Source organism: Halobacillus sp. ABA4_118 (genome assembly GCF_056160205.1).
The window spans coordinates 346,030-571,841 of the sequence record NZ_JBSWWS010000001.1; the positions used below are offsets into that span (position 1 = coordinate 346,030).

Here is a 225,812-nt window from a genome sequence, read left to right on the forward strand (position 1 = left end):
ACAGCCTCATGTCCTGTGCCGGCATCTGGAAGTTCTTCGGTTCCCTCTGCCCTATCTCCGGCTTCGTTCTCAGCTGAGTGAGTTTCCATATCCTGGGATTCTGGTTGATTTACCTCAGTCCGCTCGGTTTCCGTCTCAACCTCGAGCTCTGCTGTTTCTTCCTCTGCCCTATATTCTTCCGGGTCAGGAAGCTCTCCAACACTGTCTGGAGCGGCTTCTTCTTCCTCTTCATTGATCAACGGTCGTTCTGCCGCCTCAGAAACGTCCTCAGCCGTGTGAGCTTCCGACTCCTCGAATTCAGCTTGATTTACCTCAGTCCGCTCGGTTTCCATCTCAACCTCGAGCTCTGCTGTTTCTTCCTCTGCTCTATATTCTTCCGGGTCAGGAAGCTCTCCAACACTGTCTGGAGCGGCTTCTTCTTCCTCTTCATTGATGAACGGCCGCTCTGCCGCCTCAGAAGTATCATCTTCAAACGGGGCATCTTGAGTTTCTTCATTCTCCGGCTTCTCTTCTTCTGTATAAACCTCTCCATTACCATATGCATTGGTTTTGTCTATGGTTGGAGAATCCTGGTCGAAGATATCCTGCAGACGGTACCTGTATGTTTCTTCTTCAGGCGCTTCTGAATGGACTTCCTGATCTGAACCGGTTTCCACAGAGCTGTCTCCCTTCCCCGGATTCAATGCATGCATTTCCAAATCTACTGTGGATGTGTCTTCGTGTTCGTGGGACTCTTTGTCTGCCGGCGTCTCTTCGGTATGTTCGTCGCGCATGGAATCATTTTTGAGCTTCGACAGCTCTTCATTTCTATTTGGAAGCTCCTCCTGGACAGGCACTTCCATTTCCAGCGACGCCGCACCTTCCTGACGGCTTTCCCGTTCCGGCTCACCCTCGGATGGAGTCACAGCATCCGGCTGTTTCCTGCCAACCTGGACGCGCTCTCTCAATTTTTCCCGTAAATCCTGCCACTTTTTCTCTTCATAGGAACCTGTATAAAATTCCGGCTTGGAATTTTCCTCGACTGTATACTCCAGGTTCTGCAGCCCTTTCGTCATCTGCCTGGTTTGATAGCCAAAGATAGGGGAGGGAACATCACTTGGAGTAAAAGGAATGGACGTCGTTTCAAGTGTCTCTTTCAATTCCTCTTCCGGTTCCGGCTGTTTTCTCTGCCTGCGCTGTGGTCGTTTTTCTACTTCCGGCTCTTCTTCCTGAACATGACGTCTGCGCTCAGATCTTGCGCGTGACACATGTTCTCTGCGTTCCTGATCCTGATCTGGAATGACAGGGAAACGGAATTCTCCCTGCTTCGGATATCGATAGGTCATTTTTGTTTTTGCGTTGACATCTTTCTTTTCTTCTTTATGTACGGCAGCTTCTTCAGCATGGTTTTCTTCCTGTTCAAACAAGCGTTTCATTTTATCTTTTAAGTCTTTCCACATTAAGTTCACACTCTTTTCCAATTTAAATCATAATGCTGATTCCCTTATATTTTAACAGGTTTACAGCAGGGTTTGGTTTACAATCGCTTTAAAAATGACTTTTGAATCAAAAAAAAGCAAAGCAGACCAGCTGCTTTGCTTTTAGACAGAGTTATTCCATTTCAAACGTCTGCCCTGTTTCATATTGGTCATCCAATACAAGAATACCCTTCTCCTCAGGTGCATCCGGCAGATTGAGTTCCTTGGCAGAGCAGATCATTCCTGAAGATGGAACACCTCTAAGCTTCGCGTCCTTAATCTTCATTCCACCTGGCATGACAGCTCCTACTTTCGCTACAACCACCTTCTGTCCTGCATCCACATTCGGTGCACCACAGACGATTTGAAGAGTTTCATCTCCAACGTCCACCTGACACACGCTTAATTTATCCGCATTTTCATGAGGGGCTTTTTCTTTTACGTACCCTACGACAAACTTAGGGCTGAGGTCGAAATCAAGGACATCATTCAATTCATTCTGCGTAAAAAGATCCTTGATAGGAGCCAGCACGTCTTCCGTTAAACGGATTTTGCCCTGTCCTTCAATATTGAAATACTTGGAGGCATGGAAGATGTTGTACCCAAGCAGGGATCCATCTCTTTTATCAGTGATTTTTACGACATCACCATAGGATTCCTGTTTGATTTCGTCCCGGCTGCCTTCCTTCACGGGAATAAGTAAAACGTCTCCAATTCCTTGCTTGTTGTAAAATACGTGCATGATCTACTCTTCCTTTCGGTCCTTTTTCGGTTTTTTCTGAGCCAGAATGAATATCGGCTCCAATTGTTTATCTTCATAAAGAAAGCTCAAAGAAGTTACGGGGACCGTTCCTTCAGCAAAGAACTTCATAGCCATCTGAGCTAATATATCATAGCCTTCTGGATTTTGAACATCCGCAAAAATGATAACATCCTGGTGCGGAATGCTGATGGCAAGCTCTCCTTTGGCTTCTGCCTTGAGCTGTTCAAGCAGGGCTTCATTCAGAATCCTGCTTGCATCATACCCGTCACCGGCGGAATGAAAATAAAAATCATTGCCATAGACCGTATCTTTTTTCAGATTGGTTTTCAGAGACCGGACGTTGAAACCTGAAATTTCCCGGATCCTGTCAAGATCCCACTTTTCTTTTTTCAGCATATCCTCATCAATCAGCTGATAGGACTTCCCAAGATCAATGGCATAATAAATACGGGTTTCAGCCGTATGATCTGTATAAACGAGCTTTTTCCCCTGCTCTGTCTCTGTTGGGAAAGAAGCCGCACGAATAACAGGAAAGATATACTGTTCCTTTCCTGTCAGTTGGTGATCTTCCTCCATCACACGCAGGGCTTCTGTTACATGGTCTTCCAGCTCATCAAGAGCCTCTTCCCCGCGCGCTTGGTATTTAGATATGACATTGGGGAGGGTGATTGTGATCCCTTTTCCAGACTCTGCCCATTCAATTCTGAATGTGTCCTTATCTCGGTTAAAGGTAGCTTTCCACTCGTCCCGGGCCAGCCGCTCCTCTAATTTCTTCTTCATTTTAATACTCGTCATTTTCATTGGTTTTTCCTCCTTTTACCTGGGAAGAAAGAAGATCATGTCGTTGATTTCTCTTCGATTTGCATACTCTTCCATTATACACACATCTTTGTAGTAAAAAAAGCAGACAGGCTGCGCCATCTGCACAGCCTGTCTGTAGGTTAACCGGAAACGTTCGTTAGGAAAGCTTCGATTTCTTCTTTTGTCTTACGATCTTTACTGACAAACCGTCCGGCTTCTCCGCCTTCGCGGAAAGCAAGAAAGCTCGGAATTCCAAAAATGTCATTTTCGGCGCAGACGTGGATAAATTGATCACGGTCTACATAAACAAATGTCCATTGGGAATATTTTTCTTCCAGCTCAGGAAGGAAGGGCTCGATCACCCGGCAGTCCGGGCACCAGTCCGCCGAAAAGAGCAGGATGACCGATTCATTTTCTATCAATTCTTTTAATTGCTGATCCGATTCTAATGTAATCATAAGGACACCTCCACCGCTATTCTAGCACAGGATCACTCATATTCAATTCTCATGTCTCCAGGCTCAATCCACCCTTTTCTGGAAAACCAATAATAGAAGCCATAGCTGATGACCGCAGGCCCTATAAAATGGAGGAAAAGGATGATCAGACCCACTTCAAGCGAAAGTCCCATCGTCTCAAATGTCATAATCTGACCAACAAATCCACTTGTACCCATGCCGGCTCCGGCTGCATTGTTTTCCATCGACAGCCACATCGTCGCCAATGGAGCCAGCAGCGCCCCGGCCAGCGTCGGCGGAAGGATGATCAACGGTTTTTTCACGACATTGGCTACCTGGAGCATGGATGTGCCGATCCCCTGGGCGACGGCGCCTCCAAATCCATTATCTTTATAACTTGTCACCGCAAACCCAATCATCTGGGCTGCACAGCCGACAGTAGCCGCTCCGGCAGCTGCCCCTTCCAAAGACAGCATAAGAGCGATTGCCAGACTCGAGATCGGAGCGGTTAAGGCCAGCCCCATGAGAACGGCAACAAGGACACCCATCAACAGTGGCTGCTGTTGAGTGGACCAATTGATGATTTCACCCATTCCGGTCATAAATGCTCCAATCGGCGCTCCAATGATCACACCAACGAAGTACCCTGCCAAAATCGTAGAAAAAGGAGTAAGGATAATATCAAGTTTCGTTTCCTTACTGACAACCTTTCCAAATTCCGTTGCAAACAAGGCAGCAATATAACTGCCGGCCGGGCCGCCGAGATCCGCTCCGTAAGCCCCGCTGAATAAGGCAGCAAAGATGACCAGCGGCGGTGCTTTCAACCCGTAGGCTACAGCCGCCCCGATGGCTCCTCCCCATATCTTTGCATCCATAGCGAAGGTTCCCATATCAATAAGAGAAGCTGAAAACATCCCCAAATCCAGCTGTTCACCAATCGTTTTCATAATCAGCCCGATAATTAATGAAGAAAAAAGTCCAAGAGCCATATAACTCAGAGCCGTTATGAAATAGGCATGAACCGAAATGTACACACCTTTTTTATTTAAGAACTTTTTCATTCCATGACCTCCTGTCTTACCGAAAGAAATTATACACCTATACACAACACGTGTAAAGACATTTCACTTGCATTCCGACAAGGTCTTTTGACCCATTCCTAAAAGCCTGGATTTTATTGTGTTCCTAATCGATTAGTCTTATAATAAATCCATAACTACATAAATTTCAGAAAATTCACAGGGAGGGTCCTTATGAAAACGATTCGCGCACGTGTAAGATTCATCCTTATCTCCTCACTCTGCTCCCTGCTGCTTCTTGTAGTCGTATCGACGTATTTATTTATGGAACAGTCGAAGCAGGCCGAAGAGAGACAAATGGTTCAGCAGGCCGTAACAGACAGTGAATCCATCCAAGCTCTCATGAACGAGGTGAAACTGGAACAGCAGCAGTTTTTCAATGAGCCATCCAAAGATCAGGGCGCAGCTGTGGAGACAGCCGTCACTGAAGTGAAGGAAGCAGCTCTTAGCTACAGAGAAACCTACAGCAGCTACCCATCCATTGAGGAAGGATTTCAGTCGATTTACGAAAGCTCCGAACAGTACATAGAAGAGCTCGGACCGTTGGTAAATATGTTTAAGCTGATAGGCTTTTCCGATTCAGAAGGACTGCGTAAGCAGATCCAGGAAGCCTCTGCACAGTTCAGTGAGCTGATCAGCCAATCCGGAAGTCCAGCGCTGGAAAATGATCTGTTGGTAATGAAAATGGAGGAGCAGGCTTATTTAAACAATCCGGAGGAAGAACAGCTTGATGATTTTAAGGAGAGCTCCTCGTCCTTAAAAGAGTCCGCTGAAAGTTTAAACCTTCCGGAAGAAGAAAACGCTGCACTAAGCAGAAGCCTGCTGAAGTATGAGCAGGGCTTAAACACCATCGATAATACTTACGGACAGGCAGGAAACATACGCACCTCGTTCGAGGAAATTGCTTCACAGGTTTCCACCCAGGTGGATCAGGTGATGCATGCAGCCGGTGAAATGAACGAACGCATGGCTGCTGATCAGGAACAACAGCAGGTCTGGTTTACAGCAGGCCTTACAGCCTTAGGGGCGTTGATGCTTATCATTCTCTTCTTCACAGGTTTTCTGCTGATCCGCTCCATCAGTAAATCCATCCAGCAGCTGAAAACAGGAGCCTCCATTATCGGAGATGGACATTTAAGTCACCGAATCCAGCTTGAAACGAAAGATGAAATGGGCGAACTGGCGGATCAATTCAATGAGATGGCCGGGAAGATGGAAAAGTCCGTCAGAAAAGTGCTTCAAGCCTCCGGGGTGATGAACGACACATCGGAGCAGATGGCTCTAGTATCTTCGCAAACTTCCATACAGGCCTCAGAAGTTCATGCAGCCATCGGAGAGGTGGCCGTTGGTTCCCAGGAGCAGGCTCAGCAGATTGATGAAACCAATCACTTCATTCACGATGTATCAGCGGCCATTCAACAGACAAAGACAGCAGCAGCAGACATCGCAGGGAAGCTTGATCAAGCGAAAGAAGCTGGAGATGAAGGCCTTCGGAGGATGACAGGCTTAAAAGAAACGTCCGACGATTTTATCCGTTTGTCTAATTTAATGACGCAGGAAGTGAAAGCTGCGGCCGAACAGTCCAAAGAAGTCCATCATGTCGTAACAACGATCGAAGATCTTGCCGACAGCACGAACCTTTTAGCCTTGAATGCGGCTATTGAATCTGCCCGTGCCGGAGAATCCGGACGTGGCTTTGCTGTTGTGGCTGATGAAGTGAAGAAACTTGCTGAACGGTCCAAAACAGAAGCGCGGAGCATCCAAAGCATGATTGAGCATATGACCGTCCAGATGGATAAGCTGACCAATGAAGCCGACCAATTCCAACAGTACCGGGCTGCACAGGAATCCTCCGTCAAACAGACAGAAGAAGCCTTTAAAACGATCGCTTCCCACGTCACGTATATAAATGAGCAGACGGGTAAAGTAACGGATGCGGTCAACGAAGTCGAAACAGCCAATGAAGAGGTCAAGACCCGCCTGCACAATATCAGTGTCATTTCAGAGGAAGCAGCGGCAGCATCCGAAGAAGTAGCGGCATCCAGTGAAAATCAATTGTCTGCCATCGAGCAGGTGACACGTTCGGCTTCAGATGTTAAAAAACTGTCCAGCGAACTTGAAGAAGAAGGAGGCCAATTCATTCTTCAACAGCCCATGGATGATGACGAAGGTCCGGTTGAAAAAGAAACTCCATTGAATGAGGGTGTTCTTACAATAGAAGATCAAAAATGGAATATACCGAAAAAACGAAGCTCCTGAAAGAGCTTCAACTGGACTTGAATCACCATCTCTCTCATACTGAAAAAGAATAGAATATTGGGAGGGAGAATTATGCAGCTTACTGTATACTTAGCAGGACAGATTCACGACGATTGGCGCAGGGAAATCATATCCAAAGCAGATGAAAAACAGCTGCCGGTAACTTTTGTCAGCCCTCAGGAAAATCATGCACTCTCCGATGATATTGGAGAAAAAATACTCGGGGAGCAGCCCGGGCAGGTGGAAAGAGATGATGCCGCCTCTTCCATTAACAATTTCCGTACGAAGATATTATTGAACAAGTCGGATGCGGCCATCGCCTATTTCGGGGAATCCTATAAACAGTGGAACACAGCGATGGATGCCGGAGCTGCGATTCAGGCAGGCAAACCACTTATCCTGATCCGCCCGGAGTCCCTCGTTCATCCATTGAAGGAACTCTCCGATCAGGCTGATGTAACAGTAGAAACCATCGAACAAGCCGTTGAAGTCCTTGCTTATCTTTATGAGTAAAGGCAGCTGCAGCCGTTTCCGATAAAAACCGAATCCAAATGCAGAAAATGGACGGGGGCATCCCCCGTCCATTTATTGTTGATCAAATTCCCACTGCCCCTTTAGTAGCTGGACAACGTGGGTGAACATATCTTCTCGATGAATCAGACCATTCGTAAATATGCCGATAGCCCCTTCGTTACTCCGGACATCGTGCTTATCTGCGTATTCGTCCATGACATCGCCTAATTCTTTTCCTTTTTCAAGGCCTGCCTTCACCTCATCCGGCAGTCGAATCCTGGCTCCACTTGCACTATAGACGTTTTCCTTCTCATCTACAAGGGCGCCCCAGTTGCAAAGGTAAAGATCATCTTCAATTTCCATGACCCCGCCTTCCAGACCAATGCCCATTTTCGATTTATGGTGCGACGCACATTCGCGTGCTCTGTTAATGGCACCTTCCAACGTCTCTTCATCAGAAAAGGGCTGTGCTGCCACTTTTGATTCAACTTCCATCCCCACGACTTCGGCTTCCGGAAATACCCGCTTCACCGAATCAACTTTCGTAGGGTTCTTTGATCCTACATAAATCTTCAACATAACAGGCACCTTTCTCCTTCTCCCTTATATTCTTTCAAGGTCCTTGAATTCTTTAGTTCCTATCATTCTAGCATAAAGTCACACCCGCTGACATCAGCACGTGTGACTTTTTGGTGATCTATACGTTCCGGCGGATTTCATCGACAGTGGATTGATCCGTCGCTTTGACAAGCTTCACGAGAAGCTCTTTAGCTGCCGCGTAATCATCTACATGAATAATGGAAGAGGATGTGTGAATGTATCGGGAGCTGATTCCAACAACGGCAGATGGAACGCCATCGTTCGCCATATGCACCCGTCCTGCATCTGTTCCACCTTGCGATACAAAATACTGGTAAGGAATATCATGGGTTTCAGCTGTATCCAGAATAAATTCACGCATGCCTCGGTGTGTGACCATGGAACGATCGAGTATACGGAGGAGTGCCCCCTTACCCAGCTGACCGAATTCTTTTTTATCCCCGCTCATATCGTTGGCTGGTGAGGCATCCATCGCATAAAAAATATCCGGCTGGATCATGTTGGCAGCTACCTGAGCCCCGCGCAGTCCGACTTCTTCCTGGACAGTCGCTCCGGAATAGAGCACATTCGGAAGTTTTTCTCCCTGCAGTTCTTTCAGTAGTTCAATGGAAAGACCGCAGCCATAACGGTTGTCCCAGGCTTTCGCTAGAATTTTCTTTTCATTGGCCATCGGTGTGAACGGGCAGATCGGCACAATCGGCTGCCCGGGCTTGATCCCGATTTCCCTGGCATCTTCTTTATGATCCGCTCCAATATCAATCAGCATATTTTTGATTTCCATCGGTTTTTTCCGTTGTTCCGGTGTCAGATTGTGAGGGGGAATGGATCCAATGACACCTACGACAGGGCCGCGATCGGTCACTACCTGCACCCGCTGTGCTAAAAGAACCTGATTCCACCAGCCTCCCAGCGGCTGAAAGCGGATCATACCGTTTTCAGTGACTTGAGTAACCATGAAGCCTACTTCATCCATATGACCCGCGGCCATAACCGTCGGCCCCTTCCCTTTCTTCACTCCAAACACACCGCCAAGGCGATCCTGAACGATTTCATCCGAATATCTCCCTAACTCTTCTTTCATGAATTGGCGTACCAGATGTTCGTTTCCAGGTGCACCCGGCAGTTCCGTCAACGTCTTGAAAAGTTCCTGGGTTTCTTGATTCATATGTACATCTCCTTTATTTCCATCTGTTTCTATTTTAACGGAATTGTGAAAACGTTTCTACAAATCCGCCGTTCAAATGAGTTTTGATTTTCTTTTAACGGGAATATTTAGTATACTGGACACTAGAAACTAGTTGTGAGGTGATTGGTTAATGAACTGGAAAAAAGTCGCGATAGCCGCAGGTGTAGGAGCACTCGCCGGTTATATTGTAAAAGAACAAATCAACAGCAGTCAGAATGTCACTCCTGAAAAGGCACTGAAAATTGCAAAGGAAGCCTTCAAGAAACAGGGGCCGATCAGCGGCTCATGGATTTACATGAAGCCGGAAGAACTGAATAAAAACGGCATCAATTATGATGTTTATCGAGGCGGCATCTCCAAGAACCAGGACGGGGAAACCTCTCAATTCGAATTTTATATCGATACAGACACAGGCACCATCGTGGATGTAGCGGAAACAACGGCCTGATTTATAAAAATACCCTCTTCCAGAGAGGGTATTTTTTTATGTGTAATGATGCTTTTTCTGATCCACCTGATCGATGATTTTTCCGTCCTGGTCAAATTTCAACGCACGATATACAGCATCATGGTAAAACGTATACCAGGCTTCTTTATCATACCCAAATTCCATCCATTTTTTCTTTTCGTGTACAGAAGTCACCGGATAATCATCATAAGCGAGAGCCCACAGCACATTTTGGTGAGCATGGGTCGGCATCAAATCAGCCATGTGGATCCATACATGCTCCCCTTCCTCATAAACAAGAACAGAATGGCCGTCACTATGGCCGCTTGTGTGAATCATCCGCAGGCCGGGCACAACCTCCAGGCTGTCTTCAAAGGTCCGCACCTGATGTGCCACGGGTTTCCAGTTATCCTCCCAGTATGTATTAATTGAGCGCATATTCGGCTCCCGCATTTCGTCCCATTCCGTCCGGCTCGTATAAATGACAGCTTCAGGAAAGGCGGATACCAGCTCTTCTCCCTCCCAGCGGGTTAAACCGCTGGCGTGATCGAAATGAAGATGGGTCATCAGGACATAATCAATATCCTCACGGGTCAGATTTAATGTCTGAAGTCCTTGATCTATTTTGGATTCTTCAAGCACTCCGAAATTACGCATCTGTTTTTCATTCATTTTTCCATTCCCAATCCCGGAATCAATGAGAATATGTTTCCCTCCCACATGCACATAGATAGGATCCGTCCGAAGTTCAATTTGATTCTTGTCGTTCACAGGATATTTCTTGCTCCATAGCGCTCTGGGAACAACTCCGAACATAGCCCCGCCATCCAAATGGGTTACCCCGCCATCCAGCCAGGTCAACTCTGCTTGACCGATCGTCAGCTTTTCCATCACTATCACCCCTTCTATAAAGATAGCTCTAGTTTATCATAATAACTAGAGCCTTTGAAAACGCTATCAGGTTGTGAATCTTGCTGTACAACGGTAGATGGGTTGTCCTTTTGCGGAGAATTTCTCTTCATATTCCGTCGGGACATTCAGTGGATCCTCATCTGCATGGAGATCGACGGATACATCCTCAAGAATCATGCCGTATTCAGAAAAACTGACCAGCGAATATTCGAATAATCCTTTATTATCCGTTTTTAACGTGACTCTCCCCTCTTCTTTAAGAACCGCCTCATATTGGGAGAGGAACGTATGGAATGTCAGCCTCCTTTTTTCATGCTTCGTTTTCGGCCACGGATCGGAAAAGTTCAAATAAATATGGTCCACTTCATTATTTTCAAAAAGATCGGTCAAATCTTTTGCATTTTCATTGACCATCCTTACATTCTCAGTCTCCGCGTCTTTCACTTTTTTCACCGCACCGACAATCACACTCTTTACGAATTCAATGCCGATGAAATTGACTTCCGGGTGCTGGACACCCATGCCGGCGATAAACTGGCCTTTTCCTGACCCAATCTCTAAATGAAGGGGTTGATCAGGGTGGGAAAACAACTGCTTCCAGCTTCCCTTTTGTGCAAATGGAGCCTGGACGACAATCTGATCTTCTTCCCTTAGAAAATCGTCCGCCCAAGGTTTATTTCTTAAACGCATGTATGGAATTCCTCCTTCTTATCGATAAAATGGTACCATGAAGACCGCTAAATTGAAAATTTTTTTCTATATTCGCTGTATCTGTACGGATTATGGACCATCCGCGATGATTAAAGCTATTCCAGCCTCTATATCTTCATAAGGACGTCTGCTCCGTTTATACCGGAAAATTCCCCCGTTTAAGGGGGTTGGGTTGTAAGCGCTTCCTGATTTATGATGAATATCGTGTTGATCAATACTGAACGGGAGTGATGAGAAAGCTATGAAATTGATGACAAAACTTTTTGAAGTATCTGTTCTGGCCGTCTTCTCTGTTCTATTCGCAGGATATGCCCTGTTTGTTTATCCGTTTGAAAAAATATCTGAACATATGAGTGCCGAAGTTAAAGCCAAGAAGCTTAAATATACACCAGCCACACAAAAAACCGCTGCCTGAGGGCAGTGGTTTTTTTCGATCAGACTGATTCATCCGCTAAAATTCAAGCTCTTCCTTATCTCTGAAGAATTTCCCGGTCGGTCCTTCTTCCTCCAACTGGGAAAGCCATAAGATTCCTTCCATGGCCTCCTCAGGCTTACGCTTTGCCTTTTCCCCTCCCAGGTCTGTTTTCACCCATCCGGGGCTTACGGAGTTCACCTTCACGTTCTTCCGGCGTGCCGCTCCTGCGAACAACCTCGTTAAGGCATTCAAGCTGTACTTGGACGCTTTATAGGCACCGGCCATCGGAGCGTCCATCGCCTGACTGACCCCCATCTCTGCGGCCACATTAACGATCCGTCCATAATTATTCTCCAGCATGACAGGCATAAGGCTGCTCATGAGAAAATACGGACCAAAGTAATTCACGAGTTGAATCTCCTCAAAAGTGACAGGATCGATATCCAGAATCGAACTTTTTTTATCCGGAAAAATACCGGCATTATTGATCAATGCGTCGATCCGGCCGTCCTCTTGAAGAATCTTATCCCTGACTGAATCCATCTTATCGGGCTGAGCAACATCGAGGAAAATAGAATGAACATCCAGTCCCTCCTTCCGAAGCCGGGAAGCCGCTTCTTCTCCCTTTTCCTCATTTCTGGAACCGAGCCATACCTTAAACCCTGCTTCGGCCAGTCGGCGGCATGCCTCAAAACCAATGCCGCGGTTTCCACCTGAGACGAGTACGTTTTTCTCCATATCCAACTCCTCCACTTCTAGTGAGTGATATCCAACGATACCCGCCTGTTTGGAAGATTGATCCTTTTAATGTTCTGGAAACTATCAAAAAAAGCTTATGCCGCGGTGGCATAAGCTCTTCCTCTACTAGAGGTTTATATAATTCCGTGCTGCTTCATGATGGTCTTCAATTTTTCCGTCCGTACGGCGGATTCATGGTATTCTCCCCGCATTTGATGCCACTGAATAAATGCAAGCGCCTGGGAAATCGAGTACCATTTCATCCGCTGGAACATGTGGGAGTCAGGGCGGATACCGTATTCCTTCAACCATGTTTTCCAGTAATCCTCAGGGATATAGTTGTATAAAAGCATTCCGAGATCCAAAGCGGGATCAGCTACCATCGCGTTATCCCAATCGATTAAATAAAGATGATCTTTTGCGGATAACATCCAGTTATTATGATTGGTATCACAATGACAGACGACGTGAACATCGTGTTGGACATTCCGTACTTCCTGATCCAGGTATCTGACGGCCTGATGAATTTCAATCCTGGGATCCACCTTATCCAGAACCTTTTGGTTTTCCTTAATGTCCATAAGTATTTCATCAGGGGTTAAAGGATGCTTACCCAGTCTCATTAACATATCCAGCAGCTCAGTGGAATGGTGGATTTTACTTAACAGGGCGGCTACCCGCGGGTGCTTCATCTCTTCCGGATTCAATTCCCGCCCGTCCAGCCATTCCTGGGCAGTAATGACATCCCCATTCTCCAGCCTTTTGGTCCAGATCAGCTTCGGGACGATCCCTTCTGCGGACAGGACGGCTAAAAAAGGTGAAGAGTTGCGTTTTAAAAACAGCCGCTTCTCATCTGTCTGGGCATAGTAAGCTTCCCCTGTCGAACCGCCTGCTGGTGTTATTGTCCAATTACTACCGAGTATATGTTCCAACCAATTCACCTTCAATTCCTCAAATCCTCTTGTGATCGAATCACGTCTTTATTCATTCAGTATACCGTACTTTTGTCATTATTCGAAATATACCCTGCCGATTCAATAGTCACCTTAGAATAGATTAACTCATTGATCTGTCAACTTTCAAGAGATATCTATGAATTGCTCAGGAATGTCGTTTTTGATGACGCTTTCTTGATCAGCCATTCATTCGAGCAGGAAGGCTGGCCGTCCACCTGGAAACGTGTCCTCTGATTTGTACGGACATGGACCCTGTCCGCTTCCCACTCGACCACTTCTCTCAAAGCTGTATGTTTTCCAATGAAGACGCTTAAAAAAAGGGCCAGCAGTTTCCGTTTGGATAGAGCTCGAACGAGAATGATCGAGAGGCGTGGATGGTGGATACCTGCTCGGGGGGCGATTTTCATCCCGCCCCCGAAATAAGGATGGTTTGTAATTGTCATCATCATGACTTTTTCAATAACAGGAGGATGATTATCAAGCGTCACTTCCACTTCCACAGCCTTGAACCACTGCAAAGCACGGACAAGAGCCGCGGGGTAGATCCATTTCGTTAAATGAAGACGACGCATCCACAACCGAAAGTCAGGGCGCTCCGCATAGGAAGCCACTGCCCCATCAAATCCGATACCAACACTGTTCAAGAAGGTTCTTTCCTGTCCGTTGTTCACCTGGTAGTTTCCCAGATAAACATGGTGCTTCTGTGGCTTACGGAGGACGGACTGGAATAAATTAGGAATGCGTGACTTTACTCCCAGTCCCCTTGCAAAATCATTGCCTGAGCCGGCTGGTAAAAAACAGACGGGAACAGGCCGTGCCGGATTCCAGCCATTGATCACTTCATGAAGGGTGCCGTCTCCACCAAGAACTAAACACGCTTCCAGGGAAGGACCCTGTGATTTTGACAAGTCGGCCGCAAGTGCTTCCGCACCAGCAGGCGCTTCTGTGAAAAACGTCCGGATATCCAGGCTGTGATAGTCGGACGTTTTCTTCAGCTGTTGATACAGCTTTAACCCCCGGCCGTTTCCTGCCGCAGGATTCACAATCAGAATATACATGAGCCCCACTCCCCGCGAGTTGAATAACTATACTTCATGTTTGCTGCTCCAGTATACTACTAGTATAAAAGGAGGAGAAGCACATGAGAAAAAACTGCCTGTCATGCGGGACTATTTTCACAGTCCCTGATCAAGGAAAGCTGGTCATTAAAGAATCCTATTTCTATCACTTCCCTAAACCACTGCCTTTAACGGTGGAAGATAAAGACGCGGCCCACACCGTTTTTTCCTACCGAAGTCACAAGGAGCTGAAGGATGCACTGGAACAATGGAATGACGGGAATATTCCCCGGTTCCGTATTCATGTCCTTGATCCTTTCACGGATCGTTCCTATCCAATCCCTTTGATACACCTCTACGAACGGATTTCCCGTCCGGATCTCGTTTCTATTATTCATAAGGGTGACTTTCAAGCCCATTTACAGCCGATCGTGGATATAAACATGAAAAAGGTGATTGGATATGAAGCTTTACTGCGGACGATTCACGCTTCTATCCACCCTGGTGAGCTGTTCGCCTTTGCCAGTGATGCGGGACTTCAGTCGATGCTTGACCAAAAAGCAAGAAGAGCGGCCGTAAAAGCAAAAGCCGAGCATTTACAAAACGGAGAAAAGATTTTCATCAACTTCCTTCCCTCCACCATTTATGACCCGGACTTCTGTCTGGCTCATACCTTCCAAATGGTCAAAGAATACGATGTCCCTTCGGAGGATCTTGTGTTTGAAGTCGTGGAAACAGAGAGAATTACAAACGTCAATCATTTAAAAACGATCCTGGAGAAATACAAAGCTTCCGGAATGAAAACAGCGCTTGATGATGTGGGGGCCGGATACAGTTCCCTGGAGATGCTTCGCTTACTGCAGCCCGATTATGTCAAAATTGACCGTTCCTACATCCGGGACTGTCATATCCATACGGAAAAACAGTCCTTTCTTCACCAAGTAATGGCTGACGCAGGCAGACTTGCTATTGATGTCCTGGCTGAAGGAATTGAAACCCAGGAGGAATGGAACTGGCTTGCCGCTCTAGGTGTCCACTTTGGCCAGGGCTACTTGATCGGTAGACCAGCTCCGGCTCCACATGCTGCTATTCTTCCCTAGGTTCCTCTGTATCCCATTCGGCTCGTTTTACCGCACTTGTCCGGCAGTGCTTCAGGAGAGCTTCTGCCGTTTTCAGCTGCTTATGCTTCAAAGGTGTGCTCATCTGTCTCTTCTCATAGAGCCAGCGTTCATACTCCTTGTTTCCTACATAGATCGTCTGGTAGGGTTCCTGTGTTTTTTCAAATGACAAGGCAGGGGATAATACCACTTTAGTGTAAGGAAAATCAATATCGTATTTTCTAAGAACACTCCTTACAAAGGTTTCCGTGCGCTTCAACGAAATCAGCGGACTTTGGACTTTCCGCTGAACGTTACCTTCTTCCAGCATCCACGTGTGTTCAGACTGCACATACGCCGTCTCCCCCTTCCGGGCAGGCAGAGATGCAACCAACTCCAGCCCATGCGGACCAATCAGGATGTGATCGATTTCCAATTCTGCGTTTCTCAGCTGAGCGACCGGTTCATACATGAGCAGGTAGGTATCCGGGAAGCGCTGCAGATAAAAAGAGAGGGACGGATCGTCCCGGTAGGCTGGATGCAGAAAGGATTTTTTCTGGAGGGTGGTCGTCGCCCATTTCAATTGAAAGGGAAGCAGCCCATCCAGGTAGTACTGCTTCAACTCCCTTAATGAGCGGGGCTGTTTCTCCACCATCATGGATGCTGCTTCTTCACCAGCGTCTCCAAGCCCTTTGTCCCGGAATAATGCTTTCCACCATGGAGTTTTTTCCGGTTCAACTTCCATAGAATCCGGGAGTTCTTTTTGAAAGTCCAGCCGTCCCTGCTCATAGAGGGACCGCATTTTCGTCCAGTTTTCCTGTTTCAATCGGATAAACTGAGCGGGATATTGATACATATTCACTTCATATCTGGAGATATAATCATTCAGTTTAATTAGTTGAGCCATTGCCATCCCTACTTTTTAATTCAATGGTGAACACTTCTTGATATTTCGGATGTTCCCCGGGGTGGATCCTGAATAACGTTATTTGGTCCACAACCATCGGGAACTTCTGTTGAAATACAGCAGGAACGTTACTTAACGAGAGCGGTGACTGTCCTTCCGCCTGTTTTTTTGCCAGTGTAATATGAGGGTGAAACTTCCTTCTTTCCCGACTCCATCCGGATGCAGCTGCTGCTTCCTCTGTCTGTTGGTACAGCTTCTCCAGCCCCGGGGCTTTTTCCACTTCAGCGAGGAAGACCCGCGGGGACTGCGGGTTGCCGAAACCACCGGCGGGTCCGATAGTGATGGAAAAAGCATCCGGCATCTCCTGTTGGTGGAGCATTGTAATCAACTTGTTTATTTTTTCATCGGATGCAGGCCCCAGAAACTTTAGGGTTATGTGAAAGTCTGAGGGATGGGTCCAAACTTTGTACCGCATATGTTCCCTCAGTTCCTGCTGCCATAGAAGAAGATGATCTGCTGCTTGTTCTGTCTTCAAGCCGATAAAATAATGAGGGTCGCTCATGATCCCGCCTCCGTTTCCATCGTCCTTTTATTTTGTCAGCCGGTACAGGCTTTCCGCATAAATTTCCATGGCTTTTACCATATCCTTCAACCTGACATGTTCATCAGACTGATGTGCAGTATCCGGACTGTCGGCAAACATGGCCCCGAAAGCGACTCCGGTGGTCAAAGAACGGGCATAAGTGGCTCCTCCAATGGACAAAGCTTCTGACTGGCCGCCGGTGGCTTCGTTATAGACGGACAACAGCGTCTGTACTAAAGGATCCTCTTTCTCAACGTAGAGAGACGCCAGATGATCGTAAATCTCCACCGTTCCTCCATTTGTTTCCAAGGCGGTGTGCAATTGTTCCATCACTTGCTCTGCGTCCGCCGTTACAGGATAGCGGAGGTTCAGCCCGACTCTCCATTCTTCCTTTGTCTTTTCCAAAGAGCCCAGATTTGATGTTAATGGTCCGGATACGTCATCAGAACTGTTCAAACCGAGACCTCTGCCGTCCGTATCTGTAAAGCAGGCAAGCAGCTGTGAAACAAGCTGACGGTCGATTTTAGGAAGCGGAAGAGAGAAGAGAAAGTCCAAAAGGTCTATCAGCGCGTTTTTCCCTGTTTCCGGACGGCTTGCATGAGCCGCTTTCCCTTTGAACACAATTTGGACAGCCTTCTCTTTCTCCTCCAGGTATGCATCTGCTTGATGTTCGTTCATGTAGGCATCAAAAGCCGAGCGAACGGACCCTGTCAATTCGACTACGGCCTCATCCGGAACCATATTCAACGGTCCTCCCCCTTTCACCCGTAAGAGGCGGACGTCACCTTCCCCGTCCGCTGCAGCAGGATACGAAGCATAAGCATCAAGCAGCCCTTTTTCAGCATGAATCACCGGAAAAGAAGCGTCTGGCGTGAAGCCCGCCACAGGCATGGGCTCCTTTTTAAAATAATGGCTGATCCCCTGCCAGTCCCGCTCTTCATCTGTACCGAGGATAAGCCGTATTCTCTTCTTAGGCTGGAATCCTTGGTCCTTCAGCATTTTCATGGCCATATAGGCAGCCATCACAGGTCCTTTATCATCCTGGGCTCCGCGTCCGTACAGGTTATTATCCCTTACAGCAGCTTCAAAGGGCGGGGATGTCCATCCTTCTCCCGCAGGAACCACATCAAGATGGCCGAGCACCCCGATGATTTCGTCTCCTTCTCCAAATTCGATGTGTCCAGCAAAGTCGTCGATGTTCTTTGTTACAAACCCGTCTTTCTCTCCAAGCGCAAGCATATGGGATAAGGCCTCCTGTATGGCAGGTCCAAATGGTGTATCCTCGTCTTTCTCATAAACACTTGGAATGCTGATCAGTTCACCAGCATGAGTAAGGAAGGAATCCAAATACGCTTCACTTAATGTTTTAAAATTCATGATTGTCCTCCTTTAGAAAGAATGGCGTCATACGTGGCTTTATCACAAACAGCATAAAGTTCTGCATTCTCAGGAATCGGCTCATCCAGCTTTCGATTAATCGCCAGATCATTCCGGTCTGCGATAAGAGTGGCTCCTTCAGATAGAAGATTTTGAAAGGCATCCTTGTAAGTACGCCACTCCGGACGGGTCGGAATGTAAAAGAGGTCCTCTCCTACAGAACGCTTCAGAAGCTGTCCATAAATTCCAGAAACCCCTTTTCTGAATGCTGCCCGGACTGCCAAAGAGGAAATCGTTTCACTGGAGACGATAAATTCATCCACCTGGGCATGCTTAAAGTTCTTGATGTGTTTTTCCTCCATCACTTCAACGATCGTATGGACACCCGGAGCCAGATTTTCAACGGATGAAGCAATCAGAAGTGTTTTTCCATCAATCATCTGATTGCTGGTCATCTGATCATCAGCAAAAATCAGTACAGCTTTCGCTTTGGTTATATTGGCTTTTTCCAATGTGTTTTGATCTCCCGCATCTCCTTTTATGTAATGAATGTTTTCTGAAAGCATAGGAGCTTCCGGGAGCTGATCGATCAATACGATTTCACAGTCTTCATGCGTATCCAGCATTTCCTTCACAGCAAATTCTGTTTTCTGTGACCAGCCGATAATCACAAAATGGTCTTGATCTTTATACACGATATCACCTTCCAGACGTTTTTTTCTATAAATGGCCAGACTATCAACGACCTTACCAATCACGATTCCAATCAGACCGATTCCGAAGATATATAAAAACATGGCTATCAGGCGCCCACCAGCACTGACAGGAGAGTAATCCCCGTAACCTACTGTGGTTACCGTTGTCATGACCCACCAGAACCCATCGAATAGTGTCGGGAAGGTATCATTCTCCACGATAACGATCAAAATACTGGATAGAAGCAGCAGGGCTATGCTTGTTAAGAAAAGGACAAGATTGTTGACCTTTACCATTTTTAAAAGAATTTTTCTGAAAAAGTACAATTTCATACCTCCGATCTTTAATAATCTGTAAATAAGGTGAATAATCTGTAAATTGAGAGGATTATAGTAGCACGATACCTTTCATTATTGTAGAATGAAACCAACTTCAGAGATTCACTGGCACCACAAGTTCCATATAATGACGATTAAGGAGTGGTTTTTTGAATCATCCATCATCACGTATGCTCACCCGGATCAAAGCTGTCTACCTTTACATTAGAGAAAAAGGGACAGTCTCGACAAATGAGTTAGCAGATGAGTTTGGTATCACTGATCGCACAATGCAGAGGGACTTAAGCATATTGGAATACAATGGACTCGTCGCCAGTCCACACCGTGGAAGGTGGTCAATCACTGAAAAGAGGGTTAAAATCTCATAATTGAATCATTATCTCTTCTTATATAGATGACACCCGGTCGTGGACCGGGTGTTTTTTTGCTTATTCTCGAACTTAGAGGTTTGTTATATTCATCAAATACTCCAGTTCCTCATCCGTCAGCTCACGGTATTCTCCAAGCTCCAGCTCTTCATCAAGAACCAGTTCCCCCATTTTAATCCGCTGCAGGTATACAACCTTCTTTCCTACAGCTTCGAACATCCGCTTTACCTGATGGAATTTGCCTTCGGTAATCGTCAGTTCGATTTCCGAAAATTCATCAGAAGAAAGAATGACCAGCTCCCCCGGTTTCGTATGATAGCCGTCATCCAGCGTGACCCCTGAAGCGAATTTTTCCACATCGCTCTCAGTGACTTTCCCTTCTATACGGGCAAAGTAGGTTTTTCCCACGTCTTTTTTCGGAGAAGTCAGCCGGTGGTTCAGCTGACCGTCGTTCGTGATCAGGAGCAGGCCTTCTGTATCCTTATCGAGTCTCCCGACAGGAAACGGTTCAAAGACGATATCCTCCGGCTGGAGAATATCGATCACTGTTGTCTCATGCGGATCTTCGGTAGCGGATATTAAATCCCCCGGCTTGTTCATCATTAGATAGATAAATTCCCGGTACTCCACTTCGTCGCCCATAACCGTCACTAAGTCTTCCTTGGGATCCACATGGGTTTTCGGGCTTTTTTCCGGTTCGCCGTTGATGCGGACATGGCCGCTCTTCAAAAGGCCTTTCACCTCTTTACGAGTTCCATAGCCCATATTGGCAAGCAGTTTATCAATTCTCAATCCTATTCCTCCTTAGCTGCGCTTCAAAAACTTATCCAGCACACGGACTCTTCCGCCCAGTACATGTTCAAGCAGTGTCGTCTTGTAGGCCGTCCACAAGTAGACGATTCCGCCGGCCCCTATACTGATGATCAATACGATCAAAGCATCCAGACGGTTTTCAGTGGGTTCAAATACAAAACCGAGCAGCCATTTGACTAGAAGTACCGTTACGGCCATGACTGCTGTCAGAATGACGACAAGCAGCGTACGCTTCAGCAGCTGCTTATAAGAAAAGTCGATGGTCGTAAAAATACGCCAGAAGTTCAGGCTGACAGCTGCAGCCACACCGATACCTGTCGCTAAAATCGCGCCTTTGGCGCCAAGCATCTGGATAAGCCACCAATTTAAGCTGAGCTTCAGCAGGATTCCTGTTCCGAGACTGACAACAGCGAAATTTTGTTTATTCACCCCTTGAAGAATTGAAGAAGTGACCGTATATAAGGCCAGGAACAGCCCTACTGGTGCATACCACCTGAGAAGATCTCCGCGGTATTCTATCTCATCCACGCCGTAAAACGTTCCATACGCTTCCCACGCGACGACAGATAAGCCGGCGACAGCAGGAATGATCAGCAGCGCGACAATCTGGAGGGCCTGGTTGATCTGTTTGTTCAAACGGTCCATCTCATTTTTCGTAAACGCCTGTGTAATCGCAGGCAGCAGCGCCAGAGATAAACCAAGGCCGAGCGTAACCGGAATCATAATCAATTTATGACTTAGAAAATTTATGATGGAAAAAGCATTGTTATATTCAGCGCCTGAGGCCTTAATCGCTTTTTCCAAAGTAAACTGGTCGACCAGCTGGTATAAAGGCGTAGCAATCCCGACCAGAATGAAAGGACCGGCATAGGTGAACAATTCCTTGAACATTTCCTTATTGGACAATCCGTACGTATATTCCTGAGCCTGAATTTGATTTTCCAGGAAAGGTTTACGCTTTCTCCAATACACGTACAGAACGATACAGGAAGCAATTCCTCCGATAAAAGCGGCAAACGTTGCAAAACCGACCGCCTGATGGACAGGGCCGCCCAGCACCTGGACAATAACAAAAGCAGAAGCCAGAAGAAAAACAATCCGGACAATTTGTTCAACGACCTGTGATACGGCCGTAGGGGCCATAGACTCATGTCCCTGGAAGAAGCCTCGTGTAATACTCATCGGCGGTATTACGAGCAAGGCGAAACTGACCATCTGAATGACCATCGTCGCATGACCAAGGCGGTCAGAATCCGAGCCGATTGTCCATATGGCTACCTGTTCAGCTGAGAAGTACAGCATTAAAAACGCGATGACTCCTGTGATGGACATCAGGGTCATCCCCGCTTTCAGCATCCGCTGACCGGTCTCGTAATCACCAAGCGAGTTGTATTTGGACACAAACTTGGAAACAGCGACAGGAACACCCATGCTCGATAAGCTGAGCAGAATGCTGTAGGGAACATAAGCAATGGAAAATAGGTCGGTCCCGTCTGTTCCCACCATATTTTCAAACGGAACCGTATAAATCATTCCCAGGAACTTGGATAGGAAAGTTCCTGCAGTCAATAACAAGGTACCTTTAAGTATTTTTGACATAATTCGCTTTTCACCTTCAATTTTATTGTAGAATCGACCTCATCTATTTTATCATAGATAGAGGATAAACAAGGAACGATGAGATAAGAAAGGGACGACATTTATGAATTACCATGTAACCGTCATCGGCGGAGGGCCTTCAGGGCTTATGGCAGCCATCGCTGCTGCTGAACAGGGTGTAAGTACGCTCTTGATTGAAAAAGGAAAAAAGCTGGGCACCAAGCTTGCCATCTCCGGAGGCGGGCGCTGCAATGTTACGAACCGCCTTCCAGAAGAGGAAGTCATCAAGCATGTACCAGGAAACGGAAAGTTCCTATACAGTCCATTTTCTGTTTTTAACAATTACGATATCATTGACTTCTTTGAGGGGCTTGGAGTCGCGCTCAAAGAAGAAGACCACGGCCGGATGTTTCCGGTCAGTAATAAGGCGAAGGATGTTGTCCAGGCCCTTCTGAACCGGATGGATGAATTGAATATCGAAGTAAGAAAAGAAACGCCTGTGGATGCCATTCATTACGGAGAAAACGAACACGAGATCATTTTGAAGTCCAAAGAGAAGATACAAACGAATGCTGTAGTCATTGCGGCCGGCGGGAAAGCTGTCCCGCATACCGGATCTACCGGAGATGGCTATGCATGGGCGAAGAAAGCAGGACATACGATTACAAAGCTGTTTCCGACAGAAGTGCCTCTGCTGTCAAACGACACTGTAATTAAACAAAAGACTCTTCAGGGACTTTCTCTGCGGGGTGTGAACGTATCGGTATTAAATCCGAAAGGCAGAAAGATCATCACCCACCGGATGGATATGCTGTTCACTCACTTCGGTCTTTCCGGGCCTGCTGTTTTACGCTGCTCTCAATATGTCGTGAAAGAGCTGATGAAAGGCCACTCACCTGTGCAGGTAGAGATTGATGCTCTTCCTGACCAGCATGAACAATCCCTGCACGATGAGCTTCAGAAAACGATGAAAGACCAGCCCAAAAAAGCTTTTCGGAATGTAGTCAAGGGGATGGTTCCTGAACGTCTGCTCGACTATGTTCTGGATCAGTCCGAAATCGATCGTGAGGATAAAGCGGCGAACTTGTCCAATCAGCAGCTCCACCAATTCGTTCAACTGCTGAAACACTTTACCGTTCACGTACACGATTCCCAGCCGATCGAAAAAGCTTTCGTAACAGGTGGCGGTGTTTCTATCAAGGAAATCGTCCCGAATACCATGCAGTCGAAATTCATGCCGGGACTTTATTTCTGTGGAGAAGTTCTGGACATTCACGGATATACCGGCGGATACAATATTACCTCAGCAATGGTCACCGGCCGTGTAGCGGGCATGCACGCAGCATGGGAAGCGATGGCATGACAAAAAAGTCGAGAAAGGGTCAGCCCTTTCTCGACTTTCTTTGTTTATATTCTGTTTCCCGGCCAAGCTCACGGTTGATCAACAGCTGCATTTCCTCACGGTTCTCCGGCATGATAACCGGATCCTCCTCATGCCAATCCACCATATAAATAATATAGAAACGCCGTATCCTTCTGAAATATACGGTTGAATGTGGAAACGTATCGAAATATCCGCGGACCATTTTCCTACGTGAATAACTCCATCTCGTCAGTTGTATGATGATCACCCCGAACATATATTCTCATCATCAGTATAACGAGGAATCTATGAAAATTCAACCGGAATTACCAAATAAAAACCAGTCCTAAAAACGAGAATAAGAGACTGCTGAAGAGGTAAAGATATCCATAGGCCTGCAGCCGGTCCCACCTGTTCGTCAAACCGAAAACACCTGCAATAGCCAGCCATACGATCATAGCCACAAAAATCATATGCTGGATTTCTCCAATATCTTCTTTCAGAGAAACAAGATAAAACCCAAGGGGGAGAAGCAGCAGAAGAACGGCATACTTCCAATTCCAAAATGTATTGCGTTTTCTTTCAAATTGAACCATTTCAAACGCTCCTTCATTCCTTATGTATACATCTTCCCGCCTATATTTTACCACACTTTAATAGATTCATGGATGGATCATATCCCTATCCAATAGTCTCTGTTATTGCTTGGTGTTGTTATTTAACATGTGAGCTCCTATCCCCCCTTTCTGTCATGGGATTTGTAGGAGGCGACCGGGAATGACTCCCTTTCCGTGGGGTACCGTGAGCCGCGGAAAGCGGACGGTTTTCCCTGCCATCCCATGCTCTGAGTAAACAACGGACCCCTAATTCCAGACGGAAACGATTTAGTAATCGTTTAAAATATCAACAACCGACTTTAACAGAGCTATTCAATAAAAAACACCCGGTCAGGAACCGGGTGTTTTTCATGAATTAAAAGTCTACATCTTTACCATAGTAAGCAGCGATGAACAATTGTTTCATCTGCTCTACAGAAGTTTCACGAGGGTTCGTTCCAGTACATGGATCTTCTACAGCATTGGCAGCCATTTGATCGACATGTTCTTTAAACAACTCTTCTTCTACACCAAAGTCTTTCAGTGTATTTGGTACATCCATCTCTTTATTCAGATTGCGTACCCATTCAATCAGACGATCTACGAGTTCTTCATCTGTCTGTCCGGAAAGGCCGATCCGGCGGGCAAGAGCTGCATAGCGGTCTTCCACTACACTGCGGTTGAATTGAATGACATATGGAAGATAAATCGCGTTCGCACAGCCGTGTGGAACACCAAAGGTCGGTCCACTCTTATGCGCCAGGCTGTGAACGTTCCCGAGAACAGCATTTGCAAAAGCCATGCCTGCCATCGCTTGAGCGTAATGAACTTTTTCACGGGAATCCTGGTTGTCTTTGTAAGAAGCCAGGAGATGCTGATCCAATGTCTCCAACGCCTCAATGGACAAAGCGTCAGTGAAGGTCGTCCTCGGTTTCGCCACATAAGCTTCAATGCTGTGTGTTACAGCATCCATACCACTATAGGCGGTCACGTGCTTCGGCATCGATTCAACCATAACCGGGTCAATGACAGCAAGGTCTGGTGTCAGGTCAAAATCAGCCAGCGGATATTTCACCCCTGTTTCTGATTCTGTAATGACAGAGAGGTTGGAAATCTCTGACGCTGTACCACTTGTTGTCGGGATTCCGATAAATTTCGCTTTCCCTCTTAGAGCCGGCAGATTAAATGGCTCCATTGCGTCCTGGAAGCTGAGTTCCGGGTGTTCATAGAAAATCCAGAAGGCTTTGGCAGCATCCATTGGGGACCCGCCTCCGATACCAATGATCCAGTCCGGCTCATAGTTTTTCACTTCTTCCAGATGATTGTTAACTAAGTCCGTAGACGGCTCTTCTGTAATACCTTCAATGACTTGCGTTTCTATATCCGCTTTAGACAAATGTTGTTTAATCGTATCCAGATTTCCATTTTCTTTTACTGAGCCTCCGCCAATAACAAGGAGTGCCCGCTTACCTTTGATCTCCTGAAGGATTTCAAGAGCATTTTCACCAAAGTATATATCGCGTGGGATTGTAAATCGATTCATGTTCAATACCTCCAAACTAGATTTGAACTCACAGAGGGAACATAACCGTTTACCTGCTATGTTAAACACAGCAGCAGGCTTATGGAACAAATTCGTGACCAAAGACTCGTTTTCCCCACTGTAAAACCAGTCCTTTAGACACGCTTCTTTATTTCTTCATAAGAGAAGAGCAAACTATAAATCATCATTAGAAAACAAAAAAAACCCTTCAGGATAATCCTGAAGGGTTCGTGTGACGTGGCAGCGTCCTACTCTCACGGGGGTAAACCCGACTACCATCGGCGCTGAAGAGCTTAACTACTGTGTTCGGCATGGGAACAGGTGTGACCTCTCCGCCTTCACCACCACATCAATATAAAGTTTGAGGTAAACCCTCAAAACCAGATAAGGAAACAACTATTGATTAAAACACGATTCACGAAGTTTAGTCCGGCTGCAGCTCCTAAATCCTCGCTGTTCTAAGCACACCTTCTTCAAGACTGAAAAACACAGTCTTTACGAATGTTTGCTTAGCCAGTCGGATTTGACCAGTCGCTTTCGCCTTCTTCATATAGATAAGTCATCGATCCATTAGTATCCGTCAGCTCCACGTGTCACCACGCTTCCACCTCGGACCTATCAACCTCATCGTCTCTGAGGGATCTTATCTGCTCGAAGCAGAGGGAAATCTCATCTCAAGGGGGGCTTCATGCTTAGATGCTTTCAGCACTTATCCCGACCACACGTAGCTACCCAGCGATGCTCCTGGCGGAACAACTGGTACACCAGCGGTGTGTCCATCCCGGTCCTCTCGTACTAAGGACAGCTCCTTTCAAATTTCCAACGCCCACGACGGATAGGGACCGAACTGTCTCACGACGTTCTGAACCCAGCTCGCGTACCGCTTTAATGGGCGAACAGCCCAACCCTTGGGACCGACTACAGCCCCAGGATGCGATGAGCCGACATCGAGGTGCCAAACCTCCCCGTCGATGTGGACTCTTGGGGGAGATAAGCCTGTTATCCCCGGGGTAGCTTTTATCCGTTGAGCGACGGCCCTTCCATACGGTACCGCCGGATCACTAAGCCCGACTTTCGTCCCTGCTCGACTTGTAGGTCTCGCAGTCAAGCTCCCTTGTGCCTTTACACTCTGCGAATGATTTCCAACCATTCTGAGGGAACCTTTGGGCGCCTCCGTTACTCTTTAGGAGGCGACCGCCCCAGTCAAACTGCCCACCTGACACTGTCTCCGGACCGGATTACGGTCCTGGGTTAGAATGTCCGTACAGCAAGGGTAGTATCCCACCAGCGCCTCCACCGAAGCTGGCGCTCCGGTTTCCAAGGCTCCTACCTATCCTGTACAAGCTGTACCAACATTCAATATCAGGCTGCAGTAAAGCTCCACGGGGTCTTTCCGTCCTGTCGCGGGTAATGTGCATCTTCACACATAGTATAATTTCACCGGGTCTCTCGTTGAGACAGTGCCCAAGTCGTTGCACCTTTCGTGCGGGTCGGAACTTACCCGACAAGGAATTTCGCTACCTTAGGACCGTTATAGTTACGGCCGCCGTTTACTGGGGCTTCGGTTCAACGCTTCGCATAAGCTAACGCATCCCCTTAACCTTCCAGCACCGGGCAGGTGTCAGCCCCTATACTTCGCCTTACGGCTTCGCAGAGACCTGTGTTTTTGGTAAACAGTCGCTTGGGCCTTTTCACTGCGGCTCCTCGGCAGAGGAGCACCCCTTCTCCCGAAGTTACGGGGTCATTTTGCCGAGTTCCTTAACGAGAGTTCTCCCGCTCACCTTAGGATACTCTCCTCGCCTACCTGTGTCGGTTTGCGGTACGGGCACCTCTTTCCTCATTAGAGGCTTTTCTTGGCAGTGTGAAATCAGGAGCTTCGGTACTATAGTTCCCTCCCCATCACAGCTTGACGTTGCCGGACGGATTTGCCTATTCCGACCGTCTCACTGCTTGGACGTGCACATCCAATGGCACGCTCTCCTTATCCTCCTGCGTCCCCCCGTCATTCAAACGGAAAGGAGGTGGTACAGGAATATCAACCTGTTGTCCATCGCCTACGCCTTTCGGCCTCGGCTTAGGTCCCGACTAACCCTGAGAGGACGAGCCTTCCTCAGGAAACCTTAGGCATTCGGTGAAAGAGATTCTCACTCTTTTTTCGCTACTCATACCGGCATTCTCACTTCTAAGCGCTCCACCAGTCCTTACGGTCTGACTTCGCAGCACTTAGAACGCTCTCCTACCACTGATCATAAGATCAATCCGCAGCTTCGGTGGTGTGTTTAGCCCCGGTACATTTTCGGCGCAGAGTCACTCGACCAGTGAGCTATTACGCACTCTTTGAATGATGGCTGCTTCTAAGCCAACATCCTGGTTGTCTAAGCAACTCCACATCCTTTTCCACTTAACACACACTTTGGGACCTTAGCTGGCGGTCTGGGCTGTTTCCCTCTCGACCATGAACCTTATCACCCACGGTCTGACTCCCAGAACAAAGTCTATGGCATTCGGAGTTTGACTGAATTCGGTAACCCGATAGGGGCCCCTCGTCCAATCAGTGCTCTACCTCCATGACTTTCTATTCTGAGGCTAGCCCTAAAGCTATTTCGGAGAGAACCAGCTATCTCCGTGTTCGATTGGCATTTCACCCCTACCCACACCTCATCCCCGTAATTTTCAACTTACGTGGGTTCGGGCCTCCAGTCAGTGTTACCTGACCTTCACCCTGGACATGGGTAGATCACACGGTTTCGGGTCTACGACCGCATACTCACTCGCCCTGTTCAGACTCGCTTTCGCTGCGGCTCCGCTTCTGCTGCTTAACCTCGCATACGGTCGTAACTCGCCGGTTCATTCTACAAAAGGCACGCCGTCACCCATTAACGGGCTCCGACTACTTGTAGGCACACGGTTTCAGGTTCTATTTCACTCCCCTTCCGGGGTGCTTTTCACCTTTCCCTCACGGTACTGGTTCACTATCGGTTACTAGGGAGTATTTAGCCTTGGGAGATGGTCCTCCCGGATTCCGACGGAATTCCTCGTGTTCCGCCGTACTCAGGATCCACTCCGGAGAGAGGAAGATTTCGACTACAGGGCTGTTACCCTCTTCGGCTGATCTTTCCAGATCGATTCGTCTATCTTCCTCCTTGATAACTCCAAAGGAGTGTCCTACAACCCCAGAAAGCAAGCTTTCTGGTTTGGGCTGATTCCGTTTCGCTCGCCGCTACTTGGGAAATCGCGTTTGCTTTCTCTTCCTCCGGGTACTTAGATGTTTCAGTTCCCCGGGTCTGCCTTCCTATACCTATGTATTCAGTATAGGATACTGTCCCATTACGAACAGTGGGTTTCCCCATTCGGAAATCTCCGGGTCAAAGCCTGCTTACGGCTCGCCGGAGCATATCGGTGTTAGTCCCGTCCTTCATCGGCTCCTAGTACCAAGGCATCCACCGTGCGCCCTTATTCACTTAACTATCTTCGTGAAAAGACGTTTATATAAATCAATTAGATGTCTTGTCATCATGATCTCATCGCTAGATGAGTCATAATTCCTTATCCAGTTTTCAAGGTTCACAAATTTGAAAGATGCTTTGATCTCTCAAAACTGAACAACCAACACAGTACGTTTCCGTAATATCCTTAGAAAGGAGGTGATCCAGCCGCACCTTCCGATACGGCTACCTTGTTACGACTTCACCCCAATCATTGGCCCCACCTTCGGCGGCTGGCTCCAAAAAGGTTACCTCACCGACTTCGGGTGTTGCCAACTCTCGTGGTGTGACGGGCGGTGTGTACAAGGCCCGGGAACGTATTCACCGCGGCATGCTGATCCGCGATTACTAGCGATTCCGGCTTCATGCAGGCGAGTTGCAGCCTGCAATCCGAACTGAGAATGGTTTTATGGGATTTGCTACACCTCGCGGCTTCGCTGCCCTTTGTACCATCCATTGTAGCACGTGTGTAGCCCAGGTCATAAGGGGCATGATGATTTGACGTCATCCCCGCCTTCCTCCGGTTTGTCACCGGCAGTCACCTTAGAGTGCCCAACTGAATGCTGGCAACTAAGATTAGGGGTTGCGCTCGTTGCGGGACTTAACCCAACATCTCACGACACGAGCTGACGACAACCATGCACCACCTGTCACTTGGTCCCCGAAGGGAAATCCCTATCTCTAGGGAGGTCCAAGGATGTCAAGACCTGGTAAGGTTCTTCGCGTTGCTTCGAATTAAACCACATGCTCCACCGCTTGTGCGGGCCCCCGTCAATTCCTTTGAGTTTCAGCCTTGCGGCCGTACTCCCCAGGCGGAGTGCTTAATGCGTTAACTTCAGCACTAAGGGGTGGAAGCCCCCTAACACCTAGCACTCATCGTTTACGGCGTGGACTACCAGGGTATCTAATCCTGTTTGCTACCCACGCTTTCGCACCTCAGCGTCAGAAACAGACCAGAGAGTCGCCTTCGCCACTGGTGTTCCTCCACATATCTACGCATTTCACCGCTACACGTGGAATTCCACTCTCCTCTTCTGTCCTCAAGTTCCCCAGTTTCCAATGACCCTCCACGGTTGAGCCGTGGGCTTTCACATCAGACTTAAGGAACCGCCTGCGCGCGCTTTACGCCCAATAATTCCGGACAACGCTTGCCCCCTACGTATTACCGCGGCTGCTGGCACGTAGTTAGCCGGGGCTTCCTCGTCAGGTACCGTCAAGGTACCGCTCTATTCGCACGGTACTTGTTCTTCCCTGACAACAGAACTTTACGATCCGAAGACCTTCATCGTTCACGCGGCGTTGCTCCGTCAGACTTTCGTCCATTGCGGAAGATTCCCTACTGCTGCCTCCCGTAGGAGTCTGGGCCGTGTCTCAGTCCCAGTGTGGCCGATCACCCTCTCAGGTCGGCTACGCATCGTTGCCTTGGTGAGCCGTTACCTCACCAACTAGCTAATGCGCCGCGGGCCCATCTGTAAGTGATAGCGAGAAGCCATCTTTCAACTTATCTTCATGCGAAGAAAAGTATTACCCGGCATTAGCCCCGGTTTCCCGGGGTTATTCCGATCTTACAGGCAGGTTGCCCACGTGTTACTCACCCGTCCGCCGCTCGTTCCACGAGCTTCACCCCGAAGGGATCCGCTCGCTTCCCGCGCTCGACTTGCATGTATTAGGCACGCCGCCAGCGTTCGTCCTGAGCCAGGATCAAACTCTCCATAAAAGTAGTTTGACTTGCTCATCTGCACACCGAATGTGCTTGTTTCAAATTTCTTCATTAAAGAAGAAACGTTTTGACGTACTGGTTGGTTCGTTCAGTTTTCAAAGATCAAATACCGCCTATTCGACAGTAATCAAATTCTAGCATAACTACTCTTATTTCGTCAATAGCATTTACTAGATTTTGTTGATTTTTTTACGTTGCTGCTGGTTTCTCTGAAGCAACGTTTACTATATTACATGTTATACACCGTTACGTCAATAGAATGATAGATATCTTTATCAACTTTTTATATTCAACTATTATCATGGTTTTCCTGTATGGATATAATCCCGACAGATAAAAAAATGAGTCTCTTCTAGTGTCGAAGAGACTCATTCAGGCTGCAAGTAATAGACGGCCTTTCCTTTTTTCTTTCTGATCATACGTGCGGCCATCCGTGCGGCCCGTTTATTGTCGGAAATGACCAGGATATCTTTTGTGCAGTCAAATCGTTCCTTTAAAGCCCGGGACAAATAATTTAACGGAATGTTCTCAGCTCCAGGATAGGGGGAACGGTGGGCGATAATGTAATCCCTGATATCAATCACACAGACGTTATCCTCTGAATAAGACTGTTCGAAATAAGACTTCAGAGATGATCTCCGTTTATAGTAGAACAGGGTGGTCAGGAATATTATTATGGCCGATCCATATACGAATTCCATTGTTCTCACAACCCTTTCAGGATTAAAAGACGAGTTCTCCGTCCCATTTCAACATGCCGCCTTCCATATTCGATACATTGGAGAAGCCTTTTTCCTTCATAAATTCTGATGCGTTCATGCTTCTGCGGCCGGAGCGGCAGACCATCACATAGGATTCATCTTTTGGAAGCTGATCTACGGACTGCGGGATGTCGCTTAGTTTAATGTGTCTGGCCCCAGGAATCATACCTTGAGCCACTTCATCATCTTCCCTGACATCTATGACTTTAATATCTTCATTATTGTTCAGTTTGTTTTCGACTTCTTGTGGTGTTATTTCTTTAATTTGGTTCACGATAACCCCTCCAATTGTATTGATCCATGTTCATTTTAATCCATCATATTTCAAAGTCAAGACATCTGTTCAAGAGGTGGTTTCCTACATAAAAAGAGCGCCACAGGCATTTTACCCAGCGGCACTCTTTCTAAAACAATCAGTTGGCTACAATATTCACAAGTTTCCCAGGCACTGCAATGACTTTACGCACTGTTTTTCCGTTCAGCCACTCCTGAACGTCCTCATTTTCCAGCGCCTGCTTTTCAAGATCCTCTTTGGAGGCCTCCGCAGGTACCATCATTTTCGCTCTTACTTTACCCATGACCTGAACGACAATCTCTACTTCATCTTCGACAAGTTTGGATTCATCGAAAGAAGGCCAAGGCTGATAAGTAATGGTTTCCTCATGTCCAAGCTTTTCCCATAGTTCTTCTGCAATGTGAGGAGCAACAGGGGAAAGCAGCTGGACGAACCCTTCAGCATAGGCTTTAGGAATCGTATCGGCCTTATAGGCTTCATTAATGAACACCATCATCTGTGAAATGCCTGTATTGAAACGCAGTTCCTCAAAGTTTTCCGTCACTTTTTTCACTGTCTCATGGTAGACCTTCTCTAAAGAATGGCCGGATTGTTCCGGTTGAATAGAACTTGTCAGCTCACCGTCCGGCATGAACAATCTCCATACACGATCAAGGAAACGACGGGCACCGTCAAGACCGTTTGTCGACCAGGCAATAGATGCTTCCAATGGTCCCATGAACATTTCATAAAGGCGCAGTGTATCCGCCCCGTGTGAATAGACGATATCATCAGGGTTCACAACGTTCCCTTTGGATTTACTCATTTTCTCGTTATTCTCTCCAAGAATCATCCCCTGGTTGAACAGTTTTTGGAACGGTTCTTTTGTTGGGACGACACCTGCATCATATAGAACCTTGTGCCAGAAACGAGCATAAAGAAGGTGAAGAACGGCATGTTCAGCCCCACCGATGTATACGTCGACAGGAAGCCACTTCTTCAAGGCTTCATAATCTGCAAATGTTTCTGAATTGGTGGGATCAATATAACGAAGGTAATACCAGCAGCTTCCTGCCCACTGCGGCATAGTATTTGTTTCTCTGCGGCCCTTCATCCCTGTTTCAGGATCCACAACGTTTACCCAGTCATCAATATTAGCCAGCGGGGATTCCCCGGTCCCCGACGGTTTGATTTCTGTTGTTTTCGGCAGTTCAATAGGAAGATCCGCTTCTTTTACCGGTGTGATGGATCCGTCTTCCCAGTGGATGACAGGGATCGGCTCACCCCAGTAACGCTGGCGGCTGAACAACCAGTCACGCAGGCGGTATGTCGTCTGCTTCTTACCACGGCCGTTTTCCTCAAGCCATTGAATGGCTTTTTGAATGGCTTCTTCTTTTTGAAGGCCATCAAGGAAGTCGGAATTGATGTGAGGTCCATCTTCTGTATAAGCCGCTTCCTCTACATTCCCGCCTTCAACAACGGGGATGATAGGCAGACCGAAAGCCTGGGCGAATTCATAATCCCGCTCATCATGAGCCGGTACCGCCATGATTGCTCCGCTTCCATAGCTCATAAGTACGTAGTCAGCCACCCATACCGGAAGTTTTTCACCATTGATCGGGTTGACGGCATAGGCTCCGGTAAATACTCCGGTTTTATCCTTCGCTAGATCTGTCCGCTCAAGGTCGCTCTTGTTTTTCGCTTTTTCAATATAAGCGGCTGCCGCTTCTTTTTGTTCCCCTGTCACGATTTCATCGACTAATGGGTGCTCAGGGGCAAGAACAGCGTAAGTAGCCCCGAACAATGTGTCCGGACGCGTTGTAAATACATCAAAGGTAAGCTCTGTACCGTCCAGGGCAAAGGTGACTTCCGCCCCTTCGGATTTACCGATCCAGTTGCGCTGCATATCTTTAATACTTTCCGGCCAGTCCAGCTCTTCCAGATCATCCAGAAGACGATCCGCATATGCCGTGATTTTGAGCATCCATTGTTTCATCGGCCGGCGCTCAACAGGGTGACCTCCGCGCTCACTCTTTCCATCAATGACTTCTTCATTGGCCAGAACCGTACCCAGCGCAGGGCACCAGTTTACAGCGACTTCATCGATATACGCGAGCCCTTTTTCATAAAGCTTCAGGAAGATCCACTGTGTCCACTTGTAGTAATCCGGGTCCGTCGTATTGACTTCACGGTCCCAGTCATAGGAAAAACCCAGCTCCTGGATTTGACGACGGAAGTTATCAATATTCTGCTTTGTGAATTCTTCCGGATCATTTCCTGTATCCAGTGCATACTGTTCTGCCGGAAGACCAAAGGCATCCCAGCCGATCGGATGAAGAACTTCATATCCCTGCATCCGCTTCATACGGGAAAGGATATCTGTTGCTGTGTAACCTTCCGGGTGTCCCACGTGCAGACCTGCTCCGGACGGATACGGGAACATATCCAATGCGTAAAATTTCTGTTTGTCTGATTGACTGTCTGTTTTGAACGTTTTTTCGTTCAACCAGTGATTCTGCCACTTTTTCTCTATCGTTTTATGATCAAAAGCCACATCATTTCCTCCTTTATCTCTCTCGAAAAAAATATAAAAAAGCCCCTCATCCCAAATGGGACGAGAGGCTTGATTCCCGCGGTACCACCCAAATTAACACAACTTATGTGTTCAACTCGACATCTGTAACGGCGATGAAACCGGCAGAAACTACTTTACGTTCACTTCTGCGACATCCAAGGCGAGTTCAGGACAATTAAGGACAGCTTTCACCAGCCGCTGCCTCTCTGGTACTTAATCAGAACCTTACTACTCCTTTTCAACGTCATCATATATACTCGTATCTTAATGAAAGGGCAGACCTTTGTCAAGCGCTTCTCTGTTCACCCCTGCCATTCATGCTACAATAGAATGGAATCTATTGTTTGGAGGCACAGCATGATTTTAAATAAAATACTGGACCAGGCTCACGCTCTTATGAAAAAGGCCGTCCATGAAGGCGGCGCTGTCATTGACGGGACGTGCGGCAACGGTCACGACACCTTATTCTTATCCAACCTCGTCGGCAACGATGGTCACGTCTACGCTTTTGACATCCAGGAACAGGCCGTCGAAAACACCAGGGCACGTTTGAAAGAGCACGAAGTACTGGAAAGGGCCACGGTCATTCATGACTCTCATACCCACATTGAGGAGCACCTGCAGGAGGAGCATAAAGGCATGATCCAGGCGGCTATCTATAATCTAGGATACCTGCCTGGCAGTGATAAACGCATCATCACAAAACCGAATGACACCATTACATCCATCGAAAACGTTTTGAAATCGTTAAAGAAAGGCGGCCTTGTCGTCCTTGTTGTCTATCACGGACACCCGGGAGGAAAAGAGGAAAAGGAAGCCGTCCTCCGTTATGTCTCCTCACTGGATCATAAGGACTATGAAGTTCTTAACTACAGCTTCATTAACAAGGATCGGACCCCTCCCTTTATTATCGCCATCGAGAAAAACGTATAAAACAAGCCTGGCAGTTTTAACTTCTGCCAGGCTTTAATTTATGGTACATTTTCGTATTGAAATAAAAGAACGCCGTTTTCCGGCCGCTGATTTTCAGCATATCCTTCACAAAGCTTCTTGCATTGGACAACCGCCTGACTTTCCTGTCGGCCAGATACATCCCAACGAGGCCTTTGTGGATCATTTGATGAAAGGACCGGTCCGGAAGCTTCTGAACCTCTTCATCTGTCCTGCGCACAAAGTATTCAAATCTCCCTTTCATCTGTTCCTGATGGTCATAATAGGAACAGAAGTTGAGATCTCCTTCCCGTTCATCCTCTTCCTGATCAATATAATAGTCAAGCAGAATATGAAGCCCCTGCATAAACGGAAAATAACTGTCCTCCACATTACGGGCCAGGTCCTCATCCATTTTGTTCCCCAGCGCATAGGAAACTAGGCAGAATATGCCCAAGGTGGATCCGGTGCAGGCGGAAAATTCATACCATTTCAATTCCGGCCAGTCGGTCTGGTGATGTTCGAACCACTGCTGCAGTCTCGGAATCCTTTCCTCTTCGATCACGTGCTTATGTACTTGAAGGTCGCAGTACAAACGCCCAAGCTTCAGTGCCCGCTCATGGACAATCTGATAATTGTCAGCCTGACTCAGCACATCCTGGCAGGTTTTCACAAGCTCATGAAGGTACCCGCCGTCATCCTTCTCTTCCCTGTATTTATAATAGTCGCGGCACGGATTTCCAGGGGTTAATGCATCGGCCATCGACAAGTGGAGCCTTTCAAAATCATCAGGATCCATGGAGGTGCTCCGATCACATAAATTATCGAGATAATCACTGATCGTCTGATAAGCGACAATAAAGCGGACAGCAAGATCCGGGCGGTCACCGGAAAGCACGGAATAAACCGCCCCACCTTCGCAATGGAACGTTTTATCCTTGATACTGGCCTGGGCCTGCGTTCTTAATTCTTCATCAGGGATTCGGGAGGCAGCATCTTTCCAATAGGCTAGTTCTTTATGTACTCGCGGAAACACATTCCGATACACTTCGTAAAGCAGATGGACAGCATTGCTTGGAACGGACTCCTTCAAGGGTGGACACTCCTAACGTTCATTTATTATGTTGCTCAAAAAAGATCGTGTATGGTGATAGACCTGGTCATTTTCCGGTTCATTGAAAATCTCATGGTAAAGACCCGGCCACAGCTTATAACTTTTTTCACTGGTATCGACATGATTGAACCATTCTTTTGTGCGTGCCGGATCCACTAAAAGGTCTTCCTCTGCCTGCATCACTAAAAGAGGCACATCAGGAAAACGGCTGACTTGTTGAAACGCCCGGATTCCCGCCTTTTGAAACTCACGGTACCACCGCACCGATACTTTATCAATGACAAGCGGATCCTGACGGAATTCTTCAACCTTGATTTGGTTTCTAGTTACATTTTCGGGGTTCTGTCCCGCTTTCATACGCAGCGAAGGGGTAAAAACATTCAATAGATAGGAAAAAGCCTCCAGCGGGCGGGCCGTTTTATTCCGGATCTGTACAGCAGGAGAAGATAAAATCACACCATCCAGCTGCGGCTGCTTTTCCTCCATAAAACGAATCACAGCCAATCCCCCCATGCTGTGGCCGAGAAGGAAAATTTTTTTATCCGGATCCGCCTGCTCATACCAGCTTTGAATGGTTTCAACGTAATCACCAAACGAACGGATATGACCTTTCTTCCCATCAGACAACCCCTGCCCCGGCAGGTCTCCATAAATCACCGAAAAACCGTCCTGACGGAAACGATCAGCAAGTTCCTTATACCTTCCCTTATGCTCAAAAGCGCCATGGACGAGAATGATGGTTGCACGATCACGGGCCGATTCCAGTTTTTCCACAGCCGATCCCTCTTTTCATTTGATATACTGATGTTACTCATATTATAAGGGGGCTTCGTATGATTTGCGAATATAAAGGAAAACGACCTCTCATCCACCCATCAGCTTTTACAGCAGAAGATGCCGTCATTACCGGGGATGTTGTCATAGAAGAGAACGCAAGCATCTGGTTTAAGACGGTCATCCGCGGCGATGTCTCATCGGTACATATCGGTAAGAACACAAATGTCCAGGATCTGAGCATGCTGCACCAAAGCCCTGACCAGCCTCTCATACTGGAAGACGGCGTTACGGTCGGGCACCAGGTTACCCTGCATTCTGCACACATTAAACAGGACGCTTTGATCGGCATGGGATCCATGATTCTGGATGGCGCTGTCATAGGGGAGCGGGCCTTTATCGGAGCAGGAAGCCTTGTTCCGCCCGGAAAAGAAATCCCTCCGGATACACTGGCCTTCGGACGGCCGGCCAAGGTGATCCGTTCCTTAACAGAAGAGGATTACAAGGAAATGGACCGGATCCGGAAATCGTATGTCGCAAAAGGGCAGTACTATAAGAACCTTCGGGGCTGAAATGCTTTTCAGCTCGATGCCTGCATGATCAGAAGACATACAGAGGGAAGTGGATAGCCGTATCAAATCAATGCGTACTCTGCCGTTTGTGCAACTCGTGAAAATAAAAAAGCTGTTTCCTCCAACAAGGAAACAGCTTTTTTTTATTGAAAACGACCGCTGAGCTCTTCCGCTTTATCCGTACGTTCCCATGGAAACTCAACATCTGTCCGTCCAAAATGGCCGTAGGCAGACGTATCACGGTAAATAGGTTTACGAAGATCGAGCATTTTAATGATTCCAGCAGGACGGAGGTCAAACAAGTCACGCACAGCGTCCACCAGCTTTTCTTCCGACACTTTGCCGGACCCGCTGGTATTGATGGAAATGGAAACCGGCTGGGCCACCCCGATTGCATAGGCGAGCTGGACTTCCACTGTATCCGCAAGACCTGCAGCTACGATGTTTTTCGCAACATAACGAGCCGCGTATGCAGCAGAACGGTCCACTTTGGTCGCATCCTTCCCACTGAAGGCACCACCACCGTGACGCGCATATCCACCGTACGTATCTACGATGATCTTACGTCCTGTTAAACCGGCGTCCCCTTGAGGACCTCCGATTACAAAACGCCCGGTCGGATTGATAAAGTATTTGGTTTCATCATCAATATAGCCTTCCGGTACAACGGGCCCGATCACCTGCTCTTTCAAATCCTTCTGGATCTGTTCGAGCGTGACTTCTTCAGCGTGCTGCGTCGAAATAACAATCGTATCCACGCGGACCGGCTGATCATTTTCATCATATTCAATCGTTACCTGCGTCTTGCCGTCAGGACGAAGGTAATCGAGTGTTCCGTCTTTGCGGACATCAGAAAGACGCTTGGAAAGTTTGTGGGCAAGAGAAATAGGCAGCGGCATCAATTCGGGCGTTTCATTGTTGGCAAAGCCGAACATCAGTCCCTGGTCACCGGCACCGATGGCTTCTATTTCATCATCGCTCATTTTCCCTTCACGGGATTCAAGCGCAACATCCACTCCCCCTGCGATATCCGGGGACTGCTCATCAATAGCCGTCAAAACGGCACATGTATCTGCATCAAAGCCGTATTTTGCTCGTGTATATCCAATATCTTTAATCGTCTGGCGCACGATCGATGGAATATCAACATAGGTATTCGTACTGATTTCACCGGAAACCAGGACAAGTCCCGTAGTTACTGTTGTCTCACATGCCACCCTTGCATTCGGGTCGTTTTTTAAAATTTCATCTAAAATAGCATCAGAAATAGCGTCACAGATTTTGTCCGGATGACCTTCTGTCACGGATTCTGATGTGAATAACCGGCGGTTCGCTGGCATTCTAAAAACTCCTCCTTCTGTAAGTACAAAGTATTAGACGGAACTCTTTACCAGTATGTGTAGAAAAACATAAGTTCATTTCATAGTGTCATCCTGGATCCGAAAACGTTTTCGTGCACGTTCTCAGTCAGAAATAATAAACAGGCGGCAAGGCCTGGTCATGGACATTTCCTTCTTATAAAAAGAAAAAACCCTTCCTATACCGAGGAAAGGGGCTGCTTCCTTTCGCTCTTATCGTCCAAGGAGCTGACTCCTTGCTTCAGGTTAGCACCATGTCCCTGCGGACGGTTGCTGGGTTTCAAAGGGCCTGTCCCTCCACCAACTCTGGATAAGAGAGTTTCCGTTCTCAGCTATCGTATCGAAAAGCGTGTTTAATGTCAATTGGATTCATCGGGTTTCGACGCACCCCTTCCATCCAGATTCAACCTGGATAAACGTTCTGTTCAAACCATCATAGGATAATAACAGCCATGAAATATGGCAGTGTTGAAAACTTTCCCACAATCCACTGAATAGTATGGACGATTAAAATAAATGTGTTATACTAATCTCACATTATTAAACTGCAAAGGCGGGACGATGCATATGAGTACAATAAACCAACTGTCAGAACTTAATCTTCTACTTTCCCAGGACCATGTCCACCACCAATTATCTGTTCCACATTTAGTGGAAAAGATTTTATACCGCAATGAAGGTACACTAACGGAAAAAGGGGCCGTTCAGGCTACGACAGGTACCTATACGGGACGCTCACCAAAGGACAAATTCATTGTCCGTGACGACGTAACCGAAGATAAAGTCGAATGGGGTGCTGTGAACCAGCCTATTGACGATGATACGTTTGTGAAATTATACCATAAAGTGCTCGATTATTTGAAAGACCGCAGGGAGTTATTCGTCTTCAAAGGTTTTGCAGGAGCGGATGAGCGCTACCGCCTTCCTATGCAGGTTCTTACAGAATTCGCCTGGCACAACTTATTCGCCCGCCAAATGTTCATCCGGCCGGAGGCATCCGAATTGGAGGAGCATGACACAGAGTTCACTGTCATATCTGCTCCAACCTTCAAAGCAGATCCTGACGTGGATGGTACGAATTCCGAAGCGTTCATCATGGTTTCGTTTAAACACCGCGTTGTCCTCATCGGAGGAACAGAATACGCAGGGGAAATCAAGAAGTCCATCTTCTCCGTCATGAACTACCTGCTTCCGGAAAAGAACGTCCTTCCGATGCACTGCTCGGCCAACATCGGCAAAGAAGGCGACGTTGCTCTGTTCTTCGGTCTGTCGGGCACAGGAAAAACGACTCTGTCCGCTGATCCTCAGCGCCGCCTGATCGGGGACGATGAGCACGCCTGGTCCCCCTACGGTGTCTTTAACATTGAAGGGGGATGCTATGCGAAGTGCATCAACCTGTCCAAAGAAAAAGAACCGCAGATCTATGATGCCATTCATTTCGGCTCGGTTTTGGAAAACGTCGTCCTTCAGCCGGATTCGCACGCGCCGGATTATGACGATACGAGCCTGACGGAAAATACACGGGCCGCCTACCCACTGGATCACATTGATAATACAGTCCAGCCAAGTATTGCCGGCCACCCAAATGCCATCATTTTCTTGACAGCTGATGCCACGGGAGTCCTCCCACCAATCAGCCGTTTAACAAAAGAACAGGCGATGTACCATTTTCTAAGCGGCTATACGAGTAAACTGGCTGGAACAGAGAGAGGGATTACCAAGCCGGAAGCGACTTTCTCCGCCTGCTTCGGCTCCCCTTTCCTTCCGCTTGCTCCATCAGCATATGCTGAAATGCTCGGAGAGAAAATAGACCAGTTCAATACGGACGTCTTCCTTGTCAATACAGGCTGGTCAGGGGGAGCCTACGGAGAAGGCGAGCGTATCAAACTGAGTTACACGCGTTCCATGATCCATGCCGCTCTGGAAGGTGAACTGAGTTCTGCCGAAACTTATAAAGACCCTGTGTTCGGCCTTCACATCCCGACCCACTGCCCGGGAGTACCGGACGAAGTCTTATTCCCGAGAAAAACGTGGAACAATCCTGCCGCTTATGATGAAAGTGCCAAAGAACTTGCTGAAAAGTTTCATGCCAACTTCAAAAAGTTCACGTATGCCAGTGATAAAATCAAACAGGCCGGCCCGACCCACCACACAAACTAAACAGAAAAAAATCCGCCGTTATCCAAACGGCGGATTTTTTCTGTTCAGCGGTGTTCCAGACGCTTTAAACATTCCGGCAGAACCTCATCCTTCATCATGAAGCTGAACCGGTCGTTATTTTTCAAGTTTCCCGGCAGATGCCGGAAAAGGACAGGACCATGCGTTTCAAAATAATGATCCTGATCAGCCAGCTCAGATATTGTAGCAAAATAGACATTCTTGATGACAGTTCCGCCTTTTCCATCGACATGATACTGCCCAAGATAAGTCAGATCATCAATATCGGCTCCTGTTTCTTCTTTCACTTCTCTTACTGCTGCCTGTTCCGCCGTCTCCCCTTCTTCTACTTTCCCACCAGGGAATTCGAGCCCTCTGTCTTTGTGCCGGGTTAACAGCCACTGATCACGAAAGCGGCAGATGATCCACACATGTTTCGGCTCTTCAGAAAAAGGGTGATCCTCGAAGGATAACCGGACAGGATTTTGATAAAAATCATAAAAAGTTTTCATGTCTCTTCAACTGCCTTTAATCCTTGTTATACGTTCGCTTTCCTGTTTAAATCGTACCATAAGCAGCCGCAAATACAAACCAGTCCCTCTCTACTTGTAGGATTTCCGGTCCGTACCGACACAAAATCCCCCGATTATGTACGAAAGAACCGCTTCAAAAGGGGAAGCGGCCCTTCTCTCAATTTTTCAATACGCCCATTTCCTCAATATGCTTCTTCGTCATTTCATCACCCAGATCATAGATCTGCTGGAAAGCCTTATGCATATCCTCATCGGTATCATCGTTATCCTGATCCTGATGGTAAGGCATAAATGGAATATGAGCCCTGTAAAAGGACCGGCCGTCTGCCTGGGCAATCTCATCAAACACTTCACGCAGAGCCGTCACTTCTTCAGGGGTGGCGTAGATAATAAAATCATCATTATTAGCATCATGATTTACTGAAATCTCCCGCGTACCGATGTTAATGTAATACTGATCTCGTTCCATCTTCACCCTCCTTTCCCTTAGTGTGAACCATGAAGGGAAAGGTTATGAGTCCATTTAGGAAAGGAGATGGGTGGAAGACAGCTGTGTTGCCTCTGCCAGCTTTTCCTCATCGACTTCTATGCCGATCCCATGACCTTGAGGCACAGGTAAGGCGCCTTTCTGCACTTTCAAGGGAGGCTTTACAATATCAGCTTCAAAATAACGCGTCGACCCGGACAAGTCTCCCGGTATGGTGAAATTAGGCAGAGAGGCAAGGGCAAGGTTATGGGCTTTGGATATCCCTGATTCCACCATACCCCCGCACCACACCGGTACTCCGGATGCGGCACAGAAATCATGGATTTCTTTGGCGGCCGCCAATCCTCCTACACGGCTGATTTTCACATTGATAATCCGGCAGCTTCCCAATTCAACCGCCTGTACAGCATCTTGAAATGAGGTCACCGATTCATCCAGGCAGATCGGTGTCTGCATCTGTTTCTGTAGCTGCTGGTGCAGATAAAAATCGCCGGAACGGAAAGGCTGCTCTATCATCAGCAGGCCATAACGATCCAAAGCGGTCAAATTCTCCATATCCGCTTCATCATACTGCCCGTTCCCGTCGATCATAATGGGCAGATCCGGAGAAGCAGCCCGAACCGATTCAATCATTTCCCGTTCCTTCCCTTTGATGATTTTAAGCTTATACCTTTCATAGCCCTCCATCTGCAGTTCAGCAATATCCTGCTCAAGGTGGTCACTCAGACTAAGGACAGCTCCCGCCTGTACCATCTTCCTCGTTCCACCGATCAAAGAGGCAAGGCTTGTTTCCTTCTGTTTGGCATAAAGATCCCAGACAGCGCCTTCCAATCCTGCTTTGGCCATCGGGTGGCCCTGCACGGAAGCTGCGATTTCCTGAAACTGCGCTGGGTGGGAAAGGGCGTTTCCCGCCAACAAAGGGATAAGAAAACCCTCGAGGACATGCCATGCCGTGGCTGTCGTTTCATACGTATAAAAAGGCTCTGGAAATGCCGTCACCTCTCCATATCCGGTCAAGCCTGAGCGATCGTGAGCTTCAAGGATAATAAGCGGACGTGACGTTAGACTTCCCCTTTTCGTACGGAAGGGATGTTTCATCTTCAGCTCAATTTTTTTGAGGATGATTTTCTCGATTTTCATCGGTCCCCGCCCTCTGTCAGGGAAAACAATTCCCTTCTCAGTAACTTGTTGGAGGCGTTTCGCGGCAGCTCCTGAACCCAGTATATATCAGCCGGCTGCTTATATTTCGCCAGCCTTTCATGGACATAACGGTAGATGTCCTCATCCCTGATCGTCTCATCCTCCGCCACAAGGAAAGCTGCCGGCACTTCCCCCCAGCGATCGTCCGGACGCCCCGTAACGCCGGCCTCTTTAATACCAGGGATTTCTGTAAGCACGCTTTCTATTTCAGCAGGGTACACGTTTTCACCGCCGGAAATAATCATATCCTTCACACGGTCGACGACATATAAAAAGCCGTCCTCATCCTGATACCCAAGATCCCCGGTATGAATATAAGGTTCCTGCCGTGCAGGGCGGTTATAATAGCCTTTCGAAACCATCGGACCTTGGACAATGATTTCTCCAATCTCCCCGGGAACCGGACTGTCGATCCACAGCTCGGCAAGGCTCAATGCTTTTCCTGCAGATCCCGCTTTATCAAAAGCGGAAGCAGGGCTCAATGTCGCAATTTGTGAGGAGGTTTCCGTCATCCCATAGGTCTGGAAAACAGGGATTCCCTTTTGAGAGCAGTTCTTTAACAGCACGTTCGGAACGGGGCCGCCTCCGAGCAGCATGCAGCGGAACGTATCCGGATAGCCGGATGAACCCGCCCGTTTCACAAGATGCTGGAGCATCACCGTAACGACAGACGCATGGGTCACGCCCTTATTCATCACAGCTTCATGGACCTGCTCTTGATCGAATTTAGCCATAAGGTACACGGACATTCCGTAAACCACACTCTTGATCAATACAGAAAAACCGCCGACGTGAAAAAGCGGCAGGCAGGTGAGCCACTTGTCATCAGGCGTCAAACCAAGGTTGAAAGCGGAAGCAGCCGCACTATACCAATGGTTGCCATAGGTGTGAATCACGGCTTTTGGATTTCCTGTCGTTCCGGATGTGTACATCATCGTATAGGGAGCATCAAAATCAATCTCTTTTTTCAATTCCCCTTCCTCCCTGCTCCCGGAAGGTTCATTCCTGCACTCCACAGCCTTCACCCCTGTTTGTTCAACAACTTGGTGTGCTTTCTCTCTTAAAGAGGCTGCGAAAAACATTCGGGAGACATCGGCATCCTGAAGCTGATAAGAGATTTCAGGGACTGTCAGCCTTGTATTCAACAAGACGACGACAGCTCCTATATAACTGACCGCATGGATGAACACAGGAAAATGAATATCGTTTCCTGAAAGAAAAGCAATATGATCACCTTCCTCCACTCCCATACGTTTCAAGTAATGGGCCGTCTGCCGGCTTCTTTCCTGAAGTTCAGAAAATGTCCAAACGTCTCCTTCTGGTGTTTCCAGTGCTGTTTTTTCCGGATTTAAAAAGGCTTGTTTATCCAGCCAGTGAGGAATCTTTTCCCCCATATCGTTCTCTCCTTTCGTTCATTGGAAAAGGGGCATTCCCTTCTTTGGAATGCCCCTTCGTTTATGATGTCCACGTATTAAGGGAAACGAGGGAACTGATCGAAATCAGGTTTTCTCTTTTCCTTAAAGGCGTCGCGGCCTTCTTTTGCTTCATCGGTTGTGTAGTAAAGAAGTGTTGCGTCTCCACCCATTTGCTGCAGACCGGCAAGACCATCTGTATCTGCGTTGAAGGAAGCCTTCAAGAAACGCAGAGCTGTCGGGGATTTATCCAGCATTTCTCGGCACCATTGAACCGTTTCTGCTTCAAGCTCCTCCAAAGGAACGACCGTGTTGACAAGTCCCATGTCTTCCGCTTCTTTTGCACTGTATTGACGGCACAGGTACCAGATTTCACGGGCTTTCTTATGGCCGACGATACGCGCAAGAAGACCAGCGCCGTAACCGGCGTCAAAGCTGCCGACTTTCGGTCCAGTCTGGCCGAAGATCGCATTATCAGCAGCAATCGTCAGGTCACAGACAATATGTAGGACGTGACCTCCACCAATAGCATAACCGGAAACCATAGCTACGACCGGTTTAGGAATAACACGGATCAAACGTTGAAGATCCAGGACGTTCAAGCGTGGGATCTGGTCGTTGCCGACATATCCACCGTGCCCACGTACTTTCTGGTCACCTCCGGCACAAAATGCATCATCACCGGCTCCGGCAAGAACAATCACACCAATTCTGGAATCGTCACGGGCATAGGCAAATGCGTCGATCAGTTCGGAAACCGTCTGTGGACGGAACGCGTTGCGGACCTCCGGACGATTTATCGTAATTTTAGCAATCCCTTCGAAACGCTCATACATAATATCTTCGTACTCGCGATCTTGAATCCAATCAAAAGACATATCATTTCCTCCTTCATTATATTTCATCTATATACCCTCATGAAAAACGCTTTCATTGACTATTTTAACATGAAGCTATCTACAATTTTAGCAAAAATTCGCGGTTTCTCAAGGTGTACGGCATGTCCGGCCCCTTCCACCTCTTTCCAATGGACTTCAGGCAGCAGTTCAGACATCTGTTTATTGATGTTTTGGAACTTCTCATCCTCTGCCCCTGTAATAAGACAGACAGGAACGGTTAAAGTAGTTAACTGTTCCCACCACGACGGTTGATGGCCCGTCCCCATTCCCGAAAGTGATTCCGCAAGACCCCGGCCCTGCTGGCTGAGGCGTTCACTCCGGATCTGCTGCTTCCTCTCTTCCGGAAGGCGGTCCTGCGTACGGAAGAGAGGCATCTGCTCCCAGTAATCAACGAAAGCATTCAGACCTTCCCGCAGAAGCATATCAGCCAGCGCTTTATCCTTTGCCTGTCTCGCCAGCTGTTCTTCCGTTGAAGCAAGACCCGGAGAAGCACTTTCCAGCAGGATACTTTTCACTTTATGTGGGTAAAGCATAGCGAAGGAAAGCGCAGCCCTGCCGCCCAGTGAATATCCAAGCAGATGAACCTGTTCGATCTCCAAACGATCAAGTAGTTCATGAAGATCCCTGCAGAAGCGCTCCATGGAAATCGCCCCCATCGGACCTGTGCTCCCATGGCCGGGCAGGTCGACTTTAACAATATCATAAGATCCTGTTACATACGACAATACCTCGTCAAAGGTCCCGGACGTACCGGTAAATCCGTGAAGAAGGAGGAGAGGCTCTCCTCTTCCTGTCCGCTCCACTCCGTATTCGCGGCCGTTTATATTACTGTTCATCGTTTCCCCTCCACCGTATCACTGCATCATGCACATCATTCCAACGTGTATTATGAAAGTCGACATGGTCCTTACGGCTGACCATTGCTTCAATCACCGTCAACTGTTGGGACGAGGCGCTTTCGGACACCGCCTGCCGGTACTCCTCCCACGTCTGCACGCGTAAGTGGCGGCCTCCATACATTTCAACCGCCGGCTTCAAGTCGAGTCCAAGCGGCGTCCCAAACAGTTCCTCAAAATGCTTCGGATCCTTAGACTGAGGCAGGTAAGAAAAAATGCCTCCCCCATCATTATTGATGACGACAATGGTCAAAGGAAGCCCCTGACTTTTCGCCATCCAAAGACCGTTCATATCATGGAAGAAGGAAATATCCCCAAGAAGCAGTGTTGTTTTCTGTCCGGCCGCCGCCGTACCGAGCGCTGTACTAATGACACCGTCAATCCCGTTGGCTCCCCGGTTGGCCATCATGGTCACCCGCTTCGGCGTCGACATAAAGAAGCTGTCAACATCCCGGATCGGCATACTGTTTCCAATAAAAAAGGTGGACTGATCCGGAAGAGCCTCAGCGAGGTAAGCCACCGCATGCCCTTCGTTCAACGCTTTACCCGGGTCTTTCATCATTTCAGTTTTGGCAATCGTGTTCATCTGCTGCCACTCTGCAAGCCACGTTGTCTGAACATTCCCCTCCGGAAGTTCAGCAGCTAACTGGCGGCAGAGTTCCACGGATTCTGCCCAGATATACTGGACAGCAAGCCCTGCCGGCTCCCGGTATCCGGGTTCATCATCGACAACAAAATGTTCGACGGCCTCCTTATGGTGCTGAACCCACTTCAAGTACGTTTTGGATACAGGCATGGCTCCAAAACGGAGAATGTAGTCCGGCTTCATGTTCTCTTTTACCCAGGAGGATTTCAGCAGGGCCCCGTAACTTTCAATAACATGCCGTTTATCGTGATCCCCGGCCCTGAGCTGGGATAAAGGATCAGCAAAAACCGGAATGCCGAGGCGGGCAGCCAGGTCCGTGACAGCTTCCGCGAGCTCCTCATCAATTTGAGGGCCTACGACGATCAGTCCTTTATCCAAACGTCCAAGCTGCTCCAACAGATGACTGAGCGCCTGTGAATCGAGCTGTTTTTTCCCTGCTGAAGGAACCGGAACGGGAGGCGTGTCCCCGCGCCAGGCCCCTTCCAGGGAAAAGTCAGGGATGAGCGGCTCCCTGAAAGGAAGGTTTAAGTGAACCGGACCCTGCTGTCCAGTGACGGCCTCCCCTACAGCTCTTGCCGCCTGTCTTCGTGCATACATGAAGTTATTTTCCTCGGGAAGCGCTAAATCCACATGGAATTTTGCGTAACTGCCATACATCTGGAGCTGATTGATGGCCTGAGGAGCACCGGTTTCACGCAGCTCGTGCGGCCTGTCCGCTGTCAGAACTACGAGTGGAACACGGCTGTAGTACGCTTCCACGACAGCGGGATAATAGTTGGCGGCGGCTGTCCCGGAAGTACAGACAAGAGCCACCGGCTCATTGGTCTGCCTGGCTATCCCCAAGGCAAAAAAAGCAGCTGAGCGTTCATCAAGGTGAACCCAGTGTTTCACCTCTGAATGCTCAGCAAATGTCAGGGCCAGCGGCGTAGACCGGGACCCCGGAGAAATAACAACCTGTCTCACTCCTGAAAATGCAAGCTGGTCGACAAAATGTGTCACATACTTCGTTAAAGCTTCCACATGTCCCATTACAAGCCTCCTAAAACTGTCAGCATCGGCTTAAGTTTAACAGCCGTTTCCTCATATTCCGCCTGTGGGTCGGAATCTTCCACCACACCACATCCCGCAAATAAGGACGCCTTATCCTGTTGAATAAGCGCGGAGCGGATGGCCACCGCGAACTCGCCGTTATTCTTTGCATCAAACCAGCCTACAGGTCCGGCATACCACCCTCTGTTCAAACGCTCATACTGACGGATATAGGAAACGGCTTCCTTCTGCGGCATCCCGCCTAAGGCTGGTGTCGGGTGAAGTTTTTCAACAACATCCAGAAGCGTATACCCTTCATCCAGTACGGCCGTTACAGGCGTATACAAGTGCTGAAGATTTTTCAACGGGTACAGCACAGGAGCTTCCGGAATCGAGACTGCGCTGGAACAGGCTTCCACCGCCTCTTTAATCATATCTACGACAAATTGATGTTCCTGGCGGTTTTTTGAATCGTTCAACAGCTCCAGCCCGAGTGCCTCGTCCTCTTCAGACGTAGCTCCCCGCGGTATTGTTCCTGCCAGACAGGTAGATACAAGCGTGCGGCTTTCAAGCTTGGCAAGCCGCTCAGGAGTAGCGCCGACAAAGTAATCCCCCTGGCTCTCAAAGGCGAAAATATAGCTGTTCGGCTGTGAATCAGCGAGCTCCTTAATCACAGAAGCGGCCTGAACAGCATCCTGAAACTTCAGACGCAGTTCCCTGGCCAGGACAACTTTGCTGATTTTTCCCTGTCTGATATCTTCTGTTGCTTTCTTCACCGTTTCTTTCCATTGGGCAGGCTCTATTTCCTCCCTGCCAGTCACTACGGGAAATAATGGTTCAAAAGTTTCGGATTGAAGCAGCATTCCGCGCTGCTCCAAAAGCTGATGGACCATCTGCTTCAAATGGTCTTCGGGGAAAATGAGAACATTCATCGTTAAGTAAGAAGCCCCGTCCACTTTCGTGAGCAGAAAAGCCGGAATTGTCATCTGACTGTCGGGGAAGCTTTCCCACAGACGTTCCTCCGCTTCTCCGGGATCAAAGCTGAACCCCCCCAAGGCGGTTAATCCCGTACCCTTTTTCTGATAATCGTCATAGACAACAGCATTGTCCATAAGCTTCTGCCACAATCTCTGCACTTCCTGAAAACGATCAGCACGTTCGGCGTAAAGCTGGCTGGCCCGTCCGATGCCGACCATCGTCAAGTCATTATCCGCACTCTGCCAGAACGTCCGGTGAAGATCAACCGCCTCACCGGTATGAAAAAACTGAAAAGCATCCATATCATCTATATGTTCAACGATACTTATACATTGAGGTTCCCCAAGAAGATGCGCTCTCTGAAGGGCTTCCCCTGCTATTTCTTCTATATGAGGGGCCTTCGTATGAAGCATATTCATTCCTCCCATTCCTTAAGGGACGTTGAGTAATCCATATTTACTACACAGTTAAATGGAACTGCATGCACCACTCTCTATTTTATTCTCTTTTTTCTATTGACTCAAGAAATCTTACCTTCCAGGAGCATTTTCACCGAATGATTGACACCCCGGGACTCTTTCCCTAAACTTAAATTGTTATCATAAAAATTGTAGAATGACAAGGGAGAGAACATCCATGAGTTCCATACAAAACCAAAATATAAAAGCTTCCTTGAATGAACGTGAAGGTTTTCAGGTGTGGTGGAGACTGCTGCGCCCCCACACCTTGACGGCTGCTTTTGTCCCCGTTTTCGTCGGGACGATGCTGGCCGCCATCGAACAGTCCTTTGATTTCTGGTTGTTCGCAGCCATGCTGCTGGCTTCCATTCTCATTCAAGCGGCTACGAACATGTTTAACGAATACTACGATTATGTCAGGGGGCTGGATAATGAGAACTCCGTCGGCATTGGAGGGACCATTGTCCGTGACGGGATCCGTCCGCAGATGGTATTGCTGCTGGCTCTCAGCTTTTTCGCTGCTGCCGGACTGCTCGGTGTCTATATATGTGCCTCCTCCAGCTGGTGGGTGGCTGCTGTCGGACTGGTATCCATGTTGTTCGGTTATCTTTACACCGGCGGACCGTTTCCCATCGCCTATACACCGCTCGGTGAGCTGACAGCAGGCTTCTTTATGGGCACCATCATAATAGCGATCAGCTACTATATCCAAACGATGACGCTAACCGCAGATGTGCTGATCGTTTCTGTTCCCGTCGCCATCTTCGTCGGCTGCATCCTGTTAGCGAACAATATCCGCGACAGGGAAAACGACGCTGAAAACGGCAGGAAAACGTTAGCGATCCTTTTCGGCCATAAAGGATCCATCCGCTTTTTGACAGCTCTCTTTGCCATCGCTTATCTTTGGACGGCTGTCCTTATGATGATCGGCCTCCTGCCATGGTGGTCGCTGGTGACTCTCATTAGTTTAGGAAAAGCCAGAAAGGCCATTCAGGGATTTATAGGAAAAAAAGAACCCCTGGAAATGATGCCGGCTATGAAAGCAACAGCGCAGACGAATACCCTGTATGGATTCCTACTCGGATTGTCGCTGCTTATACAACTGTACTTCCCTCTTTGATATAAAAGGGAAACGGCGTAAACACATTACACCATTGTCTGAAAGAAGGATGGAGAACCATCCTTCTTTTCTATAGGTTTGACCATTGGATCAATGGGAATATTACATAAAGGATGGGATGACTATGAATGAGATGATGATGAAGAATACATTGATGGAAGCCCTGGGGATGGAAGTCATGAAAGCAGAACCGGATGCAGTGGAAATGCGCATGCCAGTGGATGCCCGTACTCATCAGCCGATGGGGTTCCTCCACGGCGGTGCGAACGTTGCCCTGGCTGAAAGCGCCGCAAGTATCGGCGGATTTTTAAACATCGATACCAACGAGCAGCAGGTCTTCGGTATTGAAATCAACGCCAACCATATAAAGAGCGCAAGAGAAGGCTGGGTGACAGCAACAGCCGTCCCTTCCCATATTGGTAAAACGACAATGGTGTGGGAAATCCGTATCGTCCATGAATCCGGCACGCTGCTCTGTATTTCCAGATGCACCCTCGGGGTTGTCCCTTTAAAAAAGTAAGCCATCCTTATAAAAAGGAAGGAGACATGAAGCATGTTATCAGACAAGCAGATTCAACAATTCAAACAACAGATCATAGAAATGAAAGAAGAAGCTGAACAGGAAATGGAAAAGTACAAAGAGGATGATGCCAAGGAGCTTTATCCGAATGACCGGACAGGGGAAATTTCCAGCGTCGCGGACCACCCGGGAAACCTTGGTACAGATCAGCACGAACGGGAAAAACGCCAGACGTTTTATGAACAGGCAAGGGAGAAGCACATGGCAGCGGAAGATGCCCTGAAACGAATCGAGGAAGGCCGTTACGGCGTCAGTGAGAAATCAGGGGACCCAATCCCTGTCGAAAGACTTGAAGCTCTTCCAACCGCCCGCTACACCGTTGAAGAAGAACGGGAAATAGAAAAGGATGCCTGATAAAAAGGATGCCGTCATCAAAACGGCATCCTTTTTTTGTCAATCCATCTCCCGAAGCTGTTCGGAAGGTTCTTCATCTAAATCCGGCTCTTCTTCGTCCATATTGAACGGCGTGTCCCGTTCCCCGTTCTGACGCACATCCCTTTCATAATCCCGTCTCATTTCATCGATGTCCTGGTGCTCCCGGTTGTTGCGGAAACGCTGTTCCTCCGGCATTTCATTCCTATCTGTACGTTCATAACGGGCAGGCTCATAATTGATATCCTCCGGCCCATCCTCGTTCCCGTTCATTCCGCAGCCACTTAATGTAACCATCACCAGCAAAGCAGCTCCCATGATTTTTTTCATCCATAAACACCTCTTTCAAAATAGTAAGAGCATGTTTACTTTCTCCTTTTACGATGCTTTTACACATGGGAGAACGCACTGGTTTTCCAGCTCATAGATAAAGACCCTGACACCCCAGCCAGCATCTTGAAAAAAACCTTATGTTTTTCAAGTGAAGGATATTCTTTCCTCTATATCATTTTCCTTTTCGATATAAAAAGAGCCGGCGAGTTCATAACTCGCCGGCTCTCCCTTTACGCTGCGGATGAGGACCGCGGACTTTTCTGTTCGATCCAAGGTTTCATCCGTACAAAGAGCAGGGTGAACAGTGCACTCACAATGATTCCTTTAAGAGCATTGAATGGCAGAATCCCTGCTACTACTGTTATCCATTTCACTTGTGCACTCATCGTTTCCCATCCCATGAACCAGCTGTAAGCCGGAAGGATGACAAAGTAGTTCAGTACACCCATGCCGAACGCCATAATCAGAGAACTCGTCACAAGTCCTGATACAAGCGATTTAACACTCTTGAATTTATGATAGATCATCGTAACCGGAAGGATAAACAAGAGGCCTGCGGCAAAGTTTGCGACCACTCCCACCGGATCTCCTGCACCGGTATATATAAAATAAAGACCATTTTTTAACGCTTCAACAAGGATGCCTGCTGCGGGTGTAAACATGATGCCTGCAAGCAGGGCAGGAACATCACTGAAATCCACTTTCAAGTACTGCGGAAGCAGCGGCAGCGGAAAGTTCAGCAGCATCAGAACCATGGAAATGGTCCCAAACAAAGCAATCGTAATCAATGTAAATAATTTTCTTGATGACTGAGCCGGATAACGGTTCATCATCGATCTCCCCCTTCATCTTTACACATTGATTCACATCCCAGATGAAGGTGAGCGGCTGAGCCTGACCAATAAAAAACCCCTGAAGCATTGGGCTTAGGGATGGTCTTGGTCCACGGCTAAATAGAGGCAGCATATCTAGCATGCGCTGCCTGTTCCGCTCGACATCTTCTCCCATCCAGACTGTAACTGTCGGTCCCGGACTCTCACCAGGTCAGCCATGCAGAAGAACTGCACGGGTCACGGACTTAAAGGTCACTAGGCCTTCTTACCGTCGGTCGGGAATTTCACCCTGCCCCGAAGATGGAATCAATATAAATTTGTATCTTTATTTTATACAAAACCTGTACTCTGTGCAAGCAGGAAGTTCTGACGGCCGTTTCCCTCCTCTGTTTTGATCAAAAAGCAGATCTGTTAAATCTATCATTGGCCTACACCGGCTATCCGGGGATGAATACGATACCAATGTACCACACAATATTATGGATAAAGGTGGAAAAACATGGCGAATTGCAGGAAAGTTTCCGTTCCAGGGAAACTGCCGATAAAATTTCCTAAGAAAAAAGAGAAAGGCGAGACAAAACATGACTGTCCATCCGGATGTAAGTGTCATTTTAAAAAGCCTGAACGTAAGCCCGCCAAACTAAACAGTGACTGCTTTGTAGAAAATGCTCTGGTTGGGACAAAACAGGTACAAAAAGTAGCTGAATCCACCCTGCCACTCGGTTTATTCGCAGCTACTGGAATTACAATTGGCAGCCTGGTGTCTGTAGAAGTCGTCCCTAATCTGGAGAATATCACTATGAACGCCCGGATCATTAAAAACAAAGTCGTCAACATTGGCTTAATTCCGGCTGTAGTGACTGTCAGTTTCCTTGATAACGATGGTGCCTTGGGAACTGGTGTATTGAATACTTCCATCCCATTCCAAGCCCACACGGATTTCCCCGGGGCATGTCCGGAAGATACCCTGACAGAAACACCACTCGAAGTCGAAGGGATTTTTACGCAGGAGGGAGTTCCCGTTGTCGATCTGGCTGGATTAGGGCTGGTAGACGGGATCATTGTGAAAATCATTCTTCAAACCACCATTACGGTTACAAGACCTGTTATTCGTGACGCGCACGGCAACGTTTGTGATTTGAACCCCAACCGCTGCAGGCAGGACACAGAAACTTCATCCTTCACTTTCTCCGGATCCGAAGACGACTAAATTTTTCATTTGGAAGGAAAGAGAGCTTATCGATAAGCTCTCTTTTATCATTCCATTACCTATCATTCCTTAAAACAAATGCCCTTCTGTGCGGAGTCCATGACCGATAAACCGGTTTGCTGCAGACAGACACGTCCGTGATCAGGAAGTTCTTTCAGCGGCATCTAAACGAATCTTACAGCCTATTCCAGTAAATCTATCACACCGGCCTACACCGTCCATCTCTTCAGGAATAGTATACCTATGTACAACACAAATTTATTGATAAAGGTGGAAGAAATATGGCGCACTGCAGGAAAATTTCCGTGCCCGGGAAACTGCCGATGAAGTTTCCTAAGAAAAAAGAGAAAGCCGAGACAAAACAGTATTGTCCGTCCGGATGTAAGTGCAGCTTCAAAAAACCTGAAATGAAGCCGGCTAAACTAAACAGCGACTGCTTTGTAGAAAATGCTTTGGTTGGTACAAAAGAAGTGCAGAAGGTTGCTGAAACAACGCTTCCTCTATCCCTTTTTGGTGCAATTACTATTGCCGGAATCTTATCAATTGAAGTCGTTCCTGACTTGAATAACATCACAATGAATGCAAGAATCATCAAAAATAAAGTCGTTAACATCGGACTGATCCCCGCTACGATCAACATCCGTACAAACATTCTAGGGTTGGAATTAGTTACCCTTTCGACAACCATTCCGTTCCAGGAACACACAGATTTCCCTGGTGCATGCCCGCAGGACACCCTGCAGGAATCACCGCTTGAAGTTGAAGGAATCTTCACTCAGGAAGGAGTTCCTGTAGTAGATTTAGCTGGATTGAGTCTTGTCGATGGAATCCTTGTGAAAATCATCCTTAAAACAACCATTACCGTCACCCGCCCGGTTATCCGGGATGCCCACGGCAATGTTTGCGACTTAAACAAGGACCGGTGCCAAAACAGCATGACACCTCCATCCTTCACCTTCCCAGCTCCAGATGATACAGGGATCCTATAATTAATAAGGGGGCCTATCAGGTGATAGGCCCCCTTATTTTTCTGACATGCTATATCATTTCCTTCAAGGACTGCGCTTCTTTGTTAACGGCTTCTCCTGCTTCGACAACCTGCTGGTAGCCACGGGATGCACCATCAAGGTTATTCAGTGCTTTCATCAGTTCCTTCTGAATCACCTCGGTTCCTTGATTGATACGAGAAATCTCCTGCGTAATCTGGTCCACATTTTCCCGGACTTCTCCAATGGAATGCTCCACTTTGTTGGAGAGCTTCCGGACTTCCTTCGCAACCACATCAAATCCTCGACCGTGCTCCCCGGCCCTTGCGGCTTCTATAGCAGCATTCAATGACAAAAGATTCGTCTGGGAGGCAATATCCTTAATGGTCTTCACGACCCCCTGGATGTTCTGCGCCTGTATTTTCAAACCTTCCAGTGTTTTCGTGTTCTCTTTGGAAGTCTCATTGATGAGAGCAATCTGACTGTTCAAAGCCTCATGCTCCTCCATCCCTTCCTCAGCCCTGGTGTTCAAGTCCAAGGATACACTCTGAAGCTTTTCCACCGTTCCATTTAATTCATTCTGCCTCGCTGTGATGTCAGAAGCCACCTTCATTATCCCTGTTATGCTCCCATTCTTATATACAGGCATATAAGTAGCTTCCAGCCACACTTCATGACCTGATGCATCCTTGCGCTTGATCTTATCCTGAAAGCTTTCCCCATTCCACAACGCACGCCAGAATTGTTCATAGGCGTTGCTTTCCGTGAAATCACTGAAGCAGAACTCCTTATGGTGCCTGCCTATCAAATCACGGCTCTTCCGATAGTTCATCGTCTGTGCAAAAATATCGTTCGCATAGGATACCCTGCGGTCCTTCCCAAAAAATATGAGGGCCAGATGATCTTCCACCGCTTTAAACAATTCGACATGGGTCGTTTCTTTTTCTACGACATCCCAATCCAAATTCCTCCGCCTCCAGAAATTGCAAAGTTTTTAAATCCAATCGTCTTGATTTCAGTATAACAGAGGCGGTTCCTGAACAGTCTTGAAAATGAACCGGGATCATGTAAAAAAATACATAAAAAAATCCCGCTCCTAATGAGCAGGACCATCCACTTTATCCGTCGCGTCCAACAGCAGCCTCAGTGTTGCAGATACCGTTGAGACGTCTACGAGGCCGTCTTCACTGTCTTTTACTTTTCCTAACTGAAGCATAATGTAGTCATCATACCCCTGAACGTGAATTTGGCCGGCATTGATTCTTCCTTTCAACATTACAATCTGCTGATGCAGTGCTTCACGGTCCATGCCGATCACTCCTTAACACTATAGAAGATTATATCGGCTAGTGTCTCCAAATATGCATAAAAATAAACAACATACTATAGGACATTAAGGGAGTGGCTCGTATAAAACACTTTACAGACAGATGGTTGGTGATATCGGACTTTGTGAGAGCCATTGTTTTTCATGTAAGATCCATTCAGCTGTTAAACATGGAGCTCAACAGCTGGATGGATCTATGAGCACTGGACACGATGGTTTGGACAAAAAGAAGATTGTCAAACGGGTACCAATTTCTCCCTTCCCTATTACTTCAGGTGAATGCACGATGAGTGCCCGGTGATAACGCCTGCAGGAACCGCTGAGTCCGTGCCCGCAGTAAGCATCCACCGATAAGTTCACAAAACCCCTGACTTATTGAAGGAAAAACAGGTTTCAATCTCTTTATTCATCCAGTGGATTTAAGCTTTCTTTTCCCGTCATGCCGGCAATCATTTCGACAAGAAGGGTGATTTCCTCTTCCATATCTTGAATGCTCGCTGTTTCTACAGGGGAATGCATATACCGAAGCGGGAGCGAGACAAGACTGACCGGCACCCCTTTCCCTGTCAACCGCATCTTGTCAGCATCCGTACCTGTCGCTCTGGGAGTCAGTTCATATTGAACATCCATATCGAGAGAGGCAGCTGTCTTTTCCAGCAGTTGATTAATCTTGCGGTTAATCGAAGCTCCTTTAGCAAGTACCGGACCCTTTTCAAGACGGACGTCCCCGTGTTTCCGCTTGTCTACACCCGGATAATCAGTAGCGAACGTCACATCACAGGCAATGGCCATCGTAGGTTCTACGCCGGCTGCGGCAAAATAGGCACCGCCCATATTCGTTTCTTCATTCACCGTGCTCGCTGCATATACACCGACATTCAATGTTTTCTCAGATAAGCGGCGCAGCACTTCTCCGACAACGAACTGGCCGGTCCGGTTATCAAGACCACGGCCGGCTATGTAACGGTCCATCAGGACTTCCGGTTCCCTTTTATAAACGGCCAGATCGCCAATCTGTACGAACTTTTCGACTTCCTCCTTGGACTTGGCCCCGCAGTCGATAAACAGTTCTTCAAGTCCGAAGTCTCCCTTCAGTCCACCATGGTGCTGGGCATTGACTCCAATGACGCCTGTTAACGTCCCGCCATGACCTTGAATACTCACTTTCATCCCAACGGCTGCTTTAGGGTTAATGCCGCCCATCTTATCGACATACACATACCCGTCCTCATCGATCCGATTGACGACAAGAGCAATTTCATCACAGTGACCAGCCAGCATGATTTTGAAATCCGCTTCCGGGTTGAGCACAGCAATCGCATTGCCGGCATGATCGGTTTGAATCTCATCTGCATACGGACGCATTTCTGCGATCCAGCGTTTTTGTATTTCCATCTCCATACTTGACGGAGACGGGGTATTTAACAATTCCAATAGAAAGTCCAGACGTTCTTTTTCCACAGGTAAACACCCTCCTTCGTAATTATCTTAACAAAAAACCAGACGGACTTCATACGGATGCATACTTCTGTTCTTTTTAGGGAAAAGGAATGGGTAGGCAATAGAAAGGAGAATTTCTTATGGACTTGAACCAGCAGTTTTATGAAGGCATGCATCCTCAGGAATATGTGGATCAGATGCAGTCCCACCAAAATGATTTTTTGTACATATATGAACACTTCTCTACACAAGTGGAGGATGTACCCCTTTTTGAAAACGTACAGAACAAACAGTGGAGAGCTTTGATACTGACCGAAGACTGGTGCGGCGATGCAATGCTGAACCTGCCTATTTTCCTCAGAATTGCAGAAGCCGGTCAGATCGATACGCGCTTTTTCCTTCGGGATGATAACCCGGAGCTGATGGACCGCTATTTAACAAATGGCACATCCCGATCGATTCCAAAAATTATTTTGATCGATCCAGAAGGGAAAGAATCAGCCGTCTGGGGTCCTCGGGCACCGGAGCTGGAACAGTACGTAGCCGATTCTCTGACAAGCCTCCCCGATAAAGAAGCACCGGATTATGAAGAAAAGCGCAGGGAAGTCCTGCTTTTCGTTACAAAAGCCTTCCGCGATAACCAGGAGCTATGGCAGTCCGTCTATGAAGATATGAAACAGACCATCAAATCCCGATAAAGCAAAACCTGCTTTCTCCTTGAAGCAGGTTCTTTTTACGTTTGTTTTGCCCGGATTAAAGCCATACTGTAGGTAAAAAAGGGGGCCGGGTTATGCAGCACCTCATCCGCCTTTACTTTCAACTGCCTTTATTTGTCCGCCTGTTAAGTACGGTTTTCTTCACGATGACGTTATTCGGCATCATTATCCATATCATAGAACCTGAGAACTTCCCCACATTTTTTGACGGATTATGGTGGGCATTCGTAACAGGTGCCACTGTTGGGTACGGGGACTATGTGCCTTTAAGTCCTGCCGGGAAAGCTGTGGCTATTCTATTAATCCTCTCAGGAGGAGGGCTCGTCACCTTTTATATGGCCACATTGTCTGCTTCTACGGTGAAGCATGAAACGAGTTTGTCCGAAGGTCGTGTTGCGTATAAGGGAGCCGATCACATTGTCCTGATCGGCTGGAACGAGCGGACCCGCCATTTGATTGATATGCTGCAGGACCAGAACCTTCACGAACGGATCGTTATGATTGACCAGACTATGAACCAGTTTTATCAGCGCCTGCCGAGCGTCCACTTTATCAGCGGCAGTGCGACAAATGAAGACACGCTGGAGCATGCCAATATTAAAGAAGCCCGGATGGCCATCATTACGGCCGACCCATCCATGGAAGAACAGCAGTCGGATCAGGCCGTGATCCATCAGATCGTCGCCTTGAAAGGGCATCACCCGGAATTGTTCATTATTGCGGAAGTACTGACGGACCGCCAGAAAATTAACGCGCAGCGGGCCGGCGCCAGTACGATCATCCGCTCCAATGACTTTATGAGCAGCCTGTTTTACCAGGAGCTTTACCGCAATGATCCAGTCAAACCATTTGAGCTCCTCCTTTCCCTGTTGACCGAGCGTCAATTTCACGAAGAGAAAGTTCCCGAAACACTCGCAGGCCACCCGATATTAACGGCATATGAGTTTTTCTTAAAAAAAGGATGCCAGATTATCGGCATCCGAAAAAATGGAGAGCTGTCGTTTCACCTTGACGAAAGTATCGAATTGGAAAAGGGAGATGAGCTCATATTGTTCTCACCTCTGAGAAAGTAGCACCTCTTCCGCGGCCTGAAGAAGTTCTTGACCTGATTGGATGTGTTCTTCCGGAAAAGAGGCATCTTTATCCACGGGCTCCTGGAACTGGTCAAAAATGGCCCGTATGTTTCCTTCTTTTACATTGTCGTCAAGGCCGGGATTGTATTTATGAGAAAGCAGAAACGGTTCCGTCATTTCGATCATGGCGTAATCGGAAGGGGCATCAAGGGATCCGGACGTCACTACAAAAGGCAGGCGGATAAATTGATAGCCGACGCGGTCGTCAATTTTATAATCAAAATAGCCGTGTTCATAATCCCAGTTGTCCGCCAGTTTAAATCCGATTGTTTTCAAAGCTGCTTCTGCATCCTGAAAAGAAAAGACCTGTCCCGTCAATGAAGAGGTTAAAGGTATCATTGTCATTCCTCCTTTACGTTTTACTATGCCCAATAAAAAAAGCGCGGCTCATCCAATTCATGGATGAGCCGCGCTTTTTTTGCTTTACAGGCGTTTTTCGAGTTTTTCTTTTTCTTCTTCAAATCCCGGCTTGCCAAGAAGGGCGAACATATTCTTCTTATATGCTTCCACTCCAGGCTGGTCAAACGGATTGACACCGAGAAGATAGCCGCTGATGGCACAGGCTTTCTCGAAGAAGTAAACGAGATAACCAAACGTGTAGGCATCACGCTTCGGAAGGTGGACAATCAAGTTCGGAACGTCCCCATCTGTATGCGCCAGCATTGTACCAAGGTAGGCTTTTTCATTGACCTTGTCCACGGTGCTTCCAGCCAGGTAGTTCAACCCGTCAAGGTTCTGATCATCTTCTTCAATGGTCATGTCAGAGCTTGGCGTCTCCACGTGAAGAACCGTCTCAAACAAGTCTCTGCGCCCTTCCTGAACATATTGTCCAAGAGAGTGAAGATCTGTAGAGAAGTTGGCAGAAGCCGGGAAGATCCCCTTCTGGTCTTTTCCTTCACTTTCACCAAACAGCTGCTTCCACCATTCAGAGAAGTACTGAAGGGATGGCTCATAGTTGATCAGCATTTCAATCGTTTTGCCTTTGTTGTAAAGGACGTTACGCACCGCCGCATATTGATAGGCCGGGTTCTCGGAAAGCTTTTCGGCACTCAGCTCCTGGCGGGCCTTCTGCGCCCCTTCCATCATGGCATCAATATCAATGCCGCTCGCTGCGATTGGAAGCAGTCCAACAGCAGTAAGGACAGAATAACGACCGCCCACATCATCAGGGACGACAAAGGATTCGTATCCCTGCTCATCAGCAAGCGTCTTCAATGCCCCTTTGTTGGCATCTGTCGTAGCATAAATGCGTTTCTGAGCTTCTTCCTGCCCATATTTGTCCTCCAGGAACTTACGGAAGATACGGAACGCAATCGCCGGCTCTGTCGTCGTTCCGCTTTTAGAAATGACGTTAATGGAAACATCTTTATTTTTAAGAACGTCAAACAGCTCATTCATGTATGGAGCACTGATGCTGTTTCCTACGAAGAAGACTTGAGGGGTGTCACGGTCTTCCTTCGCCAACGTGTTGTAGAAGCTGTGGTTGAGCATTTCAAGAGCTGCTCTCGCCCCTAAGTATGAACCGCCGATACCGATGACAAGAAGCACGTCTGAGTCGGATTTAATCTTTTCTGCGGATTTTTTAATGCGGGCGAACTCTTCCTTGTCATAGTCCTCGGGAAGATCGACCCACCCTAGAAAATCATTACCTGCGCCAGTTTTTTCATGGAGTGCCTGGTGTGCTGTCGATACAGCTCCCTGCATATATTCCAATTCATGTTCGCCAAAGAATGGCAGCGCTTTTTCATAATCAAAACGAATATGTGTCATATGATAGCCTCCAGATTGTCAATTTTATACCTGACCAATTTCACTTTATCGAAACCTCCATAGCAAATCAAGCAAAGCTCCATTTGTAAACGGATACATAAGGAAAATGTTTTGGAAAAGAAAAAGGCACGGATCTCCGCGCCTTTTTTCTTTACCCCTTATTTAGACATTTCAAGGATCTCTTGAACATCTTTTTCGTGAAGCTTGTTAAAGTTACCGAATGGTCCGCGTTTCATCGCACGGTCAACGATTACGTCAAACTTATCATCGCCGATGTCATAGTCAGCAAGCGTTTGGGGGGCACCAAGAGATGTCCAGAACTTACGAAGTTCCTGAATACCTTCTTCAGCCACTTCACGCTCTGATTTCCCTTCTGTTTCTACACCAAACACTTTTTCACCAAGACGGGCAAAACGGGAAACATTAACCTCAAGGTTATGCTTCATCCAGTTCGGGAACAGAATCGCCAGTCCACCGGCATGCGGAATGTCATAAACCGCTGATACCGCGTGCTCGATGTTATGGCTTGCCCAGTCTCCGCGGTAACCCATCTGCATCATCCCGTTCAGTGCAAGCGTACCTGCATAAAGGATCGTTTCACGATGCTCCAGGGATTCAAGGTTTTGAAGCAGCTTCGGACCTGTTTCAATGACAGAGCGAAGGACACCTTCAATCATCTCATCCTGTACAGGAGACGGTGTCGGATTGTGGAAATACTGTTCGAACAAGTGTGTCATCATATCGACAATGCCATATACCGTCTGATCTTCAGGAACCGTTGCTGTGTAGGCCGGATCAAGAATAGAGAAGGCCGGGTTGGTCAATGGAGCCGCACCCCATCCGTATTTCTCATTCGTTTCCCAGTTGGTAATAACAGCGCCCGCATTCATTTCAGAGCCTGTCGCTGCAAGCGTCAGCACTGTACCGAATGGAAGAGCATCTTCAGGTGTCGCCTGGCGGGTGACGAGATCCCAAGGGGCACCTTCATATTTAGCACCTGCAGCGATGGTTTTCGTAGCATCAATCACACTACCGCCACCGACAGCAAGAAGAAAATCAACATTTTCCTGTTTGGAAATCTCCACCCCTTTTTCGACCGTTGTCAGTTTAGGGTTGGGTTCAACTCCGGAAAGCTCAAGAACTTCAACCTCAGCTTTTTTCAGCTGGTCCATGACCTGGTCATAAACGCCGTTTTTCTTGATACTGCCCCCACCATAAACAACAAGGACTTTTTTCGTCCCTTCCGGCAGCTGGCCGGGCAGTTGTTCAATTTGATCTTTACCAAAGATCAGTTTGGTTGGGTTATGAAATGTAAATGTATCCATGGATTGGAAGCTCCTTTCTGTTCTTAACGTGCTTTCCTATTATCCCCGATAATTTGAAGAATCTCAAAAGAAATGCTGTCTGGAATGAACATCGGCTTTGAGATCCATACTAATTCCAATAGAAGAAAAGGAGGTCTGTATATGAGCTGGATACAACGGACGGCTCTCCTGCTGATCATCATCGGCGCCATCAACTGGGGACTCATCGGACTTTTCCAGTATGATCTCGTTGCCGGGCTGTTTGGCGGTGGTGAGCAGCGTGCATTCCTTGCGCGTCTCATTTATACGGCTGTAGGGATCAGCGGACTTATTGCCATTTCCCTTTATTTCATCCCCGCAGCACAAAATAGTGATGTACCGGCTGACACAGCTGTTGAACAGGAATAAAAAAAGAGACCAGGGAAGGCCCTGGTCTCTTCTTCATTCCTTATTTGCGGAATTTTTCGCGGTCATCAGACTGTTTGATCCAGTCTTCAAGCTTGTCTTTCAGCGTGTTGAAGCCTGCAGCTTCTTCCTGCTGTTTTGGAGCCGCTTGTTTACGTGGACGACGCTCCTGCTGTTTAGGTGCTTCCTGAGTCGCACGGATGGATAGAGAATATTTGTTGCTCTTCTCATCGATGTTCAGAATTTTAACCTGAACTTCATCTCCTTCAGAAAGGTGCTCATTAATATCTTTTACATAACCGTGAGTAACCTCGGAAATGTGTACAAGACCTTGAACCTGCTCATCCAATGCTACAAACGCGCCGTAGGGCTGAATGCCTGTGACTTTACCTTCTAATACTTGACCTTCTTGGAACTTCTCTGACATGCTATACAACTCCTGATTCATTAAATATTCGCTTCTTTTCACGCAATAAATGATTTTACCACAAAGACGCGAAATAAGCAATATCCCGTCTATGTTCACGAATCGTTCAGACATCATTTGTCCGCAGCGTGATATACTAGAAAAAAGAATAAAGGAGGGTTCAGCGTATGTCCGTAGGAAACAATATCCGAAAGTACAGGGAAATGAAGAAATTCACGAAAGAGGAACTGGCTCTCAAAGCCCGGATGGGCGTTCACACACTGGAAAGTTATGAATCTAATGAGCGCACACCAGAACTTGATACCGTCTTGAAAATTTCGACGGTTCTGGATATTCCCGCTTCCGAACTTATGGAATTCCACGATGAAGATGAATCTCCTTTTGACGAAGAACTTACACAGCTGGTTCAGGACATCGGCGTCAAAAGCTCTAAACTGATCTTAAGGAAAGCCCGTGACTTTTCAGAACAGGACGTACTTCGGGCTATGAATCTGCTTTATGACCTGAATCAGCAGAAAAATTAAAAAAGAGGTTTATAAACTATGAAACAGGGTTATATTAAATAACGTAAGACTTTCTCGTATTCCCCCTGTGTAAGCAAAGCGAACGTTCGCTTTGCTTTTTTTTCGGCCAAAATTCCTTCCCGAACAAGTTAGTTTCATGAAGGACCTGGTTTCGGTTATGATAAGGAAAAATGGCTGATGGAGGCGAGTACTTTGGAAGAATTTCAAAAATACACCCCAAGAACCGGGACACGCTCGGTCAAATGGGATCTCATTGAAGACTTTTATCAAGATAAAGATGTCCTGCCGATGTGGGTGGCCGATATGGATTTCAAGACACCACAGGCTGTCACAGACGCACTGACCTCAAGGGTCGAACACGGCATCTTCGGATACACCATCCCGGATCAGGATGTGAAGGAGTCCATTACAGGATGGCTTCGTAATCGTCACGGATGGGAAACAGAAACGGACTGGATCACGTTCAGCCCGGGTGTCATTCCATCTCTGCACATGATTATTCAATCGTTGACGGAAATCGGCGACAACGTTCTTATCCAGACACCGGTTTATCCTCCGTTCTACAGTGTTGTCAAAGACCATGGCAGACATATCGTAAAAAACCCACTCCTTCATAAAGAGGACAGGTACGAAATAGACTTTGAAGATTTCGAGAACAAAATCAAAGACAATCAGGTAACCATGTTTATCCTATGCAACCCACACAATCCTGTCGGGAGGGTATGGACGAAGCAGGAACTGGAAGAAATGAGCCGGATCTGCCGGAAGCACGGTGTGAAAATCGCAGCGGATGAAATTCATGCCGATTTGATTCTGCCACCGAACAAGCATATACCCATGGCTTCTCTTTCTGAAGAAACGAACCAGCAGACGGTCACATGCCTTTCCCCTACGAAAACATTCAACCTTGCCGGTCTGCAGGCTTCCTATGTTATTACTGCAAACAAGGAAGACAAGAAAAAGCTGGATAAACATTTTAAAAATCAAGGCATGATGATGTTGAACACCCTTGGTATTACAGCGATGGAAGCTGCGTATAACCATGGATCCGACTGGGTTGACACATTGACAGAAGTGCTGAAGGACCATCGCGACTATGTGATTCAGCGGCTGGAGAACGAAACAAAATCGGTGCGTGCGCTTCCGATCGAAGGAACGTATTTGTTATGGCTGGACTGTACACGAATGGGACTTTCCCAGACGGAATTGAAGAAGTTCATGCAGAAAGAGGCCCGTGTCGGCTTAAACGACGGTGCGTCCTTCGGAGAAGAAGGCCGCGGCTTTATGCGCCTCAACCTGGCTGCTCCGATGTCTACACTTGAAGAAGGTGTCACACGCATCATCAAAGCTGTCCAGACCTTTGAACAATCTTAAATCGAATGAAAACTAAGGCTGCCTTAAAAAACGGCAGCCTTTTTTTATTCCATCATTCCTTCTGTCTGCATAGAGGTATCTGAAAACACCAGGATGGCCGTCCGTCCAGTTATCGAAGGTTCGGTTATTCCTGCTGTTTATCCGGTTCGGCAGGATCACTCGTTTCATCTTTGTCTGCGTCTATGGTAATCACACCACAGGCCACACGTTCCCCGGCATCTCCTGCCGGCTGGGTCATCCCATCATCTGGTCCGCTCTGGATGATCAAGGAGGTCCCTTCATCCCTCAGAAGCGACTTCTGGTCTTCTTTCAGCTTCGCCTCCGGCAGCATGACCTCAACATCAATCATACCGCTCTGGTCAGCCTCCACATTCGGCATATCCCCCACATGCGCCCCTTTTGGATTCATGAGACCATGCTCCTTGGACAAGGGATTGAAATGATTCCCGGCACTCTTGAACTCAGGCGCATCACATTTTGGAAATTCATGAACAGCTATCCCGTGCATCCCTGGTTCAATCCCTTCTACTTTCAATTTCACTTGTACGCCTTCAGGCTGTTCGGTCAATACAGCTGTCCCGATTTTGTCATTATCTTTGTTATAGATTGATGTTTCCAGCGGCGATCGTTCCTCTCCGGAACACGCCGTCAAAACAACAGCGATCGTCCCGGCACACATAAAGGCACGCTTCATGGGTCCAAAACCTCCATTTGATGAAATCTGCTTTTTCTAGTGTCCCCCATGCTGCTGAAAATATAATAAAGCCGCATCAGGCAGGCACCTAATGCGGCTCTTTCGATTCGCGATCTTCCTTTTCATTTATAGAGTAATTCTGATCAAATGTATGCTCTTCTTTTTGAGAGGCTTTAATAATCCAGATCATAGTAACCGCTGCAGCCACAATGAACAGCAGAAGCATCAGGACAGCAGGAATATATTCAGACTTATCTTCTGGGAAGTACAGAAATTCCATCATGGTGAACCCCACCCTTCTCCCCTAAGTATATCAAACATTTGGAAATCCGCATCCGTTTTCATTAGATCTACATATTTTTTGTTACAATGAAACGAGAGATGAATTTAGGAGGGAATAGAATGTCTGAGATCCAGATTGGCTCTATAGTGAAAGCGCATTATAAAACAGGCATATACATCGGAGAAGTGAAAGAGGACCGGGGGAATTTTTATCTGGTTCAAATGCTCGCCGTTGACAAACACCCGATGCAGGGGGATCTTCACAATCCTGGTCAAACAGAAAATGTTTTTTTCCATCAGCGGAAAGCGTTGAGTTATCTTGAAAAAGCCAACGTTCAGAAAGAAGCGGTCCACCCTTATGAAGAGACAGAAATACCGGATTATAATGATTCTCTCAAACAATCCGTTGAAAAGCTGAAACAAAAGTTAAATCGGCGGGATACCGATTTTAACAGCCATGCCGCAGATCAACTGAGTGATCTCGAAAAACAGTATTTCGGGTAAAATCAGCCACATTTGTATTCGCTTTCGGGGTGTGGTAATTTTAAAATGTTGAAAGAAATGAAGGAGGAAAAACCCATGACAACACATATTGGAGCACAACAGGGAGATATCGCGGATAAGATCCTGCTGCCAGGAGACCCGCTCCGCGCCAAATATATTGCTGAAAACTTTCTGGAGGATGCCGTCTGCTATAACGAAGTACGTGGCATGTACGGATACACAGGTACATATAAAGGAGAGCGCATTTCTGTTCAGGGAACAGGGATGGGGGTACCTTCCATCTCCATCTACGTCAATGAACTGATGGATAGCTACGGCGTGCAGAAATTGATCCGCGTCGGCTCATGCGGAGCACTGCAGAACGATGTAAACGTGCGTGACGTGATTCTTGCTTCCACATCGACAACGGACTCCCAGATGAACCGTATGGTATTCGGCGGCATTGATTATGCACCGACAGCGGACTTCAATTTGTTGAAGAATGCCTATGATGCAGGAACAGCAAAAGGGTTGGACTTGAAAGTCGGAAACGTCTTTACAAGTGACAGTTTCTACCGTGACAATGCGATGGATCTATTCAATCTGCTCGCTGAGTACAACGTGCTTGCTGTAGAAATGGAAACAACCGCTCTTTATACGCTTGCCGCGAAATACAACCGTCAGGCGCTGTCCGTTCTTACTGTCAGTGATCATATCCTTACCGGAGAAGAAACGACGGCCGAGGAACGTCAGACCACCTTTAACGAAATGATTGAAGTGGCTCTTGAAGCAGCCGTCCAGGATTAATAAAAAAAGCACATGCGCTTCCAAGCGTATGTGCTTTTTTTATATCCACAGTTGAGATGTGGACGAGAAATTCTTCACGTGGAACAAACATGAACAAGGGTTCGGCCGTCGATGATCAGGACACGGTCACCGATGGTCATATAGATTTCCCGCCCCTGCACCCTGTCCACCTTCCCGTAGTATACATGGGAGGCTGTATAAAGCAGCAGCATCGTACCTATATGCTTATCCACTTTGGACAGCAGCAGAGGCGTTCGGACGATCTGCATCAGCTGCCGGGTCTTGTTTCTTATTGATACAGCAATAGAGATAGGAAGCCCTCCTTGAAAAACCGCTTCCTATACAATATCCATCCGCACAAAAAAAGTCTGGGCTTCAGCCCAGACTTCAACCTTTGATCTAGAGTTGCTGCCCGTATTTCGTTCACACGATCCCGCTGCGCTTATCGATAGTGCCTGCCGCGGGAACGGCCTCAGCTAACATGAACAGGCCCCTTTTTTAATGATTCACATAATAAGCCAGTGTCCTTGCCATGACTCCTGTAGGTCCTTCAGGCCCAAGGGCGTGCCCGGATTCTGCTACAGACGTTCCGGCAATATCGAGATGCACCCACGGAATCCCCTCTGCAAATGCTCCGACGAACGCACCTCCCATGATCGCGTGAGCTTTGCGTGTTGGAGAATTATTCAAGTCAGCAATCCTGCTTTTCCTTACCTGAGCTTTATAATCTTCGTTATACGGCAGAAGCCAGATCCATTCTCCCGTCTCCTGACCCGCCTTTTCGATTTGTTTATAAAAGGACTCGTCATTCGTCATTGCCCCTGTCATCCATGATCCGAGGGCCGTGACTACTCCTCCGGTAAGCGTAGCCACATCAATAACCCTGTCTGCCCCTTCTGAGCGGGCATACGTTACAGCATCGCCCAGGGCCAGACGCCCTTCGGCATCTGTATTCAGTACTTCAATGGTTTGACCACTCATGGAAGTAATCACATCATCAGGTTTAAATGCTCCACCGGATATCATGTTATCGGTAGATGGAATCACGGCCATGACGTTCTTCTCAGGCTTGATGCGCCCTATGGTTTCCAAAGCTCCGAGAACAGCAGCAGCGCCTCCCATATCCCCTTTCATACCAGGCATGCCTGTTTTCGATTTAATGGAATAGCCTCCTGTATCATACGTTATGCCTTTTCCTACAAGAGCGGTCACATCCTTCCACTCCTCCAATCCTTGATACTTTAGAACAATCAGCTTTGGCGGCTCTACGGAACCCTGGTTTACAGCGAGGAGCGCTCCCATCCCCAGATTTTCCATATCCTCTTTCTCTAGGATTTGGGCATCGAAACCAAACCGCTCTGCCATTTTCAAGGCTTGTGCGGCGAGTTCGGATGCTGTAAGAATGTTGGAGGGAAGATGAACCAGCTTTCTTGCTGTATTGGCCCCTTCTGCATAAGCCATCCCTTCCACAATCGCTGCTTCCATCGTATTTTGATCAAACAGAGCAGAAAAAACAGACAGGCTCTTCAGCCGTTTGACTTCATCCGATCCGGTTTTATAATTTTCCTGCTTATAAGTTGATAAGCCGATCGCTTCTGCTAACAACGCCGTCCACTCTTTATATTTCTGACGATCAGGAATTAGGGTCTCCAGCAAAAGGGAGCACTGCTCCACCCCTTGCGCCTCAATCTGCTGAAAAGCCTGCCCCCACAAGTTTCTCCTGTCGGCTTTTGTCATCATCTTTCTGGACCCAAGACCGATACATAAGACCCGGACCATTTGATTCTCATAGGGAACAATCAAATGGTCCACTCGGCCCGGCGGGGGTTGAACGAGACCACTTTTTAAATAATCCGCTGTATGTAATCCTGCTGCATCTTTTATCTTCTCTGCCAGAATGCTTTGATCCTCATCCGCGAACACCCCGACGACAAGGGGGTCTATGGGTTTCCACTTCTGTGTTATTGTCAACATAACGCCACCTCCTTCTCCAGTATACAAGATCTGCATCCGTCCTTCCTTATGAAGGGACGTTCTATCAGAATGTATGATATAATGTTTTTGTTTATAAGCAACAAATGACTTACATAAAGATCAATCATCTCGATACCCTGCCGGATGAGAAAGGATGTTACAATGCTGTTAGATTTACTGCAGAACTTCCCCCTCTGGGCCTCCATCGCTGCAATCGTTTTTGCCCAGGCGGTAAAAGTCCCCATACAATTTATTGCTTCCAGACAGTTCAATGCCACCCTTGCCTTCAGTACAGGAGGTATGCCGAGCAGCCACTCTGCCGCTGTAACAGCTCTGGCTACGGGCGTAGGGATTGAGCAGGGCTTCGGTTCATCCATTTTCGCTGTCGCCTGCGTTTTCTCCATCATCGTCATGTTCGACAGTACAGGTGTCCGACGGCAGACAGGGGAGCAGGCCATCATGTTAAACATCTTATTGAATGATTTTAACCGCTTCGTCAGTGAAGCGAAAAGCTGGCAGCAGAAAGAAGGGTATCAGAAAAAAGAGGAATTGAAAGAGCTGCTCGGACACCAGCCCATTGAAGTGTTCTTCGGGGGCCTGACCGGTATCCTGCTTACATTCCTGCTTCATTCTCTGATCTATTAAATAACAAAAACACTTCCGCCATCAAAACGGAAGTGTTTTTTTATGGTTTGATTGCAGACCGGAATACCTGCTGAGCTTCATTTTCATTCAAAGTGGCCAGTTCTTCTTCCGTCAGCTGGCCTTCTCCTTCTTTGATCACGTACACGTCCAAGGTTTTCTTTCCCCATTGGTCATACACATCCTCCACGCTTGAGAAATAAAGATCCAGTTCCTCCCCTTTAATAGCCCCTCCAATATCAGCCACCACTCCATACCCGTACCCGGGAATAAAAAGGATGGTCCCTAAAGGAAACACGTTCAAATCAGCAGCAATCGTGGAATACAGGTCCCTCGTTACATTCACCCCGGAGAACGTAATGCCATAGGCCGGATGTTCAGGCGTTTTCCCCGTCGATTCAAACCCGGCTGTATAGCCCGTAGCGGTAACCTGACGGCTTTGATACTGGGACAAATCAATCGACTGCTCCAGCGTCTGGACCGCCTCAACAGCCGCGCTTTTCACCTGTGGATCTGGATCTGCAGTTGTGTTCCTGTCTTTTATTTCAGCTGTCATCCATTTCCCCAAATCAACTAAAGATAGATTTGTTACATAAGAAGCCGTACTCACCACAGCCCCTGCGAATAAGAAAGGAAGAAACAGTCTTTTCGTACGTCCTGAAAACATGTCATCACCTCTAGATGTAAGCATGTCCAAGACCGGTCATTTTATTCAAATAATTGAATCAAAAGAAGGGGCATCGATCCAAAGATCGATGCCCCTTCTTCTCTTCTCAGAACATTTGATAACCGCTTTTCCTCAATTTCTTTATGACAATGCCGGCTGCAATGGTCCCGGCAAAACCGCTGGTCAGGATCACAACGTCCACGACACCTAGACGGCCGAGCTGTTTAAACACAGTTGGAAAGGCTGTGCCAGGCTGTGAGAAATACTCCGTCCACGGAAAGTTATCCACGATAAACAACACGATGACAGGATACACGATGGACATGATCCAGGATGAGCGCAGAATCATATTTAATAGAAAGGATATCCCGAAAAACAGTACAAAAAACAAAAGAATGGATACAGCAAATTGGACAATATTCAACGTCGCTTCCCCCTACTCCCCTTAAAAGGGACGTGCAAATCCATTATTCATTCTAAACCGCTTCCTATGAAAGCGCAAGCATATCCGGATGTACGAAAAACGCGAAAGCATGAACTGCTTTCGCGTTTCCTATATCTTTTAGAAGTTAAAGAAGTTCAACTTCCCTTTCTTCAGAACGAGCGGAAGGCCGCCTAATTTTAGCAGATAGCGGTTGTCGATGACTTTCTTCATGGCAGTCGCTGACCAGCCGAAGAGTTTCTTATCATCAAAGACAACACCGATGGCATCATTGTGCCCAAGGGAAGCAACCGTACCTTGAATGTTAGGCTTGAATGGCTCAAGGTGATCGTCACCTTTCACGAGACGGGTAAGGTTTTTCGCTGTATGCTCCGCTTCCTGGATGGCAATCTGCGCTGTCGGAGGATAAGGGCGCTCCGTTTCCTCATTCATAATGAGAGCACAGTCCCCTACAATGAATACATCATCATATCCTTCTGGACGAAGATCATCACGAACCGGGATACGTCCGCGGTTCGCTTCGAAACCGGCTTCTTCAACCAGTGAGTTTCCGCGTACACCGGCCGCCCATACGACGGTGTTCGTATCGATTTCTTCACGCTGTTCGTCTTTTTCGAAAACCAATTTATTTTCGGTTACTTCTTTGATCATCGCACCGATTTTGAACTCGACACCGCGCGCTTCCAAAGAGTTCATCGCATATTCAACAAGTTCAGGATCGAAACCTGGAAGAGCTGTCGGGGCAGCTTCTACGTTGACAATACGCACTTTGTCACGTGGAACATCGTATTCCTTGCATAGTTCAGGGATACGGTTCGCCAGTTCACCAACAAATTCAATTCCTGTAAACCCGGCACCGCCGACAACAATGTTCAAGCGCTTCTGCTGTTTTTCAGGTTCGTTGTTGTACTTCGCAAAGTTGTATTCGATATGCTGGCGGATCAGACGAGAGCTGTTGATGCTGTTGATTGTGTACGCATGCTCTTTAAGTCCAGGGATACCGAACGTAGCCGCTTCGAATCCAAGCCCAATGACAAGGTAGTCATAAGAAAGTTCGCCGTCTTCAAGGATCACCTTTTTATCGGCCGCTTTAATATCTGTCACTGTATCCTGAATGAAGTTGACTTTGCTTGTATCCACAACATCTTTGATTGCGATACGTGTGCGGTCATGGTGAAGCGTACCTGCTGCGTTTTCATGCAGCCAAGTTGTTTGATAGTGGTAGCTGTGCTTGTTCACAAGTGTGATGTTGGCATCGTTCGCCCCAAGGCTCTTCTGAAGTTTGACAGCTGTCATGATGCCCCCGTAACCGGCACCGATAATGACAATGTTCGGATTCTTCATGAATAATCACTTCCATCTCGTATTTTTTTCCATCCGTCACCTATATCATTGTGACCTGTTTCACACAAAAAGACATTAAAAAAACCTGTTGAAATCAGGCGAAAAGTGTCACAAATCATAACTATATGGTCTATCATCATCTTAGACCTTTTTCCCCTTATTTTCAACCCAAAATCAAGTTATCAAAATTATTGAACAATTGCCGCCTTTGGAAAGGTTTACATATGTTCAGTGTTCCCATTGCAAATTTTTTTATGATAGAATAAATTTTAGTGAAATTTTTTTCAGGAGGTTTATTATGAGCGATAAAATATACGATATTACAGTCATTGGCGGCGGCCCCGTCGGTCTGTTCACAGCTTTTTACGGTGGAATGCGTGAAGCGAGTGTCAAAATCATCGAAAGCCTCCCGCACCTCGGAGGGCAGCTGACCGCCCTTTATCCGGAAAAATACATTTTTGACGTGGCCGGCTTTCCTAAAGTCCGTGCACAGGAGCTGATTGACAACCTGGAAGAGCAGGCCATGGCATTCAATCCGACCATTGCGCTTGAGGAGGAAGTCATCCATATAGAACGGATGGAAGACGAGTCTTTAAAACTGACCACGAACAAAGATGTCCACTACACGAAAACCGTGATTGTCACAGCTGGTAACGGAGCATTCCAGCCACGGAAACTTAAAGTGGACGATTCCGAACGGTTTGAAGATACCAACCTGCATTATCACGTCAGTAACATGGACAACTTCCGTGACAAGAACGTAATGATTGCCGGCGGCGGTGATTCTGCTGTCGACTGGGCACTCATGCTGGAGCCGATTGCCAAACAGGTCACTCTTGTCCATAGAAGAGATAAATTCAGAGCTCACGAACACAGTGTGTCCCAGTTGAACGAATCCAACGTCAACGTCATGACCCCCTTCACTCCTGAGCAGTTTATCGGGGAGGAGCGCATTGAAAAGGTCGAGCTTCAAGAAGTTAAAGGCGAACGTACAGAGACCATTGACGTTGATAATGTCATCGTCAACTACGGGTTCATTTCCTCCCTTGGCCCCATCAAGGACTGGGAGCTTGAAATCGACAAAAACAGCATCGTTGTAAACTCCAAAATGGAAACGAACATCAAAGGCATCTATGCAGCCGGCGATATCTGCACCTATCCGGGTAAAGTAAAACTGATTGCATCCGGTTTTGGTGAAGGACCGACAGCTGTCAACAATGCGAAAGCCTATATCGATCCAGGAGCGCGTGTGCAGCCGAAACATTCGACGAGCATGTTTTCCTAAAGAACAAAAGCTGCAGAGAAACCCTGTGTTTTTCTGCAGCCTTTTTTTCATCCAGTCAAAACTGAAAAAAGTTCTGATGCCCTCCCACTTCCGGTTGTGATTGAGAGTGGTTGTTCCCATAAAAAAACCTTCCGTGAGCCGGAAGGTTGGAATCTATCAGCAGTTCGGGTCTGGTGTTCCAGCGTTCGCCGCCGTTTTAAAGGAAGACCCGCAGCCACAGGAAACGATGGCATTCGGATTATCGATCGTGAAGCCTCCGCCCATCATATTTTGTTTATAATCAATGGTCGTACCTTCTACAATCGCCGCATCCTGACGGTTGATGACAACAGGAATACCGCTGGAATCTTCAAGAAGATCAAGTTCTTCATTAATCTCATCCTCGAAGCCCATCGCATATGACAATCCACTGCAGCCGCCGCCTTTTACACCGAAGCGGAGACGGACATCTCCACCCTCTTCCTTCATCATCTCTTTGATCTGATGACCCGCAGCTTCTGTAATGTTCAGAATCATACCAAGCCTCTCCTTTCTCTTCTTCTTTTCAGTATACTAAACCGGCCTGCTTTTTATCAAACAGCAGCACCTGCTCATCCAAGTAAAAAGACACCCTTTACCGGGTGCCTCTCATTGTATTGAAATAGTCATGCCTTTTCACTTGTTACAGGGTTTCGTCCAAGTGTTGATAAATTTTATCGACTAATTCTTCAGGCGAATCGGCAATGACACGTTCTCCTTCAACAAGGGCATAATTGCTCTGCGAACAAAGACCGCAGTTTCTCAAACAGCCGTAATCCATCACATCAAGATCCGGATCTTTTTCCAGTTCATCCTTAGCTTTCTGGGAGCCTTCGGCTAAATTATTGATACAAAATTCGATCAATGGATTCATCCACGTCACCTCTTTTTCGGAAGAACCCTGTGCCTTACGATTTTATCATACGCTGGTGGTTCTGCGTTAGGAATTACTGACCTGTTGAAGACCATGTTCTTCCAGAGATTTGCAAATCGTCTTCAACTTTGGATTTCCTTCCGCCACGATTCGGTCTTCCACCAGCACCAGCGGGTAAAACAAGTCATCATTCAACAGCTGTTGGACGATTTCCATATCCACACCTTCCTGGTTTTCTGTATGGATATCAAAATAGTGAAACTGCAGGCTCTTCTCCCCATATTTTCTTGTTAAAGCGGCCTCCAGCCACTCATAGGTCTCTTTTGAGCCGGGAGCGTTCACACAGCTTGCACATTTCACTTCCGCCCCGTATACATAAACGCGAACAACCGGTTGATTCATGAGGCCCTCTCCCCTTTTTTATACGTACTTTCATTTTACAAAAGAAGTGGAAAAAGATAAAATGATAATAGTTCTCAATCCAAAGGAACATAAGCAGAGACCATAGATTTTTTCGTCACTTCGTTTTATAATGATACTATAAGAAAGGGGAAGATTGAACATGCATGAACAGGTTCAAGAAGTACTGAACAAACTTCGCCCATTTTTACTTCGTGACGGTGGAGACGTTGAGCTGGTGGATGTAGAGGATGGTATTGTACGTCTGCGTCTTATGGGTGCCTGCGGGAACTGCCCAAGTTCAACCATCACTTTGAAAGCAGGTATTGAGCGTGCGCTTTCTCAGGAAGTCCCTGGCATTTATGAAGTGGAGCAGGTTTTCTAAAACAGATAATCAGAAGCCCGTACACGTTGTCGTGTACGGGCTTCTTTTATCTGGAAACCGGACTGAGCAGCGGCTTCTCCTCGAAGTAACGGACAACATTCTCCAGACAGAGACGCATCATCTTATAACGGGTCTCTTTCGTTGCCGAGCCGATATGAGGAAGACAGACAACGCCGGGCATGGAAACGAGCGGGTGGTCGGCTCTGATCGGCTCTTGTTCAAACACATCAAGACCGGCACCGGCGATCTGCTCTTCTCTGAGCGCTTTTTCGAGTGCTTTTTCATCCATCAGTGCCCCCCGGGATGCATTGATAAAGATTGCGGTATCCTTCATCTTTTGAAAAGCCTCCGCATTGAACATATGCCGGGTTTCATCCGTCAGCGGAGCCAGGCTGACCACATAATCCGCATTCTCCAAGAGCTCATCAAACGATGTATACCTTGCGCCGATTTCACTTTCCACATCCTTTTTTCTGGAGCGGTTGTGATAAAGAATGTCCATTTGAAAACCTCTGGCTCTCCGTGCCACGGCTTCTCCTATACGCCCCATCCCTACGATTCCGATTGTCTTATGATGCACATCCGTTCCGGCAAGCAGTAAAGGAGACCAGTGGTTCCAAGCGTCCTCCTTAATATAATTCCCTGCCTCCACAATCCGGCGGGCAGAGGCCATGAGCAGACTGAACGTAAGATCGGCCGTCGTTTCTGTCAAAACATCCGGGGTGTTCGTGATGGCCGTCCCCATGTTCTCTGCAGCTTTCACATCCACATTATCGTAGCCAACCGCCATATTGGCAACAATCCCAAGAGAATTTCCAGCGCCCAGAAGCTCCTCGTCCACCTGGTCGGTCAGCATCGTTACGAGCCCGTCCACGCGACCCGCCTTAGCTAAAAGCGTCTCCCTGTCGACAGCTTCATCCTCCTCCGGCCACATCTCAATATCCAACTGCTCCTGATAAGGTTCAACAACTTCTGCCGGCAGACGGCGGGTAATAAAAATTGACGGTTTCCCCATAACAGCACCTCCACTCCTTTTTCTTCCAGTGTAACACATAAGAAAAAGGGCACGTTTTTTCACGGAGAACCCGGACTTTTGATATAATGAACATAACACCAGTCGTTTGTGAAACAATAAACGCGGGTATAGTAACATCGCGACCAAAGAGAGAGCAGGGAGGTAGTTCGCTATGGCAAATGAGAAGAAAGTATCCAGTCTTGAAAAAACAGCACGGGAATGGCTGACAGAAAGAGGCGTCACCATCGACGATATCGCCGATCTTGTCTATTATCTGCAGTCGAAATACCATGATGACCTATCGATGGATGAATGCCGGTTCAATGTAAACAAAGTCCTCACCAAACGGGAAGTCCAGAACGCTGTGATCACAGGGATCGAGATGGACCGCCTGGCTGAAAAGAAAATGCTTACAGAGCCGCTTCAATCCACCATCGAAGTGGACGAAAGCCTGTATGGAATCGATGAAATCATTGCTTTTTCCATCGTCAATGTATACGGATCGATCGGATTTACCAACTACGGCTATATTGATAAGCAGAAACCTGGAATTCTCCAGAAACTGAATGATAAATCTTCCGGCGAATGCCATACATTCCTCGATGATATTGTAGGAGCCATTGCAGCAGCTGCTTCCAGCCGGCTGGCCCACAGCATCGTAGGCGACAACGAAGATGACGAATAGAACGTACCCACACCAGGCAGCTGCCTGGTGTTTTTTTAATCCAATGAAACTTCTCTGCCCTCCATCACGTATACATAGGAAAAGGAGGCGGATAACGTGAAGACGCTGCGTTTAAAACTTGTATGGATCCTGCCGTTGATCATCATTGCAGCAGGAGTTGTGCTTTTATTCTTTGAAAACTATCAGGAAGTTACGGAACCTGCCGATCAGGACTGGAGCAGAGATTGGGAGATTGGAGAAACAACCGCTGTTAAGCAGCCCCATATCCAGAAGACAGACGATGGCATACAAATCTCTTATCTCACGGAAAGCGGTATTACCCGGCATACCTATGATGACAACTACACTGAAATGGATGAACAGCAGTACACGATTCCCGTGGATAAGTTCACAAGCTTTTACATAGAAAATGACAAACTCCTCTATTCTGATTACTACAGCTTATACCGCGGGGATACAGAAGAAAAACTAACGGATATTGACGGCTTTATCCCCACATCCTCGGCTGCGCTTTACCAAAAGGAGAACGCCCTTTACACCATAGATCCAGCCAATTATGAAAGCAGGCAACTGATGACACTCACCTCCAGTGATTCCAAGGTGAAAACGTCAGAGACGGATGAAGGCACTTACCTTATGGAAGAGTACACAGACGAGGAAGGCCGTCACCTGCACTTCTTTGAACACGTGGACAATGAGGTGAAAAAGATCGGAGAAGCCGCTTTTCTACCGTCTGGTTCTGAAAGTATTAAGGACATCCAGTTTACAATACAGAACAAGGAAGCCACTGTTCTTATATCGACCGTTCAGAAACAGTCCGCTTCCGGTCAAATGGAAAACCATTATTATTACGGAACCACTTCCTTTCAAGAACCTTTAAAGACCACCAGCCTTTCTTTTATTGATCCCGTCTCTTCGAAGCCTCTCAAAGAAATATCGGATATGAGTCTGCATCCTCAGAAAGAGGGAACCTCCCTGCTGTTTAAAGCGGTCGGGGCCACCAATACAAGATTCGGTGAAAACAGCCAGTTTAACATTTATAAAGCCCCGCTCGGTACTTCCGGGGTTGAAGAAATCACACGGATCAGCAACACACCGGATCTGTCCACCCACCCGGTCCAAATTCAAGAGGACAGTGTAGTCTGGGTCGATAAAGGCGGGGACAGTCACAAGCTTCTCTTATCTTCCCAGAACCCTGAAATCATCGAGAAAGCTGACACATGGAACTCCCGTGTCCTTTTAGGAGCACTGGGAAAAACAATGGGGATGCTTTCCTACAGCTTTTTCGGACTCCTCATTATGACCTTCTGGTATATATGGCCGCTTTTGTTCCTTGTCATTCTTATGTTTGTTAAAAGAGACGCGCTGGACCAGGACCGTACATGGATTCTGCTCACGGGTATCGCCATTTACCTGGCAGCCGCCATTCTTGTGCGCAGTCCCTTATTCTCAGAAAAGCTCCTTGCCAGAGCCCCTGATTATTTAAGCTTCCCCGGCAGTCCTATCCTTTTCATCCTTGGTTTTGCCCTGATCGCCTTTGGAATTCTGAAAACCGGTGCGAAACAGAGAGATTGGTCAATCCCTGTTCAGATCACCTACTTCATCAGTGTTCACGTCGCATTGATCACTATTTTCTTCGGCCCTTACGTTTTATAAAAAGGCTCTGTTATTGCTTGGTGTTGTTATTTAACATATGAGCTCCTATCACCCCTTTCTGTCATGGGATTTGCATGAGGCGGCCTTGGGAATGACTCCCTTTCCGTGGGGTACCGTGAGCCTCCTCAGGCTGCGCCTTCCGGGGTCTCACGATGTACCTTCATCCCACAGGAGTCTCGCCATTCCCAAGGCCGCCTCTTCAAAGAAGGGTAGTTAGAAAGGACATAACCGAAGTCCGTTACACCACTACGAAAGGGATGGCAGGAAAAACAGGTAGACTCCTGCGGGAAAAAGGAACAAGGTGAGACCCCGGAGAACGAAGTTCGAGGAGGCTCATCGTTCCCCGCGGAAAGCGGACGGTTTTCCCTGCCATCCCATGCTCTGAGTAAACAACGGACCGGACCCTAATTCCAGACGGAGACGATTTAGTAATCATTTAAAATATCAACAACAGACTTTAACAGAGCCTTATAAAAAATCACCACCTGCCCCATGAGGCAGGTGGTGATTTTTATTTATTCTTTAAGTTCAACTAACCACTCGTGTAAGTTCAGCTTTTTATAGGTAGGCTGATGGGTATGAGCTTCTATCTCATGGAATGAGCTCAGTCCGGTTTCCACCATCAACGTGTCCACCCCTGCTTTCATCCCGGCGAGGATATCGGTGTGATAGTTGTCGCCCACCATCAATACGTGATCCGCCTGAAGCTGCAGCTCCTTTAAAGCCCGCTCCATAATGATCGGCTCCGGCTTACCGACAAAGATGGGATCCACACCTGTACTAACAGCAACAACACTTGTCATGGCTCCGTTTCCAGGCAGCATCCCCTTATCCGTCGGAATGGCTGTGTCGCTGTTCGTACTCACAAAACCGGCTCCCTTTCTCACTTCGAGGCAGGCCCTGGCAAGCTTGGAATAGGAAATTTCCCGGTCGATGCCGATGACTACAAAATCTGCCTCCTCCTCCACAAGGGTATGGCCCCGGTCTGTAAGAGCCTTATGAAGACCTTCCTCCCCGATTACATACACTCGTGCCTGCTCCTTCTTCTCCTTGATGAAGTCAGCCGTTGCTAAACTGCTTGTATACACTTGATCAGGCAGGGCTTTCACACCAAGCTTGTTTAATTTCGCTGCAATCTGATCCTGCGTACGGGAGGAATTATTAGTCAAAAATAAAAAAGGGACCTGAAGACCGATCAGATGGTCAATAAAGTGCGAAGCGCCGTCCACGGCCGCTTCCCCTTTATACATCGTCCCATCCAAATCCACCAGGTATCCCTGATAATGTTTCATCAGGCTTCCCCTTTCGTAGTGTTTTTTGAAAAAGCGGATACAGGACCCAGTTCGTGATCGAGGTACATGCGGATCCGCTCCGGGAAAGCTTCCAGTGCATGTTGATGCGACACCCACGCACGTTCGACAGCCTCATGATCCACCTCTGTATACTCGTGGACGATCATCTTCCTTAACTGAATGAACTGTTTAAATGCTTCCTCATGTTCAGCAGGAAGAACCTTTTCATCCAGCAAAATGTCGATAATATCATCATAACTGCCCGGATCACGCATAATAAAACCATCAATCATCATATTGCCGACATCTAGTACAGCCTCGACAGTAAGGTGTGTCAAACGCTCCAGTACAAGCTTCTCCCGGAATGAGGAAAACCCCTGCTTTCTCACTTCTGCTTGTATCGTTTCCATATAAGATAAGATCTTTTCAATTTTCTCCCGATCCACAAAATACATGTAAAATCCTCCTGACTGTTAAAGTCCATGCTACCGTTATCATACCACAACTATTTTCGGTCGATAAATTCCAGCGTAATGGATATACTACCTGATAACTATGCAGAAGAGCACGAACAAAAGGAGTGTAAAAGATGTACCAACGTCCACTATTAGAAGATGTTACCCAGGATACAAGCACACGATTCGTTTCATTTACCGCAGGCAGTCATCGATTCGAGCTTGCTATTATGAAGGCAGAGTATTTCCAAGACCAATCTCTCGTCATCAACCTGCCTAAAAACAGGCAGGGGCTTCTGGATGAAGAGAACATCAACAGGGACGGATACCTGGAGCATTTATTCCAGCTGAGTGCAATGGAAGCCGAAGAGCTCAGAAACTATCTTCCATATCTCCTGTAGCATAAATCCGTTCCTTACGCTCACTCTAAGCCTAAGGAGGTCGAATAAGATGAATGACAAGAAAAAGAAAGATTATTCCGATTTTGCCAACGTGGAAGCCCAGCGGAACTATCTGGTCCCGGAACAGCTTCCGGAAGGAGCCTATGGATCCCCCCGGAATAAGCATGAGCCTGTTTCCAATGAGAAAAGTTCCCCATGGACAAATAAGCAGAGGTATTACAGTGCGTTTAATTACGAGTACAAGTCCCTTCATGAAGATCTGCCCCGTCAGGAGGATGGAGCCCATCCCCTGCACGATGAATCAAACGCTGATATTAAACCCTCCCAGGAAGATCATTAAAAAAACCGGCGTGTGTTATGTAAACACGCCGGTTTTACTGTCGGATCCGCTTAAGAACAAAATAAGCACAGCCAAAATTGCAGTATTCATATAAGTAATCTTCCAAAGTGCTGATTTTCGTATCGAAGGTCGCCTTGGAATTCTGATCGTCGTAAAATCCCTTCAGACGGAGCTGACCATATCCCCAGTCCCCTACGATAAAATCATATTTATTCAATATGTCGCTGAAGCGGCCTTCCACTTCTTCCTGCTGAAAGCCCTCCTGGTGATTCTCCAGGATATCAAACGTTTTACCTGAAATTTCAATCACATCCATCACCTCTATCTACCCATTAGTGTATCACATTTTTCCAACAGGAAGGAAACGTCCTGAAAAAATGAACAGGTATGTTTCCAACAAAAGTGCCCACTATAAAAATACACCCATATGGCAAGGAGGATCTATGATGAAGCTTAAACAAATGGCTGCCACTCTTCTCCTCTGCGGTCTTCTAGCCGGATGCCAGGAGACGAAGGAAGAAGAAGCTCAACAGTTGATGGACGGTGATACGCTCAGCGGAAATGCTATGGACGGATACAATACCGAACCGAAAGACGGCCAGGTCGGCTATGTGCGCTTCGAGAAAAACCAGCTGGACCAGGACGAGGAAAGAAACCGTCAGATTAAAGTGAACAGAGAACAGATGGCGGATATGATTTCCCGCATGATTTTACGATACGAGCAGTTTGATGACGTAGCCACAGCTGTAACGGACAACGAAGTGCTTGTTGCCTATAAGCGTGCGGATGACACCGATAGACAAACAGCCGCCGACATGGTTCAGAAAACCGCCTATTCCCTTGTCCCGAGTTTTTACCACGTTTATGTGTCCGATAATCCAGCTTCCTTTGGAGATGTCCAAAGTCTGAGCAACTCCACCGTCTATGATGAAGGATATAACAGTACCATCAGCAGTATCATTAAAAAAATGAAGCAGTCCCCTCAAGGAAAAGTGGATGAAACCAATCCAAATCAGCCGAATATAGGGCCAAATACGAATACAGAAGCAGAGACCGGGATGGAAAATTAGCCTCCCGAATTTACCATTCATACCTGAAGATTCTTTGTTCATCCTAAGAGTATCAATTTGTTGTAGGTGAGAATATGAAAGGTACAGCACTCGTGACAGGAATCTTGATGGCCGTTCTCTCTTTTTCAACTGGAGCTGTCCATGCAGAACCAGATGAAAAAGAAAGCCAGGAGCGGATGGCCCTTTATAAAAAAACTTCAGCCGTTACCGATATCCCATGGGAATATCTGGCAGCTGTCGACCAGTATGAACGCCAGGTACACGATGATCCTGATGAAGGCCGGGTTACAGCTATCGAATTTGATCCCATGTTCTGGTCAGGCTCCGCTGACGCTTTCCCTTCTGCCGTCTCCCCTGATGGATGGGGGTCAGACGGCAATGGAGATGAAAAAGCAGACATCCATAACGATGAGGACGTACTATGGTCGCTCGGCCGGTATATAAAATCGTTCGGAACCACAGAAGATGATATCAAGATTGCATTATTTCAATACTACAAGCGGGATTTAACCGTTCAGACGATTATGCATTCCGCCGAAGTATTCCGCACGTTCAAAACGGTGCATTTAACGAACCGTGATTTCCCTCTTCCTAAACAGTACAACTACAGTTACCGGAGCACATGGGGAGATGCGCGGGGATTTGGTGGACGGAGGATTCATGAAGGAACCGATATCTTTGCCGGCTACGGAGTTCCTGTCAAATCCACGACGTACGGCGTCGTCGAAATGAAGGGATGGAATACGTATGGAGGCTGGCGCATTGGAATTCGTGATATTTACAACATTTATCACTATTACGCCCACCTGCAGAACTTTTCCAAAGAGATTAAAGTCGGCGACGTCGTTCAGCCTGGCGATGTTATCGGAGCCGTTGGTGCTTCGGGTTACGGGCCGCCGGGCACGTCCGGTAAGTTTCCACCGCATCTGCACTACGGGATGTACCAGGATAATGGGAAGAATGAATGGTCCTTCGACCCCTATCCGTTCTTAAGACGATGGGAACGGATGGCAGAATAAAAAAAGCCCATCTTGTGGATGACCATGTTCCGTTTATCGGTGGATGCTTGCCGCGGGCACAGCCTCAGCTAACTTGGACAGGAAAACCATCTGTCCAAGTGGATCTTCGTCTCGTGCTTTTCCCGCAGGCGTCACCACCGAACACTCCACTTCATCTGATCAAATGATGAGCTGAAAAGAAGAACGCCCTTCATTCAATGGAAGGGCGTTCTTTTCAAATTAAAGAAATAACGAGTGCTGCCAAGAAAAACAAACTCAAACCAAGAGAGGCAATAGCATCAATCTTATGGCCTTCACTTTGTCGGAAACTTGCCCTACCCAACGGAATGACAATGAAAAAGGCAAAAAGAATTGGTGGAGATAAAACTATATCAGTGATAAATACTAAAAGTAAATAAATTAAACATAGTGTTGTGAACCCTATATGAATGGGCTTCATTATTCGCTCAATCTTATTCAATATGACCCCCCTACAAAAGTTATAATCAAATGCGATATTATTTTAAAAGAAAAATCAGAAAAGCGCAAACATTAGTTAATAGGGAGCCAGGCAGCATAACGAAAAAAAACTTGGATACCTTTATCTGCGGAAAGGGAATGATCACACTTCTTGAAAGGGCAAGTGAAACGCTCGATCATGGCACAAACTAAAAGGCGCCGCAGATGCGGCGCCTTTGATTATTTAGCTTTTTTCACAGCGTTCGTAATGCTCGCTGCCAGACCTCCCCAGATGACAACCATTCCGATAACCATGGTAATTACTGCACCTGCTGTCATGTCAGCTTACCTCCTTTTTTTCCTCTTCGAAAGCTTTGGCGTTCCAGCGTTTAAACATCATCAACACTCCGACAATGAGGGCGAACGCTGCCACAAACCAGCCACCGAAAAGAATGAACCCATCTGCGTATCCTTCGTAGTTTCCTGTTTCTGTGTCGAACTCTTTCGCCAGGTTCGTTTTAAACAGGTCGAACATCATATATCCAAGTACGAGTGGTGTAATAAGTCCAAGGGACACTTTCCACCATGTTCCGAGACGGATATCGGATATTTCATTAGCGTGCGACTGAAAATCATTGAGCTTACGAAGGAACCAGGCAATGACTACGACTTCGACAAGCCCGACGAAAGCGACACCAAACTGGTTGATGAAATAGTCAGCAGCATCCAGGAAGAACAATCCGCCCTGCGTAGCAAACAACAGAGAGATAACGGCTGCTGTTCCGCCGCCGAAAGCGACTGCCTTCGTTCTGGAAATTCCAAATTTCTCGCTGATCCCGGCTACGTATGTCTCCGAAATGGAAATCAAGGAAGACAATCCGGCCAGCACGAGTGAAAGGAAGAACAAAAATCCGAACAATCCATTCAATGCTGGAAATTCATTAATGATCTGTGGGAAGACAACAAAGGCAAGTCCCACCCCGCCGCTAACGACTTCGTTTACAGGCACTCCACTCTGGGAAGCCATGAAGCCAAGGGCAGCGAATACTCCGATACCAGCAAGCAGTTCAAAACCTGAATTACTGAAACCGGCAATAAACGCGTTATTTGTAATATCCGATTTTTTCGGAAGGTAACTGGAATAAGTAATCATAATAGCAAAAGCAATAGAAAGACTGAAGAAAATCTGTCCATAGGCGGCGACCCATACCGAACTGTCCATAATCGCTGAGAAATTCGGTTCGAAGAAAGCCTGCAGCCCCTGTGCTGCTCCCGGAAGTGTAAGGGCTCGTATAACAATGATCATGAAAAGGACGACAAGTGTAGGAATGAAGATTTTGTTCGCAGTCTCAATTCCCTTTTTAACTCCCTTGAATAGAACTCCAAGTGTAATCGCCCACACAATAAGCAGAGGAATCAGTACACCGGGGACGAGGCTTCCGGTCTCGCCGGGATTCACAGATAACTGAAGGTAGTCACTGAACAAAAAGCCTTCGGTATCATCACCCCATGATAAATTGAACGAAAACACACTGTATGAAATGGCCCAGCCGATAATGACCGCATAATAAGTGGAAATAACAAACGCGACCAGCACACCCCACCAGCCGATCCACTCTGCTTTTCTGCTCATCCGGAAAAAGGACAACGGTGCAGATCCACGGTACTTATGACCGATGGTAAACTCCATGATCAATAGAGGAATACCTGCGGTTAGAAGAGCGAACAAGTAAGGAATAAAAAATGCTCCTCCTCCATTTTCATAAGCAACAGCTGGAAAACGCCAAATGTTCCCCAAACCAATGGCAGAACCTACGGCTGCCAGGATAAATCCGGCACGTGTACCCCATTGTGCGCGATTTTCCATGTGAAAGACCTCCCTGAGAGGAACGGTGATAAATGTCCCTCATTTTTTATTTTTCTGATTATTCTGTTTTAAATTATAACGGCAGCGCATAGGCTTGTCAAAATATTTTTAAAATTTTCAGAAAATACCAGATCAGGAAGTCTTAGGACTTAGGAATGAAATAGACAGAGGCATGCTTTCTCTGCCTTTCAGCTTGTAAAGAGATAATAAATAAAGAGGAGGAACTCCTGTTTAACAGAAGTTCCCCCTCTTTTCAACTCATCATTTTTTCTATCTTTTTTCGGGATTCAGTTTGTGAATGACCAGAGCTGTGATGAGAACAATGATAAGGGACAGCAGCAGCGGCACCCAAACCTGTCCTGTAAGGCCCAGCACAACATAACCGACCGAGGCAGCCACAGCTGCAATGATGGCATATGGCAGCTGGGTCAATACGTGATCAATGTGGTTGGCTCCCGCTCCTGTGGACGAAAGGATCGTCGTATCGGAAATCGGTGAACAGTGATCACCGAACACAGAACCAGCGAGAACGGCTGAAAGGGCTGGAAGAAGGAATGCTGGATCGGTGACAGCAGCAATTTCTCCAGCAATCGGAAGCATAATTCCGAAAGTTCCCCAGGACGTTCCTGTAGATAAGGCCATAAAACCGGATAACAGGAAGATGATCAGCGGAAGATAGGCGATGTTCACATCCGCCTGACTGAACTGCTGGGCGAGATATTCCCCTGTCTGCAGGCGGCTGATAATGTCGCCGATCATCCAGGCAGCAATCAGAATGTAGATCGCCGGCAGCATCGCTTTAAACCCTTGTAGAAATACGTGCAGCAAACCGGATTTCGGTGACGGCTGCCCGACATATAAAAGCAGGGCTGTGACTACGGAAATGATCCCTCCGGCAAACAAGGAAATGTTTACGTTTGTGTTAGCAAAGATGGAAAGGATATCCGCGGTTCCTTCTGAACTTTGAATTCCTGTATAAACCATCATGCCCACTGTACCGATGATCAACGTTACAATCGGCCAGATTAAGTGGGAAATCTTCCCGTTGTCATGCTCCTTGAATTCATTATTCAAGTCGCCGGGCACATCCCCTCTATCCGGGTTGTGAAGCTCGCCTGTATCCTTGGCTCTGTTTTCGTGCGTTTTCATCGGACCAATATCCAGACGCAGATAAATCGTCAAAAATACAAGAAGCAGTGCTGCAAATACATAGAAGTTTGCCGGGATCATAAGAACAAAAGCTTCAAAAGCCTGATAGTTCGAAATCTCATTGGCTGCAAGAATGCTTCCAATCGTTCCGATAATATAAGCTCCCCAGCTGGATATCGGTGATATGACCGTAATCGGCGCTGAAGTGGAGTCTATATAGTAGGCCAGTTTGGCTCTGGATACTTTATAGCGGTCTGTTACAGGACGTGCGACCTGTCCGACTGCAAGAGCATTAAAGTAGTCATCAATAAAAATGATGATACCTAGAATGGACGGAACGAGCTTGGCCCCTTTTCTCGTCCGGATCCTTTCAACAGCCCATTTACCGAAAGCGCGGCTGCCTCCGGAGGCCGTCATAAAGGCTGTGGCGACTCCGAGCAGAAATAAAAAGGACAAGAGATACAGATTCCCTGTGTTTAACGCCCCTTCGCTGACGAAAATACCGGCAAATATAGACCAGATCAAGCCCAGACCTGCTCCAATATCCATTTGTGTGAGCATGAATGCTCCGACGATAATCCCTATCCCAAGGGACAAGATGACGCGCCTTGTGACTAAGACAAGGATAAGCATAAGTATTGCTGGAACTAAAGAAAAGATGGTTCCTTCCATGTGTTTCCCCTCCGTATATCTTGATGTTACGGGAATGGAAGGCTACTGGTGGGTATAAAATGAGGAATAAAATAAAAAAACAATGACAGAAAATAATCCATCACTGTCTGCAGACAACTTGATTATCCTCCATTTCGATCAGTAGCGCCCCATGCACCCAAAAGCATGCATGACAGTGTATGCCTTCTTCAGGTATACACCAGCGTGTCAAAACTTGACGTGTTCAGCCACACTTCGGCAGGCCTTCCCTTTCACTAATGATCCCGGCTTGTCAAACTCCCATCAGCTACTCATGATGCCTGCGCCTCTACCTCACCGATCTGATAAGGTCACGCATATTCAGTTCTTTGGTATTGTATCAGTGACCGGCCATTATTGCAAGGGCTCCATAGGAAGGGAGAACGAAGGGTTCCCGCCGTCACCTCCGGACATGCCTCCGAAATATTCCGGTACTTCCCCGAGAATCGTAGCCTGGTCGATTGGAATATTGTTGGTGACGACCGTCGTTTCTGTGGAAAAAGGGATGACGATTCGAACATTTACCTCAAAGTGGATGGTCAATTCAAACAAGGCGGCATTGATTCCGTATTCCGTCATTTCAATATCCACTTCAGACTGAACATCTCCAATGACACGCAGCTGTACAGGCACCTTGGGTCCAAGGTTGGCAAGCAGACTGTTGTTGGTAGCCATCCCAATCGGAAGTTCAATGAGTGTTGCGGGCTGTTCCCCCTGCTCTTCCGGAGTCCGATCCGGGTCGAGGTCCGGTTCCAGTGTCGTATCTTCCATCGGCAGTTCACCAAGCTCCATCCGCTTCAAGAAATTTTGGACCCTGATGGTTGTATCCCGGAGAGCTCGGTTGACAAGCACAGAGTTCCATCCCATATAAACGACATTTCCCTGATCATCTTTTTCCATCTTAACCAAGTCATTAAATTGCAGGTCTTCTGCAATCTGTTTGCTTACAGCTTCATTAATGGCATCTCTTGCCAGCTGCTGGGCTTTTGTTTCAGCAATCTCGACCAGCGCCGGCGTCACCCCTCTGTTGATATACCAGAGACTCAGCACCGTGAAAAGGGCGAAAAACAACAGGCTGATGACAATCCGCCTGCCTATGGTGGATCGTTTAGTCACTCGGTTTTTAGGCATACAGGCACCCTCCCCCTCTATATATATGAAGAGCGCCCTTTCTCTAATCACCAAAGATAGTCCCTTTCGCAGAAATACAGGATATCTTTATACATCTCATACAGCACAGGAAGACAATAAAATAATCCCCCTGCCGCTTTCTTTCCCGGCAGGGGGATCATTTTATTTTTTCAGTTCTTTTTTCAGTAAATCCCTTAAGAGTTCCGGCATAAAATACTGCTTCGTTTCTGCATAAGCAATTTCCGGGAAGAAACGACCGAACGTAAATGTGTCTGCTGTAGCAAAGCTGTACGTCTGATCGTATTCCACAGGCTTGCCTTTGTACAGCACTTGAACGACACGCTCTTCTCCGTCCTCATCCAGCCTTCGTTCAATATCAACGCCGGCAAAAACCATTCTGCCTATAACTTCTCCTCTGAAACCGAACCCTTTCAGACGGATTTCCGTCAGCTTCTTCGTATGAGCCGCCCGGATGACTTCAAGAAGTTCATCTCCTCTTAACTCCACCCTGCATGGATTCATCGGATGCGGACAGATCCGGTGAACGTCCTCATACGTAATATCCCCGGCCGGCAGATGGTCAAGAAGAACGCCAGCATTCAACATGGCTATATCAGATGAAGTCCATGTGCGGAGCTGCTCCGTAAGTCTGGACATAAGCGGACTGTCCTGGAACCAGGCAATATGCATCGGCTCTTTCAAATAGGCTACAGGGGTTTCCAGACGGCGTACAGCCTCCCCGCGGATCCACCTTAAGTATTCGGTCACCTGATCGTCTTTTCTCATCTGCTCTGTAGGGACCGCATAAGCTTCTTTCCTGGTGATTTCACCGGCCTCGCAGTCCCATTCCAACAGCACCTCCCCGAGATGGGTGCCGTGCTTCCCAGCGGCTGTCAACAGCGTACCGTCTACATGCTCGCCGTTTTGAAAAAGGTGATGCGTGTGGCCTCCGATAATGAGATCAATTCCATTGTACCTTCGTGCGATCTCTTCATCTTCATTGATCCCGAGGTGGGATAATAGAACGACGATGTCTGCTTTTTCCTTCACTTCCGGCAGCAGCTTATCCAGCCAGTCATATGGTGAATGGACGTCCCAGCCAAGTTTCTGATAAAAGGCTTGGAAAGGGGCCGTCAAACCAATGACGGCTACCTTCGTGCCTCGGCTGGAGTGGAGGATATGATACGGTTTGAGCCATTCCGGTGCAGGAGATTCCAAACACTCCAGGTTGGCACAGACCACGTGAAAGTCCGCTTCGTCATAGAGTTTATGAAGGTCCTCTTTGGCAAGTGTAATCCCTTCGTTATTTCCAAGGGTCGCTACGGAATAACCAGCCTGATTCAATAGGTCAACGTTTCCCTTGCCCATCAATCCTTCGGTTATAGGATGAAAACGGTCGACGTGATCGCCGTTATCCAACAGCCAGTAGTCTTCCCCTTTTTGATCATGGATTTTTTTCTTCTCTCGAAAATAGCCGACAATCTGGGGCCAATTCTCAAAGTGACTATGAAGATCACTTGTATAGTATACGTGCAGTTTTTCCTTCATCATCAGTCTCCTCACCCTAACCCTTGCCAGATTAAGCGTATCCCTATCATAATCAGCAGAATCCTTAAGAACCATTCCACTGCTTTCCCGTTCAGGTGACGGTTGATTTCAGCTCCAAGCATCCCTCCTGCATAGGCCCCTGGAATAAACCAGAGCGTGACGCCCCAGTCCACATGCCCCATTGCAACGTGGGTGGCTGAACTCGTGATGCTGGCAAAGAAAATCATAAACATCGATGTAGCCGTCGCGATATGCGGGGGAATATTCAACAGCAGAATCATCGCAGGCACCATCAAAGAACCGCCGCCGATGCCGAGCAGACCCGAGAGCATGCCAACAGCAAAAGACAAGGACAGCCCGAGCCATACAGGCATTTGATAAGTGTACGTTTGTCCATTTATTGTTCTCTCTCTTTTAATCCCGCTTGTGAACAACGGTGTGCCCGGTGGTCTCCTCGGAATAAAAAACAAGAGAGAAACGAGTATCATTACAATCCCAAAAAACAAAGAGAACCCGTCTGTTTTAAAAAATTGATTCAGCCAGGAACCGAAGATGCCTCCAGGAATACTTCCATATAAAAAGATAAAGCCGATTTTTTTATCCACCCGGTTATGCCGGATATACGAAATCGTCGACGACATACCGGTGAAAATCATAACGACCAGTGAAACTCCAACGATGGACTGGGGGCTCACCCAGTCAAAGGCTGGAAGATGATCGGCCAAAAAGAGGAGCACAGGCACTAAAATAACACCGCCGCCGAGGCCGGCGATGCTCCCCACTAAAGCCGTCACAACACCAATCAAAAACATTAAAAGAAACATAAGGGACCTTCCTCAACTCATTATAGATAATATTATAGTATCATGTTTTCTATTCATAAAACATCCTGCCCGCTTCTGCTTCTCCATTCTGTGTCTGCCCACAAAAAAAAGCCGCACAGATCGGGATCTGTGCGGCTTCTGTATTCGATTAACCGATGGAACCTTCCATTTCAAATTTGATCAGGCGGTTCATCTCAACGGCATATTCCATTGGAAGTTCTTTCGTGAATGGCTCGATGAAGCCCATCACGATCATTTCTGTTGCTTCCTCTTCAGAAACACCACGGCTCATCAAGTAGAACAGCTGCTCTTCAGAAACTTTGGAAACTTTCGCTTCGTGCTCAAGAGAGATGTTCTCGTTCATGATTTCGTTGTATGGAATCGTATCTGACGTAGATTCGTTATCCATAATGAGCGTATCACACTCAACGTTGGAACGAGCGCCTTCGGCTTTACGGCCGAACTGCACGATTCCGCGGTAGGTTACTTTACCACCATGCTTGGAGATGGATTTGGAAACGATGGTCGATGACGTATTCGGCGCCAGGTGGTGCATTTTCGCACCGGCATCCTGGTGCTGGCCTTTACCAGCAAGAGCGATGGACAACGTCATACCGCGGGCTCCTTCTCCTTTAAGAAGGACAGCTGGATATTTCATCGTCAACTTGGAACCGAGGTTCCCGTCGACCCATTCCATCGTTGCATTGGACTCAGCAACCGCACGCTTCGTAACAAGGTTGTAGACGTTGTTGGCCCAGTTCTGGATCGTTGTATAACGGCAGTACGCATTATCCTTAACGAAAATTTCAACGACCGCACTGTGCAGGGAACTGGACGAATACGTTGGAGCTGTACAGCCTTCTACATAGTGGACAGAAGAACCTTCGTCAGCAATGATCAGCGTACGCTCGAACTGTCCCATGTTTTCAGAGTTGATACGGAAATAGGCTTGAAGCGGCGTTTCCACCTTCGTATTTTTCGGAACATAGATGAAAGAACCACCGGACCAGACCGCAGAGTTCAACGCTGAGAATTTGTTGTCGGATGGAGGAATGACTTTACCGAAATATTCTTTGAAAAGGTCCTCGTTTTCTTTAAGAGCTGAATCGGTATCCTTAAAGATTACACCCATATCTTCCAGGTCTTTCTCCATGTTGTGATAAACCACTTCGGATTCATACTGGGCAGATACACCGGCAAGGTATTTCTGCTCCGCTTCCGGAATTCCAAGACGGTCGAACGTATTCTTGATTTCTTCCGGAACTTCATCCCACGAACGCTCGGAACGTTCGGATGGTTTTACGTAATACGTAATATCATCAAAGTTCAGTTCCTGGAGGTCGCCACCCCACTGTGGCATCGGCATTTTATAAAACTGCTCAAGAGACTTCAGGCGGAAATCAAGCATCCACTTCGGCTCTTCTTTATAATTAGAAATTTGTTCAACGACTTCCTTCGTCAAACCTTTCTGTGTACGGAAAATGGATACGTCTTTTTCGTGGAAACCATATTGGTACTCTCCCACTTCTGGCGCTTTTTTGGCCATGGTACATACCTCCTTTTGGTATTGGCAAAAGCTTTAGTCCTGCTTCTCTTCTCCGACACCTTTTTCCATGGCTTTCCATGCCAGTGTCGCACATTTGATGCGTGCCGGGAACTTGGCTACTCCCTGAAGGGCTTCAATATCGCCAAGGTCAAGGCCGTCTTCATCAATGTCTTTCCCCTGCATAAGGTCGGAAAACAGCTCGGACATCTTTAGTGCTTCATCAACGGGTCTGCCTTTAATCGCCTGCGTCATCATGGATGCGGAGGAAAGGCTGATGGAACAGCCTTCTCCGTCAAACTTCGCTTCCTGGACCAATCCGTCCTCCACTTGCAGGTAAACCTGTATCCGGTCCCCGCAGGTCGGATTGTTCATATCTACGACCATTGGATTTCCTTCAATGGAGCCACGATTGCGCGGGTTTTTATAATGATCCATAATGACTTGACGGTAAAGGGTATCTAGGTTATTAAAAGACATCGCCAAAATACTCCTTTGTTGTTTGTAATCCAGCGACAAGTCGGTCTATATCTTCTTCTGTGTTGTAGAGATAAAAACTTGCTCTGGCCGTAGCCGAGACGTTCAGCCAGCGCATCAGCGGCTGGGCACAGTGATGTCCCGCACGTACAGCCACCCCTTCAGCGTCAAGCACGGTTGCGAGATCGTGAGGGTGGACATCGCCGAGATTGAACGTTACAAGACCGGCACGATGTTCAGGACCGAAAATCTTCATATCGTCCATCTTGTTCATTTCCTGAACCGCATAGGCAGCCAGTTTTTCTTCATGCCTGCGAATGTTATCCAGTCCGATGTCTGAAAGGAAGTCGATCGCTGCGCCAAGACCAACAGCGCCTGCAATGATCGGCGTACCCCCTTCAAATTTCCACGGAAGCTCTTTCCACGTGGAATCATACAGGTTAACAAAATCGATCATCTCACCACCGAATTCAACCGGCTCCATATCATTCAACAAGGCTTTCTTACCGTAGAGAACACCAATGCCGGTCGGACCGCACATTTTGTGGCCGCTGAAGGCGTAAAAGTCAGCATCCAGGTCCTGGACGTCGATGCTCATATGAGGGACACTCTGAGCTCCGTCCACGAGCATGACTGCACCTTTACGGTGGGCGATTTCAGCCACTTCCTTCACCGGGTTGATCGTACCAAGTACGTTGGATACATGCATCATTGCTACAATTTTCGTTTTGTCGGTAATCGCTGCTTCTGCATCTTCCAAACGAACGGTTCCATCGGGCTGCATCGGAATATACTTGAGGACAGCGCCTGTTTCTTTGACGACCTGCTGCCACGGGATGATGTTGCTGTGGTGCTCCATCTGAGTAATGACGACTTCGTCACCTTCAGAAAGGTTCGCACGGCCGTAGCTTGATGCTACCGTATTGATCGCTGTCGTTGTACCACGTGTGAAAATGACTTCCTGTGTACTGGAAGCATTTATGAAGCGGCGGACTTTTTCGCGGGCACCTTCATATTCGTCTGTTGCTTTCGTTCCCAGTGTATGAACACCTCTGTGAACGTTGGAATTGTATCCGCGGTAGTATTCATCAAGCTTCTCAATCACCTGAAGGGGTTTTTGGGAAGTCGCGGAGGAATCCAGGTACACGAGCGGATGCCCATTCACTTCCTGTTGAAGGATTGGGAACTGTTCGCGTACAGCTTTTACATCCATTAATAGACTTTCCTTTCAATTACCTGTCTAAGCTGGCGTTTTACCGCCTCTACAGGCAATTGATTTACCACAGGTGCCAGGAATCCGTGAATAATCAAACGCTCCGCTTCAAAGCGAGAGATTCCACGGCTCATTAGATAATAAAGCTGGATTGGATCCACACGGCCGACAGAAGCAGCGTGACCAGCGGTAACGTCATCTTCATCAATAAGAAGGATCGGGTTCGCATCACCACGTGCATCTTTGCTGAGCATCAGTACACGGGACTCCTGCTCGGCATTGGATTTACTGGCGCCGTGTTCGATTTTTCCGATTCCGTTAAAGATTGCAGAGGCTTTGTCCTTCATAACTCCGTGCTGAAGGATATATCCATCCGACCCTTTTCCGAAATGGGTGATATTCGCTGTAAAGTTCTGCTTCTGCGCTCCACGGCCGATGGCTACTGTTTTCGCATTGGAATGGGAGTTGTCACCGATCAAATGCGTGATGTTTTCAGAAACGGTATCTCCTTCATTCATCTGGCCGAGAGCCCATTCGATCACTGCATCACGATAGGCTACACCGCGGCGGTTCGCATAAACTGTCGTTCCGGCTTCGAAGTTATCCACCGCACCGAAGGAAACCTTCGCTCCGTCTTTAGCGATCACTTCTGCCACAATGTTGGAAGAAGTTTTTTCTTCTTTATTGTGGGAAATATAGTTCTCCACATACGTAACAGAACTGTTTTCCTCTGCCACAACAAGAATGTGGTTAACGAGAGAGGCTTTAGGATCCTCCTGCCAGAAAATCGCCTGAATCGGTTCTTCGATCTGAACGTTCTTTGGAACATAAAGGAAAATCCCGCCGTTCACTAGAGCCGCATGCAGCGCAGTCAAACGGTGTTCGTCCACGTGCACCGCATCATTCATGAAATACTTTTCAACGAGATCGCTGTGCTCACGGACAGCTGTCAGCATGTCTGTAAAGATGACACCCTTGTCCTTCAGCTGCTGTTCAATCGCTGCATAGGCAACGGTATGGTTACGCTGAATTACAAGGTTCTGCTGTTCTTTTTCCTGATCTAAAAAGTCCTTGATTTCAACTGGAAGATCGTCAAGGTTTTCAATCTTATCACTCGTTACGTGATGATCGAATTCCGTGAAGTTCCATTTGGATATATTGGTTTTATCTGGTTTTGGTAATGGAAGAGATTCTGATTTCTCCAGAGCACTTAGACGAAGGTTCTTCATCCATTCAGGTTCCTGAAGACCCTGGGAAAAGTTTGTAACATACTCTTTGTCGTATGGTAGTGTGACTTCTACTGTCATGGTTACCCTCCTATCTTATTACGCGTTGACCGTTTCGTCTTCGATGCCAAGCTCCTGCTTGATCCAGTCGTATCCTTCTTCTTCAAGGCGCTGGGAAAGCTCCGGACCACCGGACTTCACAATACGACCCTGCATCATCACGTGTACTTTATCAGGAGTGATGTAGTTCAATAGACGCTGGTAGTGAGTGATGATCAGGCAGCCGAAGGAGTCGTTGCGCATTTCGTTGATCCCTTTGGAAACGACTTTAAGAGCATCAATATCCAGGCCGGAATCAATCTCATCCAGGATGGCAATCGCCGGTTGAATCATCATCAGCTGCAGAATTTCGTTACGTTTTTTCTCACCACCGGAGAAACCTTCGTTCAAGTAACGCTGAGCCATGTTCTTATCCATTTCAAGTGTATCCATCGTGTTGTCCATCTCTTTAATGAATTTCATAAGAGAGATTTCATCACCTTCTTCACGGTGAGCGTTAATGGAAGAACGCAGGAAGTCGGAGTTGGTTACACCGCTGATTTCACTCGGGTACTGCATGGCCAGGAACAAGCCGGCTTTCGCACGCTCGTCTACTTCCATCTCCAGTACGTTTTCACCATCAAGGATGATTTCACCTTTGGTTACTTCATACTTCGGATGACCCATGATTGCAGAGGACAACGTGGACTTACCTGTTCCGTTTGGTCCCATAACTGCGTGGAATTCACCGCCGTTGATTGTTAAGTTTACACCTTTAAGGATTTCCTGACCTTCAATCTCTACGTGAAGATCTTTAATTTCTAATGTTGATCCTGCCATAATGTATACCTCCAGTATCTATTATTATCGAATGTCCAGTCAGACTGAAAACAAACATTCATTCTCAATTTATTCTCATTATAATCTTAAATCATTTTTTATTTGTAATCAACTTTTTCCCACTGGTAAAAGGAGAGGGAAACCTGGACATTGATACATGTTCATTCTCACTTTCCTACATTAGTATAACATGAAAAAATCAGGTGACTAAAGCCACCTGATTGATTCGTTCCTAAACATTATCTATGCAATTGACGGTCCACCTGGGCATGCATTTTCTGAGTTTGTTCGAATTCACGCTGACGCTTTTGTTCTACTTCCAGCCGAGTGTCCAGTCTACGGCTGTACTCCGCATAACTCGTATTGTGAGCCTGATGCATAGCCTTTTCCATTTCAGCGGTGAAATTCAACTGCAGATGGTCATTAATAACGAATCAACCCTTTCAGATTATTTACACAATTTAGGTTACCACAAATCTTTACCCTGTATAAAATCTTCTGAAACCGCATTTTCATTCATATGCGGACCCGCGGACCGATGTAAGCGTTTAATAATTGCATTTCCATTTAATACATTACTTTTTCTTTAATTTTCTAATAATTCAATTAGTTAACGTTGTTCGTTAAATCACTGTAGGCGTCCTGGACAAGGGTAACAGCTTGACTGAGAGCTGCTCCGCCTCCAAAAGCTGCGGCGACTCCACAAGCTTCCATGATCTCTCTTTCCGAAGCTCCCTGATCGACACAGCCTTTGGTGTGGTAGATCATACAATATTCATCCTGGGCCACGATGCTGATTCCGAGAGCCATCAGCTGCTTGTCTTTTTGTGAAAGCTCTCCGGCTTTAAAACACTCCTGGGAAAATTGACTGAACTGGTGGGCGACTTCAGGCATGTGTTCCGCAAAGACACCCATTCCTTCTTTATAATCGTGTAAATATGTCTGCGTCCACGTCATATTCTGATCCTGCATGTTAAAACCTCCCATAAATAATAAGTGACTGCGGTTAGTATCAACCGCAGTCACTTATTTTATCCGTTATTCAGAATCGTCGGAGACAGGGATAACTGCTCCTTCGTATTCCTCTTCAATAAAGGTTTGAATGTCTTCAGAACGCAGGACTTCCACTAGCGTGTTCAGTGCCTCGTTGTCCTCGTCTTTGCTTTGAGCAGCGATGACGTTCACATAAGGGGAGTTTGTCCCTTCAAGGATGATCGCATCATCTTTTGGTACAAGGTCCGCTTCAATCGCGTAGTTCGTGTTAATCGCTACAAGGACTTCTTCCTCTTTGTTGTACACTTCAGGAAGGCCGGCTGCGTCCACGCCGGTATCAAACTGAAGGTTTTTAGGGTTCTCGACAATATCATTGACCGTGGCATCCACTTTTTCTACACTCTCATCCAGTTTGATCAACCCTTCTTTTTCAAGAAGTGTCAATACACGACCGTGGGTGGATACAGAACGGCTCATGACGAACTCGGTACCTTCTTCTACGTCTTCAAGGTTGTCATACTTTTGGGAGTACACACCGATCGGCTCAATGTGAATCCCGCCGAGATTGGCAAAATCATAATCATCATTATCCTGCTCTTGAAGTTCCATATAAGGAATCGTCTGGAAATAGTTTGCATCAATACGTCCTTCGGCCAAATCCTGGTTTGGAAGGATGTAATCCTGGTATTCCTCGATATTTAACGTGATCCCTTCTTCTTCAAGAAGCGGCTTTGCTTCTTCAAGAACTTCAGCGTGAGGAACACTTGTTGCTCCTACTGTAATTTCCGTATTTCCTTCACCGCTGGAGGAATCTTCCTCAGAAGAACCGCAGGCGGCAAGAACAAGAACGAATAACAGCGCAACCGCTGTTGTCCAGATTTTTTTCATGAATAATCTCTCCCTTTTGTTTTTTATCTTTTGTCCAATTTACGGGAAGCATAATCTCCGATGAATTGGAAAATAAACACAATAATAATGATAAGCACCGTGCAAATGAAGACCACATCAAAATTACTACGCTGGAAACCGTAGAAATAAGCAAAATCTCCAAGACCACCGGCACCAATCGCACCCGCCACGGCGGTATAACCAATCAGTGCAATGGCGGTCACCGTAATTCCTGAAATAAGGGCAGGCATGGATTCAGGCAGCAGGACTTTGAAGATGATCGTTGATGATTTAGCCCCCATCGCCTTCGCTGCCTCTACGACACCTTTTTCCACTTCCTTCAATGCAATCTCAACAAGTCTCGCGTAAAACGGAGCTCCTCCGATAATTAACGCCGGAAGGGCTGCGTTCGGACCGCGGATCGTTCCAATCAAGAAGTCTGTAAACGGGAACAGAAGCAGGATCAATATAATAAAAGGAATGGCACGGAAAATGTTTACGACAGAAGCTGTCACTGCATTGACCACTTTGTTCTGCCAGAGCCCTCCCGGACCAGATAAATAAAGCAGCAGGCCGAGCAGAATCCCGAGGATAAATGTGCCGGCTACGGAAATCAGAGTCATATACAACGTTTCATTTGTGGCTGTAATCATGTCTTCCATGCGTACGTTTGGCAGTAATCCATTAAGCATCCGGGTTCACCTCCACTTCCACAGAAGTCGAGCGTATATATTCGATTGCCCGGGCTGCTTCCTCATCGTCTCCTTCAAACTGAACAAACATCGTTCCGTAAGCTCCTTTTTGCGTCTGCGTGATCTTCCCGTGAAGAATATTCACATCCAGGACGAACTTCCTGGAGACCTCACTGATCAGCGCTTGGTTGGTACTCTCTCCTACAAAATGCAGCCGGACGATTTTTCCGGACTGGTACTTATCTTTGATCAATTTCAGAGAGTGCTCTTTTTCCTGATCACCCATCACCTGATCGACGAATTTCTTCGTCACTGGCTGATCTGGATGAAGAAATACGTCCAGAACATCTCCCTTTTCAACGATTTTCCCCTGCTCCATGACTGCCACCTGATGACAGATCTTACGAATGACATGCATTTCGTGAGTAATCAAAACTATGGTCAGTCCGAGTTTTTCATTGATGTCTACAAGAAGATCCAATATGGAGTCTGTCGTTTCCGGATCCAGAGCGGATGTCGCTTCATCACAAAGGAGGACTTTCGGGTTGTTGGCCAGCGCCCTGGCAATTCCTACACGCTGTTTCTGTCCACCACTCAACTGGGATGGGTAGGAGTTTCCTCTGCCGGATAAACCGACCAGATCGATCAGTTCGTTCACTCTTTTGCTCCGTTCTTCCTTTGGTACACCGGCAATTTCCAACGGAAAAGCGATGTTATCATAAACCGTTCTGGACCAAAGCAGGTTGAAGTGCTGAAAAATCATTCCGATATCCTGGCGGGCAATACGCAGTTTATTCTTACTGAGTCCCGTTAAATCCTGATCACCGACGTGGATGCTGCCCTCTGTTGGATCCTCCAGTCGGTTCAACAGCCGGATAAAAGTACTTTTACCCGCTCCACTATAACCAATGACACCGTAGATTTCCCCTTTATTTATTGTAAGGCTTAAGCCATCAACAGCTTTCACTTCCCGATCCTTCGTTTGAAAAACTTTAGAAAGATCCTTGATTGTAATCATGATGTGTTCCCTCCCATTCAAAAAACGCCATTCTGTTCGAGAACAGAATGGCGTTTCAATAACAATGTATCTTCTGTTCTCTCATCTGTCAGAGCTGTTATGCTCTGCAGGATTTGGCACCTTGACAGGTCGGTTACACCTGCTGGTTGCCGGGCATCGTAGGGCCAGTCCCTCCGCCACTCTGGATAAGAGATTTTAGCTTATTAAATTATTACTGCTTTAATTCATTTCATAACTACAAAGTGGATTTTAGCACTCTGCCACCAGCGTGTCAACATAAATGAGCCACTTTTCAGAAAAGAAGAACATCTGGATATGCAAAAAAGTCTCTCCTAAAATAGAAGAGACTTTAGTGGATCTCATCTATCAAAGCTTTACGCTCCGCAGGATTTAGCACCGTGCTTTTGCCGGTTGCCGGGTTTCAAAGGGCCAGTCCCTCCACCACTCTGGATAAGTTATGATGTCGCTGTGAAATTATATGTTATGTTAGCATGGAGTCTATACGGACGTCAAAGATAATAATCAGGTATATTTTTACAGTAAGGAGATGAAATCATGAAGGAACGTGCTCCTCAATTTGAGCTTTCTTATATAAATCAGCCCTCCACCTATCGTCTGAGCGACCATTTCGGAAAGGTGATCGTCCTGACTTTCTGGGCATCCTGGTGTCCTGACTGCGGGAGAGACTTACCTAAAAAAGAGCAGCTCTTTGAAACGATGGACAAAGAAAAAGTGGAGCTGGTTACGATTAACGTTCCCGGTCGTGAACGCAGCCCTGATGCCGGAAAGGAATATGCTGAAAAATTTCTTAACCAGCCTACCTTGATTGATGATGGGCGAAGCTTATACGATACGTTCGGCTGCAAGGGCGTCCCTTCCACTATTATCATAGATCAGGAAGGCAGGGTCCACGAATCGTTCGGTGATAAAGCTTCCTTTCTCGATATCGTCCAGTCCCTGGGGGAAATTGTTTAATCATCAAAACAGCGGAAGGCCTCCCACCCGCTTATCACTGGTCATACGGCCGATGAATAAAACCCGCCCTGTTTATGCAGGACGGGTTTTTTACCGTTTTTATCTTGTCATTTCCCGGGGAATAAAGGCGGGTTATAGATAGGGAATGATCTTTTCATACATGTGTGGGACGGATTGAAAAGCATAGACCTTTTCAAGAACTTCTCCTTTATGGGTAATCAAGAGGCATGGAACACTTTCCACTCGATATTGTTCCATCAATGCAGGATGCAGAGAGGCGTTCATTTCCGAGAATAGTGTTTTTTTATACATCTCTTCCAACGTTATCAGCATCTTGCGGGCAAGGTGGCACGTCCCGCAAAAAGGGCTGTGAATAAATGTCATCGTTTTTTCATCCGAGGACAGCACCCAGGCTGCCTCATTTTGTATTAAATTCTGCAAAGCTTCCTCCTAAATTAAATACATCGACTTCACGCTGAAATGACGGCTTAACAGGGCACGGGCGAGTTCCGGCTCGGGAGTAGCCGCCACTTCTCTAAAGGCTTTATCAATATAAATATGCTCTGCGTGCGGAAGTTCCTCTGTCAGCATCTTCCGTAGTTTAAAACCGGAATCATCTTCATCCACAAGGATATAGACCGATCGTTCATCCAGGTTATGTTCAAAGATCATTTCTTCCATTCGCTCAATACCGAGCGTCCCATGGGTACAGATGATTTCGATTTTCTCATCCAGTACTTTGTTCAATTTCTTCTTATCTGTAATCCCTTCAACAATCAAAATCCGTTCTCCATCCATCTTCATCACCTACTATATAGAAACAGACCATGCCATATGGCATGGTCTGAACATGATTAAGATCAAGCACGATCATGTCAGACAAGGAATCATCAGTCCTGCCTGTACAACGGGCTTACTTGTTTTGATTAATCTTCATCAATCATCGCTTCATATTCTTCAGAAGACATCAGCTGCTCAACTTCTGAAGAATCGCTTGGTTCAACAACAACCATCCAGGCTTTATCATAAGGAGACTCATTCACAAACTCAGGGCTGTCTTCCAAATCTTCATTCACTTCTACAACTTTACCGCTGATCGGTGCATATAATTCGGAAACGGTTTTTACAGATTCCACACTTCCGAAAGGCTCGTCTGTTTTTAGTTCTTCTCCCACTTCAGGAAGCTCAACAAAAACGATGTCGCCAAGTTCAGATTGAGCAAAATCCGTGATTCCGACTCTGACTTTTTCTCCTTCTTCTTTCACCCATTCGTGTTCCTGAGAATAACGTAGATCTTTTGGTAAGCTCATATTCGATTACCTCCACAGTTCTTGTTTTTGTTTAATGACAGTTATAAACATAAAAGCCTTCTGCTTTTATTTCCAATGTTCTGCTCATCGGCCCCAGACGTTTTCAAATTCATCGGCTTTGAAACCAACAGTGACATTTGTTCCATCAGTGACGATGGGCCGTTTGATGAGCATCCCGTCTGAAGCGAGCATGCGCAGCATTTCTTCTTCATCTGCATCTTTCAGCTTTTCCTTCAGGTTTAACTCCCGATACTTCTTCCCACTGGTGTTGAAAAATTTCTTAACCGGTCGTTCACTCCTGGCCGTGAGGTCCTTCAACTCTTCCTGTGAAGGGGGATGTTCAACAATATGTACAGATTCGTAAGGAACCCCTTCATCATCCAGCCATTTTTTCGCTTTTTTACAAGTACCGCAGTTTGGGTACCAGTAGAAGGTAACAGGCATATGCTCCTCCTCCTTCCAACTTGTTACGTCTTATTTTATCACAATGGAGACAATCTTTTCATTGAAAATTACTTTTCCCTCCAATTCCTTTTTCATTCTTTTACATCCTTCCTTCTCTTTATTCAAATGCCTCCAAAAACACCTTTTCCCGGGAAAATTGAATGTCCCTGTGAGGAGAGGATTCCTTCCTCTCTACATGCCAAAAGCCCGCACTTTCAAGTGCGGGCTGGTCACTGATTTATACGTAATATCTTTCGGACTCAATTAATCCCTGGGCAATTTCCCGCTTCTTCGGAATGACGTTCGTCGGTGTATGACGTGTCAGTTTACGAAGAGCACCAAGCATCATACGCAGGGAGTCGCCGGTTTCAGACGCAATCAACGTTTCTTTCGCATGGGCCTCGATTCTGTTAAAGGCTTCCTGTACATACACCTGCGTGTAGAGGAGCTTCTGCTTATTCTTTTCTTCACCAGAACGATGGATGGCTTTCTCCGTACGAAGCAGGGCTGATTCCATGTTATAGATTTCACCGACCATATCAGCGATATTGACGAGCACCTCCTGTTCTTTATCGAGCTTTTCTCCGTACTTCTGAGCGGCAAGGCCGGCGGCAAGAAGTCCAATTTTCTTGGCATTTTTAACTAAATACTTCTCCTGCTCCAATGGCTCCAAACCAGGTTCTTCCGGCATCATCATCATGATTTCCTCCTGTAGTGTCTGGGCTTTTTGGAGGAGAGGAAGTTCCCCTTTCATCGCTTTCTTAAGCAGTGTACCCGGGACGATCATCCGGTTGATTTCATTCGTTCCTTCAAAAATACGGTTGATCCGGGAATCGCGGTACATCCTTTCAACTTCGTACTCCGCCATGAAACCGTAACCCCCGTGGATTTGTACGGCTTCATCGGAAGCAAAGTCGAGCAGTTCGGTACCGAACACTTTATTCAAGGAGCATTCAATCGCATATTCAGCAATAACCTTCGCAACAGCTGCCCCGTCTTTCAGCTCTTCATCAGTAAGTTTGCCCATGCTCTGTTCAAACAGCCCGACGGTCCGGTAAACGGAACTTTCATTGGCATACGTGTTTGCGGCAACCGAACCAATTTTCTCCTGGATCAATGGGAACTGTGCAATCGGAGTTTTAAACTGTTTTCTTTCTTTGGCGTATTTTACAGACAGTTCAATCGCCCGTTTCGCTCCGCCAACACCACCGATGGCCAGCTTGTAGCGACCAACATTCAGTATGTTAAAGGCAATAACGTGGCCTTTTCCGATGTCCCCAAGGACGTTTTCCACCGGAACTTCCGCATCTTCAAGAATCAATGTACGGGTGGAAGAACTCTTAATTCCCATTTTCTTCTCTTCCGGACCTGTAGACACACCTGGATACTCTCTTTCTACAATAAATGCTGTGAATTTGTCTCCATCAATCTTGGCATACACAACAAATACATCAGCAAAGGCGGAGTTGGTAATCCACTGTTTTTCCCCGTTCAAAATGTAGTGGGTGCCCGCTTCATTAAGCTTCGCTGTCGTTTTAGCTCCAAGTGCATCAGACCCTGATCCCGGCTCTGTCAGGGCATAAGCGGCAATCTTTTCACCTGTAGCGAGTACAGGGAGGTATTTATTTTTCTGATCATGATTCCCGAAGAACACAATAGGAAGAGACCCGATCCCCACGTGCGCACCATGAGTGACGGAAAACCCGCCGGCACGGGAGAACTTCTCCGTAATTAAGGATGAACTGATTTTATCCAGCTGGAGACCGCCATATTCTTCAGGTACATCGGCACCGAGCAGTCCAAGATCGCCCGCTTTCTTCAAAAGAGCGACAGAATGTTCAAACTCATGGTTTTCCAGATTCTCAATCTTTGGAACAACTTCACCAAGAACAAAGTCTTCAGCCGTCTTGGCAATCATCAAATGTTCATCTGTAAAGTCCTCCGGGGTAATGACCTGATCGGCCGTTACATCCTCGACAATAAATCCGCCACCTTTAATCATCTCTTTTAATTCACTCATTGGTTGAGCCTCCCCATTAGATTAATTCAAATACCCCGGCAGCACCCATACCGCCGCCGATACACATCGTTACGACACCAAATTGCTCGTTTCTTCTCTTCATTTCATGGATAAGACTCAGCGTCAATTTCGTCCCTGTACAGCCCAGCGGATGGCCAAGGGCAATCGCTCCTCCATTGACATTGACTTTCTCAGGATCAAGACCCAACTCACGTATGACGCGCAGCGACTGAGAAGCAAACGCTTCATTCAGTTCAAATAGACCAATATCCTGAATGGACAACCCTCCCATTTTCAATGCTTTAGGCACCGCTTCAATGGGGCCGACCCCCATAATTTCTGGTTCTACACCTGCGACAGCAAAAGATCGGAATTTCACGAGTGGCTCGAGCCCCTCTGACTTCGCTTTCTCATGATCCATCACCAGAACGGATGCAGCGCCGTCGCTCATCTGTGAAGAGTTTCCTGCTGTCACGGAACCTCTGGTAGAAAATGCCGGCTTCAGCTTTGCGAGTATTTCCTGTCTTGTGCCGGGACGGACTCCTTCATCGACTGTAAACATCGTTTTCGTTTCCCTCACTTTGTGATCAGCACCAAGTTCTCGGTTTGTCACTTCCACCGGTACGATTTCGTCCTCGAATTTCCCTTCCTGAATCGCACGTGCCGCACGTTCATGACTCTGAACAGCAAAAGCATCCTGGTCTTCTCGCGAGATCCCGAAGCGCCCGGCAACCTCTTCAGCTGTATGACCCATGGACATGTAATACTCAGGGGCCTGCTCCACCAATTCAATATTCGGCTTGATCACGTGTCCACCCATAGGGATCAGGCTCATCGATTCGGCTCCTCCCGCAAGTGCGGTGTCACTGTGTCCAAGCATGATTTTTTCAGCGGCGTAGGCGATACTCTGAAGACCTGAAGAACAGTATCGGTTTATCGTAATCGCAGGAACTTTATGATGCAGCCCTGCCAGCCCGGAAATATTGCGGGCCATGTTCATTCCCTGCTCAGCTTCAGGCATGGCGCATCCGATAATGACATCATCAATATTCCCTTCATAACCTCCGGCTCTTTTTAAAGTTTCTTTTATCGTTAAAGCGGCCAGATCATCCGGTCTTGTATGAGCGAGTGCGCCTTTTTTAGCGCGTCCCACCGGTGTTCTTGCTCCCGCTACAATCACTGCTTCTTTCAATGTATGTCCCCTCCTCTATGTCCTCTCCTTTTAGTTACGGAGCGGCTTTCCTTTCATAAGCATGTGCTGCATACGAGCCTGCGATTTCGGCTCACCAATCAGGCTGAGGAATGCCTCTCTCTCCAAGTCCAGCAAATACTGCTCATCGACGAGTGTCCCTTGTTTCAGTCGTCCGCCAGCCAGAACAAAGGCCAGCTTTTCAGCAATTTTCATGTCATGCTCACTTGCGTATCCGCTTAAAACGAGAGACTTCGCTCCAAGAATCATTGTAGCCAGCCCTTGTTCTCCTGTGACGGGGACCTTCGTCCGCTTTGGTGCTTTGTATCCGGAACCGGCCAGACCAAGAACCTTCTGCTTGGCATCATGCAGCAGATGATCTCCGTTTGTACTTACTGCATCTCTTTGATCCAAAAATCCGTTTTCAAGAGCTTCTTCTCCAGAAGTAGATACTTTCGCCATCGCAATCTTTTCAAAGACACTGACGGCCGCCTTTTGAAGGTCAACCTCCACACCCTCAGGGATATTCCGCAGGTGTTTGATATACAGCTCCTTGTTTCCACCACCGCCGGGGATCAGTCCGACTCCTGTTTCGACAAGACCCATGTACGTCTCTGGAGAAGCTTGAATCGCAGCAGACGGAAGGCAGACCTCCGCTCCTCCGCCAAGCGTCATTCCGAATGGTGCTGCAACAACCGGCTTATCGGAATACTTCAATTTCATCATGCTGTCCTGGAAGTTCTTTACGACCATTTCAATTTCAAAGAAGTTGTAATCCTGAGCTTCCATCAGCATCATGCCGAGGTTGGCACCCACACAGAAGTTCTTGGCCTGATTGCCGACGACGAGACCGTGCCAGTCATTCTCATCTACATAATCCACAGCGAAGTTCATCATCTGTACAATATCCAGCCCTATCGCATTACTTCGGGAATGAAATTCGAGCGCAGCGACTCCATCACCTAAGTCAATGAGGCTCGCACCTGCATTTTTCTTAATCACATCTCTTTTCTCTTTCAGACGCTTCAGATTGATTTGTTTTTTATTAAAGACCTTCTCTTTGTACTCCCCATTGTGGTAGTAGTAAACGTTTCCATTTTCGTGTTTATAAAAGGATGGATTCTTATGATCGACCAGCTGCTCCACCCATGAAGGAACCGTTTCCCCTTCGGCCTTCATCCGTTCAACGGAGGATTCAACACCAACAGCGTCCCATATCTCGAATGGACCTGCTTCCCAGCCGAACCCCCACTTCATGGCATCGTCAATAGCAGAAATATCATCAGCGATTTCTCCTGCCAATTCTCCTGAATACAGCAGCACCGGTTTGATGATGGACCAGATCAAGTCACCGGCACGATCTCCTTCTGCCTGAACGAGGGTTTTGAGCTTGCGGTGCAGGCCTTTCTCTTGTTTGGCCGCCTCTGTTGCTTTTGTTTTTAATTTTCCACGCGGCTCATAATCAAGCGTTTCAGGATTCAACTGAAGAATCTCACTGCCTTCTGCTGTTTTATTTTTCAGGAAGAACCCTTGACCGCTTTTTGATCCGAGCCATCCTTTTTCAAGCATCGCTATCATAAAACCTGGAACTTCAAAAGCTTTCTTCTCGTCTCCTTCCACCTGTTCATAGACATTGTTGGCGACATGGATAAAGGTATCCAGGCCTACAACATCAAGCGTACGGAAGGTTGCGCTTTTCGGACGGCCGATCAACGGGCCGGTTACAGAATCCACCTCACCGACGGAGTATCCTTTTTCAAGCATCTTCTGCACGGTGATGAGGAGGCCGTACGTACCGATACGGTTGGCAATAAAGTTCGGTGTATCCTTGGCTTCCACCACACCTTTACCAAGCACATCCTCTCCAAATGTTTTCATAAACGAGAGGACTTCCGGATCTGTCGCAGCCGTCGGGATCACTTCCAGAAGCTTCAAGTATCGCGGCGGGTTGAAGAAATGCGTTCCGAGAAAATGCTTCTTAAAATCATCGCTGCAGTCGGCGGACATGGCCTCAATGGAAATGCCGGACGTATTGGAGCTAACGATCGAACCGGGCTTACGGTATTGATCCACCTGGGCAAGCACTTTCTTTTTGATATCCAGGTTTTCGACGACGACCTCTATAATCCAGTCGACCTCTCCCAGTCGGCTCATATCGTCGGTAAAGTTGCCCGTTTCAATCAAATCAAGATTTTTTTTACTTGTCAGTGGAGACGGCTTCTGCTTTAGGAGAGCTTTCTTATTCTCAACGGCTATACGATTCCGCACCGCTGGGTGTTCAACCGTCAACCCTTTACTCTTTTCCTGCTCGGATAATTCCCGGGGTGCAATGTCCATCATCAGCACAGGGATTCCTGTGTTGGCCAGGTGGGCAGCAATGCCGGCCCCCATCACCCCTGAGCCTAAAACTGCAGCCCGTTTAATTTTTTGTTTCATCATTTCTCCCCCTATCTCTTTGAATGAATACTCATTCATTTTACGGTCAAAAAAATATAGTGCTGAACCGGTATCTACGTCTAATATAAAATATATTCAGACATTTCGCAATCCTTTTCTCCATAAATCTTAAAAATTCTTCCAAGTCCATTTCGTTATGTTAGTGTATGAGCGTCCGGCCGGTTTTGATTAAAAAAAGGAAAGACCGTGCGGGACAGCCCTTCCTCATCTTCCAAATACTCCTTTTAGCACGAAAGCGACGTTTGCCGGCCGTTCTGCGAGACGACGCATGAAGTATCCATACCAATCATTCCCATAAGGTACGTACACACGCATTTTATACCCTTCCTCCACCAATTCTTTCTGACGTTCCACTCGAATCCCGTACAGCATTTGAAATTCAAACTGATCTTTTGATAGGCCTTCACTCTCCACCAATTTCTTTGTATACTCGATCATTTCATCATCATGTGTAGCTACTGCTGTATAATGGCCGTTCATCAAGTGGATCCGGATAATTTTCTTTAAGTTGTCATCCACGTCTTTCTTATCCGGGAAGGCCACTTTGGCAGATTCCTTATAGGCTCCTTTCACAAGTCTCAGGTTCGGGGAATACTCATCAAGCGATTCTATATCTTCAACCGTCCGGTACAAATACGACTGGAGGACGGTTCCGATATGATCATATTCCTCCCTCAACTGCTTGAAAATCTCCAGGGTTCTGCCGCAGCGTTCGTAATCTTCCATATCAATGGTCACAAACACATCATTTTTTTCTGCCGCATCAAGGATCTTCCTCATGTTCTCCATCACAAGCGATTCGGAAATATCCAGCCCCATGGACGTCAGTTTAAGGGAAAGTTGTGAATCGAGATGATGTTCTGCTATGGCTTCAATCGCGGCGATACATCCTTCCGCTGCTTCTCTGGCTTCTACCTCACTGTCAATGAACTCTCCAAGGTGGTCAATCGTGACTGCCATACCCTGGTCATTCAAAAGCCGGATGGTTCTCACAGCATCAGGTACAGAAACACCAGCGACAAACTTACCGGCACCAAAACGGAGTCCATATTTTTTCGCAAGCTTTGTAAAGAAACGGTTTTTCGATAAAAAAAGAAAGAAATTGCGCATCACCTTTTCCATCATGAAGCCCCCTGACTGGTGGTGGGTGTGTTTTTTATAATTTTCAGAAATGTAAACGTTTGTGATTCTATCTTATCATTTTTCTTAATAAAGGGTGAATATTTTCATCTGATATTCGACAAATAAAACCCATCTTTCATTTATACTTCATCCTTAAACAGCCATACTAACAGGGAAAACATAAAGGAGGGAGTTCCATGCAGCAGAACCCGGCAACTGGGTCCATGCAGGGCGCACAGCCGATGGCTCAGGCCCCTGATGTTGTGACCATAAAAGATCAACTATATCTTGCGGACATGCTTTCCTGGAATTTAAACGCTTGTAAAAAAGCTCATTTTTTCGCTCAAAATTGTCAAACCCCTGAAATCCAGGCGGCGTTGGACGAAGCCGGCCAAATGCACCAGCGTCACTACAATAGAATACTGGAGCACCTGAATACACAGGCCAGTAAACCGAATTGAGGAGGGCCGTTATGAATCCGAACCAACCACAAAAAATTCAAAATCCTGAAACGACTGTACCACAGACACCGCAGATGAATGAGCGGGATTTCGTCAACGATCTACTGGCTACGGAGAAGTACATGACATCGTCGTACAGTACAGCATTGAATGAGGCGAGTAACCAAGCGATTTATCAGGATCTGGCAACCATCTTCAAGGAAACACAAGACTGTCAGAGAAACCTGTATAACCTCATGTTCAAACACGGATGGTATGCTCTGGAGCAGGAAGAGAACCAAAAGCTTGACCAGGCCTATCAGAAATTTTCCGGTTATCAATCACAGCTTCCTTATACAGTGCAGTAAAAAAAGCCCGGGGCCCCGGGCTTTTCTTATTGTTAAGTATGTGATTAAGGTGGCTTGCGTCCATCATCCCGGTTCCCTATCCTGCTCTGCATCCCATTAAAAAAGCTGTCGGGATCCTTCCCGACAGCCTGAACAGGCCTGGAAAGCCAGGCCCTTTATCCTTATCCAACGACCTCATACCCTTGGGCATGGATGGATTCTTTAATTAGATTTTTACCGACATAGGCTTCGTCGTACACCACATTGACCTTACCACTGTCGAGATGAACCTCTGCTCCGTGCACACCTTCAAGTTTTTCTACTGTATCTTTAACCGTTTTCTGGCAGTGCTCACATGTCATACCGTTCACTTCAAGCGTCATTTCCATTACAAAACACCCTTTCTATTTTCTCGTTTACTTTACCTATTCCACATTGGAAGAGGGGAATAAACCGAAAATCAGCAGAAAGCAGCGCTTTACTGCACACAGTATTTGTAAATGGCTTGCTGAAGAGAATGAAGATAAGAAACTTCAATAGGAAAACGGATATGCTGGAGTTTTGGAACCTGTTCAGGCCGTACTCCTGTAATGACCACAGCGGCTCCCATATAAAATAAAGAAGCGGTCAGACTTTTCAAAGCCTGAGCCCCATCTTTCGGAATATCTCCAACGGCAGTGAAATCCAGCAGCACCCGTTCAATACCACCTTGATTGACACGTTGGAGCAGCGGTTCTTCGACGACATCCATTTTATCCAGGGATAAATCACCAAACAAAGGGATCAACGCCGTTTCCTCTGTAAGAGTAATAAAAGGAGCCGAAAGACGGTTGTTCAACTCCAACGCTTCCTCCAGTTTTTCTTTTTCCTCAAGAAGTTGAAAATTCGTATCATTCAGGCGGGCGCGCAGTTGATTCATCATCGTGGTGACACGCTCCATCTGGTCATCCTTCAATATGAGCAGAACTTCTGCATGAAGGTCATTACTCCATTTGACGTGCAGATCACACGTTACAGGGTTCCTTGCGTTTCCAAAAGGCTTCAGCTGGACTTCCAATGTTACCTTTTTCACTTCCGGATTGATCCACTTTTTCAGCTTGGAAAGACTGCCTTCATCAAATAAGTCCAGGAAATTCTGCGTGATGACAAAGCTGTCTTCTGCTTCCTTGGAATAAGATTGCAGGATGAAGTTTTTGTTGATTGTAAAAACGGGCAGAGGAAAAGAATGGTCAACTCGTTTCATTGATGGATTCTTCCCTTCCTTCTTTGAACCAATGCGTCAGATGTCCGATATTTTTAATTACCATAACCTTCTCGGATTCAAACTCCGACAAGTCAAACTTATAAGCAAGACGGCCGCCGATCATGATGGTCGGCTTCCAATCCAGCTGGGTGAAGGCCTCTATGGATTTCTTTATGGCAGGAATACGATAGGACAAAGCCGCTGATATTCCTATTACATCAGGCTGGAATTTTTTAATTTGTAACATGGAATGTTCCATTGGAAGATCCGGCCCTAAATAACGGACGCGCCAGCCATGCTCTTTGAAAGTGTCGGCGACCATTTTCAGCCCGATATAATGCTGCTCCTCTTCCACTCCGAAGAGAAGGACTTTATAACTTTGCTGCTGACGGCGTTTAGGAGCCCGGTGGTCAGACTCGATTTTTGAAAGAACAAAATCACATATGGCTGTAGCCAGATGCTCATCCGCAACCGATATTTCATTGTTCTCCCACAGCTTTCCCACATGGTACATTGCCGGGGTGATCAGATTTTCAAACACGTAGGCCCTTGGATGGTTCTCCAGGAGACGATACGTGTAGTTCAATGCTTTCTCTTCATCTCCACTCAAAAAAACTTGAGCAAGTTGTTCATGATCCAGATCCAAAATAGTCACCTCTCGTTCAGAGTATGAAGTCGTTTGAGAGCCTGGTCTAAATAGACGATGAACATCTGCTTCTCGTCCTCATCCACAAGAGACTGTCCATCCAGCAGGCGGACGAGCCGCTGAAAATTATCAATAATCAGTCCGGTCGGCACGTTTCTGGACGTCAATACGTTGTTGAGCCAGTCCGTATAGTCCATAAAAAAGTCTACACTTCTCATCTCGTAAGCCGCAGCCAGATGGTCCAAATGATGATGATTGTCTTCTTCGGTCCGGTCTCTCCCATTCTGGCCGAATTTCTCCCAAAGATAGGGATAGGCTTCATAGATTTCTTCTGTTACGATCCGGACAAGGTGGGCCTGTTCCGTGTTATTCATGTTGCCACCACCTCATACTTCTTCACTATTGGAACAATTCCCTTCAACTCTTCGTCAGGGTAATGTTTTTCAAGCTCATGAATTTTCTTGAACTGCTCACTTCTTGCCCAATTCAAATAAGCTTGTTTAGATTCCCACTCCAAGTGAACCGTCAACTCTCCCCGCTTCCGATCGTTCTGGAGAAGCTGAAAAGATAAGAATCCCTCTGCTTCATCTACGAGGCGGGAGCGATTCCGATAAATCTGTATGAGATCATCAGCTTTGTGTTCCGGGACCACTACAGTGGAGTCTACAACAAACATGTCCATTTCCCCAATCTCATTTATTTTCGCTGTATACTATTTTACCATAGCCTCTGAAAATCTGTATAATGGAAAGATTAAACGGGCCTATGCCGGTCCATATCCAGTTTGGATGGTATGTATAAAATGACACATGAAAAAGCACCGGTTCCCCGGTGCTTTTCTAATAAATTATTGGACAACCTCATCGAGCACATGCATCTCTTCATGGTCCAGAAGGTTTTTGTTAATCATGTCTTCCGCTTCCTTATTCATATGGTCCTGAAGGTCTTTCAATTCTTCCTTGTCACCAACGAGGTAGAAGCGCTCCCAGCCATATTGTTTAGCGGCGCGGTCAATCTTTGGAGCTACGCTCTTATACCAGCGGTAACGGTTGGCTTCGAAGCGCTCTTCAAATTGATCCTGCTTCGAATTCTTCGCTCCGCCTGAACCCATGGACGCCTGGGCTCTGTCTGGACCCTGGTGCATGCGCCAATCCTCTGTATTCAAGTCAAGCTCAAACAATTGTGTATCCTTCAACGTTCCCAGTTCAGCATCCAGCAGCTTAATTTGGTTTTTCTGAGTCAGGACGACACCGGTTTTCGGGAATTTCTGCTGCATTTCCTTCAGCTGATCCAACACTGGAGCTTCCTCCCAGTAGAATTCAGTCTTAACCGGCATCTGGAATCTTTCAGCAAACCAGACCGTATCATCACCTGTAGCAAACAATACGACACTTTTTGCAAAATGCTGCTCGTTTTCTTCTATGAAAGTTTCAACTTTTTCTTTCACTGCCCAGTAGTTTCTTTTCTCATCTGAGTCCCCATCTTCCTGAAGGTAGGACTCAAAGTTGTTCAACCCATTCTTCAAATGGATTTTCCATTCGCCGCCTTGTTGATCAGGGTCGGATGGATCTGTATTCAAATACATCGTAAATACTTTTTGTGGCTTTTCTAAGTGAATATGCTCTAGTTTCTCTAATTCTTTGTTTAAATCCATAATTCAGCGACTCCTTTCAATAGTTCAACTAGCTATATTGTCTATGTTTCCTGAAAGATGATCGCTTAAACTTCTTTTCTACAGGCAAGCTGCTTCTTCAATCCATCCAGCTGGTCTGCGAACTGTTTTGACTCCTGCTCGGTGAGGTTTATTCCTCCGTAACGGGCTTTTTCATAGATCTCAACGACAGGATAGGAGAGCTCCAGCCTCCGGAACCACGCTCCTGCGGATTCACAGGTATGCCTGGGGAACCCAAGCTTTTCTGCTTCCTTCTCGAATCGGCGGAACTGCACTGAATTTTTTAACGGAAAACCGGACCTGCCAAAGAGAAGATTTCTGTTTCTCCCCTCGGTCTGACTGTCCTTTTCTTATATCCGGCATAATCCGATCTTCATGCCGGATATAAGAAAAGCTGCCGATAGGATCATCGGCAGCTCGGAGATCCACCAGGGGCAGATCGTTTCAAAGTTATTCTTTTGTCCATTCATCTACAAGATCCTGATGCTCATCCAGCCATTGGCGGGCACCTTCTTCCTCAGAATCCGCTTCATTTATGGAAGCCATGAGACTCCCAAGCTGATTGTCATCAAGCTTGAAGCTGTCCCACCACTTCACCACTTCAGGGTGATCCTCTTTCAATCCAAGTCTTGCTGCATAGGAAATATTTTCAGAATCCCCATAAACATTTTTCGTATCTTCCAGAATCTTCACATCCATTTCTGCAAAGACCCAGTGCGGCTTCCAAAGTGTCGCTACAATCGGCTCTTCATCAGCCATGGCATTTTTAAGTTCTGTAATCATTGTCGGCTCTCCAGAAGAAAGCAGGGAATAGTCCAAGTCGTATTCTTTAATGGCTTCCTCTGTCAAATTCATAATGCTTGCTCCGGCAGAAATCCCTACAATTTGATTGTCGGAAAACTGATCTGTATTTTTCAGGTCCTCGACCGTATTGATATCTTCCATATAAGACGGAACGGCCAAACCAAGTTCTGTTCCCTCATACCATGTCTCGCGCCAATCGATCTCATCTTTATATTTTTCATAAAAAGGCTGGTCTGTATTCGGAAGCCAGATTTCTGTTCCGATATCGAGGTCACCACTCGCTAGTGCTTCATATAGAAACCCTTTTTCAACCTGTTCCAGCTCCACCGAATATCCTTGATCTTCAAGAATAAGCTTCCACATGTTCGATACAGCCACATTCTCAGCCCAGTTGTTCATTCCAATATGTATCGTGCCTTTATCACCATCACTGCCTGCGTCTGTGCTGCTTTCCTCTGTGGATTCTCCACAGGCCGTCAATACGATCAAACCGGCCATCAGAAAAACGGGCAGCCATCTTTTCCACTGTTTCATACGAACGCCTCCTTTAAAACATTCATCCATTTCTTATGCGTTTCACTCACAATTTCGAATTATACCATAAACATAATTAAGTTCAAACAATTTATTCTGTATAAAAAATATATACAAAAACAGTCTCCAGGATGAAACCTGAAGACTGTTGTTTTTCTTACATACGTTTATGAGCTCTGCGGTCGGCCGCTTTCGCTCGTTCTTGAGCGATCTTATCTTCCCTGTCAGCCAGTTCTTCAGAAAACTCAACATCGATGTTCGCATGTTTTTGACTTTTAGGAGTCTGCGGAAGCTTTCGTTTCTGCTTCCCTTTTCCTTTGTGATGTTCATCTCTGCCCATCTCAATCGCCTCCTCACATGTGGAACAATCTTATTATGCGCCGCTCCAAGGTACCTATTCTTAAGGATGCCAGCCAAAATTTTTCCCTTTTTCCAAAATCATTTCTTTTTGTGTTGACACCCCGGAAGACTCGATATATAATTAATCTCGAATTCAAGATAAATAACCACACATTTTTTTACCCATATATCTCGAATTCGAGAGTATGGATAAAAAGATGCGCAAGTCATTCAGCAGGAAGGTGAACAAAATGGGATTTATGAAAAAGTTATTCAATAATCAACCAAAGGAGAGGGAGCATATGTCAAACGTAAAAGCAGCTGTGATTTTTTATACAATGGGTGGAACCAACTATACAATGGCTCAATGGGCGGCCAAAGGAGCAGAAGAAGCCGGAGCTGAAGTTAAATTGCTGAAGGTGGATGAACTCGCACCTCAATCCGTGATTGAAGCGAACGAAGGATGGAAAGCGACCGTAGAAAAAATCAAGGATATCCCGACCGCCACATCTGAAGATATTGAATGGGCTGATGTCATCATCTTCAGTATGCCGACGCGCTTCGGAAACCTTCCTTCTCAAATGAAGCAGTTCATCGATATGCAGGGAGGGCTCTGGGCAAACGGCAGAACGATTAATAAAGTGGTCAGCGGCATGACTTCTGCCCAGAACCCTCATGGCGGTCAGGAAGCGACTCTTCTTTCCCTCTACACCTCCATGATGCATTGGGGAGCAATCATTGCGGCTCCCGGATACACGGACCCGGTAATTTTCGGTGCCGGTGGGAACCCATATGGAACGAGTGTTTCTGTCGATCAGGAAGGGAACATGGTCGAGGATGTAGAAGCTGCTGCCAAGCATCAGGCCGCCCGGACGGTTCAAATCGCTCAAACGATGAAAAAAGGACAGCAGTAACAAGCAACGAATCGAAAAAACAGGACATCTGCATTCAGATGTCCTGTTTTTTTGTCAGGCTGCTTTTTCTTCCTTCGATTCGGTTTTACGAGTGATAGAGAAGCCAGCCGTCAGCAGTGCTGCAAGAATAAAGAATCCACCTACTGTCGGGTTAAGAGAAACCGTCCCCTGTTCAATGACGAAACCGCCAATCAATGATCCAAAAGCGATTCCGAAATGAAGAGCTGAATTATTTAAACTCTGCTGTATGTCTGCCGATTCTGGTGCTGAAGAAATCAAATAATTCTGCTGCGCAGGTGTTACAGCCCAGCTGAGCGCACTCCAAACGACGAGGACAACAAGGAAGACCGGCAGTACAGATGTCGTGAAGGGAATCGTAAAAATAGCTGCTGCAAACACAAGGATAATTCCGATGATACTCTTTCCCGAGCCGAATTTATCAGAGAGCACACCTCCGATTCCCCCGCCGATCACCGCTGCCGTTCCAAATACGAAATAAATCACACTGACCCATGTACCGTTCATTCCCATGACCGTTTTCAAATAAGGCGTTAAATAAGCATAGAGGGTCAAATGCCCGGTTAAAAATAAAAAGGAGGTCATTTGAGCACTCCATATTTTCTTATTTTTCAACGTCTGAAGCTGTCTCCTCACGGATAAGACAGGTTTAGGGGCTACGCTCTCAAGTAGAAGCATGACCGCTGCCATGGATAAGAGTGTCAGGATGCTGATGAGTAGAAATGGAGCGCGCCATCCAAACGCATTTCCTATCGTCAGACCGATGGGGACACCGAGCACGAGCGACCCGGAGATGCCCATGAAAATGGTGCCGATCGCTCGACCTCTGTACTTCTTGTCAACGACTGAAGATGCCATTGTTACAGCCAGCACTACAAGAAGTGACCCTGTTGCTGCAGTCAGGACTCTTGCTGCCATGATGATGGAATAAGTAGGACTCCAAAAGGCAAGCAGATTGCCGATAAAGAATATTACTAAGGTGGTCATCATCAATTTTTTACGTTCTACGCGGGCCGTCACTGTTAAAAGGACCGGGGAGGATACAGCGAAGACTAAGGAAAAAACAGAAATGAGAAGTCCCGCTTTTCCAAGGGAGACATTCAGATCTTCCGCGACCAGGTCCAGAATCCCACCAATAATCAACTCAACAGTTCCGACGACAAAAGCGACGAGCGCCAGCAGGTATACTTTTTTATTCATCTCATGAACCCTCTCTTCTTTTGGTTACCACTACAATGGTAACTACATAGGCTTAGAAAGACAAGAGGGAATATTTACGCGCGAAGGGGTCATCGTGTATCCTGAGGACAATAAGAAGAAAAGAGGAAGCCCATGTTACAGAATTTCGGTTTTACCCAGTATGAAAGTCAAGTCTATGAAGTCCTGTCCTCCAGTGATCAAGCGCTGGATGCCGCAACGGTCGTTAAATTTTCCCATGTTCCTAAATCCAAAGTGTATGAAGTCCTGCAGCGGCTCGAAGAAAAAGGATTGATCCTAACGTCTTTTCATGAAAAAAAGAAGATGTACACAGCCCTTCCTATTGAAATGACGATAAAAAAACTGACGGCTGAATTTGATGATCACATTGAACAACTGCGAAATCACAAATCAGAGATTCCAGACGCTGATGAACGCGTCTGGACCTTGAAGAATAACCACAGCATTCACGTCCTTATGGAAAATTTGATGGAGAAGGCTGCCAATGAAATACTGCTGACAGGCTGGAACGATGAACTGACTCCGTTCTTGGACCTCCTTGAAAGAAAGCAGGCAGAAGGTATTCATGTGGAATTGTTATCTGTCGGGGAAATTCCTGTCGGAGAACTGGATCCCCACACCCTTGTCCCGGATGAAAAACATCAAGGACTAGAACGGCATAAACTCCTGATCGTCGATGGAAGGGAAGTGCTGTTCGCTGGAATGGAAAGGGATCAATTCCAGGGGGTGCATACGTTTTCCAAACCTCTCGTAAAGTTTTTCACTGAATTCTTCTATCACGATGTCGCCCTTTTGGAAATTACTAAAAAACACCAGGAAACATTAAAAAAAGATGATGCCATTACTTCCATATTAATGAAACTCCGCTATTAAAGAAGTTCTGCCGCATGCAGCGTGTCACGTTCACATATGATGGCCGCTGCCACTTGACCGCAAAAAAAAGACTGTCGATCAATCGACAGTCTTTTCGTTTATACTTTTTCTACAATGTATGTTTTCTTATTACGGAAATACTTCTCCCCATCATTGGATGAATGTTCAAAGAAGCCTTCAAAAGCATCCACAACCTTATATTCCCGCTCAGGTTCTGTGAAAAGCTGGGATTCGTTATTGGATAGAACAACGACGTCTGTTGTTGAAACAAAACTGTCCAGTTCTTTCGCCTTGTAGTTTTTTCCTACTTCCACATCACTTAATCGATATTCTGTCACGATTCATTCCACCTTTCCTGGTATTTATAGAGCGTTTCCCAGAACCTGGGTGGACAAAACCCTTTCCTCCACTTAAATCGGCAGCAGTTTTCTCCGGTACAGACGGATAATGAATTCAATGAAGAAAACCGGATACTTTTTCGGCACAAACTTCCGCCGGTACAGCGTACGGTAGGCTTTTTTCAAATCCTGCCACTGCGGGCATTCAAAATCCTGTGTGAACCTTACGACATCTATAACTTTGACCTGCCCATCTGGTGTCAGCATAATATTTTTCAAATGTGTATCTGAAGGATTCAATCCGATTTGAAAGGCGAAAGCAAGAGCCGCATCCACCCGGTTGATCATGTCTTCCGTAATCGGAATTCCTTTCACAAGGCAATCATAAAATGTGATCCCTTCCACATATTCCATAACGATGAAATCGTCGCCTTTTCCATAAAAGGCCGGGAAAAATTCATGATTGTCCAGCTTCTCATACACTCCGGCCTCCACTTCGGCGAGCTTCTCATAACCGGGATAAAACACTTTCACAGCGATTCCTGTTTCTCTTATGCGGAAAACAGAAGCACTCCTTCCCTTTCCAATCAGCTCGAAGGATGGGGGGATGTTGATAATCTGGGAGTCATGGAACACAACTTCCTTCACAAGGGTTTGGACATTCATAGAAAGATTCTCCTTTGCGAAAACCTTTGTTTTTATAATTATATCAAATTTTTTAAAAATTAAAGTAAAAATAACTCTTGTTATTTGACTGTGATAATCATTATCAACTATACTGAGTTTACTCAGTTGAAAGGAGCATGATCATGGAACAATTTTTTTATGTTGTCGAACCTTTTGAATATCGTCCTGAAACCTCTGAAGATGCCCAAGCGGACGTGAAGAGCTTTGCCCATGGAGACATCCTGCATGTCACAGGTCTCCCCCTTTACGTCGATCAGATGGGATGGTTCGTTGAAGTTCAAAAAAATGAAGACGCTCCTTTTTCCCTATCTATCCCTTATATGGATGACTGTTACGACCAAGGTCTGCTCTTCACCGAAATGGACCTGGACCTGGCCATCAATTATTACGAGTTTAAAATAGATCAAAGCCTGGTCAGCAAAGACGAAGGTTCCTTCCATGAGAGCAAAAGCGCTCTGGACCGATTCAAACAGCTGCATCCAGGATTTATGAAAGCATAATAAAGGGAAGCGTATGAAACGCTTCCCTTTTCTGCTGTTTATCAAGTCTCTACTTCTTCTTTTTTCCCGGCTTCCTGATTTCAATGCCATCGTCTGTGATCCTATGGCCTTCATCGTTCTGCTGATCGATTTTTGCATCGTACGTACCTTCTGTAAGGGTATCCGACACCTGCTCTCTCGTTACCGCTAACCCCTCAGCAGAAAACTCCTCAGCATAAGATGGTGTTTTACGTTTTCCTTTCATTCATCATCCCTCCTTCTCTTTTAGAATGCTCGTATCCAGAACGGAGCATTCCATCCAGAACCTTTCAGGATGAAATACCTCCACCTGTCACAACCTACAGAAGAGGAGGTGGAGAGTATGAGTAAAAAAAGCAATGCATTTAAAGGAAGAGGAAAAACTTCCGTCAACCCGCAGGGGTTAACGGAGGATGCCGCTGATCAGCAGCCGGATTCCCAGCTCGAGCAGAAAGCCAAAAAAAGCAATGCTAAAAGGTAAAATCCGGCTGTTCGTCAGCTCAGCTTGTAGAGAAACCCCGGTCTCTTTACAAGCTTTCTTCTTTCTTACGCCAGGAGCCAAATCCCCTTCCCTTTCCGCGGACGAGCGCACGAGCTTTTAGCAGGAGTGGAAGGGGCACCGCTCCTTGGGAGCTCTTTAATATCGAAAAAGACTCTCCTTCACCCTGCTCACCCTTGATGGATGGAGGACCATCTTTTTCACATCCCGGCAGCAAGCCGTCATCAGCCCTTTTTCTTTTCCACGCATGTGGCAATAGCGCAAATTTGTGAACCTGCTTCGTGCACAGTCTCTCTCCTCTATACTCTAACTTCGGCACGAGGGGCGTTCGGTGGTGATGCCTGCGGGAACAGCACGGGCCGAAGATCCACTTGGGCAGACGACCTTCCTGACCAAGTCAGCGGAGGGAGTGCCCATTCATCCACCGATAAGCGGAACGTGACCCTTCCCACGACAAATGGACACCACTAACTGGTTAGCACAGGCTTTTTCTACAGCCAAAAAAGCTGACTGTTAGTCAGCTTTTTTTATACACTGCTCGATCCAGCTTACCATGTCCGTATCATCGTACAGCCGGTAAATGGTCTGGGAAAGGCGGACAGGATCACCGAAAAAGAACCGTTCATACAATGTCTGCCGAGCCCCAAAGCTGCTCATTGTCATATCCCACGCCAGTCGGAATAAGGCGACACGTTCCTTCCCTGCTTTTTCGGCTCCCCTGAGATAATGATCAAGATCCCCTCCCCGTTCTCCTTGAAAATCTGCTTCTGCAGGTATGGTCATCATCCCACTTGCGCCCAGAATCTGAATGATTTCTGTGAAACGCGGATAGAGCTCTTGAAATTGATTGACCGCTATATAAAGAGGGACTTTATTTGGAACAAAAACCCCCGTTTCATCTACTTCACCTTCCAACTCGGCCTTCAGCACCAGTGCCTTCATCGTCTCCAGACCTTTCATGATTTCCACCACTTTACTCTGTACATGCTGATAATCACTGATATTGATCATCTCTACGATGGATTGAGCAAGACCGAGGATGAACTCTGTCTTCACAATCTGCCTGGAAGTAATTTGATGAAGGGTAAAAGGAACAAACTTACCATGGACATAAAGGTTGGTCGCAGCGCGGAGATTTTCATGGAGGAAGACACGCTCCCATGGTACAACTACATGGTCAAACAAGACAATGGTGTCCATTTCTTCAAATTGAGAGGCCAGCGGATAATCAAAACGCGAACCATTTTGGGCAAAGGATTCCCGACAGACAAAAGACACACCAGCCGTATTACTAGGAATGGAAAAACCATAGGCCTGTGAGCTGTCCTGTGCACCGGGGGCTGAAAACACGAGAAGTTCATCTGTCATGCCTCCTTGTGTAGCCAGAAGCTTTGCCCCGTCAATGATGATTCCCTCATCTGTATGATCGACAACGGCTGCGTTTGTCACATCTTTTTCCAGAAAGGCGAGACTGGAGCGGTTGGTCTGGGGGTTGACGAAGGTGTGGGTAAAGGAAAGATCATTCTCACGCGCATATTCATAAAAAGACAACAGCCGGTCAGGAAAACATCCGGGCTCATTATCCAGCACGTCTACGGACGCGGCGAAGGAGGCGAGCACCGTATTCATGTAATCAGGACTTCTCCCCATCACACCTCCGGAGAAACGGGCCCAATGCTGGATCATCGTTCTTCGTTTCTCTAAATCCGCCCGTGTTTTTGGTATGAGATAGGAAAGACCGATTTTGTGTCCCGTCGTTTCTGACGCATACACCATCTGTTCTTCCAAGGATGGGGAATTCTGTAAATCATAAAGGGCGGCCTGGCTTTTAATGACTCCTTCAAAGGCTTCATGCTCGGAGATGTTTCCTTCCACCCGTTTTCCGCGCAGCCATACTTCGGACTGCAGGGCATTTACTCGTTTAATGTATTCTTTTCCTGTAATTACCGGCATGTCATCACTCCCGTTTCTTAGAGCACTGAAAAGGCTTGATAACATACCCTATTATATTGGGCGGATTTTGTACGTCGTCCCACATAAAAACCCGCCAATTAAATTGGCGGGCGCTTAACTAAGAACGGATCGTCTGGGAAAACTGTTCCGTCTCGGTCGATCCTTTCAAAGCGGTTGTGGAGGAGGTACCTCCAGTAATGACTTGAGCCACTTCATCAAAATACCCTGTCCCGACTTCCCTCTGGTGGCGCGTAGCTGAGTATCCATGTGTTTCACTTGCAAACTCTGCCTGCTGCAATTGTGAATAGGCGGCCATTCCATGAGTTTTGTATTGGCGGGCCAGCTCAAACATACTGTGGTTCAAGGCATGGAAGCCGGCAAGAGTGACAAATTGGAATTTATACCCCATAGCCGCGAGCTCCCTCTGGAACGAGGCAATCGTTTCATCGTTCAGCTTCTTCTTCCAGTTAAACGAAGGAGAGCAATTGTAGGCGAGCAGTTTGCCAGGGAACTTTTCATGAATGGCTTCAGCAAAACGCCGCGCTTCTTCCAGATCCGGCTCGGAAGTTTCACACCAGACCAGATCAGCATAAGGAGCATACGCAAGCCCTCTGGCAATGGCCTGATCCAGCCCGGCGGTTGTTTTATAAAAGCCTTCTGCAGTCCTCTCCCCTGTTAAGAAAGGCGCATCCTGATCATCAATATCACTGGTAATGAGATCAGCAGCGTTGGCATCCGTTCTGGCTATGATCAAGGCAGGCACTCCCATCACATCAGCGGCAAACCTCGCGGAAATCAAATTACGGACAGCCGTCTGCGTCGGGAGCAGCACCTTTCCACCAAGGTGCCCGCATTTTTTCTCTGAGGACAGCTGATCCTCAAAATGGACACCGGCCGCTCCAGCCTCAATCATCCCTTTCATTAACTCAAATACATTCAGCTGTCCCCCAAAACCTGCTTCCGCATCCGCAACGATCGGCGCAAACCAATCAATCTCCTCCCGGCCTTCCATATAATGAATCTGATCCGCTCTCTGGAGGGCCTGGTTGATCCGCTTAACGACCTGGGGCACGCTGTTGGCAGGATACAGGCTCTGATCCGGATACATCTGCCCCGAAAGGTTCGCATCGGCAGCGACCTGCCATCCACTTAAGTATATAGCCTTCAACCCGGCTTTCACCTGCTGCATCGCTTGATTTCCCGTTAAAGCTCCCAGCGCATGCACATACTCTTCCTCATGAAGAAGGTTCCAAAGTTTACGGGCACCGCTCTCTGCCAACGTATGTGTGATGTCAATCGAACCTCTTAATCGAATGACTTCTTCCGCTTCGTAAGGTCTTTCAATGCCATTCCACCGCTTATCCTCTTTCCAGCTTTTTTTCAGTTTTTCAACACGTTCGTTCATTTCTCCATCCCCTTTCAATCATCTTTCTGTTGCATAATAAAAACTAAATAACAATCTGATATATAACAGATGCTGCAAAAATTATTCTTCTCTTTTAGATAGACAGTGATCACATTCCAACATATACGTGTAATGATGATTTTCAACTTCAGAACCACATTGCGGACATGGGATGGAAACAGTTTTCGGATGATTCATTATTTCTCCTCCTTTGTTATAACAGAAATTATTTTGTTTATCTGTTATGGTACAGTTTACTTTGGGAGGCAGGAAATTGCAACCGTTTTTTGAAAATTTTTTATATTTGTGTGTCAGCCTATGTAAACCGCCATTATACGAGAGTTTAAAGGGTTGTAAAATATATATTTACTTCCTGCGTCGGAATACGGAGCATGCTATACTTCCTTTGTAAGCGGTATCCGTTTCTTATTGAATGACCTGTACTATTACAGTTTAAAACAAGAACAAATGTTCTTGTTTTGTCAGAAGGGAACCGTTATACTGTTCCTAGACTCAAATAGAAAAGGAGTGTTCACAATGAAACATCAGGCTACCCCGTATTTTACTTTTAATGGTCAGGCGGAAGAAGCATTGAATGATTACAAAGAAATATTCGAAGGTGAGATTACAGACAAGCAGACGTTTGGAGAGGCCGATTTTGAAACGCCACCTGAAATGGATGACCGTCTCATGCATGCCCGTTTTAAAAAAGGGCCTCTTCTTTTCATGGTCTCTGACTCTTTTCTCGATCAACAGGTTGAAGTGGGAAATAACATATCGATGGCTTTGGAAATGGACAGTCCGGAAGAGATTGACATGATTTACAACCGATTGAAAGACAAAGGGACGGTCATCATGGAACTGCAGGATACGTTCTGGGGGGCCACGTTCGCTAAAGTGAGAGACTACTACGGAATTACTTGGGATTTGAACTATACGAAAAAATAAAAAACCGGCTGACGAGTACGATCTCGTCAGCCGGTTCAATCCCTTCTCACCATGAGTGTCCACACATACTCTTTTCGTTACATATCCAAGTGCCTTGTACAGTTGAAACGTTCACACGACCATTGGTTGTCACGAAGCACCACTTCTGATATGGACGTGTTTTTCATTGTTTCTTCGTTTACATGGGACGGATCCAGCATGTGCAGCATTTGGCTGATGATGCCGCCGTGACTTACTACTAATATCTGTTTCCCTTGATGCTCTGCCCTCAGATCAGCGATGAAAGATCGACAGCGCTTGAGCACGTCTTCTTCCGATTCTCTTCCCAGATCAAGGTCACGCCACCCCTCCCCCCATTTTTCAATTCTTTCTGCTTCTGTCGTCCCTTCGATTTGTCCGCCTCCGACTTCCTGCAGACGTTCATCCAGATGAACAGCAACATCCAGCTCGTGTGCAGCGACCCGGGCTGTCTGGACGGCTCTCTTCAACGGGCTGCTGTACAACACATCCCAGTTCTCTTTCCCAAGCCGTGCGGAAAGAAGGGCTGCCTGCTCATTCCCTTCGTCATCCAACGGGATATCCGAGCCGCCCTGAGCCCGTTTTTCTTTATTCCATGCTGTACTTCCATGTCTGATCCATACTATTTTCATCCTTCACTCCCCTTACCTTTATGTATTTTGATGCTCTGCTCATTATACATGTCGAGTTCCTTATCCTGATGGATCAAAGAATCCCACTCTCTGAGAGAGTGGGATGGGATGTTAATTGTCTAAATCCAGGTCAGTAACAGCCCCTTTGGCAGAGGAAGATACAAGCCGGGCATATTTAGCCAGGACACCTGTTTTATGCTTCGGTTCAGGTTTTACCCATGCCTGCTTACGTCGTTCGTATTCTTCATCACTGACATCAAAATTGATCTGCTGGGTATCACTATCTATAGTGATGGTATCTCCGGTTTCCAGAAGGCCGATCGGTCCACCGACAAAGGCTTCTGGAGCGACGTGGCCGATGACGAACCCGTGGGAGCCCCCTGAGAAACGACCGTCGGTAATCAAGGCCACTTTTCCTCCCAGGCCTTTCCCTACAATCATAGCCGTTATGGAAAGCATCTCCGGCATACCAGGTCCCCCTTTCGGACCTACATTACGGATGACAACGACATCGCCTTCCTGTACGTCATCACCAACGATGGCATTCGTTGCTTCTTCTTCACTGTTATACACTTTAGCAGGACCTTCAAAACGGCTGATCTTCTGACCAGACATTTTGGCTACAGCGCCCTCCGGAGCCAAATTCCCTTTCAAAACGACAAGAGGACCTTTCGGCTTGATCGGCTTATCAAACGGAACAATAACTTTCTGGCCTTCTTTCAATGATGGAACTTCTGCCAGGTTTTCCGCTACTGTTTTCCCGGTAACCGTCAAGCAGTCTCCGTGAAGCAGGCCTTCTTCCAATAGCAGCTTCATAACTGCGGGCACACCGCCGCTTTCATACAGGTCCTGCATCACATATTTCCCGCTCGGCTTCATGTCGGCAATGTGAGGAACTTCCTGACGGATGCGCTCAAAGTCATCCAGATCAAGATCGACACCTGCTGAATGTGCCATAGCCAGAAGGTGGAGGAACGCATTGGTCGAACCTCCAAGGGCCATGACAACCGTAATCGCATTTTCGAACGCTTCTTTTGTCATGATATCACGAGGATAGATTTCTTTCTCAAGCAGTTCAACAACAAGCTCTCCTGCCTGGCGGCATTCGTTTTCCTTATAGTCATGAACGGCAGGCGTAGAGGAAGATCCAGGGATACTCATTCCAAGAGCCTCTACCGCAGATGCCATCGTATTGGCTGTGTACATTCCTCCACACGCACCGGCGCCTGGACAGGCGTGGCATTCCACTCTGTGCAGCTGTTCCTCATCAATACTGCCTTCATGATACTGACCAACCGCTTCAAAAGAGGAAACAATGTCAATATCTTCTCCATCCAGTTTACCCGGCTGGATGGTACCTCCATAAACATAGACCGATGGAACGTTCAGGCGGCCGAGTGAGATCAGGCATCCAGGTGTTGTTTTATCACAGCCTCCGATCGCTACAATGCCATCAAGACGCTCCGCATTTGTAACGGTTTCGATGGAATCCGCAATGACTTCACGGCTTGGAAGGGAATAAAACATTCCTTCATGCCCCATTGCAATGCCGTCAGCTACTGTAATGGTATTAAAAATCATAGGGGCTCCGCCATTGTCTGAAGCTCCACCCTTGGCCTGCTCAGCCAGTTTATCAATATGTACATTACATGGGGTTACTTCACTCCATGTGCTGGCGATGCCGATCATCGGCTTTTTAAAATCCTCATCCTTAAACCCAACAGCTCTCAACATCGAACGGTTCGGGACCCGGTTGACACCCTCACTGATGACTTTACTTCTGATTCTCAAATCTTTTTTAGTCTTGTCCATCCCTTACACCTCTCATTGCTTTTTATCTATTCTGTCGTTGGGAAACAACTTATCATGATGATACTAACAAGAGGGGCTCTTGGCAATGACTTTTCTGAATATAATGAACCTTCCGTTTAATTTAAGCGTTTTCTTAACGGGAAAAATAAGAAAAAAAGGCCTGCAGGATCACAGGCCTGGTTCTATAGGAAGTTACACATTTGCCGGTTTAAACGTTTTGCAGTCGGTTTCTTCACTGTTCGAAGCTTTTGTTCCCTTATGGCTCACGACGAAAATTTCATCAGCACCACAAGCCGAGCCATTCTTATTATATACACAGTTTTTAACCTCACAACGGACGTCAAGTGCCATTTCCTACACCTCCTATAGACTTAGGTTTTACAAATGCCGGTCCTTTATCCTGTATCCATGGTCTCCATGAAGAAATTCCTACTCAATGTTCCTTTTGTTTTGTGATAAAATAATAAACGTGATTGTGAAAAATGGAAAACGCACTCTACCGGCGCACGTATCATAAACTGTTACAAACAAGCCGGGCTGAATCTACATGATGTACGTAACTGCTTAGAGGAAACCAAAAAATAGGACGGATGTTTATGGAAAAAAAACACATGATTTATAATAAACTGTTAAACCTTGTCAAAGAGGAAAACGTCAAAGTCGATGAACCATTAAAAGACCACCTCTACACGAAACTGGGCGGCCGAGCGGACTTTTTTATCACACCGACGTCTTATAAGGAAATTCAAAATGTCGTCAAGCTGTCCAACGAGGATGAAATCCCCTTTACACTCCTTGGCAATGGATCCAACCTTATCATTAAGGACGGGGGAATCCGCGGGATCGTCATCAACTTAAAACACTTGAACTCCATCAATGCAGACGAGGAAATGGTGACGGCTCAAAGTGGAGCACGAATCATCGATGCTTCCCGTTTTGCTCTTGAAAAACAGTTAGCCGGACTGGAATTCGCCTGTGGCATTCCCGGGACTGTAGGGGGCGCGTTGTATATGAACGCTGGTGCCTATGGCGGAGAAATCAAAGATGTTCTTGACCACGCTTATGTGGTCGACAAAGAAGGCAGACTCGTCAAGCGTATGGCTTCCGATCTCGATCTTGATTACCGTACCAGTAATATCCCTGATCGCGGCGATATTGTTGTGGAGGCTTGTTTCCGCCTGACCCCGGGAACCCGTCAGGAAATTAAAGAAATTATGGATGACCTGACCTTCAAAAGAGAATCCAAACAGCCGCTGGAGTACCCTTCCTGCGGCAGTGTATTCAAGCGACCGCCTGGATATTTCGCAGGAAAATTGATTCAGGACAGCAACCTGCAGGGAACGAGTATCGGCGGAGCGGAAGTTTCCACCAAACACGCCGGCTTTATTGTGAACAAGGATAATGCCTCGACTACTGACTACATTTCACTGATCGAGCATGTACAGAAAACTGTCAAAGAGAAGTTTGGTGTAGACCTCGAGCGTGAGGTCCGCATTATTGGTGAAGATAAAGAATAACGAAAAGCCTGCGCGGTATCCGCGCAGGCTTTCTTTTATTTCAATACAGCTACTATCTTGCCTTTCACATGCCGTTCTGAAAGCCGGACGAGGGCCTCCGGTACTTCTTCAAGCGAAATGGTTTCCTCCACAAGTGGAGAAACTTTCCCCTCTTTCACCAGTTTCAGCAGGTCATCACCGATTACGGCAAGATCTTTCTGGGATTGGAAATCTGCCTTATGGGCGGCCGCCAGAGCAATTTCATGATAAGAGACGACCGTTGTGAATGGTTGGACCTTTTTAAAGTCAGGAGCTCCTGCAATGTAAACAAGATGTCCCATAAACGCAATATAATCGAGAGAGGCTGTTGCATTTTCGCTGCTCACTGCATCGACAACAGCATCAACCCCCCGGCCATCGGTAATTTCCATGACTTTCTCATACACATCTTCATTTCTGTAGTCGATGGCATAATCCGCCCCCAGGGATAATACATAGTCATGGTTGGAAGAGGAAGCTGTCGTTAAGACCGTTTTTCCGGCCGCTTTAGCCAGCTGGATACCAAATCCGCCTACCCCGCCGGCACCAGCGTGGATGAGGATCGTTTGAACCTGATCCAGTGGAAGCTTACGGTGAATGGCTTGATAAGCTGTATATCCTGCCGTAGGAAGAGCAGCCGCTTCGGTAAAGCTTACTTCGTCAGGGATTTTTGATGCTGTATGAGCCGGAATGACTGCATATTCTGCAAATCCACCTTTCTTAGTTAAGTCCCCGTGGTAAACGACACGATCTCCTAACTTAAACGAAGAGACATCCGAAGCGGTTTCTGTAACGACCCCGGCTACATCAAGACCAAGGATATGAGGGTACTCCCAGCTGGGATTCCCATTACCTGCAGTTTTGTAATCCACAGGATTCAATCCTGCCGCATGCACCTCCACGACAATTCCGCCTTTTCCTGCTGTTGGTTTTTCGATTTCCTCTACCTGCATTTCCTGCCAATCACGCTTTTCATGTAAAAGCAATGCTTTCATGATTTCCCTCTCCTTTTTTATCCAAGTCTTTGTCATTTATGATAATTAGTAAATTCTCCTGTGACAAGAAGGTACTTTTCAGTAACCTACTTACCTCTTAGTAACTACGTAAAACCGGACAACAAAAAAGACAGTCTTAGATGACTGTCTTCTGTTCAGGACATCCACTTTGGAGGAGTGTTCTTCTCCCAGTAGATCTCGCCGATTTCATGGTGTTTCGTATACGCGTCTTCTTTTAAATGGTAATGGAAATTGAACCAGTACCCTTCCCCGGGACGTTTATCTCTCCGCACATGGAAGCGGGCAATTTCTTCATCCGTGTGTCCATTATATAAATTGAACATTCTCTCCCCATATCCAGGGGCAGGGTCTTCTGTGATTTTCATATAGGGAACGTGCGCTTCGTCCGTGTTGGATAAGAGGTCGACCATGACGTTTTCCATTTCAGGAAAAATCACTTCCGACAACTCATCGTCCACTTTTCCCATAATCCTCGGTCCCATTTTGGCCTCTGTCCGGGCAAAGGCCTCTTCCGTTATTGAACGGAAAGGATCTTCTTCGTCTTCTGTAAGAACATCCGGCAGAATCTGCTGGTCATCCTCCGCCACGGAATGTTCATTCAGGTGACCGGCGTCCGTGATCTCCTTCTTTTCAGCGGCTTCTGTATCCACATGGGCCGGCGGCACGTACAGACCGAGTGTTAATACAGAAATAAGTACGACAAATATCCTTCTCATAAGTGGCTTCATTCTGTCGGTCTCCCTTGTTTATATTCTGTCTTTATTGTATCACGATTTCCTTCAAAATCCACGACCTCACACTCCCCGTAATGAAATAGTAATGAAGGCAGTCAGGGGGGGAAATCCCTTGTTACATTCCATCTTTTGAAATACATGAGGAGAGAAGATCCGGGCAACCTTAAGATGTACGAAGCTACGAGGAGGAATAAGGATGAAACAACAAAATATGAATCAGCAGCAGGGGGCGCAGATGCCGCCGACTCACATGAACCCGAATCACGGCGGTCATGAACTTTTTGATGCCCATGAGGTCATTGCAGGCTTAATCAACCTGCTCGACCAGTATCAAATGTACAGTCAGCATATTCAGGACCCGGAACTCCAATCCATTCAACAGCGTCAGCACGCTTTTGTCACCCAGATGTATAATACAATTGTCCAGAGTTTCAGTAGTGGCCAGGACCCTGCACAGGCGACGCAGCAGTATAAAATGCAGCAGAGCAATGAAGTGGTTTACGGCGTGAAGCCTGGTCAGCCGAAAAAACCGAACCAGTCCGTCAGCGAGCTGGCGGACAAAGGTCTGTCTGCCTATATGCTTGGACAGACAAAGGGACTTGCCACACTTCTGGCTATGACCGCCCTGGAAATGACCAACCCGGTTCTCCGGCGCGTCATCGCAGACAGTGTACCGAATTTTATTGAGATGAGCTATGAGATTTTCCTTTATCAAAACAAACACGGCTATTACCAGGTACCTCAGCTTCAACAGCAGGATATGAACCTGATGCTGCAAAGCTACACAACGGTGCCTGACGGAAACATGCCCCATTAACAGAAAAACAGGCGGCCGATCCGGCGGCCTGTTTTTTTCTATCCATCATCGATTTTCAGTCAAGGTCCTTCCACAATGTTCATATTTATGTAGTATAGAGACAAGTTCTACATACAAGGAGGCATTTATGTTTTTTAGTTATATTCTGCTGGGCCTGTCGTTATCCGCCCCCGTCGGTCCTATCAATGCGGCTCAATTGGATAAAGGTATCCGCTATGGATTCTTTCATGCCTGGCTCGTCGGCGTCGGAGCCATGGCTGCAGACGGATTGTTTATGCTGCTCATTTATTTTGGTCTCGCTGATTACGTACAGATTCCGCTCATCAAAACCTTTTTGTGGTCGTTCGGCGCTTTTGTCCTTATTTATACAGGTGTAGAAAGTATCGCAGGAGCGAAGAATACGGCTGCCCAACGGTCTGCCCCTTCAAAAGGCTCCCGGGGGAGATCATTCCGGACAGGCTTTTTCATGGCTTTATCCAATCCCTTGAACATTTTATTCTGGGTTGGCATTTACGGCTCCATCCTCGCAGAAATATCCTCCACGTACGAGGAGACCCAGCTCCTTATTTATAGTGGAGGGATCTTTATCGGTATCATGATCTGGGATATCACGATGGCCTCGGCCGCTTCGGGAGCACGAAAATGGCTGACCACCCGCCTTCTTTCTTCCATCTCAATCCTTTCAGGGATCATTTTAATAGGATTCGGTCTTTACTTCGGTGTTCAGGCTGTACAGATGTTGATGGGATAGACAGTCACCCATTCTCTCCCTCCTCCATAGGATATGGATGTAACTACAGGAGGGAGATTTTGATGCTTTACACAAAAGAAGAGATAGAAAACCCGAAGACTGCACTGGAAACCTGGCAGGAGCGTTCCTTTACCGCGTTTGGTGACATGTTGACAAGCAGGGACCATGCCTACCCCTGCGTCCCGGGCATCCAGGGGTACACCAACGGGATGCTGCGTTTTGGTTTTCTAGAAGACCCACGTAGTTCTTCCGCTTCTGAGCAACTGGGGAAACTCCTGAAAATCTACGGTGAAGTTTCCCGGCAGACAGGCAGCTATACATCCCTTGTCGTTTTCTGTGACACAAGGGCGCTATTGAAAGATCAGCTTGAAATCAAGGATTACGAGAAGGTGTTCTGGACCCTGCTCAATCAAACCCATGCTCTTGACGAGAAAGAATGGCCCGAGGATATTTCGCAGGATCCCGAAGATCCTTCCTGGGAATTCTGTTTTCACGGAGAGCCTTATTTCGCCTTTTGTGCCACTCCCGCCCATAAAAAAAGAAACAGCCGGTGTTTTCCTTCCTTGCTGCTTGCTTTTCAGCCAAGATGGGTGTTTGAAGATATCAATGATTCGACCACTTACGGACGACGCCTTAAAAATGTCATCCGGAAGCGACTCGTTGACTACGACGACCTTCCCGCCCATCCAGCCTTAAAATGGTATGGTCAGGAAGATAACCATGAATGGGAACAGTATTTTCTACGTGATGATGATACTTCTTTACCCCAATGTCCTTTCCTGGCTAAAACCAGGAGCCTACGCCCCTGATTCAGGGGCTTTCTTCAATTTGATCCACGTCGCAAGGGCAATGACGGCTAAAAAAGCAAGGCTTACAAAAAAACCGATCCTTGTCATAGAATCCATCAGTGTTCCACTCACGGCCAGACCTAAAAACAGCAGTCCCGTCCACACGAACAAACCATCCCTGAACCCTTTTCCCATGAGTTTACGGTAGGAAAGCAGGATAAACGCCCAGTTATATAAAAGCATCAAACCCGCTGCTGTCGTCACGTATTCGAACAGCCTGTCCGGTAATAGAACAGCCAGAATAATGGACAGGACGACAACAAAAATTGTAAGAACGAAAGCTGGTTTAGATACCTTTCCTTCTTCCTTCTGGATGAAGATACCAGGTGCATCCCCTTCTTCACTTAAAGCCATGATCATTGTAGTGACCGCATACAGAGAAGCTGCCATCGTGGAAAAGCCGGCAATAATAAGGACAGCGTTGAAAACATGCGGTACCAAGGGGAGTGAATAGCCGGTAAGAGCGGTTAGAAACGGACTTTCATCGGTCGTTATTTTTTCAATCGACGTCAACGTAACCACGAAGTAAAAAGCCGCCATATACACCACGGTTAATACGATGAGCATCAACGTGCCTGATTTAGGGGCATCCTTTGGATCTTTCAACTCCCCCGCCATCAATCCCATCACTTCAATCCCCCCAAAAGCGTAAAACGCATAAAGCAGGGCCACCCACAAACCGGTCCAGCCTTTTTCAAAAAAATTATGGAATACACCGGCCGCATCGGCGGTACCAGCCGAACGGTCAATCACTCCGGTCAAGGCTAAAGCGGCAATGATAATAAACATGAGAACAGCGGATATTTTAATGATTCCGAACATGTTTTCCATCTGCTCCACTTTGCGCACACCAAGCCAGATGACAAGGAGACCTAAAAGGGCGAACACAAGAGCAAACACCCACAATGGAAGCTTCGGAAACCAAAATTGGGCAAAGATGGCCAGAGCTGTGAGCTGACTGCCCATAATCAACATTTCACACGACCAGTACACCCACCCGTTGCTGAACCCCGCCCATGATCCGAAGGCCTGTTTGGCGTACGTACGAAACGATCCTTTTTCAGGGTGTGCCGCCGTCAGGGCAGCAAGGCAGCGGAAAACGATATACGTTCCGGTACCAGCCGCAAGGTAGACGAAAATAACGGGGGGGCCTGCTTTCGAGATGGCTATGCTGGAACCTAGAAAAAAACCTGTTCCAATAATGCATCCAATTCCTATAAACGACATCTGCCACCATGTTAGTGTTCCCTGGGTACTTTCCTTCTTCACAGCCGCTTCCCTCCTTTATATCTAGTTTGATGTGAAGCGGAGGTTTTATGTAAATCGTTCCGGGAATGTCTTTCACCATTTCGGAAAAAGTAATAAGGAATGAATGAGGAAGGAACGTGATCATGATGCTCATACACCCCTTTTGTTGTAATGAATATGACGAATTAAAAAAAGTGATTATGTGTTCACCTTCTACGACCAGGATTCCCACCCAGGCAGCAGCCGATGATGTGCAGTGGGAAAAGCCGGTGAACCCTGAGAAAACGGCTGCGGCTTTTCAAGAGATGACAGAAGCCATGACTCGGGAAGGTGTGGAGGTCATTGATTATTCCGGCCATCTCCCTGAGCCTGATCAAGCCTTTCATGCCCGATTGATCAATCGGGTGTTTGCAAGGGATCTCGCCTGTGTTTTTGGTACGCTCGTCGTTCCCGGTGAAGCCGGCATATCCATGAGAAGACCGGAATACCTGTATGCCCACAAACTTTTTGAAAACTGGTTCCCTGAAGACCGTTTCTCACTTCAAGCCAATAATGAGACCAACGCTCTTGAGTTTGGTGATGTCCTCGTTCTAAGTAAAGAGGCGGTTTTTATTAACACAGGACTTCGGACGAGCTTTGAAAGTGTCCTGAAGCTGCTTCCGCGCCTATGGGAGGAAGGGTTTTCTGAAGTGGGTGTCATCGATCTTCCAAGACGGGGGGATACGATGCACATGGATATGAACTGTAATGTAGCGGCCCACGATCTTCTTATCGCCAAAAGTTATATGAAGTACTTCCCCGTCCACGTTTTCACAGCCAAAGAGAGATCCTATATGATGATGGACGACTTCATTCCTCGTCACGGATATGACATTTTTTGGACAGATGAGATAACGCACACCGTAGCCGATATTAATTTTCTGAATCTGAACCCGGACACTCTGTTGGTAAGTACGAAAGCCCATAAGAAAGTGCTTCATCATGAAAAGTTGAAAAAGAAAAACATCATCCGTATCGATGTGGACGAATTGGAAAATGGCGGCGGAGGCATCCGCTGCATGACGCTGCCGGTGGAAAGAAGATGATTTTTTCCGATTTAAATCATAAAAGAAGACTCCACGATTCCCCGTGGAGTCTTCCTCATTACAATCCTTTATGCTTTTTTCTTTTTACCAATTTTACTGAGCATCTCATACACAACCGGTACAATCAGCAGTGTTAACAATGTGGAACTTGCAAGACCACCGATGACAGTAATTCCCAGTCCTTTACTGATGATCGAGCCGCCTTCAAAGCCGAGGGCTAATGGAAGCAGTGCTCCGATTGTTGCCAGAGCTGTCATCAATATTGGGCGGATACGTGTCATTCCTGCATCAAGCAGCGCTTCACGCGTAGAGAAGCCATCTTTTTCTCTTTGAATGACTCGGTCAATCAATACAATACCGTTCGTTACGACGATACCAATGAGCATAAGAGCCCCGATCATAGCCGAGATACTTAACGTTTCTCCGCCAATCAGTAAGCCGACTACTGCTCCGATAATCGTAAACGGAAGAGAAAACAGGATCGCAAATGGCGCGAGTGCACCTTCAAAGAAGATGACCAGCACAACATACACAATGGCGATGGCTGCCAGCATGGCTAATCCAAGCTGACTGAAGGACTCGTTAATATCCTCCGTCACACCACCGATGGATAGGTCAATGGAAGCCGGGTGATCAATCTGATCCAGCTCTTCCTGAACACTTGCAGATACAGATCCGATATCATCCGTTGTCGTCTTGGCACTGACACTTGCATACACCTGGCCGTTCCGGCGGCTGATCGTATCTTCAGTCGTGCCTTCTTCAACTTCTACGACTTCACTGATCGGTACAGATGTACCTAGTGGTGACTGGATTTCGTTATCGGTTAAATCATCAATATTACTGTAATTGTCCTGCTCTACTTCCAGGTACACCTGAAGTTCTTCTCCATCTTCCTGAATGGTGGTGATTTCTGTACGTTCACCATTGGAACTGAGCTCCATTCCCAATTGACCCGCTGTCAAACCGAGCTGGCTCATTTTTTCCTGGTCGGCAACCAGTGTATATTCCTCATACGATTCGGAAAGAGAGGAGGAAGCGTCTTTCAATTCATCCTGATCTTCGAGCAGTGTTTGTACTTCTTCTACATATGGCTTGATTTCATCCGTATTGTCACCAAAGACTTGAACTTCAATTTCATTGCTGGACCCTGTGGAGGAGAAGTCCTGACTTGCCCATTCCCCTTCATCCGTCATCGCTTTCAAGTCTTCGAGCACCTGCTCTTTTTCTGATTCAAAGTTTTCTGTTTCGCTGTCATATTCAACGAAAAAGGCTGCCTGATTGGATGCTCCCGGGCTCATCGGATTTTCTCCACCGACAGAATATTGAATCGTCTGCACATTGTCCCGCCCGTCAAAGTATTCATGGGCTTCGGAAGCAATCTCTTCAACATCTTCAATCGTCTGACCCGGTGCCGGGCTGTACGTCGGCATGACCATCTTCTGCTCTTCTGAAGGAAGGAAGCTGACCCCTACAAGAGGGATAAGAGCGATACTTCCAACGAGAATAGCTACAGCTACTAGAGAAGTAATAATCTTATGGTTTAACACACGGTTTAATACTGAGCGGTACCATTTCGCAATTTTACCCGGGCCTTCCTGGTGTCCCTTTTGAGCTCTTTCTTTCGTAAGAAGGGAATGAGACATCATCGGTACGATCGTAACAGCAACCACTAAGGAAGCAAGGAGTGCAAAGACGACCGTTAACGCGAACGGCAGGAATACCTGACCGACGACACCTTCAACTAATCCAAGCGGAAGGAATACCGCTATCGTTACAATGGTTGAAGAAAGAATCGGCATAAACATTTCTTTCGTAGCCGCTCGAACTAAAGCCTTCCCTTCAAGTTCTTCGTCTTTAAGCGCCATCCGCCTGTAGATGTTCTCCACGACAACAATGGAATCATCCACAACCCGGCCGATAGCCACAGTCATGGCTCCGAGCGTCATAATGTTCAAGGTAATGTCCATCTGATTCAATATAAGAATCGCGATCAGCAGTGATAATGGAATGGACACAACAGAAATCAGCGTTGTTCTAAAGTTACGGAGGAACAACAGAATGACAAGAATAGCGAACAATCCGCCGAACAACGCTTTGTTCAGCATCGTACTTACAGATTCTTCAATCGGTTCTCCCTGGTCAAAGGAATAGATAAACTCAAGACCATCTAAATCACTTTCAAGATCTTCGGTCGTTTCCTTCACAAGATTCACCACGTCCACGGTGTTTGCTTCCTGTGATTTTACAATTTGAATGGAGATGGATTCCTCCCCATTGGTTCTTGAAATCGATTCCGTCTGTCCAACAATCTCAAGATCCGCAATGTCCTGAAGCTGAACAGTTGGAACCCCCTCGGCCTGCTGTGCCTGAGCATCGGCTGCCCCTTGCTGAGCTGCAGCGGCATCGCCCTGCTGCCCCTGCGCTGCTCCTGCCGCCTGCTGACTTTGAGCAGAGGACGAATCACTCTGGGATGGGATCGCAGGAATTTCAAGCTGTTTCAAATCTTCAAGGGAAGACACATTGCCATCAATCATGACAGACTTCTGTGTATCATCAAAGTTATAAAGCCCCAGCGGGAACGTCACGTTCGACCCTTGGATGATATTCTGCACAGTTTCCTGATCCATGCCTCTTTCAGCAAGAGCTTCCTCATCAAAGGACATCTGCACTTCCTGGACCTGCTGTCCGGATATCTGTACATCTGCAACACCTTCCAGACCTTCCAGCTGTGGTTTAATCGAATCTTCAACCTCAGCGGTCAGTTCTTCAAGGCTCTGTCCTTCGCTGATCACACTCATACTTAAGACTGGAAAAGCATTGAAGTTGATGCGGGACACGTCCGGTTCCTGCACATCATCCGGAAGCGCAGCCGAATCCACAGCTTCCTGCAGTTCATCCTCAGCTTCATCTAAATCCTTGCTGTATCCATACTCCAACTGGATATTTGAAGCGTTTTGGAAAGAACTCGAACTTACCGTTTTTACTCCACTTAAATTTTGAACCTGCTGTTCCAACGGTTCCGAAACTTCTCCGGCTACTTCGGCTGGAGTAGCACCCGGGTAGACCGTTGTTACGGTTATAATCGGCGGTTCAATATCAGGTATGGTTTCCAATTTCATATTCAAGCCCGAATAGAGCCCTGCTGCTGTTATAATAATAGTCATTAACCAGACAGCAAACTTATTGTTCATTGAAAAATCAATGATCTTCTTCACTTTATATTCTCCCCCTCTAATTGACTAATCGGTCATCACGTTCTACAATATACATGACCGGTCAGTCACCAGTCAAGTGTTACACTATTTGAAAGGTGCTATCTATATGGATCAGAAAAAACTCAATATCATCGAGACTTCTATAAAATTATTCGCTAGAAAAGGATTCAGCTCTACATCCGTTCAGGAAATCGCCAAAGCAGCCAATATTTCCAAGGGAGCTTTTTATCTTCACTTTGATACAAAGGATGACCTTCTTTACGAATTGTTCGAACATTACTGGAGGCGGATGCAGAAGAGAATCAACGAAGTATCTTCCACCCCTATGCCGCCAAAGGAGAAATTCATCCATCAATTGAAGGTGTCCATGGAGGAAGTGGCGGACCACCGCGAATTCATCATCATGCAGGTACGCGAGCAGGTGATCCCGTTCAATGATATGATCGAGAATTTAATCAGACGGATGCGGTATCATTCCGTGTTGTTCTACCGTAACCACATCCTTGCCATTTACGGGACCAAGGCAGAACCCTACGCCTGGGAAGCGAGCCTGACCGTCCAGAGCTTATTCAAAACGTACATGGACCTTATGATTATGGATAAAATGGAGTTCAGTCTTTTGAAGGTCGCGGAGTCAATAGCCAACAAAATGGATGCTATTATGGAAGGGTTTGAAAACGGCCATGACTCCCCCGTCATAACAGACGAAGTCATTAAACGGGTTATCCCTGAAAATTACCAGTTCAACCAGCTGGAAGACATTGTCTTCCAGCTTCAAGAAATTTATGCCCAGAGGGATGATGTGGATTTGAAAGATACAGCAGACATTCTTCTTCAGGAGTTGAAATCCGAAGCACCGAGACCAGCCGTTATAAAAGGAATGGTCTTTAACCTGGAAAGATATGATGAATATATAGACCTGTCCACACAAATCCGCGCCCATTATATGTAGAAAAGGAAGCCGCCGTTGAAGGCGGCTTTTTCTTATCAATGAAAGGCATTTTTCCATTTCGGTACATCCAGGTCCAGCAGCGGCTTTACCTCTTTTTTCTTTTTTGACGTCACTTGTATGTTCACACCCTGACTTCTAAGACGGCTGATAAACGTGTCCCGCTTCTTATCGACCGTGTGCTTTTCCATCTTTGCCCACCTCACCTTTTTCATTGGTTAAACGTGTGACGCTTCCAACATATCGACTTCTTTCTTCAAACCGCTCATCTTGTCATCCAGCGCATGGACAGTTTCCGCAGCCTTCAACAGCTCTCCAGCGAGATGATCGGGGACGCTTTTTTCATATTTGTAGTACAGCTTATGCTCAATACCTGCCCAGAAATCCATCGCTACCGTTCTGATCTGAACTTCAACTTTGACCATCTCCGTTCGATTGGATAAAAACACAGGGACTTCCAAAATAAGATGGAGGCTTTTATAGCCGTTCGGTTTTGGGTTTTCGATGTAGTCTTTCACCTCGATCACATGGATATCATCCTGCTGATCAAGCATGTCATAAATCTTATAGATATCAGAAACAAAAGAGCAGATGATCCTTATCCCTGCGATATCCTGAACATATTCCCGGGCATTTTCCTTAGTAGGATCACAGCCTTTTCTTTTCAACTTTTCTGCAATGCCGGCAGGGTCCTTCACTCTCGATTTTAAATGCTCAATAGGGTTATGGTTATACAAGTATTTAAATTCTTCGTTAAGAATTTTCAACTTTGTGTTGATTTCATCCAGACCAAATTTATACAAGATTAAAAGGTCCTTCCACTCTCCTATGTGCAGCTTTGTCATTTCTACGACCTCTTCTTTATTCATTCCCTGACCACTCTCTTTCTGCTTCGAGAAATTCTGCGAATACTTTAACGGATTGGTTCGGATTTTCTTCCAGTTGTGTTTTGAATCGGTTGAGCCGGATCGGATTCATTCCTGCTGCCTTATCCATCCGCTCTTTCATATAACTGACCATCATTTCCTGCACTTCTTTCAAGAGAACCTTCACCTCTTTTTGAAGGGCTAAAGCCACAGCCCCCGCGGCACTAAACAGAAGAACCGGGACGACCGCCATCGTCTCAGTGAAGAAGACGAGGCTGATGATATTAAACACAGCCATCGGCAGCATAAATAGAGAAACAAGCGAATACCTCCGCATTTTTTTCGTTTTTGGTTCTGTTATTTTCTCCATTTTCTCGAATTCCTTAGACATATACGTTGGCATGGAAACTTTCATGGATTGTAAGTTCACTCTGTTCCTCTCCTTTTAAAGAAATAAAAAACGACCTGTACAAGGTACAGATCGTTTCAGACAATAAGGGACCTGTACCATAGTGGTAAGGTCTTGCTAACAGCGTCTGCTGCCGATAAAGCCGAGAGACAAGTCTCTGTAATGACGACGTTACCGTAAAAGCTACTCCCCTTAGAAGGACGTTATATGATTATGACTCTATCATACACACAAGTGACCAGGTAGTCAACAGATAGTGCCCCACCAGTAAAAGAATACCGTTTTGACTGATCGGTCACCCTGTCATTTATAAAATGCGTATAATTATACATCCGCAACTTCAGCACAGGCATAAGCACCACCCCGAATTCTAAATGGAGCCTCCGCGCTCTCAAGGTTCCCCGGTACTGAAAGGATTCCCGTTAAGAGACACAGGGATCAAAACGTTATTAAACCGTTATAGCAGAGGACACATAAAAACTTTTAGAAAAATCAGGAATCACACTGGATGCGCTTTCTTTTTTACCCATAAAAAAAACCACCAATATATGTATTGGTGGAGACGGTGGGAGTCGAACCCACGTCCGGAGATATCGGCACCCGGGCTTCTACGAGCGTAGTTGATATATTTATAGTTCACTGTCTCTTCGGCCTATCAACAGGCTTCCAAGCAGCTAGCCTGTTTAGTCTCTTCGTTTTTCCTCAGGCGGTGGAAAAACGCGTAGCCCACTTCAGTTTGAGACCCTTCATCCAGCACATGGGCGATGCCGGGAAGGATCAGCTATAGACTACTTACGCAGCTACAGCTAGGTTTTCGTTAGATTCGCCAGTTATATTTAGGCAAATGACGGTTTACGAGACGTCACTCGACTCGCGACCCGGGCTCGACCTATCCCCGTCGAATCCGTAACGTCCCCGTTAGGATTAAAGAGAACAGCCAAGCTGTCGTCTTGCTTATCGAATTAACGACAATAACTATTATAGCATATTAAAATATTTTTTCAAGGGGCGTGCTTACTTCAAGCTTTCCTTGATTGCGCGGTCAATCTCCCGCTTCTGCTGTTTCTGCTTCAAATCTTCACGCTTATCATATTTCTTCTTCCCTTTACCAAGGCCGATTAAAACTTTAGCGACGCCGTTTTTAATATAGACCTTCAAAGGGACAAGGGAATACCCTTTCTGCTGGGTCTGTCCAATCAACTGGTTGATTTCCTTACGGTGCAGCAGAAGCTTACGCGCCCGTGTAGGATCATGGTTGAAAATATTGCCCTGTTCATATGGTGAAATGTGCATGTTATGCAGATATACTTCTCCTTTATGAATACGGGCGAAGCTGTCCTTTAAGTTCAACCGTCCGTTACGGATCGATTTGATTTCTGTGCCCTGCAGAACCACACCTGCTTCAAATGTTTCTTCGATCGTGTAGTCATGGCGGGCTTTTTTATTCTGAGCCAATGTCTTTCCATTTCCTCTAGGCATAGTGACTTCCTCCTCTGTTACGTCCCTTTATTGTACCACGCCGACTTCGTGGATTCCAACGGATAACCTATTGATGAAAGCGGATGCCTCTCCATAGACTTCCTTATTCGAATTATGAGAATATAAAGGTGGAAAAAGAAGAAGAAAGGGGCAGAATCGATGAATCAGGTGCTCCAGGTCAAAACGCTGACCGTGGATGATATATACAGCCTTCAGGCGATGGAAACAGGCATTGAGGACGATTACGTCGTCCGGATTTTTGAGCGCCTTGTTACCTCTGAAGAGCATAGACTGTTCGGCTTATTCCAAGATAGACGGATGCTCTCTGTAGCCGGCTACAGCTTATTTGGAAAGAAGCAGTTTGCTATGCTGGGGAGGCTCCGCAGTGACCAGCGGTACTTGGCTAAAGGACACGCCACCCACCTTCTCTCCGCCATCATTAACGAATTAACCACCTCCCCCGGCATCCGGTGGCTTGGTGCGAACACACACATCGGAAACCTTCCAGCAAGGAGGGTCCTTGGAAAGCTCGGGCTTGACCAAGGTCCTGTAAGTCATTACCTTACTTTAAAGCGGCCGGATTTTCTCACTGGACACACCAAAGGGAGAGCGTGGAGGACGGTCCATAATCTGGAAGATAAGCGGAAGCTCCTTCAGACGTTAAAAAGCAACGCTCTCGGCACTTTCCCATATGAATGTTATTATCCCTTCCCTTATGATGAAGCCTTTTTCACTGATCAATACCTCGGTGACTCTTCTTTCTATATCAGTCCCGACCACCAGCGGTTCATCATCATCAAAAATGACACAAAGAAATACGATTACTCCCACGTTAAATATTTCTGGGATGATCATTATGAACAGCCCGGCTTTTTCGAAACGGTCCTTAAACACTGGGAACAGAACCCCGGTAATACGGGATGCTGGATCGACTTTTCACCCTTGGGATTTAAAAGTATCCCTGACCTGACTCCCTATGATGTACAGGATCCTTGGATCTTATATGGACAATGGGTGAAAACTTCATTCTAACGGTTGACAGGAAGCGTTTGCAGTCTATAAAATCCATAAGGTGAAAATTTCCACGAGAAAGGACTTATTGCAATGGACTTTATGAAAGCCGCACAAATGTTAGATGAAGGTCATGCTTTGAAACGTCATTCCTGGAAGAACCCTGGATATATTACAAAAGATAAAGAAGGCGTCATTGTCTTTTTTGATCATAACGAACCATCTGTGTATCAGCTTACGGCTGAAGATGCGCTGGCATCTGATTGGGAATCATCTGTAAAAGATAACTGGATGATTGTTTCTGTTTCCCACGATCGAGAATTGATGGAAGGGAAATTGTTCATTTCCTACCACATCCGTTCTGAAAAGGAAGGCCACATTTTGAACAACCATATTGTTCCGCGGGAGGAACTCTCTCAATGGTCCACCTATGTGGATCTGGACCTTGAAGAGTCTGCCCGCCACTTAAACGAAAAAGATGTTGCCAATGTTCAGCACACGTTAAGTGCCTAAACTAAAGACTCGTCTTTTCAGCTTGTAGAGAAGCCTCTGTTTCTTTACAAGCTTTTTTTCTTTCTTACCGCCAGGATCGAAAGCCCCTTTGGGAATTCTTTAACATCAAAAAAGACTCTCCTTCACCTTTTCCCACGCAAGCGGCAACAGCGCAGCCCATCCCGGTCTTGTGAATCAAAAAATGTTCGGTTGTGACACCTGTGGGAACTTCAGCTGTGCGCGGGACAAGCATCCACCGATAAGCGGAACGAGCCCCCCTCCCCACAACATCCGGCCGATTCCAACTGGATGACACAGACTATTTTACATACTGAAAAGACGCGCCTTCCGGCGCGTCTTTTGTACTCTATTTCTTTTTCTTACTTCCTTTTTTAGGAACGCCTTTGTTTCTATAGAAAGGTTTGTTCCCTTTCTGTTTGTTTTTCTTTTTCTCTTTTTCTTTCTTCCGGTCGGGGCCTTTGGATTCAATTTTCTTCGGGCGTTCCGGACGCTTCCGCTCTTTACGCGGCTTCATCCCGTCAATTTCAAAGTCAACGACTCTTTCCTCAATATTGACGTTGGTTACACGTATGGTGACCTCATCACCGATCCGGAACACATTTCCAGTCCGTTCCCCGATCATCGCATACTGCTTCTCATGGAAGTGGTAATAGTCATCAGTCAGAGTACTGACATGAACAAGACCCTCCACCGTGTTCGGCAGCTCGACGAACATGCCGAAGCTGGTGACAGAACTGATGACACCTTCATACTCCTCACCGACTTTATCCTGCATGTATTCGGCTTTCTTCAGGTCATCGGTTTCACGCTCGGCATCAACTGCTGCACGCTCCATTTCCGAGGAGTGGCGGGCGATTTCCGGCATCTGGTCTTTCCAATGCTTCCGCGTTTTGTAATCCACCTTATTCTCTACCAGATACGTCCGGATTAACCGGTGAACGATCAAGTCAGGATAACGGCGGATCGGGGACGTGAAGTGCGTATAATAATCCGTAGCAAGTCCAAAGTGTCCAAGTCCCTGCGGATCATATTTCGCCTGCTGCATGGAGCGGAGCATTAGTTTGGATATGATCATATCCTCCTGCGTCCCCTTCACTTCTTCCAGCACCTTCTGCAGCGCTTGAGGGTGGACACTGTCCGCCGTTCCTTTTACGACGTAGCCCATATTGGCTACAAAGTCGAAGAACGTCTGCAGCTTATCCTCAGCCGGCTCCTGGTGGATACGGTGGATGAATGGGACTTCCATCCAGTGGAAGTGTTCAGCAACCGTTTCGTTCGCTGCAAGCATGAATTCCTCAATGAGACGTTCTGCTACTGAACGCTCACGCAGGCGCACATCAACGGCTTTTCCTTCCTCATCTACGACAACACCCGCTTCTTTGAAGTCAAAATCAATCGCGCCGCGGTCCATCCGTTTACCACGGAGAATCGAAGCAAGGTTTTCCATGTTCTGGAACATCGGAACAAGATCTTTATACTTTTCCATCAAGGCAGGATCTTCGTTCGTTAAGATTTCGTTGACATCTTTATAAGTCATACGCTCGTTTGTTTTGATTACGCTTTGGAAAATCTCATGGGAAACAACTTCCCCTTTTGGACTGATTTCCATTTCACAGGAAAGAGTGAGACGGTCCACCTGAGGGTTGAGTGAGCAGATGCCGTTGGAAAGCCTGTGAGGGATCATCGGAATAACCCGGTCAACAAGGTACACACTTGTAGCCCGCTGTCTGGCTTCCTGATCGATCGCAGAGCCTTCACCGACGTAATAGGTGACATCAGCAATGTGGACGCCAAGGTGATAATTCCCGTTGTCCAGCTGTTTCACCGCAACAGCATCATCCAGATCTTTCGCATCGGCCCCGTCAATCGTTACAATCGTCTCGTCCCGCAGATCTCTGCGGTTCTTGATTTCATCCTCGCTGATCTGGTCAGGCGTTTCTGCTGCCTGTTCCAGGACTTCGTTTGGAAAATCAATTTTTATCCCGTGTTTATGAATGATTGAAAGAATGTCGATTCCCGGATCATTTTTGTGACCGAGGATTTCTACAACCTCTCCTTCGGCGCTCATCCGGTCTTCAGGAAACTTGGTAATATTCACAATAACCTTGTGACCGTCTACAGCTCCGTTGTTCTGGGATTTAGGAATGAAGATATCATTGGGAATCCGCTTATCATCCGCGATGACAAAGCCAAAGTTGCGGCTGGACTCATACGTACCCACGACTCTTGTCGTCGCCCTTTCCAATATACGGATGACGGCACCTTCAGGGCGCGATCCGTCTTCCTTCCGTTTTTCAATACGGACGAAGACTTTATCATTGTTCATCGCTGAATGAAGGTCGGAATGGTGAATATAAACGTCGTCGCTGTCTTCATCATCAGGAATCAGAAAAGCGAACCCCTTCGCATGCATTTGAATGCGGCCGCGGATCAGGTTCATTTTTTCCGGAAGTCCAAAACGGTTCTTCCTCGTTTGGACAAGCTCTCCTTCTTCTTCCAATTCATTTAAGGATTTCATCAATACTTTAAATTCCTCAGAGCTTCCAAGTTCCATCGTATCCTGCAATTCCTGCACAGATAGAGGCTTCGAAGCGGTTTCTTTAAATAAGTTTAAAATCTGCTGTTTTAATTCAGTCGTCAATTGCCTTACCTCCTTTTGAGTGAAGGACCAGACGCGTCAGGACCAGTCAAGGGAATTCAGGAACTGCAGGATATCTTCATGCAGTTCTTCTTTTTCCTTGTCCATCGTAATGACATGTCCGGAATTTTCGTACCATTTGATTTGTTTATCGTCTGTTTCTACCTCTTCGTATATATAATCGGCACTGCTTGTATTGATCATATCATCCTGTGTTCCCTGTACTACGAAGGTCGGCGTATAAATTTGATCAATGTTATCATGTACTTCATTGATTAGTCCGCCAAGTTCTGTGAACATTTCCTTCGATTCATCAAGCAGGTCCTGGATTTCCTTTTCAATGGTCTCTTCATCTTTTCCTTCCAGCTGCTTATACTGACGTGCTTTGAATTCGAACGTTTTCGTCAGCTGTTTCTCGTTATCGAAGAAAACAGGGGAACACATCGTGATCAGACCTTTGACTGGAGCGGAATAAGCGGTTTTCAGTCCCAGAACACCACCAAGGGACAATCCTGCCACAGCGATTTCCTTATATCCGAGTTCCCTCAAGTGATTCAATGCTTCCTGTACATCGCTCCACCAGTCTTCAGGTCTTGCATCAAGCAGAGCTTCAAACTCTCTGCCATGACCGGCATAAATAGGGGCATGGGTGGTGTACCCGTACTTCTGTAAAAACCGGCCCAGCATGCGCACATCGGCAGAGTGGCCGGTGAATCCATGTAATAATAATACCGCACGGTCTCCTCCCTCAAACGTAAATGGCTGAGGTTGTTTGATCTTCATGTTCATTCTCTCCTTACTTCATCTATGTCCTATATTGATAAATTTCATTCTTTTCAGCAATGTATTCTATTTTACCAAAATTACACCGCCCTGGCACATTCTGCGTATCCGTCTGCCGGAAGGGTTAAACCTATATTCAGACTTCCCATCTGGTTCCCTCAACAAACCTCTGCATTTCATAACAGGATTCAAGCAACGATGAGCAGAAAAACCCACGTAAACCTTCCAGGGCATCATTGCAGAAAAAAAACAGCTGCATCCGTATATTTTCCCTTAAAAAAAGAAAAACCACGCATTGTATAAACGCGTGGTTTTTAACGTTCAGCTGTCATCCATTAAACGATATAGCCTGTAAGGAAAGCCAAAACGAAGAACAGGACTCCGGTTACAACGGTCGATCTATGCAGAACAGCGTCGATTCCGCGGGCTTTCTGCTTTCCGAACAACTGCTCAGCTCCACCGGAAATAGCTCCGGACAACCCTGCACTCTTTCCGGATTGTAAAAGTACTAAAACGATAAGTGCGATTGTATCTATGGTCAGCAAAGTGATAACAAGTGTTTCCATGATGTTCGAACACCTCCTAAAGACGTACAAATAACTATTTTAAATGTAGCATAAAAGCCGGAAGCCGGCAAGAACATCCCGTTTCCTTTACTAGAAGGCTCATGATTGGTGTTGATATTTTTTGATTGTTTTTGAAAGAATATGCTTGTTTTTTGAAAGGGCTTTCTTTATAATACAAGTATAAAGATCAAGGAGATGACTCCAATGCTTACACCTGAAAGACACGAGCGGATATTAGAAACAGTCAAAAACAATCAGACCGCATCCATTAAACAGCTCGTCGAAGTTACTCAGGCGTCAGAGTCAACCATCCGCCGCGACCTTGATGAATTGGAAAGACAAGGTCACCTGCGGCGCGTCCACGGCGGGGCATCGATCAAGCAGTCTGCTGCCGATGAACCGGCCATGAAGGACAAGCAGACGAAATTCCAAGAGGAAAAGCGGGCCATCGCTTCCTATGCCGCTTCTTTTGTCAAAGATGGTGATTCGGTTTTTGTTGATGCTGGTTCGACAACTTACGAAATGATTCCTTTTCTAAAACAGAAGGATATTATCGTGGTAACCAATGGTCTGGATCACCTGCTGGCTCTTACAGACCATGGCATTCGAACGTATGTACTCGGTGGACTGGTGAAATCCCGTACGGGGGCTGTTGTAGGAGCAGGAGCTTTACAGAACCTCAAACAGTACCGCTTTGACAACTGCTTCATGGGCGTGAACGGCATTACGCTGGAGGATGGTTTCACAACCCCGGACCCAGAGGAAGCAGCGATTAAGCAGCGGACACTGCAGCTCTCGAGCGAACGATTTATATTAGCCGATCATACCAAGTTCGGGGAAACGTCCTTCACCCAGTTCGCAGCCATACATGAGGCAGATATTATTACAAATGATAATGGCATGACATACACGGACTATGCCGAAAAAACGAATATAAAGGTTGTGACAACATGATTTATACCTGCACGCTGAATCCATCCATTGATTACATCATGCATGTGGATTCATTTGAAGCTGGTGGATTAAACCGAGCCGGGCAGACATTTTTCTACCCTGGAGGAAAAGGCATTAATGTCTCCAGGGTCGTCAACCGGATGGGTGTCCAATCCAGGGCTCTCGGTTTCATCGGTGGTTTCAGCGGTGACTTCATCCGTGATTTCCTTGACGAAGAAGGGGTCCAGCACCAGTTTATGAACACCGGTCAAAAAACAAGGGTAAACGTAAAACTGAAATCTGGAGACGAAACAGAAATCAACGGCCCGGGGCCTGCCTTGTCCGAAGACATGCAGCAGGCACTGCTGGATCAGGTTCAGCAATTGACCAATGAAGACATCTTAGTCCTCGCTGGCAGTGTTCCTTCTTCTCTTCCGGGTGATTATTATGAGCAGATCACGAATATCTGCAGAAGAAATCATACAAAAGTGGTTCTTGATACATCAGGAAAAGCGCTGACACAGATTCTCGGCCAGCCCTTGTTCCTCATGAAGCCGAACCATCATGAACTGGGAGATCTATATAATGTAGAAATCCACACGCCTGAAGATGCTGCATTTTATGGGAAGAAACTCGTAGATCAAGGAGTCGAAAACGTGATCGTTTCCATGGGCGGCCAGGGAGCCGTATATGTGAGCCGCGAAGAACAATGGTATGCCAATGTGCCTGAAGGGACGGTCAAAAACTCGGTAGGAGCCGGTGATTCCGTCGTTGCGGGATTCCTCGCTGCCTATTCAGAAGGAAAGTCCTTGGCAGAGGCCTTCCGATTCGGAGTCGCATCTGGGAGTGCTACAGCGTTTCAGGATGACCTTTGTGAGCAGGAGGATGTTCTTCACCTGCTTGAGCAAATCAACGTATCACCAATTCAATAAAGGAGTGATTCGAAATGAGAATTACTGACTTGTTAACAGAAGAGACGATTGTACTGAACATGTCCGCTTCTTCAAAGCCGGAAGCGATCGATGAATTAGTCGATAAGCTGGATGAAGCCGGCCGTCTAAACGACCGGAATGGCTTTAAGAAAGCGATCGAAGATAGAGAAGGCCAAAGCACAACGGGAATCGGAGATGGAATCGCCATCCCCCATGCGAAAACAAGTGCTGTCCAGAATCCCGCCATTGCATTCGGACGCTCACAGGAAGGCCTTGATTATGAGTCCCTTGATGGCCAGCCGACACATTTATTCTTTATGATTGCTGCATCCGAGGGGGCAAACAACACGCACTTGGAAACACTCTCCCGTCTATCCTCTTTCCTGATGGATAATACATTCCGTGAGCAGTTGGAAGCCGCTCAGACGAAAGAGGAAATCATTGCAGCGATTAATGCGAAAGAAGCCGAGGACGAGGAGCCTGAAGAGGAGACCAACGATCAGCCTTCCGGAAAAATCCTGGCCGTCACCGCGTGTCCGACTGGAATTGCCCACACGTACATGGCTGCTGATAAGCTGAAAGCTACAGCGAAGGAAATGGGCGTACCGATTAAAGTACAGACGAACGGATCCAGCGGTGTAAAAAACCGTTTGACGAAAGAAGACATCGCTGACGCTGCAGCTATTATTGTAGCTGCTGATACAAAGGTGGATATGGAAGATTTCCATGGGAAGCATGTCATTGAAGTGCCTGTAGCCAAAGCGATTCACGAGCCGAAGGAACTGATCAATAAAGCCTTGAATCAGGATGCTCCTGTGTTTCAGGGAAGTGGAGGCAGCTCCAAGGAAGCCTCCAGTGAAAAAGGCCAGCGGACTGGCTTTTACAAGCATCTAATGAATGGTGTTTCCAACATGCTCCCATTCGTTGTCGGAGGGGGAATCCTGATTGCGATCTCCTTCTTCTGGGGAATCAACTCAGCCGACCCGAACAGTGCTGAATACAACCGATTCGCTGAAATGCTCAGCATTATCGGCGGCGGCAATGCCTTCTTCCTGCTCGTCCCTGTACTGGCCGGCTTTATCGCATCCAGTATTGCGGACAGACCTGGTTTTGCTCCTGGTATGGTCGGTGGTTTGATTGCCATTACACAGACCGTCGAAGGTGCAGGAAATGGCTCCGGTTTCTTAGGTGGACTTATTGCTGGTTTCCTTGCTGGTTATTTAACACTTGGCGTGAAGAAAATGCTTGAAGGCCTGCCTGCTGTTATGGACGGCTTGAAAACAGTCCTGCTTTATCCTGTGTTCGCCATCTTCGGTACAGGTATGATTATGCTTTTGATCAACCCGGCTTTAACAAGCGTTTACACGTGGTTGTTTGATCTTCTGGATTCCATGAGCGGTTCCAACCTCGCTCTGCTCGGATTGATTGTCGGCGGCATGATGGCGGTCGATATGGGCGGCCCTGTCAACAAAGCGGCCTACACATTCGGCATTGCAGCGCTTGATGCCGGGAACTATACGTTTATTGCTGCTGCAATGGCTGGTGGCATGGTTCCACCACTTGCTATGGGACTTGCCACAACATTCTTCAAAAATAAATTCACGAAAGAAGAACGCGAAACAGGTAAGGCCGCTTATCCACTCGGTGCTTTCTTCATTACAGAAGGAGCGATTCCGTTCGCAGCTGCCGATCCGGCTCGTGTCATTCCATCCATGGTAGCCGGAAGTGCGCTCACCGGTATGCTGACAATGTTGTTCGGTATCGGTCTCCGCGCCCCGCACGGCGGTATTATCGTAGCTCCACTTGTTGAAGGTGGAATCGGACAAATCCTTCTTTATCTGCTGGCTATTATTGCCGGGTCAATTCTTTCTGCAATTGTCGTAGGATTCTTGAAAAAAGACCTCCAAAAGGCTTAAAATAAGAAAGTTAGGGTAATTCAATAACAACCAATTTTTATAAGGAGGATATCTATTATGGTAGAAAAAACTTTTACAATTACATCTGCTGATGGTGTACACGCTCGTCCTGCGACCGTTCTAGTCCAGAACGCCGGGAAGTACGAGTCTGATATTAATCTTCACTACAAAGAAAAATCCGTTAATCTGAAGTCCATCATGGGCATCATGAGTCTTGGGATTCCAGCTAATGCCGAAGTGAAAATCACGGCAGAAGGCAGTGACGAACAGGAAGCGATCGATCACTTGGAAACAACAATGAAGAATGAAAGCTTGGGGGAATAACAGCATGACACAGCTTCAAGGTATTGCAGCTTCCAGCGGTATTGCCATCGCAAAAGTCTACCGTCTGGAAGCTCCGGACCTTTCTTTCGATAAAAAGAAAGTAGAAGATCCGGAACAAGAGATCTCCCGTCTTCAAGATGCGCTTGAGATCTCAAAAACAGAACTTGAAAAAATCAAGGCCCATACAAAAAAATCACTTGGTGATGAGCATGCAGAAATTTTCTCAGCCCACCTGCTCGTTCTTAGTGATCCAGAATTGATCCAGCCGATTGAAGACAAAATTAAAAATGATAACGTTAACGCAGAAGCCGCTCTTTCCGAAACAGCGAATATGTTCATCGACATGTTCAAGAACATGGACAATGAGTATATGCGCGAACGCGCTGCTGACATCAATGATGTAACGAAACGTGTAATGGCTCACCTGCTTGGCGTTACGTTCCCGGATCCTGCACTTATCAATGAAGAAGTTGTCATTGTAGCGGATGATCTGACACCTTCCGATACCGCTCAGTTGAACAAACAGTTCGTTAAAGGGTTCACAACAGATATTGGTGGACGTACATCCCACTCAGCCATTATGGCCCGCTCTCTTGAAATCCCGGCCGTTGTCGGTACAAAAGAGATCACGGCCAAAGCTGGGAAGGATATCATGATTATTGTAGACGGCATCAACGGCGACGTCATCGTTGATCCATCTGAAGAACAGATTTCTACTTACCAACAGAAGCAGGAAGACTTCGAGAAGCAGAAACAGGAGTGGGCGAAGCTGAAAGACGAGCCTACCCTCACCTCTGAAGGAGAGCACGTGGAGCTTGTAGCCAACATTGGTACGCCGGAAGACGTTGAAGGTGTCCTGAACAACGGCGGGGAAGGTGTCGGCCTTTACCGTACAGAATTCCTATACATGGGCAAGAGCCAGCTCCCTACGGAAGAAGAGCAGTTTGAAGCCTACTCCTCAGTACTGAAACAAATGGGTGACCAGCCTGTTGTCGTCCGTACGCTTGATATCGGTGGAGATAAGGAGCTTTCCTACCTTGATCTTCCTGAAGAAATGAACCCGTTCCTTGGGTACCGCGCAATCCGTCTGTGCCTGGAGCGTGATGATATCTTCCGTGTTCAACTGCGTGCATTGCTGCGTGCGAGTGTCCACGGAAACTTGAAGATCATGTTCCCAATGATCGCTACTCTTGATGAGTTCCGTCAAGCTAAATCGATCCTTGAAGAAGAGCGTGCCAATCTGACAAGCGAAGGGTATGACATTGCTGATGGCATTGAAATCGGTATGATGGTGGAAATTCCAGCGACAGCTGTCATTGCCCGTCAGTTCGCTAAAGAAGTGGATTTCTTCAGTATTGGAACCAATGACCTGATTCAATATACAATGGCTGCCGACCGTATGAACGAACGCGTGTCCTACTTGTATCAGCCATACAACCCGGCGATTCTGAATCTGATCAACAACGTCATCGAAGCTGCGCACGCAGAAGGCAAATGGGCCGGTATGTGCGGAGAGATGGCCGGCGATGAGATTGCCATCCCGATCCTGCTTGGGCTAGGCCTGGATGAGTTCAGCATGAGTGCCACGTCCATCCTTCCTGCCCGTACACAGATCAAGGATCTGTCCAAGAAAGAACTCGCTGCTAATAAAGACGAAATTCTTTCTATGGGTACCGCCGAAGAAGTCGTTGCCTTCATTAAAGAAAAAACACAGATGAAGTAATTTTCCTCAAAGGATGGGGGACAATAAAACCGACCAGTTGTGAATGACCCTGCCATGACAAAGAAGAAAGTGGTGAAGCTTTTGACTTTCGCAGTCATTATGATTGTCTGTATTGGTATTGTCTTAGGCATTGCCGCATTGTTCGGAATGGCTGTTCATAAAGGTTATGAATATAACCATACCATCGACCCTCTGCCTGAGGATAAAGAAGCTGTACAACCAGCAAAAAAAGCTGACACCCGCTAGGGTGTCAGCTTTTTTATGTTCGAATAACCTTCATTTTATCTCCAATATCTGTGCGCTGTTTCGCTTTAGGGATCCGCTTTGGATAGCCGATCTGAAGCACAGAGACCAGTTTATAGAAAGATGGATCCACACCTACCCCCTTTGCAAACTCTGGATCGTGAAGGTAAGGACTGGTCGTCCAGAGTACGCCTACACCAGCTTCCCAGGCAATCAGCTGGACATTTTGAATATACGCACATACGGCTGCATAGTCTTCTTCGAACTTGCGCTCATCTTCGTCCTTCGGCATGTAAATGAGAGCGTGGTGTGGAATCTGCAGAAGAAAATCACCAATCCCCTTTTTCAACTGCCGGGATTTCTCTTCATCATAGCCTTCAAAGAACCCTTGACGTTCATAGCTGTCGAGCACAGCCTCTGCGTAACGTTCTTTTCCCTGTTCCTGGTAAAGATGAACATTCCACGGCTCTTTCATCCGATGGGTCGGCGCCCATGCCGCTGTACGGAAAATATTTTTCAACACCTCTTCATCCACAAGTTCCGGTTTATATTCGTGAATCGAACGGCGTTTTTTCACCGCTTCCACTAATTCCATCTTCCTCACCTCAAACAATCAGCAGATTGGTCAGCTGGTGACCCATCCAGAAACCCCACTCCCGGAGAAAGAAAGGCAGCTTTGTATCCAGCGATTGATAAGCTGAATACTGGGTCGGTACACCTTTGGCAGACATCCCATAACTCTCTGCCATAGCGACTGCCCGCTTTAAATGAAACTGATCGCTGACAATTAAAAACGTTTCTAAGTTTTTTTCCTCTGTTACTTCCTTTGCATTGATGATATTGTCTTCTGTCATCAAAGAGCTGTCTTCATAAAGGATATCTTCTTCAGGGACTCCTTTTTCCAAAGCATACTCCCGTCCTACTTCCGCTTCAGAGGAAGCAGCCTGTTCACTTTTTCCGCCTGTAAAGATCAGGTAGTCCACATGCCCTTTCTCATACAGCTCAATTCCCTGCTTCAAGCGCCCTTCAAATACCGGGCTCGGTTTACCATTCCACTGAGCAGCTCCCAGCACGATGGCGGCATCCGCCTCAGGCGGCTGGCTGCCTTCCCCGAAGGTCCATACCGAATAAGCCGTGTACGCGCTGTACAACAGAGTGATGATCATTCCCATTACAATGAACTTCTTCATTCGTGATCGTTCTCCTACTCCATTAACGTATGTATCTAGTTTATCACATAAAAAAGCCTCTCTGAATCCATCAGAGAGGCTTTTGAGCAGAATTACTTATTCAGGTTGTAGAAAGCTTTCTCACCAGCGTAAACGGCTGTACCAAGCAGCTGATCTTCGATACGAAGAAGCTGGTTGTATTTCGCTACGCGGTCCGTACGGGACGGAGCACCTGTTTTAATTTGACCGGCGTTTGTCGCAACAGCGATGTCAGCGATCGTAGCATCTTCTGTTTCACCAGAACGGTGGGAGATGACGGCTGTGTAGCCGGCGCGCTTCGCCATTTCAATGGCTTCGAATGTTTCAGTAAGTGTACCGATCTGGTTCACTTTGATAAGGATGGAGTTTCCTACACCCTCTTCAATCGCACGGGAAAGCTTTTCTGTGTTGGTTACGAACAAGTCGTCCCCTACAAGCTGTACGCGGTCGCCGATACGGTCTGTAAGAAGTTTCGTACCTTCCCAGTCGTTCTCGTCAAGACCATCTTCGATAGAAACGATTGGATACTTGTTCACAAGCTCTTCGTACCAGTCCACCATTTCTTCAGAAGTACGTACAACGCCTTCACCTTTCAGGTTGTACTTACCATCTTCGTAAATTTCAGAAGAGGCAACGTCCATCGCAAGCTTCACTTCAGCATCCGGCTTGTAGCCAGCTGCTTCAATCGCTTCGATGATTGTAGAAAGAGCTTCTTCGTTAGAACCTAAGTCAGGAGCAAATCCACCTTCATCACCGACACCAGTGTTGTAGCCTTTGCTGCTTAGTACTTTCTTAAGGGAGTGGAAAATTTCCGCACCCATGCGTAGAGCTTCCTTGAAAGTAGGAGCTCCTACAGGCATAACCATGAACTCCTGGATGTCCACGTTGTTGTCCGCGTGCTCTCCACCGTTAAGGATGTTCATCATTGGTGTTGGAAGAGTATTCGCTGTGAATCCTCCAAGATATTTGTAAAGAGGCTGTCCAACCACTTCAGCTGCTGCGTGGGCAACGGCCATGGAAACACCAAGGATTGCGTTGGCACCAAGGTTTCCTTTGTTTTCTGTACCATCAAGCTCTCTCATCATTTGGTCGATGATCACCTGCTGGGTTGCATCCATACCAAGAAGTTTTGGAGCAATTTTTTCGTTTACGTTGTCAACGGCGTTTTGAACACCTTTTCCAAGGTAACGGTTTTTGTCACCATCACGAAGTTCTACAGCTTCATACTCACCTGTAGATGCTCCACTTGGGACTAGAGCTGTACCGAAAGCTCCGGATTCAGTATAAACTTCAACTTCAACTGTTGGGTTACCACGAGAGTCAAGGACTTCACGTGCATATACGTCAGTAATATATGGCATTAATATCTCTCCCTTATTTTTTAATTAATGATTGTCCAGTCATTTCCTGCGGCTGCTCTACATTCAGCAGTTCCAGCAGGGTTGGTGAAAGATCACCAAGAATTCCGCCTTCGCGGAGATCGACGCCCTCTTTTGTCACAATGACAGGCACAGGGTTTGTCGTGTGTGCGGTCATGGCATCTCCATCCAAAGTCGTCACTTCGTCAGAGTTCCCGTGGTCCGCTGTAATAATGGCGTGTCCGCCTTTTTCATGAATTTTATCAACGATTTTACCAAGACATTCGTCGACAGCTTCAATCGCTTTGATTGTCGGCTCAAGCATGCCTGAGTGACCGACCATATCCGGATTGGCGAAGTTCAGGAGAATCGCATTGTGCTTATCCGCATCAAGCTCTGCAAGGAGAGCATCTGTCACTTCATAAGCACTCATTTCCGGTTGTAAATCGTACGTTGCCACTTTAGGTGAATCGATAAGGATGCGCTCTTCCCCGTCGAATTCAGCTTCGCGGCCGCCGCTCATAAAGAAGGTTACGTGCGGGTATTTTTCCGTTTCTGCGATACGAAGCTGTTTCATATCGTTATCGGCCAGCACTTCCCCGATCGTATTTTTCAGATCGTTCGGTGGGAACGCGATATGGCTTTTCACTTGATCGCTGTACTGTGTCATGCTCACAAAGTGAAGGTTTTTCGGAGCGTTCTCCCCACGGTCATACCCATCAAAATCATCATTGGCAAATGTGCGGGACAGCTGGATGGCACGGTCAGGACGGAAGTTGAAGAAGATGATACTATCCTCGTCCTCCACTTTACCGATCGGCTGACCGTCATCATCCGTAAGAACGACAGGTTCTACGAATTCATCATAGACTTCCTGTTTGTAGGAATCATCAATCGCCTGAATCGGGTCCTGATACGTTAGACCTTCTCCGTAAGCGATCGCATCATAGGCCTTCTGTACGCGTTCCCAGCGATTGTCGCGGTCCATAGCGTAATAGCGGCCGGAAATCGTAGCCATACGGCCGATGCCGATTTCCTCCATAGCTTCCTGTGCCTGCTTCACATAGGTTTTGGCAGATTGCTGACCAACGTCACGTCCATCAAGGAAAGCGTGGAGGAATACTTGTTCCAATCCTTCCTGTTCGGCCAGTTTCAGCGTGCCTTTCATATGCTCGATATGGCTGTGAATTCCACCATCAGACAACAAGCCGAAGATGTGAAGGGCCTTACCTTTTTCCTTTGCTTTTTTAACAGCATCTTTGAGAACTTCATTATCAAAGAAGTCGCCTTCACGGATCGCAAGATTAATACGGGTTAAGCTTTGATAAACCACACGGCCGGCACCAATGTTCAAGTGACCTACTTCAGAGTTCCCCATCTGGCCTGCAGGAAGTCCAACAGCCTCTCCACTCGCCGTGAGCTGAGAATGAGGGAACTGGTTCCAGTAACGGTCAAAATTTGGCGTGTTGGCCTGCTTCACGGCATTTCCGAATTCTTCATCACGGATAGCATAGCCGTCAAGAATGATTAACGCAGCTAAGTTCTGATTACTCATGCTTACCTGCCTCCACAAGTTTTAGGAAAGAATCTGCTTCAAGGCTTGCGCCTCCGACAAGAGCTCCGTCAATGTCAGACTGGGAAAGCAGCTCATCCACGTTTGCAGGTTTTACACTTCCGCCGTACTGGATGCGGACCGCATCAGCAGCATCGGCATTCACGTACTCGCTGACAACTTTACGGATGTGTGTGCACACTTCATTGGCCTGCTCAGAAGTTGCTGTGCGGCCTGTACCAATCGCCCAGATCGGCTCATAGGCAATGATCGTTTCTGCACACTGCTCGTTTGTAAGTCCTTCAAGTGCTTTTTTCACTTGACCTTCTACAACATCCATCGTCTCATTGGCTTCACGCTGTTCAAGGGATTCACCGACACAGATGATTGGAGTCAGGCCGTGCTTGAAAGCGGCGTGGACTTTTTTGTTGACATCTTCATCTGTTTCCTTGAAGATTTCACGGCGTTCAGAGTGGCCGAGAACAACGTGGGACACTCCCAGCTCTTTCAACATAACAGGGCTGACTTCACCTGTGAAAGCGCCGTTCTCTTCAAAGTGCATGTTCTGTGCACCGATTTTCAGACTCGTTCCTTCTGTTTCCTCTACAAGCTTTTGTAGAAAAGGGAATGGAGCTACAACGATGGATTCCACCTGTTCGGCAGATGGCACTTCGTTTTTAGCTGTCTGAATGAAATCTTCCGCTTCACGGTGCGTTTTGTTCATTTTCCAGTTACCTGCGATTACTTGTTTACGCATGACTGCTTCACCTCTCCTTTTTACTTATCGTTTAGTAGAGCAACCCCTGGAAGTTCTTTACCTTCCATAAATTCAAGGGAAGCACCGCCGCCGGTGGATACGTGGTTCATATCAGATGCATAGCCGAATTTCTCAACAGCTGCTGCTGAATCTCCACCGCCGATCACGCTGTAGCCTTCTGTCTGGGACAGAGCTTCAGCAACGGCTTTCGTACCATTGGCAAAGGATTCAATTTCAAATACGCCCATAGGTCCGTTCCAGATGATCAGATTGGATTCCTTGATGACGTTGGCGTATTTTTCTCTCGTTTTCGGACCGATATCAAGCGCTTCCCAGTCTGCAGGGATGCTGTCAATCGCTACTTCTTTTTTATTGGCAGAATCAGAGAAGTCATCAGCAACGATAACGTCTTCCGGCATGTAGAAGTTCACGCCTTTTTCTTCTGCCTTCTTCATGTACTCTCTGGCAAGATCCATTTTGTCTTCTTCAAGAAGGGATTTACCGATTTCGTGGCCGAGGGCTTTTACGAATGTATAAGCCAGTCCACCGCCGATGATCAGATTGTCCACTTTATCAATCAGGTTATCAATCACGCCGATTTTGTCTTTCACTTTCGCTCCACCAACAATGGCTGTGAAAGGGCGCTCAGGGTTGGATAAAGCTTTGCCGAGTACATTGATTTCCTTTTCCATAAGGAAACCGGCAACGGCCGGGATATGTTCAGCTACACCCGCTGTTGACGCATGGGCACGGTGGGCAGCACCGAAGGCATCGTTAACGAAAAGATCAGCCATGTCTGCGAAAGCCTTCGCAAGTTCAGCATCGTTCTTTTCTTCACCAGGATGGAAGCGTACGTTTTCAATAAGAAGCACATCACCATTGTTCAATTCTGAAATGGCCTGATTGACTTCATTACCGAATACTTCATCTGTTTTAATAACCGTCTGTCCAAGAAGATCACTTAGACGGTCAGCTACAGGATCAAGACGAAGCTCCTGTACCGCTTCTCCTTTAGGTCGTCCCAGGTGACTGGCAAGAATGACTTTCGCTCCGTTTCCAGTCAGGTGCTGGATTGTCGGAAGAGCAGCTTTAATTCTTGTGTCATCTGTTACCTCTCCATCGCTCATTGGTACGTTGAAGTCTACGCGGCAGAAGACCGTTTTTCCATTCACTTCAACATCGCGAATCGTTTGTTTATTCATAGAATGACAACCTCCTTGGTTTTGGTCGTTAAACATCTGCCCTTATGTACGTTTCCACACCTTGAAGGAACAGAAACGCAGACAAGCAGAAAACAGAAAAACAAGGATAAAGGAGGAGGACATGAGACCTCCTCCTTTCCTTCTTTTCCTAGTATTTTCTAAAAAGACTCAGATATTACAAGCCTTGGTTTTTAAGGTATACAGCCAAGTCTACGCAACGGTTGGAGTAACCAGTTTCGTTGTCGTACCAAGTGACAACTTTAACCATGTTGTTTTCAAGAGTTGCTGTAGAAAGACCATCAATGATGGAAGAGTTCGTGTTGCCATTGTAGTCAGAAGATACAAGTGGCTCGTCGCTGTAAGCAAGAACACCTTTAAGGTCGCCTTCAGCAGCTTCACGAAGTGCTTCGTTTACTTCTTCAGCTGTTACGTCTTTTTCAAGTTCCGCAACGAAGTCAACGATAGATACGTTCATTGTTGGTACACGCATCGCCATTCCGCTTAGTTTACCATCAAGGTGTGGAAGTACTTTTGCAACAGCTTGTGCCGCACCAGTAGTTGTTGGGATAATGTTTTGACCTGCAGCACGCGCACGACGGTAGTCTTTGTGTGGAAGGTCAAGGATTTGCTGGTCGTTTGTGTAAGAGTGGATCGTTGTCATCATACCACGCTTAAGACCGAACTTCTCATCAAGAACTTTCGCTGCTGGAGACAGGCAGTTCGTTGTGCAGGAAGCGTTGGAAATAACGTGATGGGAATCCTTATCATACTGATCTTCGTTAACACCCATAACGATTGTAAGGTCTTCCTGCTTCGCTGGAGCAGAGATGATGACCTTCTTAGCACCGGCGTCGATGTGTTTCTTCGCATCTTCGCGCTGAGTGAAGCGTCCTGTAGATTCGATCACAACATCTACTCCAAGATCGCCCCAGCCAAGTTGTGCTGGATCTTTTTCAGATAGTACTTTGATTTCTTTGCCGCCAACAATCAGGTTGTCACCGTTTGTTGTTACTTTTTCAGAAAGAGCACCGTGTACAGTGTCATACTGAAGAAGGTGTGCAAGCATATTCGCATCTGTTAGATCGTTAACCGCCACTACTTCTACATCATTGTTGTTAAGTGCAGCACGGAATACGTTACGTCCAATACGTCCAAAACCATTAATACCAATTCTTACTGTCATGCAAAATTCCTCCTTGAATGATAAAAATCATTTTATTTAAAGGGAAAAATCCCTTATTAACTCTTGTGCAGCCCCTTCATCTGTGATGAGGACATTACTCTGTCCGGGCTGAAAATAAGAAGCGATTGCCTGAGCCTTTGACCGGCCTCCGGCAACGGCAATGACATGCCGGGATCTGTTCAGATCCTCAAGCTGCAGACCAACGGTGCGAACCTTATGAACGATTTCACCCATACGATTGAAATAGTATCCAAATGCTTCTCCCACGGCTTCATACTGCTGGATCAGCTCCAGCTGCTCCGGAGATGTCTTTCTCCGTTGTGCCATGGTCATTGCATCTCCAACACCATGGATAACGATGTCGGCATGACGGATAATGTCGAGAACTTCTTTGATGGAAGGCTCTTCTTTTATCGTTTTATAGGATTCCTCGCTCAGCGGGTCGGGTACATATAACAAACGGTAGTCGCCCTTTGCTTTTTTTGCCATCTCCGCACAAATCGTATTGGCCTGATTTTCCACTCTTTCACCCAGCCCGCCTCTGGCAGGTACGTACAGGCATTGATCGGCGCCCTTGAATGAGGTCATCATCTGGGCAACGGATGCCATCGTTGTTCCACCTGTAATGGCAATGGCCTGTTCAGGACTCATATGGTCTTTCAAATACTGGACACAAGCTTTTCCCATCTCTTGTTTTACCCAATTGAGCTCATCACTATCACCAGGAACAACAACAACGTAATCCAGATTTAATTTATCCTTCAACTGTTGCTCCAAAACCTTAATGCCTGTAACTTCCTTTATAAATTCAGCCAGCTGCTCAAGGATGTTCTGCCCCTCATAGCTGAGATGCATGCCTCTTGATGTAATTTCAACAGCTCCCTGCTGATTTAAGAAGTCCACCTCGCTGCGTACCGTCCGTTCGGCAAGATTGACGTTTTCAGCCAATGCTCTTCTTCCGACGGGCTGCATGATCTGGATGTAATGAAGCAGCTGATAGCGCCTCTGAATAACGTCCAGGACATCAGGGAATAATTTTTTTTGTAGATCGATGAACGCTCGCATGGAAAAAGCCCCTTCTTTGATAAAAACTGCCGACTGGGATGAATTACGTCCCAGGTAGTCATATTATGTCCCGCTAGGAGCAAAAAAATATCTCATTACATTTTTTATCTTAACAGTGAGGGGGTACGGGTGCAAGCAGAAAACCCATGGTTTTTTATTGTAAACGCTTTTGCAGCTCAAAGTAATCAATGGTCCGATAGTCCAGTTCCTCCTCATTGATCCTCACGACTGGTATTTCGAGAAAATACTTCTCATGGAGCTCCGCGTCTGTTTCGATGTCTACTTCTGACACTTCCACAGAAAACAAAGACAACAAGGCCCTCACTTCATCACACAACGTGCATCCGTTCTTCCTATACAGAACGACTGTCTGCATGCCATCCCCTCCCCTTATTCTATCTCTTTTGTACAGGACTTGTTCCCATCTCACAATAAAAAGGACACACATTCAAGATGCGTGCCCTTTTTTATCATAAAAGCCATTATCGATTTTGAGTTTTCTGCGATGTAAAAATTCCGCCAACCCTTCGCCTACATAGTTTTCCGGAGTTCTTTTCAGTAACTCGTAATTAAACGACAACTTCTGCTGCTTCTGCATATCAAACACGTGAATCCGCCGGTCTTCAGACACTTGTTCGGTCGCCAAGATTTTGTAACGGATTAGGTTTGTCATAGATACCCCTCTTCTAAATAAAGCGAAAAGTCCTACAGTACATAAAATAATCATAACATACGACGCCTCATTTAGAAACTACATTGGAATAACTTACCCAAATAAACGTTCGTATAACTGTCGTAAGATTACTGTTCATAAGATGTTTAAATAACATGCATGTAACTGTCTGCTTTATCCTACTATTATTGTACCATAATAATACAGGGAATAAAAAAATAGACCTTCCAAAAGGAAGGTCTATTTTAGACAGCGCGCCTGAGAGGATTCGAACCCCCGACTGACGTAGAACCGGAATCTACCGCTCTATCCGACTGAGCTACAGGCGCAGAAGCGACATGCAAATACTATTATAATGAATGACCACTGATTACGCAACCCGTTTTTGAAAAATAATTTCTTTTGGTACGTATACTTATGATAAAACGATCCGCCGGGGCCCTGGAACTCCACGGGCCCTTCCTGCACAGTGACCAGGAAATGAGATCTTTAAACATGTACATAGAAGGTCATCGGATGTTCCACGGATTTTTATATCCTACGTTTATTACAGACAATTAAGGGTATGATGGTAGAAGGAATCCGTCTCTTCCGTCTGATTTAACGGCTGCGGATATCGTCGATTGTTTTTGTTTGACCTTTATTGACCTTAAAGGTATGATGAATGTATCTCAAAGATAATCAAGTGATGATAAGGAGGAACTTACAATGAATTTAGTCCCTACAGTTATTGAACAAACAAACCGGGGAGAGCGTGCTTATGACATCTACTCCCGCTTACTTAAAGACCGGATCATTATGCTCGGCAGCCCGATCGATGACAACATCTCGAACTCTGTTGTAGCTCAGCTGTTGTTCCTTGCAGCAGATGACCCTGAAAAAGATATTTCCCTATACATTAACTCACCAGGTGGTTCCATTACTGCAGGAATGGCGATCTACGATACGATGCAGTTCATCAAGCCGAACGTATCTACCATCTGCACAGGTATGGCAGCATCTATGGGTGCTTTCCTTCTGAACGCTGGTGAGCCTGGGAAGCGTTACGCTCTTCCAAACAGTGAAGTCATGATCCACCAGCCACTAGGCGGTACACAGGGTCAGGCCTCTGACATTGAAATCCACGCAAAGCGTATCATCAAAATGCGCGAGAAACTGAACCAGATTCTTGCCGAACGCACAGGTCAGCCGTATGAGGTCATCGAACGCGATACAGACCGTGACAACTTCATGTCTGCACACGAAGCTGTTGAGTACGGACTAATCGACAAAGTGATGGAAAAGAACGTTTAATAACATCTCTTGAAAATCCGCTGGAGTTCCAGCGGATTTTTTATGTTTTATATGAGAACGTTCTCTTATTCGACACGTTCATTGATTCACATAATGAAGCTTACGCAGGCTGCACAAATGCCGTTAACATTTGAATGGCCTGTTCTTCATCAGACCCGTCTGCGATAATTTTCACTTCTTCGTCGGTGCCTACCGCAAGACTCATTAACCCCATGATACTTTTTGCATTCACACGTTTTTCCTCTTTTTCAATGAAGATGTCCGCGGAAAATTTATTAGCTTCCTGAACAAACAAGGCAGCAGGTCTTGCCTGAAGGCCGGTTTCCAATTCGATTTTAATCGTTTTTTCCAACACTGGTCATTCTCCTTTCTTGTTCACACCACTTTTTGTAAGCGTTATCAAATGGGTGAAAAAAGAACGCTCTCCTTACGAAAGCGTTATAATTGTCTTTTATTATAGCACGAATGAATCCGAAGATGAATCAGTTTCTGGACTTTTCTGTGACTTCACCTTTTCTAACCCGGTCAGCGAATTCATCAATTTTTCTCAGTCTGTGGTTAATGCCGGATTTACTGATTGTTCCGCCTGAAACGTATTCCCCTAGTTCCTTCAGTGAAACTTCCTGGTACTCAAGACGAAGGGAAGCAATCTCCTGAAGCTTATCCGGAAGAGCCTCCAGTCCTACTGTCCGTTTGATGAATTTTATATTCTCCACCTGGCGGAAAGCCGCCCCAATGGTTTTATTCAGATTGGCCGTCTCGCAGTTCACCAGACGGTTTACGGAATTTCTCATGTCTCTTACAATCCGGACATCTTCAAACTTGAATAACGCCTGATGGGCGCCGATGTTGCTGATCAGCTCTGTGATCTTATCGGCTTCTTTCAAGTAAGTGATGTATCCTTTTTTCCTGCTCAGCGTGCGGGCATGCAGGTCAAAGCTGTTCATCAGCTTACACAACGCCTCGTTGTGTTCCTCATCAGCAGAATAAATTTCCAGATGATAAGAAGAAGTTTCCGGATTATTGACAGAACCTCCGGCAAGAAAGGCCCCTCTCAAATACGCCCGTTTACAACTCGTATCTTTCAAATACTTCTGCGGAATATTGGGGTTTATCGATAACGGTCCTTTTAGTATTTCAAGGTCCTCCAAAACAACATCCGCCTTTTCCGCAAGTCTTACAATATATACATTATTCTTCTTCAAACGCATTTTTTTACGCACAAGAAGTTCAACAGGGTATGGGTAAATCTTCTTGATCAGTGTATAGATCCTGCGGGCAATAGCCGCGTTTTCCGTCTGCACATCCAGAATGTACTGGCGGTTCGATAAGGAGAACGTTCCATTCATCCGTACGAGCGCAGCCAGTTCCGCTTCCATCGATCCCATATCTGCTTCTACGTTGGTCAGCTCTTTCTTAATTTCAGATGCAAAGGACATTCCGATCCCCCCTTTCCTAACAACAATCTCTTTCTTAGAGCATGGAATGTAAAAGACGCGCCAATTTAGCTGTATCATGGCGCAGCATCACTTTATCATGATCAATAATATCTTCTTCAATCACTTGGACACCCATCGATTTGATCCGGTCTATATCATAAATCACCGGTTCAGCATTTTCTTCGGCATATTTTTTACGGACATGCTGATCAATCGGTCTGTTGTGCACAATTACTGACTGTACCACGTCACGGCCGATATGATCAACCAGTGCCTGGATATGATCACCTGCAGAATAGCCGGATGTTTCGCCTTCCTGGGTCATAACGTTGCAGATATACGTTACTTTTGCCTTCGTTTCTTTCAGCGCATGACCGATTTCAGGAATGATAATGTTCGGCAGGATGCTCGTATATAGACTGCCCGGAGCGATGACAATTAAATCTGCCGATTGGATGGCTTCCACGGCTTCCGGAAGCGGCTGGACCGGTGTAGGACTGACAAACACCCGTTTTATTCGTTTTCCTTGTTTCGGTATGCTTGATTCGCCGGTTACGATCGTCCCGTCTTCCATTTCCGCGTGAAGGTTCATGCTGTGGTTGGCAATGGGATAGATATTTCCACGGACATTCAACACCCGGGAGATTTCCTTAATCCCTTTATAAAAATCCCCTGTCATGGACGCCATGGCTGCCAGAAGGAGATTTCCCATAGAATGGCCGGAAAGACCGTTTCCGTTGGAGAAACGGTGCTGAAACAAGTCGAGCAGCATAGGCTCTGCATCTGACAGAGCAGCTACCACATTTCGGATATCTCCCGGAGCAGGGATGGCCATTTCCGTTCGGAGTCTTCCTGAACTCCCCCCGTCATCAGCAACCGTTACGATGGCTGAAAGATCAACAGGTAATTTTTTCAGTCCCCGCAGGAGGACGGGCATACCGGTGCCGCCTCCGATGACGACGACACGCGGTTTCGTCTTTGAATCCATCTATTACAAACCCTTCCTTTTTTCGATATCCCTGTGGGTTACGTGGGTCACGAAATCGCTTGAAAAATATTCGGATAGATGCTCCGCCAAAGCTACAGAACGGTGCTGGCCTCCGGTACAGCCGATGGCGACAACAAGCTGACTTTTGCCTTCCCGTTTATACTGGGGAAGCATGAACTGAAGCAGATCCTTCAGCTTTTCCAGAAACTTCTGTGTATCGCTCCATTTGAACACATAAGAGGACACCTCTGAATTCAGACCTGTCAGCGGACGCATCTGTTCCACGTAATGGGGATTTGGAAGGAAACGCACGTCAAACATTAAATCCGCGTCAATCGGCACCCCGTATTTGAAGCCGAAGGACACCATCTGAACCGAAAACACCTGCTGCTCTTTCTGTCGGTAGCTTTCAATAATGCGCTCCCGCAGTTCCTTTGGTTTCAATGAAGTGGTATCTATGATCGTCTGGGAACGTCCCCTCAGCTCATCAAGCATTTTTCGTTCTTTACGGATTCCCTCAAGAGGAAGTCCTTCTTTGGCAAGCGGGTGGGAACGGCGTGTTTCTTTATACCTTGAAACGAGGGATTGGTCCTCTGCATCAAGGAAAAGAATATGCTCCTGCAGCCAGTTTTCTTTCCCCAGTTTGTCCAGGGAATCAAAAAGCGCATCGAAAAATTCCCGCCCTCTCAAATCCATGACAAGCGCCACATTCTGTATGTTGTTGCTCGAGTCCTTCATCAATTCCAGGAATTTAGGCAGTAGGGCAGGCGGCAGGTTGTCCACACAAAAAAAACCGAGATCTTCAAAGCTTTGAACAGCCACGGTTTTCCCTGCCCCTGACATTCCAGTAATAATTACCAGCTGAGTTTCGTTTGCATCTACATGCATCTCCATCGCTCCCCATTCGTCAGGTCATGACGGATCCAGGTCCTGATCGATCAGTTTGAAATCCGTCGTATATACAAATGTTCCATAAAGTTGGTGATCACTGCTTAAAATATGTCTGAATATCTCACGGTCACCCTCAGCCATGGGCTTGTTCAGCACTTCATCGACAGGGACCCATTCCAGTTCACCTTCTTCACTTTCCTCAAGCAGTTCACCTGTATAACTCGTTGTATAAAAGGTGAACATCATCCATTCCTGAGCCGTCTTTTCCTCTTCCCTCATAATAAAAGTAAAAGATCCCCTCAGTTCAGGGTTTTCAATATCAAGTCCTGTTTCTTCTTTAAACTCACGCACAGCTGAATCCTTAATGTTTTCTCCTGGTTCCATCTTTCCTCCAGGAGCTACATACCAGCCTCTGCGCGGTTTTTTAAGCATCAATACTTTGTCTTTTGAACGTAAAACACAATTGGCTACACGCTGCATCGTTCGTCGTCACCTCATTTTCTGTCAGGAGGGCATCTCCCCCCATTATACAATGAATACACACACGGCAACAATATTATGAGCTGATTTTCCGAATGGACCTCTTTGTGAGAAAGACAACGTTCAAGACTTGATCATAAAAAAAAGACACAGATGAGGAGCACCTGTGTCTTATAGAGCGAACTCTATTAAAAGGGGGTCAATTAATTATCTTAAGCGTAACAAAAGAATGTTTCACAGATGTTACATCAGCGTTAAAATATTATATCTTTAATTGACGACTTTTAATTCCTCTAGAAGATTCTCAATATAGTGCTGTGCAGACTGGGCTGCAATACTGCCGTCACCTGTTGCTGTAACAATCTGACGCAGTTCTTTTTCACGGATGTCTCCAGCTGCGAAGACGCCCGGCACTTTCGTTTCCATAGTTTCGTCCGTTTCAATGTAGCCCTGCTCGTTTGTAATACCAAGGCTTGTGAACGGCTGGCTCAACGGGATCATTCCGATATAGATGAAAGCTCCGTTGGTATCGAAATCATATTCTTCATCCGTTTTTCTGTTATGAAGCGTGACGCTGCCGACCTTCCCATCTTGATCATTGATGGTCTTGACAACTGTATCCCAGATGAAATCAATTTTGTCATTATCAAAGGCACGATCCTGAAGAATTTTCTGAGCGCGCAGTTCGTCACGGCGGTGTACAATCGTTACTTTGCTCGCAAAGCGGGTCAAGTACACGCCTTCTTCAACGGCAGAGTCTCCGCCGCCGACAACGACAAGCTCTTTATCCCGGAAGAAAGCCCCATCACATACGGCGCAGTAGGATACACCGCGTCCACCAAGCTCTTTTTCACCAGGGACGCCGAGTTCTTTGTACTGGGCACCTGTCGTTACGATGACCGCACGGGCTTTGTACTCTTTATTGCCTGCCTTCACTGTTTTATATTCTTTCCCGTCGATCACTTCTTTAATATCGCCATAGGCATATTCTGCCCCGAACTTCTTCGCATGGTCGAACATTTTATTAGAAAGGTCCGGTCCTAGAATGCTTTCATAGCCCGGGTAGTTTTCTACATCTTCTGTATTGGCCATCTGTCCGCCCGGAATTCCGCGCTCGATCATGAGCGTATCCAGATTCGCACGAGATGTATAAACGGCTGCTGTCATACCAGCGGGACCGGCGCCAGCGATAATTACATCATAAATACGTTCTTCACTCATCTATCTTCAACTCCTTATGATTCCAAATCACTTGTTGTTTCCTGTACATATCATAGTAAATCATACGAAAACCGTCCATTAATGTGCTTATAAGAGGAGCGGGAGGCTCTTAAGCCGCAGCAGGACAGGGACAGACCGCATCCTATCATGGCAGCACATACATACGAAAACAGACCTTCGAAGAAAAGTTTCTCCTCTTCAGCAAAGATCTGCTTCAGCGTTTCCGGTCAGAGAGAAAGACCCTGCTGTTTCCTCTACCCGTGGTTGTTATACCTGATCCGACCAGGGCCCGCCTTCCTCAGCCATGGAAGGGAACTGCCTGCAGCCCTTTTCCCACATTTGAAGAGCCTTCGCCGGCTGCCCCGTATGATAAAGTGCGATGCTGTACCATTTGTAGTACACCCGTCTTCTCACAACCTGTCTATCCTTCAGTGCCCGGAACCGTTCGATGGATTCCTGATAAAACCCTGCGCGCGCCAGTGTCTCGGCTACGGCCAGCTTCTGCTGATCGTGCATAGGAAAGACGTTGCGCAGCTGATGGATATGATGCATCGCTTCTTCCTGCTGCCCATTTTTCAAATGGAATACGGCAAGATTCACGTGGCTGTGAATGTCAGAGGGGTCCTCAGCTAAAATCGAGCGCTCGAGGTTCACCGCTTCTTCCTCGCTGCCGTTCATATAAAGAGCGAAGGCATATTTATGCTTCGCCATCGTAAACTCAGGGAACATGTCCATCATTTCTTCAAGAAGCTGAAGCGCCTGCTCCCACTCTTCCTGTTCCAAATGATAAAAGGCGGTTTCCTGATAAATCAAAAGCTCATCTTCATCTTCGAAAGCCCACTCGTCCTCATCCTCTTCTTCCTCTTCCTCAAGCGAATCCAGCATTTCCTTTAACTGTTCAGCTGCTTCCTCAAATTCCCCATCACCTGGTTGTTCGAGGTACGTGTCCACGTATTTTTTCGCATCACTGAGCAGACCAAGATGAGCGTAATTGTTCGCCATCAAGTAATAGCAGTCGACGTATTCCTTACCGAAATTGGCGAGCACTTCCGTCAACACCTGGTTGGCCGCATGATAAGAGCCAACTTCCGTGTAGACCACTGAAAGCTGGCATGGGTATAGAGGTTCTTCGGGAGAGGCTTCGATAGCTTTCTTCAGCCACTTGACAGCGGCATTGAAACGACGCTTTTGGAAAGCCTGGATCCCATGGGTAAAATAAAACTTACCTGAAGGCAGAAATGGGATAACATTCGTATTCTGTCGTGCCGCTGTCCCTTTTACTGATGTTGTCATGACTGTCCCCCTAATACGTATCAAATCTCACTAATTATGCAGTATAACATAAATAGGAAGATAGAAATAGGAGAAAAAAGGAATCCCTCTTAGGAATGTCTTTCCTCCAGCACACGCAGGACATCATCTAGCGGTACACCTCGGTCTGTCAGAATCATAAGCAGGTGGAAAATCAGATCGGCAGATTCCAGTGCCATCTCAGCCGGGTCATCGTTTTTAGCCGCTATGATCACTTCTCCGGCTTCTTCCCCGATTTTCTTGGCAATCCGGTCCACACCTTCCTGGAAAAGCTTGGACGTGTAAGAGCCTTCTGGTAGAAGAGATTTCCGCTCGGCAAGTACCGACTGGAGCTCATCAAGAATGGCGTAGCGGTTTTCTTTTGCTTCTTTCTGGTCACCGGTCAGTGTTTCAGAAAAACAGCTGTAGCTTCCCGTATGACAGGCTGGTCCGGCCGGAATCACCTGCACGAGCAGAGCGTCCTGATCACAGTCGTACTTGATCTGTTTCACCTGCTGCGTATTTCCGGACGTCTCCCCTTTGTGCCACAGTTCTTTTCTGGAACGGCTGTAAAAGACCGTTTCTCCAATCTCCAGTGTTTTTTCGAGAGATTCCTTATTCATATAAGCGAGGGTCAATACTTCTTTTGAGCGCTCGTCCTGGACAATCGCCGGTACCAGGCCCTGCTCGTCAAATTTCACTTCATTGATGTTCATCGGATCGGCACCCCTTTATCTTTTAAGTAACGTTTCACGTTTCCTACAGAAGTTTCTTTATAGTGGAAAATGGAAGCCGCGAGGGCCGCATCCGCATCCACCTTTGTAAACACATCATAAAAATGCTCACTGGAGCCGGCACCACCGGAAGCAATGACCGGTACGCTTACGACGTTTTGAACAGCTTCCAGCATCGGCAGGTCAAAACCAGTCTTCTCTCCATCCTTGTTCATGGAAGTGAGCAGAATTTCACCCGCTCCACGCTTCACCGCTTCCTGCGCCCAATCGGTGAGAGACCACTCGGTCGGCGTCCGGCCTCCGTGGGTATAAACGACCCAGTTATCGGATGGTTCGTCATATCTCGCATCAATCGCGACGACGATGCACTGGCTGCCAAAATAATCGGCACCTTCGGTAATTAATTCAGGACGCTGGACGGCAGATGAATTCAAGGACACTTTATCGGCTCCGTTTCTCAATGTCTCTTTAATATCCTCAAGTGTACGGATACCACCACCGACAGTAAAAGGAATGGCAAGCTCGGAGGCGACCGAGCGGACGACATCAATCATCGTTTTCTTCCCTTCGTGACTGGCCGATATATCAAGGAAAACGAGCTCATCGGCTCCCTGCTCATCATAGACTTTGGCGAGTTCAACTGGATCCCCGGCGTCTCTGATATCGACAAACTGGATCCCTTTGACGACCCGCCCTTCTTTTACATCAAGACATGGAATAATTCGTTTGGAAAGCATTACTCCACCTCCAAATCGAGGGCATCTTCCAAGGTGAACTGGTTCGTATAAAGCGCCTTCCCTACGATCGATCCTGCTACATTCCGATCACGGTACTGTTTTAATTCCTGAAGATCACCAAGGTCCTTGATGCCTCCGGAAGCGATGACATCCACCCCGGCTTCCTCAGCCAGACGGACGATTTCCTTTGTATTCGGTCCTGCCAGCATTCCGTCTTTAGCTATATCTGTATAGATGAATGTGCGGGCGCCGGCTTCCACAAGCTCTTTCGCCAGATCGACCGCCTTGATTTCCGACTGCTCCAGCCATCCGGCTGTGGAGACATACCCATCTCTTGCATCAAGCCCGATGGCGATGCGGCTGCCGTATTCGGCCAGCAGCTCTTTCGTTGTTTCAATATCACTGACAGCAAGGGAACCTATAATGACGCGGTCGACACCCTGGTCCAGATAATATTTCACATCTGCTTCAGAACGAATACCGCCGCCAATTTGAATGCGGCTGTTCAGTTTTCCGGCTGCCTGGAGCACAAATTCAGCATTCTGTCTGGATCCTTCTTTCGCTCCATCCAGATCCACCATATGGATCCATGATGCTCCGGCTTCTGCGAACTGTTCGGCAATCTCAAAGGGATTTTCCCCATAAATGGTCTCTTTATCAAAGTCTCCCTGCTCCAACCGCACACATTTTCCGCCGCGCATATCGATAGCAGGATAAATCGTAAAACTCATCTCGTGCCCCTCCTTATTGTCTGCACATCATCCGGCAGAAGTTTTCCAACAGCTGCATCCCTGCACGACCGCTTTTTTCCGGGTGGAACTGACTGGCCACGACGTGGTCCCGTCCCACTATGGCCGGTACGTCGGTGTGATAATCCGCCGTGGCATATAAAATATCCTCGTCCTCAGTGACGGCCGCATAGGAGTGAACGAAATAGACGTACTCGTTCTCCACATCGGTCAACAGCTCTTTTTCCGGACGGCGGATGTTCATCTGATTCCATCCCATGTGAGGTACTTTGTAGGCCCGGCCGTTTTCATCGATTCCCGAAAAGCGGCGGATGGTCCCTGGGAAAATACCCAGTCCATCTGTCCAGCCGCCTTCCTCACTACTTTCAAAAAGCAGCTGCATGCCAAGACAGATGCCGTACAACGGCACTCCTTCGTCCACTTTCTGGTGGATGAAACCGATAAACTGGTGCTCTGCCAAGGCTTTCATTGCATCAGGGAAAGCTCCCACTCCAGGCAGGATATAGCCGTCACATCCGTGAAGCTGATCAGGTCGGTCCCCGATTTTGTATTCAATATTCAAACGCTCCAGTGCTTTCGAAACACTGAAGAGGTTTCCCATGCCGTAATCAATCACACCGATCATGTTTACAAACTCCCCTTCGTACTCGGCACTCCCTGTACCCGTGGATCAATCTGTGTAGCTTCATCCAGCGCACGTGCCAAGGCTTTGAACATGGCTTCAATAATGTGGTGGGTATTGTGTCCGTGGTGAAGGACGATATGCAGATTCATTCTTGCTTCTACCGCAAACTTCCAGAAAAATTCATGGACATTTTCGGTATCAAAGGTCCCTACCCGGTCTTTCGGAAGTTCTGCACGCCATTCCAGATGAGGGCGGTCACTTAAGTCAACGGCTACCGTGACGAGCGTTTCATCCATCGGGAGGGTCATCGACCCATAGCGTTTCATTCCGAATTTATCGCCTACCGCCTCCCGCAGCGTCTGGCCGAGGCAGATGCCGATATCCTCGGTTAAATGGTGGTCGTCCACCTCCACATCTCCATAGCCTCTGACCGTCAGATCAAAAAGGCCGTGCTTAGTGAACAGCTCCAGCATGTGGGAAAGAAAGGGAACCTGTACGTCCAAATCCGCCTTCCCTTGTCCGTCGATCGTGAAATCGAGGCTGATATCTGTTTCTCTTGTTTTTCGTTCAATGCTGGCGTTGCGTTGTTCTGTCATGTCCAGCGCTCCTTTCTGATTTCGACGGCCCGCGCGTGGCCTTCAAGGCCTTCCAGTCTGGCGAAACGGGCAATTTTGTCTGCATTCGTCTTCAAGGCCTGTTCACTGTAGGAAATGATACTCGATTTTTTCACAAAATCATCGACATTCAGCGGGCTGGAAAAACGGGCTGTCCCGTTGGTCGGGAGGACATGGTTCGGTCCAGCGAAATAATCCCCCACCGGCTCACTGCTGTAGGGACCGAGGAAGATCGCTCCCGCATGCTTAATCTTCCCGAGGTCATCAAAAGGCGATGCGGTCATCACTTCAAGGTGCTCCGGCGCCATTTCATTGACGGCCGCAACCGCTTCTTCATGATCCCTGCACAAAACGATCATCCCGTAGTCTTCGACGCTCTTTCCTGCAATTTCCTTCCGTGGAAGCTTCTCTACCTGTTCCAGCACCGCTTCTTTGACGTCCTCTGCAAGTCTCGAGCTTGTCGTTACAAGGACACTGGAGGAACGGGCGTCGTGTTCCGCCTGGGACAACAGATCAGCAGCAATTTCTTCTGCTTTCGCTGTCTCATCAGCGAGCACTGCGATTTCACTCGGTCCGGCAATCATATCGATATCGACATCCCCGAACACCTCCCGCTTGGCAAGGGCTACAAAAACATTCCCCGGTCCTGTGATTTTATCGACAGCCGGAATCGTTTCCGTACCATAGGCAAGAGCGGCAACCGCCTGGGCTCCCCCCACTTTATACACATGTTCCACGCCGAGGATGTGGGCTGCAAGCAGCACACCGGCAGGCACTTGCCCGTCTCTCCCGGGCGGGGTTACCATGACGATCTTTTCCACGCCGGCTGCTTGAGCAGGAATGACGTTCATGAATACTGAAGATGGATAAGCTGCTGTTCCCCCCGGCACGTAAACGCCGGCAGCATCGATCGGTGTAATCTTCTGCCCGAGCAGCGTTCCATCTGGATTCGTATCGAACCATGAGGAGGTTTTTTGTTTCTCATGGAAGGAGCGGATGTTAGCCGCCGCTTCTTCCAGGATGCTGACAAACTCTCCATCGACGGATTCATAGGCTTGTTCAAACTCTTCTTTTGTCACTTTCATTTTCTCAAGCGTGACTCTGTCGAACTGTTCTGTAAAGGCATGTACAGCCTTGTCACCCTCTTGTTTCACGCGGGCAATAATGTTTTGGACAGATTTCCGCTGCTCTTCTGTCCCCTGGTCAACACTGCGCTTTAACGAAGGCAGGTCCGTTCTATTGATGATTCTCATGTCCGGATCCCCTCCATCACTTCACTTAAGTTGGTAACCATCTGTTCAATCTCTGTACTTTTCAGCCGGTAGCTGACAGGGTTCACGATCAGACGCGAAGTAATATCGGCAATCTTTTCATACTCGACAAGGCCGTTTTCCTTCAATGTCCGCCCGGTGGATACGATATCGACAATACGATCCGCAAGTCCGATCAATGGCGCAAGCTCAATCGATCCATTCAAGGGAATGATTTCAATCTGCTCCCCCTGTTCACGGAAATAATCGGAGGCGACCTTCGGATATTTGGTTGCAATTTTAGGTGCAATCCGGCTCAGCGGCTGATCCGGAAGACCGGCAACCGCTACGTAGCATGGGCTGATTTTCAAGTCCAGCACTTCATAGACATCCCGGTCCTGTTCCAAAAGGACGTCCTTACCGGCAATGCCGATATCAGCCGCTCCGTATTCTACATACGTGACAACATCCATCGGTTTAGCCATCATGACCCGGATGTTCTGGTCCGGAAACTCAAGGATCAATTTACGGGAATCATCGAGGTCGGCTCCAAGTTCATAGCCGGCCTTTTCCATAAGAGCCGCTGCTTCTTTATAGATTCGTCCTTTCGGCATGGCAATTGTCAAAGGCTTACTCATTCTGATTTCCCTCCTTTTTTCGTTAAATCAACCGTTTTGGAAAGCTCCTGCTGGAAAGCTCGGATATCAGGGATCTGATCCACGTGCTGCAGCAGAACCGCGTACCCTTCCCGTCGGTATTTCTTCGCTTCTTCAATGCCGCGGCTGTGTGAGTCATCGTCCACAATGACAGCCATGCGCTCATCTTCGTCCTCCTGGTCATCCAAGGCTTCCACTAAACGCTCCAAATGAATGGCGAACCCTGTTGCCGATGCATTGAGCTGGAAAGAAGGCAGGAGAGTATCGTAGCGCCCGCCATTGCAGAGCATCGCTCCCAGGTGAGGGGCATAGCCTTCAAACAGGACCCCGGTGTAATAATCCATATGACTGATCAGATTCAAATCAAACTGAATGTACTGCTGCACCCCGTACTGCTCCAGAAGCTTGTGGAGCTGTTTTAATTCATTCACTGCCTGCATGCAGGACTGATTGCGAGCAAGCGAGCGGCTGTATTCAAAGATTTCTTCTCCGCCTTTCAGCGTGAGCAGCTGGAGAAGGGATTGTTTTTTATCCGCCTGGGCATCCAGGGATTTGACGGCTTCTTTATAGCCGACATAATTTTTTCGGTAAAGGTAGTTCAGCAGCTCATCAATCGTTTCCTGATCATCTCCAAGCAGATCGTTGAAAAAGGCTTTGACGTACCCGATGTGTCCGACCGTAATGACAAAGTCGTCCAGCCCCGTCTGCTTTAAGGAGTCAACAAGAAGAGCAATCACTTCTGCGTCTCCATAGGAAGAATGATCGCCAATGAGTTCTGTTCCCACTTGTTCAAACTGAGCAGGCTTTCCTCCTTCTGCCTGCTGAGCACGGAAGACCGGACCGTCATAGGCCAGACGGAGAGGGAACTCGCTGTTTTTCAGCTGAGAAGCTGCCACACGCGCAATGGGAGCCGTCAAATCCGGACGGAGCACAAGGGTATGCCCCTGCTGGTCCAGCAGCTTGAACAGCTGCTGATCAAGTGTGGCACTCACCTGACCGACGGTATCGTGATATTCCATAATCGGCGTATCCATAAACGAATAGCCGTAAGATAGGATCGTTTCCGATAAATTTCTTCTTGCTTTTGATTTTTGTTTATAAAAAAAGGGAAGCGTGTCCCGCATTCCCAAAGGTTTTTCAAACATCAGACGTTTGACCAATGGAACCCATCCTTTCATCAAATCCTTTAGCTTGCTAATATGCTAACATGATAAAGATTGCGCGTCAAACAAGAATTCCTACCCGAATACATTCTTCCCTATCATAACAGAATCTTTTGAAAAAAACCGGTTCAGCCGCCCAACGAAAAACAGCCCCCTGTAAGAGGGGACTGTCTGTTTAAGGTTTAACGGCCGTCCGGTATAACAGATCATCTGCATACTGAAGGACCAATGGATGTTCCACGTTTGATTCACGGTGAAAATGCAGATGGAGATACAAGCCGGCGGCCTTTTCTGTGCGTCCGCCTTCTCTTTTCATCTCCAGCGCGGTGACCCCTTCATAGAGCAGAGCCATCCTTTTGGCGAGGCGTTTGCTGTAAAGGGTCTGCTCCCGTTCCTTCATCTGCATCATCCGGATGGCTTCTTCATGAAAATCTTCCAAGTATCCGTCGACCGCCCGGACATCCTCATCTTCTACCAAGACATCCATTCGTGCTTTAAGCTCGTCGTAAAACAGCTGGTGGGCCTGATACTTATGGAACAGCCGGAGAACCTCAAGGCCGAGGATGTTCGCCGTCCCCTCCCAGACTGTAAGCACCTGGGCGTCGCGGAGCAGCCGTGGAGTGACAAAATCTTCGATATATCCATTGCCTCCATGAAGTTCAATGGCTTCCTGGGCAAAGTGAACCGCCTGTTCTGCTGATTCCTTTTTTAATACAGCAATCCGAAGCCGGTTCAGCACCGCTTCTTCCGGACGGTGTTCTGGAGCATGAACCATGCGGTCAAAGGCACGGATCATGTGAAACACCGCCCGCGTTTCTACTTCCTGTTTCACTGTCATAGTGGAAAGGGTGTCCTGAATCATCGGGTAGTCAATCAGCCTGCCCCCGAACGCCTCCCGTTCTTTCGCATAGGCAAGGGATTCGGTGACTGAGCGGCGCATAATTCCAATCGAAGCCACAGCATTGCATATCCGGGAAAGGTTCAAGGCTTCCATCATGTAATAAAACCCTCTATCCGCCTCTCCTACTAAGTAAGCCTCGGCTCCTGCAAATTCCACCTCGGCTGATGGAACAGCCCGGACTCCGAGTTTGTCTTTCAAACGGCGGATTTGAATGCCGTTCAACTGTCCATCCCCGCCCCGCCAGGGCACGAGAAACAGACTCAATCCTTTCGTCCCCTTCGGTGCACCTTCCATCCTGGCCAGAACCATAGCGACGCCACAGGCACCGGCATTACTGGCAAAATACTTTTCTCCATAAAGGTGGTAGACGTCCCCCTCCTTCACGGCCTTGACTTCATTCGCCCCAACATCCGACCCTCCCTGGCGCTCGGTTAAGAAAGTCGCTCCTTCAAAAAGGTCCACCTCTCCTGTGGATAGGACGTGAGGCAGATACTCAGCTTTCAATTGGTCATCAGCGTAATGATCGATTAAATAGGCAGTAGCCATTGTAAGGGTGACCGGACAATAAAAGCCGGGCTCTGCCTGGGAGAGCAGGTAACCGAGTGCAAAGGAATACGTGTAATCCCCCGGCACACCCAGTTCCGGAATCTGTTTATGAACAAAACCCACAATACCCGTGTTGTAGGTATCCTGAACAGTCTTCAAGTACCCTTCGTTGAGACGCACATAGGAAATGTCCCGCCCCATCTTGTCATACTTAATCAAAACAGGCTGCCCATCTCTGTCCGTGTACGCCGCGCGCTCATCAATGTCGTGAGCACACAACGCGCCGTAATTTTCCAGCTTGGGGAAGGCCCATTCCTGAAAAGGTTCATTCCAGGATTGCTTTAGTACATGCTGAAGATTTTCGTCATTTACAAAAAAATTCATGACCGGTCCCCCTGAACCTGTTGATTTTCTTCTCGAAGCTTGTGCTTCAACAGCTTGCCTGTGGCATTCCGGGGCAGCTCCTGCACTTCTTCATACAACCGCGGGATTTTATACCCTGCCAAGTGGTCTTCAAGAAACCCCCGGCATTCCTCTTCCAATTCATCGATCCTCCCGTGCGAAACGATAAAAGCCTTCACCGTTTCACCCCAGTCGGGATGAGGGACGCCCGTCACCGCCGCATCCTCAATGAGGGGATGCTGTAAGAGGATGGTTTCAATTTCCCGCGGATAGATATTGACACCTCCCGAGATGATCATATCTTTCTTACGATCGACCACCCACACATACCCCTCCTCATCCCGCACTGCGAGATCACCGGTTTTCAACCATCCGTCCTGAATGACTTTTCTGGTGAGCTCCGGGTCTTTGTAGTAGGCTTTCATAACCCCATCTCCCCGCAGACAGATTTCGCCCACCTCTCCCGCTTCGGTTTCCTGCCCATCGTCACGGGCGATTTTCATTTCACAGTTGAGAGCCGCACGCTGTCCGATACTGCCTGCTTTTCTTTCATGCTCTGACGGAAGCAGAAGAGTACCGTTGGGACCGGCTTCTGTTAATCCATATACACAGTACAGGCTCTCTGTGTCCAACTGTTCTTGTATGAAATCCACCTCCGTACGGGAAAGCGGCGCCCCTCCATAAATCCAGTGTTTCATCCAGCTCATGTCTGTATCAGCAACATCCGGATGTCTCGCTGTCATTAAATAGGCGACAGGCGCCCCGAAGAAATGCGTCGTTTTCTCTCTGGATACGAGTTCCAGCAAAAGATCAGGCGTAAATGATGGGGCTGTAACATGAGCAGCTCCGACATAGGTACCTGCGGTTAAAAACAAGTGAAGCGGAGCGGAATGGCTGAGTGGCATCATATGAAGAATCCGGCTCGAAGCTTTCATCTCCATTTCGATGGCCATCATAATGGAAACGCTTACTATGTTTTTGTGCGTAAATACTACTCCTTTTGGCGTCCCGGTTGTTCCCGACGTATACAAAATGGAAGCCTCCTCCTCTTCAGAGGCATCATTCACGATTTCCACCCCCTCTTCCTGAGCCAGAAGAGCGGAGTAGGAGAGCCAGTTCCCCCGGGACACCCCGGTTTTAATAAAGGTTCCCACTTTGTCTTCTGCAAGCCCTTTGACTTGTGGCCACGTCTGTTCATGTGTAAGCAGGACGACTGCATCACTGTGATCATAAATATAGGAAACTTCCTTCTCTATCAGCCGGGCATGAATGGGAACGACCACCGCTCCCGCCCGGTGAGCTGCAAAGTAGCTCACGATAAACTCGATTGTGTTCGGCATGTGAATGACAATTTTATCCCCCCGTTCTACACCAAGTCTCATAAAGGCGCGGGCCATCTGATTCACCTGTTCATCCCATTCCTTATAGCTCAACCGTCGATCGGGTGAAATCAATCCATCTTTATCCGGGTATTTCCTTGCCTGATAAGCCAGCATTTCTGATACATTCACAGCGATTCTCCTCTCCGCTCCCTCAATTCCTGCTCAAACCTTGCCATCCAAGTGTCCATTTCCTCCTTTAATTCCGATAATTCACGGATCCTGATGTCCACTTCCTCCATCTTTTCCCTCCCGTAAGACATGGTCCTTTCCAACTGGCTCACTCCGGAAGGGTCTTGATCAAATAGTTCGATCATTTCCTTGATTTCTTCCAGATGAAAGCCATACTTTTTGCCACGGAATATGAGTCGGATTCTTGTGAGGTCCCCCGTGGAGAAGACCCTCCGTCCCTGGAGGTTCCGTTCCGGCCTGATTAAGCCGATCTCTTCGTAATACCGGATCGTCCGCTTCGTTACATCAAACGTGTCAGCTACATCCTTAATCGACAGTCCGTCTCTCATCTGCAGCGCCTCTCATTGAATGAATTTTCCAACAATTACACTATACCATTTACGTTAACGTCACCTTCAACTATAAAATTTTGGAAATTAAAAACACCAGCGTTGGCTGGTGTTTAATAATTCCCGTATTGAAATAAAAATAGAAAAGCAACAAGGGAGGAAGGAACCTGCTCCCTTACAGACCATTCTATGATAAAACCCGGCATGTTCCCGAAACGGTCGGCCGCTTCGGTCGGAATAGCTCCCTGCTTAATCTCCGCCCAGATCCTGCCGTTTTCATCTGTCACCTTGTACCAGCCGAGGTAACGGTCTCCTTTAAGCTGCCACCGGAGGTTAGGTCCTTCAATAAAACCGATGATCCGCTTTCCATCCGTCCCTTTCCACTCTTTCGTATAAGCCGTATACCTGCCGGCTTCGTTCTGAATATAACCGCGCCATTGGAAGCCGCCCTTTTTCTCAAGGCGGTACTGGGACGCATCATAATCATCTTTACAAACAAAAGAACCTGATTTAATAGAAGGAAAAGAAAGCCAGCTTGAAATGACAGCGGCCGGTTTATACTTCCAATGGTGTTCTTCCTCCGCCCGTGCATATCGTTCCCCATTCATATCATAAAGACCAGCTTGATCATTTCTAATATCCTGCTGCCCAAGGTACATGCGCTTCGGAAAAAGGGGATAAGTGTATTCAGGACCGAACTCCGCAGTCTGGATTGTCGTATGCCGTAATTTTTTGAAATCCTGTATACCCGTTGCAAACAATCCTGCTCCCGTTACAAAGAACAAGGGGAAGTAAAAAAGAGAAAGGATAAAGGATGCCTCCTGGTATAATAGGATGGAAAAAAGAAAGAACATACCCAAAACCAGCAGAACCCCACCCGTGATCAACTGTCTTCCCGCATCTTTCAATATCAATGACCGAATGTCCATCATACCTTTTCCCCCTTTTCTATGTTCTACGCAGCAAACAAGGAAAAAGTTTCAGAAAAAACTGGTCTTATAAGAGGACAGGAAGAAGAAAGGAGTATGCATCCTCCTCCCCATCTATCAAACAATACGGGAAGATTTTTGAATCCAATGGAAAAATCCTGCGTGACATTTGGCGGAGAATGTACCATAGAATCCGTTTGCTTGTTAGCTTATGAAAATAAGGCCATTCCGAGGCCGTGCATTTGTCGGTTGATGAATTCGCAGCACCGATTTCCCCGAGAACTTGAAAACCCGTCCTCCGGAGAGGACGGGTTTGATTACTTATACATATTCAATAGGCGTAACGGCTTCTTTTAGAAGCTGATCAAGCTGCTCGGTATATTCTTTCTTCTGCTCATCTGTATAGTTTAAGGATTCAGCCATGTAGTCAATAACGCTGTCCTTATGATCGCGTACCCATTGGATGTTGAAGAACAGGGCCGCGGTACGACGGACGAAGAAGTCCACCGGTTTGAAGGTCATTTCCTCTTCAAGCGCGTAAGCAAGCTGAGCAAAGACGATTGGATCGATGCCTTCGTTCTCCGCTTCCTGCTTACGGTTTTGGAAGTTATTGAACACTTTATCCACGTTGGCACCATAAAGCTGGATCAGTTTATCTGCTTCCTCTTTATCGATACCAATGGATTCAGCGATTTTCAAGCGTTCTTCCTTGAACTGCTTGAATCCTTTAGAACCGCCAACTTCTCCTCCGGAAATAGCCATGCGCTTCGTCTCGGAATCAGAATAGCGGACGCCGGTTTCTTCCATCAACTGATCGCGGACAAGATCCACGGCAGTCACAGCCATCTTACGGTAACCTGTCAGCTTCCCACCAGCCATGGAAATCAGACCGGAATCAGAAACAAAAATTTCATCTTTACGGGAAATCTCAGATGGATCTTTGCCTTCCTCATGAATAAGAGGACGAAGGCCGGCCCAGCTGGATTCCACATCTTCTTTCGTCGCTTTGACGGTCGGGAACATATAGTTCATTGCTTTGATAATATAATCGCGGTCTTCTTCCGTCATCGTCGGGTGGGAAATATCCTGATCGTACACCGTATCCGTTGTACCGATATACGTTTTACCGTTTCTCGGGATAGCGAAAATCATACGACCGTCCGGACTGTCGAAGTAAATCGCCTGCTTCAGCGGGAATACAGACTGATCGAATACAAGGTGAACACCTTTGGTCAGCTGCAGGGTTTTCCCTTTCTTGGAGCCATCGATTTCACGAAGCTCATCCACCCATGGACCGCCCGCATTGATGATTTTCTTCGCTTTCACGTTATACTGTTCTCCTGTGATTAAATCCTCCACTACTGCTCCAACGATTCTGCCTTCATCACTATAGATAAAGTCCACGACTTTGGAGTAGTTGGAAGAGTTGGCACCATATTCGACTGCTTTTTTCATGACTTCAAGAGTCAGACGGGCATCATCTGTCTTGTACTCTACGTAATACCCAGCACCTTTTAAGCCGTCCTGTTTAATGAGAGGTTCACGCTTAAGGGCTTCTTCCGCACTCATCATGGAGCGGCGTTCGGATTTCTTAACACCAGCAAGATAATCATAGACGCGCAGGCCGATGTTCGTAGAGAACGGGCCGAAGTTTCCGCCCTGGTGGAATGGAAGCAGCATCCATTCTGGAGTGGTTACGTGCGGGCCGTTTTCATATACGATCTCCCGCTCTTTTCCTACTTCTGCCACCATTTTAACTTCAAACTGCTTCAAGTAACGCAGGCCGCCGTGTACGAGCTTCGTGGAGCGGCTGGATGTTCCGGCTGCATAGTCCTGCATTTCAACAACCGCTGTTTTCATGCCGCGGCTGGCCGCATCCAGTGCGATTCCAGAGCCGGTAATTCCTCCCCCGATGACGAGTACGTCCCACTCTTCCTGAGTCAAGCGTTCAAATTGACGTTGTCTTTCCAAGCTTGAAAATGATTGCATATCGATCTCTCCTTCTTCCGTTGTCTTCATTTAATGGTCTGGTACGGATATTCCCGAAAATGTCGAAAGTTATGTGTGGGAATGTTCTTTAGACACTGTGGCATAAAAAAAGAGACCACGAAACTCCTTATGCTGTGCATAAAGCTTCGTGGTCTCTCCGCGTCTCCGACCGTGTCCATCAACTTGTACTTTTATTATATCAGAGAGCGGACACGTGTCAAAGATTTATTCTTCAGGCTTGAAGACCCGGGTAGCTTCCACAGCTTTCTGCCATCCTTTATATAGTGTCTGCGTTTTCTTTTCCTCCATACTTGGCTGGAATTCACGCTCCACCTTCCATTGATTTTCGATTTCACGGCGGTCTTCCCAGAAACCAACTGCAAGACCGGCAAGGTAGGCAGCTCCAAGCGCTGTCGTTTCATTGATTTCCGGACGTTCCACGTTCACATCAAGCAGGTCACTCTGGAACTGCATCAGCATATTATTTTTCACAGCACCGCCGTCCACCCGGAGCGTTTTCAATTCAAGACCGGAGTCTTCCACCATAGCATTGACCACATCTTTCGTTTGATAGGCCAGCGAGTCGAGCGTTGCTCTTACAAAGTGGGCTTTGGTTGTTCCCCGTGTCAGACCGAAGACAGCTCCGCGCGCTTCACTGTCCCAATACGGTGTTCCAAGACCAACAAAGGCCGGCACCACATACACACCGTCAGCAGAATTCACTTCTCCTGCAACCTCTTCACTTTGAGGAGAAGATTTGATCATCTGCAGACCGTCACGGAGCCACTGGATGGCTGAACCAGAAACGAAGATACTGCCTTCCAGAGCATATTCGACTTTACCATCCAGCCCCCAGGCCAGTGTTGTAAGCAGACCGTGATTGGACTTGACAGGTTCTTCCCCGGTATTCATTAACATGAACCCACCGGTGCCATAAGTATTTTTAGCCATTCCTTTTTCAAAGCAGGCCTGTCCGAACAGAGCCGCATGCTGGTCCCCGGCAATCCCTGCGATCGGTACTTCTTTTCCGTAGAAATGATAATCAATGGTATGAGCATAGACATCAGAGGACTCTTTCACTTCAGGAAGCATGCTTTCTGGAACGTTCAGCAGTTCCAGGAGCTCCTTGTCCCATTCCAAATCATAAATGTTGTACATAAGCGTACGGGAAGCGTTGGAATAATCCGTAACATGGGCCTTCTGGCCGGACAGCTTATAAACGAGCCACGTATCGATCGTTCCGAACAGCAGGTCCCCGTTTTCGGCTTTTTCTCTTGCTCCGTCTACATTGTCCAGGATCCATTTCACTTTCGTCCCTGCAAAATAAGGATCCAGCAATAGACCCGTTTTCTCACGGAATGTATCTTCCAGGCCCTGCTCCTTTAGTTCGTTACAAATGCCCTGGGTCTGTCTGGACTGCCAGACGACGGCTTTGTAGATCGGTTTTCCTGTACGTTTATCCCACACGACGGTCGTTTCCCGCTGGTTTGTGATACCGATTCCAGCAATGTCCCCGGCGTCTACATCCGCAAGGCGGAGCACATCGGAAATACAGGCAAGCACAGATGTCCAGATTTCATTGGCATCATGCTCCACCCATCCTCTTTTTGGAAAGTATTGTTGAAATTCCTTCTGTGCGGTTTCAACAATTTCTCCATCGCGGTTGAACAGGATGGCCCGCGAGCTCGTTGTACCCTGATCAATTGATAAAATATAGTTTCCCATGGTAAATCTCTCCCTTTATGCTTGTTTCACTTTTTTTAATTCTATGTTCATGGAACTGAGAAGGACAGCGGTAACAACCGCGGATCCTATCCAAAACCATATGGTATACTCCGCCTGGAAAATGGCTTGATAAAATAATCCGCCATACATTCCGCCGATAGCCGGGCCGGCCACAGGAATCCAGGAGTACCCCCAATCAGATCCTCCCTTACCGGGGATAGGAAGAACCGCATGCGCCACTCTCGGCCCAAGGTCCCTCGCAGGGTTGATCGCATAACCGGTTGTAGAACCAAGGGACATCCCGATGACCACAATCAACAAGCCGACGATCAACGGATTCAAGCCGTCTGTGAAATCATTGGCCCCAATAAATAATAACCCCATCACGAGTACAAAAGTACCGATCATTTCACTTACAAGATTGGAAATAGGACTGCGTATGGCCGGATCCGTACAAAAGATGGATTTGATAGCCAGCTGATCCTCCGTATCTTTGAAATGAGGCAGGTAATGGAAAAACACGATGGCTGCTCCGATAAAAGCCCCCATCATCTGCGCGGTGATATATAGTGGGACTTTCGCCCACGGGAAATCTCCGACAACAGCAAACCCAAGTGTTACTGCCGGATTGATATGAGCGCCTGTAACGCTTCCAACCGCATACACGCCCATGGCAACAGCAAGGCCCCAGGCAATTGTAATAAGCACCCAGTTCCCTTCCGCTTTTGTAGCTTTCAAGTTCGCTCCGGCTATGACACCGCCTCCAAAAATGATTAAGATCATCGTACCGATCAGTTCACCCATAAATTCCGTCATGTGCCCGCTCCTTTCCGATCTTCAGCGGATCCCTGCCAAAAACGCACAACTATTAGCGTCTCTTCTAATCTCTGTGCGTTTTCAGGCTCCTTTTTTTACAAAGGGCGTCTGGATCATCTATTTGGAAAACTTCCATAAGTCGGTACGAGAAGTAGAAACGGCAGAAGCCCCGGAGGCCAGTGCCTGCTCTACGTCTTCTTCCGTACGGACGAGTCCTCCAGCGATGACAGGTACCCCGATCCGCTCTTTAATCTCTTTTATCATTCCCGGCAGGACACCAGGCAAAACTTCGACGTAATCAGGCTCCGTTCTTTGAATGAGCTTCACATTATGCTCAATGGCCTGACTGTCAATCAGAAACAACCGCTGCACAGATAGGATATTATATTTTTTCGCCTGATGAATGACATGTCCTCTTGTTGAAATCACTCCGTCGGGTTTCACTTCCTGACCGAGGTATTCCATACCGTAATCATCCGCTTTCAAGCCTTGGATCAAATCCACGTGGACGAGGACTTTTTTCCCCGCCTTCTGCCCGAGACGGACGAGCTTTCGAAGCAGTCCGAGACGGCTTTCAAGCAGGATGATATACTCCGTATCCGATTCCAGCAGGGTTTCAAAATCCTTGATTTTCTTTACTGCCGGTAAAACCGTCTGTGTAAAACTCATTCTTCCGCCTCCCGCTGAGCCATCTGCTCTTTCGTATAAATGACCTTCATCGGGTTTCCCCCGACAAAACTGCCGGGTGGAACATCTTTATTCACCAACGTGCCGGCCGATACGACCGCCCTGTCCCCAATCGTGATTCCCGGGAGGATTGTCGTATTGGCTCCGATCAGAACTTCATCTCCGATGATCACCTCACCCAGCCGGTATTCATCGATCAAATATTCATGAGCTAGGATGGTTGTATTGTACCCAATTACCGTATTATACCCAACTTTGATCTTTTCGGGAAACATAATATCAACCATGACCATCAAGGCAAAGGCTGTCTGGTCCCCCACCTTCATGTTCAAAAACGTGCGGTACAGCCAATTTTTCATTCCGAGAAAAGGGGTGTAACGTGCCATCTGAATAACGATGAAATTTTTTGCGACTTTAAAAAACGGCACGGTTTTATAAATATGCCACAGGGAATTCGCACCCTCGACGGGATAGCGGTCTGTCTTTCTCATCGATTATCTCCCGGTAATCTGCAGCAGGTCACGCATGTTATCCAGCATGTAATCCGGACTTAATTCGTCCAGTACATTTCTGCCCTTGACAGTCCACACAACGCCGGCTGTTTTCGTTCCGGCATTTTTTCCTGCTTCAATATCGTGGGTATTATCACCGACCATGAGAGCTTCTGATGCCGGCGTATCCAGTTCTTGAAGCGCCCGCACGATCGGCTCCGGGTGAGGTTTGGCATTGGTCACATCATCAAGAGTGACAACCGTTTCAAACAAGCCGTCCAGATTCGTGAGTTCCAGCCCCATATGAACGGTGTTCTTCATCTTTGTCGTCACAACACCAAGACGGAATCCCTGCTTCTTCAAGGTATGCATCGTTTCGACAACCCCTTCATAGGCAGTCACATAACGGTCATGGTTTTCCACATTATGTTCGCGGTAGGTTTCCACCATCTCCTCCACTTTGTCCGGGTTGATCTCAGCCAGGCTTTCCACAAGAGGGGGGCCGATAAAATCCAAGATCTCTTCACGCGTATAGTCTCTGTCCCCATATTGGGCGATGGTGTGAGTGAAGGATGCGATAATCAGTTCATTCGTATCAATCAGTGTGCCGTCTAAATCAAAGAGAATGGTACGTATGCTCATGTGATGTATCCTTTCTATTATGTTGTAATTTGTTCCAAACAAACCCTACGGCCGCTGTTAACAGCACAGCTGTCGTTAACCGGATGATGAGAAGCGGCCAGACAGGGATGCCGAGTGGAATGAATACGAGCGTATCTTCGACAACAGCATGACAGGCGACAAGGAAAATGACGGCCAGATACATATCCTTTTTCGATACACCGTCCTCTTCCACGGCCTGAATCATCAAACCGGCGCCGTAGGCAAGACCGATCGTCAAGCCGGCGGCCAGCGTCATGGATGTATTCCGCTCCATACCTAAAAACCTGGTGCAGGGAGCGACCCATTCCGAAAATTTGTCGAGCCATCCTTTTTCTCTCATAAACTGCATAACGACCATCAATGGGATGACAATGAAGGCAAGCTGGATAATCCCCATGCCGGCCGTCTGCACCCCCTGGATGATGATTTCCGTCCATCCCTCCGGTTCCACAGGATTAGAGGGGGCAAGGCCGTACTTCGCCTGTTCCCCTCCCCCGTCCCAGAACAAATGGATGACAAATGCGGAAAAGAAGGCAAGGGTAAGGCGGACACCAATAACGATCCACCAGCTGACCCCCACTTTTTTAGCAACGGTCGATTCAATCAGCAGGTTATGGGAGAACGACAGCATGACAGCTAAAATAAATACTTCTTTCACCGTAAAATCAAAGGAGAGAATCGCAGCGATGCCGGCATACAGGTTCAAAAAATTCCCAACCACTAAAGGGACAGCCGCCTGGCCTGGAAGACCGAGCCACCCCATCAGAGGTTCCAGTTTGTCCATCACCCATGGCAGGACAGGCGTATACTGGAGAATCGTCACAATCAGTGTTACGGGAAAAATGACTTTCCCCAGTGTCCATGTTAAATCCAGGCCCTTTTTCCCACCACGCAGCCACGTTCCTTTCATGCTATCGGCTCCCTTATTTTACTTTCTTTCCGTTATAATATTTATCTGCCATTCCGCTCTTTCTGCGGTAATACATGAGTACGGCACTACCGATCACCAGGACAATGGAAATAAATTGAGCCATACGAATATCTCCGAACAAGTAGAGACTGTCCGTACGCAGTCCTTCCACGAAGAAACGGCCGACAGAATACCATATGACATAGCTTAAGAAAACTTCCCCACGACGCGGGTTGAATCGGTGGCGGAGAACGAGCAGAAGAGCGAAACCGATGATATTCCAGACGGATTCATAAAGAAACGTCGGGTGATACACCGTTCCGTCAATGCACATCTGCTGGTTGATAAACGCGGGCAGATACTGCATGAAATTCTCGTAAAAAGCCTGTGAGACAGGTCCACCGTGGGCTTCCTGGTTCATGAAGTTCCCCCAGCGCCCGATCGCCTGACCAAGAATAATACTCGGGGCAGCGATATCTGCCATCATCCAGAAGGAGATGCCTTTTACTTTTGTATAAATATAGGCGGTCAGCACCGAACCGATCAATGCTCCGTGGATGGCGATTCCGCCTTCCCAGACAGCAAAAACCTTCCACAACGGGCCGCCGGCATACCGCTCCCATTCAAAAATCACATAATAAAGGCGGGCACATAAAATGGCCGCAGGGATGGCGAAGACCACAATGTCCACCATATAGTCCTTTTTCAATCCCAGTCTTTCTGTTTCTCTTGTCGCAATCCATAATCCTAAAAAGGCTCCTGTAGCAATGATCAAGCCATACCAGTAAACAGAAAGTGGACCCAGCTGAAGAAAGACGGGATCAAGAGGCTGTGCTTCACATGTCTGCATCTTGTTTCCTCCTTATTTTCCCGTTTGATCCTGATCGATCACTTTGGTTAACCGCTCGGAAAACTCTTCTGCGGCATTAACGCCCATCCGCTTCAGGCGGAAGTTCATCGCTGCCACTTCAATAATAACAGCAAGGTTACGTCCCGGACGGACAGGGATCGTCGCTTTCGGCACATGAACGTCCATAATTTTCATCGTCTCTTCCTCGAGGCCCAGGCGGTCATACTGCTTGTTCTTATCCCAAATTTCCAGGTTGATGACAAGGGTGATGCGTTTGAAGCTGCGGACAGCACCAGCGCCGAACAGCGTCATCACATTTATAATACCGAGACCCCGGATTTCAAGAAGATGTTCAATCAGAGGCGGACTGTTTCCGATCAGCGTATCGTAATCTTCCTGCCGGATTTCCACGCTGTCATCAGCAACGAGGCGGTGACCACGCTTCACCAGTTCAAGCGCTGTTTCACTTTTACCCACGCCACTCTGACCGGTGATCAGTACACCAATACCGTAAATATCTACAAGGACACCGTGTATAGCTGTAAACGGGGCAAACTTGGACTCCAGGAAATTGGTCAGCCGGCTGATGACTCTCGTTGTCTTATATGGAGAGATCATCAGCGGGACGCCAGCTTCTTCAGCGGCTTCAAACAACTCTTCCGGAATATCCATACCCCTCGTTATAACGATCCCCGGGGTAACATCGGTGCAGAGCTTTTGCGCCCGCTCCTGACGCTGTTCCTTTGTCAGTTCATTGAAATAGGACAGCTCTGTCTTCCCGAGAAGCTGCAGTCTGTCTTTCGGGTAAAACTTGAAATACCCGGTCATTTCTACACCGGGGCGGGAAATATCACTCATATGTATTTCACGGTGAACTCCATCTTTTCCGGTTACTAATTCAAGCTGAAACTGTTCCAGTAAATCTTCTGTGCGGACCTTGCTCATCTTTCCAACAACCTCCATTCATCAATCACTGTCCCCTATTGTAGCATGTTTTGCTGAAATCTTGGATAGGTCTGTATCAACCAGGGGTCCCTATCAGTATAGACATAAAATACGTCCTGCGCATAAAAAAACCGTACGGATTTCTCCGTACGGCTGCATCAGGATGTCTTCATATCTTTCAAAAGACTGTTTAGTACCAGGTTCAAGAAAGAAATGATGACCGCGGCAAGGATGGTCATGCCAAATCCATCAATATCGAATGTACTTCCAAGGAACAAGTCGGTCAGAGCCAGTGTGATGGCGTTGATCACAAACAGGAACAGTCCGAGCGAGACAATCGTAATCGGAAGAGTCAAAATGACAAGAAATGGACGGACGACCGCATTAAGGATCGAAAGGATAAAAGCGGCAAGCAAAGCACCGCCGACACCGTCAATCTGGACACTGTCGAGCAGGGCTCCGACAGCAATAATGGCAACAGCATTCACTAGAATATGCAGCAGCCAGTTTTTCATAACATTCACCTCATTTTCCCACTGTTTTAAAGCTGGACAGGGGGCTGTATCTTCACTGAACCAGTCTTCGTCTCTGCTTCTATATGATAAACATCTTCAAATTGTTCATACGCTTCGAATTCCAGCGTCTTATTCATTACGTCTTTCCGGTCTTTCAGGATTTTATAATTATCAAGGCTGCACTGAAGGGAACCGAATTTCGTTTTCAGAATCCCGTCGATTTTACGTTCAACAGGAAGAGAGACCTGAATGGCCCCTGCGGTCGTTTTCAAAAAGGCGGTATGCGCTGTGCTTCCTTTATGGTCTACGGTGATCCCTCCGCTCACAGAGGACCCATCAATTTTACCGAATGTCCCTTCGAGGGTCACCGGCCCGTTGATCGTATCTGCTTCCAACTGATCGAACACGCCTTCTTCAAGCTTGATCAATCCGTTGGCTGTATAAATTTTGCAGCTTCTCCCTTTCAGGCGGGCCCCTTTCACAGGACCGTTGGAGGTTTTCAAATGGAAATGCTCTCCTTCCAGGCCTTCCGCGTGCAGGGAGCCGTTCTGAAGCTGAGCTTTAATAAATTCATAGGAGCGTTTCGGTAAGTAAAGATCTGTATGCATTTTGATTTTCTTGGAAGGACTGGCCAAACGCAGCAGGCCATATTTGATGTCGAATTGAACATCTCCGTACACACGTTCCTTCGCCTCTTCCTCTGTGGCCGCCTGATACACTTTCATTCTGGAGGATGCCTTCACCTGATCCTCCTCCCAGGAGTAGACATGGAGGGAACCGTTGGCAATCATTAGATCCACTTCCTTCAAGTCTCCGGCATCAAGCAGGGAATCCTCTTTAATCTCCACCGATTCTCCAAAAGCAAGATCAAAGTCGGCGTTCTTGATTTTATCCACCGCGTCATCAAGAAAGTTCACAATGCCATACTTTTTCTTCTCCGGCGGTTCCTCTCCTTCACGTTCAAGAGCACTTAAAAGCTTCGCTCCTTCTTCTGCATTGATCGTACCCTTTTCAATCATCTCCAATATTTTCATACGTTCTTCATTTACCGGCATATATTCACTCTCCTTTACCTATCTATGTACGTTGTTCCCATAAAAAAAGATTCAAAAACAAAAAACCATGGATCGGACGTAAGGTCTGATCCATGGCTGCTATCTTAAAAGTGCCAGCGGTAAAACCGCTCTGTTTTCAATCGTTCCAGCTGTTCAGCGGCCTGATCATGATTTTCGATCAAACTCATCATTCCGTCCGCCTGGGAAAGGTGGGCCTGAATGGCTGCAAGCTTCTTTTCCCAATAAGGGCGGATATCATAAACGATATCCGGTTCCCCTAATACATCCGCATGGCCGTTGGAAATGGCGTGCATCCATACATCCGGGCGCGAGGCCTCTTCCATCGATTTGACGGCCTCAACCGCTGCGGCTCCGAGAGCATCATGATCCGGATGGACCGCGTACCCCGGATAATGGGTGATGACAACCGTCGCCTCCAGCTCTTCCAGTCTCTTCTTCAAATGAGACGCTACCTGATCACGCGGTTCAAATTCAAGTGTCTTATCCCGGTAGCCGAGAAACTCCACTTTTATATCGAGTTGTCTGGCTGCTTCCTTCAATTCCTGTCTGCGGAATGTGGACAACGTCTCTCTGTTAGCGAAAACCGGGCTTCCCATATTCCGTCCCATTTCCCCCAGTGTTCCACAAAGGTATGTGACTGGAACTCCTTCATCCCTGAATTTAGAGATGGTGCCGGAAGCACCAAAGGACTCATCATCCGGATGTGGGAAAATGACGACCACATGCCCTTTACTCATCAGGATCCGCTCCGTGTGAGAATGGGGTCTCGCTGATTTCCAAAGCGACCATCAAGCGGCCTTCACGGTCATGCCCCGCCATCAGAAGACGGCCTTTTTCATCGATTTCATAATCGCTCAGCCCTTCGGCGTACACCCATCCGAGATCAAGTTTAAGACCTACACGGTAGCTGCCGCCTGTGCTGACGATTTTTCCGTGTTGATAAGAAACTTCCGCATTACGGATGAAAGCTCCCACGTTATAGGCATTCTCATCGAAGTGACTGGCATACGCACCATTGGTTGTTTCCAAATGCACGTATACCGTTTTATTGGCTAACTGGTTGATTTTATCCTGAACTTTGTTCGGTTGTATTGATTCCACTCATATTCCTCCCGTCCAACCATTCTTGGTTAACGATACTTAATTTGGCGGCGGGCGTCAAAACATCTACTTGCCGGCCACTTGTTCGCGACTGTCCATCTGCTTTTCCATACGCTCACGGTCTCTCTCCAAAACGGGCTTCAAATACCGCCCTGTGTAGGAATCCTCCTGCTCAGCGACGTGTTCAGGCGTGCCACTTGCAATAATCCGTCCACCATTTCCGCCGCCTTCCGGTCCTAGATCAATAATGTGATCTGCTTCTTTGATGACATCAAGGTTGTGTTCAATGACAAGCACCGAATCCCCATTATCAACGAGACGTTGGAGAACTTTCAGGAGACGGGAAATATCATCGACATGAAGACCGGTCGTCGGCTCATCCAAAATGTAGAAGGATTTTCCGTTGGACCGGCGGTGCAGTTCACTCGCCAGTTTCACACGCTGGGCTTCCCCGCCGGACAATGTGGTAGCCGGCTGGCCGAGTTTAATATATTCCAGACCGACATCGGCAACCGTCTGCAGTTTGCGCTTAATTTTCGGAATGTTGGCGAAGAACTCCAACGCTTCTTCAATCGTCATTGCCAGAACATCGGCGATGCTCTTGTTTTTATACTTCACTTCCAGCGTTTCTCTGTTGTACCGTTTACCGTCACAGACTTCACAGGGAACATAGACATCGGGAAGGAAGTGCATTTCAATTTTAATGATTCCGTCTCCGCGGCAGGCTTCACATCGTCCACCCTTGACGTTGAAACTGAAGCGGCCTTTTTTGTACCCGCGGATTTTCGCTTCATTCGTCTGTGCAAACACATCACGGATATCATCAAAGACGCCTGTATAGGTCGCTGGATTGGATCTTGGTGTTCTTCCAATTGGTGACTGGTCGATATCAATCACCTTGTCCAGGTGCTCTATGCCTTCGACAGCTTTATGCTGTCCCGGTTTCTGCTTTCCGTTATGAAGCTTCATAGACAGCGTCTTATAGAGGATTTCGTTGATGAGTGTACTTTTCCCCGACCCGGAAACTCCTGTCACAGCCGTGAAGACCCCGAGCGGAATATCGGCATTCACTTTTTTCAGGTTGTTTTCTTCCGCTCCTTTCACTTTCAAGGAGCGTCCGTCGGATTTCCGCCGTTCAGAAGGCAGGGGAATAAACTGCCGGCCGGATAAATACTGTCCTGTCAGGGACTTGCGGTTTTTCATGACCTGTTTCGGTGTCCCCTGAGTGACGATATTTCCGCCGTGGGCACCTGCACCTGGTCCGATATCGATCAAGTAGTCCGCAGCAAGCATGGTATCTTCATCGTGTTCCACGACAATCAGAGTATTGTCCAGGTCGCGCATCCGCTTCAGCGTATTGATCAGACGATCATTATCCCGCTGATGCAGACCGATGGAAGGCTCATCCAGAACATAAAGAACGCCGGTGAGAGCGGAACCGATCTGAGTCGCCAGCCTGATCCGCTGTGCTTCACCGCCAGACAGCGTACCCGCAGAACGGGACAGCGTTAAATAGTCCAGGCCGACATTGGCAAGGAAGCTGAGTCGCTCACAGATTTCCTTCAAAATCATCCGGGCGATCGTTTCTTCTTTTTCCGTCAGTTCAACAGACTCAAAAAATTCTTTGGCCTCTGTTACGGAAAAATCAGTGGTTGTACCAATATGGCTGCCGTTGATCAAGACAGACAGAGCCTCTTCATTCAAGCGGTTGCCTTTACATTTCGGACACGGCTTCTGCGCCATGTATTTCTCCATCTGTTCACGGATATAATCGGAACTCGTTTCTCTGTACCGGCGGGAAATGTTCGGAATGACACCCTCGAAGAAAATTTCGTTCTCACGTACTTTGCCGAAGTCATTTTCATAGCGGAAGTAGACTTTTTCATCGCCACTACCATAAAGAATACGTTCTTTATGCTCTTCTGGAAGGTCACAGAACGGTTTGTCCATATCAATGCCGTAATGGTCCGCTACGCTTTTCAGAAGCTGCGGGTAATACTGGGAGCTCTGAGGTTCCCATGCAGCAATCGCATGTTCATTCAAGGAACGTCCCCAGTCCGGAATGACAAGATCAATGTCGACTTCCAGCTGAGTGCCGAGTCCATCACAGCGGCTGCAGGCACCATACGGACTGTTGAAGGAGAACATCCTCGGCTCCAGTTCACTGACGGAGAATCCACAGATGGGGCAGGCATGATGCTCGCTGAATGTAAGTTCTTCTTCTCCGATGACATCGACAATCGTGTTCCCATTCCCAAGATTCAACGCTGTTTCCAACGAATCTGACAGACGTCCTTCGACACTGTCTTTAATGACAATCCGGTCAATGACCACTTCAATGGAATGCTTTTTGTTTTTTTCGAGTTTTATTTCCTCGGAAATTTCCCGCATTTCCCCATCGACACGAAGGCGGATATACCCTTCCTTCTGGAGCTGCTCAAACACTTTCACATGCTCACCCTTACGACCGGAAACGACCGGGGCAAGAATCTGCATTTTCGTACGCTCCGGATATTCCATCAAACGATCCACCATCTGCTGGACGGTCTGGGAACTGATTTCAATGCCGTGGTTCGGACATGTCGGGCGTCCGATCCTGGCAAATAACAGACGGAGATAGTCGTAGATCTCCGTTACCGTTCCGACCGTGGAACGCGGATTTCGGCTTGTCGTTTTCTGATCGATGGAAATGGCCGGCGACAGACCTTCAATCGAGTCTACATCCGGCTTGTCCATCTGTCCGAGAAACTGACGGGCATAAGCACTTAAGGACTCTACATAACGACGCTGTCCTTCCGCATAAATCGTATCAAAAGCCAGTGATGATTTTCCGGACCCGGATAAACCCGTCATGACGACGAGTTTATTTTTCGGGATATCAATATCTATATTTTTTAAATTGTGGGCACGGGCTCCCCGAACGCTGATATGTTTACTGGGCATACTCCATCATCCCTCCGCTTTTAATTCCAGCAGAATGTCGCGCAGCTCAGCGGCCCGTTCAAAGTCGAGGTCACGCGCAGCCTGCTTCATTTCTGTTTCCATATTGTCGATCATTTCCTGACGTTCCTTCTTCGTCATTTCTGAAGGCTTCTTGCCTGTCTCATAGCTGATATCTTCTTCAGCGACGGCGGTTGCCTTAATCACATCACGGACCTCTTTCTTAATGGTCTGTGGTGTAATGCCGTGCTCTTCATTGTAGGCCATCTGTTTCTCACGACGGCGGTAGGTTTCATCGATAGCATACTGCATGGATTTCGTCATCTTATCCGCGTACATGATGACTCTGCCTTTTTCGTTACGTGCAGCACGGCCGATCGTCTGAATCAGAGAGCGGTCGGAACGCAGGAAGCCTTCCTTATCCGCGTCCAAAATGGTAACGAGTGACACTTCAGGAATGTCCAGACCTTCACGCAGCAGGTTGATTCCTACAATGACATCGTATTTACCGACCCGCAGATCACGGATGATTTCAATACGCTCCAGTGTTTTAATCTCCGAGTGAAGATACGCCACCTTAATCCCGAGGTCTTTCAAGTACGCCGTCAGATCCTCGGACATTTTCTTCGTCAGGGTCGTAACAAGGACGCGCTCGCCCTCATCTTTCCGCTTATTAATCTCCCCGACAAGATCATCAATCTGACCGTGGATCGGGCGTACTTCAATTTCAGGATCAAGCAGTCCTGTCGGCCGGATGATCTGTTCGATCATTTCAGGAGTATGTTCAATCTCATAAGGTCCAGGTGTTGCCGATACATAAGCGATCCGGTTGATATGCTCCTCAAATTCAGGGAACATGAGCGGCCGGTTATCAAGAGCCGATGGAAGTCGGAACCCGTGATCAACAAGCACCTGCTTACGAGCACGGTCCCCGTTGTACATCCCTCTTACCTGGGGAAGGGTCACGTGCGACTCATCAACCATAATTAAGAAATCGTCGGGAAAGAAGTCAAGCAGCGTATAAGGTGTCGCGCCTTCTTCGCGGAACGTCAAGTGACGGGAGTAGTTCTCGATACCGGAACAGAATCCCATCTCTCTCATCATTTCCAGATCATAGTTCGTCCGCTGCTCAAGACGCTGGGCTTCCAGCAGCTTTTCCTGGTCACGCAGTTCTTTTACACGCGCTTCCATTTCTGCTTCAATGTTGGCAATGGCTTTTTTCAATTTTGCTTCACGTGTGACGAAGTGGGAAGCCGGGAAGATGGCGACATGCTCTCGTTCACCTGTCACTTCACCCGTCAGCACATCCACCTCACGAATCCGGTCGATTTCATCTCCGAAAAACTCCACACGAATGGCATGCTCTTCTCTGGAGGCGGGGATGATTTCTACAGAATCTCCGCGGACACGAAACGTTCCACGTTGGAAATCGATGTCGTTACGGGCATATTGAATATCTACAAGCTCGCGGAGAAGCTGATCTCTGTCCTTTTCCATACCGGAACGGACGGAAAGCACCTGGCTCCGGTATTCTTCTGGAGAACCGAGGCCGTAAATGCAGGAGACACTGGCAACGATGATGACATCATTGCGCTCGAACAACGATGAGGTAGCCGAGTGTCGAAGCTTATCAATCTCATCATTGATGCTGGCGTCTTTTTCTATGAAGGTATCGGAAGAGGGAACATACGCTTCCGGCTGATAGTAATCATAATAGCTGACAAAGTACTCGACAGCATTGTTGGGAAAGAATTCCTTGAATTCACTGTACAGCTGTCCAGCCAATGTTTTGTTATGGGCAATAATTAAGGTCGGTTTGTTCACCTGTGCAATGACATTGGACATCGTAAACGTTTTTCCGGTACCTGTTGCGCCCAGAAGTGTCTGGTGCTTTTTCCCGTTCTGGATCCCCTCGACCATTTTTTCAATGGCTTTCGGCTGATCTCCCTGTGGGGAAAATTTCGAAACTAACTCAAACTTCTCATCCACGACGAAAACCTCCGTTCCTTACTAGTTACACATTAGTTTACCACATCAGTTTATCATTCTAACATCCATCGAACAAACATTCGGTTCCGGATGCTCGAAAGATCTTTCTAACCATTCATTATACCCATGTTCAGTCATATAAAAAGCACTCTGCTCAGCGCAGAGTGCTCATTGATTAATTTTCGAATGTCTGGTTGTACTGGTTCACTTCAAATAAATCGGTCAGTTCAATATGCGGATTCTTATCTTTGAACCAACGGAGGGAGAAGTCATTTTTGAACAGGACAAGCGGATTGCCTTCCCGGTCTTCGGCAAGCATGTTCCGTTCATCGAACAATGATTCATCCACCTGATCCTCATTCAACCAGCGTGGGATCCTTTCCCCGAGCTGTGTCAATTCAATATCCACATTGTACTCATTTTTCATGCGGTATTCGAACACTTCGTATTGAAGTTCACCGACCGCTCCGATGATGTAATCCTCAAAGCGATAGCGTTTGAACAGCTGGATCGCTCCTTCCTGCACGAGCTGCTCGAGCCCTTTACGGAACTGTTTGGACTTCATGACGTTTTTTGCGGTCACCTTTTTAAAGATTTCAGGCGGGAACTGCGGCAGTTCATCATACTGGAACCTGGATTTCCCTGTAACGATCGTGTCACCGATCCGGTAGACGTTCGGATCATAAATGCCGATGATATCTCCGGCGTATCCCTCTTCAACCGTTCCTCTTGAGGAAGCAACAAACTGCTGGGACTGGGCAAGTTTAAAGGTTTTCCCTGTCCGGGAGAGTGTCACGTTCATCCCACGCTCGAACTTGCCTGAGCAGATACGCACGAAAGCTACACGGTCACGGTGCTGCGGGTTCATATTGGCCTGGATTTTAAAGATGAATCCGGAGAACTCTTCATGATCCGGTGAAACGACGCCTTCTGTCGACTTCCTTGGCGCAGGCTCCGGTGCCATATCAATGAAGCTGTTGAAGAATGTTTCCACACCGAACGGGGCCAGGGCACTCCCGAAGAAGACAGGGGTCTGTTCACCGCGCATGACTTTATCCATATCGAAATCTTCCCCGGCTTCATCCACAAGCATCATTTCTTCTTCCGCTTCCTTATACGTCGCGTTTTCGGTCAGCTCAGGATGCTGATCAAGTTCAGCATAAGGAATATATTCTTCTTCCTCATTCCCTGTGTACTGGACAAACTGCTCGTTTTGGCGGTCAAACACACCAAGGAAACGCTTGCCCATTCCGGCCGGCCATGTCATGGGATAGGTTTCGATATTCAGCGTCTCTTCGATTTCTTCCATCAGTTCAAACGGCTCGCGGCCTTCCCGGTCCATTTTGTTAATGAAAGTGAAGATCGGAATCCCACGCATCTTACACACTTTAAACAGCTTCAAGGTCTGCGCTTCGATTCCTTTTGTTCCGTCAATAACCATGACCACACTGTCTACGGCTGTCAGCGTCCGGTACGTATCCTCACTGAAGTCTTCGTGACCAGGTGTGTCGAGGATATTGACCTGGTAGTCTTTATAAGGGAAGTTCATCACACTGGAAGTTACGGAAATTCCACGCTGTTTCTCAATTTCCATCCAGTCGGATGTGGCGAATTTTCCGGTTTTTTTCCCTTTGACTGTACCCGCAGAACGGATCAAGTTACCCAGTAAAAGCATTTTCTCCGTCATCGTCGTTTTACCGGCGTCCGGGTGGGAGATAATAGCAAACGTGCGGCGTTTTTTCATTTCATTTTGTATATCATTCATCGTGATATCCTCCGTCGTATTAAAAATTTCTATATGAATGGGGTGGAAAGGATATACGTCCTACATGATCTGATTCACTCCATAAAAAAAGCGCTCAGACTTATAAGCGCCTTCCTCGTATTTTTTATATGATACATTGAAAGTTAGCATAACCAACCATTAAAATCAATCACCCGGACAGGATTCCAAAGGCCGGGGCGTTCTCCTGGACCGCTTAAACCTGTTATAATGAAACTAAAACTGAGAGTAAGGATGCCAAGTATGCAGAGCTACTTATTACAACCGAAAGATATAAAGAAAATTACCGGTGAAGCCTTTTATTCACGAGGAAAACAATATTTTGAATCCGGCAAAGTGTACGGACTTTCCCATAACAGCGCTATCCATTCCTGGCGCGCTGTTGTTGCGGGCACTCATGATTATGAGGTGCGCGTCTTCTTTTTTGAGGATGATGATGTGGAGGCCACGTGTGAGTGTGCCGCCTACTCCACCTATTATACGTGCAAGCACATTGCTGCGGTACTGATTGCCATCCGCGAAAGAGCCCTGGAGGAGCTTGCTCCGAAACTGGCTGACAAAGGCCGGAACCGTTCGCCCAGGACGACAAGCCAGGACCGGATGTTTGCGGTCAGTCTATTCGAAGCCTTCCGTCAAAAACAGGAAAGCCGTACAGGGATGGACACGAAAAAGCCGCTGTGCATTCAATATTCCCTGCATATTCAATCCATTCTCGGCACACGCAGCCTCGGGATTGAATTAAAGCTTGGAGAGAAATACCCCTACGTTATTAAAAATATCCGTGAACTGCTGGAGTACATCCGAAAGCAGCAGCCCTACCGCCTGACCAAATCGTTTACGTACGATCCTGCTGAACATACGTTTTCGGAAGAGGATCAGGCCATATTCCAGCTGCTTCAAAGGGCGTATGAGCAGGAGCAGTTTTTTGAGCAGCAGTGGAATACCGCTGAACAGAAAATCTTGAAAATCTCCCCCGCCCTCGTCCACCAGCTTCTGCCCCTGCTTGAAAAGCAGGAGACGGAGGTCATCGAACGCGGCAGCCAGGCGGGTCCACTCCATTACGAAGAGTCTTTTCCTGATTTAACGTTTTATGTATCGGAAGAGCGCGGACATTTCCACATGCATATGAACCATTTAAAGGATTATGATTATTTATCTGATTACCACCTGCTTTATAAGGAAGGAAACTTCTATCCCGTCGCTCAGGAAAAGGAGGAAGTGATCCGGACGCTGTATTCCATCCTTCCCTACAACTCCAACGGCAGCCATACGATCAGCCATAATGATATGGAAGGGATCGTTTCGTACGTCCTGCCGGAACTGGCAACGATTGCGGATGTGAATCTGGACACGTCCGCCCAGCAGAAAATCAACCAGGAAGATCTCAGGGCTGAAGTGTATCTTGATTTCCAACAGTGGACATTAACGATCGATGTGAAATTTCATTACGGCGACCTTGTCATTGACCCTTTTAATGATAAGGAACGCCCCGGACAGACCATTGTTCAACGCGACTTTGAGACGGAACAGAACATCATGCAGATTATTGAATCCGCCGAATTTAAATTCGACGGGGAGATGGTGTATTTAGAAGACGAGGATCGATTGGAAACGTTCCTCTATCAATACCTGCCTTCTTTAAAGAAATACAGTGACGTATTCTTATCCGGAGCGGTCCGGTCACTGTTTGATGATCAGCAGCATGAACTGCAGGCGTCCATTGACCTTGAATCCGATGGCAGCTGGCTCGATATCAGCTTTGCCATCGAAGGCATCAGTACGGACGATGTAACAGAAGCTTTAAAGGCGGTCATTGAACGGAAAAAGTACTACCGATTATCCGATGGGGCGCTGATGTCCTTGACCTCTGATTCATTTGAGCGTTTCCAACGACTTGTGGAGGACTTGAACTTAACCACCGGAGATGTGGAGGACAACCATTTTCAAGTTGCCGCTGCACGAAGCCTGCAGGTGGATGAAACGCTGGACACGAACCTTTCCGACCGCAGCAACCGTTATGAAGAACTGGTCACCCGGCTCCGGTCCCCCCAGTCCTTTGAGATTGATCCACCCGAGAATCTGCAGGCAGATCTCAGGTCGTATCAGCTGACGGGTTTCCGGTGGATGAAGATGCTCAGTCATTACGGACTAGGCGGCGTCCTCGCTGACGATATGGGGCTTGGCAAGACGCTGCAGACGATCTCTTACATTCTCGATGAAAAGCAGGAGGGATCCTTAACCGCTCCAGCTGTTATCGTCGCTCCAGCCTCCCTTGTTTACAACTGGAAAAAGGAGCTCGAAAAATTCGCCCCGTCCCTCACGGTGCAGGTGATGACCGGTGACCCTTCAGAACGCCAGGCCGCCTTTGAACAGGCGGAGGGTAAAGATGTGTGGATCACCTCTTATCCCCTGCTCCGTCAGGATATTAAGCACTACGAAGATAAGGACTTTCATGTCATGGTCCTTGATGAGTCCCAGGCCATCAAAAACGAATCAACGAAAACAGCCTCTTCCGTCCGGTCCTTGCGTGCGAGACACCGGTTTGCCTTGAGCGGAACGCCGATCGAAAACTCGCTGCAGGAACTGTGGTCGCTGTTCCGCGCCATTATGCCCGGATTCTTTACAAGTAAGAAGAAGTTCACGCAGCTGAAACCGGCAAAAATCTCACAAATGACACGCCCGTTTATTCTGAGACGGATGAAAACCGAAGTGCTTGATGAACTTCCGGACAAAATTGATTCGGTTCAATACTCCGAGCTGACCCGTGAACAAAAAGAGGTGTACCTGGCTTATTTAGAACGAATCCAAAACGATATCCAGGAAACCATCGCAACGAAAGGGATTCAGCGCGGAAAACTGGAAATCCTTGCAGGTCTTACACGTCTCAGACAGATCTGCTGTCATCCCGCCCTGTTTCTTGAAAATTACGAAGGACAGTCCGGAAAGCTTGAACAATTGAAAGAACTGGCGGAGGAAATGAAAGCCGGCGGCCACCGGATGCTGATTTTCTCGCAGTTTTCCAGCATGCTGACCCTGATGCACAAAGAGCTGACTGACAACGGCCTGGATGCCTTCTATTTAGATGGAAGTACAAAATCAGAAAAACGGATGGACATGGTCGAAGCCTTCAACAACGGAGAAAAAGACGCTTTCTTTATCTCCTTGAAAGCCGGTGGGACCGGACTCAATCTGACCGGCGCCGATACGGTCATCCTTTATGACCTTTGGTGGAACCCGGCTATTGAAGAACAGGCAGCCGGCCGGGCCCACCGGATCGGTCAGGAAAAAGTCGTCCAGGTGATCCGGATGATATCCGAAGGAACGATCGAGGAGCGGATTTATCAGCTTCAACAGAAAAAACGCGACCTCGTCGATCAGATCATCCAGCCTGGAGAATCGATGCTTACATCGCTGAGCGAAGAAGAAATCCAGCAGCTGTTTCAATAAATCCTCACAAAAAAGCACGAGCGGACGCATCCGCTCGTGCTTTTATTCTACCGTTAAGGACTTTTTCTGAAGTTTGAACCAGTACCCGCCAAGGATACAGGCGCCAATGGTCATCGTTATCGTGGAAATGATCATATGGATGGAGGATGCCAGTACGACATTCCCTGTCACTACAATAATGAATCCAACGGCCGCATTCATCAGGATTGAAATCAAATACAACCACGACAGCGAGATGTGATATTTGAACCTGGATGCGTAAATGACAAAATAAACAGCGGCTACAATAATGACGACCGTCGCCACCCAGTGAAGCGAGTAGACAGCATTCGCCATGGATTCACTCGTAATCAAATACTCCACAGCCGGAATGTCCATCATCACATTGCTGGCACGGCTGTGTTTGAAGAAGGCGCCTAAAATCACCTGCAGGACATACAGCCCATAACCGATCAGGAACGTCCGGTAACTCATCGCAATGGAGGACCAGCGGCTCCTGTCCAGCTCAATTTTCGTCTCATGCAGACTGTAGCTCAGCAGCACAAGGACGACTAAAAGAAGCTGGCTGAATGTGACATCAAAGGTCGTAAATCCAGGCGGTGTTCCAAGCAGCACGTTCAATCCGCCAATAATGGACTGAAGAACGAGCAGCGCCAGGCTGAGAACAGCCAGAACAAATACAGATTTATTTTTTCGGTACTTATAAATGGCTCCTATCGCATTGAGGCCCGTCAGTACAATAAGCAGCGGCACCATCAACCGGTGGGAATATTCGATAATGACGTGATAATCCGTGAAATCAGGAATGATCCGGTCATTACAAAACGGCCATGACGTTCCACACGCATCCCCGGAGTCTGTCGCAACGACAAGATTTCCCAGGATAAGGGCGAGGAACGTGACAAACGTTGTAAGAATAGAAAATTTCTTCATCGTCTTACCCTTTCTCTATTTAGATCATGACATGTAACAGAAGAATTACATGTAAATCATATCATGAAAACAGTGGATTCGATAAAGGAAAGCGCACCCAACTCTCATGAACTTTTTGTGAACGAACGTTTGTCCTTCACTTTTTTCACGAACATATAGAGAAGTGAGAGGACGATGAGCGTCGTATTAACAAGGGAAAAAGCCCCGGCGTGGTAGTCATCGTCCCAATAGGAAACAGGTCCACGGAACGTGTAGCTGCTCACTGGGTAAAACATCGGCACAGCATCCTCTACATGGGTGAGCAGGTCCAGAACGATATGCCCGAGCCACCCATAGGCGAGGGCTGTCCATGCGTTCAATTTCCTCCCTTTCCAAACGAGCAGCACGATAAAAACCACTGCCCAGACAAAGACAGAATGACCGGCCTGGCGCAGGATAAAGACGACCGGGTGTTCAAATAGATCGTAGACCAGACGGAACAGCGAGCGCATCGGGTTCTCATCATCCGCTACCTCCCAGGCCCTTCTACTTACGCTCAAATATAAAAACATGACATAATAAACGATGTCTGGAAGGATACTGCCGAACACGAACCACCCGGTATATTTCTTTTTCCGGGTGGCGAAAAATGTCCAGTATCCATGGTGTAACGTGTTCATCCGTTCATCTCCCTTATCTTCCCTCGACCATTGTTTATCCTTTCAGCCGCGAGGGAAACATACAACATGGAAAGGAGTCGAAGTTATGTATAAAGCTTACGTTTTTGACGCTTACGGCACAGTCTTTGACGTGCACAGCGTGATGGAAAAAATTCATCAGTTCTATCCGGAAAAAGGAGAAGCCATCAGTCAGAAATGGCGCAGTAACCAGATTCATTATTTCCTTGTCCGTCAGCTGATTCAAGATTACCGTCCTTTTACGGATATTACAAGATGGGCGCTTCTTGATGCCCTGTCCACAAGTGGTGTGGAAGTGAAAGAAGAGGTCGTGAGTGAGCTGATGGAGGAATATCAGCACCTTTCCCCTTATGAAGAAGTTGCTTCTATGAGCGAAAAGCATCCGGACAAGACGTTCACCATCTTTTCAAATGGAACGACATCCATGCTTGAACCGCTCCTTGAAAATAACCAGCTGTCCGATACCTTCCAGCTGCTGAGTGCCGATGATGTCCAGGTGTACAAACCGCATCCGGAAGCTTACGCGTATGCTCAGGAAAAACTCGGACTGAAAAAAGAAGAAATTCTATTCTTCTCCAGCAATCCATGGGACATCACTGGAGCCACTTCCTACGGGTTCCATACCGCCTGGGTGAACCGGAAGGAACAAAAGTGGCCGGAACTCGGCATCGAACCGACTTATATCATTGATAACCTGACAAATATCCCACAATAAAGGAGTCCATTACGGACTCCTTTTCCTATAGATCTTCAAAAAACAGCACTTGGTTTTTCCCTTTCTTTTTACCTTCGTATAAGGCTGTATCAGCAGCTCGGAACAACCCTTCATGCGTTTCTCCGTCCTCCGGAAAACAGGCCACCCCGATGGAAAAAGACGTCCGGATTTCCATTCCTCTGACATAGTAAGGTTCACGAAGCTCATTTAACAATCTATTCGATACATCACGGATCAAACGGCGGTCCTTCAGCTCTTCAACCAGGACGGAAAACTCATCCCCGCCGATTCTTGCCACAGAGTCGCCACCACGAATACAGGAACGGAGCCGTTTTCCAACCTCCCGTAAAAATTCATCACCCATGTCGTGGCCATATTGATCGTTGATGCCTTTGAAGCCGTCGCCATCCAAATATAAAATCGCAAACGCCTGTCCTGTCCGCTGTCCCTTTTCAACAGCTTTCCATACGTTCTCCTCAAAAAGAAGACGGTTGGGAAGACCAGTTAAATAATCATAATAGGCGAACCTCTCCAGCTTCTCTTCATAACTTTTCTGTTCCGATATGTCCCGGGCCACTACGACGATGTGACTGACTTCATGATCATCATCAATGACAGGGGTTGCGCGGCACTCAAACCAGACAGGTTCACCGTTGAAGCTTGTCAACTTCACTGTAATGGTGAATCCTTCTTTTGTTCGGCAGCTCTTGATAAAACGGTCCGTCAGACGGCTCAGATCTCCACGTTCAACCTTCTGCATCAGGCTTTCTCTGGACCAGCTCATAGGATCTTCCCCGAAAAACTCCTGTTGGGAAGGCGAGGCGTAGATCAGAGCGCCTTTGGGAGAGAAGACAGAAATCAAATCATTGGAGTAATTAGCGATCAAGCGGAAACTTTCCTGACTCTGGCGCATTCCTTCATAAGCTTTTTCTTTTTCCGTAATGTCATCCAAGATGGCATAGATGCCTTCTTTCTTGTTCTGAATGATAATCGGGACTAAAGAGATCTGGAGGATTTTCTCCTCTCCTCCTACATCCACAACTGTCCGGAACTGACCGCCGGTGTCGAAGAATGAACCATGAATTTCCTTTCGCACAGCGCCTTCCTGTTCTTTGGAAATCAATTCCATAAAGGACGTATGCAGCACCTCATGTCCTTCTTTTTCAAGCATTTCAAGGCTGGCCGGATTCGCTTTGGTTATAGTACCGCGGAAGGTCAGTGTTAAAATGGCCTGAGGATTGTGTTCAAACAAGGAACGGTAGCGTGATCGACTGCTTTCCCGTCTCCGCTCCTCATTCTTCTCCTCTGTCACATTCCGGATGATCGAACTGACCCCGATGGTTTCCCCTTCTTCATTCTGGATGCGGAAAACACTGACAGCCACATCCAGCAGCGAACCATCCCGTGATTTCCGGGTTGTTGTCCAGCCCGATGTTCCACGTCCTGCCAATGCCTGTTGGACGAGTTCACATGCTTCATCACTCAATTCTTCCGGCACAAACGGATAGGAGCATCCGGATAGATCTTCTTTCGAAAAACCGTAAAGCTCCGTAAAAGCCTTGTTCACATCCAGTACGCTCCCATCAGTACCCAGGATGATAACGGCATCCGTCGTATTTGTCATCAAGGATTTGTATACCGCATTCATACTTCCAAGCGCCTCTTCCTTTTCCATCACCTCAGTAAGGTTTCGCGTCACCGCCAGAATATGTGCCACGTCCCCCTCTTCGTTCAGCGTTGGTGTCAAAACCGAATGACTCCGGAACACCTTCCCGTTCACCATGATCTGATCTTCGTACGTAACCGGACCCTTTTTCTGAACGGCTTCTTCGTACGCGTCAATAAGTGATGGTGCTGCATTCTCATCCAGTACTTCTTCTATGTATTTTCCTTTCCACACTGCGCCACCGGCCAGGGAACCCTTTACAGCTGACTTGTTCATATACCGGTATTTGAAACGACGAGGGCCTTCTACGTCCATTAAAAATATAAAATCAGAAATCCCGTTCATCAACATGGGAAGCAGATCATCATAGGGAATTTGACCGCTGATGCCCTCCATAGTTCCCATACCTTCTGCTTCTTCTATCTGTTTCACCTAATTCCTCCCTGTTCCCTATCCATGAATCTTCCATATATCTAAGGTTTTACTGTCTCTTCTGTACACTTCTATTCAAATGAACCAATCCCCTTGTTCCAAAGAAAAAACAGCGACAAAAAAAGCAGCCGGATGTTCCCGGCTGCTTTAAAATCTATACGGTTTGTTTCTGCTGGGCCTGCGCTTCCGCCTGTGCCTGTTTAATCAGACAACGTCCCTTTCCGTGTGGAATACACATCGGGGTGCCGAAAAGAGGATCTTCCCTCACATCACAGACCATTTCAAATACATGCTGCATCATATCACAGGTCACGACATCCTCGGGACGCCCCTGTGTATAAACGGTCTTATCCTTAACTGCAATAATATGATCCGCATACCGGCATGCCAGATTAATATCGTGCAGAACCATCACAATCGTCCGACCATTATCCTGGTTCAAATCGAAAAGAAGATCCAGAATTTCAATCTGGTGGGTCATATCCAGATAGGTTGTCGGTTCATCAAGAAGGAGCGTATCCGTATCCTGAGCTAGTGTCATGGCAATCCAGGCACGCTGCCGCTGTCCTCCGGATAAGGAATCCACAGAGCGGTCCTTCAATTCCATAAGATTCGTGTCGTTGAGCGCACGCGTAACCGCTTCTTCGTCATCATCCGACCAGCGCTTAGCAAATCCCTGATAAGGATAACGCCCCTGCTTCACAAGCTGGTACACAGTTAATCCTTCAGGGGTCGTTGGACTTTGTGGAAGAATGGCCATCTTCTTGGCCACGTCCTTCGTCCTCATTTTGGAAATATCCTTCTGATCGAGTACCACCTGACCGGATTTCGGCTTCAGCAGCCGTGCCATCGAACGGAGAAGTGTCGATTTCCCACAACCGTTCCCTCCGATCAGAACCGTCACTTTCCCTTTCGGTATTTTCACATCAAGAGAGTCAATAATGACTGAGTCCCCATATCCAAGTGTGAGATTGTTTGCCAATAAGGTATCCATGACCTGACCTCTCCTTTTTTTCTCACTAAACCTTTACACCGTCTACTTTATCTCAAGACCTCATTCAACGTTCAGATAGGTCTTCGTGTTCATTCATATATATATAGATGTTGAATTTTTAGAAAACTATCACTTTCCTACTATCTAGTGTATGGGCTTACGTATAGTGTGTCAATGAATTTGAGAATCATTGTCACCTGGTTCATGGAAAAGTGTATGCCTTTTTCGCCCGCGAAAGAACCGTGGTGGGATTCGCTTCCCCTTTCCATGTATAAAAAAGAGACCCGCGGCCTCTATGAGCTGCTGATATATTCCAGCCGGATGCCATCAATAATATCAAGGAGAACCTCAGAGTCCTGATTGTTCTTCATAAGAAGAATCGCCCCTTCAATCTGAGCGACAACCATCCGCGCTTTCTGCCTTGCCTGCTTTTCACCTTGAAGAGCTTCAATCACCTGTGTCAGCTCTTCAATCCAGTCAGAGAAAATACGGTTGATTTTCACACGGAAATCTTCATCATGTTCACTCATCTCGAGCGCAAGATTTCCAAACGGACAACCGTGAAGCTTTTCCGGCGTTTCATGAAACTGAATCGCCCACTGAAGCATTTCTTCCATTTTCCTCTCCGGGGATCGGCCGGATTTTAGAATGCCTTCAATCAGCTCGTCCTGCCACATCTGCGCATAATGATCGACTATGGCCAGCCCAAGCTCCCTTTTCGAAGTAAAATAATGATAAAACTGGCCTTTGCCGATCCCGCACGCTGCCAAAATGTCACTCAGCTTTGTCGACTCATAGCCTTTCGCATGAATCAGCTTAGCGGCTACCCCTATGATTTGTTGTTTTTTTTCACTCATCTGCCTCACCTTCCTGCAGTTATACCAACCAGTTGGTCAAGTTGTATAATAATAACACGCCTGCAGGACAACAGACAATGCTCTGATCCGCACATTGCCCAGGTCTCTGCCATCCTGCTATCATAGAGAAAGATTTCCCTGTCTTAACCATGATTCAATTTCAGGGAAGATATGAGGTGAACACGAATGGATAAGCTGACCCTGCTTTCCCAGATCAGTTTGTTTGAAGAACTATCCAAGGATGAATTAATGAGTATTGATCAAATGAGTGAAATGAGCCCCGTAAAAAAAGGAACGGTGATTGTTTCTCCTGATCACCCTATGGACGTGCTTTTCCTTTTGAAGAAGGGACAGGTGCGCTTGTACCGCATGAACGAAGACGGCCGCCAGTTTACGGTGGATATATTAGTAGACGGCAACATTTTCGGAGAAACCTCCACCATCAGTCTGACGGATGACCAAACCTATGCAGAAGCTATGACCGACACGTATCTTTGTACGCTCAGCCATGAGGACTATGAAAGCTTCATCAAGGAGAATCCGCACGTAGCCCTGAAACTGATTGACATTCTCTCCTCACGATTGAAGGATGTTTACAGCCTGAGTGAAAAAATCGCCCTCAGTGATGTGAAGCAGCGGCTCCTTTACCTGCTGCTCATGCTGAGTCACAAAACCGGCCGCCGGAAGAAAAACTGGCAGACCATCGAAATGAAACTCACCCACCAGGATCTCGCCAACATGATCGGAGCCACCAGAGAGACGACCAGTGCAATGATGAGTCAATTGAAAAAAGACGGGTATATAAAAAAAGTCCGCTATCTTTCCATCGATGCGGATAAAACAGAGGAATTGCTGCATGGAAACTCTTGAAGCTGAATAATTCCCTTTTATTCCATTCGGTGCGGATGTTCAAATAAAAAGAGGAACTTCCCCATTCGGAAGTTCCTCTTTTCATATCGGGCAGATGCCACTAATGTTTCCTATTTCCATCTAAAAGAGGGATAGGAAAGTGGTTATGTTTTCCTTTTCATTTCCAACAGTACAGGTGCTGTATTCAGTATGATAGAAACAATTGTCAAAGACCACAACGCCTCTTCCATTCCGGGCACGACATCTAATAAAGCAGCCCAGTCTTCCGCTGCCACCCACCGGGATACAAGACTGTATTCAGCGCAGAGGGTTAGTGAAGTGAAAGACAACCCAACTGCCATAGCAAACTTATATTCCTTTCCTGCTATATACAGGTATACGTTGATGATTGTTGCCACTATCGATATAACGGCAAATAGGATCCACATTTAAAAACCCCCCCTTCAGGACAGAAAAAAACATGTTCAACCTATGTATATGGAGTCAGGAGTTCCTTTGAAATAAAAAATGTATGAACAAAACACCTCCCAATAGTAATGGAAACCCGATGAGTATGTAATAGCTATTCTTTGGAACTTCAAAAATACTTGCTGGATAACTAAACAAAAACATGTAAATGATGATCAAAGGGTATTTACAAAAACTTTTCATTGGAACACTTCTTCCATTTAATCTTTAGTTTAGCGAGTACCTTTATCTGACCAATGGCTCATGAACAATAAATAGTCATTCAATCATATCAAACCTATGCCCAACTAAAGATTGCAACCAAACCTCCGATAAGTATCTCATTCATCTTGAAACATTATAGAAGGGTTACTAAGACACGTTCAGGAACTATTCAAACACAGAATAGCATCTATCCGTAAACAAAATAAACAACCGGACGCTCCTCCTAAGAGTGTTTTATTTTTCTCCTGCCTTGTAAAAAATCGGCAAGAGGCCCATGCGCTTGTATGAATGCGCTGCTCATGGAGATTACCCTGTAATACTTATAAAATCCCTCCACTACTTCCTCCTCCAGCATTCCTTACAAAGCCTGCACCTAGGTAAAGTTCAGTCTTGCTATTACTAACAATAAGAACTGCTAAAGGGAGGAAAAACATTTTGTGCAAGGATTAATCCCTGCACAAAAGCTGTCTGATATTTACACATCACATGAAATTTTTAAATGAATTTCATCCTTCGTTAAAATTAACGAAGGATGGACTTGGTATACTGTTGATGCATCACATCAGTAAAGGGCGTGTACATATGTTTAAAGAAGCCGGTGTTTTTATCATGAGTGCAAGTTTGATTTTGGGCGCAGGAGTGGGCTGTGTTCAACAACCTGATGCGCAGGAAGGGGACGGAAAAGAAACCCCCGACCAAGCGGGTCCTCCCCAGGAAAAAGTCGACAACGTGATTTTTATGATTCCTGATGGTTTTAACACGGATTACGCTACAAGCTACCGATGGTATAAGGGGGAAGATGCCGTTTGGGATAAACATTTGAAAGGTCTGCACAAAACCTATTCAGATGATTCCAGGGTAACCGACTCCGCTGCTGCCGGAACAGCAATGGCAGCTAGTGTTAAAACGAACAATGGTACGATAGGTTTAGATAAGGACGGAAATAAAGTGAAAACAATCCTAGAGGCTTCAGAAGACAAAGGGAAATCAACAGGGTTAGTTGCAACATCTACGATTACCCATGCGACCCCCGCTGCATTTGCTTCCCATGTAAAGTCACGTGATCATCAGCCTGAAATCGCCAGGCAAATGCTGGATAACGATGTCGATGTTATGCTTGGTGGAGGTAAAGATTTCTTCCTCCCAGCGTCTGAAGGCGGCGAACAGCAAGATGAGAATCTATTAGAGCAAGCAGAGGAAGCAGGTTATAAAAACGTGGAAACGCGCAGCGATTTAATGGAAGGCAAGGATATTGATGTAGAAGAAGGGGAAAAGCTTCTAGGTTTATTTGCAGACGGCCCCTTAAAACCCGAACTGGAGCGTGAAAATACAGAACAGCCAAGTCTCTCAGAAATGACCGAACGTGCAATTGACCTCCTTGAGAAAGACAAGGATGGGTTCTTCCTAATGGTTGAAGGCAGCCAAATTGACTGGGCAGGCCACGATAATGATCCCACTTGGGCATTCAAGGATACAGCAGCATTTGAACAAGCAGTGGAAAAGGCCATGGAATTTGCTGAAGAAGATGGAAACACTCTCGTAGTCATAGCCGGTGACCATGAAACCGGCGGTATGACCGTTGGATCTAATGGCGAGTATGACACCAGGCCGGAGCTTGTAAAAAAGGTTACAGCAACAGGTGCATTCATGGCTGAAGAATTAAACGAAAATCGTTCCAACGTTGAAGAAGTCGTAGAGAGTCATACACCATTTGACTTGTCCGAAGAAGATGTTCAAAAAATCCAGGAATCTGAAGATCCAAAACTTGCCATTAACCAATATGTGAGTGATAAAGCCCTTGTCGGATGGACCAGTACTGGACATACAGGTGTAGACATTCCAGTTTATGCCTACGGACCTCGGTCCAATTCCTTCAGCGGCCTGATCGACAACACCGATCTTCCTAAAATTATGGCAGAAGCCCTGAAAGTAGATTTAGAGGATAAGTAAAATAAAAACGACAGCCCTATGGCTGTCGTCAGCTTGTAGAGAAACCCCGTGTTTTTCTGCAAGTTTTTTTGTGCAGTTCGTGCGGTCGAATACCACTCGCTTTCCGCGGACGAACGCCCGAGCTTCCTCGTGAAAACCCACACTGCGGGGTCTCGGGTCGCCCGTTTTTCCGCAGGAGTCTCCTGGTATTCGCCCGCCCTTCACCAAAAAAGACTCTCCTTCACCTATCTCACCCTGGATAGGTGAAGGGCAATCTTTTTCATGTTTTTGCAGGCCGCCGTCAGTAACGCTTGTTCGCGCACATTCTCTTTTCCGCGCAAGCGACAGTAACGCAGCCCGTGCCGTTCTTTTGAATCTGCGAATCTGCATAGGGCACAATCTCTTTCCTCTATATTCTAACATCGTCACGAGGAGCGTTTGGTGGTGACACAGCGCGAGCCGAAGATCCACTTGGTCCAGTGGTCTTGTTGACCAAGTCAGCAGAGGCCGTTCCCGCGGCAGGCATCCACCGATAAGCGGAACGTGCCCTCTCAACATGACATACTATGACGAACTGTTTCTACAGACTGTTACAATCGGCTTCGAAAATGTGGATGTATTAGAAAAGGATGAAGGAATGGTTAGTTTTTACATTGAAGCATTCTTACCTTGCCTTTTTAGATATAGAGCCAGCTCTGATCGCTTAATTCTAAATAGAAACCCATAGAAATCAGGAAACCACTCCTGTTTACTTTGACTTCTACTATTATAGATGCTACGTTGACAATAGAATGAACGTTCTATCTAAAGGAGGTTTGCTTAACCATTGAGTGAGAAGCGCAAACAAGTATTAAATACTGCCGAACACCTCTTCTATACTTATGGATTTCATGGAGTTGGTTTAAAACAAATTGTTGATGAAGCAAATGTTGCGACGATGACGTTGTATAATCACTTTTCCTCTAAGAACAAGCTTGTAGAAGAGGCTGTCAAAAACCGTGAAGAGCGGTACTGGGCATACATTTGTCCTGCATCCGAGGACTATTCTAACGATACATTTGTACGGATTGCCCAATTACATGGAGCATTCTTAAAAGAGGTATCCCCTCAAGGTTGTATGTTCCTGCGTGCCATTGAAGTATATCAGGATACAGACAAGAACATAGCAGATATTGCCAAAAAGCATAAATCAAAAGTCCTTGAGTATTTCGAGACACTTGCCATTCGCAGCAATATCAAAGATGAGAAGAACTTTGCTTATGAATTTCTTCTTATTATCGAAGGGGCTACATCCATGGCCCAGATTACAGATCCTACACAAGCCACTGATCATGCAGTTACCATGACAAAAGCTCTTCAATCCCATTTCCTAACGTAAACGGCATCCTTTCGGATACCGTTTTTTCTATAAGTAAATCCTTGCCCCATAAAGAAGAGTCCATGGTAAAAACATACAGCTTGTCTGGATCAATACTTGTAACTTAGATAGAAAGAACGTTCTATCTAAAGTATAGAAACAAAGGAGTATCACAGCTTATGAATTTCACGAGACTCGTCTTTCCAGGCGTAACTATGATTGCAGTAACTTATGGATTAGCAAGGTACAGTTTCGGATTGTTGCTCCCCAACATTTCCCATTCCTTTCAAATGTCCGATACACTTTCCGGTATCATTTCTTCTCTATTTTACCTTGCCTTTTGTTTTACCATTGTTTATTCTACTGTCCTGACAACTAATAAAGGGCCTAAACCTATGATTATGCTGGCGGGTGGTTTTGCTGTTAGTGGTATGCTGATGATCAGCGCTTCCTTAAACGAATGGATGCTTGCGGCAGGCGTTCTCCTGGCCGGGGGAAGTACAGGGCTCGTGTCTCCTCCGTACGGATCAGCTATTGCTCATTGGATAAAGGTACCCTTACAAGGAAAAGCCAATACATGGATAAACTCCGGTACTAGTCTAGGTATTGTCGCCACAGGAGTTGGCGCCCTTCTGCTGCCGCTTCATTGGCGATACACTTACTTACTCTATGCTCTTATTGCTTTACTCGTTTTATGGTGGAATTATCGGATTATCCCAAAACCTGACGATTCCTTAAAGGTTCAACGCGGGATATTATCGGCAAAAGGATTAAAAGGAGCTACATCGATCATGACCGCGGCTGTTCTAATGGGGATTTCAAGTGCATGTTTTTGGACTTTCTCCAGGAGTTTCATAGAAAGCAGCGGTGAATTCAGTACCCTCGTATTATCTCTATTCTGGGTCACGATCGGACTCTTCGGTATAACCAGTGGTTTAGGCGGCACCGTTATCGAACGGATCGGGCTCCAATCCAGTTATACCCTATTTGCTGTGATGATGGGAGGAGCTTCGTTTCTACTCACCTGGGCATCTGACAGCATTCCTATGATATTGGGAGCAGCTGCGTTATTCGGCACCTCGAACTTGTTTATATGTGGCTTGCTTATCGTCTGGGGAATCCGTGTATTTGAGAGTAATGCGTCTTTAGGTATAGGTTTACCTTTCATTATGCTTTCCTTTGGCCAAGTGATAGGGTCTATCCTTGCAGGCAGTATGATTGAATGGGTTGGTTATGCTGTGACGTTCGCAGTATTTGGAGCTATCTCTATCGCAGGATCTTTTTTACGGACAGCCTAGAGCAGACTTCAGCCATGACAGATCATAGAAAAATTCGGATCTTTTCTTCGTTGAAATCTATAACATTAAAAGAAAATGAATGCGGTATATGACTGGAAAACTAGATTTAAAAAATCCCCCTGCTAAGTTCATAATGATATGCATAGCAAAAAAGCTTCCAATTTAATGGAAGCTTTTTTGTGTGTTGGGATTTTAAATAACGAACGCCCCTCTTGTCTTGAAGCATAGGTAGGACTTCCATGAAGAACTACACTCTCCATGGAGGTATAATTGCCTTAACACTCTTATCCCTTTGAAATGGAGTCCGTTCTGTTTCTAAAGAAAAAGTCAATTCTCATTAGAATTGACTCTTCAGCAGTTAGGAAGTACTTGCGTATTGTCGTTTATTTGTAGGTGATAGCAGCTCATTCCATCGTTCATAGAAGAATTGAATGGATGGACCTAGTAAGAACGAGATAACGAACGTTCCGATTCCAATTGGCCCCCCAAGCAGGAACCCGATGACAAGCAAGGAAAATTCATAGAGATTTCGATTTACTCTAAGAGAGAGTCCATCTTTCTTCATCAATGTTTGCATAAGTTCATCAACAGGGATTTTAGGGAGATTCGTGTGCAGATAGGAGCCAATGCCAATTCCCATGAAGGCAATTCCAACGAATAAGAGTCCCCATCTTAAGGCGAGCGACTCCAGCTGGAAATCTGTAAGAAGGACATTCCACAAGTCGAGGGTTACCCCTCTCAGAACAATTGGAATAAATACAAATAAGGATGGAATCGTCTTTCCAAGAATACTATTTAAAAGAATTACCGTTACATGGACTGTCATCATTCCTACCCCTACACTAATTGGTATATGGGAGGACAAGCCTACCGCGACACTGTCTGTCGTGCCAACCCCAACATCCGCTTTAATGAAAAACGCAATGCCCAGGCTCGAGATGAGTATACCGAACACATATAAGAATAACTGCTTCATACACTTGTCCCTCCTTTTTCATTCTGAATAAGTCTTTAAACAGTAACAGGACTTTCCGATGCATTCAATAAAAATGCCTTTCTTGAAAAGGTATGTCCCTTTCTCCCAAGCCTTCAGTATACAGGCACGGTCTGTCTCCACCTGTAACCCGCCTTACAAAAATAAACACCCTTTAAGATGACACTTAAAGGGTGTTGGAAAAAATATTTATGCTTTAACCCAGTTCGGGATCATTTCAACGTCAGCCGCTTTTAGTGTTGTATACACAGGGCAGCGGGAATCAATCGTTTCTTGGAATTGAGCCAGACGCTCTTCTGATTCACTTGTGTGAACAGTCGCGTTTACGGTGATTTTCTGGAAGTAAGGGCGGACGCCTTCTTCTCCCATCATACCGCGGGGATCCAGTTCTCCGTCAATTTCGAAATCGATGCCTTGAAGATCGAACTCCATTTCTTTGGCTACGAAGTTTGCAATCGCGTTTTCACACCCTGCAAGAGATACAAGAAGGGTTGCAAGTGGGTTGGCACCTTCGTCGGTTCCTCCCATTTTTGCAGGTTCATCAATGACAACCTTATGCTCTCCGGAAACACCTTCTGTTTTCATACCTTTAGATACTGCTGTGATTTTTTCGTTCATTTTAGCCATGGATCATTCTCCTCTCGAATCTTTCTTTTTTTATAAGTGATAGCTAGACCAACCGGTTGGTACAGAAAAAATATATCAGTTGTATCAAATCTGTGCAACATTCCTGCTTCACATTCATAAGACAGCTTACACTTTCCTGGTTTATCTGGGGCAGCACCAGCCTGGATCACAGCCACGAACACAGCCTTCTACTTTTAGAGAAGCCTGGAGCTGGTCTTCTTTCTCCGATTCTCTCTGAGTCAGCTTTTGCGAAACATGGGCTTTCTTCGTGATCTTGGACAACATCCACTTGATCATACCAACACCTCTTTCGTGGTCTTGGGTCTTCTCTTGAAGACAAATCCAATGTAACACGGGAGAGATCGATCCACTACCACTGCGCTCAGAAGTGTAAGCTGTCTTACACAAAAGAAGCGGAATCCCCGTGTGCCGGTCCGGGAAAAATGATCATGCTCCCCAGGCAGCAACACTGAACGCCAAGAGAAAGATAAAAAGCAGGAAAACTGTGATTTGGTAGAAGCCTTTTTTTGATAGAGATCCATTCGTCGTTTCCTTTTTCAAAATATAATAGCTGATGCCAAATGTGATTAAAAACACAACAGGAAAAAACCAGCTCATGAGATCCTCTCCTTTTGCTTCAATATTTACGTGCCAGGAAAACAAGCAGCAGGAACAAGGTCGTCATACTCAAGGCAATGATCAGCGAAAGAACGCTGGACACGTCCATCGTCAGGACATTCAGCTCAGCTAAAAGGGAAAAGACTAACATATACCCGATGCCGGCCGTAAAGGCATAAGAAACAGCTTTCTGACGAATGGACTTCATCCGTTCATCCTTCTGCTTAAACTGTGGGTACAAATAACTCATGCAGAAGGCAAGCACCGATAAAGAGAGCATCGAAAAAGAATGCCCCTGTACAGCCCCGTCAGCCAGCAGTCCAATGATCAGTAAAGAAAGTCCCATAGCCCCGAGCAGTGATCCTAAAACGATGAATGTCCTTGGATAATGATCCATTATTCTCGTCCTCCTTCGCGGTAAATAAAAATATCTTCAATAGAAACACCAAACGTTCGCGAGATCTCAAAAGCGAGAGGGAGGGAAGGAGAATACCTGTTTTTTTCTATGGAAATAATCGTCTGTCTCGACACATGAAGCTTTTCTGCGAGTTTGTCCTGTGACCATCCATGTTTTTTTCTGAATTCAGCCAGCCGGTTTTCCACACCTCCACCTCCAATTATCCCCATTTTATTGTAAAGGTAACTTAACGTCAAGGGACCTTTACAATAGTGATTAAAAAAATCCGGCATTTGCCGGACCTGCTTACAACATTAATTCAATACACCTTTCATCGCTTCCTTATAAGCGGCAACCTTTTTCGTCAGCATGTCATCCGTCGCCTTTAAGGTTTCAATCTGGCTCTTAATGTACTGCTGATGTTCTTCGAGGAGCTTCAGCCTGTCTCCGGCTGTGTGCTCACCTTCCTGAAACAGCTTGGTATATTCTTTGATCTGCGTCACAGGCATCTGTGTTTCCCGCATTTTTTTTACGAACTGCAGCCATAGGATGTGCTGCTCATCAAATTCCCTGACTCCTGCTTCATTTCGATGCGGGGCAATAATGCCTTCTTTTTCATAGTAGCGTAGAGTATGAGCACTCATGCCGAGTTTTTCGGCCGTTTCACTGATGGTATACATCGGCTTCCTCCACCTTTACAGTTATGATTTGACTTAGAGTTCTCTCTAAGGTCTACAATAACAGTGTACTAAAATTATTGGAGGGATCAATCATGAAATATACGGTCATTACAGGAGCAAGCTCAGGTATTGGTTATGAATCGGCACTGGTTTTCGCAGGACGAGGAAAAAACCTCGTCATCGCCGCCCGCAGAACAGAGCAGCTGGAACAGTTGAAAAAAGAAGTCCATGACATCAACCCGGATTTGGATGTGATTATCCGTGAAGTTGACTTATCCATTTCAGAAAATGTTTACAGCTTTTATGAAAGCCTGAAAGACCTCGACATTGAGACCTTCATCAACAATGCCGGCTTTGGAAACTTTGCAGCGGTTGGAGAACAGAAGCTTCCTAAAATTGAATCCATGCTCCGCTTGAACAACGAAGCCCTTACGATTCTTTCATCCTTGTATGCCCGGGATTATGCAGATGTCGAAGGAACGCAGCTGATCAACGTTTCTTCCGGCGGAGGCTATACGATTGTAGCGGATGCTGTGACCTATTGTGCAACGAAATTCTTCGTAAGTGCCTTCACAGAAGGTATGGCGCAGGAGCTTGAGGACAAAGGAGCGAAGATGCAGGCAAAAGTCCTTGCACCGGCTGCAACAGAAACCGAATTCGCCGACCGTTCCATGGACACCGAAAACTTCGACTATGAAGGAAATATTCCACAGTTCCACACAGCAAAAGAAATGGCCCAGTTCATGCTCGACCTGTATGACAGCGACAAAGTCGTCGGTATCGTCGATGGTGAGACCTATGAATTCCAATTGAAGGATCCAATTTACCCCTACGCGCGTAGAACACGCAAATAAGGACAAGCCCCCTGTTATAAAAGCAGGGGGCTTTTATTAAGAAGCTCTTCTTTTATGATCTCTATGGGTATACCATACCTTCAAACGTTCAGCGAATGCTTCCGGCACATCTTGCACGACCGTTTCACACACAGGGGCAGCACGGTTGATTAAGGTAAGCGAAGCGAGCCCTGATTTCTGCTGGAAATAGTCCCGGGATACTTCCACTTCGATCACTTTACTTCGCTTAGAAAGATACAGCGTCTTTGTGAATCCGCCTGTCTGGGTTTGGATGAACGTGTCATCCATTTGGAAACGGGTGTGAAGATACCCTTGGATGCGGGACAGGATAATGACGAAGAGAAGAACCGATGAAAACGCCCACCACGGCAGATCGATATGGAAAGGCGCTGGTTTAAAGATATACAACCCCGCCGTTGCTGCTATCCATAACCAGCTGGGACGAAGCAGACGGATATAAAGGGCCTGACGGGGCAGCTTTTCCATATTCTTGAGCACACGATATTTCGGAAGCATTTCATGAACGAGACTATAGGCACGCTTCACTGGTAGAAATGGATACAGGGATGTTACTTCCTCCCCTTCCTTTTCACCGGCAATGACCAGTTTTAATGAAGCAAAACCGAGAAGCCGTTTCATGAGGGACTGCTCAATTAAGACGGCCTGCACGTTTTCCTTCTCCACAGAAAGGTAATCCTGCTCCCAGGCTCCTTTTGTTATCAAGATCCTTTCTGATGTTGAAGCCAATTCAAACTTCCCATACTTCTTATATGTACGTACGATTCCAATTACAAATCCTGCAGCGGCCAGGAAGGCAAGCGTTCCTGTAATCATCCAGATCGACGATAAGATGCTCTCGAACAGCCCGTTCACCTGGTTTTCAAAATGCAGATCCTCCGCATTGGAAAGCCACGACCCTGCAAACGGCACAACCGTAAGAAAACTGAGAGAGACAAGGGAGGCCTTCATGATATCCTTCTTCGTCGGTGTATAATGAATTGTTTTCTCCCCAGTCGATCCCCTCGGCACCGGTTGACCAGCGGGTTCTTCCGATTCCACTCGCTCTATTTCCTCCTGATGACTGTGATCCTCGGAATAAACCCCCTCTCCTTGGGACGTTTCAAATTCAACAGCTGTTTGTTCCTGCTGTACGTGCTGTTCAATGGATAACGCCTCCGATGGTCTTAAAACATCAAATCGGATGGTGCCGTCACGACCTTCTGAACTTGTTTCCAAAGTAAGGGAGGTCATTCCGGTCAACCGATGCACCCATGTCGTCTTTCTTTTCACCTGCTGAATTTTTGAATAAGGAATCGTACTTGTCGATGTTGTAAGAAGTTTCGATGATACAACAATTGCCGAAGGGAGAATCTCATACGTTTTTGCATACCACTTGACCGGAATATAGAGAGCGGAAAAGGTAACAGCTGCTGGCAGGACATACCGGCCATAGGTGAACAACCATGCGCTTGAATCGACCTTTAATACAAAAAACAGAAAAAACAAAGGGACACTCGTCTTGATCAGATGGATGTAATCATGAAGCATGGCCTTCGGATGATATCTGCTTCTACCTTTCCCTATCATTCATCTTCCTCCTCTACATTGGAGTATAGAGCAATCTGCTGCCGCAGTTTTTCTGCCTCTGCCTTAGGTAGAGCAGGAATGACGTGCATGCGTCCAATGGTACTGACTTCCACAGAAGAGAGGTCATATTTTTTCAGCAGAGGTCCTTCATTCGTAGAAACAGACTGGATCTTCGTCATAGGAATGACCTTGTATTCTTCTTTTAAGGCCCCTGACCTTAAATAAAGGAAGTCTTCATTCATTCCGTACCGCCAGTGCTTATGTAATAAGTTCACTTTAAAAAAAGCCCAGATCATCCCTGCTGCTGTTAAACCAACAAGACCGTACAGAACCCACCCGGTCCAGACCGGCCAGGAAAACACGCGGTCCAGAATAAACAAGAGGACCAGCACAACTGTTCCGATGATATTCTCAATAATTTCCTTCCATATCCACACTTTTATACTGTCCTTGGATAACCGCTGTAATGGTGGTTCCATCGTCACTTCCATAAGGCAGACACTCCTTCACTATTTTCCTTTATCTTCCTATACGATGAAGACTCTGTTTCGTTTCACTCTTTTTCAAAAGCCTGTCTCTACAAGGAAATATTTGATATAATTTAGTCGATTTACGTAAGCGGTTTACTCTATCACACAGATAAAGGAGTTTGGCTATGTATACAGATTTAATACGACTATCCCCGATCTTTAAGGAAAAAGTGTGGGGCGGCAGTTCTCTACATACGAATTTTGATTACGATATTCCAAGTGACCACACAGGTGAATGCTGGGGAATCGCCTCCCATCCGAGCGGATCCTCCACGATTACGAACGGACCGTTGGCAGGCTGGACACTGATGGACGCCTGGAAGGAACATAAAAAAGAATTGTTCAATGAGGACAACGATGAGAAGGCCTTCCCGCTCTTGATTAAGCTTCTGGATGCCAATGATGATCTATCTGTGCAGGTGCACCCCAATGACGCCCAGGCCCATGTGCTTGAAGATAATGAAGCCTATGGAAAAACAGAGTGCTGGTACATTGTGGACTGTAAGGAAGACTCTGAAATCGTTCTCGGTCACCATGCAAAAACGCGCGGGGAGCTTGAGGATTATATTGAAAAAGGAGACTGGAATGGGCTTCTGCGCCGCGTACCTGTCAAACCAGGCGATTTCTTCTTCGTCCCCGCCGGCACGATTCACGCCATTGGAGAAGGTATTGTGATTCTTGAAACCCAGCAGAACTCCGATACCACCTACCGCGTGTACGATTATGACCGCCGGGATGACCAGAATCAGACGCGTGAGCTTCATTTAGATAAAGCCGTCGAGGTCACAACAATTCCAGATGAAAAACAGGAAAATGATTTTTCTTATAAGCAGGACCAGGACCTTTCGATTACCACTCTGACGGAAAATGATTTTTTCACAGTCTTCCATCTCGATCTCAATGGTGCCTATGAAAGCAGCAAACCGGCCGATTATCTGCTGGCTACCATCCTGGAGGGCGAAGTGACTTTCACAGGAACAGACACAGAGCTCCTGAAAAAAGGCGATCATGTTATTCTTCCTTACGGGTTGGAAAACTTCAAACTGGAAGGAACGGCAAAAGCCATTGTTTCTTATCCAAAATAAAAATCAGAGGGCCTCAGGCCCTCTGATTTTTATTTGACTTCTTTTAATAACTGATAGGCTTCATCGGTTGATGTGACCTGTAAAAGCTGTTCCCTGTAATGATCATCCATTAATTTTCTGGACAGCATCTGTAGAATTTTCAGGTGCTGCGTTCCTTCACTTTCCTTCGGTACAACAATCATGAAAATCAGCTTGGCTTCTGTGCCATCAAGGCTGTTCCAGTCGACACCATCCCTTTTCACTCCGAAGGCGACTCGTGGTTCTTTCACAGCGGTCGATTTGGCATGCGGAATGGCTATGTTCATTCCGATGCCTGTGGATCCTTCCGCTTCGCGTTGTAAAATCGCCTCTTTAACATCGGTGCGGGACGTCAAGACATTCTCTGCTGCTAGAAGATCAATCAACTCATCAATGGTCTGTTCCTTTGATTCTGCCTTTACGTTCACTTGGATCAGGTTTTTATTCGTGAGCGAATGAAGGTCTGCGTTTTCCTCTTCCGGCTGCGGCTGTTCTTTCATGGCCGGTTTTTCCTCTTTCACCGTTTCCTCTGCTGCTGGCTGCGTCTGCACTCCCGCCAATGCAGGTTCTACAGCTGCTTCTTTTTTCAAAAGGTTCACGGTAATCGCTGTTACAAAACTACCAACGATAATGGCGACGAAGAACATGAGGACGTTATCCACAGCTCCAAGCACACCGACAATCGGTCCGCCATGGGCAACACGGTCACCTACTCCGCTCATCATGGCGATAACAGCTCCGACCATGGCACCGATCATGTTACTCGGGATGACACGGAAAGGATCCTGCGCAGCAAATGGGATGGCTCCTTCTGTAATTCCAAAAAGCCCCATCGTAAAGGATGCCTTTCCTGTTTCCACTTCCGTTGCCGCAAACTTCCGGCGGTTCAAGAAGGTAGCGATCCCCATACCGATCGGCGGAACGGCGATCGCGACGGCAATCGGACCCATAATTTCATAGTTTCCTTCTGCAATCATGGCTGATCCGAACAGGAAGGCGACCTTGTTGACAGGTCCCCCCATATCAAAGGCAATCATGCCGCCTAAGATTAAAGCAAGCAGAATGGAGCTTGTTCCCTGCATATCCTGCAGCCACGTTGTCAACGACTCAAAAATCTGGGCGACCGGTGCACCTACGATCGTTACAAAAATCAATCCGACGGCAAGGGAAGCAAGCACCGGGATGACAATGATCGGCATAATCGGCTGGACGACACTCGGGACTTTGATTTTCTTAATCCACAGGGCAATGTAACCTGCAAGGAAACCAGCTATGATTCCTCCAAGGAAGCCAGCTCCGGCTTCACTGCCGTAAAAGCTTCCGTTCATGGCAATGTACCCGCCAACCATCCCCGGCGCAAGACCCGGACGGTCTGCAATACTCATGGCGATAAAACCAGCCAGGATCGGTACCATGAAGCTGAACGATGCAGCACCAATGTTTTCAATCGTCTTCCAGAAGGAATCTTCCGGAATTTGAATGCCTTCCGGTGTAGATGTGCCGCCAAGCGTGAGCGAAATGGCAATCAACAGTCCTCCGATGACGATAAACGGAATCATGTAGGAAACCCCGTTCATCAAGTGGCGGTAAAAGGCATTCTGCCCTTTCCCACCGGATGCGTTTCCAGCATCTTCATTGGAGCGCTGACCGCTTTCTTCATGGACGGATGCCTGACCATCAATAATCCGCTGAATCAATCTTTCAGGAGAGTTAATCCCCTGCTGGACACCGACAGCTACAAGTGGCTTGCCGACAAACCGCTCTTTATTGACTGTTTTATCAGCCGCAATAATCACCCCGTCAGCTGCATCGATGTCTGCCTGCGT

At 47.0% G+C, this 225,812-nt stretch carries 233 protein-coding genes, 1 tRNA gene, 3 rRNA genes, 1 other RNA gene, 2 pseudogenes, 5 riboswitches and 1 other annotated feature (2 of these 246 only partly in view); of the genes and pseudogenes, 62 read left to right on the forward strand and 178 right to left on the reverse strand.

What is annotated here, in order from left to right:
* The 5 genes from ACXAGL_RS01810 to ACXAGL_RS01830 form a co-directional block, all read right to left on the reverse strand.
* Window positions 1-1,439 carry the 5' end (the start) of a DNA translocase FtsK gene (locus ACXAGL_RS01810; protein WP_474989579.1) on the reverse strand. Its footprint begins 1,717 nt before the window's first position, so 1,439 of the gene's 3,156 nt are visible here — the first part of the coding sequence; its start codon is at window positions 1,437-1,439; its stop codon lies off the left edge, out of view.
* 151 nt (window positions 1,440-1,590) lie between these two features.
* Window positions 1,591-2,199, reverse strand: a complete 609-nt coding sequence (ytpR, locus tag ACXAGL_RS01815; protein WP_474989581.1) for a YtpR family tRNA-binding protein — start codon at window positions 2,197-2,199, stop codon at window positions 1,591-1,593.
* A gap of 3 nt (window positions 2,200-2,202) precedes the next feature.
* Complete coding sequence (locus ACXAGL_RS01820) at window positions 2,203-3,021, reverse strand: DUF1444 domain-containing protein (protein ID WP_474969228.1); 819 nt, start codon at window positions 3,019-3,021, stop codon at window positions 2,203-2,205.
* 140 nt (window positions 3,022-3,161) lie between these two features.
* Window positions 3,162-3,479, reverse strand: a complete 318-nt coding sequence (locus ACXAGL_RS01825; protein WP_474969229.1) for a thioredoxin family protein — start codon at window positions 3,477-3,479, stop codon at window positions 3,162-3,164.
* A 32-nt stretch (window positions 3,480-3,511) separates the two neighbouring features.
* Complete coding sequence (locus ACXAGL_RS01830; RefSeq protein WP_474969230.1) at window positions 3,512-4,540, reverse strand: PTS sugar transporter subunit IIC; 1,029 nt, start codon at window positions 4,538-4,540, stop codon at window positions 3,512-3,514.
* 192 nt (window positions 4,541-4,732) lie between these two features.
* Between ACXAGL_RS01830 and ACXAGL_RS01835 the strand changes: the two genes are divergently transcribed.
* Together ACXAGL_RS01835 and ACXAGL_RS01840 are read left to right on the forward strand one after the other, a co-directional pair.
* Window positions 4,733-6,817: a methyl-accepting chemotaxis protein gene (locus ACXAGL_RS01835; protein ID WP_474989583.1), complete on the forward strand. Its 2,085-nt coding sequence runs from the start codon at window positions 4,733-4,735 to the stop codon at window positions 6,815-6,817.
* A gap of 72 nt (window positions 6,818-6,889) precedes the next feature.
* Window positions 6,890-7,330, forward strand: a complete 441-nt coding sequence (locus tag ACXAGL_RS01840; RefSeq protein ID WP_474989585.1) for a YtoQ family protein — start codon at window positions 6,890-6,892, stop codon at window positions 7,328-7,330.
* 72 nt (window positions 7,331-7,402) lie between these two features.
* Here the strand turns inward: ACXAGL_RS01840 and ACXAGL_RS01845 are convergent, their stop codons facing one another.
* Window positions 7,403-7,906, reverse strand: coding sequence for a DUF84 family protein (locus ACXAGL_RS01845; RefSeq protein WP_474970427.1), 504 nt, complete (start codon window positions 7,904-7,906; stop codon window positions 7,403-7,405).
* Between the two features lie 121 nt (window positions 7,907-8,027).
* Window positions 8,028-9,095, reverse strand: a complete 1,068-nt coding sequence (locus ACXAGL_RS01850; protein WP_474969233.1) for a M42 family metallopeptidase — start codon at window positions 9,093-9,095, stop codon at window positions 8,028-8,030.
* A 151-nt stretch (window positions 9,096-9,246) separates the two neighbouring features.
* Here ACXAGL_RS01850 and ACXAGL_RS01855 point away from each other — a divergent pair, with 151 nt between their 5' ends.
* Window positions 9,247-9,564, forward strand: a complete 318-nt coding sequence (locus tag ACXAGL_RS01855) for a PepSY domain-containing protein (protein WP_474969234.1) — start codon at window positions 9,247-9,249, stop codon at window positions 9,562-9,564.
* Window positions 9,565-9,600: 36 nt separating this feature from the next.
* Here ACXAGL_RS01855 and ACXAGL_RS01860 read toward each other — a convergent pair whose 3' ends face one another.
* Together ACXAGL_RS01860 and trmB are read right to left on the reverse strand one after the other, a co-directional pair.
* Entirely contained in the window at window positions 9,601-10,455 is an 855-nt protein-coding gene (locus tag ACXAGL_RS01860) for a YtnP family quorum-quenching lactonase (RefSeq protein WP_474989587.1), read from the reverse strand.
* A 66-nt stretch (window positions 10,456-10,521) separates the two neighbouring features.
* Window positions 10,522-11,166 carry a tRNA (guanosine(46)-N7)-methyltransferase TrmB gene (trmB, locus tag ACXAGL_RS01865; protein WP_474989589.1) on the reverse strand — a complete coding sequence of 215 codons (645 nt, stop codon included), beginning with the start codon at window positions 11,164-11,166 and terminating at the stop codon, window positions 10,522-10,524.
* Window positions 11,167-11,428: 262 nt separating this feature from the next.
* On the opposite strand from trmB, the gene ACXAGL_RS01870 reads away from it, so the two are divergent.
* Entirely contained in the window at window positions 11,429-11,602 is a 174-nt protein-coding gene (locus ACXAGL_RS01870) for a hypothetical protein (RefSeq protein WP_474969237.1), read from the forward strand.
* 36 nt (window positions 11,603-11,638) lie between these two features.
* Here the strand turns inward: ACXAGL_RS01870 and ACXAGL_RS01875 are convergent, their stop codons facing one another.
* The 3 genes from ACXAGL_RS01875 to ACXAGL_RS01885 all read right to left on the reverse strand — a co-directional run bounded on the left by ACXAGL_RS01875 (window position 11,639) and on the right by ACXAGL_RS01885 (window position 14,354).
* On the reverse strand, window positions 11,639-12,340 hold the full coding sequence (locus ACXAGL_RS01875) for an SDR family NAD(P)-dependent oxidoreductase (protein WP_474969238.1): 702 nt from the start codon (window positions 12,338-12,340) through the stop codon (window positions 11,639-11,641).
* 134 nt (window positions 12,341-12,474) lie between these two features.
* Window positions 12,475-13,272 carry a phosphotransferase gene (locus ACXAGL_RS01880; protein WP_474970428.1) on the reverse strand — a complete coding sequence of 266 codons (798 nt, stop codon included), beginning with the start codon at window positions 13,270-13,272 and terminating at the stop codon, window positions 12,475-12,477.
* A gap of 158 nt (window positions 13,273-13,430) precedes the next feature.
* Window positions 13,431-14,354: a diacylglycerol/lipid kinase family protein gene (locus ACXAGL_RS01885; protein WP_474971131.1), complete on the reverse strand. Its 924-nt coding sequence runs from the start codon at window positions 14,352-14,354 to the stop codon at window positions 13,431-13,433.
* A gap of 83 nt (window positions 14,355-14,437) precedes the next feature.
* Here ACXAGL_RS01885 and ACXAGL_RS01890 point away from each other — a divergent pair, with 83 nt between their 5' ends.
* Window positions 14,438-15,454, forward strand: coding sequence for an EAL domain-containing protein (locus ACXAGL_RS01890; protein ID WP_474989591.1), 1,017 nt, complete (start codon window positions 14,438-14,440; stop codon window positions 15,452-15,454).
* Here ACXAGL_RS01890 and ACXAGL_RS01895 read toward each other — a convergent pair.
* Genes ACXAGL_RS01895 through ACXAGL_RS01910 form a run of 4 tightly spaced genes read right to left on the reverse strand, consistent with a single transcriptional unit; the run spans window position 15,441 to window position 19,340 of the window.
* A complete protein-coding gene (locus ACXAGL_RS01895) occupies window positions 15,441-16,358 on the reverse strand; it encodes a nuclease-related domain-containing protein (RefSeq protein ID WP_474969241.1) in 918 nt (305 codons plus the stop codon). The two genes, ACXAGL_RS01890 and ACXAGL_RS01895, sit on opposite strands and share 14 nt — an antisense overlap.
* The gene (gene thpR / locus ACXAGL_RS01900; protein WP_474969242.1) at window positions 16,342-16,920 is read right to left on the reverse strand and encodes an RNA 2',3'-cyclic phosphodiesterase; all 579 of its coding nucleotides are present in this window, start codon (window positions 16,918-16,920) and stop codon (window positions 16,342-16,344) included. The genes ACXAGL_RS01895 and thpR overlap by 17 nt, the downstream gene beginning before the upstream one ends.
* 27 nt (window positions 16,921-16,947) lie before the next feature.
* Window positions 16,948-18,318, reverse strand: coding sequence for a dipeptidase PepV (pepV, locus tag ACXAGL_RS01905; RefSeq protein ID WP_474989593.1), 1,371 nt, complete (start codon window positions 18,316-18,318; stop codon window positions 16,948-16,950).
* On the reverse strand, window positions 18,315-19,340 hold the full coding sequence (locus ACXAGL_RS01910; RefSeq protein WP_474989595.1) for a potassium channel family protein: 1,026 nt from the start codon (window positions 19,338-19,340) through the stop codon (window positions 18,315-18,317). The genes pepV and ACXAGL_RS01910 overlap by 4 nt, the downstream gene beginning before the upstream one ends.
* Window positions 19,341-19,522: 182 nt before the next feature.
* Between ACXAGL_RS01910 and ACXAGL_RS01915 the strand changes: the two genes are divergently transcribed.
* Window positions 19,523-19,720 carry a DeoR family transcriptional regulator gene (locus ACXAGL_RS01915; RefSeq protein ID WP_474970429.1) on the forward strand — a complete coding sequence of 66 codons (198 nt, stop codon included), beginning with the start codon at window positions 19,523-19,525 and terminating at the stop codon, window positions 19,718-19,720.
* A gap of 72 nt (window positions 19,721-19,792) precedes the next feature.
* On the opposite strand, the gene ACXAGL_RS01920 is transcribed toward ACXAGL_RS01915, so the two are convergent.
* Together ACXAGL_RS01920 and ACXAGL_RS01925 are read right to left on the reverse strand one after the other, a co-directional pair.
* On the reverse strand, window positions 19,793-20,512 hold the full coding sequence (locus ACXAGL_RS01920) for a pseudouridine synthase (protein WP_474971125.1): 720 nt from the start codon (window positions 20,510-20,512) through the stop codon (window positions 19,793-19,795).
* Window positions 20,513-20,524: 12 nt separating this feature from the next.
* Window positions 20,525-22,132, reverse strand: coding sequence for a putative polysaccharide biosynthesis protein (locus ACXAGL_RS01925; RefSeq protein ID WP_474969246.1), 1,608 nt, complete (start codon window positions 22,130-22,132; stop codon window positions 20,525-20,527).
* Between the two features lie 103 nt (window positions 22,133-22,235).
* On the opposite strand from ACXAGL_RS01925, the gene ACXAGL_RS01930 reads away from it, so the two are divergent.
* Window positions 22,236-23,495 (forward strand): BaiN/RdsA family NAD(P)/FAD-dependent oxidoreductase, encoded by a 1,260-nt coding sequence (locus ACXAGL_RS01930; RefSeq protein ID WP_474969247.1) that lies wholly within the window; start codon window positions 22,236-22,238, stop codon window positions 23,493-23,495.
* A gap of 326 nt (window positions 23,496-23,821) precedes the next feature.
* On the opposite strand, the gene ACXAGL_RS01935 is transcribed toward ACXAGL_RS01930, so the two are convergent.
* From ACXAGL_RS01935 to leuS, 8 genes are all read right to left on the reverse strand, one after another.
* Window positions 23,822-24,091 carry a hypothetical protein gene (locus ACXAGL_RS01935; RefSeq protein WP_474969249.1) on the reverse strand — a complete coding sequence of 90 codons (270 nt, stop codon included), beginning with the start codon at window positions 24,089-24,091 and terminating at the stop codon, window positions 23,822-23,824.
* A gap of 376 nt (window positions 24,092-24,467) precedes the next feature.
* Window positions 24,468-25,634 carry an iron-containing alcohol dehydrogenase gene (locus ACXAGL_RS01940; RefSeq protein ID WP_474989597.1) on the reverse strand — a complete coding sequence of 389 codons (1,167 nt, stop codon included), beginning with the start codon at window positions 25,632-25,634 and terminating at the stop codon, window positions 24,468-24,470.
* Window positions 25,635-25,869: 235 nt separating this feature from the next.
* Window positions 25,870-25,983, reverse strand: a 5S ribosomal RNA gene (rrf, locus tag ACXAGL_RS01945).
* 201 nt (window positions 25,984-26,184) lie between these two features.
* Window positions 26,185-29,101 (reverse strand): 23S ribosomal RNA (locus ACXAGL_RS01950).
* 170 nt (window positions 29,102-29,271) lie between these two features.
* Window positions 29,272-30,836, reverse strand: a 16S ribosomal RNA gene (locus ACXAGL_RS01955).
* Together the 16S, 23S and 5S rRNA genes form the textbook arrangement of a ribosomal RNA operon.
* Window positions 30,837-31,207: 371 nt before the next feature.
* Window positions 31,208-31,540, reverse strand: coding sequence for a rhodanese-like domain-containing protein (locus tag ACXAGL_RS01960; protein WP_474969251.1), 333 nt, complete (start codon window positions 31,538-31,540; stop codon window positions 31,208-31,210).
* A gap of 22 nt (window positions 31,541-31,562) precedes the next feature.
* Entirely contained in the window at window positions 31,563-31,874 is a 312-nt protein-coding gene (locus ACXAGL_RS01965; RefSeq protein WP_474969252.1) for a rhodanese-like domain-containing protein, read from the reverse strand.
* 139 nt (window positions 31,875-32,013) lie between these two features.
* The gene (leuS, locus tag ACXAGL_RS01970) at window positions 32,014-34,428 is read right to left on the reverse strand and encodes a leucine--tRNA ligase (RefSeq protein WP_474969253.1); all 2,415 of its coding nucleotides are present in this window, start codon (window positions 34,426-34,428) and stop codon (window positions 32,014-32,016) included.
* A 53-nt stretch (window positions 34,429-34,481) separates the two neighbouring features.
* Window positions 34,482-34,700, reverse strand: a binding site (T-box leader).
* A gap of 79 nt (window positions 34,701-34,779) precedes the next feature.
* Between leuS and mnmM the strand changes: the two genes are divergently transcribed.
* The gene (mnmM, locus tag ACXAGL_RS01975; RefSeq protein WP_474969254.1) at window positions 34,780-35,382 is read left to right on the forward strand and encodes a tRNA 5-(aminomethyl)-2-thiouridylate-methyltransferase MnmM; all 603 of its coding nucleotides are present in this window, start codon (window positions 34,780-34,782) and stop codon (window positions 35,380-35,382) included.
* Between the two features lie 16 nt (window positions 35,383-35,398).
* Here mnmM and ACXAGL_RS01980 read toward each other — a convergent pair whose 3' ends face one another.
* A complete protein-coding gene (locus ACXAGL_RS01980; RefSeq protein ID WP_474969255.1) occupies window positions 35,399-36,472 on the reverse strand; it encodes a tetraprenyl-beta-curcumene synthase family protein in 1,074 nt (357 codons plus the stop codon).
* 12 nt (window positions 36,473-36,484) lie between these two features.
* Window positions 36,485-37,267, reverse strand: a complete 783-nt coding sequence (locus ACXAGL_RS01985; RefSeq protein WP_474989599.1) for a lysophospholipase — start codon at window positions 37,265-37,267, stop codon at window positions 36,485-36,487.
* A 59-nt stretch (window positions 37,268-37,326) separates the two neighbouring features.
* On the opposite strand from ACXAGL_RS01985, the gene ACXAGL_RS01990 reads away from it, so the two are divergent.
* Window positions 37,327-37,839, forward strand: a complete 513-nt coding sequence (locus tag ACXAGL_RS01990; RefSeq protein WP_474969257.1) for a gamma carbonic anhydrase — start codon at window positions 37,327-37,329, stop codon at window positions 37,837-37,839.
* Window positions 37,840-37,982: 143 nt separating this feature from the next.
* Here ACXAGL_RS01990 and metK read toward each other — a convergent pair whose 3' ends face one another.
* The gene (gene metK / locus ACXAGL_RS01995) at window positions 37,983-39,179 is read right to left on the reverse strand and encodes a methionine adenosyltransferase (protein ID WP_474969258.1); all 1,197 of its coding nucleotides are present in this window, start codon (window positions 39,177-39,179) and stop codon (window positions 37,983-37,985) included.
* 228 nt (window positions 39,180-39,407) lie between these two features.
* Window positions 39,408-39,514, reverse strand: a riboswitch (SAM riboswitch).
* Window positions 39,515-39,764: 250 nt separating this feature from the next.
* Between metK and pckA the strand changes: the two genes are divergently transcribed.
* On the forward strand, window positions 39,765-41,357 hold the full coding sequence (pckA, locus tag ACXAGL_RS02000) for a phosphoenolpyruvate carboxykinase (ATP) (protein ID WP_281658393.1): 1,593 nt from the start codon (window positions 39,765-39,767) through the stop codon (window positions 41,355-41,357).
* A gap of 44 nt (window positions 41,358-41,401) precedes the next feature.
* On the opposite strand, the gene ytkD is transcribed toward pckA, so the two are convergent.
* The 8 genes from ytkD to ACXAGL_RS02040 form a co-directional block, all read right to left on the reverse strand.
* Entirely contained in the window at window positions 41,402-41,866 is a 465-nt protein-coding gene (ytkD, locus tag ACXAGL_RS02005) for an RNA deprotection pyrophosphohydrolase (RefSeq protein WP_027956479.1), read from the reverse strand.
* 178 nt (window positions 41,867-42,044) lie between these two features.
* Complete coding sequence (locus ACXAGL_RS02010) at window positions 42,045-42,356, reverse strand: hydrolase (RefSeq protein ID WP_474969260.1); 312 nt, start codon at window positions 42,354-42,356, stop codon at window positions 42,045-42,047.
* 54 nt (window positions 42,357-42,410) lie between these two features.
* Entirely contained in the window at window positions 42,411-43,514 is a 1,104-nt protein-coding gene (gene menC, locus ACXAGL_RS02015) for an o-succinylbenzoate synthase (RefSeq protein WP_474989601.1), read from the reverse strand.
* Window positions 43,511-44,968 carry an o-succinylbenzoate--CoA ligase gene (locus tag ACXAGL_RS02020; protein WP_474989603.1) on the reverse strand — a complete coding sequence of 486 codons (1,458 nt, stop codon included), beginning with the start codon at window positions 44,966-44,968 and terminating at the stop codon, window positions 43,511-43,513. The genes menC and ACXAGL_RS02020 overlap by 4 nt, the downstream gene beginning before the upstream one ends.
* A 77-nt stretch (window positions 44,969-45,045) precedes the next feature.
* Complete coding sequence (gene menB / locus ACXAGL_RS02025) at window positions 45,046-45,864, reverse strand: 1,4-dihydroxy-2-naphthoyl-CoA synthase (RefSeq protein WP_206933628.1); 819 nt, start codon at window positions 45,862-45,864, stop codon at window positions 45,046-45,048.
* Window positions 45,865-45,923: 59 nt separating this feature from the next.
* Entirely contained in the window at window positions 45,924-46,721 is a 798-nt protein-coding gene (menH, locus tag ACXAGL_RS02030) for a 2-succinyl-6-hydroxy-2,4-cyclohexadiene-1-carboxylate synthase (protein ID WP_474969263.1), read from the reverse strand.
* Entirely contained in the window at window positions 46,711-48,456 is a 1,746-nt protein-coding gene (menD, locus tag ACXAGL_RS02035; RefSeq protein ID WP_474989605.1) for a 2-succinyl-5-enolpyruvyl-6-hydroxy-3-cyclohexene-1-carboxylic-acid synthase, read from the reverse strand. The genes menH and menD overlap by 11 nt, the downstream gene beginning before the upstream one ends.
* Window positions 48,456-49,847, reverse strand: a complete 1,392-nt coding sequence (locus tag ACXAGL_RS02040) for an isochorismate synthase (protein ID WP_474989607.1) — start codon at window positions 49,845-49,847, stop codon at window positions 48,456-48,458. Before ACXAGL_RS02040 ends, menD begins: the two co-directional genes overlap by 1 nt.
* A 223-nt stretch (window positions 49,848-50,070) precedes the next feature.
* Between ACXAGL_RS02040 and ACXAGL_RS02045 the strand changes: the two genes are divergently transcribed.
* The 3 genes from ACXAGL_RS02045 to ACXAGL_RS02055 all read left to right on the forward strand — a co-directional run bounded on the left by ACXAGL_RS02045 (window position 50,071) and on the right by ACXAGL_RS02055 (window position 51,946).
* Window positions 50,071-51,012 (forward strand): 1,4-dihydroxy-2-naphthoate polyprenyltransferase, encoded by a 942-nt coding sequence (locus ACXAGL_RS02045; protein WP_474989609.1) that lies wholly within the window; start codon window positions 50,071-50,073, stop codon window positions 51,010-51,012.
* A 133-nt stretch (window positions 51,013-51,145) separates the two neighbouring features.
* Entirely contained in the window at window positions 51,146-51,532 is a 387-nt protein-coding gene (locus ACXAGL_RS02050) for a hotdog fold thioesterase (protein ID WP_474992325.1), read from the forward strand.
* A 33-nt stretch (window positions 51,533-51,565) separates the two neighbouring features.
* Entirely contained in the window at window positions 51,566-51,946 is a 381-nt protein-coding gene (locus ACXAGL_RS02055; protein ID WP_474969267.1) for a TraR/DksA C4-type zinc finger protein, read from the forward strand.
* 39 nt (window positions 51,947-51,985) lie between these two features.
* On the opposite strand, the gene ACXAGL_RS02060 is transcribed toward ACXAGL_RS02055, so the two are convergent.
* Both ACXAGL_RS02060 and ACXAGL_RS02065 read right to left on the reverse strand, forming a co-directional pair.
* Window positions 51,986-52,294 carry a hypothetical protein gene (locus tag ACXAGL_RS02060; protein WP_474971120.1) on the reverse strand — a complete coding sequence of 103 codons (309 nt, stop codon included), beginning with the start codon at window positions 52,292-52,294 and terminating at the stop codon, window positions 51,986-51,988.
* A gap of 233 nt (window positions 52,295-52,527) precedes the next feature.
* Window positions 52,528-53,130: an ECF transporter S component gene (locus tag ACXAGL_RS02065; RefSeq protein ID WP_027956467.1), complete on the reverse strand. Its 603-nt coding sequence runs from the start codon at window positions 53,128-53,130 to the stop codon at window positions 52,528-52,530.
* A 159-nt stretch (window positions 53,131-53,289) separates the two neighbouring features.
* Window positions 53,290-53,436, reverse strand: a riboswitch (FMN riboswitch).
* A gap of 193 nt (window positions 53,437-53,629) precedes the next feature.
* Here ACXAGL_RS02065 and ACXAGL_RS02070 point away from each other — a divergent pair.
* Complete coding sequence (locus ACXAGL_RS02070) at window positions 53,630-54,340, forward strand: hypothetical protein (RefSeq protein WP_474989611.1); 711 nt, start codon at window positions 53,630-53,632, stop codon at window positions 54,338-54,340.
* Between the two features lie 281 nt (window positions 54,341-54,621).
* Complete coding sequence (locus ACXAGL_RS02075) at window positions 54,622-55,329, forward strand: hypothetical protein (RefSeq protein ID WP_474989613.1); 708 nt, start codon at window positions 54,622-54,624, stop codon at window positions 55,327-55,329.
* A 49-nt stretch (window positions 55,330-55,378) separates the two neighbouring features.
* On the opposite strand, the gene ACXAGL_RS02080 is transcribed toward ACXAGL_RS02075, so the two are convergent.
* From ACXAGL_RS02080 to ACXAGL_RS02090, 3 genes are all read right to left on the reverse strand, one after another.
* On the reverse strand, window positions 55,379-56,290 hold the full coding sequence (locus ACXAGL_RS02080; RefSeq protein ID WP_474989615.1) for a methyl-accepting chemotaxis protein: 912 nt from the start codon (window positions 56,288-56,290) through the stop codon (window positions 55,379-55,381).
* Window positions 56,291-56,422: 132 nt separating this feature from the next.
* Complete coding sequence (locus tag ACXAGL_RS02085; protein ID WP_474969272.1) at window positions 56,423-56,635, reverse strand: hypothetical protein; 213 nt, start codon at window positions 56,633-56,635, stop codon at window positions 56,423-56,425.
* A 420-nt stretch (window positions 56,636-57,055) separates the two neighbouring features.
* Entirely contained in the window at window positions 57,056-58,054 is a 999-nt protein-coding gene (locus ACXAGL_RS02090) for a M20/M25/M40 family metallo-hydrolase (RefSeq protein ID WP_474992327.1), read from the reverse strand.
* Window positions 58,055-58,233: 179 nt separating this feature from the next.
* On the opposite strand from ACXAGL_RS02090, the gene ACXAGL_RS02095 reads away from it, so the two are divergent.
* The gene (locus ACXAGL_RS02095; protein WP_474989617.1) at window positions 58,234-58,791 is read left to right on the forward strand and encodes a thioredoxin family protein; all 558 of its coding nucleotides are present in this window, start codon (window positions 58,234-58,236) and stop codon (window positions 58,789-58,791) included.
* Between the two features lie 92 nt (window positions 58,792-58,883).
* A complete protein-coding gene (locus tag ACXAGL_RS02100) occupies window positions 58,884-59,882 on the forward strand; it encodes a potassium channel family protein (protein ID WP_474969275.1) in 999 nt (332 codons plus the stop codon).
* Here ACXAGL_RS02100 and ACXAGL_RS02105 read toward each other — a convergent pair.
* The 3 genes from ACXAGL_RS02105 to ACXAGL_RS02115 form a co-directional block, all read right to left on the reverse strand.
* On the reverse strand, window positions 59,865-60,281 hold the full coding sequence (locus ACXAGL_RS02105; protein WP_474969276.1) for a YugN-like family protein: 417 nt from the start codon (window positions 60,279-60,281) through the stop codon (window positions 59,865-59,867). The genes ACXAGL_RS02100 and ACXAGL_RS02105 overlap by 18 nt on opposite strands.
* 84 nt (window positions 60,282-60,365) lie before the next feature.
* Window positions 60,366-61,712, reverse strand: coding sequence for a glucose-6-phosphate isomerase (locus tag ACXAGL_RS02110; RefSeq protein WP_474969277.1), 1,347 nt, complete (start codon window positions 61,710-61,712; stop codon window positions 60,366-60,368).
* Between the two features lie 158 nt (window positions 61,713-61,870).
* Window positions 61,871-63,037 (reverse strand): iron-containing alcohol dehydrogenase, encoded by a 1,167-nt coding sequence (locus ACXAGL_RS02115; RefSeq protein WP_474969278.1) that lies wholly within the window; start codon window positions 63,035-63,037, stop codon window positions 61,871-61,873.
* A gap of 141 nt (window positions 63,038-63,178) precedes the next feature.
* On the opposite strand from ACXAGL_RS02115, the gene ACXAGL_RS02120 reads away from it, so the two are divergent.
* Entirely contained in the window at window positions 63,179-63,424 is a 246-nt protein-coding gene (locus tag ACXAGL_RS02120) for a DUF378 domain-containing protein (protein ID WP_474969279.1), read from the forward strand.
* Window positions 63,425-63,464: 40 nt separating this feature from the next.
* Here the strand turns inward: ACXAGL_RS02120 and yugI are convergent, their stop codons facing one another.
* A complete protein-coding gene (gene yugI / locus ACXAGL_RS02125) occupies window positions 63,465-63,848 on the reverse strand; it encodes a S1 domain-containing post-transcriptional regulator GSP13 (protein WP_027956455.1) in 384 nt (127 codons plus the stop codon).
* 167 nt (window positions 63,849-64,015) lie between these two features.
* On the opposite strand from yugI, the gene ACXAGL_RS02130 reads away from it, so the two are divergent.
* Window positions 64,016-64,372 (forward strand): helix-turn-helix domain-containing protein, encoded by a 357-nt coding sequence (locus ACXAGL_RS02130; RefSeq protein ID WP_027956454.1) that lies wholly within the window; start codon window positions 64,016-64,018, stop codon window positions 64,370-64,372.
* A 192-nt stretch (window positions 64,373-64,564) separates the two neighbouring features.
* Window positions 64,565-65,746 (forward strand): MalY/PatB family protein, encoded by a 1,182-nt coding sequence (locus ACXAGL_RS02135; protein ID WP_474969280.1) that lies wholly within the window; start codon window positions 64,565-64,567, stop codon window positions 65,744-65,746.
* A gap of 124 nt (window positions 65,747-65,870) precedes the next feature.
* Here ACXAGL_RS02135 and ACXAGL_RS02140 read toward each other — a convergent pair whose 3' ends face one another.
* On the reverse strand, window positions 65,871-66,440 hold the full coding sequence (locus ACXAGL_RS02140) for a superoxide dismutase family protein (RefSeq protein WP_474969281.1): 570 nt from the start codon (window positions 66,438-66,440) through the stop codon (window positions 65,871-65,873).
* An 88-nt stretch (window positions 66,441-66,528) separates the two neighbouring features.
* Window positions 66,529-66,723, reverse strand: coding sequence for a hypothetical protein (locus tag ACXAGL_RS02145; protein ID WP_474969282.1), 195 nt, complete (start codon window positions 66,721-66,723; stop codon window positions 66,529-66,531).
* Window positions 66,724-66,842: 119 nt separating this feature from the next.
* Between ACXAGL_RS02145 and kapB the strand changes: the two genes are divergently transcribed.
* The gene (gene kapB, locus ACXAGL_RS02150) at window positions 66,843-67,226 is read left to right on the forward strand and encodes a kinase-associated lipoprotein KapB (protein ID WP_474969283.1); all 384 of its coding nucleotides are present in this window, start codon (window positions 66,843-66,845) and stop codon (window positions 67,224-67,226) included.
* A gap of 75 nt (window positions 67,227-67,301) precedes the next feature.
* Window positions 67,302-68,012 carry a purine-nucleoside phosphorylase gene (gene deoD / locus ACXAGL_RS02155; RefSeq protein WP_474989620.1) on the forward strand — a complete coding sequence of 237 codons (711 nt, stop codon included), beginning with the start codon at window positions 67,302-67,304 and terminating at the stop codon, window positions 68,010-68,012.
* A 74-nt stretch (window positions 68,013-68,086) separates the two neighbouring features.
* Here deoD and ACXAGL_RS02160 read toward each other — a convergent pair whose 3' ends face one another.
* On the reverse strand, window positions 68,087-68,281 hold the full coding sequence (locus ACXAGL_RS02160; protein WP_474969284.1) for a hypothetical protein: 195 nt from the start codon (window positions 68,279-68,281) through the stop codon (window positions 68,087-68,089).
* Between the two features lie 229 nt (window positions 68,282-68,510).
* The gene (locus tag ACXAGL_RS02165; protein WP_474989622.1) at window positions 68,511-69,986 is read right to left on the reverse strand and encodes a leucyl aminopeptidase; all 1,476 of its coding nucleotides are present in this window, start codon (window positions 69,984-69,986) and stop codon (window positions 68,511-68,513) included.
* A 162-nt stretch (window positions 69,987-70,148) separates the two neighbouring features.
* Between ACXAGL_RS02165 and ACXAGL_RS02170 the strand changes: the two genes are divergently transcribed.
* The gene (locus tag ACXAGL_RS02170) at window positions 70,149-70,631 is read left to right on the forward strand and encodes a divergent PAP2 family protein (RefSeq protein WP_027956446.1); all 483 of its coding nucleotides are present in this window, start codon (window positions 70,149-70,151) and stop codon (window positions 70,629-70,631) included.
* 40 nt (window positions 70,632-70,671) lie between these two features.
* Here the strand turns inward: ACXAGL_RS02170 and ACXAGL_RS02175 are convergent, their stop codons facing one another.
* From ACXAGL_RS02175 to ACXAGL_RS02185, 3 genes are all read right to left on the reverse strand, one after another.
* Window positions 70,672-71,295: a 3D domain-containing protein gene (locus ACXAGL_RS02175; RefSeq protein ID WP_474971110.1), complete on the reverse strand. Its 624-nt coding sequence runs from the start codon at window positions 71,293-71,295 to the stop codon at window positions 70,672-70,674.
* A 106-nt stretch (window positions 71,296-71,401) separates the two neighbouring features.
* The gene (locus tag ACXAGL_RS02180; protein ID WP_474969287.1) at window positions 71,402-71,719 is read right to left on the reverse strand and encodes a YuiB family protein; all 318 of its coding nucleotides are present in this window, start codon (window positions 71,717-71,719) and stop codon (window positions 71,402-71,404) included.
* 138 nt (window positions 71,720-71,857) lie between these two features.
* The gene (locus ACXAGL_RS02185; RefSeq protein ID WP_474969288.1) at window positions 71,858-73,081 is read right to left on the reverse strand and encodes an NAD(P)/FAD-dependent oxidoreductase; all 1,224 of its coding nucleotides are present in this window, start codon (window positions 73,079-73,081) and stop codon (window positions 71,858-71,860) included.
* 298 nt (window positions 73,082-73,379) lie between these two features.
* Between ACXAGL_RS02185 and ACXAGL_RS02190 the strand changes: the two genes are divergently transcribed.
* Window positions 73,380-74,366: an NAD(P)/FAD-dependent oxidoreductase gene (locus ACXAGL_RS02190; protein WP_474989624.1), complete on the forward strand. Its 987-nt coding sequence runs from the start codon at window positions 73,380-73,382 to the stop codon at window positions 74,364-74,366.
* A gap of 156 nt (window positions 74,367-74,522) precedes the next feature.
* Here ACXAGL_RS02190 and ACXAGL_RS02195 read toward each other — a convergent pair whose 3' ends face one another.
* The 3 genes from ACXAGL_RS02195 to ACXAGL_RS02205 all read right to left on the reverse strand — a co-directional run bounded on the left by ACXAGL_RS02195 (window position 74,523) and on the right by ACXAGL_RS02205 (window position 75,660).
* A complete protein-coding gene (locus tag ACXAGL_RS02195) occupies window positions 74,523-74,882 on the reverse strand; it encodes a HesB/IscA family protein (RefSeq protein WP_474969290.1) in 360 nt (119 codons plus the stop codon).
* 145 nt (window positions 74,883-75,027) lie between these two features.
* Window positions 75,028-75,258: a YuzB family protein gene (locus ACXAGL_RS02200; protein WP_027956440.1), complete on the reverse strand. Its 231-nt coding sequence runs from the start codon at window positions 75,256-75,258 to the stop codon at window positions 75,028-75,030.
* 66 nt (window positions 75,259-75,324) lie between these two features.
* Window positions 75,325-75,660, reverse strand: coding sequence for a YuzD family protein (locus tag ACXAGL_RS02205; RefSeq protein ID WP_474969291.1), 336 nt, complete (start codon window positions 75,658-75,660; stop codon window positions 75,325-75,327).
* 160 nt (window positions 75,661-75,820) lie between these two features.
* Here ACXAGL_RS02205 and ACXAGL_RS02210 point away from each other — a divergent pair, with 160 nt between their 5' ends.
* Window positions 75,821-76,042 (forward strand): NifU family protein, encoded by a 222-nt coding sequence (locus ACXAGL_RS02210; RefSeq protein ID WP_244713039.1) that lies wholly within the window; start codon window positions 75,821-75,823, stop codon window positions 76,040-76,042.
* Between the two features lie 46 nt (window positions 76,043-76,088).
* Here ACXAGL_RS02210 and ACXAGL_RS02215 read toward each other — a convergent pair whose 3' ends face one another.
* Window positions 76,089-77,057, reverse strand: a complete 969-nt coding sequence (locus tag ACXAGL_RS02215) for a 2-hydroxyacid dehydrogenase (RefSeq protein WP_474989626.1) — start codon at window positions 77,055-77,057, stop codon at window positions 76,089-76,091.
* 172 nt (window positions 77,058-77,229) lie between these two features.
* Between ACXAGL_RS02215 and ACXAGL_RS02220 the strand changes: the two genes are divergently transcribed.
* Entirely contained in the window at window positions 77,230-77,742 is a 513-nt protein-coding gene (locus ACXAGL_RS02220; RefSeq protein ID WP_474969293.1) for a phosphatidylglycerophosphatase A family protein, read from the forward strand.
* A gap of 96 nt (window positions 77,743-77,838) precedes the next feature.
* Window positions 77,839-79,398: a hypothetical protein gene (locus ACXAGL_RS02225; RefSeq protein WP_474989628.1), complete on the forward strand. Its 1,560-nt coding sequence runs from the start codon at window positions 77,839-77,841 to the stop codon at window positions 79,396-79,398.
* 515 nt (window positions 79,399-79,913) lie between these two features.
* Here ACXAGL_RS02225 and ACXAGL_RS02230 read toward each other — a convergent pair.
* Both ACXAGL_RS02230 and hepT read right to left on the reverse strand, forming a co-directional pair.
* A complete protein-coding gene (locus tag ACXAGL_RS02230; RefSeq protein ID WP_474989630.1) occupies window positions 79,914-80,690 on the reverse strand; it encodes a TIGR01457 family HAD-type hydrolase in 777 nt (258 codons plus the stop codon).
* Window positions 80,690-81,145: a type VII toxin-antitoxin system HepT family RNase toxin gene (hepT, locus tag ACXAGL_RS02235; RefSeq protein WP_474989632.1), complete on the reverse strand. Its 456-nt coding sequence runs from the start codon at window positions 81,143-81,145 to the stop codon at window positions 80,690-80,692. The genes ACXAGL_RS02230 and hepT overlap by 1 nt, the downstream gene beginning before the upstream one ends.
* A gap of 134 nt (window positions 81,146-81,279) precedes the next feature.
* Between hepT and ACXAGL_RS02240 the strand changes: the two genes are divergently transcribed.
* Together ACXAGL_RS02240 and ACXAGL_RS02245 are read left to right on the forward strand one after the other, a co-directional pair.
* Entirely contained in the window at window positions 81,280-81,546 is a 267-nt protein-coding gene (locus tag ACXAGL_RS02240) for a DUF3055 domain-containing protein (RefSeq protein ID WP_474969297.1), read from the forward strand.
* Window positions 81,547-81,595: 49 nt separating this feature from the next.
* Window positions 81,596-81,886: a cytosolic protein gene (locus tag ACXAGL_RS02245; protein ID WP_474969298.1), complete on the forward strand. Its 291-nt coding sequence runs from the start codon at window positions 81,596-81,598 to the stop codon at window positions 81,884-81,886.
* A gap of 34 nt (window positions 81,887-81,920) precedes the next feature.
* Here ACXAGL_RS02245 and ACXAGL_RS02250 read toward each other — a convergent pair whose 3' ends face one another.
* On the reverse strand, window positions 81,921-82,196 hold the full coding sequence (locus ACXAGL_RS02250; RefSeq protein ID WP_027956430.1) for a YutD family protein: 276 nt from the start codon (window positions 82,194-82,196) through the stop codon (window positions 81,921-81,923).
* Window positions 82,197-82,332: 136 nt separating this feature from the next.
* Here ACXAGL_RS02250 and ACXAGL_RS02255 point away from each other — a divergent pair, with 136 nt between their 5' ends.
* Entirely contained in the window at window positions 82,333-82,956 is a 624-nt protein-coding gene (locus ACXAGL_RS02255) for a YhcN/YlaJ family sporulation lipoprotein (RefSeq protein ID WP_474989634.1), read from the forward strand.
* Between the two features lie 74 nt (window positions 82,957-83,030).
* Complete coding sequence (locus ACXAGL_RS02260) at window positions 83,031-83,975, forward strand: M23 family metallopeptidase (RefSeq protein ID WP_474971104.1); 945 nt, start codon at window positions 83,031-83,033, stop codon at window positions 83,973-83,975.
* Window positions 83,976-84,189: 214 nt separating this feature from the next.
* On the opposite strand, the gene ACXAGL_RS02265 is transcribed toward ACXAGL_RS02260, so the two are convergent.
* From ACXAGL_RS02265 to ACXAGL_RS02345, 17 genes are all read right to left on the reverse strand, one after another.
* A complete protein-coding gene (locus tag ACXAGL_RS02265) occupies window positions 84,190-84,435 on the reverse strand; it encodes a hypothetical protein (RefSeq protein WP_474989636.1) in 246 nt (81 codons plus the stop codon).
* A 218-nt stretch (window positions 84,436-84,653) separates the two neighbouring features.
* The gene (locus tag ACXAGL_RS02270; protein ID WP_156896525.1) at window positions 84,654-84,752 is read right to left on the reverse strand and encodes a MetS family NSS transporter small subunit; all 99 of its coding nucleotides are present in this window, start codon (window positions 84,750-84,752) and stop codon (window positions 84,654-84,656) included.
* Window position 84,753: 1 nt separating this feature from the next.
* Window positions 84,754-86,280, reverse strand: coding sequence for a sodium-dependent transporter (locus ACXAGL_RS02275; protein WP_474969301.1), 1,527 nt, complete (start codon window positions 86,278-86,280; stop codon window positions 84,754-84,756).
* Between the two features lie 270 nt (window positions 86,281-86,550).
* Complete coding sequence (locus ACXAGL_RS02280; protein ID WP_474969302.1) at window positions 86,551-88,101, reverse strand: Na+/H+ antiporter NhaC family protein; 1,551 nt, start codon at window positions 88,099-88,101, stop codon at window positions 86,551-86,553.
* A gap of 134 nt (window positions 88,102-88,235) precedes the next feature.
* Window positions 88,236-88,419: riboswitch (Lysine riboswitch) on the reverse strand.
* A 54-nt stretch (window positions 88,420-88,473) separates the two neighbouring features.
* Window positions 88,474-89,250: a sporulation protein YunB gene (gene yunB / locus ACXAGL_RS02285; RefSeq protein ID WP_027956424.1), complete on the reverse strand. Its 777-nt coding sequence runs from the start codon at window positions 89,248-89,250 to the stop codon at window positions 88,474-88,476.
* A 162-nt stretch (window positions 89,251-89,412) separates the two neighbouring features.
* Window positions 89,413-90,798, reverse strand: a complete 1,386-nt coding sequence (locus ACXAGL_RS02290) for a bifunctional metallophosphatase/5'-nucleotidase (RefSeq protein WP_474989638.1) — start codon at window positions 90,796-90,798, stop codon at window positions 89,413-89,415.
* 11 nt (window positions 90,799-90,809) lie between these two features.
* On the reverse strand, window positions 90,810-91,622 hold the full coding sequence (locus ACXAGL_RS02295; RefSeq protein ID WP_474971100.1) for a sulfite exporter TauE/SafE family protein: 813 nt from the start codon (window positions 91,620-91,622) through the stop codon (window positions 90,810-90,812).
* 148 nt (window positions 91,623-91,770) lie between these two features.
* Window positions 91,771-93,168, reverse strand: coding sequence for a Fe-S cluster assembly protein SufB (gene sufB / locus ACXAGL_RS02300; RefSeq protein WP_474969305.1), 1,398 nt, complete (start codon window positions 93,166-93,168; stop codon window positions 91,771-91,773).
* 33 nt (window positions 93,169-93,201) lie between these two features.
* The gene (gene sufU / locus ACXAGL_RS02305) at window positions 93,202-93,645 is read right to left on the reverse strand and encodes a Fe-S cluster assembly sulfur transfer protein SufU (RefSeq protein ID WP_206933576.1); all 444 of its coding nucleotides are present in this window, start codon (window positions 93,643-93,645) and stop codon (window positions 93,202-93,204) included.
* Window positions 93,635-94,855 (reverse strand): cysteine desulfurase, encoded by a 1,221-nt coding sequence (locus tag ACXAGL_RS02310; protein ID WP_474969306.1) that lies wholly within the window; start codon window positions 94,853-94,855, stop codon window positions 93,635-93,637. The genes sufU and ACXAGL_RS02310 overlap by 11 nt, the downstream gene beginning before the upstream one ends.
* Window positions 94,855-96,162, reverse strand: a complete 1,308-nt coding sequence (gene sufD, locus ACXAGL_RS02315) for a Fe-S cluster assembly protein SufD (protein ID WP_474969307.1) — start codon at window positions 96,160-96,162, stop codon at window positions 94,855-94,857. Before sufD ends, ACXAGL_RS02310 begins: the two co-directional genes overlap by 1 nt.
* A gap of 18 nt (window positions 96,163-96,180) precedes the next feature.
* The gene (gene sufC, locus ACXAGL_RS02320) at window positions 96,181-96,960 is read right to left on the reverse strand and encodes a Fe-S cluster assembly ATPase SufC (RefSeq protein WP_027956417.1); all 780 of its coding nucleotides are present in this window, start codon (window positions 96,958-96,960) and stop codon (window positions 96,181-96,183) included.
* A 239-nt stretch (window positions 96,961-97,199) separates the two neighbouring features.
* Window positions 97,200-97,352, reverse strand: coding sequence for a YuzK family famiily protein (locus ACXAGL_RS02325; RefSeq protein ID WP_474969308.1), 153 nt, complete (start codon window positions 97,350-97,352; stop codon window positions 97,200-97,202).
* 214 nt (window positions 97,353-97,566) lie between these two features.
* A complete protein-coding gene (locus ACXAGL_RS02330) occupies window positions 97,567-97,932 on the reverse strand; it encodes a carboxymuconolactone decarboxylase family protein (RefSeq protein ID WP_474969309.1) in 366 nt (121 codons plus the stop codon).
* Window positions 97,933-97,998: 66 nt separating this feature from the next.
* Window positions 97,999-98,841 (reverse strand): MetQ/NlpA family ABC transporter substrate-binding protein, encoded by an 843-nt coding sequence (locus tag ACXAGL_RS02335; protein ID WP_474969310.1) that lies wholly within the window; start codon window positions 98,839-98,841, stop codon window positions 97,999-98,001.
* Between the two features lie 23 nt (window positions 98,842-98,864).
* Window positions 98,865-99,533 (reverse strand): methionine ABC transporter permease, encoded by a 669-nt coding sequence (locus ACXAGL_RS02340; RefSeq protein ID WP_160838465.1) that lies wholly within the window; start codon window positions 99,531-99,533, stop codon window positions 98,865-98,867.
* Window positions 99,526-100,551, reverse strand: coding sequence for a methionine ABC transporter ATP-binding protein (locus ACXAGL_RS02345; RefSeq protein WP_474969311.1), 1,026 nt, complete (start codon window positions 100,549-100,551; stop codon window positions 99,526-99,528). The genes ACXAGL_RS02340 and ACXAGL_RS02345 overlap by 8 nt, the downstream gene beginning before the upstream one ends.
* Window positions 100,552-100,629: 78 nt before the next feature.
* A riboswitch (SAM riboswitch) is annotated at window positions 100,630-100,743 on the reverse strand.
* Between the two features lie 164 nt (window positions 100,744-100,907).
* A riboswitch (SAM riboswitch) is annotated at window positions 100,908-101,008 on the reverse strand.
* Between the two features lie 98 nt (window positions 101,009-101,106).
* On the opposite strand from ACXAGL_RS02345, the gene ACXAGL_RS02350 reads away from it, so the two are divergent.
* Complete coding sequence (locus tag ACXAGL_RS02350) at window positions 101,107-101,526, forward strand: TlpA family protein disulfide reductase (RefSeq protein WP_474971098.1); 420 nt, start codon at window positions 101,107-101,109, stop codon at window positions 101,524-101,526.
* A 132-nt stretch (window positions 101,527-101,658) separates the two neighbouring features.
* Here ACXAGL_RS02350 and ACXAGL_RS02355 read toward each other — a convergent pair whose 3' ends face one another.
* From ACXAGL_RS02355 to ACXAGL_RS02390, 8 genes are all read right to left on the reverse strand, one after another.
* Window positions 101,659-101,967, reverse strand: a complete 309-nt coding sequence (locus tag ACXAGL_RS02355) for a thioredoxin family protein (RefSeq protein ID WP_474969313.1) — start codon at window positions 101,965-101,967, stop codon at window positions 101,659-101,661.
* A 9-nt stretch (window positions 101,968-101,976) separates the two neighbouring features.
* The gene (locus tag ACXAGL_RS02360; RefSeq protein ID WP_027956410.1) at window positions 101,977-102,324 is read right to left on the reverse strand and encodes a toprim domain-containing protein; all 348 of its coding nucleotides are present in this window, start codon (window positions 102,322-102,324) and stop codon (window positions 101,977-101,979) included.
* A 128-nt stretch (window positions 102,325-102,452) separates the two neighbouring features.
* Window positions 102,453-102,836 carry a glycine cleavage system protein GcvH gene (gcvH, locus tag ACXAGL_RS02365; protein WP_027956409.1) on the reverse strand — a complete coding sequence of 128 codons (384 nt, stop codon included), beginning with the start codon at window positions 102,834-102,836 and terminating at the stop codon, window positions 102,453-102,455.
* A gap of 84 nt (window positions 102,837-102,920) precedes the next feature.
* The gene (locus ACXAGL_RS02370) at window positions 102,921-103,280 is read right to left on the reverse strand and encodes an arsenate reductase family protein (RefSeq protein WP_474989640.1); all 360 of its coding nucleotides are present in this window, start codon (window positions 103,278-103,280) and stop codon (window positions 102,921-102,923) included.
* A 238-nt stretch (window positions 103,281-103,518) separates the two neighbouring features.
* The gene (locus tag ACXAGL_RS02375) at window positions 103,519-105,300 is read right to left on the reverse strand and encodes an acyl-CoA dehydrogenase family protein (protein ID WP_474989642.1); all 1,782 of its coding nucleotides are present in this window, start codon (window positions 105,298-105,300) and stop codon (window positions 103,519-103,521) included.
* Window positions 105,301-105,316: 16 nt separating this feature from the next.
* Complete coding sequence (locus ACXAGL_RS02380) at window positions 105,317-106,492, reverse strand: acetyl-CoA C-acetyltransferase (RefSeq protein WP_474989644.1); 1,176 nt, start codon at window positions 106,490-106,492, stop codon at window positions 105,317-105,319.
* A gap of 30 nt (window positions 106,493-106,522) precedes the next feature.
* A complete protein-coding gene (locus ACXAGL_RS02385; RefSeq protein ID WP_474989646.1) occupies window positions 106,523-108,925 on the reverse strand; it encodes a 3-hydroxyacyl-CoA dehydrogenase/enoyl-CoA hydratase family protein in 2,403 nt (800 codons plus the stop codon).
* 225 nt (window positions 108,926-109,150) lie between these two features.
* Window positions 109,151-110,068 carry a proline dehydrogenase family protein gene (locus ACXAGL_RS02390; protein ID WP_474969318.1) on the reverse strand — a complete coding sequence of 306 codons (918 nt, stop codon included), beginning with the start codon at window positions 110,066-110,068 and terminating at the stop codon, window positions 109,151-109,153.
* Between the two features lie 197 nt (window positions 110,069-110,265).
* Between ACXAGL_RS02390 and ACXAGL_RS02395 the strand changes: the two genes are divergently transcribed.
* Together ACXAGL_RS02395 and ACXAGL_RS02400 are read left to right on the forward strand one after the other, a co-directional pair.
* Complete coding sequence (locus ACXAGL_RS02395; RefSeq protein WP_474969319.1) at window positions 110,266-110,529, forward strand: hypothetical protein; 264 nt, start codon at window positions 110,266-110,268, stop codon at window positions 110,527-110,529.
* Window positions 110,530-110,540: 11 nt separating this feature from the next.
* Window positions 110,541-110,876 (forward strand): spore coat protein, encoded by a 336-nt coding sequence (locus tag ACXAGL_RS02400; protein ID WP_474969320.1) that lies wholly within the window; start codon window positions 110,541-110,543, stop codon window positions 110,874-110,876.
* Window positions 110,877-111,037: 161 nt separating this feature from the next.
* Here the strand turns inward: ACXAGL_RS02400 and ACXAGL_RS02405 are convergent, their stop codons facing one another.
* The 9 genes from ACXAGL_RS02405 to ACXAGL_RS02445 all read right to left on the reverse strand — a co-directional run bounded on the left by ACXAGL_RS02405 (window position 111,038) and on the right by ACXAGL_RS02445 (window position 116,094).
* Window positions 111,038-111,244, reverse strand: coding sequence for a copper ion binding protein (locus ACXAGL_RS02405; RefSeq protein ID WP_474969321.1), 207 nt, complete (start codon window positions 111,242-111,244; stop codon window positions 111,038-111,040).
* A gap of 89 nt (window positions 111,245-111,333) precedes the next feature.
* Entirely contained in the window at window positions 111,334-112,098 is a 765-nt protein-coding gene (locus ACXAGL_RS02410; RefSeq protein ID WP_474969322.1) for an STAS domain-containing protein, read from the reverse strand.
* Entirely contained in the window at window positions 112,085-112,744 is a 660-nt protein-coding gene (locus tag ACXAGL_RS02415) for a cobalamin B12-binding domain-containing protein (protein WP_474969323.1), read from the reverse strand. The genes ACXAGL_RS02410 and ACXAGL_RS02415 overlap by 14 nt, the downstream gene beginning before the upstream one ends.
* A 5-nt stretch (window positions 112,745-112,749) precedes the next feature.
* The gene (locus ACXAGL_RS02420) at window positions 112,750-113,118 is read right to left on the reverse strand and encodes a hypothetical protein (RefSeq protein WP_474969324.1); all 369 of its coding nucleotides are present in this window, start codon (window positions 113,116-113,118) and stop codon (window positions 112,750-112,752) included.
* Window positions 113,115-113,420, reverse strand: a complete 306-nt coding sequence (locus ACXAGL_RS02425) for an antibiotic biosynthesis monooxygenase family protein (RefSeq protein WP_474969325.1) — start codon at window positions 113,418-113,420, stop codon at window positions 113,115-113,117. The genes ACXAGL_RS02420 and ACXAGL_RS02425 overlap by 4 nt, the downstream gene beginning before the upstream one ends.
* Before the next feature lie 171 nt (window positions 113,421-113,591).
* Window positions 113,592-114,398 carry a VLRF1 family aeRF1-type release factor gene (locus ACXAGL_RS02430; RefSeq protein WP_027956395.1) on the reverse strand — a complete coding sequence of 269 codons (807 nt, stop codon included), beginning with the start codon at window positions 114,396-114,398 and terminating at the stop codon, window positions 113,592-113,594.
* 65 nt (window positions 114,399-114,463) lie between these two features.
* Window positions 114,464-114,691 carry a DUF4129 domain-containing protein gene (locus ACXAGL_RS02435; RefSeq protein WP_474969326.1) on the reverse strand — a complete coding sequence of 76 codons (228 nt, stop codon included), beginning with the start codon at window positions 114,689-114,691 and terminating at the stop codon, window positions 114,464-114,466.
* Between the two features lie 175 nt (window positions 114,692-114,866).
* The gene (locus tag ACXAGL_RS02440; protein WP_474969327.1) at window positions 114,867-115,754 is read right to left on the reverse strand and encodes a glycine betaine ABC transporter substrate-binding protein; all 888 of its coding nucleotides are present in this window, start codon (window positions 115,752-115,754) and stop codon (window positions 114,867-114,869) included.
* A gap of 157 nt (window positions 115,755-115,911) precedes the next feature.
* Window positions 115,912-116,094, reverse strand: a complete 183-nt coding sequence (locus tag ACXAGL_RS02445; protein WP_027956393.1) for a YfhD family protein — start codon at window positions 116,092-116,094, stop codon at window positions 115,912-115,914.
* A 301-nt stretch (window positions 116,095-116,395) separates the two neighbouring features.
* Here ACXAGL_RS02445 and wrbA point away from each other — a divergent pair, with 301 nt between their 5' ends.
* A complete protein-coding gene (wrbA, locus tag ACXAGL_RS02450; protein ID WP_474969328.1) occupies window positions 116,396-117,007 on the forward strand; it encodes an NAD(P)H:quinone oxidoreductase in 612 nt (203 codons plus the stop codon).
* 54 nt (window positions 117,008-117,061) lie between these two features.
* Here the strand turns inward: wrbA and ACXAGL_RS02455 are convergent, their stop codons facing one another.
* Window positions 117,062-118,225 carry an MFS transporter gene (locus ACXAGL_RS02455; RefSeq protein WP_474971093.1) on the reverse strand — a complete coding sequence of 388 codons (1,164 nt, stop codon included), beginning with the start codon at window positions 118,223-118,225 and terminating at the stop codon, window positions 117,062-117,064.
* Between the two features lie 132 nt (window positions 118,226-118,357).
* Here ACXAGL_RS02455 and ACXAGL_RS02460 point away from each other — a divergent pair, with 132 nt between their 5' ends.
* Window positions 118,358-119,116: a TrmB family transcriptional regulator gene (locus tag ACXAGL_RS02460; protein ID WP_474971092.1), complete on the forward strand. Its 759-nt coding sequence runs from the start codon at window positions 118,358-118,360 to the stop codon at window positions 119,114-119,116.
* 98 nt (window positions 119,117-119,214) lie between these two features.
* Here ACXAGL_RS02460 and ACXAGL_RS02465 read toward each other — a convergent pair whose 3' ends face one another.
* Window positions 119,215-119,454: a hypothetical protein gene (locus tag ACXAGL_RS02465; protein WP_206933550.1), complete on the reverse strand. Its 240-nt coding sequence runs from the start codon at window positions 119,452-119,454 to the stop codon at window positions 119,215-119,217.
* A 72-nt stretch (window positions 119,455-119,526) separates the two neighbouring features.
* A complete protein-coding gene (locus ACXAGL_RS02470) occupies window positions 119,527-120,120 on the reverse strand; it encodes a serine/threonine protein kinase (protein ID WP_474969331.1) in 594 nt (197 codons plus the stop codon).
* Between the two features lie 143 nt (window positions 120,121-120,263).
* Here ACXAGL_RS02470 and ACXAGL_RS02475 point away from each other — a divergent pair, with 143 nt between their 5' ends.
* Window positions 120,264-120,641, forward strand: a complete 378-nt coding sequence (locus ACXAGL_RS02475; protein ID WP_474969332.1) for a hypothetical protein — start codon at window positions 120,264-120,266, stop codon at window positions 120,639-120,641.
* A 49-nt stretch (window positions 120,642-120,690) separates the two neighbouring features.
* Here ACXAGL_RS02475 and ACXAGL_RS02480 read toward each other — a convergent pair whose 3' ends face one another.
* Entirely contained in the window at window positions 120,691-120,885 is a 195-nt protein-coding gene (locus ACXAGL_RS02480; RefSeq protein ID WP_474969333.1) for a YozQ family protein, read from the reverse strand.
* Between the two features lie 117 nt (window positions 120,886-121,002).
* Here ACXAGL_RS02480 and ACXAGL_RS02485 point away from each other — a divergent pair, with 117 nt between their 5' ends.
* On the forward strand, window positions 121,003-121,140 hold the full coding sequence (locus tag ACXAGL_RS02485; RefSeq protein WP_474969334.1) for a hypothetical protein: 138 nt from the start codon (window positions 121,003-121,005) through the stop codon (window positions 121,138-121,140).
* Window positions 121,141-121,671: 531 nt separating this feature from the next.
* Here ACXAGL_RS02485 and hpaB read toward each other — a convergent pair.
* Window positions 121,672-123,111, reverse strand: coding sequence for a 4-hydroxyphenylacetate 3-monooxygenase, oxygenase component (gene hpaB / locus ACXAGL_RS02490; RefSeq protein WP_474989648.1), 1,440 nt, complete (start codon window positions 123,109-123,111; stop codon window positions 121,672-121,674).
* Between the two features lie 118 nt (window positions 123,112-123,229).
* Window positions 123,230-124,516 carry an isocitrate lyase gene (gene aceA / locus ACXAGL_RS02495; protein WP_474989650.1) on the reverse strand — a complete coding sequence of 429 codons (1,287 nt, stop codon included), beginning with the start codon at window positions 124,514-124,516 and terminating at the stop codon, window positions 123,230-123,232.
* Between the two features lie 537 nt (window positions 124,517-125,053).
* Here aceA and ACXAGL_RS02500 point away from each other — a divergent pair.
* On the forward strand, window positions 125,054-125,464 hold the full coding sequence (locus ACXAGL_RS02500) for a VOC family protein (RefSeq protein ID WP_474969338.1): 411 nt from the start codon (window positions 125,054-125,056) through the stop codon (window positions 125,462-125,464).
* Between the two features lie 77 nt (window positions 125,465-125,541).
* Here ACXAGL_RS02500 and ACXAGL_RS02505 read toward each other — a convergent pair whose 3' ends face one another.
* The 3 genes from ACXAGL_RS02505 to ACXAGL_RS02515 all read right to left on the reverse strand — a co-directional run bounded on the left by ACXAGL_RS02505 (window position 125,542) and on the right by ACXAGL_RS02515 (window position 128,277).
* A complete protein-coding gene (locus ACXAGL_RS02505) occupies window positions 125,542-126,114 on the reverse strand; it encodes a histidine phosphatase family protein (RefSeq protein WP_474969339.1) in 573 nt (190 codons plus the stop codon).
* Window positions 126,115-126,225: 111 nt separating this feature from the next.
* Window positions 126,226-127,926 carry a dihydroxy-acid dehydratase gene (ilvD, locus tag ACXAGL_RS02510; protein ID WP_474969340.1) on the reverse strand — a complete coding sequence of 567 codons (1,701 nt, stop codon included), beginning with the start codon at window positions 127,924-127,926 and terminating at the stop codon, window positions 126,226-126,228.
* Window positions 127,927-128,118: 192 nt separating this feature from the next.
* Window positions 128,119-128,277, reverse strand: coding sequence for a DUF1540 domain-containing protein (locus ACXAGL_RS02515; protein WP_160838406.1), 159 nt, complete (start codon window positions 128,275-128,277; stop codon window positions 128,119-128,121).
* Between the two features lie 245 nt (window positions 128,278-128,522).
* On the opposite strand from ACXAGL_RS02515, the gene murB reads away from it, so the two are divergent.
* Window positions 128,523-129,443 (forward strand): UDP-N-acetylmuramate dehydrogenase, encoded by a 921-nt coding sequence (gene murB / locus ACXAGL_RS02520; RefSeq protein WP_474969341.1) that lies wholly within the window; start codon window positions 128,523-128,525, stop codon window positions 129,441-129,443.
* Between the two features lie 35 nt (window positions 129,444-129,478).
* On the opposite strand, the gene ACXAGL_RS02525 is transcribed toward murB, so the two are convergent.
* On the reverse strand, window positions 129,479-130,456 hold the full coding sequence (locus tag ACXAGL_RS02525; RefSeq protein ID WP_474989652.1) for a zinc-binding dehydrogenase: 978 nt from the start codon (window positions 130,454-130,456) through the stop codon (window positions 129,479-129,481).
* A gap of 155 nt (window positions 130,457-130,611) precedes the next feature.
* On the reverse strand, window positions 130,612-131,205 hold the full coding sequence (locus tag ACXAGL_RS02530; RefSeq protein WP_474969343.1) for a YpjP family protein: 594 nt from the start codon (window positions 131,203-131,205) through the stop codon (window positions 130,612-130,614).
* Window positions 131,206-131,407: 202 nt separating this feature from the next.
* Between ACXAGL_RS02530 and ACXAGL_RS02535 the strand changes: the two genes are divergently transcribed.
* The 3 genes from ACXAGL_RS02535 to ACXAGL_RS02545 all read left to right on the forward strand — a co-directional run bounded on the left by ACXAGL_RS02535 (window position 131,408) and on the right by ACXAGL_RS02545 (window position 133,588).
* Window positions 131,408-132,028, forward strand: coding sequence for a spore coat protein (locus ACXAGL_RS02535; RefSeq protein WP_474989654.1), 621 nt, complete (start codon window positions 131,408-131,410; stop codon window positions 132,026-132,028).
* 127 nt (window positions 132,029-132,155) lie between these two features.
* Entirely contained in the window at window positions 132,156-132,779 is a 624-nt protein-coding gene (locus ACXAGL_RS02540; protein ID WP_474989656.1) for a LysE family transporter, read from the forward strand.
* 62 nt (window positions 132,780-132,841) lie between these two features.
* Window positions 132,842-133,588, forward strand: a complete 747-nt coding sequence (locus ACXAGL_RS02545; protein WP_474989658.1) for a YqcI/YcgG family protein — start codon at window positions 132,842-132,844, stop codon at window positions 133,586-133,588.
* Here the strand turns inward: ACXAGL_RS02545 and ACXAGL_RS02550 are convergent.
* Entirely contained in the window at window positions 133,577-134,896 is a 1,320-nt protein-coding gene (locus tag ACXAGL_RS02550) for an amino acid permease (RefSeq protein ID WP_474969347.1), read from the reverse strand. The two genes, ACXAGL_RS02545 and ACXAGL_RS02550, sit on opposite strands and share 12 nt — an antisense overlap.
* 122 nt (window positions 134,897-135,018) lie before the next feature.
* Here ACXAGL_RS02550 and ACXAGL_RS02555 point away from each other — a divergent pair, with 122 nt between their 5' ends.
* Window positions 135,019-135,960, forward strand: coding sequence for an arginine deiminase family protein (locus ACXAGL_RS02555; protein WP_474969348.1), 942 nt, complete (start codon window positions 135,019-135,021; stop codon window positions 135,958-135,960).
* 68 nt (window positions 135,961-136,028) lie between these two features.
* On the opposite strand, the gene ACXAGL_RS02560 is transcribed toward ACXAGL_RS02555, so the two are convergent.
* The gene (locus ACXAGL_RS02560; protein ID WP_474989660.1) at window positions 136,029-139,178 is read right to left on the reverse strand and encodes an efflux RND transporter permease subunit; all 3,150 of its coding nucleotides are present in this window, start codon (window positions 139,176-139,178) and stop codon (window positions 136,029-136,031) included.
* A 106-nt stretch (window positions 139,179-139,284) separates the two neighbouring features.
* Here ACXAGL_RS02560 and ACXAGL_RS02565 point away from each other — a divergent pair, with 106 nt between their 5' ends.
* Window positions 139,285-140,130 carry a TetR/AcrR family transcriptional regulator gene (locus ACXAGL_RS02565; protein WP_474969350.1) on the forward strand — a complete coding sequence of 282 codons (846 nt, stop codon included), beginning with the start codon at window positions 139,285-139,287 and terminating at the stop codon, window positions 140,128-140,130.
* A gap of 35 nt (window positions 140,131-140,165) precedes the next feature.
* Here ACXAGL_RS02565 and ACXAGL_RS02570 read toward each other — a convergent pair whose 3' ends face one another.
* The 5 genes from ACXAGL_RS02570 to smpB all read right to left on the reverse strand — a co-directional run bounded on the left by ACXAGL_RS02570 (window position 140,166) and on the right by smpB (window position 142,881).
* Complete coding sequence (locus ACXAGL_RS02570; RefSeq protein WP_474969352.1) at window positions 140,166-140,318, reverse strand: hypothetical protein; 153 nt, start codon at window positions 140,316-140,318, stop codon at window positions 140,166-140,168.
* 27 nt (window positions 140,319-140,345) lie between these two features.
* Window positions 140,346-140,996 carry a GTP pyrophosphokinase gene (locus ACXAGL_RS02575; protein ID WP_474969353.1) on the reverse strand — a complete coding sequence of 217 codons (651 nt, stop codon included), beginning with the start codon at window positions 140,994-140,996 and terminating at the stop codon, window positions 140,346-140,348.
* Window positions 140,989-141,423, reverse strand: coding sequence for a DUF5392 family protein (locus ACXAGL_RS02580; RefSeq protein ID WP_474969354.1), 435 nt, complete (start codon window positions 141,421-141,423; stop codon window positions 140,989-140,991). Before ACXAGL_RS02580 ends, ACXAGL_RS02575 begins: the two co-directional genes overlap by 8 nt.
* A gap of 533 nt (window positions 141,424-141,956) precedes the next feature.
* Window positions 141,957-142,319: a transfer-messenger RNA gene (gene ssrA, locus ACXAGL_RS02585) on the reverse strand.
* A 97-nt stretch (window positions 142,320-142,416) separates the two neighbouring features.
* Window positions 142,417-142,881 carry an SsrA-binding protein SmpB gene (smpB, locus tag ACXAGL_RS02590; protein ID WP_027956362.1) on the reverse strand — a complete coding sequence of 155 codons (465 nt, stop codon included), beginning with the start codon at window positions 142,879-142,881 and terminating at the stop codon, window positions 142,417-142,419.
* Between the two features lie 159 nt (window positions 142,882-143,040).
* Between smpB and ACXAGL_RS02595 the strand changes: the two genes are divergently transcribed.
* Window positions 143,041-143,913, forward strand: coding sequence for a GNAT family N-acetyltransferase (locus tag ACXAGL_RS02595; RefSeq protein ID WP_474969355.1), 873 nt, complete (start codon window positions 143,041-143,043; stop codon window positions 143,911-143,913).
* Between the two features lie 72 nt (window positions 143,914-143,985).
* Window positions 143,986-144,405 (forward strand): Thoeris anti-defense Tad2 family protein, encoded by a 420-nt coding sequence (locus ACXAGL_RS02600; RefSeq protein WP_474969356.1) that lies wholly within the window; start codon window positions 143,986-143,988, stop codon window positions 144,403-144,405.
* Window positions 144,406-144,751: 346 nt separating this feature from the next.
* Here ACXAGL_RS02600 and rnr read toward each other — a convergent pair whose 3' ends face one another.
* The 3 genes from rnr to secG all read right to left on the reverse strand — a co-directional run bounded on the left by rnr (window position 144,752) and on the right by secG (window position 148,392).
* Window positions 144,752-147,046, reverse strand: a complete 2,295-nt coding sequence (gene rnr / locus ACXAGL_RS02605) for a ribonuclease R (RefSeq protein ID WP_474989662.1) — start codon at window positions 147,044-147,046, stop codon at window positions 144,752-144,754.
* 36 nt (window positions 147,047-147,082) lie between these two features.
* Window positions 147,083-147,826, reverse strand: coding sequence for an alpha/beta hydrolase (locus ACXAGL_RS02610; RefSeq protein ID WP_474989664.1), 744 nt, complete (start codon window positions 147,824-147,826; stop codon window positions 147,083-147,085).
* Window positions 147,827-148,161: 335 nt separating this feature from the next.
* The gene (secG, locus tag ACXAGL_RS02615) at window positions 148,162-148,392 is read right to left on the reverse strand and encodes a preprotein translocase subunit SecG (protein WP_027956357.1); all 231 of its coding nucleotides are present in this window, start codon (window positions 148,390-148,392) and stop codon (window positions 148,162-148,164) included.
* Window positions 148,393-148,596: 204 nt separating this feature from the next.
* On the opposite strand from secG, the gene ACXAGL_RS02620 reads away from it, so the two are divergent.
* Genes ACXAGL_RS02620 through ytzI form a run of 6 tightly spaced genes read left to right on the forward strand, consistent with a single transcriptional unit; the run spans window position 148,597 to window position 154,466 of the window.
* Complete coding sequence (locus ACXAGL_RS02620) at window positions 148,597-149,346, forward strand: DeoR/GlpR family DNA-binding transcription regulator (protein ID WP_474969359.1); 750 nt, start codon at window positions 148,597-148,599, stop codon at window positions 149,344-149,346.
* A complete protein-coding gene (gene pfkB, locus ACXAGL_RS02625) occupies window positions 149,343-150,257 on the forward strand; it encodes a 1-phosphofructokinase (RefSeq protein ID WP_474971078.1) in 915 nt (304 codons plus the stop codon). The genes ACXAGL_RS02620 and pfkB overlap by 4 nt, the downstream gene beginning before the upstream one ends.
* A 14-nt stretch (window positions 150,258-150,271) precedes the next feature.
* Window positions 150,272-152,173 (forward strand): PTS fructose transporter subunit IIABC, encoded by a 1,902-nt coding sequence (locus tag ACXAGL_RS02630; RefSeq protein ID WP_474989666.1) that lies wholly within the window; start codon window positions 150,272-150,274, stop codon window positions 152,171-152,173.
* 57 nt (window positions 152,174-152,230) lie between these two features.
* Window positions 152,231-152,497: a phosphocarrier protein HPr gene (locus tag ACXAGL_RS02635; RefSeq protein WP_027956353.1), complete on the forward strand. Its 267-nt coding sequence runs from the start codon at window positions 152,231-152,233 to the stop codon at window positions 152,495-152,497.
* Between the two features lie 4 nt (window positions 152,498-152,501).
* On the forward strand, window positions 152,502-154,220 hold the full coding sequence (gene ptsP, locus ACXAGL_RS02640; protein WP_474989668.1) for a phosphoenolpyruvate--protein phosphotransferase: 1,719 nt from the start codon (window positions 152,502-152,504) through the stop codon (window positions 154,218-154,220).
* A 54-nt stretch (window positions 154,221-154,274) separates the two neighbouring features.
* Entirely contained in the window at window positions 154,275-154,466 is a 192-nt protein-coding gene (ytzI, locus tag ACXAGL_RS02645) for a YtzI protein (RefSeq protein ID WP_474989670.1), read from the forward strand.
* A gap of 13 nt (window positions 154,467-154,479) precedes the next feature.
* Here the strand turns inward: ytzI and ACXAGL_RS02650 are convergent, their stop codons facing one another.
* The 11 genes from ACXAGL_RS02650 to ACXAGL_RS02700 form a co-directional block, all read right to left on the reverse strand.
* Window positions 154,480-155,058 (reverse strand): nitroreductase family protein, encoded by a 579-nt coding sequence (locus ACXAGL_RS02650; RefSeq protein WP_474989672.1) that lies wholly within the window; start codon window positions 155,056-155,058, stop codon window positions 154,480-154,482.
* 10 nt (window positions 155,059-155,068) lie between these two features.
* Complete coding sequence (locus ACXAGL_RS02655) at window positions 155,069-155,653, reverse strand: YdcF family protein (protein WP_206933510.1); 585 nt, start codon at window positions 155,651-155,653, stop codon at window positions 155,069-155,071.
* Between the two features lie 92 nt (window positions 155,654-155,745).
* Window positions 155,746-157,032, reverse strand: a complete 1,287-nt coding sequence (gene eno, locus ACXAGL_RS02660) for a phosphopyruvate hydratase (protein WP_474969365.1) — start codon at window positions 157,030-157,032, stop codon at window positions 155,746-155,748.
* 13 nt (window positions 157,033-157,045) lie between these two features.
* The gene (gpmI, locus tag ACXAGL_RS02665; RefSeq protein ID WP_474969366.1) at window positions 157,046-158,584 is read right to left on the reverse strand and encodes a 2,3-bisphosphoglycerate-independent phosphoglycerate mutase; all 1,539 of its coding nucleotides are present in this window, start codon (window positions 158,582-158,584) and stop codon (window positions 157,046-157,048) included.
* Window positions 158,577-159,338: a triose-phosphate isomerase gene (tpiA, locus tag ACXAGL_RS02670; RefSeq protein WP_474969367.1), complete on the reverse strand. Its 762-nt coding sequence runs from the start codon at window positions 159,336-159,338 to the stop codon at window positions 158,577-158,579. Before tpiA ends, gpmI begins: the two co-directional genes overlap by 8 nt.
* Window positions 159,339-159,358: 20 nt before the next feature.
* A complete protein-coding gene (locus ACXAGL_RS02675) occupies window positions 159,359-160,540 on the reverse strand; it encodes a phosphoglycerate kinase (RefSeq protein ID WP_474969368.1) in 1,182 nt (393 codons plus the stop codon).
* Between the two features lie 175 nt (window positions 160,541-160,715).
* Window positions 160,716-161,723 (reverse strand): type I glyceraldehyde-3-phosphate dehydrogenase, encoded by a 1,008-nt coding sequence (gap, locus tag ACXAGL_RS02680; protein ID WP_474969369.1) that lies wholly within the window; start codon window positions 161,721-161,723, stop codon window positions 160,716-160,718.
* A gap of 36 nt (window positions 161,724-161,759) precedes the next feature.
* On the reverse strand, window positions 161,760-162,788 hold the full coding sequence (locus tag ACXAGL_RS02685) for a sugar-binding transcriptional regulator (protein WP_474989674.1): 1,029 nt from the start codon (window positions 162,786-162,788) through the stop codon (window positions 161,760-161,762).
* Window positions 162,789-162,942: 154 nt separating this feature from the next.
* Window positions 162,943-163,164, reverse strand: a complete 222-nt coding sequence (locus ACXAGL_RS02690; protein ID WP_474989676.1) for a glutaredoxin family protein — start codon at window positions 163,162-163,164, stop codon at window positions 162,943-162,945.
* Window positions 163,165-163,236: 72 nt separating this feature from the next.
* On the reverse strand, window positions 163,237-163,461 hold the full coding sequence (locus ACXAGL_RS02695) for a hypothetical protein (protein ID WP_474969372.1): 225 nt from the start codon (window positions 163,459-163,461) through the stop codon (window positions 163,237-163,239).
* Window positions 163,462-163,714: 253 nt separating this feature from the next.
* Window positions 163,715-163,790, reverse strand: a tRNA-Arg gene (locus tag ACXAGL_RS02700).
* 376 nt (window positions 163,791-164,166) lie between these two features.
* On the opposite strand from ACXAGL_RS02700, the pseudogene clpP reads away from it, so the two are divergent.
* A pseudogene (gene clpP, locus ACXAGL_RS02705) lies at window positions 164,167-164,754 on the forward strand (ATP-dependent Clp endopeptidase proteolytic subunit ClpP); the annotation flags it as partial.
* 100 nt (window positions 164,755-164,854) lie between these two features.
* Here the strand turns inward: clpP and ACXAGL_RS02710 are convergent.
* From ACXAGL_RS02710 to ACXAGL_RS02880, 35 genes are all read right to left on the reverse strand, one after another.
* Window positions 164,855-165,109: an HPr family phosphocarrier protein gene (locus tag ACXAGL_RS02710; RefSeq protein ID WP_281658455.1), complete on the reverse strand. Its 255-nt coding sequence runs from the start codon at window positions 165,107-165,109 to the stop codon at window positions 164,855-164,857.
* Between the two features lie 127 nt (window positions 165,110-165,236).
* Window positions 165,237-166,193 carry a DNA-binding protein WhiA gene (gene whiA / locus ACXAGL_RS02715; RefSeq protein WP_474971072.1) on the reverse strand — a complete coding sequence of 319 codons (957 nt, stop codon included), beginning with the start codon at window positions 166,191-166,193 and terminating at the stop codon, window positions 165,237-165,239.
* Window positions 166,194-166,227: 34 nt separating this feature from the next.
* Window positions 166,228-167,181, reverse strand: a complete 954-nt coding sequence (locus tag ACXAGL_RS02720; RefSeq protein ID WP_474969374.1) for a gluconeogenesis factor YvcK family protein — start codon at window positions 167,179-167,181, stop codon at window positions 166,228-166,230.
* Window positions 167,182-167,184: 3 nt separating this feature from the next.
* Window positions 167,185-168,069, reverse strand: a complete 885-nt coding sequence (rapZ, locus tag ACXAGL_RS02725; protein WP_474969375.1) for an RNase adapter RapZ — start codon at window positions 168,067-168,069, stop codon at window positions 167,185-167,187.
* Between the two features lie 24 nt (window positions 168,070-168,093).
* Window positions 168,094-168,552, reverse strand: coding sequence for an NUDIX domain-containing protein (locus tag ACXAGL_RS02730; protein WP_474969376.1), 459 nt, complete (start codon window positions 168,550-168,552; stop codon window positions 168,094-168,096).
* 270 nt (window positions 168,553-168,822) lie between these two features.
* Window positions 168,823-169,773 carry a thioredoxin-disulfide reductase gene (gene trxB, locus ACXAGL_RS02735; RefSeq protein WP_474969377.1) on the reverse strand — a complete coding sequence of 317 codons (951 nt, stop codon included), beginning with the start codon at window positions 169,771-169,773 and terminating at the stop codon, window positions 168,823-168,825.
* 267 nt (window positions 169,774-170,040) lie between these two features.
* Entirely contained in the window at window positions 170,041-171,066 is a 1,026-nt protein-coding gene (locus tag ACXAGL_RS02740; RefSeq protein ID WP_474971070.1) for a tetratricopeptide repeat protein, read from the reverse strand.
* An 89-nt stretch (window positions 171,067-171,155) separates the two neighbouring features.
* Window positions 171,156-171,779, reverse strand: a complete 624-nt coding sequence (hisIE, locus tag ACXAGL_RS02745) for a bifunctional phosphoribosyl-AMP cyclohydrolase/phosphoribosyl-ATP diphosphatase HisIE (protein ID WP_474971069.1) — start codon at window positions 171,777-171,779, stop codon at window positions 171,156-171,158.
* Window positions 171,776-172,534 (reverse strand): imidazole glycerol phosphate synthase subunit HisF, encoded by a 759-nt coding sequence (hisF, locus tag ACXAGL_RS02750; RefSeq protein ID WP_474971068.1) that lies wholly within the window; start codon window positions 172,532-172,534, stop codon window positions 171,776-171,778. Before hisF ends, hisIE begins: the two co-directional genes overlap by 4 nt.
* Window positions 172,534-173,265, reverse strand: a complete 732-nt coding sequence (gene hisA, locus ACXAGL_RS02755; protein WP_474969381.1) for a 1-(5-phosphoribosyl)-5-[(5-phosphoribosylamino)methylideneamino]imidazole-4-carboxamide isomerase — start codon at window positions 173,263-173,265, stop codon at window positions 172,534-172,536. Before hisA ends, hisF begins: the two co-directional genes overlap by 1 nt.
* Before the next feature lie 13 nt (window positions 173,266-173,278).
* The gene (hisH, locus tag ACXAGL_RS02760) at window positions 173,279-173,908 is read right to left on the reverse strand and encodes an imidazole glycerol phosphate synthase subunit HisH (protein WP_474969382.1); all 630 of its coding nucleotides are present in this window, start codon (window positions 173,906-173,908) and stop codon (window positions 173,279-173,281) included.
* Window positions 173,909-173,910: 2 nt separating this feature from the next.
* A complete protein-coding gene (gene hisB, locus ACXAGL_RS02765; RefSeq protein ID WP_474989678.1) occupies window positions 173,911-174,504 on the reverse strand; it encodes an imidazoleglycerol-phosphate dehydratase HisB in 594 nt (197 codons plus the stop codon).
* On the reverse strand, window positions 174,501-175,775 hold the full coding sequence (gene hisD / locus ACXAGL_RS02770) for a histidinol dehydrogenase (protein ID WP_474969384.1): 1,275 nt from the start codon (window positions 175,773-175,775) through the stop codon (window positions 174,501-174,503). The genes hisB and hisD overlap by 4 nt, the downstream gene beginning before the upstream one ends.
* Window positions 175,772-176,410, reverse strand: a complete 639-nt coding sequence (gene hisG / locus ACXAGL_RS02775; protein WP_027956307.1) for an ATP phosphoribosyltransferase — start codon at window positions 176,408-176,410, stop codon at window positions 175,772-175,774. Before hisG ends, hisD begins: the two co-directional genes overlap by 4 nt.
* The gene (locus ACXAGL_RS02780; RefSeq protein ID WP_474989680.1) at window positions 176,407-177,588 is read right to left on the reverse strand and encodes an ATP phosphoribosyltransferase regulatory subunit; all 1,182 of its coding nucleotides are present in this window, start codon (window positions 177,586-177,588) and stop codon (window positions 176,407-176,409) included. Before ACXAGL_RS02780 ends, hisG begins: the two co-directional genes overlap by 4 nt.
* Before the next feature lie 178 nt (window positions 177,589-177,766).
* Window positions 177,767-179,422: an acyl-CoA dehydrogenase family protein gene (locus ACXAGL_RS02785; protein WP_474969386.1), complete on the reverse strand. Its 1,656-nt coding sequence runs from the start codon at window positions 179,420-179,422 to the stop codon at window positions 177,767-177,769.
* Window positions 179,419-180,951 carry a class I adenylate-forming enzyme family protein gene (locus ACXAGL_RS02790; protein WP_474969387.1) on the reverse strand — a complete coding sequence of 511 codons (1,533 nt, stop codon included), beginning with the start codon at window positions 180,949-180,951 and terminating at the stop codon, window positions 179,419-179,421. The genes ACXAGL_RS02785 and ACXAGL_RS02790 overlap by 4 nt, the downstream gene beginning before the upstream one ends.
* Window positions 180,948-181,340, reverse strand: a complete 393-nt coding sequence (locus ACXAGL_RS02795) for a MerR family transcriptional regulator (RefSeq protein WP_474969388.1) — start codon at window positions 181,338-181,340, stop codon at window positions 180,948-180,950. Before ACXAGL_RS02795 ends, ACXAGL_RS02790 begins: the two co-directional genes overlap by 4 nt.
* A 113-nt stretch (window positions 181,341-181,453) precedes the next feature.
* Entirely contained in the window at window positions 181,454-182,272 is an 819-nt protein-coding gene (locus ACXAGL_RS02800) for a hypothetical protein (protein ID WP_474971064.1), read from the reverse strand.
* A gap of 318 nt (window positions 182,273-182,590) precedes the next feature.
* The gene (locus ACXAGL_RS02805; RefSeq protein ID WP_474970432.1) at window positions 182,591-184,258 is read right to left on the reverse strand and encodes a glycerol-3-phosphate dehydrogenase/oxidase; all 1,668 of its coding nucleotides are present in this window, start codon (window positions 184,256-184,258) and stop codon (window positions 182,591-182,593) included.
* 225 nt (window positions 184,259-184,483) lie between these two features.
* Window positions 184,484-185,983 carry a glycerol kinase GlpK gene (glpK, locus tag ACXAGL_RS02810; protein ID WP_474989682.1) on the reverse strand — a complete coding sequence of 500 codons (1,500 nt, stop codon included), beginning with the start codon at window positions 185,981-185,983 and terminating at the stop codon, window positions 184,484-184,486.
* A 15-nt stretch (window positions 185,984-185,998) separates the two neighbouring features.
* Complete coding sequence (locus tag ACXAGL_RS02815) at window positions 185,999-186,799, reverse strand: MIP/aquaporin family protein (RefSeq protein WP_474989684.1); 801 nt, start codon at window positions 186,797-186,799, stop codon at window positions 185,999-186,001.
* Window positions 186,800-186,916: 117 nt separating this feature from the next.
* Complete coding sequence (locus ACXAGL_RS02820; RefSeq protein ID WP_474969392.1) at window positions 186,917-187,468, reverse strand: glycerol-3-phosphate responsive antiterminator; 552 nt, start codon at window positions 187,466-187,468, stop codon at window positions 186,917-186,919.
* Window positions 187,465-187,977: an acyltransferase gene (locus ACXAGL_RS02825; protein ID WP_474989686.1), complete on the reverse strand. Its 513-nt coding sequence runs from the start codon at window positions 187,975-187,977 to the stop codon at window positions 187,465-187,467. The genes ACXAGL_RS02820 and ACXAGL_RS02825 overlap by 4 nt, the downstream gene beginning before the upstream one ends.
* 3 nt (window positions 187,978-187,980) lie before the next feature.
* A complete protein-coding gene (gene ppaX, locus ACXAGL_RS02830) occupies window positions 187,981-188,619 on the reverse strand; it encodes a pyrophosphatase PpaX (protein ID WP_474969394.1) in 639 nt (212 codons plus the stop codon).
* The gene (locus ACXAGL_RS02835) at window positions 188,594-189,550 is read right to left on the reverse strand and encodes a nucleoside recognition domain-containing protein (RefSeq protein ID WP_474989688.1); all 957 of its coding nucleotides are present in this window, start codon (window positions 189,548-189,550) and stop codon (window positions 188,594-188,596) included. The genes ppaX and ACXAGL_RS02835 overlap by 26 nt, the downstream gene beginning before the upstream one ends.
* 13 nt (window positions 189,551-189,563) lie before the next feature.
* Entirely contained in the window at window positions 189,564-190,400 is an 837-nt protein-coding gene (lgt, locus tag ACXAGL_RS02840; RefSeq protein ID WP_474969396.1) for a prolipoprotein diacylglyceryl transferase, read from the reverse strand.
* 12 nt (window positions 190,401-190,412) lie between these two features.
* Window positions 190,413-191,345: an HPr(Ser) kinase/phosphatase gene (gene hprK, locus ACXAGL_RS02845; protein WP_474969397.1), complete on the reverse strand. Its 933-nt coding sequence runs from the start codon at window positions 191,343-191,345 to the stop codon at window positions 190,413-190,415.
* Window positions 191,346-191,503: 158 nt separating this feature from the next.
* The gene (locus tag ACXAGL_RS02850) at window positions 191,504-191,860 is read right to left on the reverse strand and encodes a phage holin family protein (RefSeq protein ID WP_474969398.1); all 357 of its coding nucleotides are present in this window, start codon (window positions 191,858-191,860) and stop codon (window positions 191,504-191,506) included.
* A gap of 26 nt (window positions 191,861-191,886) precedes the next feature.
* The gene (locus ACXAGL_RS02855) at window positions 191,887-192,915 is read right to left on the reverse strand and encodes a DUF4097 family beta strand repeat-containing protein (protein WP_474969399.1); all 1,029 of its coding nucleotides are present in this window, start codon (window positions 192,913-192,915) and stop codon (window positions 191,887-191,889) included.
* 104 nt (window positions 192,916-193,019) lie between these two features.
* On the reverse strand, window positions 193,020-193,673 hold the full coding sequence (gene bshB2 / locus ACXAGL_RS02860) for a bacillithiol biosynthesis deacetylase BshB2 (protein ID WP_474969400.1): 654 nt from the start codon (window positions 193,671-193,673) through the stop codon (window positions 193,020-193,022).
* Entirely contained in the window at window positions 193,666-194,037 is a 372-nt protein-coding gene (locus ACXAGL_RS02865) for a YojF family protein (protein WP_027956289.1), read from the reverse strand. The genes bshB2 and ACXAGL_RS02865 overlap by 8 nt, the downstream gene beginning before the upstream one ends.
* Before the next feature lie 66 nt (window positions 194,038-194,103).
* Window positions 194,104-196,980, reverse strand: a complete 2,877-nt coding sequence (uvrA, locus tag ACXAGL_RS02870) for an excinuclease ABC subunit UvrA (protein WP_474989690.1) — start codon at window positions 196,978-196,980, stop codon at window positions 194,104-194,106.
* A gap of 6 nt (window positions 196,981-196,986) precedes the next feature.
* Window positions 196,987-198,966, reverse strand: coding sequence for an excinuclease ABC subunit UvrB (gene uvrB / locus ACXAGL_RS02875; protein WP_474969402.1), 1,980 nt, complete (start codon window positions 198,964-198,966; stop codon window positions 196,987-196,989).
* Between the two features lie 175 nt (window positions 198,967-199,141).
* A complete protein-coding gene (locus ACXAGL_RS02880) occupies window positions 199,142-200,731 on the reverse strand; it encodes a peptide chain release factor 3 (protein ID WP_474989692.1) in 1,590 nt (529 codons plus the stop codon).
* A 261-nt stretch (window positions 200,732-200,992) separates the two neighbouring features.
* Here ACXAGL_RS02880 and ACXAGL_RS02885 point away from each other — a divergent pair, with 261 nt between their 5' ends.
* Window positions 200,993-204,196, forward strand: coding sequence for a DEAD/DEAH box helicase (locus ACXAGL_RS02885; RefSeq protein ID WP_474989694.1), 3,204 nt, complete (start codon window positions 200,993-200,995; stop codon window positions 204,194-204,196).
* Between the two features lie 42 nt (window positions 204,197-204,238).
* Here ACXAGL_RS02885 and ACXAGL_RS02890 read toward each other — a convergent pair whose 3' ends face one another.
* Both ACXAGL_RS02890 and ACXAGL_RS02895 read right to left on the reverse strand, forming a co-directional pair.
* Complete coding sequence (locus tag ACXAGL_RS02890; RefSeq protein WP_027956284.1) at window positions 204,239-205,129, reverse strand: COX15/CtaA family protein; 891 nt, start codon at window positions 205,127-205,129, stop codon at window positions 204,239-204,241.
* A gap of 104 nt (window positions 205,130-205,233) precedes the next feature.
* Window positions 205,234-205,788, reverse strand: coding sequence for a metal-dependent hydrolase (locus ACXAGL_RS02895; protein ID WP_474989696.1), 555 nt, complete (start codon window positions 205,786-205,788; stop codon window positions 205,234-205,236).
* 85 nt (window positions 205,789-205,873) lie between these two features.
* Between ACXAGL_RS02895 and ACXAGL_RS02900 the strand changes: the two genes are divergently transcribed.
* Window positions 205,874-206,521 (forward strand): haloacid dehalogenase type II, encoded by a 648-nt coding sequence (locus ACXAGL_RS02900; RefSeq protein ID WP_027956282.1) that lies wholly within the window; start codon window positions 205,874-205,876, stop codon window positions 206,519-206,521.
* 25 nt (window positions 206,522-206,546) lie between these two features.
* On the opposite strand, the gene ACXAGL_RS02905 is transcribed toward ACXAGL_RS02900, so the two are convergent.
* The 3 genes from ACXAGL_RS02905 to ACXAGL_RS02915 form a co-directional block, all read right to left on the reverse strand.
* Complete coding sequence (locus ACXAGL_RS02905; protein WP_474989698.1) at window positions 206,547-208,619, reverse strand: PAS domain S-box protein; 2,073 nt, start codon at window positions 208,617-208,619, stop codon at window positions 206,547-206,549.
* A gap of 154 nt (window positions 208,620-208,773) precedes the next feature.
* A complete protein-coding gene (locus ACXAGL_RS02910) occupies window positions 208,774-209,613 on the reverse strand; it encodes an ABC transporter ATP-binding protein (RefSeq protein ID WP_027956280.1) in 840 nt (279 codons plus the stop codon).
* 293 nt (window positions 209,614-209,906) lie between these two features.
* Window positions 209,907-210,470 carry a TetR/AcrR family transcriptional regulator gene (locus ACXAGL_RS02915; protein ID WP_474989700.1) on the reverse strand — a complete coding sequence of 188 codons (564 nt, stop codon included), beginning with the start codon at window positions 210,468-210,470 and terminating at the stop codon, window positions 209,907-209,909.
* A 186-nt stretch (window positions 210,471-210,656) separates the two neighbouring features.
* Here ACXAGL_RS02915 and ACXAGL_RS02920 point away from each other — a divergent pair, with 186 nt between their 5' ends.
* On the forward strand, window positions 210,657-211,340 hold the full coding sequence (locus tag ACXAGL_RS02920) for a Crp/Fnr family transcriptional regulator (RefSeq protein WP_474989702.1): 684 nt from the start codon (window positions 210,657-210,659) through the stop codon (window positions 211,338-211,340).
* Window positions 211,341-211,483: 143 nt separating this feature from the next.
* On the opposite strand, the gene ACXAGL_RS02925 is transcribed toward ACXAGL_RS02920, so the two are convergent.
* On the reverse strand, window positions 211,484-211,768 hold the full coding sequence (locus tag ACXAGL_RS02925; RefSeq protein ID WP_474989704.1) for a hypothetical protein: 285 nt from the start codon (window positions 211,766-211,768) through the stop codon (window positions 211,484-211,486).
* Between the two features lie 826 nt (window positions 211,769-212,594).
* Between ACXAGL_RS02925 and ACXAGL_RS02930 the strand changes: the two genes are divergently transcribed.
* A complete protein-coding gene (locus ACXAGL_RS02930; protein WP_474989706.1) occupies window positions 212,595-213,962 on the forward strand; it encodes an alkaline phosphatase in 1,368 nt (455 codons plus the stop codon).
* 224 nt (window positions 213,963-214,186) lie between these two features.
* Here the strand turns inward: ACXAGL_RS02930 and ACXAGL_RS02935 are convergent.
* Window positions 214,187-214,324: pseudogene (locus ACXAGL_RS02935) on the reverse strand (transposase); the annotation flags it as partial.
* 443 nt (window positions 214,325-214,767) lie between these two features.
* Here ACXAGL_RS02935 and ACXAGL_RS02940 point away from each other — a divergent pair.
* Both ACXAGL_RS02940 and ACXAGL_RS02945 read left to right on the forward strand, forming a co-directional pair.
* A complete protein-coding gene (locus tag ACXAGL_RS02940; RefSeq protein WP_474989708.1) occupies window positions 214,768-215,319 on the forward strand; it encodes a TetR/AcrR family transcriptional regulator in 552 nt (183 codons plus the stop codon).
* Window positions 215,320-215,477: 158 nt separating this feature from the next.
* The gene (locus ACXAGL_RS02945; protein ID WP_474989710.1) at window positions 215,478-216,596 is read left to right on the forward strand and encodes an MFS transporter; all 1,119 of its coding nucleotides are present in this window, start codon (window positions 215,478-215,480) and stop codon (window positions 216,594-216,596) included.
* 358 nt (window positions 216,597-216,954) lie between these two features.
* Here ACXAGL_RS02945 and ACXAGL_RS02950 read toward each other — a convergent pair whose 3' ends face one another.
* The 7 genes from ACXAGL_RS02950 to ACXAGL_RS02980 form a co-directional block, all read right to left on the reverse strand.
* Window positions 216,955-217,572: a YczE/YyaS/YitT family protein gene (locus ACXAGL_RS02950; RefSeq protein WP_474989712.1), complete on the reverse strand. Its 618-nt coding sequence runs from the start codon at window positions 217,570-217,572 to the stop codon at window positions 216,955-216,957.
* Window positions 217,573-217,779: 207 nt separating this feature from the next.
* Window positions 217,780-218,217, reverse strand: coding sequence for an OsmC family protein (locus ACXAGL_RS02955; protein WP_206933477.1), 438 nt, complete (start codon window positions 218,215-218,217; stop codon window positions 217,780-217,782).
* A gap of 141 nt (window positions 218,218-218,358) precedes the next feature.
* Window positions 218,359-218,514 carry a hypothetical protein gene (locus tag ACXAGL_RS02960; RefSeq protein WP_474989714.1) on the reverse strand — a complete coding sequence of 52 codons (156 nt, stop codon included), beginning with the start codon at window positions 218,512-218,514 and terminating at the stop codon, window positions 218,359-218,361.
* Between the two features lie 150 nt (window positions 218,515-218,664).
* Window positions 218,665-218,835 carry a hypothetical protein gene (locus ACXAGL_RS02965; RefSeq protein WP_474969415.1) on the reverse strand — a complete coding sequence of 57 codons (171 nt, stop codon included), beginning with the start codon at window positions 218,833-218,835 and terminating at the stop codon, window positions 218,665-218,667.
* Between the two features lie 19 nt (window positions 218,836-218,854).
* Window positions 218,855-219,232 carry a permease gene (locus tag ACXAGL_RS02970; protein WP_474989716.1) on the reverse strand — a complete coding sequence of 126 codons (378 nt, stop codon included), beginning with the start codon at window positions 219,230-219,232 and terminating at the stop codon, window positions 218,855-218,857.
* The gene (locus tag ACXAGL_RS02975) at window positions 219,232-219,438 is read right to left on the reverse strand and encodes a helix-turn-helix transcriptional regulator (protein ID WP_027956271.1); all 207 of its coding nucleotides are present in this window, start codon (window positions 219,436-219,438) and stop codon (window positions 219,232-219,234) included. Before ACXAGL_RS02975 ends, ACXAGL_RS02970 begins: the two co-directional genes overlap by 1 nt.
* Before the next feature lie 108 nt (window positions 219,439-219,546).
* Window positions 219,547-219,912 carry a MerR family transcriptional regulator gene (locus ACXAGL_RS02980; protein WP_474969417.1) on the reverse strand — a complete coding sequence of 122 codons (366 nt, stop codon included), beginning with the start codon at window positions 219,910-219,912 and terminating at the stop codon, window positions 219,547-219,549.
* A 92-nt stretch (window positions 219,913-220,004) separates the two neighbouring features.
* Here ACXAGL_RS02980 and ACXAGL_RS02985 point away from each other — a divergent pair, with 92 nt between their 5' ends.
* Entirely contained in the window at window positions 220,005-220,766 is a 762-nt protein-coding gene (locus tag ACXAGL_RS02985; protein ID WP_474969418.1) for an SDR family NAD(P)-dependent oxidoreductase, read from the forward strand.
* Window positions 220,767-220,802: 36 nt separating this feature from the next.
* On the opposite strand, the gene ACXAGL_RS02990 is transcribed toward ACXAGL_RS02985, so the two are convergent.
* Together ACXAGL_RS02990 and ACXAGL_RS02995 are read right to left on the reverse strand one after the other, a co-directional pair.
* The gene (locus tag ACXAGL_RS02990) at window positions 220,803-222,353 is read right to left on the reverse strand and encodes a PH domain-containing protein (RefSeq protein WP_474989718.1); all 1,551 of its coding nucleotides are present in this window, start codon (window positions 222,351-222,353) and stop codon (window positions 220,803-220,805) included.
* Window positions 222,350-222,844, reverse strand: coding sequence for a PH domain-containing protein (locus tag ACXAGL_RS02995; RefSeq protein ID WP_474989720.1), 495 nt, complete (start codon window positions 222,842-222,844; stop codon window positions 222,350-222,352). Before ACXAGL_RS02995 ends, ACXAGL_RS02990 begins: the two co-directional genes overlap by 4 nt.
* Before the next feature lie 164 nt (window positions 222,845-223,008).
* Here ACXAGL_RS02995 and manA point away from each other — a divergent pair, with 164 nt between their 5' ends.
* Window positions 223,009-223,968: a mannose-6-phosphate isomerase, class I gene (gene manA, locus ACXAGL_RS03000; RefSeq protein ID WP_474989722.1), complete on the forward strand. Its 960-nt coding sequence runs from the start codon at window positions 223,009-223,011 to the stop codon at window positions 223,966-223,968.
* A 29-nt stretch (window positions 223,969-223,997) separates the two neighbouring features.
* Here manA and ACXAGL_RS03005 read toward each other — a convergent pair whose 3' ends face one another.
* Window positions 223,998-225,812: the 3' portion of a fructose-specific PTS transporter subunit EIIC gene (locus ACXAGL_RS03005; RefSeq protein ID WP_474989724.1), read on the reverse strand. Its footprint extends 144 nt past the window's final position; 1,815 of the gene's 1,959 nt are visible here — the last part of the coding sequence; its start codon lies off the right edge, out of view; it ends in the stop codon at window positions 223,998-224,000.

What these genes read in the sequence shown, in the direction of transcription:
- ACXAGL_RS02200 (WP_027956440.1), bottom strand. Translation starts at nt 75,258, where the DNA reads ATGAATCCATTGATCGAATTTTGTATCAATAATTTAGCCGAAGGCTCC.
- ACXAGL_RS01860 (WP_474989587.1), bottom strand. Translation starts at nt 10,455, where the DNA reads ATGGAAAAGCTGACGATCGGTCAAGCAGAGTTGACCTGGCTGGATGGC.
- ACXAGL_RS02040 (WP_474989607.1), bottom strand. Translation starts at nt 49,847, where the DNA reads ATGCTTCATACGAAGGCCCCTCATATAGAAGAAATAGCAGGGGAAGCC.
- ACXAGL_RS02070 (WP_474989611.1), top strand. Translation starts at nt 53,630, where the DNA reads ATGGCGAATTGCAGGAAAGTTTCCGTTCCAGGGAAACTGCCGATAAAA.
- ACXAGL_RS02220 (WP_474969293.1), top strand. Translation starts at nt 77,230, where the DNA reads ATGGCAAATGAGAAGAAAGTATCCAGTCTTGAAAAAACAGCACGGGAA.
- ACXAGL_RS02120 (WP_474969279.1), top strand. Translation starts at nt 63,179, where the DNA reads ATGAGCTGGATACAACGGACGGCTCTCCTGCTGATCATCATCGGCGCC.
- ACXAGL_RS01940 (WP_474989597.1), bottom strand. Translation starts at nt 25,634, where the DNA reads ATGAATCGATTTACAATCCCACGCGATATATACTTTGGTGAAAATGCT.
- ACXAGL_RS02600 (WP_474969356.1), top strand. Translation starts at nt 143,986, where the DNA reads ATGGACTTTATGAAAGCCGCACAAATGTTAGATGAAGGTCATGCTTTG.
- ACXAGL_RS02555 (WP_474969348.1), top strand. Translation starts at nt 135,019, where the DNA reads ATGATGCTCATACACCCCTTTTGTTGTAATGAATATGACGAATTAAAA.
- hisH (WP_474969382.1), bottom strand. Translation starts at nt 173,908, where the DNA reads ATGATCGGTGTGATTGATTACGGCATGGGAAACCTCTTCAGTGTTTCG.
- menB (WP_206933628.1), bottom strand. Translation starts at nt 45,864, where the DNA reads ATGTCTTTTGATTGGATTCAAGATCGCGAGTACGAAGATATTATGTAT.
- ACXAGL_RS01890 (WP_474989591.1), top strand. Translation starts at nt 14,438, where the DNA reads ATGAGAAAAAACTGCCTGTCATGCGGGACTATTTTCACAGTCCCTGAT.
- ACXAGL_RS02620 (WP_474969359.1), top strand. Translation starts at nt 148,597, where the DNA reads ATGCTTACACCTGAAAGACACGAGCGGATATTAGAAACAGTCAAAAAC.
- ACXAGL_RS02405 (WP_474969321.1), bottom strand. Translation starts at nt 111,244, where the DNA reads ATGGAAATGACGCTTGAAGTGAACGGTATGACATGTGAGCACTGCCAG.
- hpaB (WP_474989648.1), bottom strand. Translation starts at nt 123,111, where the DNA reads ATGCCGGTAATTACAGGAAAAGAATACATTAAACGAGTAAATGCCCTG.
- ACXAGL_RS01925 (WP_474969246.1), bottom strand. Translation starts at nt 22,132, where the DNA reads ATGTCAAAAATACTTAAAGGTACCTTGTTATTGACTGCAGGAACTTTC.
- ACXAGL_RS02255 (WP_474989634.1), top strand. Translation starts at nt 82,333, where the DNA reads ATGAAGCTTAAACAAATGGCTGCCACTCTTCTCCTCTGCGGTCTTCTA.
- hisB (WP_474989678.1), bottom strand. Translation starts at nt 174,504, where the DNA reads ATGACAGAACAACGCAACGCCAGCATTGAACGAAAAACAAGAGAAACA.
- trmB (WP_474989589.1), bottom strand. Translation starts at nt 11,166, where the DNA reads ATGCGTTTAAGAAATAAACCTTGGGCGGACGATTTTCTAAGGGAAGAA.
- ACXAGL_RS01820 (WP_474969228.1), bottom strand. Translation starts at nt 3,021, where the DNA reads ATGAAAATGACGAGTATTAAAATGAAGAAGAAATTAGAGGAGCGGCTG.
- ACXAGL_RS01870 (WP_474969237.1), top strand. Translation starts at nt 11,429, where the DNA reads ATGAAATTGATGACAAAACTTTTTGAAGTATCTGTTCTGGCCGTCTTC.
- ACXAGL_RS02655 (WP_206933510.1), bottom strand. Translation starts at nt 155,653, where the DNA reads ATGAAGAAGTTCATTGTAATGGGAATGATCATCACTCTGTTGTACAGC.
- murB (WP_474969341.1), top strand. Translation starts at nt 128,523, where the DNA reads ATGGAAAAAAAACACATGATTTATAATAAACTGTTAAACCTTGTCAAA.
- ilvD (WP_474969340.1), bottom strand. Translation starts at nt 127,926, where the DNA reads ATGGACAAGACTAAAAAAGATTTGAGAATCAGAAGTAAAGTCATCAGT.
- ACXAGL_RS02370 (WP_474989640.1), bottom strand. Translation starts at nt 103,280, where the DNA reads ATGCCTGTTACCTTCTACTGGTACCCAAACTGCGGTACTTGTAAAAAA.
- glpK (WP_474989682.1), bottom strand. Translation starts at nt 185,983, where the DNA reads ATGGGAAACTATATTTTATCAATTGATCAGGGTACAACGAGCTCGCGG.
- ACXAGL_RS02145 (WP_474969282.1), bottom strand. Translation starts at nt 66,723, where the DNA reads ATGATGGAATTTCTGTACTTCCCAGAAGATAAGTCTGAATATATTCCT.
- ACXAGL_RS02175 (WP_474971110.1), bottom strand. Translation starts at nt 71,295, where the DNA reads ATGTTTTCAGGACGTACGAAAAGACTGTTTCTTCCTTTCTTATTCGCA.
- ACXAGL_RS02930 (WP_474989706.1), top strand. Translation starts at nt 212,595, where the DNA reads ATGTTTAAAGAAGCCGGTGTTTTTATCATGAGTGCAAGTTTGATTTTG.
- ACXAGL_RS02185 (WP_474969288.1), bottom strand. Translation starts at nt 73,081, where the DNA reads ATGAAGAATCCGAACATTGTCATTATCGGTGCCGGTTACGGGGGCATC.
- ACXAGL_RS02565 (WP_474969350.1), top strand. Translation starts at nt 139,285, where the DNA reads ATGGATCAGAAAAAACTCAATATCATCGAGACTTCTATAAAATTATTC.
- hisIE (WP_474971069.1), bottom strand. Translation starts at nt 171,779, where the DNA reads ATGAACATCAATGAAGTGAAATTTGACGAGCAGGGCCTGGTACCGGCG.
- ytkD (WP_027956479.1), bottom strand. Translation starts at nt 41,866, where the DNA reads ATGAAAACTTTTTATGATTTTTATCAAAATCCTGTCCGGTTATCCTTC.
- ACXAGL_RS02445 (WP_027956393.1), bottom strand. Translation starts at nt 116,094, where the DNA reads ATGGGCAGAGATGAACATCACAAAGGAAAAGGGAAGCAGAAACGAAAG.
- metK (WP_474969258.1), bottom strand. Translation starts at nt 39,179, where the DNA reads ATGCCAGCGAACCGCCGGTTATTCACATCAGAATCCGTGACAGAAGGT.
- wrbA (WP_474969328.1), top strand. Translation starts at nt 116,396, where the DNA reads ATGTCAAACGTAAAAGCAGCTGTGATTTTTTATACAATGGGTGGAACC.
- ACXAGL_RS02950 (WP_474989712.1), bottom strand. Translation starts at nt 217,572, where the DNA reads ATGAAGCAGTTATTCTTATATGTGTTCGGTATACTCATCTCGAGCCTG.
- ACXAGL_RS02230 (WP_474989630.1), bottom strand. Translation starts at nt 80,690, where the DNA reads ATGAAACATTATCAGGGATACCTGGTGGATTTGGATGGGACGATGTAT.
- ACXAGL_RS02650 (WP_474989672.1), bottom strand. Translation starts at nt 155,058, where the DNA reads ATGGAATTAGTGGAAGCGGTGAAAAAACGCCGTTCGATTCACGAATAT.
- smpB (WP_027956362.1), bottom strand. Translation starts at nt 142,881, where the DNA reads ATGCCTAGAGGAAATGGAAAGACATTGGCTCAGAATAAAAAAGCCCGC.
- ACXAGL_RS02055 (WP_474969267.1), top strand. Translation starts at nt 51,566, where the DNA reads ATGTTATCAGACAAGCAGATTCAACAATTCAAACAACAGATCATAGAA.
- ACXAGL_RS02825 (WP_474989686.1), bottom strand. Translation starts at nt 187,977, where the DNA reads ATGAGAAAGACAGACCGCTATCCCGTCGAGGGTGCGAATTCCCTGTGG.
- trxB (WP_474969377.1), bottom strand. Translation starts at nt 169,773, where the DNA reads ATGAGTGAAGAACGTATTTATGATGTAATTATCGCTGGCGCCGGTCCC.
- ACXAGL_RS02530 (WP_474969343.1), bottom strand. Translation starts at nt 131,205, where the DNA reads ATGAAGCCACTTATGAGAAGGATATTTGTCGTACTTATTTCTGTATTA.
- hisA (WP_474969381.1), bottom strand. Translation starts at nt 173,265, where the DNA reads ATGAGTTTTACGATTTATCCTGCTATCGATATGCGCGGCGGAAAATGT.
- ACXAGL_RS01895 (WP_474969241.1), bottom strand. Translation starts at nt 16,358, where the DNA reads ATGGCTCAACTAATTAAACTGAATGATTATATCTCCAGATATGAAGTG.
- bshB2 (WP_474969400.1), bottom strand. Translation starts at nt 193,673, where the DNA reads ATGAGTAAAGGGCATGTGGTCGTCATTTTCCCACATCCGGATGATGAG.
- ACXAGL_RS01855 (WP_474969234.1), top strand. Translation starts at nt 9,247, where the DNA reads ATGAACTGGAAAAAAGTCGCGATAGCCGCAGGTGTAGGAGCACTCGCC.
- ACXAGL_RS02485 (WP_474969334.1), top strand. Translation starts at nt 121,003, where the DNA reads ATGAGTAAAAAAAGCAATGCATTTAAAGGAAGAGGAAAAACTTCCGTC.
- ACXAGL_RS02595 (WP_474969355.1), top strand. Translation starts at nt 143,041, where the DNA reads ATGAATCAGGTGCTCCAGGTCAAAACGCTGACCGTGGATGATATATAC.
- ACXAGL_RS02920 (WP_474989702.1), top strand. Translation starts at nt 210,657, where the DNA reads ATGGATAAGCTGACCCTGCTTTCCCAGATCAGTTTGTTTGAAGAACTA.
- ACXAGL_RS02575 (WP_474969353.1), bottom strand. Translation starts at nt 140,996, where the DNA reads ATGAATAAAGAAGAGGTCGTAGAAATGACAAAGCTGCACATAGGAGAG.
- ACXAGL_RS02980 (WP_474969417.1), bottom strand. Translation starts at nt 219,912, where the DNA reads ATGTATACCATCAGTGAAACGGCCGAAAAACTCGGCATGAGTGCTCAT.
- ACXAGL_RS02095 (WP_474989617.1), top strand. Translation starts at nt 58,234, where the DNA reads ATGGACTTGAACCAGCAGTTTTATGAAGGCATGCATCCTCAGGAATAT.
- ACXAGL_RS02280 (WP_474969302.1), bottom strand. Translation starts at nt 88,101, where the DNA reads ATGGAAGGAACCATCTTTTCTTTAGTTCCAGCAATACTTATGCTTATC.
- ACXAGL_RS02260 (WP_474971104.1), top strand. Translation starts at nt 83,031, where the DNA reads ATGAAAGGTACAGCACTCGTGACAGGAATCTTGATGGCCGTTCTCTCT.
- ACXAGL_RS02815 (WP_474989684.1), bottom strand. Translation starts at nt 186,799, where the DNA reads ATGACGGAATTTATGGGTGAACTGATCGGTACGATGATCTTAATCATT.
- mnmM (WP_474969254.1), top strand. Translation starts at nt 34,780, where the DNA reads ATGGAATCTATTGTTTGGAGGCACAGCATGATTTTAAATAAAATACTG.
- ACXAGL_RS02420 (WP_474969324.1), bottom strand. Translation starts at nt 113,118, where the DNA reads ATGAATAACACGGAACAGGCCCACCTTGTCCGGATCGTAACAGAAGAA.
- ACXAGL_RS02835 (WP_474989688.1), bottom strand. Translation starts at nt 189,550, where the DNA reads ATGAAAGGAACGTGGCTGCGTGGTGGGAAAAAGGGCCTGGATTTAACA.
- ACXAGL_RS01915 (WP_474970429.1), top strand. Translation starts at nt 19,523, where the DNA reads ATGCTCACCCGGATCAAAGCTGTCTACCTTTACATTAGAGAAAAAGGG.
- ACXAGL_RS02895 (WP_474989696.1), bottom strand. Translation starts at nt 205,788, where the DNA reads ATGAACACGTTACACCATGGATACTGGACATTTTTCGCCACCCGGAAA.
- ACXAGL_RS02945 (WP_474989710.1), top strand. Translation starts at nt 215,478, where the DNA reads ATGAATTTCACGAGACTCGTCTTTCCAGGCGTAACTATGATTGCAGTA.
- kapB (WP_474969283.1), top strand. Translation starts at nt 66,843, where the DNA reads ATGTCTGAGATCCAGATTGGCTCTATAGTGAAAGCGCATTATAAAACA.
- ACXAGL_RS02245 (WP_474969298.1), top strand. Translation starts at nt 81,596, where the DNA reads ATGAATGACAAGAAAAAGAAAGATTATTCCGATTTTGCCAACGTGGAA.
- sufB (WP_474969305.1), bottom strand. Translation starts at nt 93,168, where the DNA reads ATGGCCAAAAAAGCGCCAGAAGTGGGAGAGTACCAATATGGTTTCCAC.
- ACXAGL_RS02970 (WP_474989716.1), bottom strand. Translation starts at nt 219,232, where the DNA reads ATGGATCATTATCCAAGGACATTCATCGTTTTAGGATCACTGCTCGGG.
- ACXAGL_RS02460 (WP_474971092.1), top strand. Translation starts at nt 118,358, where the DNA reads ATGTTACAGAATTTCGGTTTTACCCAGTATGAAAGTCAAGTCTATGAA.
- ACXAGL_RS02130 (WP_027956454.1), top strand. Translation starts at nt 64,016, where the DNA reads ATGTCCGTAGGAAACAATATCCGAAAGTACAGGGAAATGAAGAAATTC.
- ACXAGL_RS02805 (WP_474970432.1), bottom strand. Translation starts at nt 184,258, where the DNA reads ATGCAATCATTTTCAAGCTTGGAAAGACAACGTCAATTTGAACGCTTG.
- ACXAGL_RS02630 (WP_474989666.1), top strand. Translation starts at nt 150,272, where the DNA reads ATGAGAATTACTGACTTGTTAACAGAAGAGACGATTGTACTGAACATG.
- ACXAGL_RS02140 (WP_474969281.1), bottom strand. Translation starts at nt 66,440, where the DNA reads ATGAAGCGTGCCTTTATGTGTGCCGGGACGATCGCTGTTGTTTTGACG.
- ACXAGL_RS02675 (WP_474969368.1), bottom strand. Translation starts at nt 160,540, where the DNA reads ATGAATAAACAAACGATTCGCGATGTTGAAGTGAATGGAAAAACGGTC.
- ACXAGL_RS02535 (WP_474989654.1), top strand. Translation starts at nt 131,408, where the DNA reads ATGAAACAACAAAATATGAATCAGCAGCAGGGGGCGCAGATGCCGCCG.
- ACXAGL_RS02925 (WP_474989704.1), bottom strand. Translation starts at nt 211,768, where the DNA reads ATGTGGATCCTATTTGCCGTTATATCGATAGTGGCAACAATCATCAAC.
- ACXAGL_RS02990 (WP_474989718.1), bottom strand. Translation starts at nt 222,353, where the DNA reads ATGATAGGGAAAGGTAGAAGCAGATATCATCCGAAGGCCATGCTTCAT.
- ACXAGL_RS01960 (WP_474969251.1), bottom strand. Translation starts at nt 31,540, where the DNA reads ATGGAATTCGTATATGGATCGGCCATAATAATATTCCTGACCACCCTG.
- ACXAGL_RS02190 (WP_474989624.1), top strand. Translation starts at nt 73,380, where the DNA reads ATGAGCGATAAAATATACGATATTACAGTCATTGGCGGCGGCCCCGTC.
- ACXAGL_RS02955 (WP_206933477.1), bottom strand. Translation starts at nt 218,217, where the DNA reads ATGGCTAAAATGAACGAAAAAATCACAGCAGTATCTAAAGGTATGAAA.
- ACXAGL_RS02100 (WP_474969275.1), top strand. Translation starts at nt 58,884, where the DNA reads ATGCAGCACCTCATCCGCCTTTACTTTCAACTGCCTTTATTTGTCCGC.
- thpR (WP_474969242.1), bottom strand. Translation starts at nt 16,920, where the DNA reads ATGAGCGACCCTCATTATTTTATCGGCTTGAAGACAGAACAAGCAGCA.
- ACXAGL_RS02480 (WP_474969333.1), bottom strand. Translation starts at nt 120,885, where the DNA reads ATGAAAGGAAAACGTAAAACACCATCTTATGCTGAGGAGTTTTCTGCT.
- uvrA (WP_474989690.1), bottom strand. Translation starts at nt 196,980, where the DNA reads ATGCCCAGTAAACATATCAGCGTTCGGGGAGCCCGTGCCCACAATTTA.
- ACXAGL_RS02430 (WP_027956395.1), bottom strand. Translation starts at nt 114,398, where the DNA reads ATGGATTTAAACAAAGAATTAGAGAAACTAGAGCATATTCACTTAGAA.
- hprK (WP_474969397.1), bottom strand. Translation starts at nt 191,345, where the DNA reads ATGAGCAAGGTCCGCACAGAAGATTTACTGGAACAGTTTCAGCTTGAA.
- aceA (WP_474989650.1), bottom strand. Translation starts at nt 124,516, where the DNA reads ATGAACGAACGTGTTGAAAAACTGAAAAAAAGCTGGAAAGAGGATAAG.
- ACXAGL_RS02110 (WP_474969277.1), bottom strand. Translation starts at nt 61,712, where the DNA reads ATGACACATATTCGTTTTGATTATGAAAAAGCGCTGCCATTCTTTGGC.
- ACXAGL_RS02800 (WP_474971064.1), bottom strand. Translation starts at nt 182,272, where the DNA reads ATGATGGACATTCGGTCATTGATATTGAAAGATGCGGGAAGACAGTTG.
- ACXAGL_RS02695 (WP_474969372.1), bottom strand. Translation starts at nt 163,461, where the DNA reads ATGACAAACCTAATCCGTTACAAAATCTTGGCGACCGAACAAGTGTCT.
- menC (WP_474989601.1), bottom strand. Translation starts at nt 43,514, where the DNA reads ATGAAAATCGAGAAAATCATCCTCAAAAAAATTGAGCTGAAGATGAAA.
- hisG (WP_027956307.1), bottom strand. Translation starts at nt 176,410, where the DNA reads ATGAGTAAGCCTTTGACAATTGCCATGCCGAAAGGACGAATCTATAAA.
- ACXAGL_RS02050 (WP_474992325.1), top strand. Translation starts at nt 51,146, where the DNA reads ATGATGATGAAGAATACATTGATGGAAGCCCTGGGGATGGAAGTCATG.
- ACXAGL_RS02085 (WP_474969272.1), bottom strand. Translation starts at nt 56,635, where the DNA reads ATGGACCGTGAAGCACTGCATCAGCAGATTGTAATGTTGAAAGGAAGA.
- ACXAGL_RS02290 (WP_474989638.1), bottom strand. Translation starts at nt 90,798, where the DNA reads ATGAAGGAAAAACTGCACGTATACTATACAAGTGATCTTCATAGTCAC.
- menD (WP_474989605.1), bottom strand. Translation starts at nt 48,456, where the DNA reads ATGGGACATGTGGAAGCTTTAACGAAGTATGTGACACATTTTGTCGAC.
- ACXAGL_RS02375 (WP_474989642.1), bottom strand. Translation starts at nt 105,300, where the DNA reads ATGAGTGAATTAAAAGAGATGATTAAAGGTGGCGGATTTATTGTCGAG.
- ACXAGL_RS02850 (WP_474969398.1), bottom strand. Translation starts at nt 191,860, where the DNA reads ATGAAAAACTGGCTGCTGCATATTCTAGTGAATGCTGTTGCCATTATT.
- ACXAGL_RS01830 (WP_474969230.1), bottom strand. Translation starts at nt 4,540, where the DNA reads ATGAAAAAGTTCTTAAATAAAAAAGGTGTGTACATTTCGGTTCATGCC.
- ACXAGL_RS02115 (WP_474969278.1), bottom strand. Translation starts at nt 63,037, where the DNA reads ATGGATACATTTACATTTCATAACCCAACCAAACTGATCTTTGGTAAA.
- ACXAGL_RS02910 (WP_027956280.1), bottom strand. Translation starts at nt 209,613, where the DNA reads ATGGATACCTTATTGGCAAACAATCTCACACTTGGATATGGGGACTCA.
- ACXAGL_RS02610 (WP_474989664.1), bottom strand. Translation starts at nt 147,826, where the DNA reads ATGAAGATCAAACAACCTCAGCCATTTACGTTTGAGGGAGGAGACCGT.
- ACXAGL_RS01885 (WP_474971131.1), bottom strand. Translation starts at nt 14,354, where the DNA reads ATGTATATTCTGATTGTGAATCCTGCGGCAGGAAACGGCCGGGGGTTA.
- ACXAGL_RS02785 (WP_474969386.1), bottom strand. Translation starts at nt 179,422, where the DNA reads ATGAATTTTTTTGTAAATGACGAAAATCTTCAGCATGTACTAAAGCAA.
- ACXAGL_RS02720 (WP_474969374.1), bottom strand. Translation starts at nt 167,181, where the DNA reads ATGGATTCAAAGACGAAACCGCGTGTCGTCGTCATCGGAGGCGGCACC.
- ACXAGL_RS02505 (WP_474969339.1), bottom strand. Translation starts at nt 126,114, where the DNA reads ATGAAAATAGTATGGATCAGACATGGAAGTACAGCATGGAATAAAGAA.
- sufD (WP_474969307.1), bottom strand. Translation starts at nt 96,162, where the DNA reads ATGACAGTAGAAGTCACACTACCATACGACAAAGAGTATGTTACAAAC.
- ACXAGL_RS02385 (WP_474989646.1), bottom strand. Translation starts at nt 108,925, where the DNA reads ATGAAACAAAAAATTAAACGGGCTGCAGTTTTAGGCTCAGGGGTGATG.
- ACXAGL_RS02570 (WP_474969352.1), bottom strand. Translation starts at nt 140,318, where the DNA reads ATGGAAAAGCACACGGTCGATAAGAAGCGGGACACGTTTATCAGCCGT.
- ACXAGL_RS02330 (WP_474969309.1), bottom strand. Translation starts at nt 97,932, where the DNA reads ATGCAGGATCAGAATATGACGTGGACGCAGACATATTTACACGATTAT.
- ACXAGL_RS02170 (WP_027956446.1), top strand. Translation starts at nt 70,149, where the DNA reads ATGCTGTTAGATTTACTGCAGAACTTCCCCCTCTGGGCCTCCATCGCT.
- secG (WP_027956357.1), bottom strand. Translation starts at nt 148,392, where the DNA reads ATGGAAACACTTGTTATCACTTTGCTGACCATAGATACAATCGCACTT.
- ACXAGL_RS02020 (WP_474989603.1), bottom strand. Translation starts at nt 44,968, where the DNA reads ATGGGGGAAAAGATTCCTCACTGGCTGGATAAACAAGCCTTTTTAAAT.
- ACXAGL_RS02915 (WP_474989700.1), bottom strand. Translation starts at nt 210,470, where the DNA reads ATGAGTGAAAAAAAACAACAAATCATAGGGGTAGCCGCTAAGCTGATT.
- ACXAGL_RS02730 (WP_474969376.1), bottom strand. Translation starts at nt 168,552, where the DNA reads ATGCAGCGTGTAGCCAATTGTGTTTTACGTTCAAAAGACAAAGTATTG.
- ACXAGL_RS02880 (WP_474989692.1), bottom strand. Translation starts at nt 200,731, where the DNA reads ATGAATGATATACAAAATGAAATGAAAAAACGCCGCACGTTTGCTATT.
- deoD (WP_474989620.1), top strand. Translation starts at nt 67,302, where the DNA reads ATGACAACACATATTGGAGCACAACAGGGAGATATCGCGGATAAGATC.
- ACXAGL_RS02335 (WP_474969310.1), bottom strand. Translation starts at nt 98,841, where the DNA reads ATGAAAAAAATCTGGACAACAGCGGTTGCGCTGTTATTCGTTCTTGTT.
- ACXAGL_RS02440 (WP_474969327.1), bottom strand. Translation starts at nt 115,754, where the DNA reads ATGAAACAGTGGAAAAGATGGCTGCCCGTTTTTCTGATGGCCGGTTTG.
- tpiA (WP_474969367.1), bottom strand. Translation starts at nt 159,338, where the DNA reads ATGCGTAAACAAGTAATCGCAGGTAACTGGAAAATGAACAAAACGCAC.
- ACXAGL_RS02685 (WP_474989674.1), bottom strand. Translation starts at nt 162,788, where the DNA reads ATGCGAGCGTTCATCGATCTACAAAAAAAATTATTCCCTGATGTCCTG.
- pfkB (WP_474971078.1), top strand. Translation starts at nt 149,343, where the DNA reads ATGATTTATACCTGCACGCTGAATCCATCCATTGATTACATCATGCAT.
- ACXAGL_RS02210 (WP_244713039.1), top strand. Translation starts at nt 75,821, where the DNA reads ATGCATGAACAGGTTCAAGAAGTACTGAACAAACTTCGCCCATTTTTA.
- ppaX (WP_474969394.1), bottom strand. Translation starts at nt 188,619, where the DNA reads ATGAGCATACGTACCATTCTCTTTGATTTAGACGGCACACTGATTGAT.
- ACXAGL_RS02105 (WP_474969276.1), bottom strand. Translation starts at nt 60,281, where the DNA reads ATGATACCTTTAACCTCTTCATTGACGGGACAGGTCTTTTCTTTTCAG.
- ACXAGL_RS02060 (WP_474971120.1), bottom strand. Translation starts at nt 52,294, where the DNA reads ATGAAAAAAATCATGGGAGCTGCTTTGCTGGTGATGGTTACATTAAGT.
- ACXAGL_RS02425 (WP_474969325.1), bottom strand. Translation starts at nt 113,420, where the DNA reads ATGTTTGTTGTAGACTCCACTGTAGTGGTCCCGGAACACAAAGCTGAT.
- sufC (WP_027956417.1), bottom strand. Translation starts at nt 96,960, where the DNA reads ATGGCAGGATCAACATTAGAAATTAAAGATCTTCACGTAGAGATTGAA.
- ACXAGL_RS02545 (WP_474989658.1), top strand. Translation starts at nt 132,842, where the DNA reads ATGCTTTACACAAAAGAAGAGATAGAAAACCCGAAGACTGCACTGGAA.
- ACXAGL_RS02090 (WP_474992327.1), bottom strand. Translation starts at nt 58,054, where the DNA reads ATGGAGATGGAAATACAAAAACGCTGGATCGCAGAAATGCGTCCGTAT.
- ACXAGL_RS02410 (WP_474969322.1), bottom strand. Translation starts at nt 112,098, where the DNA reads ATGAAACGAGTTGACCATTCTTTTCCTCTGCCCGTTTTTACAATCAAC.
- ACXAGL_RS02400 (WP_474969320.1), top strand. Translation starts at nt 110,541, where the DNA reads ATGAATCCGAACCAACCACAAAAAATTCAAAATCCTGAAACGACTGTA.
- yunB (WP_027956424.1), bottom strand. Translation starts at nt 89,250, where the DNA reads ATGCCTAAAAACCGAGTGACTAAACGATCCACCATAGGCAGGCGGATT.
- ACXAGL_RS02525 (WP_474989652.1), bottom strand. Translation starts at nt 130,456, where the DNA reads ATGAAAGCATTGCTTTTACATGAAAAGCGTGATTGGCAGGAAATGCAG.
- ACXAGL_RS01930 (WP_474969247.1), top strand. Translation starts at nt 22,236, where the DNA reads ATGAATTACCATGTAACCGTCATCGGCGGAGGGCCTTCAGGGCTTATG.
- lgt (WP_474969396.1), bottom strand. Translation starts at nt 190,400, where the DNA reads ATGCAGACATGTGAAGCACAGCCTCTTGATCCCGTCTTTCTTCAGCTG.
- ACXAGL_RS02965 (WP_474969415.1), bottom strand. Translation starts at nt 218,835, where the DNA reads ATGAGCTGGTTTTTTCCTGTTGTGTTTTTAATCACATTTGGCATCAGC.
- ACXAGL_RS02500 (WP_474969338.1), top strand. Translation starts at nt 125,054, where the DNA reads ATGAAACATCAGGCTACCCCGTATTTTACTTTTAATGGTCAGGCGGAA.
- ACXAGL_RS02295 (WP_474971100.1), bottom strand. Translation starts at nt 91,622, where the DNA reads ATGTTTCTTTTAATGTTTTTGATTGGTGTTGTGACGGCTTTAGTGGGG.
- ACXAGL_RS02360 (WP_027956410.1), bottom strand. Translation starts at nt 102,324, where the DNA reads ATGGATGGAGAACGGATTTTGATTGTTGAAGGGATTACAGATAAGAAG.
- ACXAGL_RS02325 (WP_474969308.1), bottom strand. Translation starts at nt 97,352, where the DNA reads ATGGAAAAGGCTATGCATCAGGCTCACAATACGAGTTATGCGGAGTAC.
- ACXAGL_RS02960 (WP_474989714.1), bottom strand. Translation starts at nt 218,514, where the DNA reads ATGATCAAGTGGATGTTGTCCAAGATCACGAAGAAAGCCCATGTTTCG.
- ACXAGL_RS01990 (WP_474969257.1), top strand. Translation starts at nt 37,327, where the DNA reads ATGATTTGCGAATATAAAGGAAAACGACCTCTCATCCACCCATCAGCT.
- ACXAGL_RS02540 (WP_474989656.1), top strand. Translation starts at nt 132,156, where the DNA reads ATGTTTTTTAGTTATATTCTGCTGGGCCTGTCGTTATCCGCCCCCGTC.
- gcvH (WP_027956409.1), bottom strand. Translation starts at nt 102,836, where the DNA reads ATGAGCTTACCAAAAGATCTACGTTATTCTCAGGAACACGAATGGGTG.
- ACXAGL_RS01835 (WP_474989583.1), top strand. Translation starts at nt 4,733, where the DNA reads ATGAAAACGATTCGCGCACGTGTAAGATTCATCCTTATCTCCTCACTC.
- pckA (WP_281658393.1), top strand. Translation starts at nt 39,765, where the DNA reads ATGAGTACAATAAACCAACTGTCAGAACTTAATCTTCTACTTTCCCAG.
- ACXAGL_RS02900 (WP_027956282.1), top strand. Translation starts at nt 205,874, where the DNA reads ATGTATAAAGCTTACGTTTTTGACGCTTACGGCACAGTCTTTGACGTG.
- ACXAGL_RS02470 (WP_474969331.1), bottom strand. Translation starts at nt 120,120, where the DNA reads ATGAATGTCCAAACCCTTGTGAAGGAAGTTGTGTTCCATGACTCCCAG.
- ACXAGL_RS02195 (WP_474969290.1), bottom strand. Translation starts at nt 74,882, where the DNA reads ATGATTCTGAACATTACAGAAGCTGCGGGTCATCAGATCAAAGAGATG.
- whiA (WP_474971072.1), bottom strand. Translation starts at nt 166,193, where the DNA reads ATGTCCTTTGCATCTGAAATTAAGAAAGAGCTGACCAACGTAGAAGCA.
- ACXAGL_RS02690 (WP_474989676.1), bottom strand. Translation starts at nt 163,164, where the DNA reads ATGCAGACAGTCGTTCTGTATAGGAAGAACGGATGCACGTTGTGTGAT.
- ACXAGL_RS02515 (WP_160838406.1), bottom strand. Translation starts at nt 128,277, where the DNA reads ATGGCACTTGACGTCCGTTGTGAGGTTAAAAACTGTGTATATAATAAG.
- ACXAGL_RS02205 (WP_474969291.1), bottom strand. Translation starts at nt 75,660, where the DNA reads ATGAATCAACCGGTTGTTCGCGTTTATGTATACGGGGCGGAAGTGAAA.
- hisF (WP_474971068.1), bottom strand. Translation starts at nt 172,534, where the DNA reads ATGCTTTCCAAACGAATTATTCCATGTCTTGATGTAAAAGAAGGGCGG.
- ACXAGL_RS01840 (WP_474989585.1), top strand. Translation starts at nt 6,890, where the DNA reads ATGCAGCTTACTGTATACTTAGCAGGACAGATTCACGACGATTGGCGC.
- ACXAGL_RS02350 (WP_474971098.1), top strand. Translation starts at nt 101,107, where the DNA reads ATGAAGGAACGTGCTCCTCAATTTGAGCTTTCTTATATAAATCAGCCC.
- ACXAGL_RS02740 (WP_474971070.1), bottom strand. Translation starts at nt 171,066, where the DNA reads ATGACAACATCAGTAAAAGGGACAGCGGCACGACAGAATACGAATGTT.
- ACXAGL_RS02215 (WP_474989626.1), bottom strand. Translation starts at nt 77,057, where the DNA reads ATGGGGAAACCGTCAATTTTTATTACCCGCCGTCTGCCGGCAGAAGTT.
- ACXAGL_RS02310 (WP_474969306.1), bottom strand. Translation starts at nt 94,855, where the DNA reads ATGGATGTAAAAGCTGTACGCGAACAGTTCCCAATCCTTCAACAGGAA.
- ACXAGL_RS02340 (WP_160838465.1), bottom strand. Translation starts at nt 99,533, where the DNA reads ATGCTTAATGGATTACTGCCAAACGTACGCATGGAAGACATGATTACA.
- ytpR (WP_474989581.1), bottom strand. Translation starts at nt 2,199, where the DNA reads ATGCACGTATTTTACAACAAGCAAGGAATTGGAGACGTTTTACTTATT.
- ACXAGL_RS02345 (WP_474969311.1), bottom strand. Translation starts at nt 100,551, where the DNA reads ATGATTACAATCAAGGATCTTTCTAAAGTTTTTCAAACGAAGGATCGG.
- ACXAGL_RS02820 (WP_474969392.1), bottom strand. Translation starts at nt 187,468, where the DNA reads ATGAGTTTTACACAGACGGTTTTACCGGCAGTAAAGAAAATCAAGGAT.
- ytzI (WP_474989670.1), top strand. Translation starts at nt 154,275, where the DNA reads ATGACAAAGAAGAAAGTGGTGAAGCTTTTGACTTTCGCAGTCATTATG.
- pepV (WP_474989593.1), bottom strand. Translation starts at nt 18,318, where the DNA reads ATGAATTTTAAAACATTAAGTGAAGCGTATTTGGATTCCTTCCTTACT.
- ACXAGL_RS02390 (WP_474969318.1), bottom strand. Translation starts at nt 110,068, where the DNA reads ATGGAAAAGGTGATGCGCAATTTCTTTCTTTTTTTATCGAAAAACCGT.
- manA (WP_474989722.1), top strand. Translation starts at nt 223,009, where the DNA reads ATGTATACAGATTTAATACGACTATCCCCGATCTTTAAGGAAAAAGTG.
- ACXAGL_RS01875 (WP_474969238.1), bottom strand. Translation starts at nt 12,340, where the DNA reads ATGGAGAAAAACGTACTCGTCTCAGGTGGAAACCGCGGCATTGGTTTT.
- gap (WP_474969369.1), bottom strand. Translation starts at nt 161,723, where the DNA reads ATGACAGTAAGAATTGGTATTAATGGTTTTGGACGTATTGGACGTAAC.
- yugI (WP_027956455.1), bottom strand. Translation starts at nt 63,848, where the DNA reads ATGTCAGAGAAGTTCCAAGAAGGTCAAGTATTAGAAGGTAAAGTCACA.
- ACXAGL_RS01825 (WP_474969229.1), bottom strand. Translation starts at nt 3,479, where the DNA reads ATGATTACATTAGAATCGGATCAGCAATTAAAAGAATTGATAGAAAAT.
- ACXAGL_RS02165 (WP_474989622.1), bottom strand. Translation starts at nt 69,986, where the DNA reads ATGTTGACAATAACACAGAAGTGGAAACCCATAGACCCCCTTGTCGTC.
- ACXAGL_RS02885 (WP_474989694.1), top strand. Translation starts at nt 200,993, where the DNA reads ATGCAGAGCTACTTATTACAACCGAAAGATATAAAGAAAATTACCGGT.
- ACXAGL_RS02065 (WP_027956467.1), bottom strand. Translation starts at nt 53,130, where the DNA reads ATGATGAACCGTTATCCGGCTCAGTCATCAAGAAAATTATTTACATTG.
- rapZ (WP_474969375.1), bottom strand. Translation starts at nt 168,069, where the DNA reads ATGCATGTAGATGCAAACGAAACTCAGCTGGTAATTATTACTGGAATG.
- menH (WP_474969263.1), bottom strand. Translation starts at nt 46,721, where the DNA reads ATGAACAGTAATATAAACGGCCGCGAATACGGAGTGGAGCGGACAGGA.
- eno (WP_474969365.1), bottom strand. Translation starts at nt 157,032, where the DNA reads ATGCCATATATTACTGACGTATATGCACGTGAAGTCCTTGACTCTCGT.
- ACXAGL_RS01850 (WP_474969233.1), bottom strand. Translation starts at nt 9,095, where the DNA reads ATGAATCAAGAAACCCAGGAACTTTTCAAGACGTTGACGGAACTGCCG.
- ACXAGL_RS02995 (WP_474989720.1), bottom strand. Translation starts at nt 222,844, where the DNA reads ATGGAAGTGACGATGGAACCACCATTACAGCGGTTATCCAAGGACAGT.
- ACXAGL_RS02455 (WP_474971093.1), bottom strand. Translation starts at nt 118,225, where the DNA reads ATGAATAAAAAAGTATACCTGCTGGCGCTCGTCGCTTTTGTCGTCGGA.
- ACXAGL_RS02275 (WP_474969301.1), bottom strand. Translation starts at nt 86,280, where the DNA reads ATGGAAAATCGCGCACAATGGGGTACACGTGCCGGATTTATCCTGGCA.
- ACXAGL_RS02890 (WP_027956284.1), bottom strand. Translation starts at nt 205,129, where the DNA reads ATGAAGAAATTTTCTATTCTTACAACGTTTGTCACGTTCCTCGCCCTT.
- gpmI (WP_474969366.1), bottom strand. Translation starts at nt 158,584, where the DNA reads ATGAGTAATCAGAACTTAGCTGCGTTAATCATTCTTGACGGCTATGCT.
- ACXAGL_RS01935 (WP_474969249.1), bottom strand. Translation starts at nt 24,091, where the DNA reads ATGGTTCAATTTGAAAGAAAACGCAATACATTTTGGAATTGGAAGTAT.
- ACXAGL_RS02855 (WP_474969399.1), bottom strand. Translation starts at nt 192,915, where the DNA reads ATGCCGGTAAATGAAGAACGTATGAAAATATTGGAGATGATTGAAAAG.
- sufU (WP_206933576.1), bottom strand. Translation starts at nt 93,645, where the DNA reads ATGTCTTTTAATAACCTAGATACCCTTTACCGTCAAGTCATTATGGAT.
- ACXAGL_RS02045 (WP_474989609.1), top strand. Translation starts at nt 50,071, where the DNA reads ATGAGTTCCATACAAAACCAAAATATAAAAGCTTCCTTGAATGAACGT.
- hisD (WP_474969384.1), bottom strand. Translation starts at nt 175,775, where the DNA reads ATGAGAATCATCAATAGAACGGACCTGCCTTCGTTAAAGCGCAGTGTT.
- ACXAGL_RS02270 (WP_156896525.1), bottom strand. Translation starts at nt 84,752, where the DNA reads ATGACAGCAGGTGCAGTAATTACCATGGTTATCGGAATGGTTGTCATC.
- ACXAGL_RS02240 (WP_474969297.1), top strand. Translation starts at nt 81,280, where the DNA reads ATGTACCAACGTCCACTATTAGAAGATGTTACCCAGGATACAAGCACA.
- hepT (WP_474989632.1), bottom strand. Translation starts at nt 81,145, where the DNA reads ATGTATTTTGTGGATCGGGAGAAAATTGAAAAGATCTTATCTTATATG.
- ptsP (WP_474989668.1), top strand. Translation starts at nt 152,502, where the DNA reads ATGACACAGCTTCAAGGTATTGCAGCTTCCAGCGGTATTGCCATCGCA.
- ACXAGL_RS02795 (WP_474969388.1), bottom strand. Translation starts at nt 181,340, where the DNA reads ATGAGAGACGGACTGTCGATTAAGGATGTAGCTGACACGTTTGATGTA.
- ACXAGL_RS02075 (WP_474989613.1), top strand. Translation starts at nt 54,622, where the DNA reads ATGGCGCACTGCAGGAAAATTTCCGTGCCCGGGAAACTGCCGATGAAG.
- ACXAGL_RS02635 (WP_027956353.1), top strand. Translation starts at nt 152,231, where the DNA reads ATGGTAGAAAAAACTTTTACAATTACATCTGCTGATGGTGTACACGCT.
- ACXAGL_RS02010 (WP_474969260.1), bottom strand. Translation starts at nt 42,356, where the DNA reads ATGGAACGAGATCAGTATTACATTAACATCGGTACGCGGGAGATTTCA.
- ACXAGL_RS02160 (WP_474969284.1), bottom strand. Translation starts at nt 68,281, where the DNA reads ATGCAGATCGTCCGAACGCCTCTGCTGCTGTCCAAAGTGGATAAGCAT.
- ACXAGL_RS02985 (WP_474969418.1), top strand. Translation starts at nt 220,005, where the DNA reads ATGAAATATACGGTCATTACAGGAGCAAGCTCAGGTATTGGTTATGAA.
- ACXAGL_RS02395 (WP_474969319.1), top strand. Translation starts at nt 110,266, where the DNA reads ATGCAGCAGAACCCGGCAACTGGGTCCATGCAGGGCGCACAGCCGATG.
- ACXAGL_RS02475 (WP_474969332.1), top strand. Translation starts at nt 120,264, where the DNA reads ATGGAACAATTTTTTTATGTTGTCGAACCTTTTGAATATCGTCCTGAA.